The sequence below is a fragment of the Xanthomonas sp. BRIP62409 genome (assembly GCF_003992965.1).
Classification (GTDB): domain Bacteria; phylum Pseudomonadota; class Gammaproteobacteria; order Xanthomonadales; family Xanthomonadaceae; genus Xanthomonas; species Xanthomonas euroxanthea.
The window spans coordinates 1-230686 of record NZ_QEZJ01000017.1 but is presented as its reverse complement, the minus strand read 5'-3'; the positions used below and the strand labels follow the sequence as shown (position 1 = coordinate 230686).

Genomic DNA, 230686 nt, shown 5'->3' with positions numbered 1-230686 from the left:
GCGGTGACCACAGCTGGAGCAGGTATGCACCGCCATGTTCTCGACGATGCCAAGCACCGGCACCTCGACCTTTTCGAACATCTTCAAGGCCTTGCGCGCGTCCAGCGTGGCGATGTCCTGCGGCGTGGTGACGATCACCGCACCGGCCACCGGGATCTTCTGCGACAAGGTCAGCTGGATGTCGCCGGTGCCCGGCGGCAGGTCGATCAGCAGGTAATCCAGGTCGTCCCACAGTGTGTCGTTGAACAGCTGGGTCAGCGCCGAGGTCGCCATCGGCCCGCGCCAGATCATCGGCGTGTCCTGGTCGACCAGCAAGCCGATCGACATCGCCTCGATGCCGAACGCGCGCAAGGGCTCGATCGACTTGTTGTCCGGGCTGTCCGGCCGCCCGCTCAGGCCCAGCATCGCCGGCACGCTCGGCCCATAGATATCCGCGTCCAGCACGCCCACGCGTGCGCCCTGCTGACGCAGGGCCAGTGCCAGATTCACCGCCGTGGTGGATTTGCCCACCCCACCCTTGCCGGAGCCGACCGCGATCACATTGCGGATCCGCGGATGCGGCGCCAACGCGCCCTGCACCGCATGCGCGGGGATTCTGCGTTCGCCGGTCATGCGCATGCGCTCCGGGAGAGATCGATCGCCTTGCTTGAAGCGCGTTGCACCATCGTCGTCATTGTCTGCCTGATTGCTCGTGCTGGCGCCGCAGCGATGGCTGCATCGCCAGCCGCAGCGCTGGAAAGGTCGTCAGTTTACCCAGTCCGGCCACAGGCAGACGCGTTGCAAGCCGTCAGCAGCCATGCGCGCCGCAGACTCACGCACGTGTCGACCAATGACAAATTTCACAAATGTGGACACATGATTAAGGAATTGTTACGTTCGAATTCCAGTTCAGCCAGCGCTCAGCGAGCGCGACTGTTTCGCCAAATCCCAGCGAGGAATCCGCAAGGTCATGTCGAGTCGTCTTCCGCAACACACCCAGCGTCATCGTTTGAGCACCGCGTTGTTTGCCGTGCTGGCCGCTTCTGCCGGCCACGCCGCCGCGCAGTCGGAAAGCGGAGTCGCGCCCGGCACCACCGATCTGGACAAGGTCACCGTCACCGGCTCGCGCATCGCGCGTACCGGCTTTGTCACGCCCTCGCCGGTCACTGCGATCAGCGCCGAGGAAATCCGCGCCACCGGCGCGACCACCATCAGCGATCTGATGGCGCGCATGCCCGCGCTGGCACCGAGCTACACGCTGGGCAACTCCACCCGCTTCATCGGCACCGCCGGGCTGGGCCTGCTCGACCTGCGCGGCATGGGCGTGGACCGCACGCTGGTCCTGGTCAACGGCCGCCGCCATGTTGGTTCGAGCCCGGGCTCGACCGCGGTGGACGTCAACACCATTCCGGTGGAATGGGTCGAACGCGTGGAAGTCATCACCGGTGGCGCCTCGGCCGTGTATGGCGCCGATGCGGTGGCCGGCGTGGTCAACTTCATCCTCAAGAAGAACTTCACCGGTTTCGAGACGCGTGCGCAGACCGGCCTGGCCGACGAGGGCAACTACAACCGCTCCTTCGCCAGCTTCTCGGCAGGCACCGACTTTGCGGACGGCCGCGGCAACATCGCGGTGTCCGGCGAATACAGCAAGCAGGACCGCTTCGGTCGCGGCAACCGCGCCATCGGCCGCGAATATCTGGTGTCGGTTCCGAACCCCGCGTTCGACCCGAGCCAACCGCCGAGCGAACGCAATCCGCAGAATGTGCTCAGCGGCCCGGGCGGCAATCATTCCACGTCATACGGTGGCACCTTCAACCTGGGCACCTTCGATTTCCGCAACCCGGCCAGCTATGGCAACCGCTACCTGTTCAACCAGGACGGCAGCTTCCGCCGCAATCGCTACAACGGCCCGGTGGTCAGCAATACCTCGTGCGTGGATTGCGATTTCGTCGATCTGAATGCGGTTGCCGACCTGCAGCCCGGCTTCGATCGCAAGAGCGTCAACACCATGATCAACTTCGAGATCAGCGCGAACCATCGCCTGTTCTTCGAGGGCAAGTACAGCGAGACCGATTCGGAATTCTTCGGCCAGCCGGCGTTCGACAGCTCGCTGCGCGTGCGTCGCCAGAATCCGTATGTCAGCCCCGAACTCGGTGCGCTGATGGATGCGCGCGGTGCCACCCAGATCCTGATGAACCGCTTCAACGTCGATGCCGGCCGCCGCGGCGAGAACATCGAGCGCAAGACCTACCGCGCAGTGCTCGGCGCCGAAGGCAATTTCACCGATAACTGGAGCTACGACGTGTCTGCCAACTACGGCAAGACCACGGTCGACCGCCTGAACCTCAACAACCGCATCAATGAGCGCTGGCAAGCCGGTATCGACGCCGCACGCGATGCTAGCGGCAACATCGTCTGCCGCACCACGCTGGATCCGGGCGCGATCAACCCCCACACCAACCGTGTCTATTCGGCCCTGGCGCGCGAAGGCTGCGTGCCGTTCAGTGTGTTCGGCAACGGCGCGGTGACCCCGGAAGCAGCGGCGTGGTTCAACACCACCGCGCGCTCGCAGGCCAAGATCCAGCAGACCGTGTTCAGCGCATCGGTGGCCAACAGCAACCTGCTGTCGCTGCCGGCCGGCGATATCGGGTTTGCCGGTGGCGTGGAGTACCGCAAGGAGCAGAGCGAGGAGATCACCGATCCGCTCGCAGCCTCGGGCGTGACCTTCCTCAACGCCATCCCCAATAGCGGTGGCGAGTACACCGTCAAGGAAGTCTTCGTCGAGAGCACCATTCCATTGCTCGCCGGCCTGCCGGGCGTGGACCGGTTGGCACTGGACGTGGCAGGCCGCTATTCGGACTACGACAGCATTGGCTCGACCAAGACCTGGAACGTGGGCCTGGACTGGACCATCATCCCCTCGCTGCGTCTGCGCGGCACGCTGGCACAGGCAGTGCGCGCGCCCAGCATCGGCGAGCTGTACGACTCGCAGAGCGAGAACTTCGCGACCATCAACGATCCCTGCAACTACCTGCCGACCAACACCAACCGCCCGGGCACCGCGGGCGACGTGGCATTGCGCCAGGCCAACTGCAGCGCGCTGGGCGTGCCGGTGGGCTGGATCGACACCTTCACCTCCACCCGCCCCGGCGTCAGCGGCGGCAACCCAGAGCTGAAGCCGGAGCGTGCGCGCAGCCTGTCCTATGGCCTGGTGTGGCAACCGGAGTTCTTCGAAGGCTTCGGCATGTCGATCGACTACTGGCGCATCGACCTGCAGGACGCGATCGGCACCGTGACCGCAGAGACCAATGCCACGCGTTGCGTGGACAATCCAGGTGGCATCGACAACAGCTTCTGCGGCTTCGTGCAGCGCGCCCCGCTGGGTGGATTCACCGACCCGCAGGGCCGCATCTATCCCGAGCACAGCATCATCGGCTGGCAGGCGCTCAATGAAAACCTGTCGCGCTCGCGGCGTGTGGGCGTGGATCTGGAAATGGACTACCGCTTCCAGCTCGGCGAAGGCAACACCGTGCTGCGCCTGGTCGGCACCCGTTTGATCCAGTCGCGCGAATGGGTGTTCCAGGACTTTCCGGCCGAGTACGACGAGTACGTGACCTACGTGACCGACCCGCGCTGGCGCGCGCAGTTCCAGACCAAGTACAACTGGAACGAATGGCGCGCGTCGTGGGACATGAACTACGTGGACGGCAACCTGCGCGTGACACCGGAAAGCTACAACAGCAATCCGGGCTCGGCCAGCCCGATCAGGAACGGCTCGTACACCTATCACAACTTCCAGTTCGGCTATCAGTTCCCCGGCTCGAAGATCGACGTCTACCTCGGCATCGACAACGCCTTCGACAAGGATCCGCCGCGTAACTACTTTGGCTCGGACTTCACCTCTGCGCTGTACGACAACGTCGGACGGTTCTTCTATCTGGGGACAACGGTGCGGTTCTGACCCGGGAATAACGCTTGAAAAGACGCCCCGCTTGCCGGGGTTTCTTCTTGCCACGTGGCGAGCGCGGCCGTAACGCCTACCGCCGTAGGCCTGCTCGCCACAGCCGCGACAGCTTCCTGCCTTCAGGCCTGGCTTATCTGTATCGAATGTAACTACTAGTTACAAAATGTTGTTGAGGTTGTTTGTCTCTCTGTGTCGCAGAGCCTGGAATTGTGCCGAATTAATCACTTTCGATGCGGATTGACGATATTTTATTAACAAATCATGTCGATTGCTTGCGCTGCAGTGCAGACATTCATTACGTTCGGGTTAAGGCCATCTGACTCTCCGATGACCGTCCCTTATCCGCACTCCCAGTTGAAAGGTCAGGAATGAGCAATCAGTTTCGTCGCCAAGTCATCAAGCGCACCGCTCTCGCCGTCGTGCTCAGTGCTTGCCTAACCAATGGCGCGGTCTACGCGCAGAGCACCACCGGCAGCATCTACGGCAGCGCTCCCTCCGAAGCCGGCAGCACGATTGTCGTTCAGAGCGACACCGGGCTGAGCCGCACCATCACCGTAGACGCAAACGGCCGTTACAACCTCGGCTCGCTGCCGGTTGGCGCCTACACCGTCACCTTGAAGCATGGCGATCAGGTCGTCGATACGCGCAAGAACGTGCAACTACGCGTCGGTTCGGGTACCGAGGTTTCGTTCGCTGGCGCAAGCGCTGGCAGTAATGCCGATGCAACCACGCTGGGCGCGATCACCGTCACCGCGGCCAATGCACCGAAGATTGATGTCAGCTCGACCAGTTCGCGATCGGTGATCACCTCCCAGCAGCTTGCGATCCTGCCCCTTGGCCGTAGCGCGGAAGCAATTGCCTTGCTGGCACCGGGTGCCGTGGCGGGCAGTGGCGCATTCGATAACGGCTCACGCTCGGTCGTTTCGTTCGGCGGCGCCGGCGTCACTGAAAATGCTTACTACATCAACGGATTCAACGTCAGCAACCCGCTTAGCAACCTCGGTGGCGTGAGCTTGCCGTATGGCGCGATCGACCAGCAGGAGACCTACACCGGCGGCTACAGCGCGCGTTACGGTCGCTCGACCGGCGGCGTGATCAATCAGGTCGGCAAGCGTGGTACCAACGAATGGCATTTCGGTGCTCAGGCAGTCTGGGAACCCAAGTCGCTCGCAAGTTCGCCCGAGAACGTGCGCTTCCCCAATAACACCTTGCCAGATGGATTTGAATACACCAATCCGGATCAACCCGGCACACTGTATCGCAGCCGCAAGGACGACGCAGCGACTCGCACGGTCTATAGCGCGTATGCGGGCGGCCCGTTGATCGAAGACAAGCTGTTTGTTTTCGTGGCAGGCGAATCGGACAAGACCGATGGCGTTTCCACCAACTCCAGCGCGGCAAGTGTCCTGGGACGGAACAACTACGCCTATAGCGCGCCAAAGTTTTACGGCAAGATCGACTGGAATATCAACGACAGCAACATTGTGGAATACACCCGCATCGAGAGCACTGATCGTCGCGCTGGGTATTACACCGATTTCGATTACGACACATCAACCGGTGGTGGCCGCAGCGGCACGTTCGCTGATACCTACAAGATCAAGGACCGGTACGACATCTTCAAGTACACCGGTTATCTCACCGACGACCTGACCTTGAACGCCACATGGGGGCGTAGCCGCCAGGACAATCTGCAGGGCAATCCGTACGTTTCCACTCTTCCTTACCTGCAGAATGTTACTAACCAGGACCCTGCTCTGACCGGTGGTACCCCGATCACCAATGACCAGGCAAGCAACCGCATCAAGGCAGCTCTTCCGCAGAACAAGACCCGCAGCCTGCGCCTTGAACTCGAATACCGGCTTGGTGACCACGACCTGACCGCCGGCGTGGATAACATGTACTTCAATGCGTCCAATGAAGGTGTTCAGACGACCGGGCCGGGATACCAGTGGCTGTTTGCGCGTCAGTCCAACCCTGCGGTCGACATCCGCCCGAGCCTTGGTGTCGGCCCTTCCGGCGGCAATGGCTACTACGCACAGCGCCGCATTTTCACCACGACAACAAGCATGGCAGTCGAGCAGAAGGCGTATTACCTGGAAGATCGCTGGCAAGTCACCGACAAGTGGCTGGTATTGCTTGGCATCCGTAACGACAAGTTCACCAACTTCAACAGCGCAGGCGCTCCCTATGTTGACAGTGGTGATCAGTGGGCACCACGTCTGGGCGTGAGCTGGGATGTGTTCGGCGATTCGTCGCTGAAGCTGTACGCTAACCTGGGACGCTACTATCTGGCACTGCCCAATAGCGTTGCGGTGCGCGGTGCATCTGCTTCCACCTATACCGATGAATACTTCGCCTACAGCGGGCTGGACGCAAATGGAGAGCCGACTGGCTTGAGGGCGTTGGGCCCGGGCCCGGTCTCTTCGAATGGTGAATACGGCCAGACGCCCGACCCGAATTCGTTCGCACCGAGCGACTTGAAGTCTCAGTACCAGGATGAGTTCCTGATGGGCTTTGAGAAGACGCTTGGCGAGAAGTGGAACTCGGGTGCAAAGGTGACCTATCGCAAGCTGCAGACCGCGATCGATGACGTCTGCGATACAGGCCGGATAGCCGATAAGCTCGAGGCCAGTGGTATCGATTCCTCGTCCGTTGCCATTCCTGGCTGCGTGATGTTCAACCCTGGCGAAACCAACACCTACAACTTGGCCAATGTCGACGGCTCGGGCCGCACGCAGGTGCGTATGTCTCAGGAGGATTGGGGATTCACCAGCGGTGCCAAGCGTAACTACGTGTCGGTCGACTTGTTCCTGGAACATCCGTTCGACGAAAAGTGGTTCGGCCGCGTCGATTACACCTGGTCGCATCTGTACGGCAACACCGAAGGCCAAGTGAAATCCGATCTGGGACAGGCTGACGTTTCCAAGACGCAGGACTGGGACTCGGCAGAGCTGATGTACTACGCAGGTGGAAGTCTGGCCAATGATCGCCGCCATCAGTTCAAGGCATTCGGTGCCTATCAGTTCACACCGGAATGGATGGCATCTGCCACGGTGCGCGTGTTGTCCGGCACACCAAAATCGTGCCTGGGCTATTTCGGCGAGGGCGAGCAGGATCCGATTGGCTATGAATCGGCTTACCACTATTGCGCCGGTTCTCCTTCTCGTCCGGGCGACGCAGGCCGCACGCCTTGGCTGACGAATCTGGATCTGGGCGTGACCTATCGCCCGTCGTTTGCCGATCACAAGCTCGCCATCGGGCTGCAGGTCTTCAACGTACTCAACGACCGCGATGCCACACGTACGGAAGCGGTGTACGGGGACGACCGTTACACGGTGTCCAACACCTATGGCATGGGCACCTACTTCAACCCACCGCGCTTCGTCCGTCTCTCTGCGGCTTATGACTTTTAAGCGCAGCGTTCAGAACTAGAACACGCACTTCTCCACGGCCCCGAAAGGGGCCGTTTTTTTTAGTGCGTCCCCTACTGCAGCTGCGTCGGAGCCCGCCTCCCGCCCCTCTACACACCCCGCACCCATGACCTTCGACACCATGCCATCCGGCTGGCGAGGCGTAGAGTGCCGGCCACGGCTCCGGCGACGGAGCTTCCCAATCGACTGCTGCTCCTGGAGCCTTTGTGATTCGAACACCTCATCTATTGACGTTGACCCTGGCCGTGGCGGCCGCGCTCAGTGGTTGCAAGAAATCCGACGACGCTGCGCCGGCGGCCCCGGCCGGCGACGCCGCAACTGCGGCAACCGCTGCGCCTGCGGCGCCCAAGACCCTGACCCTGGACCAGAGCAAGCTGCCGGCCGTGAACCAGTTCACCGCCGCCGATCTGGACCCCAACGGCAATGCCTGCACGGATTTGAATGCCTACGCCAACGCCAAGTTTTTGGCCGCCAACCCGGTGCCGGGCGATCGCACCAGTTGGGGCGCGTTCGAGATGCTCGACGAGCGCTCCAATGCGATCCAGCAGCAGCTGGTCGAACAGGCCGCAGCCGACACCGGCGCCACCGGCGTGGAAAAGATCGTCGGCGACCTGTGGTCCACCGGCATGGACGAGGCCAAGATCAATGCCCAGGGCATCGAGCCGCTGAAGCCGGAACTGGCCGCGATCGACGCCATCAGCGACCAGGCCAAGCTGGTCGACTATCTGCGCAGCAGCGCGGCCAAGGGCAACAACGAGCTGTTCGGCTTCGGCGCCGAGGCGGATTTCAAGAAGTCCAGCCAGAACATCGCCTATGCCATGCAGGGTGGCCTGGGCCTGCCGGACCCGGAGTACTACACCAGCGCCGCCAACAAGGCCAAGCTGGAGGCCTACCAGGCGCACGTGGCCAAGGTGCTGGAACTGTCCGGCGTGGCCGCGGCCGATGCCGCCGCGCAGGCCAAGCAGGTGGTCGCGTTCGAAACCCGTCTGGCCAAGGTCTCCAAGACCAGCACCCAGATGTCGCGCGATGCGTCACTGGCCTACAACCCGATCTCGCCGGCCGAAGCCGACAAGCTGACGCCCAACTGGTCGTGGACGGAGTTCTTCAAGTCGCAGGGCGTCCCCACGCCGGAGATGTTCTCGCTGGCCATCCCGGCCTTCCACCAGGAAGTGAGCAAGATGATCGCCGACACCGATCCGGCGATCTGGCGTGCATACCTGCGCTTCCACACCGTCGATGGCGCCTCGCCGTTCCTGAGCCAGCCGTTCGTCGATGAGAATTTCGCGTTCTACAACCAGACCCTGCGCGGGCAGAAGCAAATCAAGCCGCGCTGGAAGCGCGTGCTGGCCACCATCAACGGCCAGACCGGCGAAGCGCTGGGCCAGATGTACGTCAAGGTCGCCTTCCCGGCCGATTCCAAGGCCAAGATGGAAACCCTGGTGACCAATCTGCGCACTGCGCTGAAGGCCCGCATCGAAAAGCTGGACTGGATGAGCCCGGAGACCAAGACCAAGGCGATCGCCAAGTGGGAGAGCTTCACGCCCAAGATCGGCTACCCGGAAAAGTGGCGCGAGTGGAACGGCTTGACCACCAGCCGCGACAGCTACCTGGGCAACGTGATGGCCGCGTCCGAGTACAACTACAAGTGGAACCTGTCCAAGATCGGCAAGCCGGTGGACAAGACCGAATGGGGCATGAGCCCGCAGACGGTCAACGCCTACTACAACCCGCTGCAGAACGAGATCGTGTTCCCGGCCGCGATCCTGCAGCCGCCGTTCTTCGACCCGAATGCGCCGGAGGAAATGAACTACGGCGGCATCGGTGCGGTGATCGGGCATGAGATGACCCACGGCTACGATGACCAGGGCAGCCGCTTCGGTGCCGACGGCAACTTCATCGCCGATCCGGGCTGGTGGACGCAGAAGGACCTGGACGCGTTCAAGGCGCGCACCGGCAAGCTGGTCGCGCAGTTCGACGGCTACCGCACCCCGGCCGGCGACAAGGTCAAGGGCGACCTGACCCTGGGCGAAAACATCGCCGACCTGGGCGGCCTCAACACCGCCTACGACGCGATGAAGACCGCCACCGCCGGCAAGGACGATCCCAAGACCGACGGCATCACCCGTGACCAGCGCTTCTTCCTCAACTGGGCAACAGTGTGGCGCCGCAACTTCACCCCGGAAGAACTGGTGGTGCGCCTGAAGACCGATCCGCACGCACCGGCCAACTTCCGCGCCATCGGTGCGCCGTCGAACATGCCGGCGTTTGCCGCCGCGTTCTCGTGCAAGGCCGGCGATCCGATGGTGCGCCAGGGCGACAAGCAGGTGGTGATCTGGTAATTGCACGGTAGCTGCAAACAACGGGGGCGGCGATCGAGAGATCGTCGCCCTTTTGTTTTGCGACAGTGGAGCGCGATGCCGCCAAGATCGCGCGCTACGCCTGCAGGTGGCGGATTCAACACGTGCATCGCGCATCGGACGCGGCTTGCTGCAGGTGGCGCAACTTACGCAGGCCGCCTCTCTTTGCGTCTCCCCCTGCCATTTACGCCCTCAGGCGGCCTGCCGCGGCGCACCCTTGTTCCTTTTTCGGGCCATGCCATCGGGCATCGGTGCCCCACCCCTCGTCGCCTTCAAAACAAGTCTCAATAAAGCTCAAGCCTGCGTGCCGGCACGGCAGCGCCCGCCTATCCTCGGCGCTCCTTCCTGCCCATTTCCGCCATGTCCGCCATCAAGACCTCGACACTCGCCCTCAGCCTGCTGATCGCACTGGCCGGCTGCAAGCGCGCCTCCGACGACGGCAGCGCCACGAAGACGCCGGACGCGCTGGCGCCTGCGGCGACCCTCGCCCCATCCAAGTCGGCGCTGGACATCGGCGAACTGGATCCGACAACAAGCGCATGCCAGGACCTGGACAACTTCGTCAACGGAAAATGGCGCAAGGCCAACCCGATACCGGCAGATCGCACCAGTTGGGGCGTCAGCGACATCCTGACTGAACAAAGTGAACTCGTGCAGCGTGAGATCGCTGAAGCCGCAGCCAAGCAAGCAGGCGCACAGGCCGATCCGGTGGCCCGCAAGATCGGCATGCTGTATGCGTCGGGCATGGACGAAGCCGCGATCGAGGCTGCGGGTGACCAACCGATCCGTCGGCAACTAGAAGCCATCGCCGCGCTGACCTCCGGCAGGCAGGTCGCCGATTACATCACCGGCCGCTACGCAGAGGGCGACGCGCAGGTCTTCTACTTCGGTGCCGGCGCCGATTTCCACACGGCGGACATGCAGATCGCCTTCGCCACCGAGGGCGGCCTGGGTTTGCCGACCAAGGAGTACTACAGCGCCGCCGAGTACGCGCCCATCCGTGCGGCGTATCTGGACTACATCGCCAAGTCGCTCGAACTCACCGGCATTGCCAAGGACCCAGCGCGTGCGCAAGCCAACGACGTGCTTGCGCTGGAAACGCGCCTGGCGGCTGCTACGTTGAGCCGGGTCGAGGCACGTCAACCGCAGAATCAGTATCACTTCGTCAGCCTGGCCGAAGCGGACAAACTTACGCCACACTTCTCCTGGACGCGCTTCTTCGCCGCCCAGGGCGTGGACGCAGGGTCCGGCTTCTCGCTGTCGCATCCGCGCTTCTTCGCAGAGTTCGACCGCCAGCTCGCCAGCGCTCCGATCGCGCAGTGGCAGGCCTACCTGCGCTTCCATACCATCGACGATGCATCCGGCGACCTCAGCAAGCCCTTCGCCGACAACAACTTTGCGTTCTACGGCCAGACGCTGCACGGGCAACCGGAACAGGAACCCCGCTGGAAGCGCGTGCTGCGCAGGGTCAATACCAGCATGGGCGAAGGCCTGGGCCAGCTGTATGTGGCCAGGATGTTCACCCCCGAAGCCAAGCAGCGCGCCAGCGAGCTGGTGGACAACATTCGCGCTGCGCTCAAGGTGCGTATCGAACACGTCGACTGGATGAGCGCGCAGACCAAGGCCAAGGCCCTGGCCAAGTGGCAAACCTTCCAGCCGAAGATCGGCTACCCCGATACCTGGCGCGACTGGTCCGGGCTGGAGATCGTTCCCGGCGCGTACCACCGCAATCTGCAGGCGGCGGCCACATTCAACTATCGCTACGACATCGCCCAGATCGGCAAGCCGACCGACCGCACCCGTTGGGCGATGACCCCGCAGACCGTCAACGCCTACTACGACCCCAGCGCCAACTCCATCAACTTCCCGGCAGGCATCCTGCAGCCACCGTTCTTCGACCCCAAGGCCGACGATGCCCTCAACTATGGCGGTATCGGTGCAACGATCGGGCATGAAGCCATGCACGGCTTCGACGACCAGGGCAGCCAGTTCGATGGTGCGGGCAACAACGTGAACTGGTGGACGCCACAGGATCGCAAGGTATTCGAGCAGCGGGCCGATGCCCTGGTTCGACAGTTCGATGCCTACGCTCCACTGCCCGACCACCCCGACCGGCACGTCAATGGCAAGCTCACCCTTGGCGAAAACATCGCCGATCTGGGCGGCACCAATGTCGCCTACGACGCGCTACAGGCGGCATTGCGGGCGCATCCCGAGCGGGCAGCCGCCGTCGATGGCTACACCCCGAATCAACGCTTTTTCCTGGGGTTTGCGCTCAGCTGGCGCGGGCAGATGCGTGAGAAGCAGCAACTGGTCGATCTGGCAAGCAACCTGCATGCCCCCGACAACCTGCGCGCGAACGCCTCGCCGTCCAACATGCCGCAGTTCGCCCACGCCTTCGCCTGCAAGCCCGGCGATGCGATGGTGCGCCCGGACAAGGACCGCGTGGTGATCTGGTAACCGGCTGCAAGCGCTTCCACCTACCCACCACCGACCGCACGGGCCCGCACGCGCGGGCCTGTCGCGTTCACGCAAACGCCCAGCAGCGGAGACGAACGGCAGCGGGCACATGCCTGCGCAGCACGCAGCCTTGCTAAACTCCGCCGACTTCAATCTGGCCACCCGTCTTCTCGATGCCCACCATTCGTCCGCTTGCCCTCGCTCTTGGCTTCAGCCTGATCACGCTGCTGTCCGCCCCCGACGCCGACGCCGCTCGCAAGAAGAAGGCTGCCCCCAAGGCCCCGGCCGTCTCGGCGGCCTGCACCAACTTCTACGATTACGCCAACGCCGGCTGGCTGAAGGCCAACCCGATGCCGCAGGCGGGTGCCGTCACCGCACTGGGCCAGCTGTCCGAGCGCGCACTGCAGCAGCAACGCGACTTGCTGGATGCGTCGATGAAGGCACCGCAGGGCAACGTGCAGAAACTGCTCGGCGACTTCTGGGCCAGCGGCCTGGATGAGGCCGCCGTGGAAAAAGACGGCTCCAATCCGATCGCTCCGTTGCTGTCGCGCATCGATGCGATCAAGAAGGCCAAGGATGTGCCCGCTTCCATCGCCGCACTGCACCAGGTCGGCATCCCGGTCGGCTTCAACTTCGGTCCAGACGTGGACCTGAAGGCACTCGACCGCCACATCGGCTACTTCATGCAGGGCGGCATGGGCCTGCCCGACCCGGCCTTCTACACCCGTACCGATGCCGACACCCAGGCGCTGATGGGCCGCTACCGCGCCTACGTCAAGCAGATCCTGGCGCTCACCGGCACCGCCGCCGACAAGCTCGACGCCGATGCCGCCTCGGTGCTGCAGATCGAGACCGCGCTGGCACGCAGCGCGCAGTCGGTGCAGGGCATCAACAACCCGTTCAACAACTACGCCCCGATCGCCACCAAGGAACTGACCAAGCAGTACAAGAACCTGCGCCTGGCCGACTTCCTGGAAGCGCAGGGCGTCAAGGACGACCTGGTGTCGATGGCCGACCCGGCCATGTTCAAGCAGCTCGACAGCATGATCGTCAGCATCAAGCCGGAACAGTGGAAGGCCTATCTGCGCTGGCGCGTGGGTGATGCGATGGCGCCGTACCTGTCCAAGAGCTTCCACGATGCCGAGTACCAGTTCCGCGGCCGTCTGCTGCGTGGCGATGCCCTGCCGCCGCAGCGCTGGCAGCAGGTGCTGGACGCGATCAATATCGCCGCCGGCCCGATGCTCGGCCGCGAATACGTGGCGCGCTATCTGAGCAGCGACACGCGCCGCCAGGCCGAAGCCATCGCCGACCAGATGCGCGACGCGCAGCTGGCCGCGCTGGAGCGCACCGGCTGGGGCAACGGTGAGGTAGTGGCCGAAGCCAAGGCCAAGCTGTCGGCGATGAAGATCGAAGTCGGCGCGCCGCGTCGCGATCTGGATTACACCGTGCAGCCGATGGGCCGCGGCAGCTTCGGCGGCAACATGCTGATCGCCTCGACCTGGCGCCACCGCGAGGAGATGAAGCGCATCGGCAAGGGCAACGCCGACCGTCGTTGGGACGTGCTGCCGCAGCAGCCGGCAGTGGCCTACGACATCGCGCAGAACCGCCTGATCATCACTGCCGCCGTGCTGCAGCCGCCGGTGCTCACCGCCGGCAGTACGCCGGCCGCGCAGTACGGCGCCTACGGCGCGCTGGTCGCCCACGAAATCACCCGTGCCATTGACGCCAAGGGTTCGCTGGTGGATGCCAAGGGCGAATTGCGCAGCTGGTGGACGCCGGCCGAAAAGACCAGCTGGACCCTGCTGACCGGCAAGGTGGCCGAGCAGTTTGGCGCCTACCCGTATCCGGGTGTGCCCAACGTCAAGGTCAACGGCGCGCAGACCGCCGAAGAAAACCTGGCCGATCTGGCCGGTATCGAACTGGCCTGGCAGGCCTTCAGCAAGGCACAGCCCGCCGCCACCGAGGCCGACAAGCAGGCCTTCTTCACCGCCTGGGCCGGCTTGTGGGCCCAGCAGCTGTCGCCAAACGAAGCGGTGCAGCGCGCCAGCGCCGACATCCGTGCACCGGGCCAGTGGCGCACCAACGGCCCGCTGTCCAACCTGCCCGAGTTCGGTGCGGCGTTCAGCTGCAAGGCCGGCCAGCCGATGCAGCGCGTGGATGCCGAGCAGTTGAAGATCTGGCGCTGATTCAGGCGCCAGGACGTCACTGGCCATCAACGCACGGTGGCAGGCAATGAAAAAGAGCGCGGAATCCGCGCTCTTTTTTTGTCTCCGGCGTTTATCGATCTGCCTACTAGCCTGAAACGCCCTGGTCGTAGGAGCGGACCTGGCCGCGACAAGGCTTTACCGGTAAACCGCCGTCGCGGCCAGGTCCGCTCCTACGAGGCGATGCGCTGCCGGACCTCAGCGCACCACGCGCAGCGGCGGCTTGCGCCCCTTGCCACCGCCCTTCCTGCCGCCGCTGCCGCCAAACGGCGACTGCCCGCGCCAGTAACGGATCATCAGCCAGCCGAACAGCATGCCGCCCAGATGCGCGAAGTGGGCCACGCCCGGCTGCCAGCCGGTTGCGCCTAGGAACAGCTCGATCGCACCGAACACGATCACGAAGGTGCGCGCCTTCATCGGGATCGGCGGAAACAGCAACATCACCCGCTGATTCGGAAACAGCATCCCGTAGGCCAGCAACAGGCCGAACACACCGCCTGACGCACCTACCACCGGCGCCCCGCTCTGGGTGAACCAGGCCATCAGCAACTGGCACACGCCGGCACCGGCCACGCACACCAGGTAGTAGGTCAGAAAGCGCTTCTGGCCCCAGGTCTGCTCCAGTGCCGCGCCGAACATGAAAAGTGCCAGCATGTTGAAGAACAGATGGTTGAAGCCGCCATGCAAGAATGCATAGGTCAGCAACTGCCACGGCATGAAGCTGGCGCCGGGCGAGAACGCATCGAAGCCGTTGGAGATCGGCCACAGCATCAGCGACGACAGCGCCGCATCGGAGGGCAGCACGCCGGCGCCCAGGTCGCCCAGTGCCCATTGCAGCAGGAACAAGCCAATATTGGCGATCAACAACGCTTTGGTGACGGGCGGCAGTTGGGGCATGACGGCATCCTTCGGAATGCCAACCATCATAACGTCAGGCTTATGAAGGTCCCCACACGGCGGCATCCAGCCGCTGCGCGGCACTGGCGCGGCGCACCCGGCCCTGCTCGACCGCCACGCCTTCGGCACGCAGCCGCCGACATTGCTCACGGTAGTCGGAAGAGCCGTCCGGCAATGCGATCCGGCCATCGCTGCGCAGCACCCGGTGCCAGGGCAGGTGCGGATCGTCATTGCCGCTGAGCACGCGGGCCACCAGCCGCGCCCGTCCGGGCAGGCCGGCGCGCAGTGCGACCTCGCCATAGCCTGCGACCTGGCCGGAAGGAATTGCGCGAATCGCGGCGAGGATGCGCAGTCGCGCCTGTTCGCTGGAGAGCGCCGCGCCGTGGGAGCCGGCGCGCGCAGGTGGGCCGGCAGGGGGAAGCGTCACTGGTTTGCGGGGCTTGGACATCGCGCAAGGATGCCAGCGATGAGGCATGACCGGCTGTGGACGGCAGATCGGCAGTTGATTGACGCGCCGATTGTGCCGGACCCTCACCCCAACCCCTCTCCCGAGGGGAGAAGGGCTTTGATCTGTTCGCTCGCAGGGCCCTGGCCTGCGTCAAGCACCCTTACGTCGGGTGCAGAACTAGCGTGCGGTGTTGCGCGGGGCTGCCACACGTTGTGAAACGCAGGGGCCGACGTCAGTACCGGCAAGGGACTGATGCCCTCGTTGGTCCGGCCACAACAGCCGCATCGATGCACAGTGCATCAGTGCATCAGTGCATCAGTGCATCAGTGCATCAACACGATCTCTTCCGACGAAGTGGGATGGATTGCCACGGTCTCATCGAAGTCGCGCTTGGTCGCGCCCATCTTCACGGCCACTGCAAACCCCTGCAGCATTTCGTCGGCGCTCTCGCCCAGCAGATGCACGCCGACCACGCGCTCCTCATCGCCCACGCAGACCAGCTTGAACAGGCTGCGCTGTGGCGCGTCGGCGAGCGCATGCAACATCGGACGGAAGTTGCTGCGGTAGATGCGTACCGCGCTGCCGTGCCGCGCGCGCGCCTGCTCCTCGGTCAGCCCGACCTGCCCGAGCGGCGGATGCGAGAACACCACGCTCGGCACGCCTTCGTAGTCCATGCGTGCATCCGGCTGCCTGCCGAACAGGCGGTCCATCAACTTGCGACCCGCCGCGATCGCTACCGGCGTCAGCCCGACCTTGCCGCCGACATCGCCGATGGCATGGATGTTCGGCACGCTGGTGGTCTGCCCTTCGTCCACCACCACCTCGCCCTTGTCGCCCAGGCGCACGCCGACCGCTTCCAGACCCAGCCCCGCTGTGTTGGCGCGTCGGCCGGTGGCGAAAAACACCTGGTCGAAGACGTCGTTGCCCTGCTCGCTGGGGTGCGCGGGATGGCCGTGCACGCGCAGCTTGCCATGTGCATCGCGTTCCAGGCCGGTGGTGGAGAAACCGAAATGCAGGCGCACGCCCAGGTGCCGCAGGTTGTCGGCCAGTTGCAGGGTCAGCTCGGCATCGAAGCGCTCCAGCAAGCGATCGCCCTGCACGAACAGATGCACGCGACTGCCCAGCGCCTGCAGCAGGCCGGCGATCTCCACCGCGATATAGCCGCCGCCGACGATCGCCACCTGCGCAGGCGCATGACAGAGATTGAAGAAATCGTCGGACACCTCACCGTGCTCGGCACCGTCGATGTCCGGCCGCAGCGGATGCGCACCGGTTGCGATCACGATGTGCTCGGCGGTGACGGGCACGCCATCGCCGCCCATGATGGTATGGCGATCCTGCAGCACGCCACGCTGCGGAATCATTACCACGCCATCTTCGTTGAGCCGACGCCGATAACTGGCGTGGATGTTGTTGATGTAGCCCTGCCGGTGCGTGACCAGTTCCTGCCAGGCCAATGTCGGTCGCGACACATCGAAACCCAGCGCCCCGGCCAGCTCGATCTTGCCGGCCAGATCGGCCGCCAGCCACATCGCCTTCTTCGGCACGCAGCCGAGATTGACGCAGGTGCCACCCAATTCGTTCGGCTCCATCACTGCCACGCGTGCACCGTGCCTGGCCGCGCGAAACGCAGCGGCCAATCCACCGGAGCCGCCGCCCAGGATCACCACATCGTAGTCGTATCGGGCACTCACGCGAATCGCTCCGCCCGGTAAGGATGCGGGTCCAGCGCAGGTGCGCGGCCCGTGATCAGGTCGGCCATCAGTTGTCCGCTTGCAGTGCTCATGCTGATGCCGAGCATGCCATGCCCGGCTGCGAGCCAGACGTGAGGACGCCCCGGCACCGGCCCCAGCACCGGCACGTCGTCCCAGGTCATCGGCCGCCATCCATACCAGCGCTCGATCACGGCCGGGCCAGCCGGCGCATGCAGATAATCGGCCGCTGCGCGCTCCAGCGCCGCCAGGCGCGTGGGGTTGAGGCGGGTATCGCGTCCGGAGAATTCCATCGTGCTGCCGATACGCAGCCGATCGCGCCACGGCACCACGAACACCCAACGGTCCTTCAGCACCACCGGGCGGCGCGGCATCAATGCCGGGGCGGTATAGGTGATCGAATAGCCCTTGCCGGCCTGCACCGGCAAGCGCAGCCCCAGCTGCGCCGCCAGCACCGGCGACCACGGGCCGGTTGCGATCACCACCTCACGCGCCTGCCATCGCCCGCGCTCGGTGTGCACGCACGCGCCGCGTGCGTCCGGCACCACCGCATCGACGCGGCACTGCGCCTGGATCGCCGCACCGCGCGCACGCAGCACCCTTGCCAGTTCTGCGGTGTAGCGCTCCGGACGCAGATGCGCATCGCCGGGGAAATGGATCGCACCGGCAATGCCTGCGCGAAATGCCGGGTCCTGGCGCAGATAGTCGGCGCCCTCGATGATCTCGGCCTGGATGCCCCACTGTGCAAGCACGCCGCACTCGTGGCGATACTGCGCAAAGCGGCGCGCATCGCCGAACACGTAGTCCAGCCCATCGCTGCGAAATTCGCAGTCCAGTGCATAGCGCTCGACCCAGTCGTCGAAGCGGTGTCGCGCATCGCCCAGCAACGCCGCGCGCGCCTGCGCGCTGGCCTGCCAGTGACGCGTATTGCAGCGCTGCGCAAACCGCAGCAACCAGCGCCACAGCGCCGGATCCAGGCGTGGCCGGATATACAGCGGCGCGTCCGGCGTCAGCATCCACTTCAGCGCCTGCGCGATCATGCCCGGCGCTGCCAGCGGCGGCGCATGGCTCGGCGTGATGGTGCCGCAGTTGCCGTACGAGGTTGCCGCACCCACCGCACCGGCATCGAGCACGTGCACCTGCCGCCCCGCCTCGACCAGGGCCAGCGCGGTCGCCAGGCCGATGGCGCCGGCACCGACCACCACCACATCGACAGGCGCACCGCTCATGTGCGCACTACCCCACGCGCGCACTGCTGCGACGCATCGGCGGCACGCGCAGATAGGTCACGCTGCGCCATAGCCATTCCACCGGCCCGAAGCGGAACCAGCGCAGCCACAGCTGGCTCAGCACCACCTGCAGCGCAAACAGCACCAGCGCGAACGGCAGTTGCCATACGCGCGGCAGCTGTTCGAAGTAGCCAAGCCCGTAACCGTAGAAGATCCACGTGCACACCAACGACTGCATCAGGTAGTTGGTCAGCGCCATGCGTCCGGCGGGCGCCAGCCATGCCAGGCGCGGCGCCAGGCGTACCACCCACGCCGCATAGCCCAGGCTCATCAGCGGGCCGGCAATCAGCGCCAGCGCGAAGGCACCCGACAGGCGCAGATCCAGGCGCGCCGGATCGATCCACGGCTCCAGCGCGTAGCTCAGCCCCATCACGCCCAGCCCGAGCGGCAGCGCACCGTAGCGCAAGCCCCGGAACAGGCGCGGAAAGCGCTCGGGCGCGGCGATGGCACCACTGCGCACGAACCAGCTGCCCAGCAGGAACATGCCGAGCATCGCCGGGCCGTTGATGCTCAGCCCGGTCATTGCCTGCTGCAGGTCATGCCGGCGCTGCAGCGTGGCCTGCGCATAGCTGCCGCCACCGAAGGCGGCGCGCTGCGCCTGCACGTTGGCTGCCGCCTGTTGCGCTGCGTCGGCCACTGCGGCCTTCCATTCCACTGCAGATGCCGGGTCCAGCTGCGTCAACGTGCCCGCGACGCCGTACAGCAACATCAACCCGGGCGCGCAGCAGTAGACCAGCACGGCAAACCACGGCAGCGTCACCGTCGGCACCGCGCGCGTGGCCAGCAGCAGCAAGGCGAGCAAGGCGTAGGTCACCAGAATATCGCCGGACCACAGCAGCAGCGCATGCGCCAGCCCGATCGCCAGCAGCGCACCGGTGCGACGCAGATAAGGGCCGACCAACCCGCGCCCGGCCTGCGCGGCGCGCTGCGCCATCACCGCAAACCCCATGCCGAACAGCAGCGAGAACAGCGTGTAGAACTTGCCCTGCACGAACAGGTACACCAGCGCATCGGCAACCCGGTCGGCACCATGCCAATGAGGCTCCACGCCAGTAATCGCCAGATCGAGCGGACCGACGAAGGCTTCGACATTCATCAGCAGGATGCCCAGCAGCGCGAAACCGCGCAGCACATCCAGCACCACCATGCGCTCGCTGGCTGCAACGGGCAGCAGAAGATCGCGCGGGCTCATCGCGGCCCGGACAGCACGGCGCGGCGATCGCGGCGCGCACCATGCAAGCAGCCCGCCGAAATGGCGGGCCGCAGAAACACATCCAGCAAACGCTGGCCGGGCGAACACGACCGGCGCGGGCGAATCGGCATCACCACGCGGCGCATGCCGATGTTGCCGATTGCCCGCATCGGTCCGCCCGCTTCACAGACCGTATAACGGCTGCGCTCAGTGGTGATGGCCGCCTTCGCCATGCACATGCCCGTGGTCGCGCTCTTCCTGGGTGGCTTCACGCACTTCGATGATCTCCACGTCGAAGTGCAGGTCCTTGCCCGCCATCGGGTGATTGAGATCGACGTCGACCACGCTCATGCCGACCTTCTGCACCGTCACCGCGCGCGGGCCGAAGTTGGTCTGCAGCACCACCTGGGTGCCCGGTACCAGCTTGGTGGCGCCGAAGTGCTTCTTGGGCACGCGCTGGCTCAGGCCTTCGCGGTATTCGCCATACGCTTCGGTGGCCTTGACGTCCACGCCGAAGCTCTCGCCGGCCTCCTTGTCCATCATGGCCGCTTCCAGGCCCGGAATGATGTTGCCGTGGCCGATCATGATCGCTAACGGGTCACGCTCCTTGGAGCTCTCGATCGGCTCCTGGCCGAGCTCGGAAACGGTGTAGTGGAAGCGGACGACGCTGTCTTTTTCGATCTTCATGCCTGGCTCTGGATAGGCTGCCCGGTGGCAGACGGTGGAGGACGGCTTGTCGGCCGCCGGGTGCGCCGCCATCATGGCGACCTTTCGAACCGCCCATTATCCCGGCTCCATGCATATCACGCCAGTTTTCGCCGCCCGCGCCCGCCGCGTGGCGGCCAGTTCGTTGCTGGGCCTGCTCGTGCTGCTGGGCGGTTGCGCACAGGCGCCGGTCCGCCGACCGGCCGCCACCAAGCCGCCGGCACCGCGGGTCTGGCCGCAGGTGCCGCCGTCGAATCCGGCCGCCGCCAACAACATCCTGATGCGTGCGCTGGGCCTGGTCGGCACGCCGTACCGCTTCGGCGGCAATACGCCGGAGACCGGCTTCGACTGCAGCGGGCTGGTCACCTATGTCTACAAGGACGTGCTGGCGCTTGCGCTGCCACGCACCTCGCGTGAACTGGCCGCGGTGCAGGGACCCCGCATCCCCCAGGAGAAACTGACCACCGGCGATCTGGTGTTTTTCGGCTCCAGCGGCAACGTGACCCACGTCGGCATTTATGTCGGTGAAGGCCGCTTCGTGCACGCCCCCACCACCGGCGGTACCGTCCGCTTGGATTTCCTGGATGGCGCCTACTGGCGTGACCATTATTCAGGCTCAAAGCGGGTTTTGCCCTGATATGTGACGCGTATCACATTTCATAAAACGGAAATTTAACCTTTTTTGAACGTAACGATTCTTTCACCAAGGCATCATCCCGCATCGACAGCAGAATTGTGATTCCCGCGTGACGAACGACGAACAGATCATCACTGGCGCCGCACCGCTTCCGCCCCGGAAACCGCTCCGCCTGCTATGCGCCACCGCTCTTTGGCTCGCAGCCCTTCCCGCCCTGGCACAGACCGCCAACGGCACCGCATCCGCTCCGCAGACGGCCCCGCCGGACAGCACCGTCGCCGCCGAGAAAGCCGCAACCCGCAGCCGCGCCGACGCCGCTGCCACCGCAACACTGGCCGCCCTGCTTCCGCATCTGGCCGCCAACGACGCCATCCCGCTGATGGACCGTTCGGCGATGTTCGCCGGTGACCTCAGCCGCCTGCTGGCCAATTACGACGTGTCCCAGAGTGCGGCCAACGCCGCCCAGAACGCCGTGGCCGACAGCCGTGTCCAGGTGATCCTGCAACGCGCCATGGCCCTGCTGGGCACCCCGTACGTCTGGGGCGGCGAGTCCACCGAAGGGTTCGACTGCAGCGGTCTGGTCGGCTATGTGTTCAAGACCGCCCTGGGCATCGACCTGCCGCGCGTCTCGCGCGACATCGCACGCGACGAGTCTGCCGAGCTGATCAAGGACCCCAACGCGCTCAAGGCCGGCGATCTGGTGTTCTTCGGCAGGCGCGGCCGCATCGACCATGTGGGTCTGGTGGTCGGCGATGGCAAGTTCCTGCATGCGCCCAGTCGCGGCAAGGACGTGCGGGTGGATTCGCTGGCCAGCGGCTATTGGAGCGAGAAGTTCATCCAGGCACGCCGGGTGCTCTGACCCACTGGTGGACATTGCGTCGATTGCATGACGGAGGCCGCGGCGATCCCGCGGCCTTTTTGCTGCGTCGTCGTCGCGCGTGGGCGTCCCGCAGGCCCCATGACCGCTGCATGACAGCGGGTGACATCCATCGCCGTGCCAAGTAGCAGGCAGCGAGCATCAGGCTACCTGTCGCACCTCGCGCATGGCGGGGCCAACGGCGCAGCGCAGCGCGCGCCGCAGGTTACCGCGAGGTGTCGGCCTGGTAATGCGCCATGGTGTCCTCGATGCCCTTGCTCAGCTCCATCACCTTGAGCGCGTATTCGGCCAGGCGCTGGTCTTCCGGCGTACCCGGCTGCCAGGACGGCACTGCCACCGGGGTGATGCCGTCCGGGTCCATCGCCACGAACACGATGATGCAATGCGTGCATAGCCGGGAATCGCCACCCATCGGGCTGCGTGCCCGCACGTCGATGGCAAAGTGCATGCTGGTGCGGCCGGTGTAGACCAGCTTGGCCGATACCGCGACCAGATCCCCGATCCGCACCGGCGCCACGAAGCGAATGCCGCCCACCGCCACGGTGACGCAGTAGTGCCCGCTCCAACCACTGGCCGCGGCAAAGCCGACCTGGTCGATCCACTTCATCACCACGCCGCCATGCACCTTGCCGCCGAAGTTGACGTCGCTGGGCTCGGCCAGAAAACGAAATGTCAGATCACGCTGTTGGCCAATCACCGCCCGCCCTCGTCAATGGATGAGCTGGCAGTGTGCCATGCGGGTGGGACGCCAGTGCGCACGACCAAACACCCGATGCGTGGTCCGGCAGCGCGGATGCTTCACTCAGGACGTAGCGCGGCCAGGTTGTCCTGTTTGCGCAGACACAACCAGGGAAAATGCGGCTGCCGCAGCTTGAGCATCCGCCGCAGGCGCGCGCCCGGGCGTCGCGGGTCGAACAGGCGCTGCACCGCAAAGCGGTCGAAGCTGGCGTAGGTGTGCTGGTGGTAGTGCGCGGCCAGCGCCGGAACACCCAGCTCGGTAAAGTAGCGCAGGCTGCGCGCCGCGCTTGCATCGGCGGCGTGCGCATCCGCATACAGCGGGCTGTCGAGGATGTGCAGCTCGCCGCCGTCGCGCAGTTGGGCGAGCAGGCGGATGACCAATGCCGCGGGGTCGGCGAAATACTGGATGCAGGCCGGGATCACGATGACGTCGAAGAGATCGCGCGGCAGGGCCAGGGTGTGGATGTCGGCGGCGATGAAACTCAGGCGCTGGTCGTGGCCGAACACGCGCGCGGCCTGGGTCAGCTCGGTGCGGTTGACGTCGATGCCGCAGACGTCGCGCTGCAGCGACTGCGCCAGCAACTGCGACAGCCAGCCGTTGCCGCAGCCCAGTTCGGCAATGGCGCCCTCGCCTGCCTGCGCGCGCAGATGTTGGACCAGCAAGGCGCTGGACAGCGCACGCACCTGCCATTCCAGACTGGCGCCGAGCTTGCCGCCGGGGCGCGGCAGGCTGCGTACCTGTGCATCGGTGTAGAGCCGGCCTTCCTTGCGCCGAACCTCCAGATACTGCTGCCCGAACGGGTCGTCGGGCAACGACCGCTGCACGAACACGCCGTCGACGCTGTGCAGCTCAGGCAACTGCTGCAGGCGATCGCGCAGCGTGGGAGACCCGATGCGCATCGCTGGCGCTCAGCGCTGCGTCGGAGCGCGATCGGCCAGTGGATCTTCCAGCCCCACGTTGGTCGATGCCGACTCGTAGACCGCCTTGTCGAGCAGGCCGGTCTCCTTGGCCACCAGCACCGGCACCAGCATCTGCCCGGTCACGTTGGTCATGGTGCGCATCATGTCGAGGATGCGGTCGATGGCGTACAGGTAACCGATCACTTCCAGCGGCAGGTTGGCCGCACTGAGCACCACCGTGGCCATGATCACCGCGGTGCCGGGCACGCCGGCCGTGCCGAAGCTGCCAAGCACCGAGGCAATCAACACCACGAAGTACTGGTTTGCGGTCAGCGGCACGCCGGTGTACTGCGCAATGAACACCGCGCACAGGGCCGGAAAGATCGCGCCACAGCCGTCCATCTTGATGCTGGCGCCCAGCGGCACCGCGAATGCAGCATAGTCCTTGCTGACACCCAGGTTATGCGTGATCGAGCGCATCGCCACCGGCATCGCGGCAAAGCTCGACGAACTGACGAACGCCACCTGCATGCCCGGCGCGGCGCCGCGGAAGAACTTCCACGGATTCAGTCCGTGCAGCAACAACAGGCTGCTGTAGACCACCACGATATGGATCGCGCAGGCCACATACAGCGCCAGCACGAAATTGCCGAACGGCAGCAGTTTTTCGAAGCCATAGCTGCCGACCAGGCTGGCGATCAGCCCGAAGGTGCCCAACGGGGTCATCTCCAGCACGAAGCGGGTGACCTGGATCATGATGTCGCTCAATTGCGCGGTGAGCTTGCGCGCCTCGGCCACGCGCTCGCCGAGCTTGACCATCGCAAAGCCCAGCAGTGCAGCGAAGAAGATCACCGGCAGGATCGATCCGCGCCCGGCCGCCAGCACCGTTTCGCCGGCCGCATTGGTCTTGGTGCCGATGCCGGTCAGCGCAAAGAACGGATTGGATGGCACCACGTCCAGCAGCACCTTGATCGGGCTGGGGACATCGCGCGGTTTCCAGGCCGAATCCACGCTCAGGCTGAAATGGCCGGCGCCGGGCTGCATCAGCGTGCCCACCGCCAGGCCCACACCCACCGCCAACGCCGCGGTGATGACGAACCACAGGAAGGTGCGCCCGCCGAGCGCGGCGACGGATTTTTGCCCGTGCAACGAGGAGATCGCATTGATCACCGCGAAGAACACCAGCGGGATGGCGATCATCTTGATCAGGGTGACATACAGGTCACCGAGCGGGCCGAACCACACATCGGCCGCCGGGCCCATGGCCCAGCCGGCCAGCGCGCCGAGCACGAAGCCGGCCACCACGCGTTGCCAGAACGGAATGCGCAACCAGGCCGAGACCAATGTCATGCGTCGAGTCATCCGGGGGGAGAGTGCATGCACCATAGCCCAGGCCCGCGCCGCCCGCGAGGCCACGACTGGAACAGCGGCGTGTCATCTGTGTGACACCAGGCATGCCGGCATAATAGGCGCCGATTCAGCCACGAGTTCGATGCCGATGCGTTACCGCCTGCCTGCCCTCGCCGCCCTGACCACCGTGTGTGTCGCCGCTTGCGCCTCCAGCGCCGGCACCAGCGCATCCGCGCCTGCCGCCGTGCGCGTGGAGGTGCCGCAGGTGGCGCATCCGGCCGGCGAGACGCCGCAATGGTGGTACCGCTCGGGCGCGGCGCGCGCGGCCGGCAATGGCGCAATGGCAGGCCGCGCGCGCAACGTGATCCTGTTCCTGGGCGATGGCATGAGCCTGACCACGGTGGCGGCGGCACGCATCCTGGATGGCCAGCGCAAGGGCGGGCCGGGCGAGGAGAACCTGCTGTCGTGGGAGCAATTCCCGGCCACCGCCTTCAGCAAGACCTACAACACCGATTCGCAGACGCCGGATTCGGCCGGCACCATGACCGCGATCACCACCGGGGTGAAAACGCACATGGGCGCGATCGGCGTCAGCAGCGGCAACCGCAGCGACTGCGCCGACAGCCTGGGCAAGGGTCTGCTGAGCTGGCTGCAGCTGGCCGACAGCGCCGGCATGGCCACCGGCATCGTCACCACCACCCGCCTCACCCACGCCACCCCGGCGGCGACCTATGCGCATTCGCCGGACCGCAACTGGGAAAACGATACCGACCTGCCCGAGTCCGCCCGCACCGCCGGCTGCCAGGACATCGCCCAGCAGTTGCTTTCCAGCGCGCGCTTCGGGCGTGGCCCGCAGGTGGTGCTGGGTGGCGGACGCAGCCAGTTCCAGACCGTGCAGGAACGCGATCCGGAGTACGACGACAAGGTCGGGCTGCGCCTGGACGGCCGCGACCTGGTCGCCGAATGGAAACAGGCGCACCCGCAGGGCGCCTATGTCTGGAACGAGCAACAGTTGCAGGCGGCCTCCGGCGCACCCGCGTTGCTGGGCCTGTTCGAGCCGGATCACATGCAGTTCGACCACGACCGCAATCGCACCGCGCAGGGCGAGCCCAGCCTGACCGAGATGACCCGCACCGCGATCCAGTCGCTGTCGCGCGACCCGAACGGCTTCGTGCTGATGGTCGAAGGCGGCCGTATCGATCACGCCAACCACGCCGGCAATGCCTACCGCGCGCTCGACGAGACCGTGTCGCTGTCCGATGCGGTGCGCGCCGCCGTGCAGACCGCGCCGCCGGACACACTGATCATCGTCACCGCCGACCATTCGCATACGCTCAACTTCGTCGGCTACCCGGTGCGCGGCAACCCGATCCTGGGCAAGGTGCGCGGCACCGGCGGCGAAGAAGGCGACCGCACCCAACTGGCCACCGACCTGGCCGGCCAGCCCTACACCACGCTGAGCTACGCCAACGGCCCCGGCTACACCGGCGCCAGCAACGCGCAGCCGGCCGGCGCCAAGAAGTACCCGCACGAACCCAGCAGCAGCGAGCCGGCCGCCGGCCGCCCGGACCTGACCCACGTCGACACCGAGGCGCCCAGCTACATGCAGGAATCGCTGGTGCCGACCAAGTCCGAAAGCCATGGCGGCGAAGACGTCGGCATCTGGGCCACCGGCCCGGGCAGCGCGGCCTTCCGCGGCACGCTGGAGGAGAACGTGATCTACCACGTCATCGTCCAGGCCACCCCGCGCCTGCGCGAGCGCCTGTGCAAGGCCGGCACCTGCGACAGCGCCGGCGTGCCGGTGACGTTGCCGCAGGCGGCCACGTTCGAGACCGCGGCCAAGCGCTGATGCGCCGGCTGCGCGCAGCGCGGGCGGTAGCGGCGACTCAGTCGTCGCCGCTCGCACCCGGATGCAGCGGCGCAGCAAGCCACCTGCATCGATGACCGGATTGCTGCCACCGGCACCGCCGCCCGGCCCGGTCCTGGTCGCCTACAGCGGCGGCATGGATTCGAGCGTGCTGCTGCATCTGCTGGCAACAACGTCGCGTTATCGCCAGATGGGGGTGCGTGCGGTGCATGTGCATCATGGCCTGCACGCCGATGCCGATGCCTGGACCGCGCACTGCCAGCGCCAGTGCGATGCCCTGCAGGTCCCCCTGCAGATCGCGCGCGTGCAGGTCGCGCGCGACAGCGGCCTGGGCCTGGAAGCGGCGGCACGCCAGGCACGCCACGCTGCGTTTGCCGAGGCACTGGCGCCCGGCGAATGGCTGGCCCTGGCGCATCATCGCGACGATCAGGCCGAAACCTTCCTGCTGCGCGCATTGCGCGCCTCGGGCCCGGACGGTTTGGCCGCGATGCGCGCCCAGCGTCCATTCGCGGCCGGCATGCTGTGGCGTCCCTTGCTGGAGCACGCGCGCGCCGCGGTGCTGGCCTATGCGCAGGCACAGGGCCTGCAATGGATCGAAGACCCCAGCAATGCCGATGCCCGCCACGACCGCAACTTCCTGCGCACCCAGCTGATGCCCGTGCTGCAGCAACGTTGGCCGCAAGCTGCCGAGGCACTGGCGCGCAGCGCGCGCTTGAGCGCCGATGCCAGCGACCTGCTGCTGCAGGAGGACAGCGCGCAACTGCCCGGCCTGCTGACCACCACCGGCGCGCTGGATCTGCGGATCCTGCGTGCACAGCCGGCCGCACGTCGGCCGCGGCTGCTGCGCGCCTGGGTGGCTGCAGCGCAGGCGCCACCGCTGCCTGCGCACGGCGTGGCCGTACTGGAGCAGGAGATCGACGACGACGCGCCGGATCGGCAAGCCTGCTTTGCCTGGCAACAGGTGCAGGTGCGGCGCTGGCGCCAGTGCCTGTACCTGCTGCATCCGCATGCCGCCTGGCCGGCGTCGTGGCAGGCGTGCTGGGATGGCGCAAGCCCGCTGCCACTGCCGGATGGCGCCTGCCTGCAGTTGCACGGCGCAGCCGGCCTGCGCTTCGCGCAACCGCTGCTGGTGCGCGCACGCCAGGGTGGCGAACGCATCGTGCTGCCGCAGCGCGCGCATTCGCATCGGCTCAAGCACCTGCTGCAGGCGCTGGATCTACCGCCCTGGCAACGCGCGCGCCTGCCGATCCTGTGGGCCGACGGCCAGGTGCTGGCAGCCGGCGACCGCATCCTCTCGGCTGCATTGAGCCACTGGCTGCAGGCCAACGGCGCGTCCTTGCACTGGCGCGACCGAGCCAATGCGAATTGACCCGCCTGCCTGCGCGCCGCACACTTTGGTGATGGTCAAAAAATCCTTGAATGAAACCTCCCCGGTCGCCCGCTTCGAACAGTCGCTGGAAGAACTCGAGCAATTGGTGCAGAAGATGGAAGTCGGCGACCAGAGCCTGGAGCAATCGCTCACGGCCTACGAGCGTGGCATCGGTCTGTACCGCGACTGCCAGCAGGCGCTGGAACAGGCCGAGCTGCGCGTGCGCTTGCTGACCGACCCCGCGCGCCCCGATCTGGCCGAAGCCTTCGAACCGCCATCGCAGGACGGCGGCTGAGTGAGTTCGGCGTTGTTTGACCACTGGATCGGCCGTACCGAACGCCGGCTGGAAGCCTGCCTGCCCACTCCGGCGATGGCGCCGCAACGACTGCACGCGGCGATGCGGCACGCGGTGCTGGGCGGCGGCAAGCGCATGCGCCCGTTGCTGGTGTATGCAACCGGCGCGCTGTTCGGCGCCGACGAGGACAGCCTGGACACGCCCGCCGTGGCGGTGGAACTGATCCACGCCTACTCGCTGGTGCACGACGACTTGCCGGCGATGGACGACGACGCCCTGCGCCGCGGCCAACCCACCGTGCATATCGCCTTCGACGAAGCCACTGCGATCCTGGCCGGCGATGCGTTGCAGACGCGTGCGTTCGAGCTGCTGGTTGCGGCCCCGGTCAGTGCGGAACTGCGGGTCGGCTGGCTGCAGAGCCTGGCCACCGCCGCGGGCGCTGCCGGCATGTGCGGCGGCCAGGCGCTGGATATCGATGCCACCGGCCAGTTGCAATCGCTGCGCGACCTCGAGCGCATGCACGCACTCAAGACCGGCGCACTGATCCGCGCGGCCGTGCGCATGGGTGCGCTCACCGGTGCTGCCACAGCCGGCGATCAGCAGCGCCTGGATGCGTTCGCCGACGCACTGGGGCTGGCGTTCCAGGTCCGCGACGACATCCTGGACGTGGAATCGAGCTCGGCGCAGCTCGGCAAGACCGCCGGCAAGGACGCCGCGCAAGCCAAATCCACCTATCCCGCCCTGCTCGGGATGGACGGCGCCAAGGCCAAGCTGGCCGAACTGGCCACCCGCATGCACGACATCCTGCAACCCTACGGCGCGCCCGGCGACACGCTGGCGACGCTGGGCCGGTTTGCGGTGGACCGCGCGCACTAGAGCAACCGGTGGCCTGGCCACCCTCCCCGGCACGCCGGGTGGACGTGCACCGCCCCCGTCCCACCTCACCACCTGCGCCGATCAAGCGGTCACACCGCTCCTTGCGCACACCGTGCGCCAGCGCACGGTGCGTTTTTGTCGCGCACCGCCTCGCAGGCGATGTGCTGCGTCACAGAACGTAAATTCTCTTTCCATACGTTTTCACACGCGCATTTTCAGAAACTGGCCGAAAAGTGTGGATGGCCACGCAATTTTCGGGTGAATTGTCGCCATCGGTGTCCGCTTTTGTCGTTTCTTGATCACCAGCAGGCCAAAAACAGCATCAATCGGTTCTCTTGTTGCGTCTGCTCGCTCTGCCTAGGTTGACTTGCCCGCGTCCGCGGACATCCCCCGACCACATGGAGAGTCACTGGTGAAGAACGTTTTTCTCGCATCGTTTGCAGCAGGTACGTTGGCCGTTGTTGGCGTGCTCGGTTCGGCGCAGGCACAGTCCGTGCGCGGACCGGTCCCGTTGACCATTGAACTGGCGCCGGTCGCCGATCAGGCCGGGCGACACCAGGGCAAGATCGCAGTGACCGTCACCAATAACGGCAGCCAGATCGCCCGCGTACCGACCTACCAGCTGCCGCTGCAATCGCTGGACAACGGCATCCTGGAAGTGAGCCGCGATGGCGCGCCGGTGACCTACACCGGACGCCTGGTCAAGCGCGGCCTGCCCAAGGCGGCCGACTTCACCATCCTCAAGCCCGGCCAGACCGTTCAGGGCGTGGTCGACCTGGCTGCCGCCTACGACCTGTCCACCAGCGGCAACTACACCATCCGGGTCAGCTCGCCGCTGCAGTACGCCTCGCTGGCAGATGGCAGCCTGCTGAAGACCGCCGATGGCAAGCCCGCGGTGGCCGGCAGCGCGCCATTGACGGTGTGGCTGGATGGCGTCAACCGCGGCGTGCAGCGCCGGATGGCGATCGGTCCCACCGCCGTGGTCAACGGCGTCAATTACCTGAACTGCAGCACCACCCGCACCAGCCAGGCCGGCAGCGCGGTCACGGCGGCCCGCGCCTACTCGCAGAACGCGCGCAACTACCTCAATGCCGGCAGCACCGGCGCGCGCTACACCACCTGGTTCGGCGCCTACAACGCCTCGCGCTACAGCCGGGTTAGCTCGAACTTCGTCAACATCGACAACGCACTGGACCAGAACAACGGCCAGATCACCATCAACTGCGATTGCACCGACAGCGCCTATGCGTACGTCTACGCCAATGCGCCGTACGAGATCTACGTCTGCAACGCGTTCTGGAGCGCGCCGACCCAGGGCACCGACTCCAAGGCCGGTACGCTGGTGCACGAGATGAGCCACTTCACTGCGGTAGCCGGCACCCAGGACCGCGTGTATGGCCAGTCCGGTGCGCGCAACCTGGCGATCAGCAACCCGGCCCAGGCGATCACCAATGCCGACAGCCACGAGTACTTCGCCGAGAACACCCCGGCGCAGAACTGACCGCGTCATCGCCTGAAACGCCACAGGCCCGGCATCGCTGCCGGGCCTGTGGCATTGCCATTGCGCCGGATTACTTGATCAGGCGCAGCGTGAACGGATAACGGTAATGCTCGCCGTTGTTGGCCTTGACCGCGGCCAGGATGCAGAACACCAGATTGGCGATCCATACCAGCGTCGGCACGAAGAACAGGATGCCGAACGACACGATGGTCAGGATCACCGCAGCCACATAGGCAATGATCACGGTGATCTGGAAATTCAATGCTTCCTTGGCCTGGTCGGTGGCGAACGGCTTGGACGGGCTGGCGTCCTTGCTGACCAGCCAGATCACCAGTGCGCCGATGAAGGACGTCAGGATGCCGAGCAGATGCGCTGCCAGCGCCAAAGTGCGCTCCTCCGACGGCGTGCTGCTGCCGATCGGCGGCGGCGGCGGTGCGGCGTGCGACTCGAATTCGCTCATCATGTCTCCCCATGCATGGTTGTGGTGCGGCGGACTATAGCAACGATTCAGCCAGCCACCAGTGCGGGAAGACATGGTCTCTGCGGCGCATGCCGGCTGCCGCCAGGCACGGCGGCAAGACGCGCGCGCGCCGGGTGAGGGGCGCAGCAGCCTGGTCAGACGCGCTCAGCTGTCGCCTGCCACCGTCATGCGGTTGAGCAACACCGAACCGATCTTGACGTGCGAGCGCGGATCGACGTCGGTGCCGACCGCCTCGATGCCGGCGAACATCTCGCGCAGATTACCGGCGATGGTCAGCCCGTCGACGGGATAGGCGATCGCGCCGTTCTCGATCCAGAAGCCACCGGCGCCGCGCGAATAGTCGCCGGTCACCGGATTGACCCCGTTGCCCATCAGCTCGGTGACCAGCAGGCCGCGCGACATGCCGGCGATCATCGACGCCAGATCGCCGGCATTGGCGGTGACCTGCAGGTTGTGCACGCCGCCGGCATTGGCGGTGGTCTGCAGGCCCAGCTTGCGCGCCGAGTAGCTGCCCAGCACATAGCGCTGCAGCACGCCGTCGCTGATCAATGCCGAACGCCGGGTCGCCACGCCTTCGCCGTCGAAGGCGGCCGAGCGCAGGCCGCGCCGCAGGTGCGGCAGCTCTTCGATATTGAACCAGTCCGGGAACAGCTTGCTGCCGACACTGTCGAGCAGGAAGCTGGCGCGGCGATACAGCGCGCCGCCGGAGACCGCGCCGAGCAGATGCCCGACCAGCGAGCGCGCCACTTCCGGCGCAAACAGCACCGGCAGCTGGCCGGTCGGCAGCGAGCGTGGCTGCAGCCGCGCCAGGGTGCGTTCGGCCGCGTGGCGGCCGATCGCTTCCGGCGCCTCCAGGTCCTGCCGCGCCAGCGCGCTGCTGTACCAGCCATCGCGCTGCATGCCGTCGCCCTGGCCGGCGATCAAGGCGCAGCTGATCGAATGATGGGTACCGCGCTCGCGGCCGATGAAGCCATGCGAGTTGGCGTAGACCGACAGGCTCAGCCCGGTGCTGGCCGAGGCGCCATCGGAGTTGCTGATCCGCGCGTCGGCATCGCGCCCGGCGCTCTCGCAGGCCAGCGCCAGGTCCACCGCGGTGTCGGCGTCCAGCGCCCAGGGATGCCAGCTGTCCAGCTCGGGGAAGTCGCGCGCCATGAGCTCCGGGTCGGCCAGGCCGGCGGCGACATCGTCTTCGGTGTAGCGGGCGATCGCGCAGGCCTGCGCGACGGTCGATTCCAGGCTGGAATCCTGCAGATCGGCAGTGCTGGCGCTGCCCTTGCGCTTGCCGAAGTACACGGTGACCGCGATGCCGCGGTCGCGGGTGGATTCCACCGTCTCCACATCGCCCAGGCGCACATTGACGTCCAGGCCGCGCTCTTCGCTGCAGCTCACTTCGGCCTGGGTGGCGCCGGCCGCACGCGCGCGCTCGAGCAGGCGCTGGGCGATGTCGGTGAGCGCGTCCAGGCGCTGCAGGCTGTCGTCGTGGACAGGTGTTTCGGAGGAGAGTGCGTTCAATGCTTTATCCTAGTCTCATGGTGCGAGTGACCTGATTGCGGGTCCTTCCGCAAGAGCCCGGCGATCCATGGCCGGGCTTGTCTGATGATGAATAACTTCTTGTTCTGGATGGATTGCAATGCGCGGACGCGATGAAGAGACCGGTGAATTTCGCGGCGCCAGCCGTAGCCAGCAGCGGCGCGAGGCGCTGGAAATTTTCGACCTGGGCGAAAAGCTGGTGGCGCTGACCCCGGCGCAGCTGGCCAAGTTGCCGGTGCCCGAATCGCTGATCCCGCATATCGAAGAGAGCAAGCGCATCACCTCGCATATCGCGCACAAGCGACAGCTGGCGTTTCTGGCCAAGCACATGCGCCGCGAGGACGACGAAACGCTGGCCGCGATCCGCGATGCGCTGGATGCCAACAGCGACACGGCGCGCCGCGAAGTGGCCGCGATCCACCGCGTCGAGCGCTGGCGCGAACGCCTGCTCGCCGAAGGCGACGTGGCGCTGGCCGAACTGCTGGAAGCCTACCCGGCGGCAAACCGCCAGCAACTGCGTCAACTGGTGCGCAACGCCATCCACGAGCGCGCCAAGAACAAGCCGCCGCGTGCCTACCGCGAGCTGTTCCAGGTACTGCGCGAGTTGTCTCAGGAGCAGGGAGTGGGGAGTGGGGATTCGGGATTGGAAGACAGCGAACCGGCGGCGGAAAGCGACGAATGAGGGCCTGACCGGTCCATTCACCCCCGCAACGGCCATCCCGGCCGTTGCCAATCCCGAATCCCGGCTCCCGGATCCACCCAGGCGGAACCCGCCACACCCCGCGTATCCCGCTGTTGCGAATCCCCAATCCCGATTCCCGAATCCCCGCATCTCAGGCCTGCGTTCCGCCAACAGTGATGCCGTCGATCAATAGCGACGGCTGGCCGACGCCGACCGGCACGCTCTGCCCGTCCTTGCCGCACACGCCCACGCCTTCGTCCAGCGCCAGGTCATTGCCGATCATGCGCACCTTCTGCATGGTCTCCGGGCCGTTGCCGATCAGCGTGGCGCCCTTCACCGGCGCGGTGACCTTGCCGTCTTCGATCAGGTAGGCCTCGGTGGCCGAGAACACGTACTTGCCGCTGGTGATGTCGACCTGGCCGCCACCGAAGTTGACCGCGTAGATGCCCTTTTTCACCGAGCGGATCATCTCCTGCGGATCGTGCTCGCCGGCGCGCATGTAGGTGTTGGTCATGCGTGGCATGGTCAGGTGCGCGAACGATTCGCGACGGCCGTTGCCGGTCGGCGCCACGCCCATCAGGCGCGCGTTGTGGGTGTCCTGCATGTAGCCGACCAGCACACCGTCCTCGATCAGCGTGGTGCACTGGGTGGACGTACCTTCGTCATCGATATTGAGCGAGCCGCGCCGGCCGTCCAGGGTGCCGTCGTCGACGATGGTCACGCCCGGCGAGGCCACGCGCTCGCCGATACGGCCGGCGTAGACGCTGGTGCCCTTGCGATTGAAGTCGCCTTCCAGGCCATGCCCCACCGCCTCGTGCAGCAGCACGCCGGGCCAGCCCGGGCCGAGCACCACCGGCATCACGCCGGCCGGCGCGGGAATCGCCTCCAGGTTGACCAGCGCCTGGCGCAGCGCTTCGCGGGCGAAGCCTTCCGGGCGGCCGTCGGCGAACAGGTCGGCATAGCCGTAACGGCCGCCGCCGCCGGAGTAGCCGGACTCGCGGCGTCCGCCCTGTTCAACGATCACCTGCACGTTCAAGCGCACCAGCGGGCGCACGTCGGCGGCCAGCACGCCGTCGCTGCGCGCGATCAGCACCGTGTCCACACCGCCGGACAGGCTCACCATCACCTGCTTGACGCGCGGGTCGGCCGCGCGCACGTACTGGTCGATACGCCGCAACAACTCGACCTTGGTCGCGCTGTCCATGTCGTCGATCGGGTCGGTGGCCGGGTACAGCGCGCGGCCATTGCCACGCACCAGTGAGCGGGTGGATTGCGCACCGCCCTCGCGCGAGATCGCGCGTGCCGATTGCGCCGCCTCCAGCAGGGCGTCGCGCTGGATATCGTCGGAATAGGCGAAGCCGGTCTTCTCCCCGGCAATCGCGCGCACGCCCACGCCTTGTTCGATGGAATGCGCACCGTCCTTGACGATGCCGTCCTCCACGCTCCAGCTCTCGCGTCGCGAATGCTGGAAGTACAGGTCGCCGAAGTCGATGCCCGGGCCCAGCAGGGCGCCGAAGGTGCGGTCGAGATGGCCGGTGTCCAGGCCGGAAGGAAGCAGCAGCCGGGTTTCGGCCAGAGTGAGAGCGTTATCGGTCATGCAGTCAGGATGGGGCCCGCGCGCCGGGGAGACAAGTCGTCCGGCTGAACATGCCGCGCGGCTATCATCGCGGGCCCATCGCCACGCCGACGCCCGCGCATGAAGCTCATTGCCCACGTCCTGGATGGCCATACGCTGGACATCCGCCCCGCCCCGCACGAGCGCGACTGGATGGACGCCACCGACCAGCGCTATGCCTACCGCTGCCTGCCGCTGGCGATCGCCAATGCGCATGGCTGGGAGCTGCTGTGCCAGGCCGGGTTCGAGGCCAGCTGGGACGGCCGCGATGGCCTGGACGCGATCCGGATCAGTGCCGATGCAGGCACCGCGGCACCGGCGATCAGCCACTTCGGCTACGGCGTGCTGACCTTCCACGTGCCCTGCCTGTTTCGTACCGATACCGGCATGGATCTGTTCGTCACCGGGCCGTTGAACCGGCCCAAGGACGGCATCGGCGCGCTGAGCGGGCTGGTCGAAACCGACTGGAGCCCGTACACCTTCACCATGAACTGGAAGTTCACCCGGCCCGGGCAGGTGCGCTTTGCGGCCGGCGAGCCGTTCTGCCATCTGTTCCCGCTGCCGCGCCAGCTGATCGAACAGGTGCAACCGCAGTGGAAGCCTCTGTCCGAGGCGCCGCAACTGGCGCAGCAGCATGCCGACTGGACGCGCAGCCGCACGCAATTTCTGCAGGACCTGCCGGATGCGCAGTCGGCCGCCGCGCGCGCGAAATGGCAACGCGGCTATTTCCGTGGCGTCGCCGGTGCCGATCAGGCGCCGGTGCAGGGCCACCGTTCGCGCCTGCGCCTGCCGATGTTCGTACGCGCCGACAGCGACGGCGACAGTCCGCTCGACTGAGTACATCGCTGCGTCGGCGCGCGGGACGTGCCCGCTGGCGCGCGTGCTGCGTTCGATCCACTTGCGGCAAGGCCTGAGCGCCCGCGACGACCGGCACCGACACTCGCCAGCGCGCCCGCATTCGGGCGCGTCAGCGGGGCGACCGACCGGGCGTGCCTGGCGTCGCCGATGGCGCGCCCGTTGCAGACGGCTTGCCGGGCGCACGCTCGCGCACGTCGCGCTCCACCACGTCCACCTGCGGATCCTTCCACGGCCCGGTGACGTGATAGGTCTTGGCGCCGATCGCGCCCAGCGGTTTGCCGAGCACCGCATTGGCAGCCGCGCCCACCGCCGCACCGACCGGGCCACCGGCCACCGCGCCCACCACGGTGAGCAGGTTGCCGGCCTTGGGGTTCACGTCCACGGTCTGGTCGAAGGTCTGCGCGCGCAGGTCGGTCTGCCCCCGGATGGCGATGTCGGCGGCCGGGCCTTCGATGCGGATCGCATCGGTGCGCGCGAAGCCTTCGCCGAAGCGCACCTGGCCTTCCAGCTTGTTGAAGGCCAGCCCCTTGGAGAAGAAATCGCGGAAGTCGAACATCAGCCGGCGCGGCAGCTGCGCCACGCTGAGCAGGCCGAGCACGCGGCCGGCGCCGGGCTCCACTTCCAGCAGCTGGCCGTTGCGCACCTCGATCTTGAGATTGCCATCCAGCGAACCGAGCGCAAACCCGGTCGGCGAGCCTTGCCAGCCGGCGTTGAGTTCCAGCTGGCCTTCGCCGCCGCGCAGCTGGCCGCCCAGGGTGAGGTTCTGCAGCAGGTTGCCGAGATTGCGGCTGTCCACCCGCGCCGACAGCCGGGTGCTGGCGGAATCGCCCTTGCCGCGCCAGGCGCCGGTCAGGCCGATGTTCTGGTCGTTGGAGCGCAGTTGCAGCTGGTCCACCTGCATGCCGTCGGTCAGCCGGCTGCTGCGCAGGGTGGCCGCGCCCAGGGTCATCTTGCCGACCTGCAGGTCGTCGATGTCCAGCGACAGGGGCGGGATCGAGACCGGGTCGAATTCGGCCACCGCACGGCGGGCCGGCTCCGGCAACGCACCGGCCAGCGGGTCGCCCGGCTCGGGCACGGCCGGTTCGGGCGGTGCGGCCACCGGCTGCCAGTGCACCGTGCTCAGCTTGCCTTGCACGGCGGCGCCATCGGCATTGGGCACGCTGAGCTGGCCGGCCAGCGACGGGCCGTCCAGGGTCACCGCCACCGCATCGCGGGTCGGCCGCAGGCGCAGGCGCGTCTGCGGAAACACGCCGCCGATCATCAGCAACCTGTCGGCCTGCACATCCACCTGCTGCAGCGGCACCGCGTCCGTCTTCGGCGTTGCCGGCTGGCCCGGCAGCGGCGGCGTGTCCGGCGCGCTGCTGCCGCGCGCCAGGCTGATCCAGTCGATCGCATCCAGCGAGGCGGTACGGCCGGTGACCACCAGGCCGTTGGCCGGCGGACGCTCGCTGACCGTGTCGGTGCCCATCACCACGCGCACGCCGGTCTGGTTGCCCTGGCTGCTGGCCTTGAGCGCGACCAGCTTGCCGAAGGCCACGTCGATGTCGCCATCGCCCACCGGCAAGGCCACCTTGACCTGCGTATCCAGCGGCTGCGTGGCTGCCTTGTCCAGCGGCGCAGGCAGATCCAGGGTGGTGCCGACCAGCTCCGAGCGCAACGTCAGCAACGCCTGCGGGTCCGCTTGCCCGGGGGTCGGCAGCGGTACGTCCACGCCCACCTGCCAGGGTGCGCTGCCATGCACGTAGGGACGCAGCCATTCCATCTGCGGCGCGCGATCGAACAGTTCCTTGGCATCCAGGGTGGCGCCGAAGCGCGCCTCGAATGCCTGCGCGGGGTCCTGCACGAAGCCACCGGCGCGCAAGGACAACTCGCCGCTGCGGCCCTGGTGCTGCACGCTCAGGCGCTCGGCGGCAAAGCCGGTGTCGCGGTACTCGGCATGCCCGCTGACCTGGTCGAAGGCCAGGTTCCAGCGCGCATCGGCCAGCTTGGCGCCCTGCAGCGCGACCGTGCCCTGCAGGTGGCCGCCGGTGCCGTGGGTGCGCAGGGGACGCAGCAAATCGAAGCTCACCGCGGCCGGGCCAGACACCGCCAGATTGCGCAAGGTGTCGCCGTAGCGCTGCTCCAGCGGGCTCTTGCGCAGCATGCCCAACAGCTGCGCGGCGTCGGCCTGGGTGGAGGCGCGCACGTAGAGTTCGGACGTGGCGAAGCTGGGAATGCCGGCCTCCAGGCGCGCGATCGGCGCACCGGCCAGCGCGCCCCTGCCCTGCAGGGAAAAGCCGTTGCCGAGGAAGCGCAGGTCGGCCTGCACCTGCTCCATCGCCGGCCAGTCCGGATTGAACGGGATCACGCCGTCGCGGATCTGCCCGAACGCCTCGAAACGGCCATCGTTGTTGTCGAACGGCCAGTCGTCCAGATCGCCGCTGACCAGGCCCGTGCCGCCGGTGATCACGCCACCGGCCACCGCCGTGTCCAGCCAGTCGATGGCCGCCTTGCTCATCTTGGAGCGGATCCAGAACTTGCGCGCCACCGGCAGGGCGACATCGTCCAGCTGCGTGGCCAGCTGGATGCGCGGGCGGCTGCCATCGTTCTGGAACCACAGCCCGCCGCGCACGTTGGCGCCGTAGTCCCTGGCCTGTACGCGCAACGCCGGCGTGGCAACCTGCCAGCCGGCACCGTCGCGCCAGCCCACGATGCTGCCGGCCAGCTGCAGCTCGTGCACCACCCCGAAACCGGCCGGCCAGTCGAAGCGCAGCGTGGCATCGGGGGCGGGATCGAGCGCAATCGCCTGCGCGTCGCCATCGATCCGGCCACGCAGGCCGCTGATGCCCGGCGCGCTGCCCACCGGCAGGAAGCCCAGCTCCTCGATCCGGCCCTGCGCCCGCACCGCGCCACCCTGCTCGCCTGCAATCTGCAGATCGGCCAGGCGCAACTGTGGTCGGGACAGGCTCAGCCAGCGCCGCAAGCCAGGCGACAGTTGCTCGCTCAATGCCGCCGCCGCGATCAGGCCGGAAACATCGAGCTGTTTGCCCACCACTGCATAACGCCGCCCGCCGGCAACGCTCAACCCGTCCAGCCGCTGCGGCCTGGCCGCCGCGCCCAGCCGCAGCAGCGGCGCATCCAGCCGCCAACCGCCGTCGATGGTCTGCCAGCGTGCGCGCGCCTGCAGCCGCTCCCATAGCAGCGTGCGGCGCGCGGACTCCCCGGGCAACGCCGCACCGGACAAGCGCAGTTGCCGCAGATCCGCATTCACGGTGACCGCGCTGATGCGGCGCGCGCGCAGCTGCGCCCAGGCCTGCAGGCGTCCGCCGCCGCCGTCCACGTGCATGCCGCCGAACTGCAGCAACGCCGCCCAGGCGGCCAGATCGGCCGGGTCGGCCTGCGCATACGCGCTACCGTCGCCGCTGCCGCGGTCGAATGCGATCACCGTGGTCAGCGGTGCGCGCTGCAGGTCGATCCAGGCGTGGCTGCCGACGTTCACGGTCGAGCCGTTGACGCGCAGGCGCAGGTCGATACGCGGCAGCGTGGTGTCCACGCCGATCGACGGCGCGGCCACCCGCAGGCGCGCCTCGGCCACCTGGATCTCGCCGAGGCGACGCAGCGCTTCCAACGGGTCCGAACGCCGCCCGGCCGGCAAGCCCTGCACCGACCACACGCCATCGTCGCTACGTTGCAGCGTCAGCGCCAGACCGCGCAGACGCACCTCGGTCAGCGAGTGGCCCGGCAACAGGCCGGCATACATCGCCAGCAGGATTTCGGCCTGGCCGACCCGCACCTCGCCATGCGGGCCGATCCGCAGGCCTTCCAGCCGCAGCAACGGACCGCGCCGGGTCCATTCGGTCTGCAGGCGATCAAAGCCGATCGGCTGGCCGGCGCGCTGGCTCAGCCACGCGGCGATCTGCTGCGGCCGCTGCTCGGCCAACGGCAAGGCCTGGCTGGCCGCACCCACCAGCAACGCGATCGCCACCAGCGCAAGCGCAGTGGCGGTGATCGCATAGCGGCGAAACAGACGGAGACGGCGGCGCAGCGGGGTGGGCATCAGGGGCGGGGATTGGGTATTGGAGATTGGGGATTGGTTAAAGCAAAGCCGCGCACGGTGCCGTCAAACGCCATTATCGGAGCAAGCCACGCTACCAGAGCCGGCTTTGACCAATCCCGAATCCCGACTCCCCAATCCCGGCCTCACAGCAGCACCACATCGAACTGCTCCTGCAGATACTGGTCGTCGGACTGGAAGCGGATGCTCTTGCCGAGGAATTCCTCCAGCTCGGCCACCGCGGCCGACTCTTCGTCGGTGATGCGGGCGACGACTTTCGAGGAGGCGATCACCAGCAGCCGCGCGGCATCGAACTGGCGTACCGCGCGGGTGATCTCGCGAAAGATCTCGTAGGTCACCGTCTCGGCGGTCTTGATGGTGCCGCGCCCGCTGCACTGGCCGCAGGTTTCCGACAGCTGCCGTTCCAGGCTCTCGACGGTGCGCTTGCGGGTCATCTCGACCAGGCCCAGCGGCGAGAATTCGTACACGGTGGTCTTGGCATGATCGCGCGCCAGCGCCTTTTCCAGCGTGCGCAGCACCTGGCGGCGATGCTCGGCATCGTCCATGTCGATGAAGTCGATGATGATGATCCCGCCCAGGTTGCGCAGCCGCAGCTGCCGCGCCACCGCCTGCGCGGCTTCCAGGTTGGTGCGGAACACGGTCTCCTCGAGATTGCGCTGGCCGACGAACGAACCGGTGTTGACGTCGATGGTGGTCATCGCCTCGGTCTGGTCGATCACCAGATAGCCCCCGGACTTCAGCGGTACCTGCTTGTTCAACGCGCGCCCGATCTCGTCCTCGACCCCGTACAGGTCGAAGATCGGCCGGTCGCCGGTGTACAGCTCCAGCCGCTCGGCCAGCACCGGCATGTACTTGGCCACGAAGGCCTGCAGCTGCACGAAGGTCTCGTTGGAGTCGACCTTGACCTTTTCCACGTCGCGGCGGATCAGGTCGCGCACCGCACGCAAGGGCAGGCTCAGGTCTTCGTAGATGATGCTGCACGGCGGTGCTTCGCGGCCGCGCCGTTCGACCACGTTCCAGACCCGCGACAGGTAGGCAATGTCCTCGGCCAGCGCCTCGGCCGGCTGCCCTTCGGCGTTGGTGCGGATGATGTAGCCGAAGCCGCCGTGCTGGGCCGAAACCTCGCTGACGATGGTCTTCAGGCGCAGCCGCTCGGCCTCGTCCTCGATCCGCGCCGACACCCCGACGATCTTGGACTGCGGCAGCAGCACCAGGTAGCGCGAGGGGATGCTGATCTGGGTGGTCAGCCGCGCGCCCTTGGTGCCGATCGGGTCCTTGACCACCTGCACCACGATGTCCTGGCCGTCGCGCAACAGCTCCACGATCGGTACCGAGGCCGCCGGCGGTGGCGGGATCGGCGTCTCCTCGGTATCGACCACGCTGGCCGGCGCCGGCGCCGGACGCACCACGTCGTTGGCATGCAGGAACGCGGCGCGCTCCAGCCCCAGCTCGACAAAGGCCGCCTGCATGCCCGGCATCACCCGCTGCACCTTGCCCTTGTAGATGTTGCCGACCACGCCCCGGCGCCAGCCGCGCTCGATATGCAGCTCCTGCAGCATGCCGTTCTCGATCACCGCGACGCGGGTTTCGCGCGGGGTGACGTTGACCAGGATCTCTTCCGACATCAATGCGCTCCGAGGGCTGTGAGCAACTGCGAGGTGTGAAACAGCGGCAATCCCATCACGCCGGAATAGCTGCCGGACAGATGGCTGATGAAACGTTCGGCGCGACCTTGGATCGCATACGCGCCGGCCTTGCCCATCGGCTCGCCGCACGCCACATAGGCGGCGATCTGCGCGGCATCGAGTGGCGCGAAGGTCACCTCCGACACCACCAGGGCCTGCACCGGCGCGCGTTGTGCGCAGACTAGAACCACGGCCGTGAGTACCTGGTGGGTACGCCCGGACAGCAGGCTCAGCATGGCGATCGCATCGTCCGCATCGGCCGGCTTGCCGAACACCCGCTCGCCCAGCACCACTTCGGTATCGGAGCCGAGCACGATCGCAGCGGGGTCGCCGGCCTGCACCTGCGCCAGGCCGGCACGCGCCTTGTCCAGCGCAACGCGCTGCACGTACTGCGCAGGCGATTCGTCGGCGGCGCGCAGTTCGGGCACGTCCAGTTGCAGGGTCTGGAAAGGCACATCCAAGCGTTGCAGCAGTTCTTGTCGGCGCGGCGACCGGGAGGCGAGATAGAGCATCCGTCCAGCATACCTGTTGCTCCTCCTCGCCCGCTTGCCGATCCGGGCGGCAGTGGTCGCGTTCGACTCACAACATGTTCATCGAGCCCGCAACACGCTTCCCTTACAGACCAGGAGATCTCATGCGTACCACCCTCACACCGTTGTTGCTGGCCCTGTCCATCGCTGCCGGAACCGCCATGACCGCCCACGCCCAGACCACTCCGAGCTACACCATTCCCAACGATGGCACCCTGCTCAACGTGTCGGCCGAGGCGGAGGCCAAGCGCATCCCGGACATCGCCACGCTGTCGGCCGGCGTGGTCACCCAGGCTGCCGACGGCAACGCCGCCATGCGCCAGAACGCCGAGCAGATGAGCAAGGTCATGGCCGCGATCAAGGCCGCCGGCATCGCCGACAAGGACGTGCAGACCACCGGCATCAACCTCAGCCCGCAGTACACCTACAAGGAGAACGAGGCGCCCAGGATCAACGGCTACCAGGCCAGCAACACCGTCAGCCTCAAGGTCCGCGACATCTCGCGGCTGGGCAAGGTCCTGGACGCACTGGTCGCCCAGGGCGCCAACGACATCAACGGCCCCAGCTTCTCGGTCGACCAGCCCGAGCCCGCCTATGACGAAGCCCGCGTGGCCGCCCTGAAGAAGGCCCAGGCCCGCGCCGACACCTACGCCAAGTCGCTGGGCCTGAAGGTGCGCCGCATCGTCAGCATCTCCGAAGGCCGCAGCGGCGGCGGCGTGCGCCCGATGATGATGGCCGCCTCGATGCGCTCGGCCAAGGCCGAGATGGACACCCAGGTCGCCCCGGGCGAGAGCACCTTGTCGATCAACCTGGACGTGACCTTCGAGCTGGGTCGTTGATCCAGCCGCGATCGCGTTCGGTGTGATTTCAAGACTGCCCTCCTCGAGGGCAGTTTTTTTTTGGGGCACGCCGCAAGTTCCGGTACCTGGCCTTGCGATGCCACCGGTCCTTCGAACCGCACGAGCCTGCGGCGCCGACTCATCTGTGCGGATCGCGGCAACCGGGCGAATCATCCAGCCGACCTCCAGCGCTTCGAAACCACTTGTGCCCATGCAAAGGGCGCGGTAAACCTACGCTACCGGATGGTGTCGTGCGTCCGGGTCGCGCTGGTCCTTTCCGCAGTTCCGTTGAGGAGGTGGATGATGGTTCGCACGCAATCCCAGGTTTCTTCCCGATCCACAGGCATCGACAGCTCGCGCGTCCTGGCGATGAGCACGGCGGTGGCCCTGCATCTGCTGGCCGGCGGGCTGTTGTTGATTCCGCTCTCGTACCGGACGGTTCCGCAGCCGCCCGCACCGAAGGAACGCTGGGTCATGCCCGTCACCATCGCGACGCCACCACCGCCGGTGATCAAGGTCAAGCGGGAGTTCACGCCGAAGGTGCCGCACACACCGCCGACCACGGTCCCGGTGCCGGTGCAGACCCCGGTGATCAGTCAGCCGGCCGTGGTCGAAGACGCAGCGGTCGCCTTACCTGCAGTCACGGACGCAGTCACCGACAGCGCGCCGGCGATTGCCGCACCCAGCGGCCCGGTCGAGGCAGGCCAGCTGCACTACCTGAGCTCGCCGGCGCCCAGTTACCCGGTGGCGGCCTTGCGTGCCGGGCAGCAGGGCACGGTACTGCTGCGCGTGCTGGTCGGCACCGATGGGCGCCCGGCCGAGGTGAGCGTGCAGACCAGCAGCGGTCATCGTGCACTGGACCTGGCCGCACGCAGCCAGGTGCTGCGCAGCTGGCGCTTCCAGCCGGCGATGCAGAACGGCCAGGCCGTGCAGGCGTATGGCCTGGTGCCGGTGAGCTTTTCGTTGAACTGATGCGTCATCGCGTGCGGCGACCCGGATACCCGGTCGCCGCACGGTCTGGCGTTGCGCAGCCGGCTGCTGCAAGGCCACGGTTTCAGCTATTGCATGCGCATCGTTGCAGTGCGCCTTGCGTGCACACGACGACGTGCGGTTTCGCGGATCGGGTTCAGGGTGCGCCCGGCTACTTGCCGCACATCCATCTCGAAAGCGCAGCGGATACGCGCGGATTACCGCCATCGCGCATGCCGCTTACGCGCGGTGATACGGATGATTGGCCAGCATCGCTGCAGCGCGGTACAGCTGCTCGGCGACGATCAGGCGCACCAGCATGTGCGGCAGGGTCAGCGGGCCGATCGACCAGCTTTCGCTGGCGGTTTTCAGCACCTCGGCGGCGTGACCTTCGGGGCCGCCGATCAGGAACGCCAGATCCCGGCCCTGCCCGCGCCAGTGCTCCATGCGCTGGGCCAGCTGTTCCGAACTGAGCGGGCGGCCCGGGATGTCGAGCGCGACCACGTAGGCGTTCTTCGGCAACGCGGCAAGCACGCGGCGGCCTTCGTCGTCGATCGCGCGTTGCGCGTCGCGGCCCTTGCCGCGCAGGCCGGGTTCGATCTCCACCAGCTCCAGCGGCATCCAGTGCGAAAGACGTTTCTGGTATTCGGCAAAGCCCTGCGCCACCCAGGCCGGTGCACGCTCGCCGGTAGCGATAAGTCGGCATTTCATGACCACATGATATCCGCGTCACAGCTTGGGCATCGGAACCGGGGCGATCACGCCGGTGTCATGGTGCGGTTACAGCGGGCTTCTAGCGTCGGCGCACTACCCAGCCCGCAGGAGTCGTTCGATGCCGATTTTCGATCCCGCCCGCCGCCAGGTGCTCAAGGGCAGCGCTGCCGTGATGGCCGCCGGTGCGCTTGGCAGTTTGAGCGCGCTGCAATCGCGCCAGGCCCAGGCCGCCAACAGCGCCTCGCCGCCGCTGCAACTGGCACCGGTGCCCAGCCGCTATGGCCCGCTCGCGCCGGTCGCCGACCAGAGCACCGGGCTGCCGTTACTGCAGTTGCCGCGCGGTTTCAGCTACCGCTCGTTCGGCTGGAGCGGCGATCGCATGGACGATGGGCAGCCCTGCCCCGACCGCCATGACGGCATGGCCGTGGTCGGCCTGCGTCGGCCGGACTGGCGCCCGGGCAGCGATCCGCTGCGCGGCCTGGAATACGTGCTGATCCGCAACCACGAACGCGGTGCGGCCACGCCGTTCCGCGCACCGGCGATGTACGACACCGGCCTCGTCAGCGGCACCCAGCTGGCCGGCGGCGGCACCACCACCCTGAGTTACGGCCGCCGCGGCTGGGGCAGCCTGGAGCCGAGCCTGGGCGGTACGCTGGTCAACTGCGCCGGCGGCCCGACGCCATGGGGCACCTGGCTGAGCTGCGAAGAGATCAAGACCAATGCGGTGTCCAGCACCGGCCGCAAGCACGGCTACGTGTTTGAAGTGGACCCGGACAGCCAGCGCACCACCGGCCGGCCGCTGGTCGGACTGGGCCGCTTCAGCCATGAGGCGGTGGCGATCGATCCGCGCACCGGCATCGTCTATCTCACCGAGGACGACCGCAACAAGGCCGGCCTGTATCGCTTCATTCCCAATGACCGCCGTGGGCGGAATGGCTCGCTGGAAAACGGCGGCCGCCTGCAGGCCGCGCGCGTGCGCGGACGTCGCAACGCCGACCTCACCGTGGCTAGCATCGGCCAGCAGTTCCAGCTGGAATGGGTGGATATCGACGAACCGGATCTGGACAGCATCGCCGCGCCCGCCGGTTTTGCCGACATCGGCGCCAACGACACCCTGAGCGGACCGTTTGCGCAGGCCTGGGCAGACGGGGCGCTACGTATGAGCCGCGGCGAAGGCATCTGGTACAGCTACGGCAAACTCTTCATCGTCGACACCAGCACCGGCGTGGATGCGCAGGGCCGGCGCGGTTACGGCAATGGTGCGGTGTGGGTGCTGGACCTGTTCACCCAGCGCCTGAGTGCACTGTTCGTCAGCGGCAATCAGCTGGCCGCGCACAACCCGGACAACGTCACCGTCAGCGCGCGCGGCGGCGTGGTGCTGTGCGAAGACGGCGGCGAGAGCCCGGACGACTACGGCCCCGGCGCGCGGCTGCTCGGGCTGACCCGCGGCGGCGAATCGTTCTACCTGGCCAAGAACAACGTGCAGCTCACCTCGCAGCAGATCGCCGATGCCGGCAAGACCATCGCTGAAGGCGATTACCGCGATACCGAGTTCTGCGGCGCCTGCTGGGACCCGCTGGCGCGCACCTTGTTCGTCAACATCCAGACGCCTGGCATCACGCTGGCGATCACCGGGCCGTGGGAGCGCGGGCCGTTGTAAGCCCGTGCCCGCACGCCGGCCCGCCCCTGCTGCCGAACGGATCAGCCGTTCGGCAGCGCCCCTGTCACCGGCCGAATCCATGCATGCAGGCGCCTGGCCTGCATGACTGGCAGCATGTCCAACCGAGGCTGCGCACAGCACGCGCACGCACCCGCAGTGGCGCGTGCGCAGCCGGACCACGACCCGGAACCGTGGTCAGAACCAGGGCGCGTCGGGCGCGTCGGACATGGCGCGCTGCAGCTTCAACCAGCGCTTGAGCGATTGCGGATCTTCCAGCTCGCGCAAGCCCCGGTGCGCCTCCATCAGGTCGCCTTCGAGCTCGCGCTTGAGCTGGGCCATCAACCGGCCCAGTCGCTCGGGCTTGGGTCGCGCTGCCAGCTCCAGCCCGTATTCGGCGCAAAACTCGTCCGACTGCTGCTGCAGCTGCTGCTGCAACTGCCTGCACTGCCGGTCAAGTTCGCGGTTGTAGTCCTGCAGGCGCGCGGCGCTCATCGCGTCCACGCCTCGTGCGTCCATCAGGCCGATCTCGGCCTGCAGTTCGAGCAGGCCCAGCAGATCGCCGGCCTTGTAGGCCGCATTGAGCCGCTGCATCAGGATGGTGCGCGCAGCGTGGTCGTTGGCGTCCCTGGCGCGGTCCGGATGCAGATTGCCGGCCAGCTTGCGATACAGCTCGCGCACCGGCGGCGGCTCGGCATTCTCCCCCGCCGCCTGCTTCTCGGCACGCTTGCGCCGCTGCGTACCGCGTTGCTGGTGTTGCGCGCGCTGCTGCTGCAGACGCTCGCTGACGCGCTCGTAGAGCTCCTCGGGCGACTCGATACCATCCAGCTCGTCGGCATCCAGTCCGTAGGCCTGGCCGAGGATCTGCTTCATCAGCGCATCGGATTCGGCCACCTCCCGGTCGTAACCGACGGCGCTGTGGCGATCGTAGATCGGGCGTAGTGCCTCGTGGCCGGCCTCGATCAGCGGGGCGGCGATGTCGCACAGCAACTCGGACAGGAAGGCGCGATCGGCCTTGCCCAGCTTGACCGTGGCATGCGCGCGGTCGAGCGCTTCGACCAGCGCAATGTCGGCCGCGCGGCGCTGGTCGAGCAAGGGCTGCAATTGGGTGTGGTAACGCTCGCGCCATTGCGAACGCGCGAGGTGCCAGGCCTGCAGGTCGGCGCGATACCTTTCCAGGTCGCGCAGCAGGCGGTCGAAGCGCTTGCGTGCCGGCGACAGCGGCGCGCCGGACGGTTGCCCGGCCTGGCTGCGCAGTTGTTGCAGCGCCTGCGCGGCAGGCGCATCGGTCGGGGGTCGGGCATTGCGCGGCATGCCCGGCCCACTCACTCTTCGGGGTCGGCGTCCGCGTCGTCCGGACGCTGGTCGCCCACTGTCCACAGGCGCTCCAGTGCATAGAACTCACGCACGCGCGGCAGCATCACATGCACCACCACATCGCCCAGGTCCACCAAGACCCACTCGGCCTCGCGCTCGCCTTCCACGCCCAGCGGCATCACGTCCAGCCGCTTGGCGAACTTGACCACTTCTTCGGCGATCGACTTCACATGGCGGGTCGAGGTACCCGAGGCGACCACCATGTAATCGCAGACGCTGGACTTGCCGCGCACATCGATCTCGACCACGTCCTTGGCTTTCAGCTCCTCCACGGCCTCGCGCACGGTGGCCAGCAGGGCCGGCACGGACGGCGGCGGATTCGGGATGGAGGTCTTGATGACTTGGGCTTGGGTGGTCAAAGCGGGTAACTCGATGGAATTGGCGTGAATTATAGGCCGGTCCGGCCGGCTGCGTGTTCAGCGAGTCGGCAGCGCATCGCGGTACAGGCCTTCGTGCACGATGAAGGCCGCCACCGACGCCGGCACCAGCGCCTGCCAGTCGCTGCCGCCGGCGATGCGCGCGCGCACGGCGCTGGCCGATTCGCCGCGCAACGGCTGATGCAACCGCCACAGGCGGCCGGCCGGGGCAGTGCCCAGTTCGCTGGCGCTGGCAGTCCACCTGCCCTGCACCGCCTGGGCAAGCTGTGGCGCCTGGTCCAGATCCAGCGGTGCGCCTGGACGCTCGGCGACGACGAAATGCGCCAGTTCGAACAAGGCCTGCCAGTGATGCCAGCTGCCCAGCCCGACGAAGGCATCGGCACCGAGCAGCCAGGCGATCGGTGTCGTGGGGCCGAGTTCGGCGCGTAGTTCGCGCAAGGTATCGACGGTGTAGGACGGCGCGCCCCCCTGGCCGGCGCGGCGCAGTTCGCGGGTGTCCAGCACCAGCCCGGGTGTGTCGGCCAGCGCCAGCTCCAGCATGCGGGCGCGCTGCGCAGCGGTGGCGCCGGGCGCGGGGCGGTGCGGTGGGTCGGCGGCCGGTACCAGATGCACCCGCGCGCCCATCTCGTCGCGCGCGGCGCAGGCGATGGCGAGGTGGCCCAGGTGGATTGGATCGAAGGTGCCGCCGTAGTAGAGGTGGAGCCGGGAGTCGGAAGTCGGGATTGGGGAATCGGGGTGAGGCCGGGAATCGGGAGTCGGGATTGGGGAATCGGAAGAGCGCGGGTTCGGCGCTGCCGGCTGGGCGTTGGTAGGCGGCGAGGTGTGGGCCGCGCTGCCGGGGGTGGCCGCAGCTGTGGCCTGGCCGGGGGCTGCGCTGCGTGGGCAGACGGGGCGCGCATCCTCGACGCAGGCGCGGTCTCCGGGGGCGGCATCGCCGGCGTTCACACCAGCAATCTCACCGCGCGGGCTTCGGCCACGGCCACCAGCAGGCGTTCCAGGCCGACCCAGGGGTCGCCGTCGGCGCGGCCCTTGGCCATGCGGTCGACCCGCGAGGCTTCGGCGACGAAGCGCTCCCAGCGACGTGGCTCGGGGTGCCGCTGCAGCGCGCGCTTGAACGGTGCCTGGCGCGATTCCCACAGGCCCTGCGCCTTCATTTCGGCAGCGAGGTTGCCGCCGTTGGCCTGCACTTTGGCCAGGGCCGCGGTACGCAGCAATTCCTTGATCAGGATCGGCATGAGTGCGGCCACCGCCTCGCCTTCGGCGCGCAGGCCGGCCAGCATGCGGATCACTGCGGCCGGTTGCCCGGAAAACGTGGTTTCGGCCAGGCGGAACACGTCGAAGCGCGCGGCATCGGCGACCAGCGATTCCATCGCCTCTAGGTCCAGCACCTTGCCATCGGCCAGCAGCACCAGCTTGTCGATTTCCTGTGCAGCGGCCAGCAGGTTGCCTTCCACCCGCTCGCTCAGGCGCTGCACGGCGGCAGCGTCCGCACGCAGGCCGTGGCTGCGCAGGCGGCGCTCGATCCAGTCGGAGAGCTCGTGCGGCTTGATCGCCCAGGCCACCGCAATGGTGCCGATGCGGCCGACCGCGTCGGCCCACTTGCCCTGGTGCGCCTTGCTCCAGTCGTTGGCGGTGATCAACAGCACCACATCCGGCGGCGGGTTGGCGCAGAAGCGGGTGATGACCTCGGCGCCGTCCTTGCCCGGCTTGCCGCTGGGCAGGCGCACTTCCACCAGCCGGCGCGGACTGAACAGGCTGGGCGCGTTGAAGGTCGCATCCAGCTGGTTCCAGTCGAACTCCCGCCCGTCGGCATCGAAGACCTCGCGCTCGCTGATGCCTTCGGCACGCGCCCGTGCGCGCACCGCATCGGCCGCTTCCAGCACCCGCAAGGTTTCCGGGCCGGCGATCAGGTACACCGGCTGCAACGGTTGGTTGGACTGGCCGGCCAGCTGTTCTGGACGAAGTTCCATGACTACGGAAGTTCCATGACTACGAGAACACGCGCGACTGGACCGTCACCGACCATGCCGCGTCGGCGGCGGCCGTCGCGGCATGGTCAGCGCGCGGCAAGCGCGACATGCGCCTGGCGCACGCCAGTTCCGGACACCGGGCGCGGTTGCCCGGCAAATGCGCGGACGGGCTGATCACCGGCTGCTCAGTTATTGGACGAGGACGCTGGCGGCAGCGACGCCGGCACGCTCGATTCCGGCGTGGACGGCTGCACGGGCGGCGTGGCGGCCGGCGGCAGCGGCGCGCTCGGCGTGCTTTCCAGGCTTTCGCCACGCTGCACGCGGGCGCGCACCACGCTGTCGATACGGCGCAGGATCGAGGCGGACATGTCCTTGCGCAATTCGTCGGCGAGGATCTCGCGCTCGGTCGCGGTACCGGTGGCGTCCACCGGTGGCGACACGTAGTCGCGCGACAGCTCGATCACCTGCTGCGGCACCAGCACCGAGCCGTTGGCGGTGGTGACGGTGAAGATGGCGGCGTAGCGCAGGCTGTATTCCTGCGCACGGCCCTGGCTGTCGATGGCGATCGGCAGATCGCCCCAACGCTCGGACAACACCTGCACCTGCGCGAAGCCGGTCTTGGCATCTTCGTCGGCCAGGGTGGCGCCGGCAGCCTTGAGGCCACGCCGCAGCAGCTTGGCCAGCTCGCTGTACTGCACCGCGGACTGCACCTTCACCGCGGGCGTATCCGGCGGCAGCGCCAGCGAGTTGCGCAGATGGAAGCCGCAGGCGGTGAGGCTCGAGACGAGCACGAGGGACGCAGCGAAGGCAGTAGGGAATCGAATCATGGGCACAGTCTGGATGAGCGCCCCGGCGGCGGCAACAGGCGGCTAGCCTGCCCGACACCGCGTGAACGGGGCTTGAGAGGACGCCGCGAAAAAACGCCGCGCCCAGGAATGAAAAACGCGTTGCCACGCGCAGGTGCAGTGAACGACCAGAAGCCACCCCGGCAATCTCGCCTGCACGTCGCCAAGCGCGACTGAAATGAAGGACCAGGAACCATCGCGGAAACATCACCCATGCGTCGCGACGCACCAGTGCAGTCAATCGCAGAGACCCCCTGCAGCACCCCGACCCGCGCAACAGCACGCGCCAGTGCACCACGTTGCCGACAACGCCGCAGCGACCTCGCACCGCGTCGCTCCGGGACACTGCCCGAACCGGCAATGGCGACCTAGCCGATCAGCGACGATCAACCCGCCACGATATTCACGATCTTGCCCGGCACGATGATGATCTTGCGCACGCTCAGCCCTTCCAGGAACTTGGCCGCGTTCGGCTCGGCCTGGGCCAGTGCTTCGATCTGCTCGCGTCCGGCATCGGCAGCGACCTCGATGGTACCGCGCAGCTTGCCGTTGATCTGCACCGCCAGGGTCAGCGCGTCGCGCACCAGCGCGGCGGCATCGACCTGCGGAAACGCGACATCTTCCAGCAGCGTCTCGTCGCGGCCCAGCACCTGCCACAGGGCGTGGCTGGCGTGCGGGGTGATCGGGTTGAGCAGCAGCACCATCGCTTCCAGGGCTTCCTGGCGCACTGCACGCCCCTGCGCGCTGGCATCGTCGAACTTGGCCAGCGCGTTGGACAGTTCCATCACCGCGGCAATGGCGGTGTTGAAGCTGTGGCGGCGGCCGTAGTCGTCGTCCACCTTGCCGATGGTTTCGTGGGTCTTGCGGCGGATCGCCTTCTGCTCGGCGTTCAGCGCGGCAGCATCCAGTGCAGCGGCGGCACCCTCGCCCACATGCTTGTGCACCTGCACCCACAGCCGGCGCATGAAGCGCGCCATGCCATCGACGCCGGCCTCGTTCCATTCCAGCGACTGCTCCGGCGGTGCGGCGAACATCGAGAACAGCCGCACGGTGTCGGCGCCGTACTTGGCCACCATCGACTGCGGGTCCACGCCGTTGTTCTTGGACTTGGACATCTTCTCGGTGCCGCCGATGTGCACCGGCTGGCCATCGGCGATCAGTACCGCGCCGGTGACGCGGCCGCGCTCGTCGCGCTGGATCTCCACGTCGGCCGGATTGATCCAGTCCTTGCCGCCGTTGTCGGCATCGCGGTAGAAGGTGTCGGCGATGACCATGCCCTGGGTGAGCAGGTTGGTCACCGGCTCGTCGCTGTCCACCAGCCGCGCGTCGCGCATGAGCTTGTGATAGAAGCGGAAGTACATCAGGTGCAGGATCGCGTGCTCGATGCCGCCCACGTACAGGTCGGCCGGCATCCAGTAGTTGGCACGGCGATCGACCATGTCGCGCGCGTTGGGGCTGGTGTAGCGCGCCACGTACCAGCTCGACTCCATGAAGGTGTCGAAGGTGTCGGTCTCGCGCTCGGCCGGGCCGCCACAGTCCGGGCAGGTGGTCTGGCGCCAGGTCGGGTCGGTCTTGATCGGCGACCCGGTGCCGGAAAATTCCACGTTTTCCGGCAGCACCACCGGCAACTGGTCTTCCGGCACCGGCACCGCGCCGCACTTGGCGCAGTAGATCACCGGGATCGGGCAGCCCCAGTAGCGCTGGCGGCTCACGCCCCAGTCGCGCAGGCGGTAGTTGACCCGACGCTGGCCCTGGCCCTTGCGCTCGAAGCGCTCGGCCAATGCCTCGAAGGCGCCGCCGAAATCCAGGCCGTCGAACTCGGCCGAATTGATCAGCTCCAGCGGGCGGCTTTTGTCGGTGTACCAGTCGCGCCACTGGGTGGCATCCCAGGTTTGCTCTTCTTCGTTGCGCGGCTCGCGCAGCTTGACCACCTGCACGATCGGCAGCGCGTACTTGTTGGCGAACTCGAAATCGCGCTGGTCGTGGCCCGGTACCGCCATCACCGCGCCGGTGCCGTAGCCCATCAGCACGAAGTTGGCCACCCACACCGGCACCTGCTCGCCGCTGATCGGATGCACCGCGGTCAGGCCCGTGGCCATGCCGCGTTTTTCCTGGGTTTCCAGCTCGGCTTCGGAGACGCCGCCGTGCTTGAGCGTTTCCAGCAGCGCCGCCAGTTCCGGATTGGACCTGGCCGCATGCAACGCCAGCGGATGCTCGGCGGCGATCGACACGAAGGTCACGCCCATCAGCGTGTCCGGGCGGGTGGTGAACACGCGCAGCGGATCCAGCGCGGTGCCGTCGGTGTCGCGCACGTCGAACTGGATCTCCAGCCCTTCCGAGCGGCCGATCCAGTTGCGCTGCATGGTCTTGACCGAGTCCGGCCAACCCTCCAGCTGGTCCAGGCCGTCGAGCAGTTCCTGCGCGTAATCGGTGATGCGCAGGAACCACTGCGGAATCTCGCGTTTTTCCACCAGCGCGCCGGAGCGCCAGCCGCGGCCGTCGATGACCTGCTCGTTGGCCAGCACGGTCTGGTCGATCGGGTCCCAGTTCACCACCGCGTTGCGGCGGTAGGCCAGGCCCTTGCGCATCAGCCGGGTGAACATGCGCTGCTCGTGCACGTAGTACTCGGGCGTGCAGGTGGCGAACTCGCGCGACCAGTCGATCGCATAGCCCAGCGACTTGAGCTGGCCGCGCATGTGGTCGATGTTGGCGTAGGTCCACTTGGCCGGCGCGGTCTTGTTCTTGATCGCCGCGTTTTCCGCCGGCAATCCGAACGCATCCCAGCCCATCGGCTGCAGCACGTTGTGGCCGGTCATGCGCTTGTAGCGGCTGACCACATCGGAGATGGTGTAGTTGCGCACATGGCCCATGTGCAGCGCACCGGACGGGTACGGCAGCATCGACAGGCAATAGAACTTCGGTTTGTCCGAAGTTTCGTCGACCTGGAAGGCGCGGGTGGCATCCCAGAACTGCTGGGCGGAGGTTTCGACCTGCTGCGGGTCGTAGGCGTTCGGTTCGACGGTGGACATTGGGAGCGGATGCTCGGGCGGTGCAAAGCGGCACAGGGTACCGCAGTGCAGCAGGTGCTCCAAACGCTCGCCTCAGCCGGCGGCTCTGGCCGGCCAGCGCCAGGCCGCCACGGCCAGCCAGCCGACCCAGGCCAGGAACGCCAGGCGCTGGGCGATCGCCTGCCGCAGCAGGCCCGGCGGGCCGAACGCCAGCACCGCCACCAGCAGCCCCGCCGCCAGGCTAAGCCACGCCAGGAGGCGGGTATTGGATTGGTTGAGCAGCGCGGCGGCGAGCAACAGCATGCCGGGCACGAAGGCCACCGCCCACAGCAGCCAGGCCGTGGCATGGGCCTGGCTGGCGCGCCCGTCCAGATCGGTGGGATCCAGCGGCAGCGCACCCATGCCGACAAAGGCCAGCCCGGCCAGCACGATCAACTGCCCGCCCACCCGCAGGCTCCAACTGGACCTGGCCGGCATGCGCGCCAGCAGGCTGACCCCGGTGGCCATGCCGAGCGCGCCGACCAGCACGAACGCCAGCAGGTTGAAGCCCAACGCATGCGGCACCCCGTTGGCACCGAGTAAGGCCACCGGATGGCTGGCCTGCAGGTAACCGGGCAGCGCCACGCCAAAGCCGGCCACCGCCAGCACGAATACGCTTGCCGCGACCAGGCCCAGGTAGCGCTGGGTGCCATCGATGCGTGTCATTGCCTTGCTCCAACGCCGGGCGCAGGCTGCGCCGCCAGGACGCGGCATTGTCGTGCCGGGCGCGCCTGGCGTGAACCCCTGCCGCCATGACGGCCGGCAGCATGGCGGCCGACCGCGCGCCGGCACGCCTGGCCACCGCCAGCCTTGTGTCGGCCCGGTTTGCCACCATTACCTCCCACTGTTGCCGCAATCACTTCTGGAAGCCCATGTCCGACAAGCCGCACGTATTCGATGCCACCACCGACACCTTCGAGACCGAGGTCCTGCAGAAATCGTTGACGACACCGGTACTGGTGGACTTCTGGGCTACCTGGTGCGGCCCCTGCAAGTCGTTGACGCCGATCCTGGAAAAGCTCGCCGCCGACTACAACGGCGCCTTCGAGCTGGCCAAGGTCGATGTGGACAAGGAGCAGCAGATCGCCGCCGCGTTCCAGATCCGCTCGGTGCCGACGGTGTTCCTGGTCAAGGGTGGCGAGCTGGTCGACGGCTTCCCGGGTGCGATGCCGGAAGGCCAGGTGCGCGACTTCCTCACCCAGCACGGCGTGCTGCCGGCCGAGGCGCAGGTGGTGGAAGACCTGCCGCCGGCCCCGCTCGAACCGCAGGACCAGGTTGCCGCGCTGCGCGAGGCGATCGCCGCCGAGCCGGACAAGGACGAACTCAAGCTGGATCTGGCGCTGGCGCTGCTGAAGACCGGCGACACCACCGAGGCCGAGCAGTTGATCGACGCCCTGCCCGCCAACCTGGCCACCGACGACCGTGCGGTGCGCGCCAAGGCACGGCTGGGCTTTGCCAATGTGCTCAAGGACGCGCCGGACGCCGACACCCTGCAGGCCTCCGTTGCCGCCAACGGCGCCGACCTGCGCGCGCGCCATCTGCTTGGCGTGCGCCACCTGCTCGACGGCAATGACGAAGCTGCGCTGGAGCAGTTCCTGGACATGCTGCGGCAGGACCGCGGCTTCGACGACAACCTGCCGCGGCGTAGCCTGATCGATGCGTTCCGGGTGATCGAAGACGAAGACCTGGTCGGCCGCTACCGCCGCAAGATGTCGTCGCTGGTGTTCTAGGCGCCGCCGGCACCACGGCGCCCGGTCTGCAGACCGGCCGGGCGCTGCCATCACCGACACAAGCTCCATACGCATGCGAATGGTATGCTACGGGTCCGCCCCCGCCATGGACCCTGGCCGCATGCGTGCTTCCCTGTTCAAGCTCGGTATCAACCTGTGGCCGCCGTACCTGTTTGCCGGGATCCACGTCACCGCGTTGTCGGCCGACTATCGCCATGCCCGCGTCGAGTTGCGCCAGCGGCCGTGGAATCGCAATTACGTCGGCAGCCATTTCGGCGGCAGCCTGTTCGCGATGACCGACCCGTTCTGGATGCTGCTGACCATGCAGAACCTGGGGCGCGACTACTACGTGTGGGACAAGGCCGGCAGCATCGAGTTCGTCAAACCCGGGCGCGGCACGGTGAGCGCGGATTTCGTCATCGACGATAGCGTGCTGGGCGAGTTGCGCGATGCCACCGCCACTGGCGAGAAGTACCTGCGTTGGTTCGAAAACAGCGTGCACAACCGCGATGGCGAGGTGGTGGCACGCGTGCGCAAACAGCTCTACGTCAAACGCAAGCCGGCGCGCTGACCGGCAGACCGGCGCGCGATTGCAGCGCCGGCGCATGCTGGGCACCGACTTCTTCGGGCAGGCATGGGTCGGCCGGCATTCACGGCACATACGTCGCCGATGGCGCGCGTTGCGAACCCGCACTTTGCGCCCCTGCGCGCATTGGTCAAGAATCAGGCTTCTTCCCGACTGGCTGCCTTCATGCTGCTGCGCACTGTTGCTTCCGCCTGCCTGCTTGCCCTGGTGTTACCCGCTGCCGCCAACGCGGCCTATCGCAGCCCGCAACAGATCCTGGACGCCTCGCCGGCCAGCGCATGGCGCGTGCTCGACCCCGAGCGCACGCTGTACCTGGAACTGGATGGCGGACGGGTGATCATCGAGCTGGCGCCGCAGTTCGCGCCCGCGCACGTGGGCAACATCCGCACGCTGGCGCACGAACGCTTCTGGGACGGTCTCAGCATCTATCGCTCGCAGGACAACTTCGTGGTGCAGTTCGGCGACCCGGATGGCGAGACGCCGGCCAAGGCCAGGTCGCTGGGCTCGGCCAAGACGCACCTGCCGGCCGAATTCGAACGCACCTCGCAAGGCCTGGACTTCCAGCGCCTGCCCGACAGCGATGGCTGGGCGGCGCAGGTGGGTTTTGTCGACGGCTTCCCGGTCGGGCGCGACAGCGCCAGCGGCAAGACCTGGCTGGCCCACTGCTACGGCACCCTGGGCGCAGGCCGCAACAACGACGAAGACAGCAGCATCGGCGCCGAGCTGTATGTGGTCACCGGGCAGTCGCCGCGCCAGCTGGATCGCAACATCACCGTGGTCGGCCGCGTGGTCAAGGGCATGGAGTTGCTCAGCGTGATCCCGCGCGGGCCGGACCCGATGGGTTTCTACGAAGACCCCGCGCAACGCTCGCCGATCCGTGCCATTCGCCTGGCCAGCGAGGTGCCCATGCCCGAACGCACGCCACTGCAGTTGCTGCACACCGACAGCCAGACCTTCCGCGATGTGGTCGAAGCGCGCCGCAATCGCAGGGACGATTTCTACAAGCGCCCGGCCGGGCATATCGATCTGTGCAATGTGCCGTTGCCGGTGCGGGCGCCGCCTGCTGGCTAGTTCGGGATGGGGGATTCGGGATTCGTAAAAGCGGGCGCGCTTGTTTTCAGCGGGCGCGCTGGCTGAAGGCGACACTGCCCAGGATCAGCACCGCGGCCACCAGCATGGTCCAGGTCAACGGCTCGCCCAGCAGCGACCAGGCCAGCAATGCGCCGAACACCGGTACCAGGTAGGTCACCGTGGAGGCGCGTGCCGGGCCGATGCGCTGGATCAGGCGGTAATACATCAGGAACGCCAACCCGGTGCACACCACGCCCAGCGCGGTGGCGCAGGCCCAGGCCACGGCTGGCACCGGCGTGGTCGGCCACTGCAACCAGGCCAGCGGCGCCAGCAGCAGCGCACTGCAGCCCAGCGTGGACGCGGCCGATGCGGCCGGCGGCAAGTCGCCCATGTGGCGCTTCACCAGGTTGTAGCCGATGCCATACAGCAGCGACGCGGTGGCACCCGCCAGGGCCGCCGGGCCCACGCTCAACCCGGCCGACTTGCCGGTGGCCAGCACCAGCACGCCGATGAAGCCGACCAGCAGGGCCAGCGCACGCCGCGTGCCGATCTTCTCGCCGAAGAACAGGAAGGCGATCAAGGCGGTGAACAATACCGTCATCGCATTGCAGATCGCACCGATCGCGGCCGGCGCGTGTTGCGCGCCCCAGGCGAACAGCAGGAACGGCAACGCGGAATTGAGCACGCCGATCGCCGCCAGCATCGGCCAGCGATGCAGCGGGAACCGCGCCCGCGCCAGCCACAGGAACGGCAACAGCACCAACGCCCCGAGCGCCAGGCGGATTTCCACCAGCGCCACGGTGCCGAACTTGGGTGCGGCCACGCGCATGAACAGGAACGAGCAGCCCCAGACGATGCCGAGAAACCCCAGCTCCAGCGGGGTACGCCATTCGCGTGTGGCAACGCCCGGCTGCGGCGCCGGTTGCGCGCTCATCGCCCCACCTGCGCAGGCTGCCGTGATGTGCTGGAACCGCAGAAGACAACATCAGGCAGACAGACGGACATGGCACGATCATCGCGATGGGGTACTGCAGCATCGGTTGCAGCCGCAGGCGCGACAAGCGCGTAGTATCGAGGCGAGCCACAAATCTCACTCATGCCTCGATGAACCTGCGCCCCACCCTGTTGCCCGCGCTGGGCGTGTTCGCCGCCGCCGCGCGCCACCAGAACTTCGCGCATGCCGCCGAAGAACTGCATCTGACCGCCAGCGCGGTCAGTCATCACGTGCGCAAGCTCGAAGCGCTGCTGGGCGTGACCCTGTTCCAGCGCTTGCCGCGCGGGGTCAAGCTCACCGCGGAGGGGCGCCAATTGGCCGATGCGGCTACCGCTGCGCTGGCCGACATCGCCTCGGTGGCCGGCAACCTGCATCCGCGCGAAGACGCCATCCCGTTGCGTGTGACCACCCTGCGCTCGCTGTCGTACTGCTGGCTGTTGCCGCGGCTGCCGCGCTTCTGTCGCGCGCATCCGCATATCCGCATGGACCTGCAGTCGGACGCGGCATTTTCGCGCTTCGAGGAAAGCGGTCCCGACCTGGGCATCCGCTATGGCCAGGGCGCCTGGCCCGGATTGACCTCGCATCATCTGATGGACGACGAACTGTTTCCGGTGGCTTCGCCGTCGCTGCCGGAGGTCGCCGCGCTGCGCACGCCGGCGCAGATCGCGCAATTGCCGCTGCTGAGCGACATGTCGCCACAGGGATGGCGTGACTGGTTCCGTGCCGCGCAGGTGCGCGGCACCACGCTGCCGCCGATGCACACCTTCAACGACAGCACCGACGCCATGCGCGCGGCGGTCTATGGCCTGGGCGCGGTCCTGGCACGCAAGCACATCGCCCAACCGTATCTGCAGCGCTACGAGCTGGTGCGCCTGCCCGGCCCCACCCTCAAGGCGCGTTACGCCTACTACATCGTGCATCCCAGCCATCGCGTGCCTGGACCTGCGGCAATGGCGTTTATCGACTGGCTCAAGCGCGAGGCCCTGGACGAGCGCACCCCGATGCCGGCGCTGCCGGCGGAGCTGGTGGCGTTGCCGGCGCGCGAGACGGCGAGTGCGCCGCGTGTGCGTCGGCGATCGCGCAAGGCCTCGGCACACGAGTGACTGGAGCGGGCGCATGCGTCAGCTTCCGCGCGGCGCCGCGTGGACGCGCACACGATCGCGCTGACGATGGCCACGCAGGTCTGCTGCTGCAACCGGTTCGGCCACCTGCACATGGCTGCGATCCATCGCCTGCATCGTCACTACATCCTGCCGGCGATGTTGCGCGCGGCAGTCCAGCCTTTGCTGCATGTCGGGCAGCGGCCCGACGCTGGACGGCCGACCCGCCCGATGTGAATGAGCGCAGGCCGCGAGTGCCGTACACCATCACCTCGTTTTGTCCTGCCGGTGCCTAGGCTTTAGCTCCCCAATCCCTAGGACGTTCCCATGCCCACTCTTCGCATGCGTATCACCGGCACCGACGACGACGCGCGTGCCATCGCCAACCTGCTGCAGAGCATCGAAGGCATCGAGCACGTGGAAGAAGTCGATGATCTGATGCCGCACCTGGACGATGACGATTCCAGCTCGGCCGGCCTGTCCGACGACGAAGGTCCGGGCAGCCACGAATTCGAAGTGGAAGCCGGCAACGAAGCCACCGCGCAGAAGGTGCGCGACGCCGTGCAGGAACTGGCGCTGCGGCTGGATGTGTTTGTCGAATACGAATTCGACGAAGGCTGATCGGTCGTCGTACCGACTGCGCCGCCCTTGCGCGCAGTCGGCGTGTGGCGATGGTGCACCGAGGCGCTGCGCAACCATCGCAGACGAACGGCGTCACCGCGCGTGACCTGCGAGCGCGCAACGCCTCGCGTCACTGTCTAAACGAGCGCGTCTCCAACACATGCGAGGCTGGTGCGGCATCGCCGGCCAGCCGCGCGGCCGATCAGGACATCCGGCGCCGCCGCGCACGCCAGCGCCACGCCTGCAGCAGCAGCCAGCCAACGATCAGCCCCACCACCGCCACCGGCAGCAACGCCGCCACTGCGCGGATCACGAACGCCACGCTGGATGCGAAGACCTGGCCGAACCCGGCGGCCGCCTCGGCGATTTCGCCCCTGCCCTGCTCGCCCCCGGTCCCACGGAAATTGAGCGTCAGCAGCTGGGTGCGCACGCGTCGTTGCTGCTGCGCGGCGTCCTGCTGGGCCTGTTGCGCCTCGGCTTCGATCTCGGCCAGCCGCTTGGACAGGGCCAGCAGATCGGTCACGACCAGGTCGCGGCGTTGCTGCAGTTCGAGCAGGCGTGCGTGTTCTTTCTGCAGGCGCGCCTGCGCCAGACCGGTGTCGGCGATCTGCTGCGCCAGATCCTCGGCACGCGTGCTGCGCGCGGCGACATCGCCATGCTGGCCGGCCAGTTGCACCAGCGGCTCGATGCCGTCGGGCACCACACGCACGCTGACGCTGCCACTGGGGTCGCGGCCACCGGTCTGCTCGACCGCCAGCAGCGCGCAGTCACCGAATTGCGCCGACTGGCAGGCAGTGCGAACCGCCACGATGCGTTGGCCGATCTGATCGGCCGGCAACTCGATCCGCACATCGTGCTCATACGCCAGCGCGTTGCCTTGCGCGGCCGGCGGTGCCGGTGCCGCAGCGCCGCCGTCTTCCGCCAGCTCTGCCGACTGCCTGGAACATCCGCTCAGCGCCCAGCCCAGCAGCAACCCGGCCGCATACCGCTGCATCGCGCGCCTCATCGGCTGGCTCCGGCGACCGCATGCATGCTCGGCGCGGCCAGCTCCGGCACGCAGCGCAGCTTGACCACCAGGGCGGGCTCGCCGGCACCGGGGTGCATCCCCGCGCTGATGGGCGCACTACCGCACTGCCGGCAGTGGGGATGCTCGATCCGCTGCCGGTCGATGCGCCAGGCCCCCAGCGCATGGGGCTCGCCCTGCAGGCGTGATTGCCTGCGCGTGCCGAACCACGGCAGGCCGCCATGGCCACGGCCCAACGGGCCATTGCCGTGGTACGCCCCGGTGATCGGCGCAGCGGTTTCCAGCTCGAACGCGCTGCGTCCGCAATGACAGCTACCGGCGTGGTGCATGGTGATCCTCCTTGGAAGCGGCCACTCTAAACCAATGGCGAATGCGGACAAGCGCGCACATGCCTATGCTGGCCGATTGCTTCCATCGGGATCCACCATGCGTCAACGTCTGCTCGTCCTCGCCCTGCTCGCCGGCCTCGGCGCCTGCCAGCAACAGCCCCAATCGCCGCGCGCCGGCACCCCTGATGCCAGCGCCCAGGATGCGCAGACGCCGGATGCCCGCTTTGCGGCGCTGTCCAAGCGCGCGCTCGACACCTGGATGCAGCTGTCGCCGGTCACCGCCACCCAGACCGGCGATCACCGCTTCGACACGCAGATCGACGATCTGAGCAGCGCCGGCCGCCAGCGCAGCCTGGATGCCGGCAAGGCATTGCTGTCGGACCTGGATGCCATCGAAGTGGCCAAGCTGTCGCGCGAGAACCAGGTCGATGCGGCCATCTTGCGCAACCAGCTGCAATCGGAAATCTGGAACAGCGAGGTGCTGCAGAGCTGGGCCTGGGACCCGCAGGTCTACAACGGCCTGGCCGGCAGCGCGCTGTATGGCCTGATGGCACGCGACTTCGCGCCGCTGTCCGAGCGCCTGACCTCGGCCACGCAGCGCATGGAGAAGATTCCCGGCATCTTTGCGCAGGCGCGCGAAAACCTGGACCCGGCCCGCGTGCCGAAGATCCATGCCGAAACGGTGGCCAAGCAGAACAAGGGCATCCTCAGCATCGTCGACACCTTCATAGCGCCCAACATCGGCCAGCTCGGCCCGATCGAAGCGGCCCGCGCGCAGGCCGCCATCGACGCTCTGCGCAAGGCCGTGGCCGAGCAGCAGACCTGGCTGGAGACCGTGCTGGTGCCCAATGCCAAGGGCGATTTCCGCGTCGGTGCGCAACTCTACGATCAGAAGCTGAAATTCGCGCTGCTGTCGTCGCTGTCGCGCGGCGAGATCAAGCAGCGCGCCGAGTCCGAGCTCAAGCGCGTGCGCAGCGAGATGTACGGCATCGCCCGCACGGTGCTCAAGGACAAGCCCGGCGCACCGGCACTGCCCGAAACGCCCAACGACGACCAGCAGCAGGCCGCGATCGAGGCGGCGCTGGAACTGGCCTATGCCGACAAGCCGGCACGCGACAAGGTGGTGGACGAGGCCAAGGCCGCACTGGCGCAGTCCACCGAGTTCGTGCGCCAGAAGGATCTGATGACGCTGCCCGATTCGCCGGTGGACATCATCCTGATGCCGGAATTCCAGCGCGGCGTGGCGGTGGCGTACTGCGATTCGCCCGGCCCGCTCGACAAGAATCTCAAGACCTTCTATGCGGTCTCGCCGATTCCCGACGACTGGAACGACCAGCAGGTCGATTCGTTCCTGCGCGAATACAACAGCCGCATGATCCATCTGCTCAGCATCCACGAAGGCACCCCGGGCCATTACCTGGAAGGCTGGCATTCGGCCAAGTTCCCCTCCACGCTGCGCGCGGTGCTGCGCTCGGGCATGTTCGCCGAAGGCTGGGCGGTGTACACCGAGCGCATGATGCAGGAACAGGGCTATCTGGATAACGACCCACTGTTCCACCTGGTGCAGCTCAAGTTCTACCTGCGCACCATCGCCAACGCCATCCTCGACCAGGGCGTGCATGTGGACGGCTGGGAGCGCGACAAGGCGATGCACCTGATGACCCACGACACCTTCCAGCAGGAGAGCGAAGCCTCGGGCAAGTGGGTGCGCGCGCAGCTGTCGTCGGCGCAGCTGCCGACTTACTTCGTCGGCGTGCAGGAACATCTGGACACGCGCAAGGCGGTGCAGGACAAGCTGGGCGACAAGTTCAACCTGAAGGCATACCACGACCAGATGCTGTCCTACGGCGCCCCGCCGGTGCGCTTTGCACGCGAGCTGATGCTGGATCAGCCGATCGAGTGACCGATGCTTCTCCCGCACAAGGAAGAGCGGTTACTGCGGCGCTCATGCATGTCCCTTCTCCCGCACGCGGGAGAAGGTGACCCGCAGGGGCGGATGAGGGCGCGCGCGAAGCCTCGTGCAGCCCAACTGGCGAGTGGCTTCGCCCGTACCCTCACCCCAACCCCCGCTCCGCGCCCCGGCCCGCGCTTGCAGCGCGTGCACTCCAGGCCACGCGCGCCAGTGGCGCGCAGGCCGTGCCTTGGCGCCCCGCAGGAGAGGGGTTTGCCAGTGCCGTTGCTGCCGTGGCTGCACATTTCCGCCACCCACTCGAGAACCACATCACCCATCGGCCGCAACGAACCCGCCGGTTTGCCGCGCCCACAGGCGTGCGTACAGCCCGCCCTGCGCGATCAGCTGCGTATGCGTGCCGGTCTCGACGATGCGTCCGGCGTCCATCACCACCAGCCGGTCCATGCGCGCGATGGTGGACAGGCGGTGCGCGATCGCGATGACGGTCTTGTTGCCCATCAATGCGTCCAGGCTGTCCTGGATCGCCGCTTCCACTTCCGAATCCAGCGCCGAGGTGGCCTCGTCCAGGATCAGGATCGGCGCATCCTTCAGCAGCACCCGCGCGATGGCGATGCGCTGCCGTTGACCGCCCGACAGCTTGACCCCGCGCTCGCCCACGTACGCATCGTATCCGCGCCGGCCTTCGCCATCGACCAGCGTGTCGATGAAGCTCTCCGCGCGCGCCTTGCGCACCGCTTCCAGCATCTGCGCGTCGCTGGCCTGCGGCCGGCCATACAGCAGGTTGTCGCGGATCGAACGGTGCAAGAGCGAGGTGTCCTGGGTCACCAGGCCGATCTGCCCGCGCAGGCTTTCCTGGGTGACCTGGGCGATGTCTTGTCCATCGATGAGGATGCGTCCCTGCTCCAGGTCGTACAGACGCAGCAACACGTTGACCAGGGTCGACTTGCCCGCACCCGATGGGCCGACCAGGCCGATCTTCTCGCCGGCACGCACTTGCAGATCCAGCCCGGCGATCACCCCGCCGCGCTTGCCGTAATGGAAATGGATGTGCTCGAACTGCACCTGGCCCTGGGTCACCTGCAGCGGCACTGCGTCGGGCGCGTCCTGCACCAGCACCGGCTGCGAGATGGTCTGCATGCCGTCCTGCACGCTGCCGATGTCTTCGAAGATGCCGTTGACCGTCCACATGATCCAGCCGGACATGTTGTGGATGCGGATCACCAGGCCGGTCGCCAGCGTGATCGCGCCCACGCTGATCTGGCCGCGGCTCCACAGCCACAACGCCAGCCCGCACGTACCGACGATCAGAAAGCCGTTGGCCACCGCAATGGCGGTATCCATGGTGGTGGTCACGCGGGTCTGCCCGCGATGTTTCACCGCCAGCTCGTCGATCGCATCGCGCACATAGGCCTGTTCGCGGCCGGCGTGAGCAAACAGCTTCAACGTGGAGATATTGGTGTAGCCGTCGACGATGCGCCCGGTGGCCTTGGAGCGCGCATCCGATGCGATCCACGCGCGCGCCTTCATGCGCGGCACGAAGAACGCCATCAACGCGACGTACACCACCAGCCAGATCAGCAGCGGCAGCATCAGCCACGGGTCGGCCTGCGCAAACAACCACAGCGCGCTGCCGGTGTAGACCACGATGTACCAGAGCGCATCGACCATCTGCACCGCCGATTCGCGCAGCGAGGTCCCGGTCTGCATCACCCGGTTGGCGATCCGGCCGGCGAAGTCGTTGTTGAAGAAGCCCAGGCTCTGCCGCACCACGTAGTTGTGCATCAGCCAGCGCGAGCGGTTGCTCAGCCCCGGCACGATCGCCTGGTTGACCAACAGGTTGTGCAGGCCGGTGAACAATGGCCGCGCCACCAGCGTGATCGCCGCCATCCAGGTCAACTCGCCGGCATGCCGGCGGAAGAAGTCCGCTCCCGGTCGCTCGGCCAGCATGTCGACGATGCGCCCGAGGAAGTCGAACATCGCCACTTCCACCAGGGCCAGCAGCAATCCGGCGATCAGCGTGGCCAGCAGGATCGGCCACAAAGGACGCAGGTAATGCAGGTAGAACCGCCACACGCTACGTGGCGGCATGTCCCGCTCGATGGGCGGGAAGACATCGATCAGGGATTCGAACCAGCGGAACATCGCAGATACTTTCGGGAAAAACCGGGGGATCAGGCTAGCTGATCGCGCGTCAAGCTGCAGTGGCGCCGGTGCCGGCGCCTGCATCCACAGACGCAAGCCAGGCATGCGCTGCATGCGCCGGACAACCGGCTCCCTTGCATCGCTTGCGGCTGCCTGCGCCAGGCATGGCCCGGTGACCACCACAGGTCATGGGGTGTCAGCCGGTGGCTGCACCGTGCTGACCAGCGCGCGTCGGGATCACGCTGGCCAACGTCCTGCGCAGTGACGCTCACTCACGAACACGCGCGAGCAGGCGGTTGACCTCGGCCGGATCGAAATGGCCCGGCTCCAGGCGCCCGCCCAAGGTGGCCAGTTCCTGCACATGCTGGGCATGATCCGGGTCGGCGATGATCTGCAGCAATGCCTGGTAGTGGTCGATCCCTTCGCTGTTTTCCGGCGGGCAGGCGTTGGCGCCGTCCACGCAACGGGCCACACGCAAGCCCGCATCCGGTGGCAGGATCGCCTCGACCTGGACGCGGTGCTGCCAGCCGGCGCCGGCACCATAGAAATAGTCGAAGCGCTCCAGCTCGCCCACCGCGCTTTCGACGGTGACGCGCGCGGCGTGCTTGAGCCGCGAGCGGTCCGGCACGTCCAGCCCGGACTCGCCATAGCGGCCGCCGCCCAGGTCGAATTCGTACGGATGCGCGCCGTGCCAGCCCATCACCGGTTGCAGCACGCGATGCAGCGTGGCCAGGCGCAGCGCCCCCGCCACCAGCACGCGGCGCCAGATCAACGGCGCGCTCTCCACCAGCGAAACATGCAGCTGATACACCGGCGCAGGTGCGGGCACCGCCTGCTGTGCAGCTTTCTTCTTGGCCTTGCTCATCGTGTCTTGGCTACCTGTTTGCGCTGCAAGTATGCAGCGCCACGCCACTGGCTGCATCGCTGCGCCGCCGGTGCCGCAAGCTGCACCCTGCCGCTATCGGTCCTGCAGGCGCGCGCACGCACCTGCAACGGACCGGCCACATACGCCGGGATGGTGACTCCGCCGCCGCACGGTGCCCGGATGCTGCACGGATGCCCGCAAGCCGCGCGACGCCGCGCATGCCAGCGCGCGGGGCGCCTTGTATCGCAGCAGGCATCGGGGCGCCTGGATGCGACCACCATCGCGGCGCAGGCATCAGACGACAGCAGCGCCTGCCCGCATCGGTGGAATCGATGGCAGCGCCTCAGCGCTGCTGCAGGCTCGGCACCGCATCGGTCACGTTGCGATGGCGCCGCATGATCCAGTTGAACAGCGGCGTGGCCATCAGGGTCGAGAGGATCGCCATCAGCACCAGCACCGAGAACAGGCCTTGTTCGATCACCCCGGCCTGCAGGCCGATATTGATGATGATCAGCTCCATCAGGCCACGTGCATTCATCAGCGAGCCGATCGCCATCGCATCGCGGTTGTTCTCGCCGGTGGCACGCGCCGCGGCCCAGCAGGCCACGCCCTTGCCGATGAACGACGCGGCCAGGATCGCCACGCCTGCCAGCATGATCTGCGGCTGCAGCAGCACGCTGAGCTGGGTCTTGAGGCCGGAATAGGTGAAGAACAGCGGCAGCAGCAATACCACCACGAACGGCTGCAGCATCTCGCGCAGTTTTTCGGTCAACGCCCCCCTGGGCAGGCAGACGCCCAGCAGGAAGCCGCCAAACACGGCGTGGATGCCGATCGCATCCATTGCCCACGCGCTCAGGCAGAACAGCATCAACACTACCGCGAGCACACCGTTGCCGAGCGGCTGGTTCGGCACCACGTAGGCGTCCAGGCGGCGCAGCAGATGCCGGCCGACAAAGATCATGAACAATGCATAGGCCACCCCGCCGCCGATGGCCAGATAGGCACTGCCCCAACTGCCGCCGAAGCTGGCCAGGACCACGGCAAGAATGCACCACGCCGCCGCATCGTCGAACGCACCTGCAGTCAGTGCCAGCGTGCCCAACGGGCTATTGGTCAGACCGCGCTCGTGGATGATGCGCGCCAGCATCGGGAACGCGGTGATCGCGATGGCCGCCCCCAGGAACAGCGAGGCCTCCATCAACTTGGCCTTTTCCGAAAACAGGCCGCCGACGTTGATCAACCACGGGCACAGGGCAAAGGCCAACGCGAACGGTACCGCGATGCCGGCCATCGACACGCTCATCGCACTGCGATAGCGCGCGCGGAAATGGTCACCGCGGAAGTCGGTACCGACCAGGAACATGTACAGGCCCACGCCGAACTGCGCGAACACGTACAGCACATCCATGGTCTGCCTGGGAAACAAGGCTGCCTGCGTCGCAGGTGCCAGCACGCCGAACAGCGACGGCCCCAGCATCACCCCGGCGATCATCTCGCCCACCACCTGCGGCTGGCCGATCCGCCTGGCCAGCAGCCCCACCAGACGACAGACCAGCAGGATCGCGGCGGCCTGCAGGAAGAAGTACACCGACATCTGCGGAGTGGTCATGCGTTCGGCGACATCCCTGAGAAGTGCGCGGATCATAACGAGCCGTGTCGGTGGGCGATAGCCATCGTGCAGCTGGCACGCAGGCCTTGGCGGAGCGAGGCTGGAGTCATCGTCACGGTTGGCCCGGACGACGTGGCCCATGCGCCGAGCCCGGTTGCACGCGTCCGCACTGATCAGACCATGCGCGGTGTGCGGCTGCGGCGCCGATGGTGCCCCACCGCCAGGCTATCGGTGCGCACGGCGCCGACGCTGCAGCACAGGTGGCCGGCCACCGCACGCTCGGGGCAGTGGCGATGGCCGCCGCAAGGATCAGCGAGGCCTCACTTCTGCGTCGGCTGCGCTGCCGCCACCGGCGTCAACACCAGATCCTGGAAATCGAAGCTGAAATCGGTCAGCGGCGACACCGCCTCCATCCGCATCTCGCGCACCGCGCCATCCGGGGTCAGCGCGAAATTGACGAAGGCATCGGCATTCAATGAGCGGTCGTCCCAGCGCACGATGAAGCTGTCGTGCTGCCAATGCTCCAGCGTGCCGATCAATTGCGCGGTCCTGGAAAACTGCAGACGCAGGCGCTTGCCGTCCTGACGGATCACCACATCGCCGTACCACGGGTCGCGATAGGTCGCCGCATAGCTGCGTAACGGCAGCGACGGCGTGGAGCGCGCTGCACGTGCGTCCAGATGCTTCTTCCAGCTGGTGTCCGCATCGCCATCGGCCTTGGCCACGGCCTTGGCATAGGCGGCGGTCCAATCGGTGGCCGGCACCTGCAGGAACGCATCCAGCACCTGCAGGGTCACCGCATTGAAGGCCGCGCCGACTTCCTGGTTGGTCAACACCACCACACCCAGTTGCTGGTCGGGCACCAGCGTCAGCCGCGACACCATGCCCGGCCAGCCGCCGGTGTGCCAGACCAGCCGATGGCCGCGGTAATCGCTCAGGCTCCAGCCTTCGCCGTAGCCGGAAAAATTGGGCCGTGCTGCCGCCAGCTCCGGCACGGCCGGTTCGGCAATCGCGATCGGCGTGATCATCGACCACATCTCCTGCTGCCGTTTGGCACTGAACAGCGGCGTGCCATCGGGCAGAATGCCGCCGGCCAGTTGCACCTTCATCCACAGCGCCATGTCGTGCGCGCTGGCATAGATGCCGCCGGCACCGGAATTGTTGGACCAGGTCAGCGGCGCGACGGTGCGCAGCTGGATGAAGTCGTATTTGGCATGGCCCACCGCCGCGTTGTCGCCCGGCTGCAGATGGTCGGCATTGAAGCGCGTGCCGCGCATGCCGACCGGGGCGAAGATGCGTTGCTGCAGGAACGCCGCATAGCTCTGCCCGGAGACCTGCTCGATCACCTTCTGCGCCACCGCGTACAAGATGTTGTCGTAGGCGTAGCGATCGCGGAAACCGCCCTTCAACGGCACCTTGGACAGGCGCTGCACCACCTCGTCGGTGCTGTAGCTGGTGGTCGGCCAGAACAACAGGTCGCCCGCGCCCAGGCTCAGGCCGCTGCGGTGCGCGAGCAGATCGCGCAGGCGCATCTCGCCGCTGACGTACGGGTCGGACATGCGGAACCACGGCAGGTGATCGACGACCTTGTCGTCGAGCGAGAGCTTGCCCTCGTCGGCCAGGATCGACAGCGACGCGGCAGTGAAGGCCTTGGTGTTGGAGGCGATCGCGAACAGCGTATCGGCCTGCACCGGCGCAGGCTTGCCGATCTCGCGCACGCCGTAGCCGCGCTCCAGCACCACCTGCCCATCCTTGACGATGGCCACCGCAATGCCGGGCACATCGAACTGCTCGCGCACGCGCTCCATCTGCGCGTCGAACTGCTGCATGCCGGCGGGAAGCTCGGCCGCCTGCGTCGTCGCCACCACGCTTGCCAGCATCAGCACGCCTCCACTCAGCCATCGGTTCACGGTCACTATCCCAGGTCCTCGCATGTCGCTCAGATCGATCCGCCCGCACTGTCCAGCGACAGCGGCAGCGGTGCCACCAACACGCCGTTGCCATCGGCATACAGCCAATGGCCGGGCACGAAGGCCACGCCGGCAAAATTCACCGGCACATCCACATCGCCCAGATCGCGCCGCTCGGTGCGGCGCGGGCAGGCGCCCAGCGCCAGCACGCCCAGCGGCAGCGTGGCCAGGATCTCCACATCGCGCACGCAGCCGTGGATCAACACGCCGGCCCAGCCATTGGCGAGCGCCTGTGCGGCGATCTGGTCGCCCAGCAGTGCGTGCTTCAACGAGCCCTGCCCGTCCACCACCAGCACCCGTCCGTCGCCGGGCGTGGCGGCCAGTTCGCGCACGCGCGAGTTGTCCTCGAAACAGCGCACGGTGACGATCGGCCCGGAGAATGCCCCACGTGCGCCGTAGGAGCGGAACACCGGTTCGGCGATGCTCACCTCGGGAAAGCGGTCACACAGATCGGGCGTGGTCCAGGTCATCGCTGCGGTCCGGAAGTGGCGAGCTGCGATGGTAGCGGCATGGCCGCGTCCGCGTAAGCCGCCGAGGAGGCCTCCGATCGCCGCGCCGCTTGGCCGGCTGCGCCTGGATCGCTATCCATCCCTTGCCTGCAGATGGTCCCGGGCAACGGCCGCGCCTGCCTGGGCGTGCGCGCGGACGCTGCGACAACCGCGGGGCGTCACGGCGAAGCCGGCGGGGCTATCATCGGGGCGGCCTGCCACAGGTGCGTGCACCCGACATGCCAGGCACGCGCTCACGCCAACGTGGAATCCCTCATGACCGATCTGTTCGCCGCCACCCCGCCCGCGCTCGATGGCATCCACGTCGGTATCGGCGGCTGGGTGTATGCGCCGTGGCGAGCGGGGATGTTCTATCCGGAAGGGCTGGTACAACGCCGCGAGCTGGAATACGCAAGCCGCCACCTCACCGCCATCGAGATCAACGGCACCTACTACGGGGCACAGAAGCCGGCGACCTACGCGAAGTGGCGCGAGCAGGTGCCGCCCGGGTTCGTGTTCTCGGCCAAGGCACCGCGCCGCATCACCCAGTCGCGCAAACTGGCCGGCACCCAGGCGCAGGTGGACGACTTCATCGGCGGCATTGTCGAGCTCGGCGACACGCTGGGTCCGCTGGTGTGGCAGTTCGAACAGGGGCACCGGCTGCAGGCCGACGACCTGGACGCGTTCCTGTCGTTGCTGCCCAAGCGCGCCGGCAAGCGCGTGCTGCGCCATGTGCTGGAAATCCGCGACCACGACGCGGTGGATGCCTCGCTGCTGGCACTGGTGCGCCGGCATGGGGTGGCCACGGTGTTCACCGACTCGGACGCGCACCCGTCCTTTGCCGATCTGTCCACCGACTTCGTCTATGCGCGCTTGATGCGCAGCCAGGCGCGCCTGCATGCCGGTTACCCTGCGCCGGCACTGGCGCGCTGGGCCGAGCGCATCCAGGCCTGGCGGCGCGGCGACGATCCGGAGGACCTGCCGCATGTCGACGCGGCCACGCACGTCAAGGTCACCCCACGCGAGGTGTTCGTGTTTTTCATCAGCGCCGCCAAGGAGCGCAATCCGGCGGCGGCAATGGCATTGCTGCAGGCGTTGGGGGCGCGCTAGGCAGCGGCGTTGCGGCGCGTCTTGCGCGACAATGGCGCATGGCCATGACCGACCTGCGCAAGGCGCAACTGCAAATCCATTTCTGCGTCCTGCTCTGGGGCATCACCGCGATCCTGGGCAAGCTGATCACGCTGCCGGCGTTGCCGTTGGTGTGGTGGCGCATGTTGATCGTGGTGGTGGCACTGGCGCTGTTGCCGCGGGTATGGCGCGGGCTGCGCGGCCTGTCCGCGCGCGTGGTGCTGGGCTATTGCGGCATCGGCGCATTGGTGGCCCTGCACTGGCTGACCTTCTACGGCGCGATCAAGCTGGCCAATGCCTCGGTGGCGGCGACCTGCATCGCGCTGGCGCCGGTGTTCACTGCAGTGATCGAGCCATGGGTGACGCAGCGCCCCTTCCGCCCGCGCGAATTGCTGTTCGGCCTGGCGGTGCTGCCCGGGGTGGCCCTGGTGGTCGGCGGGGTGCCCGATGGCATGCGTGCCGGCGTGGTGGTCGGCGCGATTTCTGCGGTGTTCGTGGGCCTGTTCGGCTCGCTCAACAAGCGCATGGTCGCGCATGCCGACCCGCTCACCGTCACCGCACTGGAACTCGGTGCCGGCACGCTGACCTTGACCGTGCTGGCACCGGCCATGCCGTTGGTGCTGCCGTCGCTGCATGGCGATCTGCTGATCGTTCCCGGCCTGCACGACGGCATCCTGCTGCTGGTGCTATCGCTGGCCTGCACCCTGCTGCCGTTTGCGCTGGCGCTGGTGGCGCTGCGCCATCTCAGCGCCTACTCGGTGCAGCTGGTGACCAATCTCGAACCGGTCTACGCCATCGTGCTGGCGATCGCCCTGCTCGGCGAGCAACGCGAGTTGACCCTGCAGTTCTATCTCGGCGTGGCGATCATTCTCGGCGCGGTGTTCCTGCATCCGGTGCTGGAACGCCGACGCACGATCGTGCATCCGGAACTGCTCGGCACCGCCGAAGCAAAAAACATCGTCGACTGACGGCACCGCACAAGCAACAACCGTCGTCGTAGGAGCGGCCCAGGCCGCGACCGGCCTTGTCGATAACGCAGCAACGCCCGCACATCACCACGATCACAACCACACCTATGCCAACGCCACCACCTGGTCGCGCCCGCCCCGCTTGGCCGCATACAGGGCCTGGTCGGCGCGCTTGATCACCGCGTCCGCGCTTTCCTGCGGATGCAGCGTGGCCACGCCGATACTCACCGTCACCGGCAGCGCGATCGTCATCACTGCCACGCTCTGGCGCAGGTATTCGCACTGCACGCGTGCCTGCAGCAGATCCACATCGGGCAGCAGCAGCACGAATTCCTCGCCGCCGTAACGCGCGATGGTGCCGGCACCGGCCACATGCGCGCGCAGCAACGCCGATAGCTCGCGCAGCACCACATCGCCCTGATCGTGCCCGTGCACGTCGTTGACGGTCTTGAAGTGGTCCACGTCCAGCAACGCCACCGATAACGGCTGGCCCGCCGCACGCGTCTGTTCCATGGCCACGCCCAGGGCTGCCGCAAACGCACGTCGATTGGGCAGGCCGGTCAGCGGATCGGTGCGGGTCTGCTCGACCAGATCGGCGTTCAAGGCATCCATTTGCGCGTAGTAACTTGCCAGCTGCTGTTCGTACCATTGGCGCTCATGCAGTTGCTGGCGCAGGCGCTTGCCGGCCAGGCGCAGTTCCAGCAGATGTGCGGCCTGCCGCGACAATGCCTGCAGCGCCTGCCGCTGCTCTTCGCGCAGATGCGCCGGGGTCTGGTCGAACACGCAGAGCGAGCCCAGTGCCATGCCGCCGCTGGTCACCAACGGCGCGCCGGCATAGAAGCGCACCGCAGAGCTGCCGGTCACCATCGGATTGTCGTGGAAGCGCGGGTCGAGCAAGGTGTCGTCGACCATCATCACTTCGTCCGGGCGCAGGATCGCATGCGCGCAGAACGAGATATCGCGCGACGCTTCGCTACGCGGCGCGCCATGTGCGGACTTGAACCATTGCCGCTGCTCGTCCACCAGCACCACCGCCGCCATCTGCGTCTGGCACAACGTGGACGCGATCATGGTGAGGTCGTCGAAGGCACGCTCGGGCGGCGAATCCAGCACCTCGTACTGACGCAGCGCGGCCAGTCGTTCGGTTTCGTTGTCCGGCAATGTCGGTTTGATCACGCTGCCTGCTCCCCCAGCTGGCTGTCAGCGGCGCAAGTATGACCGAGCCGGTCATGCGCGGCCATCGGGCTGCACATGCGCAGCCGGCGCACCGTGCCGCTATGTGCGGCCGATCGCGCCGGGCCCCATCACCAATCGGTGCGTTGCGGCAGCAATCCGCGCAATTCCGCATCACTGAGGTTGCGCCACTGCCCGGGCTTGAGCGCGGCCAGCTTGATGTTGTCGATGCGCACACGGCGCAGCTGGGTCACGCGGTAGCCGAATTCGGCGGACATCAGGCGGATCTGCCGGTTCAAGCCCTGCTCCAGCACGATGCGGAAGCCGAACTTGGCGATGCGCGCGGTGCGGCACGGCAACGTGGTCTCGTTGTGGATGCGCACGCCGCGCGCCATGCCACGCAGGAATTCGTCGGTGACCGGCTTGTTGACCGCCACCAGATATTCCTTCTGGTGGCGATTTTCCGCGCGCAGGATCTCGTTGACGATGTTGCCATTGCTGGTCATCAGGATCAGCCCCTCGGACTCCTTGTCGAGCCGGCCGACCGGAAAGATGCGCTGTTCGTGGCCGACGAATTCGACGATGTTGCCCTTGACCGAACTTTCGGTGGTGCAGGTGATGCCCACCGGCTTGTTGAGCGCGATGTAGACATGCTTGCGCCCACCGGGCTTGCTGGCGGCGCGCGTGCGCAGTGGCTGGCCGTCCACCAGCACGGTGTCGTCCTCGCCTACCACCGCACCGGTGCCGGCGGCCACGCCATTGACGGTGACCCGGCGTTCGCCGATCAGGCGATCGGCCTCGCGGCGGGAGCAGAAGCCGGTTTCGGCGATGTATTTGTTGAGTCGGGTCGTCATCGGCCGATTATCGGCGATTTGCAGCGCCCCGCGTGCACCCATGTGCGATCAGGACACCGCCAGCAGCGGCTGCCCGGCGTGCAGCAACTCGTCGAGCGGGCATGGACGATGCAGGCTGAAACCCTGCACCTGGCCCACTCCGGCCTCGTGCAGGCCGGGAATGTCCGCCTCCGACTCCACGCCCTCGGCCACCACTTCGATGCCCAGCGCCAGGCCCACCTGCGCGATCGAATGCACCGCCGCACGGTCCACCGCGTCGTGTGCGTAGTTGCGTACGAAGCCGCAATCGATCTTGAGGACATCCACGGTGAACTGCTTGAGATAGCCGAACGAGGCCAGGCCGCTGCCGAAATCGTCCAGCGCCACATGGCAGCCGCGCGCGCGCACGCTCTGCACGAAGCGCCGCGCGTGCTCCAGATCGCCAATGACGGCGGTCTCGGTGATTTCCATGCACAGCTTGGGCACCAGGCTCGGATAGCGCTCGAACAGGGCGCACACGAAATCGAGAAAATCCGCTTGCGCGATCGACTGCGCAGACAGGTTGACGTGGCACAGATCCAGCGCGGCCAGGTGCAGCGGATTGGCCGCCAGCTGCGCGCACAGCGTTTCCAGCACATGCACGTCGACCATGCGCCCCAGGCCGTAGCGTTCCACCGCAGGCAGGAATTCGCCCGGACTCAGCACCCGCCCGTCACCCGCGCGCATGCGCACCAGCACTTCGTACTGCAGGCGTCCCGGATCGCGCAACACCTGGATCTTCTGCGCATACAGCAGCAGGCGGTCCTCGGCGATGGCCTGCTGCACCGCGCTGATCCAGCCGCCGTCGTGGCGGCGCCGCGCCAGCGCCAGATCGTTTTCGCCGAAACAGCGAATCCGGTTGCGCCCCTCTTCCTTGGCTGCGTAACAGGCCAGGTCGGCGGCGGTCATCAAGGCATTGACGTCGCTGGCGCCCTGGCGGATTTCCACCACGCCGAAGCTGCAACCGGGCGTCAGCGGCCGCCCGCCCTGGTGGCTCCACGGCTGACCCAGCACCGCGTGCATGCGCTCGAGCACGGTTTGCGCCTGCGCCAGGTCGGTATTGGCCAGCAGGATCGCGAACTCGTCGCCACCCAGTCGCCCCAGCCAGTCGCCGGGGCGCAGCTGCATGGTGATCACATCGGCGAAGTGGCACAGGAACTTGTCGCCCACCGCATGCCCGAAGGTGTCGTTGACCAGCTTGAAGTGATCCAGGTCGACGAAGCACAGCGCATGGCGGAGCTGCGGCGATTGCGGCGGCTCGATCAGGCGCAGCAGCCGGCGTTCGATCTCGCGGCGGTTGATCAGGCCGGTCAAGGCATCGTGGCGCGCATGGAAGGCGACTTCATCGGCCAGCTCGTGCGCATGCGAGACGTCTTCGATCACTGCCAGCACCAGGGTCGGCTCCTCCGGGCCGGGCTCCACCAGCGACGCGCTCCAGCGCCCCCACATCACCCCGCCATCGGCGCGCAGGAAGCGTCGCTCGCCGGACTGCAGCAGGGCCGGCCAGTCGACCAGGCCGCGGCTGTCCAGCGCGATGTCGTCCGGATGCATCACCTCGGCCAGCGTGCAGGCCTGCAGCTCTTCGGGCCGGTAGCGCAGGATGTTGGCCATCGAGGCATTGGCATCGAGCACGCGGCCGCGCAGGTCGAACTTGACCATGCCCAGCGCCGCCTGTTGGAACGCGGTGCGAAAGCGGCCTTCGTGCGAGAGCAGGTAATCGCCGATGCGGCGCATCGCCAGCACGCAGGTGGTCAGCACCAGCAGCAAGGTCGCCAGGCTGCAGATCACCATCATGTCGTGCAGCAGCCGCGCGCAGCGGACCAGCAGCGCCTGGAACTGCGCCGTATCGCTGCGCATGCGGCCATCGAGCAGATGCAGCTCATCGCGCAGGGCCTGCAGCGCGCGCGGATCCGGGCGGCTGGCGGCCTGCACCGAGGCGGCCCGGTCGGCCAGCGCGCTCAGCTGCAACAGGTCGGCATCGGTGTGTTTCCACATCGCGATGGCGTCGCCCAGATACGGAAAGACATGGCCGTAGCGATACAGCCGCACCATTTTCGGCATGTCCTCAGGGGCATTGCGGCCGGCCGCCAGCCCGGCATGGACCGCGCTCCAGTCGATCACCGGTTGCTCGACCGCCTCGCGGGCCGCGCGGTCGCCGAGCGGCACTTCCAGCGCGCGGCAGGCGGCCTGCAGGTCGGCCGGATCGCCGCTCCCCAGGTAGCGCTCCAGCCAGTACACCGACTCCTGCTGGGCATTGGACCAGTGGCTCTGGCCGACGATCCAGGCCGTCGCTCCGGACTGGATCTCGATCATCAGCGCAGAGAGCACCGCCATGCTGATGGCCATGCCGATCAACAAGGCCAAGGGAAGCGTCAGCCAGCCGCGCATCAGATGCATGGTCTGCCTACCGCCGGTACCGCCCGCCATCTGCGCCATTGTCACCCTCGAACCCTGCCGCCGCCCCATGCGATTCAGGCGCCCAGTGGGCGCCTGAAGGCAGTAGCGGCCGCAATGGCGCAGTCTGTATGGCAGCGCCTGCTTGACCACGGTCGACGCAGGCACTTCGCCTGGCCGGCAGGACGCTGCCGGCAATCCCGAGGCGTCAGCGCGTGACGCCTGCAGTCCGATATGCATCAACCAACATAACGACCACGGCGCCCCGCAGCGACGGCAGGACCGCCGAACGCTGCCGGGTCCTCAGCGGCGCTTACTCGCCGCGGGGCTTGGGCGGGCCCTTGCGATGCGGCGCGCCGGCACGGTCCATCGGACGGTTCGGGCCATTCGGGCGGCCGGACGGCTTGCCGCCGCGCGGGAAGCGCGGCCTGGACGGCGCTGCAGCCGCCTCGCCGTCTTCCAGCTTGCGCATGTTGAGCTGCTGGCCGGACACCCACACTTTCTTCAGGTGCGTCAGCAGCTCGCGCGGCATGTCGGCCGGCAGGTCCAGGATCGAATAGTCGTCCTGGATGTCGATACGGCCGATGTAGCGGCTTTCCAGGCCGGCTTCGTTGGCGATCGCGCCGACGATATTGGCCGGCTTCACGCCGTGGGTGTGGCCCACTTCGATGCGGTAGCTCTCCATGCCGAACTCCGGCTCGCCGCGCGGCGCAACCGGGTCGCGACGCGGACGCTCGGCACCGGCGCCATCATCGGCAAAGGCCGGACGCTCTGCACGCGGCGGGCGTGCCGCGCGCTCACCATCGGCACGCGGGCCACGCTCGAACTTCGGCTCGAAGCGCGGACGCTCGCCACGGTCGCCGCGATCATTGCGCTCGCGCGGGGCGAACTCCTCGCGTGCGCCACGCACCGGCGGGGTCAGCAGGAACGGCGCATCACCCTGCAGCAACTTGGCCATCGCCGCGGCGATATCGATCGCCGGCACGTTGTTCTCGCTCTCGTAGCGCTGCAGCAGATCGCGATACATCTCGATCTGGCCGCCGGCCAGGGTCTCGGTGATGCGGGTCATGAACCGTGCCACGCGGGTGTCGTTGACCGCATCCACGCTCGGCAGCTGCATCTCTTCGATCGGCTGGCGGGTGGCGCGCTCGATCGAACGCAGCATGCCCTTCTCGCGCGGGGTGACGAACAGGATCGCGTCGCCGTTGCGGCCGGCACGGCCGGTACGGCCGATGCGGTGCACGTAGCTTTCGGTGTCGTACGGGATGTCGTAGTTCAGCACATGGCTGACGCGCTCCACGTCCAGGCCGCGCGCGGCCACGTCGGTGGCGACCAGGATGTCGAGCTTGCCGTCCTTGAGCTGGGCAATGGTCTTCTCGCGGGCGGCCTGCTGCATGTCGCCATTGATGGCCGCCGCGGCCATGCCACGTGCCTGCAGCTTCTGCGCCAGCTCTTCGGTGGCGGCCTTGGTGCGCGCGAAGATGATCATGCCGTCGAACGGCTCGACTTCCAGGATGCGGGTCAGCGCGTCCAGCTTGTGCAGGCCGCTCACCCACCAGTAGCGCTGGCGGATGTTGGCCGAGGTGGTGGTCTTGGCCGCGATGGTGACTTCGGCCGGGTCTTTCAGATAGGTCTGCGCGATGCGGCGGATCGCCGGCGGCATGGTTGCCGAGAACAGCGCCACCTGGCGTTTCTCCGGCAACTTCTTCAGCACCGCTTCGACGTCGTCGATGAAGCCCATGCGCAGCATTTCGTCGGCTTCGTCCAGCACCAGCGTCTTGAGCTGGGACAGGTCCAGCGTGCCACGATCCAGGTGATCGATCACCCGGCCGGGAGTGCCAACCACCACATGCACGCCGCGCTTGAGCGCGCTCAGCTGCTGCGCGTAGGGCTGGCCGCCGTAGACCGGCAGCACGCGGAAGCCGGGAATGGCTTCGGCATATTTCTGGAACGCCTCGGCGACCTGGATGGCAAGCTCGCGGGTCGGGGCCAGCACCAGCGCCTGCGGCTTGAGCTGGTTGAGGTCGGCATTGGACAGCACCGGCAGCGCGAACGCGGCGGTCTTGCCGGTGCCGGTCTGCGCCTGGCCAAGCACGTCGCGGCCGGCCAGCAGCGCGGGAATGGTGGCGGCCTGGATCGGCGACGGCGACTCGTAGCCGACGGCGGCAACCGCCTTCATCACAGCGTCTGAGAGGCCGAGGTCTGCAAACAGCAGCGGCGCGGGAGATTCTTGGGTCATTGGGTAACTCCGGAGGCGCCGCACGGAGCCGGCAGGCGCAAAGCAGCATAGTGTGCGCCCTCAGGCCCCCCGCTGTCGAAATTTCCGTGACAGTCCGTTCAGCTTGTGAGGATTCGCCCACTGCGGCGAATCATCTCCTCGACCCTTGTCATCCACCCACCCGGCCGGAGCCATGTCCCTGGAAACAGACCTGCACACCCGCTTCAACGCGTTGCTGCAGCAGCACCGCGGCATCGTCCTGAAGGTCGCGGCCAGCTATTGCTGGAACCCGGACGACCGCGCCGAGCTGGCGCAAGACATCACCGTGCAGTTATGGCGCGCGTTCCCCGGCTACGATGCCGGCCGGCGCTTTTCCACCTGGATGTACCGCATTGCCTTGAACGTGGCGATCAGCGATCTGCGCGGCCGCAGCCGCGCACCGCAGGACCCGCTCCCGCTGGAGGCGGTGGCCGCCAGCATCGCCGATCCGCTGGCGCGCGACCCGGCACACGCGCAGCAGGTCGCCGCGCTCCACGGCTTCATCGCCCACCTGCCACCGCTGGAACGCGCCTTGATGCTGCTGTACCTGGACGCGCACAGCTACCGCGAGATCGGCGAGGTGCTCGGCATCAGCGAGACCAATGTCGCCACGAAACTCAGCCGCCTCAAGGCGCGCATCCGCGCCGAACTCTGACCACCCACTTCGCCCAAGGAACATTCGATGGAACTCGACGACATGCAACGCGCCTGGCACGCGATGGAACACCGCCTGGACCAGCACGGCACGCAGATCGGTCACATCATCGGCCAGGTGCGTGGCCATGCGGCGCGCACCAGCCTGCGCCCGCTGTGGCTGAGCCAGTCCGCGCAATTGCTGTGCGCCGTGGCGCTGCACATCGTGATCGCGCGCAGCTGGCTTGCCCATACTGATCAGGTTGCGGCGATCATCGGCGGCGTGCTGCTGCAGCTGTGGAGCATTGCGCTGGCGATCTCCGCACTACGGCAGCTGCAGCTGCTGGCGCAACTGGACTTTGCCGGACCGCTGCTGCCGACGCAGCGCGCGCTCGCGCAGTTGCGGCGCTGGCGCACGCGGGTGGCCCCGTGGCTGGGCGTGGCGTTCTGGGTACTGTGGGTGGCCGTTGCGGACGCCGGCTGGCGCGGGCTGACCGGCCTGACCCTGCCGCACGACTGGCTGCTGCTCAATCTGCTGGTGGGCGTGCTCGGCGGCATCGGCACCTGGCTCGGCTATCGACGGCTGCAGCGCAAACGCCATCCGTGGCTGGAACGCATCGACAACGCGCATGCCGGGCCCGGCGTCGTGCGCGCCGAAAGCATGCTCGACGAGATTGCACGCTTTCGACGCGAATAAGCTTGCCGACGCCGCACCGCGACGCCGGCGTGGCGGATGCCGCTGGTACGCCTGCGTCGCGCACGACTCCACCTGCCGGGGCTGCGTTCGGCACGGTGGTGTTGCCGGCTGCGACAGGCGGATAATCGCCGTCTTCCTGTCACCGAGCGCACCATGCAATATCTGGAATTCGACCTGGACGGCGAGTACATCGAACTCAACCAGTTGCTCAAGCTGGCCGGTATTGCCGACAGCGGTGGCCAGGGCAAGGCGATCGTCGCCAGCGGCGCGGTCAGCGTCGATGGCGTGCAGGAACTGCGCAAGACCGCCAAGATCCGCCCCGGCCAGTGCGTGCACCTGGACGATGTGGAGATCCGCGTGCTGGCGCTGGACCCCGATGCGGAGCCGGCAGAATGAGCGTGGTGCAGGTCAGCTGGCGCAACAACGCGCCCTCGGCGGACGATCCGGACCACGATGTCTACATCTTTTCGATCGACGTCGAATCGGACACGCCGTTCTGGTTCGAGCAGTCGATCCGTGGCGGTCACGCCGAGCGCGGCGGTTGCAGCATGCTGGCCTTGCACGAACTGGAAGGCTGGCCCGGCGGCTGGCGCGCAGACGTGACCAAGGCCGGCTGCGCCTGGGTGATTCCACTGCTGGAACAGGCCTTGCGCAGCGGCGATGCGCGCACCGCGATCGATGCGATTCTTGCGCGGGTCGATGCGCCGGCCTGATGGCTGCGTCCTGATGGCCGCGTCCTGACTGCGGCGCGCCTGATGACAGCCCTGATGACAGCCGAGCTGACCGAGCCCGCACGATTGCCGCACCAGCATCCGCGAACGGGCCGCTGACCGCATTGCCCGCCCGCATGTCGAACACCATTACAAGCCACTGCGCATGAGGGCCACAGCGCAGCGCTGCACGCACTGCGCCTCCCCGCTCCCACTTCGATACCTCAGACGCTGCGCTGGGTCAGATGCGCCGCAATCGCCTGCTTGAACGGCGCCACCGCATGCGCCGCACGCAAGGCACCACGTCGCAGCAGGCGGGCCGGCGCACGGTCGTCGGTGTACAGCGCGGCCAGCGCGTTGGTCGCTTCATACAGCGGCCGCGTCGCCAGCCGGTGCGCCCGCTCGTACCCCTGCAGCAAGGCCGCAGCCCCGATGTCGCGGCCGGCTGCGGCAGCGGCGCACACACGCTCGGCCAGGCGCGTCTGGCTCTGCAATCCAAAATTGAAGCCGTGCGCGGTGACCGGGTGCATGCCCACCGCCGCGTCGCCGATCAACGCGGCACGCTCGGCGATAAAGCGTTGTGCATAGGCGGCCACCAGCGGATAGGCATGCCGGCTGCCGTCCTGCTGCATCGGCCCGAGCCGATGCTCGAACGCCTCGGTCACCGCCGCACTGAAGTCCGCCGCCTCCATCGCCAGCAAGGCCTCCACCTGTCGCGGCGGCAGGGTCAGCACCGCACCGGCGCGATTGCCCTGCAGCGGCAACAACGCCAGCGTCTTGCCGTAGCCAAACCACTCCCAGGCGGCATGCCGGTGCGGCAGCGCATGGCGCATCCGGCACACCAGCATGGTCTTGCCGAAATCACGCAGCTGCGCGCCGATGCCGAGCAGGCGCCGGGTAGTGGAAAACCGGCTGTCGGCCGCCACCAGCAGGCGCGCCGACACCGTTTCCCCATCGGACAACTGCAGCGTCACGCAGTCGCGTTCCTGCTGCACGGCCTGCAGCGTGCAGGCGCAGCGCATCTCAAACGCACCTTGCGCCTGCACCGCCTGCCAGGCCGCGCGACGGATCAGATGATTGGGCACCAGCCAGCCCAGATCGCCGGCACCCCGCGCGGAGGCAGCGAAGGTCAATGCGAAGTGCGAATGCCCGTCCATGACGCGGGCGTCGCGCAGCGGCGAGATCGCATCGGCGGGAAATTGCTGCCAGATGCCCAGTTGCTCCAGCAGTGCACGCGAGGCATGGGTCAGGGCGATCTCGCGCCCGTCGAAGGCCGGCTCGGCCAGCTGCACGCGTGGCTGCTGATCGACTACCAGCACCGACAGGCCACTGCCGGCCAGGGAGCGCGCAAAACTCAGGCCAACCGGCCCGGCACCAATGACTGCGATATCCACCGATTGCATGCCGCGCTCCTTTACCACCGAAATCCAGAGAAGCTGACAAGACCTTGCGTGCCGTGGTCAGGTGGATGCGGTCAGCGCAGAGCAACCGGCATGTCCGCGTGGCACCTGCCGCACCCGGCACGCCCGCCTGGACGTGAGCGCAGCCGTCTTGATAGCGGCTCTCAGTTTAACGGCGGTGATGCTGGCCGGACTTGATCAGGATCAAGCAGCAACCGAACAGTCGCGGGCGCGCGACTTATTGCTGCGTTTTCTCGGTCACTGTGCCACCGGCTGCGCGCACGTAGCCCGGCCTGCGTCACCAGCCCAGCAACGCCCGCACCAGTTTGACGATGCCCCAGAACGACACCACCCAGATTGCGCTGCGCAGGTAGGGAATCCCCGCCGCATACGCCGGCACGTAAGCCACGCGCGCCCACAGGTACAGCTGCACGCCCAGCGCGGTGTCTGCACTGGTACGGCCGGCAACGCTCACCGCCAGGACGGCGGCCGCGAAGATCGGGAAGGTCTCCAGATAGTTGCGGAATGCGCGATCCAGCCGCGCCGCAATGCCGGTCAACGGCTTGGCGTCGCCATCGCGTGCGCTGGCATTCCACTTGGTCCCGCGCTGGGCGGTCATGCTGGCCGAGGCGGCCAGCAGTTGCACCAGACCGAGCACCATGGCCCAGCCCAGCATCTGTAGTTCGATGGTCAGTTCCACGCGGGTCTCCCGATGCGCTGCAAGATCACTTGATCGACGCGCGCAGGCTGTACCCGGCGAGCCGCCAGGTCTTGTCCTCGTCCAGGCGGAACGACACCAGCTCGCGCACCGGCTGCTGGGCCTTGGCAAAGCGGGTCGGGAAGCTGACGTTGACGTACAGGCCTTCGGGCACCTGCGCGCCGGCGGCGTATTTGACCCGCGTCACCGAGCCCTGCCCGCGTCCGACCACCGCCCCCAGGCGCGCACGTTCGGCACCGATCTGGCTCACGAAGGCATCGCGCTTGACCGCGGTCTTGGCGACGCTGGAGGCGCCATCCCACAGCGAGGCCACCTGGTTGGCATCGACCATCTGCGCCACCCGCAATGCCGCCTGGGTCATCTCGGTGTTCTGTTTGACCAGCTGCGCCTGCTGCGCCGGGTTGACCGCGGGCGCAGCCGTCGGCGCAGCGGCAGCCGGACGTGCAGCGGTCTGCGGCTGTTGGGCCAAGACCAGCGAGGGAGCCAACAACAGCGCGGCAAGCAGACGAGGACGGAACATGGGGCAGATTGACCTTGTACGGAGCGAACGAATGGGAGCCAACGCGGGCGGGTGGCGGGTGCGGCAGTTTAAGACCTGTGCTGCATGCAGCGGTGAGTGCGCGACGATTGCAGGAGCCGGGTGCGGGCAATCCGTGCCGGCCCTGACCACATCAGACTTCGCCGCCGGGCGGAACCGCCGCGACGCCGCGCGGCCGCCATAGCCGCCAGCTGATCCACAGCGCGCGGGCGATGGCCGCGATCAGCGCCACCAGGCTCAGCCACACTGCCAGCGTGGCCGGCCACTGCACCCGGCTGGCCGCAGCAATCACCTGCAGGAGCTCGGCCACGCCGAATCCGGCCAGCACCAGCAACGCCGATGGCAGATACGCCAGCGCAACACCTTTTGTCTTCCCGAGCATGGCGCCCCCGGCTCCGTGATATGCCGCGACCATAGGCAGCCGGCAGTGGGGTGCGCGTGAAGCTCAGCCGTCGCCCTGGGCGGGCCCCGGCACAGGCTCGGCGGCGGGCGCCGCGTCCGGCGCCTCGGTTGGCGCGGCGGTTGGCGCGGCGGTCGATGCGTCGGCCGCCGCCGCGGCGTCCGGTGCGGCGGTTGCCGGCAGCGCGGCGGCATCGGTTTCGGCCAGCGGGCTTTCTTCCGGGCAGGCCGCATCGGGAAACCCGAAGCGCTGCTTCAAGGCCAGGCCACAGGCGTTGACCGCCTCCAGATCGGCGCCCTCGCCCTTGCACTTGTGATCGAAGGCGACCAGGAACGCGTCCTTGCGGCGCACGAAGGCGTCGCCGCACTTGCGCATCTGGCGGATGCGCTCCAGATCGTCCTGCACCGCGTTGGTGCCATCCAGCCCGTATTCGCGCAGCTCGTCCATCGTCAGCAGGCGCAGGCTGCGATTGGGCACGGTCATCATCAGGTCGGCCACCGCCACCGCCACGCCGTTGCGCTCCAGATAATCCTTGACGTTGCCGTAGACCTCGCGCAATTCGCGGTTGAGTTCCGCGCGCGAGGTGGCCTTGGAACTGATCCGCATCATGCGGTGGATGCCGACCTTGCCGGCCACCAGCCGGTTGTCGCCGGCGGCCAGCACGAACACGCAGGCGCTGTGGCAGATCGAGCCTTCGCGCACCCAGATGGTCCAGTTGGATTCGCCGATCACATCGCCGGCGCGGATCGCCGCTTCCACCTGCCCGCCGCTGGAATCCAGGTCCAGGATGCGATGCGGCAACTGCAATTGCCCGGCCACCGTGGCCAGCCGCCACACCAACGCTGCGAAGCCGGCGTTGATCTTGCCGGCATAGCGCACCCGCAGCAGGCCGGTATCGCGGCATGGCGCCAGCGCCGCCTCCACGCTGGCGCGGTCCAGCGCCGGCAGCAGCGTGCCGTCGCCGGCGTCGCTGCTGTAATCGGTGGCGCAACTGATCCAGGCCTTGCCCGCGTCCAGCTCCGCCTGCGGCCAGCCGGCCTCGCCCGCCTGCGCGCGTGGCCGCGGCGGCGGCGCTGCCGGCTCGGGCGTGTCCACCGACACCATGTGGTCGCCATCGCCCTGCCCCGCGCCGCCCTGTTGCGTGGCGGCGGCATCGGCCGAGGTACCGGTGCGGTCACAGGCCACCAGCGCCAGCAGGCAGGAAAGGGACAGGCAGAGCAGTTTCAGCATGATGTCAGGCAACGGACCGCGACGGAGATCACCCTCAGTCTATGGCTGAACGCGCCCACCGTTTGACCCTGCCATGAACACACAGGCGCAGTGCAACCCTGTCCGAAAACGGCCAGCCGCGGCTGGAGTGAGCGCATAGACTGGCGCCATGCAGACCGCCACGCCCGACCGACTCCAATGCGACCGCGCCCGCCTGGCGCGCGATGCGCGCTTCGACGGGCTGTTCTTCACCGCGGTGCGCAGCACCGGCATCTACTGCCGCCCGGTGTGCCCGGCACCGCCGCCCAAGCCGGGCAACATCAGCTATTACCCCAGCGCAGCGGCAGCCAGTGCCGCCGGCTACCGGCCGTGCCTGCGCTGCCGCCCCGAGCTGTCGCCGCAGGCGCAGCAGCACCTGGGCGAAGAGAGTGTGCAACGCGCATTGGCGATGATTGCCGACGGCGCCCTGCAGGAGCAGCCGGTGCAGACCCTGGCCGATGCGGTGGGCCTGAGCGCGCGCCAGCTGCAGCGGCAGTTCGTGCAGCAGCTCGGTGCCACCCCGATCCAGGTGCACGGCACGCGCCGGCTGCTGCTGGCCAAGCAGTTGCTGACCGAGACCGCATTGCCGGTGACCGAGGTCGCACTGGCGGCCGGCTTCAACAGCCTGCGTCGCTTCAATGCAGCCTTCCTGGAAGGCTGCGGGATGCCGCCATCGGCGCTGCGCAAGCAGCGTGCCGAGGTTCCGGGTGGTGCGTTGACCCTGCGCCTGGGCTATCGCCCGCCGCTGGACCTGCCGGCAATGCTGGCGTTTCTGCAGCGCCGCGCGATTCCCGGTATCGAGCAGGTCGACGCCAGCGGCTACCGGCGCGTGATCGGCACCCCGGGCAACGCGACGCTGATCGAGGTCAGCGCGGCGCCGCAGCGTGCGGAGTTGCTGCTGCGCATCGGCGCGACCGACCCGCGCCAGATCCCGCAGATCGTACGGCGGGTGCGCCGGCTGTTCGATCTGGATGCAGACCTGCAGGCGGTGCACGCCACGCTGGCGGCCGAGCCGCTGCTGGCCGAGGCGATCGCGCGCCGCCCCGGCCTGCGCGTACCGGGTGGGTGGGACGGCTTCGAAGTGGCCGTGCGCGCCGTGCTGGGCCAGCAGATCAGCGTGGCCGGTGCGGCGACGCTGGCGGCGCGGCTGGTCGATCGGCATGGCGGCCGTCATGTGGAGATGCCGCCCGGCCTGGACCGCATCTTTCCGACTCCGGCACAGCTGGCCGAAGCGCCGCTGGAACAGCTCGGCCTGCCGCGTGCACGCGCCGCCACGTTGCGTGCGCTGGCCTCGGCGTGTGCGCAAGGGCGGCTGCATTTCGGCGCCGGCCAGCGCCTGCCCGAGTTCGTCGCCGCCTGCACGGCCTTGCCCGGCATCGGGCCGTGGACTGCGCACTACATCGCCATGCGTGCGCTCTCGCATCCGGATGCGTTTCCGGCCGGCGACCTGATCCTGCAGCAGGTGCTCGGCACCCCCGAGCGCCTGAGCGAGCGTGCCACCGAAGCGCGCTCGCAGGCCTGGCGACCCTGGCGCGCCTACGCCGTGTTGCACCTTTGGCATCTCGCTGTCGATCGCAAGGACCCCCGTTCATGAGCACACTGCAGTACGACACCTTTCCCTCGCCGATCGGCGCACTCAGCGTGGCCGCCGATGCTGCCGGCGTGCACCACATCCTGTTCGCGCAGAACCGCTACGACGCGATCGGCCGCGCGCGCTGGCAGCATGCCCCGGATGCGCCGCTGGTGCGCGAGGCGCGCGAGCAATTGCTCGATTACCTGCATGGCGGGCGGCGCAGCTTCGACCTGCCGTTGGCACCGACCGGCACGCCGTTCCAGCTGCAGGTCTGGCACACGCTGGCGCAGATTCCGTTCGGGCAGACCTGGAGCTATGCGCAACTCGCGCACGCGGTGGGACGCCCGGCCGCCAGCCGCGCGGTCGGTGCCGCCAATGGGCGCAATCCACTCCCGATCGTGCTGCCCTGCCATCGCGTGATCGGCGCCAATGGTGCGCTGACCGGCTTCGGCGGCGGCCTGCCGACCAAGCAGGCGCTGTTGCAGCTGGAGGGCTGGTCACCGCGCCGGAGCGCGGCGGCCGACGACCTGTTCGCCGCATCCGCCACCGGCACGCGCTGACTTCGCGACGTCATTGCGAGGCCGTAAACTGGCGCGATGATCGATCGACGTCTTGTGTTTGCCGCGCTCGCACTGCTCGCGGCCTGTAGTTCTCACGCCCCTTCGCGCAGGACGCAAGCGCCCGCCCCGGCGGCGCCCGCGTCGGCAAACGCACCGCACAGCGATTTACCGCACAGCGTGCTGCTGATCTCCATCGACGGCCTGCGCGCGGACATGCTCGATCGCGGCATCACACCGCATCTGTCGCAGCTGGCGCACGACGGCGTGCGTGCGCGCTGGATGACGCCGTCGTACCCGTCGCTGACCTTTCCCAATCATTACACGCTGGTCACCGGCCTGCGACCGGACCACCACGGCATCGTGCACAACAGCATGCGCGATGCGACGCTGGGGAGCTTCTGGCTGAGCAAGCAGGATGCGGTCGGCGATGCGCGCTGGTGGGGCGGCGAGCCGCTGTGGGTCGGCGCGGAAACGCATGGCCTGCATGCCGCGACCTGGTCCTGGCCCGGCAGCGAGGCGGCGATCGGCGGTGTGCGCCCCACGCGGTGGCGCCACTACGAAGAAGGCACCAGCCTGGACGCGCGCGTGGACGAGGTGCTGGGGTGGCTGGCCGCCTCCGGCGCGGACCGTAATCGCCTGGTCACGCTGTATTTCGAACACGTGGACGAAGCCGGCCACGACCACGGCCCGGAATCGCGCCAATACGCCGACAACGTGCGTGCGGTGGATGGCGCGATCGGCCGGCTGCTGGCCGGCATGCAGCGCAACGGCACGCACGAGCGCACCAATATCGTCGTGGTGTCCGATCACGGCATGGCCGAGGTGCCGCCCGGGCATGCGATCAGCGTGGAAGACATGGCGCGCCCGGACATCGCCACTGCCGTGACCGACGGGCAGGTGATCGGCTTTGCGCCATTGCCGGGACAGCAGGCCCGCGCCGAAGCCGGCCTGCTGGGTGCGCATGCGCAGTACGACTGCTGGCGCAAGACGGCGCTGCCGGCACGCTGGCACTACGGCACCCATCCGCGCATTCCGCCGATCGTGTGCCAGATGCACGAAGGCTGGGATGCACTGTTCCCGGACAAACTGGCCAAGCGCCCGCGCGATCAGATGCGCGGCTCGCACGGCTTCGATCCGGCGCTGCCGTCGATGCGCGCGGTGTTCCTGGCGCAGGGCCCGGATCTGGCGCAGGGCAAGACCTTGCCGGGCTTCGACAACGTCGATGTGTATGCGCTGATGACACGCTTGCTGGGCATTCCTGCCGCGCCCAACGATGGCAATCCCGCCACGCTGCTGCCGGCCTTGCGCGTGCCGCCGGCCGATACGCGCTGAGTGACGCGTCGCGGCGGCGCTGCGTGGATGCGACAATGGCGCCATGTCTGCTCCTGATCCCTCGCCGCGCCGGCTTCGGCTGCGGCCGTTGTTGTCCAGCGAAGGCTGGCGTCGCCGCGCCGCACTGTGGGGTGGCGCCATTGCAGTGGCACTGGTGGCGATCGTGTTCGCCAAGGCCAGCGACGCCGCCTTCCAGGTGTTCCAGCGCATCACCGCGCATTCGATCTGGTGGGCGCTGCTGCTGACGCCGGGCATCTTCGCCCTGCTGGCCTGGCTCACCTCCGGTGCAATGCGGCCCACGCGTGGCAGCGGCATTCCGCAGGTCATCGCGGCGCTGGAACATGATGACGCGGCATTCCGCCAGAGCAATCTGTCGCTGCGCGTGTCGATCGGCAAGCTTGCCCTGACCACCTTGTCGCTGCTCGGTGGCGCCTCGGTCGGCCGCGAAGGCCCCACCGTGCATGTCGGCGCCAGCCTGATGCATGTGTTCGGGCGCTGGTTCGGGTTCCATGATCCGCGCGAGCTCTCGCATTTCCTGCTGGCCGGCGGCGCTGCCGGTATCGCCGCGGCGTTCAACACGCCGCTGGCCGGGGTGGTGTTTGCGATCGAGGAATTGAGCGGGCGCTTCGAACACCGCTTCTCCGGCACCCTGCTGACCGCGGTGATCGTCGGCGGCGTGGTGTCGCTGGGCCTGTTGGGCAACTACACCTACTTCGGCAAGGTGGCGGTGGCCTTGCCGCTGGGCCAGGCCTGGCTGGCGATCGCGCTCTGCGGCTGCGTGGCCGGCCTGCTCGGCGGCATCTTCGCGCGCCTGGTGCTGGCCAGCGTCGGCGGCAAGCCACGCTGGCTGGCAACGCTGCGCCAGCGCCATCCGGTGCTGCTGGCCGCGCTGTGCGGCGTGGCCCTGGTCGGGCTGGCGCTGGTATTCGGGCAGGGCGCGTTCGGCACCGGCTACGAGCAGGCGCGCAGCCTGGTGCAGGGCCACGCGGTGGTCGGCCACGAATTCGGGCTGATGAAGCTGCTGGCCAACCTGGTCTCGTACCTGGCCGGCATTCCGGGCGGGCTGTTCTCGCCAGCGCTGGCGGTGGGTGCCGGCATCGGCCACAACCTGTCGGTGCTGATGCCGGGCGTGGACCCGCGCACCTTCGTGCTGCTGGGCATGTGCGCGTATCTGACCGGCGTGACCCAGGCGCCACTGACCTCGGCGGTGATCTCGCTGGAACTGACCGACACCAGCCAGATGCTGCTGCCGATCCTGGCCACCGTGCTGATTGCGCGTGCCATGTCCGGGCTGGTGTGCAGGACGCCGATCTATCGCGGCCTGGCCGAACAGCTGCTGGCACCGACGCCGACACGCCCACCGCAGGCTGCGGCAGCGCCGCACTAAACCAGCGGCGTCGATGCGGGACATAAAAAAACGCGGCGCAAGCGCCGCGTTCTGGTGTCGCGAAGCGGGCTAGGGATCAGCCGGCCTTGGCAACGGTCTTCTTGGCGACAGCCTTCTTGGCCGGCGCCTTGACCACGCCCTTCTTGGCAACCGGGGCAGCTGCACCCACGACGACCTTGCTCACCGCGTGCGAACGCGAATTGCCGTAGCTGGAATTGTAGCGCTTGCCCTTGGCGGTCTTGCGGTCACCCTTACCCATGTTCGTCGACTCCTGAATGTGAATACTGAATACAAAATCCCCGCGCTGAACACGGGTCTGGCGAGGTTTACGCCGGCGGCGCCCTCGCGCAAGGCCGGCAAGCCTACCACGTAGGCCCCTGCCCGCGCAGCCCGGGCTAGTGGACGCAGCTGGCGTCGTGGACGTGGGCGTGCCCGTGATTCAGACGCAGATTGACCAGGTGGGCGATGCCGACCAGCGCGCCGCCGAGCGTCATCACCACGGCATGCGGCAGCACCGCGTGATGCAGCGGGTCGTACAGCAGGCCGGCCCACAGCAACAACAGGCCCGGCAGCAGCAGCGCCAGCGCATGCAGCGCCTTGTGCCGGCGATAGCCCAGCACCAGGCTGAACAGGCCCAGCAGCGTCACGAACACCACGATGGCCCGTTCGACCCCGTCGCCCAGCCAGAACGACAGGCCCAGGGACGGGGCCAGGGCCAGCACCAGCGGCAGCACCGCGCAATGCACGGCGCACAGCAGCGAACCGGTCGCACCGAAGCGGTCGAGCACATGGCGAAGAGACGGTAGAGGCATGACTTCCAGCAGGGGCTCGCGGCGATGTGGAATAATATAACATCTTCCTTGTTCCAGGCCCGCACCACTGCATCGCGCAGCTGAGCGGGTCCCGCCGTCGGCGCAGTGGCCAAGCTGCGCCTTATCGTTGATATAAAGTAACAACCACAGAGTCCGGCCCGCCATGCACCCTCGCCCCGTTTTCTCGCTTCGTCGCTCCACCCTCTCGCTGGCCCTGACCAGCCTGCTGACGCCCGCCCTGGCCATGGCCGCGGACGCACCGGCGGTTGCCGACCCGCAGACCCCGCCCAGCTCGGACACGCGCCACGACGCCACCGCTTCCAGCGGCCGCCACATCAAGGACCTGGACAAGGTCGTCGTCACCGCCAGCCCGCTGCGCGATGCGGCCGGCGAGCTGAGCCGCCCGGTCGAAGTGCTGGCCGGCGAACGCCTGGACGAAGTGCGCAGTTCCAGCCTGGGCGAAACCGTGGCCAGCCTGCCCGGCGTGCAGAGTTCCAACTTCGGCCCCGGCGTCGGCCGGCCGATCATCCGTGGCCTGGACGGCCCGCGCGTGGCGGTGCTGCGCGACGGCCTGTCCACCCAGGACGTGTCCACGGTCAGCCAGGATCACTCGCCGGCGATCGAGCCGTTCCTGGCCAACCAGATCGAAGTGCTCAAGGGTCCGTCCACGCTGCTGTACGGCTCCGGCGCGATCGGCGGCGTGGTCAACGTGGTCGACGGACGCATTGCCGAAACCCCGGTGGACGGCTTCAGCGGCCGCGCCGAAGTGCGCTTCGACGGCGGCGACAAGGACGGCAACACCGACATGTTCCGCGTCGACGCCGGCAACGGCAGTGGCCTGTCGATCCATGCCGACGGCGTGTACCGCAACCAGAACGATTACGACACCCCGCAAGGACGCCAGGCCAATTCCTGGATCGACTCCAAGGTCGGCTCGGTCGGCGCCTCGCTGTCCGGCGACTGGGGCTTCGTCGGCCTGTCGGCCTCGCGCTTCCGCGACAACTACGGCAACCCCGGCGAGCCGGGCGATCTGTCGATCGGCGAGCGCGGGGTGTCGTTGAAGCTGCAGCAGGACCGCTACGACCTCAAGGGCGGGCTGACCGATCCCTGGGGCGAAGGCAGTGCATTGCGCTACAGCTTCGGCCACACCGATTACGCGCACACCGAGTTCGAAGGCGAAGAAGTGGGCACCGTGTTCACCAAGCGCGCCAACGAAGGCCGCGTGGAGGCCTCCTTCACCTTCGGCGGCGGCTGGCAGACCGCATTCGGCCTGCAGGGCAGCGACACCACCTTCCAGGCAGTGGGCGAAGAATCCTTCGTCCCCAAGACCGACACCCGCTCGCTGGGCGTGTTCGGCGTTGCGCGCAACAGCTGGGACCGCGTCACCGCCGAAATCGGCGCGCGCGTGGACAAGGTCAAGTACACCACCGACATCGGCGTGGACCGCGACTTCACCCCGACCAGCTTCTCGGCCAGCGGCGGTTTCCGCTTCAACGAACAGTGGCGCCTGACCGCCAACCTCGACCATGCCGAGCGCGCGCCGGCCGAGGAGGAGCTGTTCGCCAACGGCCCGCATATCGCCACCCTCGCCTACGAGATCGGCGATGCGGACCTGAAGACCGAGAAGGCCAACCAGGCCGAGCTGGGGCTGAACTTCCAGAACACCTGGGTCGATGCCAAGATCGCCGCGTACTACAACCGCTACAACGACTTCGTCTACATCGTCGATACCGGCGGCCAGTGGTTCAACGAAGAGGACAACGACTTCCTGCCGATCCGCCAGTGGACGCAGAACGATGCGGTCTTCCACGGTTTCGAGGGCGAGGCCACCTTCCATCTGGCCGACAACGACACCGGCGCGTGGGACCTGCGCGTGTTCGGCGACACCGTGCGTGCGCGCCTGAAGGATGGCGGCAACCTGCCGCGCATCGCCCCGGGCCGTGTCGGCGCGCAGATGCGCTGGAATGCCGATGCATGGCGCGCCTCGCTCGGTGCCACCCGCACCATGAAGCAGGACAAGGTGGCAGTGAACGAAACCCCGACCGACGGCTACACGTTCGTCGATGCGCATCTGGCCTACCACGTGGACCGCGGCAGCAATGCGTGGGAAGTGTTCCTGGACGGCAACAACCTGACCAACCAGGACGCACGCGTGCACACCTCCTTCCTCAAGGACGATGTGATGCTTCCCGGCCGCAGCGCCTCGTTCGGCGTGCGCATGTTCTTCTGACGGTACCTCTCTCCCGCCGTCATAAGCGAGGCCGCCTTCGGGCGGCCTCGTCATGTGTCAGCTTGCGCAGCCGGCTGGTGGTCGCACGGCGGAAAACAGCTGCATGTGCAGACGGGACGTGATGCGCTTGGCACCGGTTGCGATCGGGCAGGACGCCTTCGTTCCTGGTCCGTGCACCGCTGCGGAGGGCCGGCACCTGCGTTGCCTGGCTGCCGACCAGCCCGCCATCGCGGTCTGCCGCTGATGCGGCGCACAACAGCTTTTGCCCGGGCTTCCATTAGAACGGCAACACGCACTGCATGCGCGCGTTGCCGTTCCGGCGCGCTCCTGTGCGGCACATCACCTTTCCGGCGCCCGCCCGCGTTTTGCCGGGTTTGCGTCGATCGCTGCGATTGAAGGAGAGCACGCATGACCTCGTCCCTGTCCCGCCACGCCCTGTCATTGACCATCAGTGTCCTGCTCAGCCCTGTCGCCTACGCGCAAACCGCCCCTGCGGCACCGCCACAACAGGACGCCACCACGCTGGATGCGGTGATCGTCAGCGGCACCGCGCGCTTCAAGGGCCTGGCCAAGCGCGATGCCAGCTTTTCGATCACCACCGCCAGCCCGGAGCAGATCCAGCAGGCCGTCCCGCAGAGCACCGCGGACCTGTTGAAGATCGTGCCGGGCGTATGGGCCGAGCCCAGCGGTGGCGGCACCGGTGCCAACATCTTCGTGCGCGGCATGCCGTCCGAAGGCGATGCGCCGTTCGTGACCATGCAACTGGATGGCTCGCCGCTGTTTCCGCCGCCAAGCCTGTCGTTTCTGGAAAATTCCACGCTGTTCCGTGTCGACGACACGGTCGAGCGCATGGAGGTGTTGCGTGGCGGTTCCAGCCCGATCTTCTCCAACGGGCAGCCGGGGCTCACAGTCAATTTCATCCAGAAAAAAGGCCAGGACGAACCGGAAGGCAGCGTGCGCCTGACCGGCGGCAACAACGCCCTGCGCCGCATCGATGTGTTCAACAGCGGGCCGATGGGCAATGGCTGGTACTACAGCGTGGGAGGGTTCTTCCGCGAAACCGACGGCGTGCGCGACCCGCAGTTCGCCGCCGACAAGGGCGGCCAGTTCAGCGCCACGCTGAGCAAGCGCTGGGACAGCGGCGAGGTGTCGTTCTACGCGCGGCATACCGATGACAACAACGCCTTCTACACCGCCATTCCGCTGCTGTCGCGCAACAACGGCAACGACCTGTCCAGTTTCCCCGGCTTGAATGCGCAGACCGGCACCCTGCTCGGCCGCGACTTCCGCAATGTCGATCTGCTGGTCGGACCGAACGGGCAGACCATCCAGCGCGATCTGGCCGATGGGCGCGGCGTCAACATCGATGTGTTCGGCGGCGAATTGAACTGGGAGCGCGGCGACTGGACCATCGCCGACCGCTTCAACGTGATGAGCGGCAGTGCGCCGACCTATGCCCTGTTCACCGGGGATGCGCCGCAGCGGCTGGGTGACTTCATCGCCGGCTATGGCAGCGCTGGCAGCGGCCGCTTCACCAACGGCGGCGGCGCGGTGGATCCGAACCAGCAGGTGCTGGAAGCCGGCTGGTGGTCGGTGGACAAGCGCCTGAACTCGGTCACCAACGACCTGCGCCTGAGCCGCGAACTGTTTGCCGGCAATACGCTCACCGTAGGCACGTACTACGCCAGGTATTCCTCTGCGGATACCTGGTACCTGGGCAACACCATGCTGCTCACCGCGCAGAACAACGCGCGCCGCATCGACGTGGATCTGGCTGACGGGCGCCAGGCCACGCGGCAGGGCTTCACCAGCACCGCGTTCTTCAACCTGCGCGCGAACTACGACGGCGAGAACATCGCCGCCTTCGTCGCCGACGAATGGGAAATCAACGACCAGCTGCGTCTGGACCTGGGCGCACGCTACGAGCGCCAGAGCGTCACCGGTGACGTGCACGACACCACCACGGTGGACCTGGACGGCAACCCGGCCACGCTGTACGACAACGCCACCTCGCTGGCGCTGGCCAGCACGCGCCGCATCGACCAGGACGACGAGGCGTTCTCGTGGACGGCGGGCCTGAACTTCAAGCTCAACGACAGCAACAGCCTGTTCGCCCGCGTCAACTCGGGGGTGAAGTTCCCCGGCTTCGACAATCTGCGCGATGGCCAGAATCGCGTGCAGGACGTGGATCAGTACGAACTCGGGCTCAAGTCCGGCGCCAGCAGCTACGACCTGTATCTCACTGCGTTCTACAACACCTTCAAGAACTCGCCATTCCAGGCGTTTCTGGCCAATGGCGAGAACTTCACCACCGTTGGGGATTCGCGCGCGCGCGGTCTGGAGGTGGAAGGCGCCATCCGCCCGTTCGGCGGCTTCGAGCTGGCCGGCACCGGGGTGTGGCTGGATGCGAAATACCGCAACTACCGCGAGTTCACCGGCAACCAGGTGATGCGCCAGCCCAAGCGGCAGTTCCGCGTGACGCCCAGCTACTACTGGATGCTGCCGTTCGGCGACCTCAAGCTGTTCGCCACCTACTCCTACATCGGCGATCGCTTCGCCGACCTGGCCAACAGCCAGCGCCTGCCGTCCTACGACATGGTGGATATCGGCGCCAACCTGCACGTGGGCGAGCATTGGGAAGTGACCGCCAGCGGCAGCAACGTCACCGATACGCTGGGGCTGACCGAAGGCAATGTGCGCGTGCCCGGTGCGGCCACCGGCGGCGTGTTCATGGGCCGGCCGATCGCCGGGCGGCAATACCAGATGTCGGTGGCGTATCGCTGGTGATCCGCGCAGAAGGCGTGCAACTGTCGCTGCCCACGCCGCAGCGTGCGCCCACCAGCCCGCGCGTGGTGCTGGCGTCTGCCGGCGGCACACGGGCGGCCACCATGCCTATACCGGCAGCGGGCTGCGCTCTGCGAAATGTCCGCGCCAGTACGGGTAGTACGGATACGGCGGCTCCACCGCGCTCACCGCCTCCAGGCGCGTGCGCTGCTCGGCCGTCAGCGACCAGCCCACCGCACCCAGGTTCTGGCGCAGCTGGGTTTCGTCGCGCGCGCCGATCAGCACCGTGCTGACGGTGGGCCGCTGCAGCAGCCAGTTGATGGCGATCTGCGGCACGCTGCGCCCGGTCTCCTCGGCAATGGCGTCCAGCACATCGACAATGTCGAACAGGCGCTCATCGCTGATCGCCGGGCCCGCGGCGGCCGTCGCGTGCAGGCGGCTGGTGTCCGGCAGCGGTTGGCCGCGGCGCAGCTTGCCGGTCAGGCGGCCCCACCCCAGCGGACTCCACACCACTGCGCCCACGCCCTGGTCGATGCCCAGCGGCATCAGCTCCCATTCGTAGTCGCGCCCGGCCAGCGAGTAGTAGGTCTGGTTGGCCACGAAGCGGCTCCAGCCATGCGCGTCCGCCACAGATAACGACTTCATCAACTGCCAGCCGGCGTAGTTCGACGCGCCCAGATAGCGCACCTTTCCTGCACGCACCAGCTCATCCAGCGTGGACAGGGTTTCTTCCACCGGCGTCATCGCGTCGAAGGCATGCAGTTGCAGCAGATCGATATGGTCGGTGCGCAGGCGCCGCAACGAGGCATCCACCGCACGCAACAGGCGGAAGCGCGAGGCGCCGGCATCGTTGGGCCCATCGCCCAGGCGCAGGCCGGTCTTGGTCGACAGGATCACCTGATCGCGGCGCCCCTGCAGCGCCTGGCCGAGAATCTCTTCGGAGGCACCGTCCGAATACACATCGGCGGTGTCGAACAGGTTCAGGCCCGCCTCCAGGCACAGATCGATCATGCGCTGCGCCTGCGCCACATCGGTATCGCCCCAGGCAGAAAACAGCGGCCCCTTGCCGCCAAAGGTACCGGCACCCAGACCGAGCACCGGCACCTTGAAACCGGACCGGCCGAGAAAACGTGTGTCCATCGCACTACTCCCTGAAATCGAAAGAAAATCCACGCGCAGTGCCGGAGGATCGGCCACTGCGCGACGCCAGCCGCGACGATCCGCTCGCCGGCGACCTGCGCCGATGGCGCCGATCGCGCAGGTCTGCCGGTTGCGCAAGTACTGCGCGCTGCGCCGGCAGGACCGAATCAACCCGCCTGCACGCAGACGCCCGGCGCAGCGGCACGCCGGCGTTGCAGCTGCACGCTCCACAACGCGATCCCCAGGCCCATCGCGCTCAACAACGCGGCGACCCACGGCGTGGCAACCAGGCCGGCATGGGTGGCGATCACCACACCGCCCAGCCAGGCGCCCACGGCATTGCCCAGATTGAACGCGGCGATATTGAGACTGGAGGCCAGGTTCTGGCCGGCACCACGCGCATGCTCGAGCACGCGCAGTTGCAGCGGCGCCACGGTGGCGAAGGCGGCCACGCCCAGCAGCCCGACGAACACCACCATCGCGGTCTTGTTGTGCAGGACCAGGCCCATCGCAGCGAGCACCACCACCAATGCCGCCAGGCTGCCCAGCAAGGCGGCGGTGGGACGCCGGTCGGCCAGACGCCCGCCGAGCAGATTGCCCACGATCATGCCGACGCCGAAGACCAGCAACACCGGCGACACCGCGGTCTGCGCAAAACCGGTCACCTCCACCAGCAACGGCTGGATATAGGTGAACACCGCGAACACGCCGGCATAGCCCACCACCGTCATCGCCAGCGCCAGCACCACCTGCCCGCGCCCCAGCACTGCCACTTCCTGCCGCCATGACACCGCTGCGGCCGCGCCTGCGTTCGCCGGTACCCACAGCGCCACCGCGGCCGTGGCCAGCACGCCGACGATCGCAACCGCCCAGAACGTCGCCCGCCAGCCCAGCTGCAGCCCCAGCCAGGCGCCGGCCGGCACCCCCAGCAGGGTGGCCACGGTCAGCCCGGCAAACATCAGCGAGATTGCCGAAGCGCGGCGCTCGGCCGGGACCAGCGAGGTCGCCACCACCGCGCCCACGCCGAAGAAGGTGCCGTGCGCCAGCGAGGTCAGCACGCGCGCGACCATCAGGCTGGTGTAGTCCGGCGCCAGCGCGCAGGCCACGTTGCCCAGGGTGAAGATCGCCATCAACCCGACCAGCACCGCCTTGCGCGGCAAGCGCGCACTGGCCAGCGTCAGCACCGGCGCCCCGACGAACACACCCAGCGCATAGCCGCTGATCAGCAGGCCGGCGGCGCTGAGCGACACGCCCAGGTCGGTGGCCACCTGCTGCAGCAGGCCCATGATCACGAACTCGGTGGTGCCGATGCCGAAGGCACCGATGGTCAGCGCCAGCAGCGCTGGCGGAAAGCGGGAAGAACGCACGGAAGCGGACATGGGCAGGGACCAGGGAAGACGACCCACAGCCTGCGCTCCGGCGTCCTAAGCAAAAACCCCTGCTATCCTGATTCACTATCAACCAATCATTGAGAATCGCATGGACCGCCTCGGCGACATCGCGCTGTTCCTGCGCGTGCTCGATTCCGGCTCGATCACCGCCGGTGCGCGCAGCCTGGACCTGTCGCTGGCGGTCGCCAGCCAGCGCCTGAAGCGGCTGGAACGCGAGCTGGGCGTGCGACTGCTGCACCGGACCACACGCCGCCTGCACCCCACACCCGAGGGCCAGCGTCTGGCCGAGCGCGGCCGCGTACTGGTGCAGGATCTGGACGCGCTGGCCGACGACCTGCGCGAGAGCGCACACGCGGTCGGCGGCATCCTGCGCATGACCCTGTCGGCCTCGTTCGGGCGGCAATACGTGTCGCCGCTGCTGCCGGAATTCCAGGCCCGGCATCCGCGCGTGCACATCAGCGCGCATCTGAGCGACGACCTGGTGGACCTGGTCAGGCAAGGCTTCGATCTGGCGATCCGCATCGGCCCGCTGGACGACTCCGGGCTGGTGGCGCGGCGCATCGCCGACAACCGCCGCACCCTCGCCGCCTCGCCCGATTACCTGAAGCGCCATGGCACCCCGCGCACGCCGGACGACCTGGCCGGGCACGCCGGCGTGCTGCTGATGGGCCGCGACGGCCGCCAGGACGTGTGGCGGTTGCAAACGCCGGAGGGCGGCCTAGTACGCGTGCGCATGCAAAGCCGCTTCGAAAGCAATTTCGGTGAGTTGATCCGCGACGCGGCCATTGCCGGCCAGGGAATCGCGTTGCATTCGTACTGGCACATTGCCGAGGAACTGCACGACGGCCGGTTGGTCGAGGTCCTCCCCGACTACCCGCCACCGACCACGCAGATCAACGCGGTGATGCCGGCGCGCCAGCTGCAGCCACCGCGCGTGCGCGCATTCGTGGAGTTTCTGCTGGAACGCCTGGGCGAAGTGCCGCCCTGGGAGCGTGTCGGTTGAACGCAAGTTTGGTGCTTGCGTCGGCCAGTGCTGGCTGGACGCGGAGCGATGCGTGGCTGCGACGTGACGTCTTGGAGAGCAGCCAATCTACGGCTTTGCGGATGGCTCAGCTGTAGAGCGGGTGATCTGTGGCTTTACTGCATGGCCCTCGCCTGCCCACCATCGCAGGACACGCCGCAAGTACGTCCGTGCAGGCGCTGGCGCGGCATCCATGCCGCTCACGGTCCCGCCACGGTAGGCGGGCAAGGACCTGTCGGGATGGTCGGTGTGCAGGTGCAAGCAATGCACGCTGCGCGTTGTTCGAAAATCAGGTTGTCCGATACTGATGCGCCGGCTCAACGTCGCAAGATTTGATGCACATCCGACGACAAGCGGCCTTTGGTGCGATAACCGACCAACTTTCTGGTGCGGTGCCCTCGCCGCTTCCGGGACCCTCGGCGGCATGGATGCCGCCCAGGAGCCTCCAGGGACGGATTCACGGCGTGTCCCGCAAGTGGCGAGGGCACCGCGCATTCGACTCATCGATCAACAAGGCGCGCGTGACCAACACGTCGCCGCTGCCGACATAGAGTTTTGTCGCCGCTCCTAGCCCCCCGCACGCACCAAGCGCTTGTGCAAGCCGCGCCGCTGCGCCTCGCTGAGCAGATGCCCATGCGTGTTCAACAATCCCAGGATCTGCTGATGCGCTTGCGCTGTGCGACGCGCAAGTTCGGCCGTGGCGGCGGCCTCGAGCGCCTTCCAGTCGGCGGGGCGCGTCGGTGCGGGGATGGTCGAACGTTTTGCGGGCATGGGCGAGGCGTCACGGAAACAGACGCCCATGATACGGCGCGCGCGTGAGCGCCCTATCAGATCATGGCAGGCCTGTCGTGTTGAGGCGCTGGGCGCGCAAGCGCCTGAACGCACGTGTCGGCGCCAACCGGCGCTGCCGTGGCCTGCCGCTGCTGCGGACCTGCCGGCTCCATGACATCCGGTCTTGTACGATCGACGGCATCGCGGCCAGGCCGCCTGGTGCCACTGCCGAGTCCTGCATGTCCGCCTTGACCGAGATGACCGACATCCTGCTGCGCCACGCCCCTGGCGATGGCATGCACGCCACCCGGATTGCCGGGCTGCAGATCATGCGCAGCGCCTCGCCGACGGTGTCGGTGCCCACGGTCTATACGCCGATGCTGTGCCTGGTGGCGCAAGGCCGCAAGCAGGCGATGCTGGGCGCGGCGGCGTATCTCTATCACCCGCAGATGTATCTGGTGGCCTCGGTGGATCTGCCGATCGTCGGTTCAGTGATCGAGGCCAGCGCCGCGCAGCCGTATCTGTGTTTCTGCCTGGATCTGGACACCGCCGTGCTGAGCGACCTGGCCGTCAGCCACCCGGAGCTGGTCGAGCCGCAACGCGATGCGGTGCAGGCCGGCTTGTTGCTCAACCACAGCACGCCGCCATTGCAGGACGCCGCGGTGCGGCTGGCGCGTCTGCTCGATCAACCCCAGGAGATCGCCGCGCTGGCACCGCTGGTGCTGCGCGAAGTGCTCTATCGTCTGATGGCCGATCCGGCCAATGCGGTGGTGCGCCAGATGGCCATCGCCGACAGCCGACTCAACCAGATTTCCAAAGCCATTGTCTGGCTGCGCGAGCATTACGCACGGCGCTTCCGCATCGAGCAGATTGCCGATCTGTCGGCAATGAGCCGCTCCACCTTTCATGCGCATTTCAAGGCGGTCACCTCGATGACGCCGCTGGAATATCGCTCGCATCTGCGCGTGCACGAAGCGCGCCGGCTGATGCTGGCCGAAGCGCTGAATGCCGCTGATGCCGGCTTCCGCGTCGGCTACGAGAGCGCCTCGCAATTCAGTCGCGACTACGCGCGCATTCTCGGCGCGCCGCCCGCACGTGACGCGCAACGGTTGCGTGCCGGGGCACAGGCTGCGACACAAGCGGCGTAAGCCTGTCCGCGTGCAGTGGAGCGCAGTCACGCGCCCGCGCTAAGCGACATGTATCACCGATGACGCGGCAGACCGCGCCACGTCATCGTTGAGCACCGTTCACTCGGCCGCGTACTGCGCCTCGCTGACCTGCTCCAGCCAGGTCACCGGCGAGCCATCCTGCGCTTCGGCGATGGCGATGTGCGACATCGCCACGGTCGCGTTGGCGCCGTGCCAGTGCTTGACGCCCGGCGGAATCCACACGATGTCGCCCGGGCGGATCTGCTGCGCCGGCTTGCCCCATTCCTGCACACGCCCGGCGCCGGCGGTGACGATCAGCGTCTGCCCCAACGGATGGGTGTGCCAGGCGGTGCGCGCGCCCGGCTCGAAGGTGACGGTGGCACCGCCCACCCGCGCCGGCGCATCGGCCTGGAAAGGCGCATCGATGCGCACGGTGCCGGTGAAATAGTCGGCCGGGCCGGCTGCAGATGCGGCGCCGCCGGCCTTGCTCACCCTGATCGCGTGTCGCTCTTCACCTGCGGGCGTGACGGCAGCCATCATCGACAGCGACATCGCGGTTGCAAACAGATTCATGGCCGTGCTCCTCGATTCAAGTGACTGCACTGTAGCGTGCAGGCGCACCGGCATTACCCAGGCAGCAGCGCATGCACCTAGAAACACAGCGCATCAATGCGGCCATGACCCGCCGGGTGTGGAGCCATCACGCACCATCGCGCATGATGCAGCCGCATGAATGGCATGCGGTGGAGTCGGCATTCGCAACCAATGGCGCGGGAAAACCTCAACGATCTGCAGGCCTTCGTCGCCGTGGCGCGCGAAGGCAGCTTCACCCGCGCCGCCGCGCAGCTTGGCGTCTCGCAATCGGCGCTGAGCCATACCGTGCGCGCACTGGAAGCACGTCTGGGCATCCGCCTGCTGACCCGCACCACGCGCAGCGTGTCGATGACCGAAGCCGGCGCACGCCTGTTCGACACCCTGGCTCCGCGGCTGCAGGAGATCGACCACGAACTGTCCGCGCTCACCAACTTCCGCGACACGCCGGCCGGCACCATCCGTATCACCACTACCGGCCACGCCGCCGACGCCTACATCTGGCCAGCGTTGTCGCAGGTGCTGCCCGACTATCCTGACCTCAGGATCGAGATCACCGTCGATTACGGGCTGGCCGATATCGTTGCCCAGCGCTACGACATCGGCATCCGGCTGGGCGATCAGGTCGCCAAGGACATGGTCGCGGTGCCGATCAGCCCGATGCAGCGCATGGCGGTGGTGGCGGTGCCGGGCTACTTCGTGCACCACACCATCCCTGCTGTCCCGGCCGACCTGGCCAGGCACAACTGCATCGGCCTGCGCCTGCCCACCCACGGCGGCTTGCTGGTCTGGGACTTCGAAAAGGACGGGCACGAGGTCAAGGTCCGCGTGGACGGGCAATGGACCTTCAACGGCAGCAGCGCGGTGCTGCGTGCCGCACTGGCCGGCGGCGGACTCGCGTTCTTGCCGGAAACCATGGTGCTGGAGCACCTCGCCGCCGGCCGGCTACGCCGCGTGCTGGAGGACTGGTGCGCCCCATTCGACGGCTATTACGCCTATTACCCCAGCCGCCGCCAAACCTCGAGCGCACTCAAGGTCGTGATCGACGCATTGCGGCACGATCCGGCGCGCTGACGCGTCCGTGTAGGAGCGTGCCTGCGCGCGACGAGGCCTTATCGGTAAAGCTCCATCGCGCGCGGGCACGCTCCTACAACAGCGTCGGTTGGCGGCAGGTTTGAGGCTGGTGACCGACGTACTGCGGCACGCTCTGGTGCGTTGGAATGCTCGTGTAGGAGCGTGCCTGCGCGCGACAGGGCTTTATCGGTAAAGCCCCATCGCGCGCGGGCACGCTCCTACAACAGCGTCGGTTGGCGGCAGGTTTGAGGCTGGTGACCGACGCGTTGCGGCACGCTCTGGTGCGTTGGAATGCTCGTGTAGGAGCGTGCCTGCGCGCGACGGGGCTTATCGGTAAAGCCCCATCGCGCGCGGGCACGCTCCTACAACTACGTCGGTTGGCGGTCAGGATCGCCGGGGTTATTTACCGACCAGCTTCTGCCGCTCCGGGCGGTAACGCCCGCCGACAATCGCCACCGCATCCAGTGCCTGCTGGATGCGCGCAAGATCCTCGCTGTTCAAGGTCAATGCGGCGCCGCCCAGGTTTTCTTCCAGGCGATGCCGCTTGGTGGTGCCGGGAAAGTGCAGAGCGAACACCTTGGGCGCGGTCGCCGGCCCGTAGCCATAGCTCAGGCCCATGCAGCCCAGGCCCAGCGCGGACACCACCGCCCTCCCATCCATCACGCTGCCTGCCGCCGCTAGAACCCGCTCGGCACCTCGCGCTTGCCTGCCGTGGTCACCGCTGGCGATTGCGGCCGATACGCGCGCAGGAACAGCGCCACCGCACTGGCGACATACGCGTGCGGCGTGGCGGCCGGTGCCTGCAATGGGTTGCCACGCAGCGCCGCATTGGCCGGCATCCCGGTCATCAATCCGAAGAAATGCACCGAGGCATCCGGCAGATTGTCGATGACCAGGCTGCCCTGCTCCACTTCGCGCGCCAGCACCGCACGCATCGTGGTGTCGTAGCGTTCGAAGCCCAGCGTCCACATCTCCTCGCGCATCTGGCCGGGCAGTGCCGGCGGCCGCACCAGTCCATATGCGGCATCGCCCAGTGCATTGCTGGCCGCCATGCGCACGACCGCATCGGCGATGGCGAGCAGACGCACGGGCAACGGCCCGCGCATGTTCAACAGCGCCTCCCAGGGATTGGGCGATTGGTGCGCCAGCGCCTCCAATGTGGTGCGGAACAGCACCTCCTTGGAGGCGAAATGCGCATACACCGTGGCCTTGGACACCATCGCGCGCTCGGCGATGCTGTCCATGCTGGTCCTGTCGAAGCCCTGGCGTGGAAACAGCTCGCCTGCCGCGCGCAGAATCGCACCACGTTTGTCGTGCGGTGCATGCCTGGGTGCTGGCGGTTCGGCAGCGGCGTCATCCACGTGGCTGCCCCGTCGCAGTCGTCGCCACCGCCGGCTCGGCCGATTGCAGCCAACCACCGCCCATCGCCTTGTAGAACGTCGCCAGATTGGTGAAGCGCGACAGCTGCGTGGTGATCAAGCTCTGCTGCGCGCTGTACAGCGAGCGCTGCGCATCCAGCGCCTGCAGGTAGCTGTCCACGCCGCGTTCGAAGCGCGCCTGCGACAGCCGGTAGCTGTCGGCGGTGGCGTCGACCAGAGCCTGTTGCGCCTGCAATTGCCGGCCCAGGGTCTCGCGTTGCGCGAGCGCATCGGAAACCTCGCGGAACGCGCTCTGGATCGCCTTTTCGTATTGCGCCACCTCGATATCGCGGTTGGCCTTGGCCATGTCCAGGTTGGCCCGGTTACGCCCGGCGTTGAAGATCGGCAGCGTCAGCGTGGGCACGAAGCTCCAGGCGCGGGTGCCGGAATCGAACAGGTTGGACAGGCTACTGCTGGACGAGCCGGTCGATGCGGTCAGGCTGATGCTGGGGAAGAACGCCGCGCGCGCCGCACCGATGTTGGCATTGGCCGCACGCAGGTTGCGCTCGGCCTCGAGGATATCCGGGCGACGCTGCAGCAACTGCGACGGCAAGCCGGCCGGCACGCTGGCCAGCACGTTGCCGTCCACGCTGGCGCCATCGGGCAAGGCACGCGGCAACAGCTCCGCCGGCAGCTGCGTGCCGACCAGCAGCACCAGGGCGTTGCGGTCCTGCGCCACCTGCGCGGTATAGCGCTCCACGTCCACGCGCGCGGTTTCCACCGTGGTCTGCGCCTGGCGCAAGGTGAGCTGCGAAGCCACACCCAGCTCGAAACTGCGTTGCTGCAGGCGATAACTGTCGCCCTGGCTGCTCAAGGTGGACTGTGCCAGCTGCAGCAACTGCTGATCGGCCGCCAGCGTCAGATAGGCGGTGGCCACTTCGGCCACCAGGCTGATATGGGCGCTGCGGCGTGCCTCGGCGGTGGACAGGAACTGTTGCAGCGCCTGTTCCTTGAGGCTGCGCACACGCCCGAACAGATCCAGCTCGTACGCACTGACGCCGATGTTGGCGCTGTAGGTCCGGAACACCTGCGGCTGGCCTGGAATGGCCAGCTCCGCCGGCGTGCGCGCGTTATTGGCGGTGCCGGTGCCCTGCACGGCGGGCAGCAGCGCAGCGCGCTCCACCCGGTACTGCGCACGTGCCACCTCGATGTTGAGTGCGGCCACGCGCAGGTCGCGATTGTTCTCCAATGCCAGCGCGATCACCTGCTGTAGCGCCGGGTCGGTGAACACCTGCCGCCAGCCGATGTTGGCGATATCGACCGCCGGCTCGGGGCTGGCGGCAGCGGTGGTATTGGATGCCGTCGCGAGCTCGGTGCCGGCAAAACGCTCGGGCACCGGTGCGTCGGGCCGTGCATAGCGCGGCATCAGGGTGCATCCGGACAGCACGCCGGCCACCGCCATCGCGGTCAATGTCATGCGGATCGGTGTCATCTCAGTGTCCTGCCGGTTGCGGTGCGGGCGAAGTGGGCTGTGCGCGGCGCTTGAACAAGCCGCTGATCAGCACGAAGAACAGCGGCACGAAGAAGATCGCCAGGATCGTGCCGGACAACATGCCGCCGATCACCGCGGTGCCCAAGGCGTGCTGAGCGCCTGCACCGGCACCACTGCCGAGCACCAGCGGCACCACGCCCAGGATGAAGGCCAGCGATGTCATCAGGATCGGCCGCAGGCGCATGCGCGCCGCTTCCAGTGCCGCTGCGACCAGGCTCTTGCCGCTTTCGTGCAGTTCCTTGGCAAATTCCACGATCAGGATCGCGTTTTTCGATGCCAGGCCAATCGTGGTGAGCAGGCCTACCTGGAAGTACACATCGTTCATTTTCCAGGTCAGCATTGCGCCCAGCAGCGTGCCGAATACGCCCAGCGGCACCACCAGGATCACCGAGAACGGAATCGCCCAGCTTTCGTACAACGCGGCCAGACACAGGAACACGATCAGGATCGACAGCCCGTACAACAGCCCGGTCTGGCCGGTCGAGGATTTTTCCTGCCGCGACAACCCGGTCCACTCGTAGCCGATGCCCGGCGGCAACTTGGCCGCCGCCGCTTCCACGATCTGCATCGCCTCGCCGCTGGAGGCCGCACCGGGCATCGCCATGCCCAGGATCTCCACCGACGGCACGCTGTTGTAACGCTCCAACCGCGGCGAGCCCGATTGCCAGCTGGCAGTGGCGAAGGCGTTGAACGGCACCATCGTGCCGGCGCTGTTGCGCACGAACCAGCGGTCGATGTCCTGCGGATTCATGCGGTACGCCGCATCGGCCTGCAGCATCACCTTCTTGACGCGGCCCTTGTCGATGAAGTCGTTGACGTAGGTACTGCCCCAGGCGCTGGAGAAGGTGTTGTTGATATCGGCGATCGACACGCCCATGGCCTGCGCCTTGTGCGAATCGATCTCCAGCTTGAACTCGGGCGTGTCCTCCTGCCCGTTCGGGCGCACCGCCACCAGCCGCTTGTCCTGCGACAGCTCGGCCAGCAGTTGATCGCGTGCCTGCATCAAGGCGGCGTGGCCGAGGTTGGCGCGGTCCTGCAGCATCAGGTCGAAGCCGGTCGCATTGCCCAGCTCGGAGACTGCCGGCGGTGCGAACGCAAACACCTTGGCATCGCGAATGGTGCTGAAGAACGCACCTGCCTTGCCCGCCACGTCGGTGACGGTCTGGCCCTTGCCAGTGCGCTCGTCCCACGGCCGCAACTTGACGAAGGCAAAGCCCACGTTCTGGCCGGTACCGGCAAAGCTGAAACCGGAGACCGCAAAGATGCCGGCGACCGAGTCCTTCTGATCGACCAGGAAGTGATGCTCCACCTGCTTGAGCACCTCGCCGGTGCGCGCATCGGTGGCACCGGGCGGCAATTGCACCAGCACGAACAGCGTGCCCTGGTCCTCGTCCGGCAGGAAGCCCACCGGCAGCTTCATGAAGCCGAACACCACCAGCGCCAGCAACACCGCATAGGCCAGCATGTAGCGCCAGCCCTTGCCCAGCATGTGCCGCACCACGCCCTGGTAGCCGGTGTTGCCGCGATCGAACAGGCGGTTGAACCAGCCGAAGAACCCGGTGGTCGCCAGACCATGGCCCTTCTCCACCGGCTTGAGCAAGGTGGCGCACAGGGCCGGGGTCAGGATCATCGCCACCAGCACCGACAAGGTCATGGCAGAAACAATCGTGATCGAGAACTGCCGGTAGATCACACCGGTGGAACCGCCGAAGAACGCCATCGGCACGAACACCGCAGCCAGTACCAGAGCCACGCCGACCAGCGCGCCGGAGATCTGGTCCATCGACTTGCGCGTGGCATCCCTGGGCGACAACTGCTCCTCGCCCATCACGCGTTCGACGTTTTCCACCACCACGATGGCATCGTCCACCAGCAGGCCGATCGCCAGCACCATCGCGAACATGGTCAGCGTGTTGATGGTGAAACCGAACGCCGCCAGCACGCCGAAGGTGCCGAGCAACACCACCGGCACCGCGATGGTCGGTATCAGGGTCGCGCGAAAATTCTGCAGGAACAGGTACATCACCAGAAACACCAGCACCACCGCCTCGATCAGCGTATGCACCACCTGCTCGATGGAGATGCGCACGAACGGCGTGGTGTCGTACGGCTTTTGCACCTTCATGCCCGGCGGGAAGAATTTCTCCTGCTCTTCCAGGCTCTTGTCGATCGCGCGCACCGTATCCAGCGCATTGGCGCCGGTGGCCAGCTTGATCGCCAGACCGGCGGCCGGCTTGCCGTTGTAGCGGCCCACCGTGTTGTAGCTCTCGCTGCCCAGCTCGATGCGTGCCACATCGCGCAGGCGCACCTGCGAGCCATCGGACTGCGTGCGCAGCAGGATGTTCTCGAACTCCTCGGCGGTCTTCAGCCGGGTCTGCGCGGTGATGGTGGCATTGAGCTGCTGGTTGGGCACCGCCGGCAATGCGCCCAGCTGGCCGGCCGACACCTGCGCGTTCTGCGCCTGGATCGCGGTGCGTACATCCACCGGGGTCAGGCTGAAGTTGTTCAACTTGTTCGGGTCCATCCATACCCGCATCGCGTACTGGGAGCCGAACAAGGTGGTGTCGCCCACGCCTTCGACGCGGCTGATGGTTTCCTGCACGTTGGCAGCCACGTAATCGGACAGGTCCGAATCGCTCATGCTGCCGTCTTCGGAAGTGAAGGCCAGCACGTTGAGGAAGTTGGTGGCCGACTTGGTCACCGTCACGCCCTGCTGCTGCACTTCCTGCGGCAACAACGGCGTGGCCAGCGACAACTTGTTCTGCACCTGCACCTGCGCGGTGTCCGGGTCGGTGCCGTTGTCGAAGGTCAGCGTGATGGTCACCGCACCGCTGGATTCGCTGGTGGAGGCCATGTAGCTGAGGTGGTCCAGCCCCTTCATCTTCTGCTCGATGACCTGGGTGACGGTGTCTTCCAGGGTCTGCGCCGAGGCGCCCGGATAGTTGGCGGTGATGGCGACGGCGGGCGGCGCGATGCTGGGGTATTGCGCAATCGGCAAGGTGGCGATGGACAGGATGCCGGCCAGCATCACGATGATGGCCAGCACCCAGGCGAAGATCGGACGATCGATGAAGAAGCGTGCCATGACGTGTGATCCCGCCTCAGTTGGCCGCACGCGGTGCGGTCGGGGCGGGAGGTGTGCCGGCAGCATTGCCAGCACCGGCGGCGGGCTTGCCCTTGGGCTGCCACGGCACGGTCTTGACCTCGATGCCGTCGCGGGCGCGCGAGACGCCTTCGACCACCAGTTGCTCGCCGGCCTTCAGACCGCTGCGCACCAGCCACTGGTCGCCGACTTCGCGGTCGGTTTCCAGTACGCGCAGTTGCAGCTTGTGATCGGCACCGACCACGAACGCGGTCGGCTTGCCGGCGCCATTGCGCGAGACCGCCTGCTGCGGCACCAGCACGCCCTGCTCCTTGATGCCCTCCTGCAGCACCGCGCGCACATACATGCCCGGCAGCAACTCCGCCTTCGGGTTCGGGAACACCGCGCGCAGGGTGATCGAGCCGGTGTTCTGGTCGACGGTGACATCGGAAAACGCCAGGTGGCCCTGCAGCGGATAGGTGCTGCCGTCTTCCAGCAGCAGCGACACCTTGGCCGCATCGTCGCCGGCCTTCTCCAGCTCGCCGCGCGCCATCGCCTGCTTCAGGCGTAGCAAGGCCGCGCTGGGCTGGGTGACGTCGATGTAGATCGGGTCCAGTTGCTGGATGGTGGTCAGCGCGGTGGCCTGGTTGGCGGTCACCAAGGCGCCCGGGGTGACGCTGGAGCGGCCGATGCGGCCGGAGATCGGCGCGTCCAGGCGCGCGAAGGCCAGGTTGATGCGCGCGGTTTCCACGCTGGCCTTGCCGGCCGCCACATCGGCTTCGGCCTGGCCCAGTGCAGCGGCGGTGTCGTCGCCGTCCTGCTGGCTGATCGCCTTGATCTGCACCAGTTCGGTGTAGCGCTCGGCCTTGAGCCTGGCGGTGCGCAGGTTGGCCTGCGCCTTGGCCAGGGTGGCCTGGGCGCTGGCATAGCTGGCGCGGTAGGTCGCCGGATCGATCTGGTACAGCGTCTGCCCGGCCTTGACGTCGCCGCCCTCGGTGAACTGGCGCGACTGCACGATGCCGCCCACCTGTGGGCGAACTTCGGCGATCAGGTAGGGAACCGTGCGCCCGGGGAGCTCGGTGGTCAGGGTCACCGGCTGTGGCCTGACGGTCAGCACGCCCATTTCGGGCATGCCCTCCTCCGGCGGCGGTCCGCCCGGCGGGCTGCCGCAGGCACTGAGCAGGAGGGTGGCTGCAACAGCAGAAGCAAGCAGGGGCAGGCGAAACGCAGCATGAGGACGCACGGGAGGTCTCCGACGGAACGCAGGATGGTTAAATCTAAACGGTACGGTTCGGTATCCTAATGAGCGCATCCGTGGCCGTCAAGCATTACTGCCCAGTCGGTATACTTAACTGCCCAAGGGAGTCAGTTGATGCGGGTCAGAACCGAAGGAAAACGCGACGCCATCGTGCAGGCGGCCAGCGAGGTGTTCCTCGAACTGGGCTTCGAAGGCGCCTCGATGTCGCAGATCGCCGCCCGCGTCGGCGGCTCCAAGCGCACGCTCTACGGCTATTTCCCGTCCAAGGATGAGCTGTTTGTGGCGTTTGCCAAGGACATGTCCGACCGCTACATCGACCCGCTGCTGGACGCGCTTTCGCAGAGCAACGGCCCGGTCGCCGAGACCCTGCAGCGCTTCGGCGAGGACATCCTCAGCTTCCTGTGCGCGCCCAGCTCGATCACCATCTGGCAAACCATCATCGGCGTGTCGGGGCGGTCGGACGTGGGCGCGTTGTTCTTCAATTCCGGCCCGGAAGAAGGTGTGCAGCGCATGGCCGACTATCTGCAGACGCAGATGGATCGCGGCGTGATCCGCTGCGCCGACGTCCTGATCGCGGCCAGGCAGTTCGGCGGGCTGCTGGAGGCGGAAACCCTGATGCCCTGCCTGTTCGGCGCACTCAAGAACCCCTCGCCCGCGTATCTGCGCGAGGCGACGCAGCGCGCGGTCGCCCTGTTTCTGGCGGGCTATGGCAGCAAGACCGACGCCGCGGCGTGATGCGCGGTGGTGTCTGATACCTTGGGTTAAGCGATGCGTCGCTAGCGACCTCACTGATGCGCGTGCATGGCACTCGCACGCTGGGTTTTGTCAGCCGCTCTAAGTAAACCGCCCTGCGTTTTGGCTGGCGATCCTTACTCGGCCACCGCGCACTTGGCGCACAGGCCATGCACTTCCAGGGTCTGTGCCTGCGGCTGGAAACCCAGCGCCTTGGCGCGCGCTTCCAGTTGCGCCACCACCTCGCGGTCTTCCAGCTCCACCGCGCTGTGGCAGCGGTCGCAGATCAGGAACGGCACCGAGTGCTGGGCGCTGTTGGGGTGGTGGCAGGCGACGAAGGCATTGACCGATTCGAGCTTGTGCACGAAGCCGTTGGCCATCAGGAAATCCAGCGCGCGGTACACCGTGGGCGGGGCATCGGCACCGACGCCCTTGCCTTCGCGCACCCAGTCCAGCAGCTCATAGGCCTTGACCGGCTTGCCGGCGTCGGCAATCAACCGCAGCACATTGGCGCGGATCGGCGTCAGCCGCAGGCCGCGCTCACTGCAGGCGCGCTCCACCGCGCGCACGAAGCCGTTGGCATCGTCGACATGGTGATGCGGGGCTGTGCAGGCGTGTTCCTGATCGTGCGTCTGGGTGTGCGTATGCTTGGTCATACAGGCTCCGGCGGTCAGCCCGCCCCTATCTTGATGAGTGCGGCATCGATGCGTTTCAAGGCGCCTTCGCGTCCGGCCAGGTACACGGTCTGCGAAATGTCCGGGCTGACCTGGGTGCCGGTGATGGCCACGCGCAGCGGCTGGGCCACCTTGCCCATGCCCAGCTCCAGCGCGGCGGCCGCGTCGTGCAGCGCGGCCGAGACGGTCTCCACGCTCCATTCGCTCTGTGCCGCCAGCAGTTCGCGCGCCTTGCCCAGCGGCACTTCTGCGCCCAGCTTGAGGTGCTTCATCACCGCCGCCTCGTCGTAGGTTTCCAGCGGCTGGTACCAGACCACGGCTTTTTCGGCCATGTCCTTCAAGGTCTGCACGCGCTCGCGCAGTGCCACCACCACGTCGGCGGCGGCCGGGCCGGCGGCCACATCGATGCCGAGCCGGGCGAGCTGGTATTCCAGCTGCGGGGCGATGCTGGCCGGGTCGTCGGTCTTGAGGTAATGCTGGTTGACCCAGCCCAGCTTGGCCATGTCCAGGCGCGCGGCCTTGGAATTGACGTCCTTGACGTCGAACAGGTCGAGCAATTCCTGGCGACTGAACAACTCCTGGTCGCCGTGCGACCAACCCAGACGTGCCAGGTAGTTGATCAGCGCATGCGGCAGGTAGCCGGCGTCCTTGTACTGCATCACGTCGGCCGCGCCGGTGCGCTTGGACAGCTTGGCGCCCTGCTCGTCCAGGATCATCGGCATGTGCGCGAACTTGGGAACAGGCGCCCCCAGCGCCTCATAGATGTTGATCTGGCGCGGGGTGTTGTTGATGTGGTCATCGCCGCGGATCACCTCGGTGATGCCCATGTCCCAGTCGTCCACCACCACCGCGAAGTTGTAGGTGGGGAAGCCGTCCGGGCGGAAGATCACCATGTCGTCGAGCTCGCTGTTGGCAATCTCGATGACGCCCTTGATCAGGTCGTCGAACACCACCGTGCCGCCGACCGGGTTCTTGAAGCGGATGACCCGGTTGGGGTCGTCGCGATACGGCAGGTTCTGCTCGCGGGCGGCGCCGTTGTAGCGCGGCTTTTCCTGCCGGGCCATGGCGGCCTCGCGCATGGCGTCGAGTTCTTCGCGGGTTTCGTAGGCGTAATAGGCCTTGCCCTGCGCCAGCAGTTGCTCGGCCACCTCCTGGTAGCGGGCCACGCGCTGGGTCTGGTAGATCGGGCCTTCGTCATAGTCCAGGCCCAGCCAGTCCATCGCCTCCAGGATGGCGTCGATCGCGGCCTGGGTGCTGCGCTCACGGTCGGTGTCTTCGATGCGCAGCACGAACTGCCCGCCGCGACGGCGCGCCTCCAGCCAGCAATACAGCGCGGTGCGGGCGCCGCCGATGTGCAGGTAACCGGTGGGGCTGGGGGCAAAGCGGGTGCGGCAGGTCATGGAGCGCTCGGCGAAACGGGGATCGGCCGATTTTACCTTGACCAGCACGGACCTGCCCGCACGCGGCTCAGCGGTTGCGCAACAGGTCGCCGTAGACCACGTCATCGCCGCCGCTGCGCGCCGGGCCGGGCGCGTCGTACAGCACCAGCCAGCTGGGCGTGTCGCCGGCCAGGTGCCCGGGAAGATTGCAGATCGCCTCGGCGCGGTCGCTGTCGGTGCCGTGCGGCAACACCGCCGATTCCAGCAACTCGTGCTGAAAGCGCACCGGTGCCTGGTTGGCGGCCAGCACGGTACGTGCGTCCGGCCATTTGAACAGGCGGATTTCGCCATTCAACACCATGGTCGGGCCGGCCAGCAGGTACAGGTCGTCGCCGGAATAGTGCAGGTCGCGGATGCCCAGCCCGCCCAATTGCAGGAAGTGCTTGCGCAGCAGTGTGCCGTCCTCGTCCAGCGGCGCCAGCCGCAGGTGGTCGCCATGCGCCTGGACGCGGATCTCCAGCAGCGCCGACCAGCCGCGCAGCACCGGCCCGCGCAGGCCCAGCAGCAGGCGCTCGCCGTCCACCACGATGCCTTCGATGTCGAAGCCGTTGTCCTTGCCGGGAATCTTCATGAACGGGCCAACATGCGGATCGTCGGCCAGCAGCTCGGTGAGTTGGTTGTGTTTGGCATCGCCCTTGAGCCGCAGCGCGCGACGGCCATCGGCGGCTTGGCGCACCAGGCGCGGGGTGCCGTCGGCATCGCGCTCGATCGGCAGGCAGGCCAGCAGGCGGCGGTTGGCGTCGAGCTTGAGCTTGGTCAGGCGTTTGGCGTTGTCGGCATCGTCGCGATTGCGCTTGGCGTTCTTGCGCTTGAGCCCATGCGAGCCGACCACCCACAGGTAGCCGTCCGACAGCGCCATGCCTTCCAGATCCGCCTCCTCGGCCGCCTCGCCCGGCAGGTCCAGCAGCTGGGCCAGCGCAAAGCTCTGCCCCTGGCCGAAGCGCAGCGTCTCGCGCTGCACCGGCTCGAGCCTGCGCAGGCGATCCACCGCGCAGGCTTCGTCGCCGGCCACCCACAGCCAGTCGTCGGTAAACGCCGCGCCGGACAGATTGCTGTGCACCAGCGCGCCGGGCGCGAACTCGAGACGGACGCTGTGTGAAATCAGGGTTTTCTTGGCCATGGGAACCTGGTGGGCGGTGCGGGTGACGAATCAGGGAACAGCGCAGAACGCTCGAAGCGTACGCGAGCCGGTCACGGGCAACGGCGGCGCTCGCGCGGCGATGCACGCCGCAGTGGCTGGATGGCCGCGCGCGTCAGTCGAAGGACGCCAGCGTGGCACGCGCGAGGTGAGCGCCCGATTGACCGACCCAATCGCGGTCGTTGGCGACCTGGGCCTGCGCGCGGCTGGCCTCGAAGGCGGCAAAATCCAGCTCCGCATACGCCCACACGGTACTGCCCTGGGTCTGCGCCAGCACGCCATCGGCCGGGAAGCCGACATCCATCGGGGCGAACACCGCCGCTTCGCCGGTATTGACGTCCAGCGCCGGGCTCCACGGCGCTTGCCCGGCCGTGACCGATTGCGCGACGAATACGCGGTTTTCCAGCGCGCGCGCCAGGCAGCCGACGCGCACCCGCATCGCGCCGGCGGCGGTGTCGGTGCAGCTGGGCACGATCAGCAGCCGCGCGCCGGCCTCGTACTGCGCGCGCACCGGCAGCGGGAACTCGCTGTCGTAGCAGATCGCGATCGCTGCACGCACGCCATCCAGCTCGAACACCTTCACCGCTTCGCCCGGCTCGATCAGCCCGGTGGCCTTTTCGAAGCCGGTCAGCTGCAGCTTGTCCTGCCAGCCGTGCCGGCCGTCGGGCGTGAACCAGTCGCTGCGATTGCGGTAACGGCCCTGCCCCAGATCCAGCAGGAAGCTGCCGGCAACCAGATGCAGCTGATGCCGGCGCGCCAGGCCGGCAAACAGCTCCAGCCACGGCGCACGCAGCGCCTGGATCGCCGCCAGCGACTCGGGCAAGCCGGCAGAAATCTGCGTACCGAAGGTCGCGCCCAGCTCCAGCGACAGGTATTCCGGCAGCACCAGCAGGCGCGCGCCGGCGGCGGCCGCCTCGCCCACCAGCGCGGACTGGCGTGCGGCAAAGGCGGCGAAGTCGGCGGGTTTGCCGATCGGGTATTTGGCGACGGCAATTTTCATCTGGCGGCCTGGTTGCGATGGATCGATGACGTAGGAAGCGAATCGGTCACGGCGGCAATGCCCGCGTCCACACCCGCAGACTGTGGTCGATCTCGCCGTGTTGCAACTCCGCCCACGCCAGCTGCACGCGCATGTCCGGTTGCGGTGCATAGCCGCGCTTGCGCCAGAACACATCGTTGGGTCGGTAGTCGGCAGGTTTGCGCGGATCGTCTTGCGCACGTTCCACCGAGCAGAACGCAGTGAGCGCGAAGCGCCCCAGTGCACGCGCATGCGCCTCGCGCCGGTCGAAGAAGGCGTGACCGATCCCCTGGCCGCGATACGCCGGCAGCAGCACCGATTCACCGAAATAGAACACGCTGGCCGGATCGATGCCGGCCGCGCGGAACGGCGCATGGAAGGCGTCGCTGTCGTCGAGCAGCGGCAGCCCGGTGGAGGCGCCGATCACCGCATCGCCATCGCGTGCCAGCACGAACACGCTGTCCGGCGAGGCCGCATACGCGGCCAGGTAGCCGCGCTCGTAAGCGGCATCGCCGTCATACAGGTACGGCCAGGCGCGGAACACCGCGATGCGCAGCTGCGCCACCGCAGCCAGATGCGGCAGCACCTGCGTGCCGCGCACCGTTTCGACGATCAGGGAGGAGCCGCTCATGCCGGCCATGGTAAGCCAGCCTGGCGCCGCGGCGCTGCCGGGGTCAGCGCAGCCAGCGGCCGTTGACCGCGGCCGGGGCCACCGGCTGCTGCCACAACAACCACACCGCCGCCTCCTCGCTGGCCAGCAGCACGCCGCGCAGTGTATCGGTGCTGCGCGCCCAGTAGCTGCCGTTGCTCAACCGCTGCCATGGCCCGTAGCAGCGCTGTCGCGCGCTGTCTGCCGGCACGTCCTGCCGCTGTGCCGCCTGCAGGAACCCGCTACCATCCAGGCGCAGTGCCTGCGCGGTGCCTGGATGCAGGCGCAGGCCGATCACCCCGCGGCGTCCGTCGCGGTGCAAGGGCAAGGCCGACAACGGCGAAGCTTCCCAGGCCTGCGGCAGCGCTGCGGGAAGCAGCGCCACCGTGTCGATCCCGGCGGGCAGCAAGCGCTGCGCCCGCCGGTGCAGCCGTGCGTGAGCGAACATGCCGGCCTCAGCGCAGGCTGTTGCCAAGCTCGTACCAATCGAGCTTGCGGGTCACCCACATGATGCTGGCCAGGATGCCGAACAGCAGCAGCGATCCCATCAGCAGCGCGTTGTCTTCGGAGATCAACAGGCTGTAGAGCACCCCGTACAACGCAGTGAGCAGCACCGAGAACCCGGCTGCGCGCGCCCAGCTGCGCAACACCCCGGACAGGTAGAAGAACTGCAGGCCGATACACGCCGCGGCCGACACCAGGTACGCCTGCCAGAACGCGATGTGCTCGGAAAGGCTCAGCAGCAGCAGGAAGAAGATCGCCAGCGCCAGACCCACCAGCAGGTACTGCAGGGGATGGATCGGCAGACGCTTGATCAGCTCGAACAACACGAACGCCACGAAGGTCAGCACCACGAACAGGATGCCGTACTTGCTGGCCCGGTCGGCCTGGGTGTACACGTCCACCGGGTCGACCAGCTGCACTTGCAGCGTATCCAGCGATGACTGGCTGGACTGCAGCTGGGTCTGCGCACCGGTGGCCAGCGAGGACAACGACCAGCTCGCATCGAAACCACGCGCACCGATGGTCGGCGCATTCGGCAGGAAGCGCCCGCCGAACAGCGGATGCGGCCAGGCCGAGCGCAGCGCGATGTCGTTGTTGTCGGCAATCGGCGCGATCGCCAGGCTGCGGGTGCCGTCCAGCACGAAGGACATCTCCACCAGATTGCCCTCGCCCAGTGTGCCGGCCAGCGCATCGCCCAGCGGCTGCAGATCGGCGTGGATACCGGCCGAGCGCGCCGCCAGGCCGCCTGCCCCACTCTCCAGCGGCAGTGTGCGCCCGTCCACGCGCAGGCTCGGCGTACCGACCAGGCCACGCACATCGGAAATACCCACCGCCAGATGCGGCTGGCCATAGCGACGACCGTCCACGGCCGGATAGGCGAACGGCTCGAACTCGGCCTTGAGCCTGGCCTTCCACGCATACACCTGCACGCGGAACAGGCCGATCCTGCGCTCGGACGGGGTCAACTCGCCGCTCAGGCTGAGCGTGCGCGGGGTCTGCAGCAACTGGCCGTCGCGCTTGCGCCAGACCTTGCGCGGATTGCCCTGCTCGTCGGGCTCGGTGACCTGCACATCCTCGGTAAACGGCAGCACCCGCACCGGCGCGATGAACTGCTGCTCGCCGGCCTTGCTCTGCGCCACCCGCTCCACCGCCTCGTCGCGGTAACGCGCACGGTCCTGCACGGTGCCGCGGATCAACAGCAACGGAATCAGCAGCAACAGGATCAATCCACCAATGGTGGCGAAGCGCAACAACAGTTTCAGGGATTTCATCGACCATCCTCATTCGGGGAGGTGGCCAGGGTGCGATGCGCCGGTGTCGGGGGTTTGAGGCGAATTTGAAGCGAATGTGAAGTGGGCGATCGGCAGGATCGGCGACCGGCACTGTGACCCAGTTAGGAAATGCAGTGTTCGCCCTGCAAAACTGCAACCAAGGCCCAGGACGTGCTTCCGTTGCATCGCCAAGGTTTCGCATCACCGGCGCGTGCCTGGCCGCCAGGCGCAACGATGCGCGTGCAGTTGCGCATCACGGGGCCATCGCTTTTTTTCGAGTCTGTATTGATCACGGCGTTCCAGTGCCGTCGTTTCGCCGCGTCCTCCTTCAACTTGCGCGCCGCATCGGCGGTGTCGCACGCGTATGCCCGCCTGCCGGCCGTGGTTCCAGAAGTGCGCACCACTGCATTCCTCTTTCGCCTGGAGTTTGCCTTCCATGAACAAGCAACGTTCACTCAGCCTCTGCCTGCTCGCTGCCCTGAGCCTGTCCTCCGCCGCCGCACAGGCGGCAATGCACGGGATGGGTCTGAAACCCTCGTCATTGATGCAGCCGGTCACGCCCTTGTTCGGCATTGCCAGCGCCGCCAGACCCCTGCCCGCCACGGTGGACCTGACTGCCTGGGCCATCGCGCCAGGCGACCAGGGCCAGGTGGGATCATGTGCGTCATGGGCAACCGCCCACACCCTGACCGGTTGGTACGCCAACGCCAGCAAGCAGGCGCAAACCCGCTTCGCCCCGATGTATCTCTACAGCCAGGTCAACAACGGCGTCGATGAGGGCTCCACGCTGGAAGCGCCGCTGGACGTCGCGCTGGCGCAGGGCATCGATACCGAGCAGCATTACTCGTGGGGCAACTACAACTGGAAGAATCCGCCCACCGCAGCCGACCGCGCCAACGCTACCAAGAACCCCACGCCGTACCGCAAGTACACCGTGCTGTACTCGGGCGACGGCAATGGCGGGCGGGCCCTGATCGAACAGATCAAACTCGCGCTGGCCTCGTCCACGCCGGTGGTCATCGGCTTCTATGTCCGCCAGGGGTTTGAAGACCTCACGCCGAAGAACCAGGTCGACTACGACATCAAGACGCCGATCCTGGGCGGGCACGCGGTGGTCGCGCTGGGGTACGACAGCGACGGGCTGATCGTCGAAAACAGCTGGGGCACCGAATGGGGCAACAAGGGCTTTGGCAAGCTGTCCTGGTCGGTGGTCGCCAAGGACGTCATGGTGGCCGACGTGGTGCACTAGCACACAGCGGCTGCGCACCGTGATGCGCGGCCGACACGGAGGCGGCATGTGCCCTGGCGCATGCCGCTTCAGTGCACCGCGATGCGGGCGCCATTGGCTCCGGCCTGTGCACATCTGGCATGCAATGCGGTCCAGAGCTGCCTACTGCGTAGCCGCCGGGCGGGCGCGGACGGCGCGCGGAATCTTCGCGTACCACTGGTCCACTCCGGTTGCTCCGCGCCGTCCGCACCCACCTGACGACTGCTCGCTACGGTTTGTCAGCCGCGCTTAGCCGATGGGCAGGCGCAGCGTCGCGATCGCACCGCCACCGTCCCGATTGTCCAGTGTCGCCTCGCCGCCGTGCAGGCGCGCGACTTCGCGCACGAACGGCAGGCCGAGGCCGGAGCTGCGTTGTCCGGTCTGCGGGCGGGCCAGCGAATAGAACCGCTCGAACACCCGTTCCAGTGCGTAGTCCGGCACGCCGCTGCCGCGGTCCTCCACCACCAGATGCACCTGCTTTTGCTGCACCTGTGCTCGCAACTGGATGGTGCTGCCCTGCGGTGAAAACGCGATGGCGTTTTCCAGCAGGTTGATCAGCGCCTGGCGCAGCAGGAACCCATCGCCCAGCACATACTGCCCGCGCGCCGTGTCGGAGCCGGCATCGCTGTCCAGCCGCACGCCGGCCGCTGCCGCGCGCGGCAACACGGCGTCCATTGCCGCCTGCAGCAGGCCGGCCACCGCGACGCGCTCGCGCGTCTGCAACCAGCCGTGCTGCTCCACCTCGGCCAGCGCCAGCAGCTTGTCGATGGTTTCGGTCAGGCGCAGCTCCTGGGCGCGGATGCTGGCGACGAAGTGCTGGCGATCGGCTTCCGGCAGTGGCTCGCTCAACAGTTCGGACGCCCCGCGGATCGCCGCCAGCGGGCTCTTCATCTCGTGCGTCAGCGACTGCACGTACTGCTCCACGTAGGCCTTGCCTTCGAGCTTGCGCCGCATGCGTTCCAGCGCCTGGCCCAGGTCGCCGATTTCATCGCCGCGCGGTTTTGGCGGTGGCACCGGAAGGCCCGCGCTCACCGCCTGCGCGTAGCGATTGAGCCGGCCGATGCCGCGCATCAGCCACCAGGTCATCCCGATGCCGATCAGCGCAGAAATGCCGATCAGCCAGGCCCCGCGCTGCAGGATGTTGCGCTGGCTGGCCTCGATGAACGGGTCGATGCTGCGATTGGGCTGCGCCAGCGTCAGCACGCCGATCAACTTGCCCGGGTCATTCGGCGCATAGATCGGTGCGGCCACATGCATCACCGTGGCGGTCGGGTCGCCATCGACCTCGGGGCTGGAACGCGCGCCGTACTCGCCGCGCAAGGTGCGATAGACATCGTTCCAGCGCGAATTGTCGCGGCCCACGTCACGGCCCAGCGAATCGAATACCACCACCCCGCGCGCGTCGGTCACGGTGACGCGGTAGGCCACATCGTTCTTGCGGAACCGCCACACCCAGGCCTTGGGGTCGCGCCGCTGCGCCTGCGCCACGTTGCGCGCAAAACTGCCGCTGGCGATGCTGCCGGCAGCCAGCTCGCCGCTGGCCATTTCCGCCAGTACGTTGGCCGCGTCCACCAGCGTGGATTCCATCGCCTGGCGCACGCCCGGCTTGACCTCGTTGACGAACACCCGCATCACGAAGAACGCGGCCAGCCCGACGATCAGAAAGAAGCCCAGGAACAGCTTGAGACCGAGCCGCATCTCAGGCCCCGGCCCGGAGAACAACGCCACGCCTGCACTTGCCCATGGCTACAGCTCCAGCGCGTAGCCGAGGCCACGATGGGTGCGGATCGGGTCGGCCGGCACGCCGGCCTGGCGCAGCTTGCCGCGCAGCGTCTTGATGTGGGTATCGACGGTGCGGTCGGCGCTGTCGGCGCTGGCGTCCCAGCCGCGGTCCATCAGCTGCGCGCGGCTCAGGATCGCGCCGGGGCGCTGCAACAGCGCCGACAGCAGCGCGTACTCGTAGCGGGTCAGCGGCAGCAGCGCATCGCCGTAGCGGATGCGGCTGCCCTCCCGATCGATCGCAAACGCGCCATGCGGCTGCCAGCCCGGCTCCACCACGGCGGCCTGGTTGCGACGACGCAGCCGTGCGCGCACCCGCGCCACCAGCTCGCGCGGGGAGAACGGCTTGGCCATGTAGTCGTCGGCGCCCAGTTCCAGGCCGAGCACGCGGTCGATCTCGTCATTGCGCGCGGTCAGGAAGATCACCGGCACATCGCTGAAACCGCGCAGCGTGCGGCACACCTCGAAGCCGTTGATGTCCGGCAGGCCCACGTCCAGCACCACCACATCGGCCGGGTCGGCACGCAGCCGCGCCAACGCGTCGCGGCCCAGCAGGCAGTGCTCGGGCGCATAGCCTTCGCTGCGCAGCGCGTACAGCACGGTATCGGCAATGGCGGCTTCGTCTTCGACGACGAGCACGCGGGCGGGGGACTCGGACATGGCGCGCAGCATAGCCGCATGCTGGCGCGGCCCGTACACTGCCGCGATGAACTATCGCCACGCCTTCCATGCCGGCAACCATGCCGACGTGCTCAAGCACATCGCCTTGCTGGCGCTGATCGACACCCTCAAGCGCAAGGACACCCCGTTCTTCGTGCTCGATACCCACGCCGGACGCGGGCGCTACCAGCTCGGCGGCGAAGAGAGCCGCAAGACCAACGAGGCCGATGCCGGGGTGATGCGGCTGATGGCCGAGTCGACCCTGCCCGAGGTGGTGGAGCGCTATCTGCGCGCGGTGCAGGCCGACAACCAGACCATCGCCCGCCCGGCCACGCCCGGCCAGAAGCCGGCGCGCGCCACCGCCGGCATCCAGATCAACCACTACCCCGGCTCGCCGCTGCTGGCGGCGCAGGCACTGCGCGAGCAGGACCGCATGGCGTTCTGCGAATTGCAGCCGGAAGAGGCCGAGGCGCTCAAGCGCCTGTTCGCCAGGGACAGCCGCGTGCGCGTGCATGCCGGCGATGGCTACGAGGCGATTCGTGCCTTCGTGCCGCCACGCGCGGGCGAGACCAGGATCGGCCGCGGGCTGGTGCTGATCGACCCGCCGTACGAATCGCAGGATGCCGAGTACCCGCAGGTCATCCACAGCGTGCGCGAGACCCTGGCGCGCTGGCCGCAGGCGATCTGCATGGTGTGGTACCCGATCAAGCTGCGCCGCAGCCTGCAGCCCTTCATGCGCAAGGCTGCCACGCTGCCGGCCAAGTCGGTGCTGGTGGCCGAGCTGCAGGTGCGCCCGGACGACTCGCCGCTGCGCCTGACCGGCAGCGGGCTGTTGATCGTCAATGCGCCGTGGCAGTTCGACCAGATGCTGGCGCCCGCGCTGCCGGTGCTGAAGCAGCATCTCGGCGAGGCCGGTGCTTCGACCCGGCTGGAGTGGCTGCGCCAGGACGCCTGATTCGCCGGCGCCAGACGCCTCCTCGCGCTGGTAAACGCGGCTGCATACTCACGACTGGATCACGGTATCGCTCGGTACAGTGATGAGGGAAGCACTGCCACCCCCTGACGGCCCCCAGCGGCGCACCGGATTCATTCACGGTTGTGCGCTGGGCGGGTGCCAGAATCTTCCGATCTTTAAGGAACACCGGTCATGGCCATTCGCAATCGCATGCCTCCCTGGCATGAAAACTTCAGTCTGCCCAATGGCCGCACACTCCTGCTCCGTCCGATCCGTCCCGAGGACGGTCCGCCGCTGCAGGGTGCTTTCAGCCTGTTGGGGCCGGAGGAAATCCGCGCGCGCTTCGTGCGTTCCTCCGCCGAAATCACCCCGGAGATGGTGCAGCGCCTGACCCATCCCAACCCCAAGAGCGAAATCGTGCTGGTGGCCGCAGAACAGCTGCCCCCGGGCGAAGCCCTGGTAGGTGCGGTGGCGCGCGCGGCGCTGGTGCCGGGCACCCGCCAGGCCGAGTACACCATCCTGGTCAGCAGCTTCGTCGCCGGCCAGGGGCTGGGACGGCAGCTGATGCGCAAGCTGGTCAAGTGGGCACGGCGCAAATACCTGGATTGCCTGTTCGGCGACGTGCTGCAAAGCAATGTACCGATGCTGCAGCTGGCCGAGTCGCTTGGCTTCAAGCCACAGCCGCATCCGGAGTCGCCGGAGTTGGTGCGGATGGTTCTCGAGCTGGATGCCTGAGGGGCTGGGATTCGGGATTGGGGATTGGGAGGGCCGCCGCGCCCTTGACTCACCTGGCTTTGGTTGTTGATCTGTCGCTTGGCTGCAGGGCCCTTGCCCGCCCACCATCGCAGGACACGCCGCAAGTACGTCCGTGTAGGCTCTTACGCGGCATCCATGCCGCGTAAGGTCCCGCGACGGTGAGCGGGCAAGGACCTGGATGGTCGGTCCGCATAGTGCGAGCAGCACGGTGTCAGGCAAGAACGCGTCCGCTCGTTTTCGCAAGAAAGCCAGTGCAGCGGACCAGCTTTTCAAACAACCGACCAACTGTCTGGGGCGGTGTCGTCACCGATTGCGGGACCGTGTGGCGGCATGGATGCCGCCACCGAGCCTCCAAGGATGGATTCATGGCGTGTCCCGCGAGCAGTGAGGGCGCCGCACCCCGACTCACCGGGCTTTGATTGTTGATCTGTCGGGATGGTCGGTATGTAGATGGCGAGAGCGCCGCACATCCGACCAAGGCGGCGCAGGTAGCCCGACGCCGGCTTTCACGCCGGATGGACCGGCCGCGGTGGGTGCTCTGATAAAATTGCCGGCTGATGCCGTCGCCAACCACCTTCCCCTCTCCGCCGCTGCCCAAGTCAGGCCAGCTCCGCGCCTATTGGCGCGCTCCGTCTTCGCCGACTGCGCTGGCATGGTCGATCGCACGCGCCGCCGAGGCGCATGCCGGCCCGCTGCTGGTGATCGCCCGCGACAACCAGAGTGCGCATCAGATCGAGGCGGATCTGCATGCCTTGCTCGGCGAGCATGCGACGCTGCCGGTGGTGCCGTTTCCCGATTGGGAAACCCTGCCCTACGACCAGTTCAGCCCGCACCCGGAAATCATCAGCCAGCGCCTGGCGGCGCTGCATCGGCTGCCCGCGCTGACCCGTGGGGTGGTGATCGTGCCGGTGCAGACGCTGATGCAGCAGCTGGCACCGCTGAGCTATATCGTCGGCGGCAGTTTCGATCTGAAGGTCGGCCAGCGGCTGGATCTGGATGCGGAAAAACGCCGGCTGGAAAGCGCCGGCTACCGTAACGTGCCGCAGGTGATGGACCCGGGCGATTTCGCGGTGCGCGGCGGCTTGCTCGACGTATTTCCGATGGGCGAAGCCACGCCGTTGCGGATCGAGTTGCTGGACGAGGATATCGACTCCATCCGTGCCTTCGACCCGGAATCGCAGCGCTCGCTGGACAAGGTCGAGGCCGTCAAGCTGCTGCCCGGCCGCGAAGTGCCGATGGACGATGCCAGCGTGGAGCGCGTGCTGGCCTGCCTGCGCGAGCGTTTCGACGTGGACACCCGGCGCAGCGCGCTGTACCAGGACCTGAAATCGGGTCTGGCGCCGTCGGGCGTCGAGTACTACCTGCCGATGTTCTTCAGCAAGACCGCCACCTTGTTCGATTATCTGGACAAGCGCGTGTTGCCGCTGGTCGCCACCGGTGTCTCCAATGCGGCCGACACGTTCTGGGCGCAGGCACAGGACCGCTACGAACAGCGCCGCCACGACGTGGAACGCCCGCTGCTGACGCCGGACGAGCTGTATCAATCGCCGGACGCCTTGCGCGAGCGGCTCAACAAGCTGGCGCGCATCGAAGTCTGGGCCAGCGATCATCCGCGCATCGACGAGGCCGCCGCCCTGGGCGACCAGCCCTTGCCGCCGCTGCCGGTGGCGGCAAAGGACGCGCCGGCCGGCCAGGCGCTGTCCTCGTTCCTGGGCCATTACCCCGGCCGCGTGCTGGTGGCCGCCGATACCGCCGGCCGGCGCGAGGCCTTGATGGAAGTGCTGGCCGCCGCGCAGCTGAAGCCGGAGGTCGTTGCCGACCTGCCCGCCTTCCTGGCTGCCACCAAGCTGCGCTTCGGTATCACCGTGGCGCCGCTGGAAGACGGCTTTGCGCTGGACACCCCGCAGATTGCGGTGCTGACCGAGCGCCAGCTGTTTCCCGAGCGCGCCAACCAGCCGCGGCGCAGCCGCCGGGTCGGGCGCGAACCGGAAGCGATCATCCGCGACCTGGGCGAGCTGTCCGAAGGCGCGCCGATCGTGCACGAAGACCACGGTGTGGGCCGCTACCGCGGGCTGATCGTGCTCGATGCCGGTGGCATGCCCGGCGAGTTCCTGGAAATCGAATACGCCAAGGGCGACCGCCTGTACGTGCCGGTGGCGCAGCTGCATCTGATCAGCCGCTATTCCGGCGCCTCGGCCGAGACCGCGCCGCTGCATTCGCTGGGCGGCGAGCAGTGGACCAAGGCAAAGCGCAAGGCGGCCGAAAAGGTCCGCGACGTGGCGGCCGAATTGCTGGAGATCCAGGCGCGCCGGCGTGCCCGCGCCGGGCTGGCCTTGCAGGTGGACCGGGCGATGTACGAGCCGTTCGCGGCCGGCTTTCCGTTCGAGGAAACCGGCGACCAGCTGGCCGCCATCGATGCGACGCTGCGCGACCTGGGCAGCAGCCAGCCGATGGACCGCGTGGTCTGCGGCGATGTCGGCTTCGGCAAGACCGAGGTCGCGGTGCGCGCCGCCTTCGCCGCCGCCAGCGCCGGCAAGCAGGTTGCCGTGCTGGTGCCGACCACCTTGCTGGCCGAGCAGCATTACCGCAATTTCCGCGACCGCTTCGCCGACTACCCGATGAAGGTGGAAGTGCTGTCGCGCTTCAAGAGCACCAAGGAAATCAAGGCCGAGCTGGAGAAGGTGGCCAGCGGCGAGATCGACGTGATCATCGGCACGCACCGGCTGCTGCAGCCGGACGTCAAGTTCAAGGACCTGGGCCTGGTCGTGGTCGACGAAGAGCAACGCTTCGGCGTGCGGCAGAAGGAAGCACTCAAGGCGATGCGCGCCAACGTGCATCTGCTCACGCTCACCGCAACCCCCATCCCGCGCACGCTCAACATGGCCATGGCCGGGTTGCGCGACCTGTCGATCATCGCTACCCCGCCGCCGAACCGGCTGGCGGTGCAGACCTTCATCACTGCATGGGACAACGCGCTGCTGCGCGAGGCCTTCCAGCGCGAGCTCAGTCGCGGCGGGCAGCTGTACTTCCTGCACAACGATGTGGAAAGCATCGTGCGCATGCAGCGCGAGCTGTCCGAACTGGTGCCGGAAGCGCGCATCGGCATCGCCCACGGGCAGATGCCCGAGCGCGAGCTGGAGCGGGTGATGCTGGATTTCCAGAAGCAGCGCTTCAACGTGTTGCTGTCGACCACGATCATCGAGTCGGGCATCGACATTCCCAACGCCAACACCATCATCATCAACCGCGCCGACCGCTTCGGCCTGGCCCAGCTGCACCAGCTGCGCGGCCGCGTCGGCCGCTCGCATCACCGCGCCTACGCGTACCTGGTGGTGCCGGACCGGCGCTCGATGACCTCCGATGCGGCCAAACGCCTGGAAGCGATCGCCTCCATGGACGAGCTCGGCGCCGGCTTCACCCTGGCCACGCACGATCTGGAAATCCGCGGCGCCGGCGAGCTGCTGGGCGAGGACCAGAGCGGGCAGATGGCCGAGGTCGGTTTCAGCCTGTACACCGAGCTGCTGGAACGCGCGGTGCGCAGCATCCGCCAGGGCAAGCTGCCGGATCTGGATGCCGGCGAGGAGGTCCGCGGCGCCGAGGTCGAGCTGCATGTGGCCGCGCTGATTCCCGAGGATTACCTGCCCGACGTGCACACGCGCCTGACGCTGTATAAGCGCATCTCCAGCGCACGCGATGCCGATGCGCTGCGCGAATTGCAGGTGGAGATGATCGACCGCTTCGGCCTGCTGCCGGACCCGGTCAAGCACCTGTTCGCGATTGCCGAGCTCAAGCTGCAGGCCAATGCGCTGGGTGTGCGCAAGCTGGACCTGGGCGAGAACGGTGGCCGGCTGGTCTTCGAGGCAAAACCGGCGATCGACCCGGTCGCGGTGATCCAGATGATCCAGAAGCAGCCCAAGATCTACACCATGGACGGCCCGGACAAACTGCGCATCAAGCTGCCGCTGCCGGAAGGCGCGGACCGTTTCAACGCCGCACGCGGCCTGCTGACGATGCTCGCACCCAGGTAGAAACGCGCGCCGGGCGGTTGCGCCTGCTTTACGCAGCGTGCTGGACCGTGCAGGACGCAAGGACGCGTCGAGCGCGTCGCAGGCGGGGGCCGCTGCGAATCCAAGCCGATGCGGCATTTTCACTAACGCCCAACGCCGCAGACGATGCCGGCGCGGTCCCATGTTGCCTGTTTCATGCGTGTTCCCCGCTGCGGTCACGCACATGCACCCGACGCAGCGAGTGAAGAAGTCGGCTGAAAGGTAGCGCGGTGTCCTGCACGACTGTCCGGGACACCGGCTTCCTGAGTCTGCTTGCGACAAAGCTGAGCGGTTAATACGCGGGAAGTGATGGATTTCGCAAATCCGTCACCGCGGTGAATTTGGCCTAAATATTCCTGCCGCGCGCCGATACCTGCATGGACCGACGTGATCGCCGTGTGCAGAGCTGCCCATGCGACCCCGCGCCGGAGCGACCTTTTCCGCGTCAGGCACGCATCCGTGCGCCACCGCATCGCTTGAGGCATCCATGAACACGCCACTGTCCGATCTACCCGCGCCGCTGACGCTCGCCCTGGAAGGCGAGATGACCATCCGTCGCGCTGCCGAACTCAAGCCGCTGCTGCAGCCGGCCTTGCTGCATCCGGGCGGGTTGCACCTGGACCTGGGCGCGGTCAGCGAGATCGACACCACCGGCCTGCAGTTGCTGCTGGCGACCAAGCAGGCGATCCAGGCCGACGGCCGGCCGTTTTCGCTGACCGACTCCAGCCGCGCGGTGGTCGATGTGATCGAACTGCTCGGCCTGCTCGAAGCCTTGTACCCGCATGCGGTTGCGGGTATCGGCGAACGCATTCACTAAGGGACCGGCGACACGCATGGACATGAACCAGCTGATGCAGACCTTCCTGGCCGAAAGCCGGGACCTGCTCGAAGACATGGAACGTCACCTGCTCGAAGCCGAGCGTGGCGAATCCTCGCCGGATGCGGTCAATGCGATCTTCCGTGCGGCGCACACCATCAAGGGCTCGGGTGGATTGTTCGATCTGCCGCAGCTGGTCGGTTTCACCCACGTCGTGGAAAGCGTGCTGGACCTGGTGCGCGACGATGCACTGACGCTGAGCTCGGAACTGATCGCGCTGCTGCTGGTGTGCTGCGACCACATCCACGCCCTGGTGGAAACCGCGGCCGATCCGGCACACGCCGATGCCGACGCCCTGACTGCAGAGGCCGAGCCCCTGCTGGCGCAACTGCAGACCTACCTGCAGGTCAGCGCCTGCGGTGTCACTGCCACGGCCGTCCAGCACAACACCCCGGAGAAACAGAGCGGTTACTGGCGCATCACGCTGAAATTGTTCGCCGATGCGCTGCGCTACGGCAACTCGCCGCTCAAGCTGATTCGCAACCTGCGCGGGCTGGGCTCGGTCGAGTCGATCAATACCGATGTCAGCGGGCTGCCGAGCTTCGAAGCGCTGGATCCGGAAGCCAATTACCTGGGCTTCCGGATCCTGCTGCGCAGCGATGCCGACCGTGCCGCGATCGAGGACGTGTTCGAGTTCGTACGCGAGGACTGCGACCTGGAGATCATCTCGGTACCGGCACCGATGGACGCCAGCGCCGTGCTTGCAGACGAGCCGGTCATGGCTGCGGCCGCGCCGGTTAGCGGCGTGCTGGCGGGCGTGCCGGCCGCAGCGTCGGCACGCCCGCAGCAGGACACCGGCGCACGCAACGCCGACGCGCGCTCGATCCGCGTGGACGCCGACAAGCTCGATCGCATGATCGACCTGGTGGGCGAACTCATCATCGCGGTGGCCGGCACCAATGCCAACGCGCAGCGCACCGGCGATGCACAGTTGCTGGAATCGGCCTCGATCCTGGCCGGCCTGGTGGAAGAGGTGCGCGAAAGCGCCCTGCAACTGCGCATGGTCAAGATCGGCGGCACCTTCAGCCGCTTCCAGCGCGTGGTGCACGACGTGGCGCGCGAACTCGGCAAGGACATCGCGTTGGTCGTGGCCGGCGAAGACACCGAACTGGACAAGTCGGTGGTGGAAAAGATCGGCGACCCGCTCACCCATCTGGTGCGCAACGCCATGGATCACGGCATCGAACCGGCGGAGGTGCGCGTGGCACGCGGCAAGCCCGCACGCGGCACCGTGGGCCTGAATGCCTATCACGACTCCGGCAGCATCGTCATCCAGATCACCGACGACGGTGGCGGCCTGAATCGCGACCGCATCCTGGCCAAGGCGCTGGAACGCGGCCTGATCGAGCCGGGCCGCCAGCTCAGCGACCGCGAGGTGTTCGCGATGATCTTCGAGCCGGGCTTTTCCACCGCCGAAAAGGTCACCAACCTGTCCGGCCGCGGCGTGGGCATGGACGTGGTCAAGCGCAACATCACCGCGCTGCGCGGCACCGTGGAGATCGACAGCACCGCAGGCCTGGGCACCACCATATCGGTGCGGCTGCCGCTGACGCTGGCCATCATCAACGGCTTCCAGGTCGGCGTCGGTAAATCGGTGTTCGTGGTGCCGCTGGACGTGGTGGAGGAATGCGTGGAATTCACGCCCGACTACAGCAGCGACTACATCGACCTGCGTGGCAGCGTGCTGCCGTATGTACGCCTGCGCGCACTGTTCGCGCTCGGCGGCAGGACGCCTGCGCGCGAGAGCATCGTGGTGATCCGCCAGGGCGCGCAGCGTTTCGGGCTGGTCGTGGACACCTTGCTGGGCGAATGGCAGACCGTGATCAAGCCGTTGTCCAGGGTCTTCGCACAGGTCAAGGGCATCAGCGGTTCGAGCATCCTGGGCAGCGGCGATGTCGCGCTGATTCTCGACGTACCCAGCCTGCTCCAGCAATTGCATCCAAACCAGGACGCCCTGGCGGCCTGAGTCACCACACAAGCACTCCCCACATCACCGCCTCGTTCGTTGTTCCCTGACCCCAGGAAGCTGCCGCCATGTCACACCGTCTCCCGATCGCCACGCAGTTGTGGTTCACCGCCGCCCTCGCCCTTGCCTTGCCTGTCGTGGTGGTGGTCGCCGGCTTTGCGCTGACGCTGTCGCACGGCGCCCTGCTCGCCGCCAGCGTCCTGGCCGCACTCGTCAGCGGTGCGTTGCTGCTCCATGCGATCCGCATCGCGACCGGCTCGCTGGAGCTTGCCACCACCACGCTGGATGCATTCGCGCGTGGCAACTTCGCCGTCGCCCTGCCGCAGCTGCGCGACGAGCAGGCCTGCGAGGTGCTGCGTGCGCTGCGCAAGGTGCAGAGCACCATCGCCCAGGTCAACCAGGAGATCAACCGCGTCTGGCAGGACCACGACGCCGGCGAGATCGACGCGCGCATCGACCTGGCACGCTTCGATGGCGATTTCCGCACCACCGGCGAAGGCATCAACCGCCTGGTCGCCAACCATATCGCGGTCGAGAAGCAGCTCATGGCATGCGTGGCCGAGTTCGGCCGCGGCAACTTCTCCGCCGAGCTGGAACGCCTGCCGGGCAAGAAGGCCCTCATCAACGAGATCGTCGAGCAGATCCGCGGCAACCTCACCGGCATGGTCGCCGAGGTCAACCGCATGGCAACCGAGCACGACGCCGGCGATATCGACGTGGTCATCGACACGCAACGTTTTACCGGCGATTTCCGCCGCATGGCCGAAGGCATCAATGCAATGGTGGCCAGCCACATTGCGGTCAAGAAACAGGCCATCGCCTGCGTGGCCGAGTTCGGCCGCGGCAACTTCACCGCGCAGCTGCCGTTGCTGCCGGGCAAGAAGCGCTTCATCAACGAGACCCTGGAACAGGTGCGCGGCAACCTCACCGGCCTGATCCGCGAGATCAACCACATGTCTGCCGAACACGAAGCCGGCGATATCGATGTGGTCATCGACAGCAGCGGTTTCGACGGCGATTTCCGCAGCATGGCCACCGGCATCAACCAGATGGTGGGCGCGCATATCGCGGTCAAGAAGCTGGCGATGGGCGTGGTGGCCGAATTCGGCCGCGGCAACTTCGAGGCACCGCTGGCGCAGCTGCCGGGCAAGAAGGCCTTCATCAACGACACCGTGGAGCGTGCGCGCGGCAACCTGCGCAGCATTTCCGAGGTGATCCAGGTGATGGGCGCGATGGCCGACGGTGACCTCACCCATACCGTGGAAGGCCGCTACGAAGGCGCCTTCGCCGACATGCAGCGCTACGTCAACACCACCATGAGCCGGCTGACCGAGATCGTCGATGAGGTCAACCGCAACGCCGAGAACCTGGCCAGCGCCTCCGAACAGGTCAGTGCCACCGCACAGGCGCTGGCGCAGGCCGCCAGCGAACAGGCGGCCGGGGTGGAAGAGACCAGCGCTTCGCTGGAACAGATGACCGCCTCCATCGCGCAGAACACCGAGAACGCGCGCGTCACCGACAGCATGGCTGCCAAGGCGGCCAGCGAGGCGGCCGATGGCGGCGACACCGTGCGCGCCACCGTGGTGGCGATGAAGGACATCGCCAGGAAGATCGGCATCATCGACGACATCGCCTACCAGACCAACCTGCTGGCGCTCAATGCCGCCATCGAGGCCGCGCGTGCCGGCGAACATGGCAAGGGCTTTGCGGTGGTGGCGGCGGAAGTGCGCAAGCTGGCCGAGCGCAGCCAGATCGCCGCGCAGGAGATCGGCGAGGTGGCCGGCTCCAGCGTGGACCTGGCCGAAAGCGCCGGCCGCGTGCTCGGCGAGATGGTGCCCTCGATCCGCCGCACCTCCGACCTGGTGCAGGAAATCGCCGCGGCTTCCGAAGAACAGACCGCCGGCGTCAGCCAGATCAACACCGCCGTCGGCCAGTTGAACCAGACCACGCAGTCGGCCGCGGCCAATGCCGAAGAGCTGGCCGCGACCTCGGAGGAAATGAGCGCGCAGGCCGAACAGCTGCAGCAGTTGATGGGCTTCTTCCGGCTCGGCAACGGCTCGCGTGCGGCGGCGTCGACCAGCAGCAAGCCTGGCCCGCGCCGGATCGCAACGCATGGCAGCAGCAGCGCGGTCAGCGCACCGCCGCGTCGCAGCAACGTGCGCCAGATCAGCGCGGTGGCGACCACCGCCGATGCGATCGACGAATCGCAGTTCGCCAGCTTCTGAGGAAACGACGATGCAACCGCACAGCGCAGCCATCACCACCACACGCACCGTTGCGCCGTCATCGACGGCTCCGCAGCAATACCTGACCTTTCTGCTGGGCACGGAGATGTTCGGCCTGGGCATCCTCGGCATCAAGGAAATCATCGAATACCGCGCGCCCACCGATGTGCCGATGATGCCGCCGGCCCTGCGTGGCGTGATCAACCTGCGCGGCGCGGTGGTGCCAGTGGTGGATCTGCAGCAACGCTTCGGCCGCGACGCCAGCGCGATCACCAAGCGCAGTTGCATCGTGATCGTGGAGATCGCCCATGGCCAGACGCATCAGGTGCTCGGCCTGCTGGTGGACGCGGTGAGCGAAGTGCTGGAGATCGCGCCCGACGCCATCGCCGGCGCCCCCAGTTTTGGCGCCGGCATCGCACGCGACTGCATCCATGCGATGGCCAGGATCGGCGAGCGCTTCGTGATCCTGCTCGACGCCGACGCGGTGCTGGGCAACGACGCACTCGCCCAGCTGCCTGTCGCCGAGCTGGCAGCCTGACATGTCCAGCATGCACGCAAGGACTCCCATGCGCCCCACCCTTCTCTCCTGCAGCTGCGCGCTGGACGGCCCCGTGTTGGTCGTCGACGACAGCGTGGTCCAGCGCGAACACGCGATGGCGCTGTGCCGCCAGCTCGGCGCCGTCGCGGTCGATGGCGCGGTCGACGGCCACGCCGCGCTGGCCTGGCTCGGCAGTGCGATTTCACCATCGCTGCTGCTGATCGATCTGGAAATGCCGGGCATGGACGGCGTGCAGCTGCTCGATGCGCTGGCACGCGGCAAGTACAGCGTGCCGGTGGTGGTGGTCTCGCAGCGCGGCGGCGCCTTGATCGATGCGGTGATGCAGCTCAGCCGCAGCGCCGGGGTGCGCGTGCTCGGCGGCATCGAAAAGCCGATGCATCTGCAGGACCTGGCCAATGTGCTGGAGTGCGAACCGGGGCTGGCCACGAACGCGCCTGCGTTTGCACAGCCGGCGATATCGCCGCTGATGTCCAGCGGTGGCGCGGCGGCATCGCGGCTGGACCGGGCCATGCGCCGCGGCGAAATCCGCGTGGCCTACCAACCCAAGCTCGATCTCAGGGATGGTCGCCTGCGCGGTGTGGAAGCACTCGCGCGCTGGCGCCGCCCGCAAGGCGACATGATTGGGCCGGAGCGCTTCATTCCGCTGGCCGAACGCGAAGGCCTGATCCATGCCTTGACCCAGCAGGTGATCGACCTGGCAGTTGCGCAACTGGTGGACTGGCGCGCAGAAGGCTTCGAGCTGAGCCTGGCCTTGAACCTGTCGCCCAACCTGCTCAGCGAGCAGGGCTTTCTCGAACAGCTATGCGGCAAGCTGGGCGACAACGGCCTGAGCCCTGCCGATCTGGTGCTGGAACTCACCGAAAGCGCCATCGTCGAGCCAGCCAATGCCCTGAGCATGCTGGCGCGCCTGCGCCTGCATGGCTTCGGCCTGTCGATCGACGACTACGGCACGGGGTTTTCCTCGCTGCAGCGCCTGGCCAGCATTCCCTTCACCGAACTCAAGCTCGATCGCAGCTTCGTGCATGCCGCCCATCGCAGCCGCAGCCAGCGCACCGTGCTCGAATCCACGCTGGAACTGGCGCACCGGCTCGATCTCACCGCCGTGGCCGAAGGGGTGGAAACCCCGGACGACTGGCGCCTGCTGCGCGAGCTGGGCTGCGACCTGGCGCAAGGCTACCTGATGGGCTCGCCGATGCCCGGGCCGATGCTGTCGGAATGGTGGCGCGAACACGCCGTGCGCATCGCCCGCCTGTGCGGCAACGCACTGCCCAGCGATGCGGATGTCGCCTGACATGAGCACGGCCACCGCCATCACCGAACAGGAATTCGGCCGCTTCCAGCGCTTCATCTTCGAAGCGGCCGGCATCAGCATTTCCTCGGGCAAGAAGGCCATGTTGTGCGGCCGCCTGGGCAAGCGCCTGCGCGAACACCAGTTCAGCAATTACACGCAGTACCTGCAATTGCTGGAAAGCCGCCAGGACCGCGCTGAGATCCAGACCGCGATCGATCTGCTGACCACCAACGAGACCTACTTCTTCCGCGAGCCCAAGCACTTCGAGTTGCTGCGCAAGCTGGCCGGCGAACATCGCGGCGGCCTGCCGTTCCGCTGCTGGAGCGCGGCCAGCTCCAGCGGCGAAGAGGCCTACAGCATGGCGATGGTGCTGGACGACGCCTTGCAGGGGCGGCCGTTCGAAGTGGTTGGCAGCGACATCAGTACCCGCGTGCTGGCCAAGGCGCGCACCGGGCACTACGCCCTGCAACGTATCGACGGCATTCCGCAGGCGTATCTCAAGCGCTATTGCCTGCGTGGTCAGGGCGAGTACGACGGCACCTTGCTGGTGGAGCGCCGCCTGCGCGACCGGGTCAAGTTCGTGCATGCCAACCTCAACACGGCCCTGCCGATGCTGGGCAGCTTCGATGCGATCTTCCTGCGCAATGTGATGATCTATTTCAATGGCCAGACCAAGCGCGAGGTCATCCTGCGCGTGCTGTCCAACCTCAAGTCGGGCGGATATTTCTGCATCGGTCATTCGGAAAGCCTGAGCGAACTCGACATCGATCTGGTCCAGGTGGCACCCTCGATCTTCCGCAAGGCCTGAGCCAAGGATCCGCCGTGTCGACCGCCTTCAACCGCCCTGCCGCCAGCCCCATTGCCCGCACCGATGCCATCAAGGCCATGGTCGTCGACGACTCGGCGGTGGTGCGCCAGGTGCTGGTGGGCGTGCTCAACGACGCGCCCGACATCGAGGTCATCGCCACCGCGGCCGACCCGCTGCTGGCGATCGAGAAGATGCGCAAGCAATGGCCGGACGTGATCGTGCTGGATGTGGAAATGCCGCGCATGGACGGCATCACCTTCCTGCGCAAGATCATGAGCGAACGCCCCACCCCGGTGGTGATCTGTTCCACGCTCACCGAAAAAGGCGCACGCGTCACCATGGATGCCCTGGCCGCCGGTGCGGTGGCCGTGGTGACCAAACCGCGCCTGGGGCTCAAGCAGTTCCTCACCGACTCGGCCGACGAACTGGTCAATACCGTGCGCAGCGCCGCACGCGCCAACGTCAAACGGCTGGCCGCGCGGGTTGCCGCAGCGCCGCTGGAAGCGGAGGTCAAGCACACCGCCGATGTGATCCTGCCGGCGCAAAGCGGGCGCGCGCTGGCGCAGACCACCGAGCGCATCGTCGCCATCGGCACCTCCACCGGCGGTACCCAGGCGCTGGAAGAAGTGCTGACCGCCTTGCCGCGCGTCTGCCCCGGCATCGTGATCGTGCAGCACATGCCGGAGAAATTTACCGCCGCCTTCGCCGCGCGCCTGAATGGCTTGTGCCAGATCGCAGTGAAAGAGGCCGCCAACAACGACCGGGTGATGCCGGGGCGCGCGCTGATCGCGCCCGGCGGCAAGCATCTGCTGCTGCGCCGCAGTGGCGCGCAATATTTTGTCGAAGTGATGGAAGGCCCGCCGGTCAACCGGCACCGTCCGTCGGTGGATGTGCTGTTCCGCTCGGCCGCGCGTGCGGCCGGCAGCAATGCGCTGGGCATCATCATGACCGGCATGGGCGACGACGGCGCCGCCGGGCTGCTGGAAATGCGCCAGGCCGGCGCGCGCACGGTGGCGCAGGACGAACACACCAGCATCGTGTTCGGCATGCCCAAGGAAGCGATCAAACGCGGCGGCGCCGACCGCATCCTGCCGCTGGGTGCGATGGCGCGCGAGATCGTGATGCAGCTGCAGTAGCGCGCCGCACGCGCAAACGGCGCAATTACAACTGCGACTCCAACGGCAACCAGCCCATCACCGCCGCCGCGCCACGCCGCCACACGCTCGCGGCCGGCTCTTGCGACCATACCTCGGGCGGTTGCGCCGCGTCGTCGTGCCAGCGCAGCGCGCCCTGCTCCAGGGTCACGCGGTAGCTCACCGGCGCGCCGATCTTGCGGTTGTAGACCTGCTCCAGCTGCGCGGCCACTGCGCGGTCGTTGAACAGCAGGCCCATCTCGGTATTGAGGTTCATCGAGCGCGGATCCAGATTGAACGAGCCGATGAAGCCGCTGCTGTCGTCCACCACGAATGCCTTGGTGTGCAGGCTGGCCCCGCTGGAGCCGAACAGGCTGCCGTCCGGCTTGCCCATCGGCTTGAGCTCGTGCAGGCGCACGCCTTGCATGAGCAGGGGCACCCGGTAATCGGCATAGCCGCTGTGCACGGCAACCACATCGTTTGCCGCCAGCGAGTTGGTCAACACGCTCACGCGCACATTGCGCCGACGCAATGCGCCGATCCAGCGCATGCCGTCCTCGCCCGGCACGAAGTACGGCGAGATCACCTTCAGTTCGCGCTGCGCATGCGCCATTTCGCCGATCAACACCGGCGTCATCCAGTCCGCCTGCGGCGGTGCGCCCTCGGCCTTTTCCGGCGGGTCGGAAACGATGCGCGCCTGGTCCAGCCAATGCACCTGGCGCTGACCCTGCGTCAACGCCTGCACGCTGGGCGACTGGCGCAGCCGCTGCACATACGGATGCGCGCGTGCCGACTCCAGGCCCGCATCCAGGCTGCCGCGCAACGCATCCAGCGCCTGCGGCTTGGCGGTCACCAGCGCAGCCAGCGGCAGGGCATTGGGGCTGTTCCAGTACGCATCGAAGACCTGCTCGGCCTGGCCCACGGCCGGCCCCATCAGTGCCGCGTCCATGTCCATGAAATTGGTGTCGCGCGCCGCATCGAAGTATTCATCGCCCACATTGCGGCCACCCACCACCGCCATCCGGCCATCGGCAATCCAGGCCTTGTTGTGCATGCGCCGGTTGATGCTGAACATGCGCAGCACCATCTCCACCCCGCGCATCAGCGTGCCTTCGCGCGCACGGGTGGGATTGAACAGACGGATCTCGATCATCGGGTGGCTGTCCAGCGCCGCCAGCACCGAATCGCTGCCATGGATGTTCATGTCGTCCAGCAGCAGGCGCACGCGCACGCCGCGATCGGCCGCATGCAGCAGTTCGTTGTGCAGCAGGTTGCCGGTGAAGTCGGCATGCCAGATGTAGTACTGCAGATCCAGGCTGCGCCCGGCCGCACGCGCGGTGAGCGCACGCACCGCGAACGCATCGACATTGTCGGGCAGGATCACCATGCCGGTCTGACCGGCATGTGCCAGCTGCAGCGGCGCCACCACCTGATCGATCGGCGTGGCGATCGCGGTGGCAGGCAGCGCGTGGCTCACCGCACCACGCTGACGATCGGCAAAGCGTCCGTAGCCGTACAGCGACAGCACGCTGCCCAACAGGAGCACCAGTGCACCGATGCCCACCCATTTGATGATTTTTCGCCTCGTCACTGCCGCCCCCGTGTTGCAGAGCGCGGCAGTCTAGACGCTGCACCTGCATGTCGATGTGCAGACGCAAGCGCACAAGCGAGCTCGACAAACGCGCAAAAACAGCGGATTTCCCGGCGCGGACTGTCGCAACAGTCCGCGCCGGATGCGATGCCCCTTACCAGATCGCAACGCGATCCTTGTCGCCACGCACCATCGCATCGCCCGGCTTGCACTGGAACGCCTGGGCAAATGCCGGCATGTTCGACGGCGCACCATTGGCGCGGAAATTGGCCGGCGCATGCGGGTCGGTGTTCAGGCGCACGCGCAATTCGCCGTCGGTGAAGTTGCGGCGCCACACCGTGGCCCAGTTCATGAAGAAGCGCTGGTCCTGCGTATAACCGTCGATGTCCTTGTTGGCGCCGGGCTGTTCCTTCAATGCCATCTGCAGCGCGTCATAGGCCACGGTCAGGCCACCGAGATCGCCGATGTTCTCGCCCAGGGTCAGCTTGCCTTTGACGTTGACGCCAGGAATCGCCTCATAGCCGTCGAACTGCGCCACCAGTTGATCGGTGCGCTGGGTGAACAGTTTGCGGTCCGCATCGGTCCACCAGGTATCGAAGTTGCCCTTGGCATCGAACTGGCTGCCCGAGTCGTCGTAGCCATGCATCATCTCGTGCCCGATCACCGCGCCGATCCCGCCGTAATTCAATGCCGGGTCGGCCTTGGGGTCGAAGAACGGCGGCTGCAGGATTGCCGCCGGGAACACGATCTCGTTGCGGGTGGCGTTGTAGTACGCATTGACCGTCTGCGGGGTCATATGCCACTCGCGCTTGTCGACCGGCTTGCCGATCTTGTCCAGCATGTAGCGATAGTTGAATGCCTGCGCGGCCTGCATGTTGGCCAGGAATCCGTCACCGCGGGTCTCCAGGCCCGACCAGTCGCGCCACTGATCCGGGTAGCCGATCTTGGGCGTGAAGCTGGCCCACTTCTCCAGCGCGCGCTGCTTGGTTTCCGCGCTCATCCAGTCGAGCTGTTCCAGCCGCGCCTTGAGCGCCACCGAGAGGTTCTGCACCAGCTGCTGCATCTGCTGCTTGGACTCGGCCGGGAATGCGGACTGCACGTACAGCTGGCCCAGTGCCTCGCCCATCGCCTCGTTGACCGCATTCAAGGTGCGCTTCCAGCGCGGCAGCATGTCCTGCTGGCCACGCAGCGTCTTGGCATAGAAATCGAAGTTGGCCTGCTCGAACGGCTTGGCCAGATACGGTGCCGCCTCGTCCACACTGTGGAAACGCAGGTAGGCCTTCCAGGTTTCCACCGGCGTATCGGCCAGCATCGCATCGAGTTCGGCGAAGTAACCCGGCTGGCTCAGCGAGAACGTCCCTGCCGGCACCTTGAGTGCGCTGAAGAACGCCTGCCAGTCGAAATGCGGTGTCACCGCGTTGGCACCGGCCACATCGACCGGGTTGTAGCGCTTGGCCGGGTCGCGCAGTTCGATGCGCGACAGCGAAGCATTGGCCAGCCGCGTTTCGAACGCCATCACCGCCTTGGCCTGCGTGGCCGCCTGCGCGGCGGGAACGCCGGACAACTCCAGCACGCGCGCGATGTAGGCCACGTACTGCTCACGGATCCTGGCCTGCGCCGGATCGGTGTAATAACCCTTCTCGGGCAAGCCCAGACCGCCCTGGCCTGCGTAGGCGATCATCTGTTCGGAATGCTTGTAGTCGGCATTGGCGCCGAACGAGAACAGGAAGCCCTGGCCCTTGGCATAGCTGTCGCGCAACCACGCGGCGATGGACGGCGCATCGGTCAGCGCCTCGATCGCCTTGAGCTGCGGCTGCAGCGGCGTGATGCCGGCCTTGTCGATCGCCGCTTCGTCCGAGCCGGTGCGCCACAGGTCGGCGATCTTGGCGTCCACCGAGCCGGCCGACAGGTTGCCGCGCGCCAGTTGCTCCACCAACGCGTGCTGGATGGTCAGCGAACGCTCGGCCAGCACCTCGAAACTGCCCCAGCTGGTGCGGTCCGACGGCACCGGGTTGGCCTTGAGCCACTTGGCGTTGACGAAGCCGTTGAGGTCCTGGCACGCGTTGATGGCCGGATCCAGGTCGTTGATGCCGAAGGCCACGATCGGCGCATCGAGCTTGGACACATCGACCCTGGTCGGCGCGGCCGGCGGTGCAGCCGGTGCCGGCCTGGCGGTGTCCTCGGAGCGGCCACACGCCGAGAGCGTCACCGCGATGGCCACCGCAAGCGACAGTGGCGCGAATTTGCTCAACATCTTTCCATTCTCCAAGGCATGCGACCGCGTCATGCGCAGTCAAAAAAAGTAGGCAATCAGCGCAGACGCACCAACCACGTCATCATTGCAACGGCACCGCAACGTCCTGACGCCCGCTGCCGCGCCCTATCGAAGAGCACACGTCCCACAACGCGCTACGTGTGGCCTGGGCACATGCCACCGCTGTTGCCGCCGCAGAAACCGCCCCGGCAATCCGGCGCAGCAGCGCCATCGGCTGCGGTCATTTGCGCGCGTACAGCGGTGCCATCAACAGGTACACCGGATACGCCAGCACCATCAGCACCAGCGCGACCTCATGCCCGGACGCCGCCTCCGCCCAGGACTCCATCCGTCGCGACGGCCCCCAGAAACCGAACGCCAGCAGCGCCACACCCACGATGCCGACCAGCAGCGCCAGGCCCAGCGCCGAACCGGACACACTGCCCCGGGCCAGCAACGCGAACGCAGCGCCGCCACCGCCCAACAGCAGCCCCAACGTCACCAGATACGCGCGGCAGTAGGTGGCACTCATCTGTTGCCTTTTCCGCTTGCTGGACATCATGTCTCCCCTGCAAGAACCCGCGCATGCGCACCTGCCCGATCCACCAACAGGCGCGCACGCGTGTCAAATCCGCACGCGTCAGTCGAGCGCGCGCCGCAAACTCCACGCCATGCTGCGCGCCATGCACGCAGCGTGGCCAGCGGATGCGGCGATTATTTTGCCTTGCCCTGATTGGCCACCGCGTCGGCGGCGCGCTTGGCCGCTTCCGGGTCGCCCAGGTAGCGGAAGCTTTGCACCTGCAGGGTGTCGTCCAGCTCGAACAGCAACGGGATGCCGGTCGGGATGTTGAGCTCCAGGATCTGCTCGTTGGAGACATCGTTGAGGTATTTGTACAGCGCACGCAGCGAGTTGCCGTGCGCGGTCACCAGCACGGTCTGCCCGGCCTTCAACTGCGGTGCGATCGCGTCGTGCCAGTACGGCAGCACGCGCACCAGCGTGGTCGCCAGCGACTCGGTACCCGGCAATGCATTGCGATCCAGCGTGGCGTAGCGACGGTCGTGACACGGATGCCCCGGATCGTCGACGTCCATCGCCGGCGGCGGAATGTCGTAGGAACGGCGCCAGATCTTGACCTGCTCTTCGCCGTGCTTGGCCGCGGTTTCGGCCTTGTCCAGCCCCTGCAGGCCACCGTAGTGGCGCTCGTTGAGGCGCCAGCTCTTGGACACCGGCAACCAGTCCTGGTCCAGTTCCTTCAACGCACCCTGCAGCGTATGGATGGCGCGCTTGAGCACCGAGGTGTGCGCCACATCGAACTGCAGCCCTTCGTCCTTCATCAGCTTGCCGGCCGCAGCGGCTTCCTGGCGGCCTTGCTCGGTGAGTTCCACATCCACCCAGCCGGTGAAACGGTTGTCCAGGTTCCATTGGCTCTGGCCATGGCGCAGCAGTACGAGTTTGCGGGTCACTACGGTTCTCCGATTGGGGGCCGATCAGCCTGCGATTGTAATGGCAGCCAGCGCATCGCAGGCGTGCACGAGACCGCCACGGCCAGCGCGCGATGCTGCGGCCATGCAAACGATCGATTCCGTCTTTGCCGGTTGGGATGGCAGCGTCATCCAGGCGCGACAGTTGCAACAGCAACTGGCACACCGCGTGGTGCTGCAGGACCAGCTCGGCGCAACACCGCAACTGCTCGCCGGCTTCGACGTCGGCTTCGAAGACGACGGCCAGACCACGCGCGCGGCAGCGGTGCTGCTGGATGCAGACACGCTGATGCCGCTGGAAACGCACATCGCGCGGGTGCCCACGTCGATGCCGTACGTGCCGGGCCTGCTCAGCTTTCGTGAGCTGCCCGCCTTGTTGCAGGCACTGGCACTGTTGTCGCGCCCGCCGGATCTGGTCTTCATCGACGGCCAGGGCATCGCGCATCCGCGCAAGCTCGGCATCGCTGCGCACTTTGGCGTGGTGACCGGCCTGCCCAGCATCGGCGTGGCCAAGCAACGCCTGGCGGGCAGCTTCGTCGCGCCGGGGCCCGAGCGCGGCGACCACAGTCCGATCCTGCTGGGTGGCACGCAGATCGGCTGGGCGCTGCGCAGCAAGCCACGCTGCAATCCGCTGATCGTCTCGCCTGGCCACCGCGTCTCGATGCAGGGCGCGCTCGACTGGACGCTACGCACCCTGCGCGCCTATCGCCTGCCCGAGCCCACGCGCCTGGCCGATCGGCTGGCCTCGCGGCGCGGCGAAATCGCCCTGCACAGCGCCGCCTCCGGACAGCTGTTCTAGCGCGCGGCGGCCAATCACGATCAACCGTGCGCGTGCCTGCCTCTGTCGTCTGCAACCGCCCATCTCGGCACGTTCGTTCTGGCCGCCAGCACGCCGCGCAGCGACTGTCTCCGGGACGATCCGTCTTGGTGAAGCGCTCGCCAGGCCGCGCGCGCACATGCAAAGCTGGTGTCCATTCGACTTGATCAGAGCCGCCGCCATGACCACCTTGATCGCTCCCCGCGTGCATGACATCGGCGGGCTGGAAGTGCGCCGCGCCGTGCCCACGCTGCAGGCGCGCAGCGTCGGCCCGTTCGTGTTCGTCGACCATATGGGCCCGGCAGTGCTGGAGCCGGATCACGGCATCGATGTGCGCCCGCATCCGCATATCGGCCTGGCCACGGTCACCTTCCTGTGGTCCGGCGAGATCGGCCACCGCGACACCTTGGGCTCGGACCAGGTGATCCGCCCCGGCGACGTCAACTGGATGACCGCCGGCCGGGGTATCGCCCATTCCGAGCGCACGCCGGCCCCCGAGCGCGCCCGCACGCATGCGCTGCACGGCATGCAGACCTGGATCGCGCTGCCGCGCTCGGCCGAAGAGACCGCGCCCGCCTTCCATCACCACGCCGCCGCCAGCCTGCCGCAGCAACGCCGCGCTGGTGTCTGGCTACGCGTGATCGCCGGCCGCGCGTACGGCGAGGAATCGCCGGTACAGGTGTTCAGCGGCACGCTCAACGTCGCGCTGGATCTGCAGCCGGAGGCGGAGATCGACCTGGACACCGGCCACGCCGAACGTGCGCTCTACATCCTGGAAGGCGAGGCGCAGCTGGATGGCACCGACGTGCCCGCGCGCCACCTGATCGTACCCTCGCCCGGCAGCCGCGGGCGCCTGCGCGCCAGGACGCCGCTCAAGGCGATGCTGCTCGGCGGCGAGCCGCTGGATGGGCCGCGCCACCTGTGGTGGAACTTCGTCTCCAGTTCAAAGGAGCGCATCGAGCAGGCCAAGGACGATTGGCAGGCCGGCCGCTTCGGCCGCATTCCCGGCGACGACAAGGAATTCATTCCACTGCCGGAAACCCCGGCGCCCAAGCCGGTCAACTACCCCTGACCGCAGCCGGCAGCCCGGCAGTGCCGCGCTGCCCACCTAGGTCTCGCAACGGGAGTGCCCGCGCGCACGACCGATTGCAGCCCAACCTGCGAATTGCGCTTGAGCTTGTAGCCCCACCTGTGGTAGTGATGTCGACATAAGTTGGGGACAGGTTGCGTGCGGGCACAGCCGGGCGGGGAGCGCACGGGCTGATGCCGCGACACGGTCAACAACGCTGTCCCTGCGCAGACATCCAACGCCGGGGAACACTTGAATGAAGTCCGCATCCTGCCTTGTCGGCCTGAGCCTGCTGTTGGCCGCCGCCACCGTTCACGCCCAAACCTCACCGGTCTGCCCACCGTTGCCGCCAGCCTCCGGGCTGCAGTGGAGCGAGCTTTCAGGTGCGGACTATCTGTTCTGCAAGGCCATGACTGCAGACGGTCGCCAGGTGATGGGCGTCATGCTGACCACGCGCGACCCGGCGATGACGCTGGCGCGTGACCGCCGCGCGGAGAAGGGCCAGATCCAGCAGGAAGACTTTTACTGGTACAAGCTCGACCTGGGCGGCCGCGAGCTGCCGGGCATGGAATCGCGCCGCGTCACCGTGGTCGAGCTGGGCAAGAAACGCTATGCACAGCTCTGGATCGACGGCGCCAGCACCGAAGAGCTGGCCTCGATGCAATCGCTGGTGCAGAACATGGATCTGCAGCCCGCCAGCCTGGCCTTGCAGCGCTGACGCAACCGGTAGTGAAGCGCCAGGTCATGCCGGCCTGGCGCCGCCCGGCAGGCGCGCCAGCTGCGTACACGCCGTTGCATACCCGGCGCGCCTGCGCTTTCACATGCCTGCTGCCACCCCCGACGCGTCGCCATCACCCCGCAGTTGCCGTATCGGCGCGCACCTCGTCGGTGCGCAGTCGATGGAGCGGGCAGATGTCGGCCACCTCCAGCAGGCGGTCACTCACGCCGCTCTCCTACGCGTGGCGCGAGCGGCCGGTTAAAACCGGCCTTCCTGGAAGTCGACGAAGGCCTGCATCAATTCCTGCTTGGTGTTCATCACGAACGGGCCGTGTCGCATCACCGGCTCGTTGAGCGGGCGGCCCGCCACCAGGATCAGCTGCGCGCCGTCGGCACCGGCCCGCAGCGTCAGGCGCTCGCCGCCGCCCAGCACCGCCAGTTCCTGCGCCGGCAGCGCACGCGCGGCATCGCCCTCGCCCACCGTCACCGTACCTTCAAAGGCGTAGGCAAACGTGTTGTGGCCGCTGGGCAGCACATAGTCCCAGGACGCCTCCGGTGCCAGTGCGATATCCAGGTACACCGGCTCGGTGGCCGGTTGCACGATCGGGCCGCGCACCTGGCCCACGGCTCCGGCGATCACCTTGACCGTGACACCGGGCGCCGGCTGCGCGACCGGGATGCTGTCCGGTGCGTACTCCTGATACCTGGGGTCGGTCATCTTGTCGCGCGCCGGCAGGTTCACCCACAGCTGGAAGCCGCGCATGCGCCCGGATTCCTGCTCCGGCATTTCCGAATGGATCAGCCCGCGGCCGGCGGTCATCCACTGCACGCTGCCCGGGGTCAGCAGGCCTTCGTTGCCGTGGTTGTCCTTGTGGCGCATGCGCCCGTCCAGCATGTAGGTCACCGTTTCGAAGCCGCGGTGCGGGTGGCTTGGGAAACCGCCGATGTAGTCCTCGGCCTTCTCGGTGCCGAACTCGTCGAGCATCAGAAACGGGTCCAGATCCGGCAGCTGCTGGGTGCCGATGACGCGGGTCAGCTTGACCCCGGCGCCGTCGGAGGTCGGCATGCCGCGGATGGTGCGCAGCACATGCGCCGCTGTCGTGGTGGGGGTGCTCATTGCGTGATCCCTGTGCAGTGGGTCGGTGCACCAATGATGGGTGCGCCTGCTGCAACGCCCAACCACGGCCGCTGCAACCGATCGTTCCAATCGTCGGCTTCGTATGGCGGGCGCTAGCGCATCGTGTACCCGAATACTCTACGACCAAAGTTTTACCCTGCCGCGGAACGCTGCCATTGACCGCAGCCTGGCACGGGGGGACCCTTGGGCGAATCGTTCCTGAGGGGCATGCATGAAAGGGTTCTCGAAGCTGGCCTGGGGCGCGCTGGCGCTGCTGGCCGCGTTCTGTCTGGGTACCGTGGCGCTGCGGCGTGGCGAGCACATCAATGCGCTATGGATCGTGGTGGCGGCGGTGTCGATCTATCTGATCGCCTACCGCTTCTACAGCCTGTTCATCGCCGACAAGGTGATGCAGCTGGACGTGACCCGCGCCACGCCGGCGGTGGCCAACAACGACGGCCTGGACTACGTGCCCACCAACAAGCACGTGCTGTTCGGCCACCATTTCGCCGCGATCGCCGGCGCCGGGCCCCTGGTCGGCCCGGTGCTCGCCGCACAGATGGGCTACCTGCCCGGCCTGCTGTGGCTGGTGGTCGGCGTGGTGTTTGCCGGCGCGGTGCAGGACTTCGTGGTGCTGTTCCTGTCCAGCCGCCGCAACGGCCGCTCGCTGGGCGATCTGGTGCGCGAGGAAATGGGCCAGGTGCCCGGCACCATCGCCCTGTTCGGCGCCTTCCTGATCATGATCATCATCCTGGCGGTGCTGGCGATGGTGGTGGTCAAGGCGCTGGCCGAAAGCCCGTGGGGCATGTTCACCGTCATCGCCACGATGCCGATCGCGCTGATGATGGGCGTGTACATGCGCTACATCCGGGTCGGCAAGATCGGCGAGATTTCAGTGGTCGGCCTGATCCTGTTGCTGGGTGCGATCTGGCTGGGCGGCAAGGTCGCGGCAGATCCGAGCTGGGGCCCGGCATTCACCTTCACCGCCAAGCAGATCACCTGGATGCTGATCGGCTACGGCTTCGTCGCCTCGGTGTTGCCGGTGTGGCTGCTGCTGGCACCGCGCGATTACCTGTCCACCTTCCTCAAGATCGGCACGATCCTGGCACTGGCGATCGGCATTGTGGTGGTCATGCCGGACCTGAAGATGCCGGCACTGACCCAGTTCGCGTCCACCGGCGACGGCCCGGTGTGGAAAGGCGGCATCTTCCCGTTCCTGTTCATCACCATCGCCTGCGGTGCGGTCTCCGGCTTCCACGCGTTGATCGCCTCCGGCACCACGCCCAAGCTGCTCGCCAACGAAGGCCACATGCGCTACATCGGCTACGGCGGCATGCTGATGGAATCGTTCGTGGCGGTGATGGCGCTGGTGGCCGCATCGATCATCGAGCCGGGCATCTACTTCGCCATGAACAGCCCGGCCTCGCTGGTCGGCAGCGACACGGTGGCCGTTGCGGCCAAGGTGTCCGAGTGGGGCTTTGCGATCACGCCCGAGGTGCTGGAAGCCACGGCGCGCGACATCGGCGAGCACAGCATCCTGGCACGCGCCGGTGGTGCGCCCACCCTGGCGGTGGGCATCGCGCAGATCCTGCACCATCTGCTGCCGGGCGAAGACACCATGGCGTTCTGGTACCACTTCGCGATCCTGTTCGAAGCGCTGTTCATCCTGACCGCAGTGGATGCCGGCACACGTGCGGGCCGCTTCATGCTGCAGGACCTGCTGGGCAACTTCATCCCAGCACTGAAGAAGACCGAATCGTGGACCGCCAACATCATCGCCACGGCCGGCTGCGTGGCGCTGTGGGGCTATCTGCTCTACACCGGCGTGATCGATCCGTTCGGCGGCATCCAGACCCTGTGGCCGTTGTTCGGCATCTCCAACCAGATGCTGGCCGGGATCGCGCTGATGCTGGGCACGGTGGTGCTGTTCAAGATGAAGCGCGACCGCTACGCCTGGGTCACGCTGGTGCCGGCGTTGTGGCTGCTGATCTGCACCACGTATGCGGGGCTGATCAAGATCTTCGACAGCAACCCGGCGCAGGGCTTCCTGGCGCAGGCGCACAAGTACCAGGACGCCATCGCCGGCAACACCATCACCGCGCCGGCCAAGACGGTGGCGCAGATGCAGCAGATCGTCACCAATGCCTACGTCAACACCGGGCTGACGGTGCTGTTCCTGTTCGTGGTGGGATCGATCCTGGTCTACGCGGTCAGGACGATCGTGATTGCGCGCCGCAATCCGCAGCGCAGTGATCGCGAAACCCCGTACGTGGCCTTGCAGCCACACCAGATGGCGGACCTGTAATGGGCACCCAACTCGTTCTTGCCAGCCAGTACCAGGTGCATCGCCGCATCTGGCGGCGCCTGATACAGACCGCCCGCCTGTGCTGCGGCATTCCCGATTACGACAACTACGTGCGCCACATGCTGGAAAAACACCCCGACAAACCGGTGATGGACTACCCCACCTTCTTCCGCGAGCGCCAGGACGCGCGTTACGGCGGCAAGAGCGGGTTTCGCTGCTGCTGACCGGATGAGCGGGCAGGTGGCGAGTCGGAATGCAGCAGGGCGCGATGCGAATCGCGCCCTGCTGCGTTGATGGCTTGGGGTTGGCCGCAGGGAGTCCTCTCGCACTCATCAGCGCGGACACACCGCAAGCACGGGCGGCCGATGGATGGCCTTGCCGATGGATCAGTTGTAGGGCGGGTGATCTGCGGCCTGGCTGCAGGGCCCTTGCCCGCCCGCCGCTGCGGGACACGCCGCAAGGCAGGGCGGATGATGGACGGCCTTGCCGATGGACCAGTTGGAGGGCGGGGTGATCTGCGGCCTGGCCGCCCGGCCTTGCCCGCCCGCCGCTGCGGGACACGCAGCAAGGCCGGGCGGCCGATGGACGGCCTTGCGGATGGATCAGTTGTAGGGCGGGTGATCTGCGGCCTGGCTGCAGGGCCCTTGCCCGCCCACCATCGCGGGACACGCCGCAAGTACGTCCTTGTAGGCTCTGGCGCGGCATCCATGCCGCTCAAGGTCCCGCGACGGTGGGCGGGCAAGGACCAGTCAAGAGGGTCGGTGTGCGTGGTTGCGAGCGGGACATGACGTGCGTTGGTCGGATCAGGGGGCATCCGATCAGCTTTCAGGCGCACGCCGAGCAACAGCCAGACTTCAGTAGAGCAACCCAAGACTTCCCAGTGTCTTGAGGTAAGCCTGGCAACACGCAGGTTTGCAACCGACCACCGACCAAGCGTCTGGTGCGGTGTCCTCGCCGGTTGCGGGACCGTGTGGCGGCATGGATGCCGCCACCGAGCCTACATCGACGTACTTGCGGCGTGTCCCGCGAGCGGTGAGGACACCGCGCCCTCGACTCACCGAGCTGTTGACCTGGACTTTGACCTGAACGTTTGACTGCACTCAAACCACGCTACGGCTCGACAGCTCTGTTATCGCAAGTCGATTGCACGATCTGGCCGACTGCGGTTGAAGAACGAGCTGGCTGCCACTTCGCCGCCATCGACACCGCATTCAACATCTCTTGTCAGCAGTGCTCAGCCAGCGCGTTTTTGCGCGAGCCGCTCGAACAACGCCGGTAAATCGCGCATATCGTCGAACACCGCCAGCACGCCAAGCCGACGCAAGGTGTCGGCATGCCCCTGCGGGATATGGCTGGCCCCGGTAAAACCCAGCACCTGCATGCCGGCCGCCAATGCGGCAGTCGCACCGGTGGGGCTGTCTTCGATCACCAGGCAGCGCTCCGGCGCAACGCCCAGGGTGCGTGCAGCCAGTAGATAGACATCAGGCGCCGGCTTGGGACGCTCCACCATATCGGCAGCGAAGACATGCCCCGCCGCACGTGCGGTGAGCCCCACCCGTTCGACCGAGGCGATCACATTGTGGCGGCGGCTGTTGGAGGCCACCGCCAGCGGCAACGGTATCTGTTCCAATGCGTCGCGCACGCCGGCGATCGGCTGCACCTCGGCCTTGATCAAGGCTTCGCTACGCGCCTGGATCTGGGCCAGCAAGGTCTCCGGCAGCTGCACGGCGAAGTGTTCCTGCACGCGCAGCAATACCTCACGCGTGGTCTGCCCGAACGTTGTCCCTAGCAAATGCTCCAACGCCTCGGCCGGCACGAAGGCCGCCAGCGCCTCGCGCATCACCCGGTCGGCCAGTATCTCGCTGTCGACAAGCACGCCATCGCAGTCGCTGATCAGTAATTCGTAGACCATTGCACCCATCTGTTCGCAAAGCACCATTATGCCGGCCGCGTTGTGACCGTTGGCTGTTGTAGATTGCATCCGCGTGTAAAGCCCATCGTGGTGCATCGGCACCATGCAGACACCACCACGGCGAGCGGCCTCAACGGCCGACACCCAGGCGCCGGCGCGTGTCACGAAATCTTACCGCGCGTCGGTTGGGCAGCTGGTAGGATCGGCCCGGCTGCGGAAGGACACACCGCAGTGCCACCAGGAATGCGATCAGGAGAAGGAGATTTCGATGCAACCGCGATTCCCCACCCTGCTCGTTCTTGCGACCTCGTTCTTCGCGGTCTCATGCACCGCCTCGCCCGGTGCCAAGGAGCAAACCACCATGTCAGCTACGCTGCACGACCACACCGTCGCCTTCCGCGACCCCGGCCTGAGCGATATCGCCAACGCCATCGCGCGCGGTGACGTCGCCCGAATCGGCGCACTCGCACCGACAGTCGACCTCGCCGCACACGGCGATCAGAACGTCACCCTGCTCGAGTGGGCGATCTGGAATGAACAACCCCGCGCCCTGGCCGCATTGCTCGATGCAGGCGCAGACCCGTCGCTGCCGGGCATGGACCAGGAAACGGTCGTGCACATGGCCGCCATGGCGCAGGACGCGGAGTACCTGAAGATCCTGCTGCAGCACAAGGCGCCGATCGACGTGGTCAGCGCACGCGCAGGCTGGACACCGTTGTTCCGCGCCGTGCAGAGCAAGCGCGATGCGCAGATCGCGCTGTTGATCGATGCCGGCGCCGATCTGCAGCGCGTCGACAACACCGGCAACAGCGTGCTGCACCTGGCCGCCCAAAGCGGCGCGGCGAGTCCGGCAGTGCTGCAATTGCTCAAGGCCGGCGTGGATCCGACGTTGCGCAACGCACAACAGAAAACCTTCCAGGCGTATTTCTTCACCACCCCGGATCGCCTGCTCAATGCCGCCGGCCAGCAGGTCAGGGCGGACGTGCGCGCATGGTTGAGCGCCCACAACATTCCCGTGGAAAGCAGCCGCTAAGCGGGCTTTTCGCACGACGAACGCAAGGAGCCGCGCATGAGCCCGTCAGATTCCACTCACTCGTCCACCCCATTCGCAGAGTCGATGCGTGGACAGCAACCGCAGCCGGAAGACCGCCAGTTTCCGGCGGTGCTGCAAGACCTCTACGCCACTGCCTCGCAGCGACGCGAAGGCAGCGCTGAAACCTTCGCGCCCCTGCCCAATGGCTGGACGCGCATGGACGACGGCACGCTGCAACGGGCCGGCATCGACCCCGGCCTGCTGCACGATGCCAAGAGCGGTTTCGATGCCGCGTTCTACCGCAACGACCAGGGCCAGGTGGTGCTCGGCTTCTGCGGCACCGACGAAGGCAAGGACTGGAAGCACAACCTCGGCCAGGGCCTGGGCTTCGACGACGCGCAGTACGCGTCCGCGATCCAGCTCGGCAGCCAGGCCAAGCAGGCGTTCGGCGACCAGGTGGTGATCTCCGGACACTCGCTCGGTGGCGGTCTGGCGGCGGCATCGGCGATGGTCAACGACATCCCCGCCGTGACCTACAACGCCGCCGGCGTCAACGACCGCACGCTGGAACGCCAGGGCCTGGATGCCTCGGCGGCCAAGGACTACGCCAGCAGCGAGTTGATCCGCGGCTACCACGTCCGCAACGAGATCCTCACCCACCTGCAGGAAGACAGCATCCCGCTGAAATGGGCGATGCCCAATGCGGCCGGCCATCAGATCGAGCTGCCGGAACCGGACCCGTTGTCGTTCGGGCAACGCCTGGTGCCGGGCATGATGCTGAAGCACCGCCTGGACCTGCACGGCATGGACTCGGTGATGAGGGCGCAGGACATGCAATCGCCCGTGCAGGCGCAAGGTACCGGCAGCCAGTTGTTCAACGATGCGGTGGTGCGGCTGGACCGCCAGCGCGAGCGCCTGGGCCTGCGCGACGACACCGCGTTTCTCAATACCGCCGCCAGCGTGGCCGCACGTGCCAGCAGCGACGGTCTGCAGCGGATCGACCACCTGGTGCCCAACCGCGATGGCGACAGCCTGATTGCGGTGCAGGGCCGGATGGACGACCCGGCGCATCTGCGCAGCCACGTGCAGACCGCCTCGGCAGCCAGCGAGCCGGCGCACCGCAATGTCGATCAGTTGCAGCAGCACAACCAGCAGCAGTCGCAGCAGAGCACACAGCAGGAAGCGCAGCGCCGCGGTCTTCAGCAGTAATCGTGGTCGGGCACCGGCGCTGCCGGTGCCCGACTCGATGTAGTCGCCCCCTCCCCGGCGAAGGGTGGTCGCCTGGAGGCAGCGGGTGCATCCGGCACTGCGGCAGAGGCGTGGCAACGCCCGCGCGCGCCCGGCAACACGGTTCGACGGCGCGCCAGGCAGCGCCAGGTCCGGTCAGCCCGCGCCTGCCATCGCCCGCAGGGTGATGCCGACCAGATAGGCCAGATACGTGCCGGTGGCGTAGCCCATCGTGCCCAGCAGCACGCCGACCGGCGCCAAGGCCGGGTGGAACGCGGCGGCCACCACCGGCGCCGAGGCCGGTCCACCGATATTGGATTGCGAGCCGATCGCGAAATAAAAGAACGGCACCCGCAACAGGCGGCCCAGGCCCCATAGCAACCCGATATGCACCGCGATCCAGATCAGCCCGAGCAGGAACAGCCATGGCCGGTCCAGCAACGCCAGCAGATCCATCTGCATGCCGATACAGGCGATCAGGAAGTACAGCAGCAGCGAGCCGATCCTGGACGCGCCAGCGCCTTCCAGCGTCCGTGCGCGGCTGAAGCTCAGCAGCAAGCCGATGCTGGTCGCCAGCACCACCACCCAGACGAACGGCGTGTCCAGGCTGAACTGGCTGGACCAGCGCAGGTTAGCCTTGCACCAGGCGGCCAGCGGCGTGGCCAGCCCATGCGCCAGCCCGACCCCGCCGAACGCCACCGCCACGATCACCATCAGATCGGCCAGGCTGGGAATGCGTGCGTGTTCGGCCTGGAACTGCGCCATGCGCGCCTGCAGGGCATCCAGCGCGCGGGTATCGGCTCCGCTGCGCGCATCGATGCTGCGTGCGCGCCCGGCCAGGAAGATCAGCGCCGCCATCCACACATAACCGACGCCCACATCCACCACCGCAAACTGCCCGAACGTGGTGGCGTCCACGTTGAAGACCTCGCGCATCGCCAGCATGTTGGCCCCGCCGCCGATCCAGCTGCCCGCCAGCGCGGCCATGCCGGCCCAGGTATCGCCGGCCACCGTGGCCGGATGCAGCCAGCCCATCACCCAGAACGCCACCACTGCCCCGAGCATGATGCTCAGCGATGCGCCCAGGTACATGGCGACCAGCTTGGGCCCCAGCCCCAGGATGGCGCGCAGGTCGACGCTCAAGGTGAGCAGGACCAGCGCGGCCGGCAGCAGCACGTCGCGCGCGATCGGGTTGTACAGGCGGGTATTGGCACCGTCGATCAGGCCAACGGTGTTGTAGATGCCTGGCAGCAGGTAACACAGCAGCAGCGCCGGGACGACGGCGTAGAAGCGGCGCCACGGCCCCTGCTCGCGCGAGGAGGTCCAAAACACCGTGCCCAAGGTGGCGGCGATCAGGCCGAAGACGACGATATCGTTTTGGATCAAGGCAGAACCGGCAACGTTCACTGGGGCGACACTCTCGACTGGTAGCCGCCAACGTGCGGATCCCAGCAAGAATGGCCGATCGCCTGCATCCAGTCGACTGGCCATCCTCGCAACCACGGGGGGTGCCTACAAAGTGGCCGGATTTACGCAACCGCAGGTTGCCGGGTGCGCGCGATCGCCCCCGCCTGCCCGGGCGGACGGTCAGCGCCGCCTTTCCCTGCTTGCAGGGTGCCGGCCCGGTCAGCCGTAGCGACGCACCACGCGATCGCCTTCGGCGGTATGCAATACCACGCCGCTGGGCTGACCGGTGGTCAGGCAGTGCAGCTTGGCCATCAATTCGGCATTTTCCAGTGCGCCCTGCTCGCGCAGATAACGCAGCGGCGACCATTGCGGCCGGGTGACCCACCAACCGCCCTGTTCGGGATGAATACGGACAACATAGCGGGACTCGTCCATCAGGGCCTCCGGCCGGTAGATGCAGCGATCGAACGATTGAGGTGGGCAGCGCGGGGAGGCGCAGCGCACCGGCGCTGGGGGTGCCATGGTCCTGCCGGGGATGCCGGCGCGCCCTTACTCAAGGGGCCGCGGGAGAGTGGCCAGGGGCCCCGCGTCCGGCATAGCAAGAATGCTTCTTCGCTTATGCCAATACCGTCGGGCGGACACTGGCATGAAGGTAGGAAAATTCCTACGTGACACCGATCAGGGCGGGCGTTAGATTCGCGCTCGAGCGGCGAACCGACGTCGCAAGTGGCCGTCAACGGGCGCAGACGGCGCGAGGGAATTGGTCGCTCGTAGAAATGCCTCGGGGGAGGAGTCGCATGCATCTGCTCAGGAAGTTCGAGTTTCCGGTCAAGACCGCAATGGTGGTGGGCTATGTCCTGGTGATCAGGGAAGCGATCGTGCTGTGGTCCTGATGCAGCTCTGCCGCCAGGCTGCCGGATAGCGCGCAGCTGCACCCGTCACGGTGTCTCAATCCGCATCCACCCAGCCACGCTGTTGCGCTGCGACCAGATCGGCGGGCGTGTCCACGTCCAGCGCAAGCGCCGGGGCGCTGACGCAGCCTAAGGTCTGCACGTCCAGGCCGGCGAACAAGCCACGCAGGCCGCTGTCGCCCTGCAGCGGCACGTCGGCCCAGGCCGCGTGCGTGACCACTGCGGGAATGCCGCGCACACCGGCATACCCGCTGGTGGCGCACCCGGAGGCGGCACGGTCGGCCTCTTCGAGCAAGGCGCGCAGATGCGGCGCGTCCAGCGCAGGCTGATCGCACCCCAGGATCAGGCTGCGTCGCAGCGAGGTATCGTCCTGCACATGGTGGCGCAGCGCCGCCAGGCTGGAGCCCATGCCGGCGGCCCAGTCGGCGTGGCGCAACACCTCCACCTCCAGTCCCTGCAGGACATCGCTCAGCGCGTCCGCATCGGCGCCCAGCACCACCACGCAGCGGCGTGGCGCCGTCTGCAACGCGATGCGTGCAAAACGCCGCAACAACGGTTCACCGTCGCGCAGCAACAATTGTTTGGAACGCCCCAGCCGGCGTCCTGCACCTGCGGCGAGCAGCAGCGCGACGTGATCGCTGCTCATGCGTCAACTGCCATCGCACGGGGCGAACGATGGCACGATGCCGGCGGCATTGGACACCAGTCAAAACCGGCATCGCGCAAAGTCGCGGATAAAGGGCCGGCAATGACGGGCGACGGCAATCGAGCTGCGTCGCAAGCGACGTCGTCATCGTGATCACGTAGTTCGGTCATGGCGACGTGGCGTGGTTTTGGAGATGCGCCAGCGTAGAGATTCAACTGTGCGCGCGGAGTGACTAAATGCAGCGCAGTCTCCGGCTCGCGCTGGATGGCGCCGCCTGCACCCGACCAATGGCATGGCGGGTATTGCGTTGCCATGTCAGGCCGACGATTGGGGAGACAAGGCCACGGCAGCGCTGCGATAAACATCGCAGCGCGTAACAGTCAGCGCGGGATGAGGCAGTTAATCGCGGCCGCGAAAGGCATGCAGTAGAGACATACCCAAAGGGCCTACCAACCATCCGCTTTCCACGACGCCGCACCGCAGCAGAAAACCTCGGCTACGAGCAACCGACCAACGCGATGGCCCACCGCAGATCGAAATCAATGCAAATACGCGATTGCGCCTTGCTGCCCGCTCGCCTGACCGCAACAGCCTCAGCCGGCCAGCGCGGCGGCCTGCCCATCGGCCACCGCCTGGGTGGCTTCGGCAATGATGCCCAATGCAATCGTGTGCGGTGAGGAGTGCCCCATGCGCCAGCCCGCCGGCAGCCGCAATCTGGCCAGGGCGGCATCGTCATACCCGAGCGCACGTAGTGCCTGCAGGCGTGCCTCACGCTTCTGGCGACTGCCCAGGATGCCGATGCAGGCGACCCCGGAGGCAAGTCCACGACAGGCGACCTGCAGATCGCTGTCGCCGTCGTGCGCAAGGCTGTACAGCGCGGTGTCCGCATCCAGATGCAGATCCTGCAAGGCCTCGCCCAAGGCACGGCGATCGTAATGGTCAGCAGCCAGTCCGGGCGGCGGTTCGCCGGGACCATGCGGCCGCAGCACGCGCACCTCGATGCCCATCTGGCTGGCAAGTGAAACCAGCACCAGCAGCGCAGGGTCGGCACCGACCAGCACCAGCCGCAGCGGCGGGCGATGCGTGCGCAGGAATTCGTCGGGACGCAGATCCTGCGTGCTCACCGGGTAACGGACCGCACCGGTGGTCCGATCCAGCGCAACATGAAACGGGCGACGATGCTGGCGCGCATTGCGCCAGCGTGCCAGATGCTCGCCAAGATCCTGTACCGGCCAGACCAGCACGCCGATACGGCCACCGCAGCTGAGCTGGATATCCAACACCTGGCTGCCTTCGCCGTAGTCCAGCCAGCGCGGGGTGCCGTCACGCAAGGCGGCGATGGCTTCGTGCGCCACTGCCGCCTCCACGCACCCGCCCGAGACGTAGCCGGCCACCCGCCCATCGGCACTGATGGCCATCTCGCTGCCCAACGGGCGCGGCGAGGAGCCTTGCACGTCGATCAGCGTGGCGATGGCCACGCGCTGGCCCGCCCGATGCCAGGCGCTGAGCGTCGGCAGCAGGTCATCGTGCAACGCGTAGCTTGGCCATGCCGGCCACGCCGGCTCGGCAGGCACCGCATGCGTGACCGGGGCCACCATCGCACTCACGCGCGCAACAGCTCGGGCAGATGCGGAAGCAGCTTGTCCAGTGTCACCGGGTACTCGCGGACGCGCACACCGGTGGCGTTGTAGACCGCATTGGCGATTGCCGCGGCCACGCCGCAGATACCCAGCTCGCCGACACCCTTGGCCTTCATCGGCGACGACATCGGGTCGCTCTCCTCGAGAAAGATCACTTCCTGGTGCGGGATGTCTGCATGCACCGGCACTTCGTAACCGGCCAGATCGTGATTGACGAAAAAGCCCAGCCGCTTGTCGACCGCCAGCTCTTCCATCAGGGCCGCGCCCGCGCCCATCGTCATGCCGCCGATGACCTGGCTACGTGCAGACTTGGGATTGAGGATGCGTCCGGCCGCGCACACTGCGAGCATGCGACGGATGCGCACTTCGGCAGTGGCGATATCCACGCCGACTTCGACGAAGTGCGCGCCAAAGGTCGACAGCTGATGCGTCTTTGAAAGATCGCCGAACTCGATCTTGTCCTCCACCACCAAGGCACCATTGGCGGCCGCATCGCCCAGCGCGATGCGCCTGCCGCCGGCACGCACATGGCTGTCGGCAAATTCGGCCTTGGCCGGGTCCAGCCCCAGCTGCTTGGCGACGGCCTCGCGCAGCTTCACCGCTGCGGCGTACACACCGGCGGTGGAGCTGTTCGCACCCCACTGCCCACCGGAACCGGCCGAGGCAGGAAAACTGGAATCGCCCAGCCGCACATCCACCCAGTCCAGCGGCACGCCCATCATTTCTGCGGCAGTCTGCGCAATGATGGTGTAGGAGCCGGTGCCGATATCGGTCATGTCGGTTTCCACCACCACGCGACCGCCTTGCTCCAGGCGCATGCGAGCGCCGGAGGTCATCACCGGCGCATTGCGGAACGCTGCCGCCACGCCCATGCCGACCAACCAGCGCCCATCACGGTTGCTGGCCGGCTTGGCCTTGCGCTTGGACCAGTCGAAACGCTTTGCGCCATCTTCCAGGCACTTGACCAACTGACGCTGCGAGAACGGGCGCTGCGGGTTTTCCGGATCCACCTGGGTATCGTTGACGACCCGGAACTTGACCGGATCCATGTCCAGCTTCTCGGCCATTTCGTCCATGGCCACTTCCAGCGCCATCAATCCCGGCGCTTCGCCAGGCGCACGCATCGCATTGCCTTCGGGCAGATCGAGCACGGCCAGGCGTGTGGCAACCAGGCGGTTGGCACCGGCGTACAGCAACTGCGTCTGCGCGGCCGCAATCTCGGGCCCGCCCTCGGGCAGGTCGCCGGACCAGCTCTCATGCGCAATCGCGGTGATCTTGCCGTCGCGCTGTGCGCCGATACGGATGCGCTGCACGGTAGCCGGCCGATGCGTGGTGTTGTTGAAGATCAGCGGCCGCGGCAACATCACCTTGACCGGGCGTCCGACCTGGCGCGCGGCCAGCGAGGCCAGCACCGCATCGGCACGCAGGAAGAGCTTGCCGCCGAAGCCGCCACCGATATACGGCGACATCAGACGCACATTTTCGCGCGGGATACCGAGCGTCCTGGCCAGATCGTCCGTGCCCCAGTCGATCATCTGATTGGATGTCCACACGCTCAGCTTGGCGCCTTCCCACACGGCGATCGATGCGTGCGGCTCCATCATCGCGTGCGAATGGTCGGGCGTGGTGTATTCGGCATCCAGTTGCACCGGGGCTGCCGCGAAGGCGCTCTCGAAATTGCCGACTGCGCTGTTCGGCGCCCCGTCCTCCTTGGTGACCTTGGCGCCATCGCGGGCCTTTTCCAGATCGTAGGCACCGACATGGCGGCCGTAGTCGACCTTGATCAGCTGGCCCGCGGCGCGTGCCTGCTCAAAGGTCTCGGCCACCACCACCGCAATGGCCTGGTGGTAATGCTGGATCTCCGGGCCGCCCAGCAACTTGGCGGTGTTGTGTTTGCCTTTCTGCAGCTTGCCTGCATTCTGCGCGGTGACGATGCCGAGCACGCCCGGCGCATTGCGTGCAGCGCTCAGATCGATGCTGCGGATGCTGCCCTTGGAGATGCCGGCGCCGACGACATGACCGTAGGCGGCACGTCCAGGCAGGTCGTGATGCTCGTACGCATACGGCGCCTGCCCGGTGGTCTTGAGCGGACCGTCGATACGATCGACCGACTTGCCGACGACCTTGAGCTGGTCGATGGGGTTGGTACTGGCGGGAGTGTCGAATTTCATATCAGGCCCTCGTGTCGGCCAGGATCGCGGTCAAGGTGCGCTCAACCAGCGGCAGCTTGAAGGCATTGTGTTCGGTGGGTTGTGCGCCATCGAGCAGCACGGAGGCAATCGCACGCGCGCCCTGGCGCGACTGCGCTTCGGCCGCCTCGCTGCGCCATGGCTTGTGGGCGACACCGCCGACGCCGACACGCACGCAGCCATCGCGTTGCACGACCGCCGCAACCGACACCAGGGCAAATGCATACGAGGCGCGGTCGCGCACCTTGCGGTAGACATGCGTGCCGCCGAGCGGCTTGGGCAGGCTTACCGCGGTGATCAGTTCGCCGCGTTCCAGGACGGTTTCCAGGTGCGGCGTCTTGCCGGGCGCACGATAAAACTCGGACAGCGGCACCGCACGCGTCTGTCCATCCGGACGCACGGTCTCGACAACCGCATCGAGGACGCGCATCGCAATGGCCATATCGCTGGGATGGGTGGCGATGCATTCTTCGCTCACGCCGATCACCGCCAACTGCCGGTTGAAGCCGCCGATGGCCGCGCACCCGCTGCCCGGCAGGCGCTTGTTGCACGGCTGATTGGTGTCGTAGAAATACGGGCAACGCGTACGTTGCAACAGGTTGCCCGCCGTGGTGGCGCGGTTGCGCAACTGCCCCGAGGCACCTGCAAGCAACGCGCGCGACAGCACGGCGTAATCGCGACGCACGCGGTCATCCGCTGCCAGCTCGGTATTGCGCACCAGCGCACCGATGCGCAGGCCGCCGTCCGGCGTTTCCTCGATGGTGTCCAGGCTCAGCCCGTTGACGTCGATCAGGTGCGAGGGCGTTTCGATCTGCAGCTTCATCAGATCGAGAAGGTTGGTGCCGCCTGCGATGAATTTGGCACCCGGCTGACGCGCCGCCTTGGCTGCTGCGTCGGCGGGCGAGGTCGCGCGCTCGTAGCTAAATGCCTTCATGCGCGCTCTCCGGCAACTTCGTTGATCGCATCGACGATGTTGGAATACGCGCCGCAGCGGCAGATGTTGCCACTCATCCGTTCCTGCAATTCCGGCGTGGTGAGCCGGGTCCTGCTGGTGAGATCTTCGGTGACGTGACTGGGAATGCCGCGCTTGACCTCGTCCAGCACCGCCACTGCCGAACAGATCTGCCCGGGCGTGCAATAGCCGCACTGGTATCCATCGTGCTTGACGAAGGCCGCCTGCATCGGATGCAGCTTGTCCGGCGTGCCAAGGCCTTCGATGGTGGTGATTTTGCCGCCCTGGTGCATCACCGCCAGCGACAGGCAGGAATTCATCCGCTGCCCATCGACGATCACGGTGCAGGCACCGCACTGGCCGTGGTCGCAGCCTTTCTTGGTGCCGGTCAGCTGCAGGTGTTCGCGCAGGGCATCCAGCAAGGTGGTGCGATTGTCCAGGGTCAGCGTCACTGGCTTGCCGTTGACTTCGAACGCAACCTGGCTCGATGCATTGGCAGGCTCGACTGCCTGCCGCCGCGACATCGCAGTGGCGGCAGTTGCAGCCATCGATTGGGTTGCGGCAACGCTGGCTGCCGACGCCGTGCCAGCGATCAATACCTCGCGGCGGGTCATCTTGATATCTTTCATGGCTGGCATCTCCAACAATGCTGGCTTATACAGTTCTTAAACAATGTGCAGCGCGGCCGGTCACAAGCGCGTGAGCATGCAGTGCGTGTGTGCGGGTGTGAATCGGCGGTATGCCTTGATTCTAGAGGCGCTGCAGGCAGGTATTGGCGGCATGGACGGCATGTGCCTATGAAACGCGCTCTTCATTGTTGGCATGCGGTGCGCGCCGGCCTGCGCATCGATCGAGGCGCACCGGCAGCGCGTGTGTGTGTGGACAGCGCGTCGCAGCGCTTGCGGTGATGCAAGATGTTTTCTCGACATGCTGGAAGGGATGCCCGCATCGCTGCCAGCTGCGTGGGCGACGACGATCAGAGCCTCTACGCGACGCGCGCTCGCTCATTTCTCCGCTTCACCATGAGCGTCTGGCGCAGCCGGGCGCACTGTATAGAGAACATCCAGGTAGAGAACATCCGGATACGAACGATCAACTGCAGCGGCTACCCGTGCGTCGCGCGCAGTTGCCAGACGCGCGTGGACAGCGTGCAGGTCCTGGCGTCTCGGCGTCGTACATGCCGACTCGGCGCAGCGGCCGCACCCGCCCGGTGGCAAGCGCGGCAGTCTGCAACCGCTCCTAGAATTCCAGCACGATCTTGCCCAGATGGCCGCCTGCCTGCTGCAGCGCGAAGGCGTCGGCGATATCGTCGAGCGCGAAGGCGCGATCGATCACCGGCCGCAGCGGCAAGGCATCCAGTGCACGCACCAGCTGCTGTTGATGCGTGCGACTGCCGACCACCAGCCCCTGCAGGCGCTGCTGCCGGCCCATCATTTCCGCGGTCGGCACCGGGCCTGCGGCACCGGTCAACACGCCGATCAAGGCGATATGCCCGCCGACCCGTGCAGCGCGGATCGATTGCGCCAACGTGCCCGGCCCACCGACCTCGACCACGTGATCCACGCCACGGCCGTTGGTGATCTCCCGCACCTGCGCCGACCACTCGGCATGCTGCCGATAATTGATGACATGGTCTGCGCCCAGCGCGCGCGCCTTGGCCAGTTTCTCGTCGGACGACGATGTCGCGATGACGCTGGCACCCATCGCCTTGGCGAACTGCAATGCAAAGATCGACACACCGCCGGTGCCGAGCACCAGCACGCTGTCGCCGGCCTTGAGTCCGCCGTTGACCACCAGAGCGCGCCATGCGGTAACGCCGGCCGTGGTCAGGGTCGCCGCTTCGGCATGGCTGTAGCCGGCCGGGGCATGCGTGAACGCATGGGCGGCGGCCACCACCGCAGAGCGTGCATAGCCATCGACGCCATCGCCGGGCGTGGTGGCAAAGCCGGCATGCAGCGGCTCGCCATCCAGCCACTCGGGGAAGAAGGTGGACACCACATGATCGCCAACGGCGAACTCATCCACCTCCGGCCCGACGGCCTCGACCACACCGGCGCCGTCGGACATGGGGATGCGGCCATCAGCGGTCGGTGCCTGCCCCGACACCACGCCGAGGTCGTGAAAATTCAGCGAGCTTGCGTGCAGCCGCACTCTGATCTGACCGCGTGCCGGCTGCCCGGGGTCTGGCAGCGTAACGGTATGTAATGCGTTCAAACCTGCAGGATGAGCTAAACGAATGGCGCGCATACGGCACTCCCTGTTGTGATCGGCGTTCGGGATAACACGCCGGGCGTTAGCCGCATGCAGTCGAGCTGGCTTTTGGCGCTGCTGTCGGCTGCCGTGTTTCGTCGCATCGTCGAGCACGGTGACAACAGCAGGCTGGACCACGGCGCGGCAGCATGCCAGGTGAGCGCTCCCGCAGCGCATGAGGCATCAATCACAGATCTTGCATTGCACGACGCGGTGCAAGCGATTCCACGCGGCGCCAACGGCTAGGCTGGCATGGCAATTGCAACTTCCTGCTGTCCAGACAGGTACCTTCCGTGACATCGACCAGCAAGCGACGGCGGCAACGTGCACAACGCATCGCGTTGCACTTTGTGCTGAGCATTTCGTGCCTGCTGCTGCTTGGTTCGGAGTACTGGTCCATCCATGACGAGCGCACCAGCGCGCTGCATGCCGCCGAAGCGCAATCGTTGAATCTCGCCAATTCGCTGGCGCAGCATGCCAGCGACACCATGACCATCGCCGATGCCGTGCTGTCCGGGTTGGTGTCGCGGGTGGAGCATGATCAGGGCTCGGCCAGTGCGCGACTGGTCATGCATGACTTTCTGGTACATGAGGCGCGTCGCTCGGACCGGTTGCACGGCATCTTCATCTATGCGGCCGATGGCACCTGGATGAGTTCGTCACTGAGCAGCACGCCCAGGACACACAACAACGCCGATCGTGCCTATTTCAAATATCACCGCGACCATCGCGACGCCCTGTCGCTGGTCGGGCCACCGGTCCAGAGCCGCTCCGATGGTAGCTGGGTGCTCACGTTGAGCCGGCGCCTCAACACGCCCGGCGGCGAATTTGCAGGCGTTGTCCTGGTCACGCTGCAACTGAAGTATTTCCAGAACTACTACAGCAGCTTCGAGGTCGGCCCGAATGGCACCATCGGCATGACCAACGACGATGGCATCGTGCTGGTGCGCCGGCCCGACAAACCGGGCGTGATTGGCACCTCGATCGCCGGCACCTCGATCTACGTCACCATGCGCGCACGCAGGCACGGCACTGCGACCTATCGTTCGCCGATCGACGGCGTGGAGCGTATTTCCAGTTTCGCGCCGGCGCAGGCGTATCCACTGACCGTCTTGACCGGCGTCTCGGTCGATGACGCATTGGCCAATTGGCGCCAATCCGCGCGCCAGCGGATCATGATCGCCACCTTGGGATGCGTGCTGCTGCTGGGCGTGGGCATCTGGCTGGATCTGCAATTGCGCCGCATGCACCGCAACGAGGAAAAACTCAGCTCCGAAGCCTGGATAGATGCGCTCACCGGCATTGCCAACCGGCGTGCATTCGATCACCGGCTCTCGCGCGCCTTGCAGCAGGCGGTGCATCGACAAGCGCCATTGTCGGTGCTGATGATCGATGTCGATCATTTCAAGCTCTACAACGACACGTACGGCCATGTGAATGGCGACGCCTGCCTGCGCCTGATCGCGGGCGCAATCGCCGGCTGCTCACGGCGCAGCGAAGACATTGCCGCGCGTTACGGCGGCGAAGAGTTCGGCATGATCCTGCCGCAGACAGATGCTGCCGGCGCGTTGCGACTGGCCGATGCCATCCGCAGCGCCGTCGCCGCGCTCGGCCTGATGCACATGTCCAGCCCGACCAGCGCGCACGTCACCGTCAGCGTCGGCGCAGCGACGTTCGAACCGGGCGAAGTGCCACTCAGCCCGGATGCCTTCGTGCATGACGCCGATTCGGCGCTGTATCGCGCCAAGCAGAATGGGCGGAATCGCACATCGGCCTAGTGCAGCGGACAACACCACTGCGCGCTACGCCGGATGGGCGCGTCTCGGAATCGGCAGGTGCCAGGCGCACATACCCGTGCTGCGCGGCGCTCGCACCCGCCTGGCGATTGCTTGCGAGGGGGAGTCATCCATGCCTGGTCGAGACTGGTCAGCGGCGCCGTCGTACCGGCCAGGTCAGCCTGCGCGTGCAGCCGCTTTGGAACCACCGGCGTGCAGCGATGCCGCCAATGGCCAGCACGCAGAAGGCCCGCACAATGCGGGCCTTCCGGAATGACAAACAGGCTGGCTGCCGATCAGAACGGGATATCGTCGTCGGCAAAATCGTCCATCGGTGGTGCCGACTGCTGCTGGGCCGGCTGCTGACGACGCGGGGCATAGTCCTGACCGCCGCCCTGACCACCGCCGCCTTGCTGCTGGCGCGGCGCCTGGCTGCGCTGCGGACGATCGCCGCCCATGCCACCGCCACCGCCTTCGCCACGGCCGCCAAGCATCTGCATCTCGTTGGCGACGATGTCGGTGCTGTACTTCTCCACGCCGTCCTGGCCGGTGTACTTGTCGTAGCGCAGCTCGCCTTCGACGTACACCTGCGAACCCTTGCGCAGGTACTCGCCGGCGATCTCGCCCAGCTTGCCGAAGAACACCACGCGGTGCCACTCGGTGCGCTCCTGGTTGTTGCCCTCGCGGTCCTTGCGCATGCTGGTGGTGGCCAGACTCACGCGCGTGATTGCCATGCCGGCCTGGGTGTACTTGGTGTCGGGATCGTTGCCGAGATTGCCGACGAGGATGACTTTGTTGATGCCGCGGGCCATAGATGCTTCCGAGATGGTGCGCCGGCGCCGATGGGGCGCGGCGGTGAATGTCTTGGTGCCAATGTTACCGCACCTGCCCTGCCCCGGTGCCTGTAGGTCCCCGCAGCGCCGGGCCGGGGAATGCCGCGCCGGCAGGTCGGAATCCGGGCACTCCCGAACCTGCCCGGCGCTGACGCCGCAAGGGTTTGCGGCTGCCGTGAGGACCTCCGGACACGGCCGACGGGACGGATCTGGCCCAGACACCTATAATCGGCGCACATCACGAACGCCTGCGCATGACCATCGCCGAAGACCTCCCCACCATCCTGGGCCTGCCCCAGATCCAGTCCCTCGCCGCGCCCGACATGGCCGCGGTCGACGCGCTGATCCGCCGCCGCCTGGCCTCGGACGTCGTGCTGATCAACCAGATCGCCGATCACATCATCTCCGCCGGCGGCAAGCGCCTGCGTCCGATGCTGGTGATGCTGGCCGGTCACGCCGCTGGCGGCTCCGGCCCGGAGCACCACCAGCTGGCGGCGATCATCGAGTTCATCCACACCTCCACCTTGTTGCATGACGACGTGGTGGACGAGTCGGACCTGCGCCGCGGGCGCAGCACCGCCAATGCGCTGTGGGGCAATGCACCCAGCGTGCTGGTCGGCGACTTCCTGTATTCGCGCAGCTTTCAGTTGATGGTGGAGCTGGATCGCATGGAAGTCATGCAGATCCTGGCCGATACCACCAACCGCATTGCCGAGGGCGAGGTGCTGCAGCTGCTGCACGTGCACAACCCCGACACCGACGAAGCCGCCTACCTGCGCGTGATCGAGCGCAAGACTGCGGTGCTGTTCGCCGCCGGCACCCGCCTGGGCGCCCTGGCCTCGGGCGCGGACGCGCAGGTGCAGCAGCGCCTGTACGACTACGGCATGCAGTTGGGCTTTGCCTTCCAGATTGCCGATGACGTACTCGACTACGCTGCCGACGCAGCCGACCTGGGCAAGAACCTGGGCGACGACCTGGCCGAAGGCAAGGCGACCCTGCCGCTGATCCACGCCATGGCGCACTCGGATGCGGGCACCCGGGAGCGGCTGCGCCAGATCGTCGAGCAAGGCGATGCAACCGCGATGCCGGAAGTGTTGGCCGCTATCCACGCCACCGGCGGACTGGACTACAGCCGCCAGCGCGCCGCCGAATACGCAGCCGCCGCCGAACAGGCGCTGGACACCCTGCCCGCCAGCCCGGCGGTTGCCGCATTGCGCGGCCTGGCTCGCTACGCGGTGCAACGCACGCACTGATCCGGGGCTGGACGCCCCGGACGGAAGTGGGCATTTGGGATTGGGGATTCGCAAAATCGGCTGCTTGTGCTTTCACGACTCCCGGCATGCGATGGCGCAACGACGCTCAGCCCAAAGCCCTGAGCACTAGCTCACAGGAAGATTCGAAGAACGGGACCACGCTGTTGCGAATCCCGAATCTCGAATCTCGAATCACCACTCCCTGCTATCGACCAAACCGCTCATCGAAGAAGTCGCCCAGCATGCGGTATGCGCGCGTCGCCGCACGCGGGTTGTACAGGCAGCTCGGCGGGCTGTTGGCATCGGCTTCGGCAAAGCAATGCACGGCCCCACTGAAGTTGACGAACTGCCAGTCCGCGCCGGCCGCAGTCATCTCGGTTTCGAACGCGGCGATGTCCGCCTTGGTCACGCTCTTGTCGTCGGCGCCGTTGAGCACCAGCAGCGGTGTCCTGGCCGAACCGGCGGCCGCCGGGCTGGGTGTGGCGATACCGCCGTGCAGGCTGACCACACCGGCCAGCTGGGCGCCCGCGCGCACCAGTTCCAGCACCGTGGTGCCGCCGAAGCAGAACCCCACCGCGCCGATGCGCGATGCATCCAGCGGTGCCTTGCCGGCCTGCGCCTTGAGCACCTCCACTGCTTTCAGCGCGCGGGCGCGCAGCGTCTGCGGGTCCTTCTTCAGCGCACCGGCAAACTGCCCGGCCTCGCTGTCGTTGGCAGGACGCCGGCCCTTGCCGTAGACGTCGGCAACCAGCACCACGTAGTCGTCGCCGGCCAGTTGCCTGGCCTTGGTGACTGCCGAATCGTTGACCCCGCGCCAGTTCGGCACCATCACCAGGCCTGGGCGCCTGGCGGCACCGGCATCGTCGTAGACCAGCACGCCGCTGAAGGTGTCCTTGCCGATCGTCCATTCCAGCGGCTTGGCCTGCATCGCAGCGGCGGCGGGCAACGCCAGCGACGCCAGGACACCGAACACCCCAACGCCACGCCATCTCCATTGCTTGTGCATGTGCCTGCTCCCGGGAAGGTCCGGCGAGTGTAGGCGCTGTTGCCGTGCAGGCCGGGTCATCGCCGGCGACGGCAGAGCGGTTGCGTCGGCGGCCTGCAGCCGCGATCGAAAACTCGAGGCGAATGCCCGCCATCGACCAGCGCGGTCATTGCAGCGCTACTGCACGCCCAGGCCCGGAATCGCGCTGATCGCCGCCGGGTCGAACCCGGCCAGCTGCGCAAAATGGCGGCCGCGCGCGACGTAGTCGCTGTACGCGCCGAAGCTGGGCGCCCCCGGCGACAGCAGCACCACACCGCCCTGCTCGCCCAGCGCCTCGCGTGCCAGCCGCACGGCATGTTCCAGGTCGGCGGCCGCATGCAGGCCGAAACGGCCGCTCTCGGCCAGCGGGGCCAGCAACGCATGGATCCGCGGCCCGTTCGCTCCCATGGTGACGATTTCCAGCGGCGCTTTCTGCGCCATCTGCGCGGCAAACTCCTGCCAGTCCAGCCCACGATCGTGCCCACCCACCAGCAAGGCCACACGACGCTGCGCAAAGCAGGCCAGCGCCGCAAGTGACGCATGCGGCGTGGTGCTGATCGAGTCGTTGACGTAGCTGATGCCGTCCACGCTGCCAAGCAGCTGCAGGCGGTTCGGCAACGGGCGGAAGCTCGCTGCGGCCGGCGCCAGTGCCGCAGCGTCCAGGCCCAAGGCTTCCACCGCAGCCAGCACCGCGCACAGGTTGCGCCGATTGTGTTCGCCCGGCAGCGGCACGTTGGCGGTATCGAACATGGGCTGCTCGGCGCGATACACCACATCGCCGCGCAGGTGCCAGCCATCGGGATGGTTGAACCAGCGCACCTGGCTGTCGGGCAACTGCAGCTGGGTCAGGTGCGGGTCGGCCGCGTTGAGCAAGGCGATGCGCGGGCGGCCTTCGGTGACCAGCGCCAGCTTGTCGCGCACATAGCGCGCTTCATCGCCATGCCAGTCCAGATGCTCGGGAAACAGGTTCAGCACCAGCGCCAATTCCGGACGCGCGCCGCTGCGCCCCACCTCGCCGGTCTGGTAGCTGGACAACTCGATCGCCCAATATGTCGGCGGCGGTTGCGGCGCCAGCACTTCCAGCAAGGGCTGGCCGATGTTGCCGACCAGCGCGGTGCGATGCCCGGCCGCACGCAACAGATGCGCCAGCAGCGCGGTGGTGGTGCTCTTGCCTTTGGTGCCGGTGACGCAGATGGCGCCCGGCACCACGCCATCTGGCTGCGCATGTTCGGCAAACCACAACGCGGTGCCGCCGATGAATTGCGTGCCGTGCACGGTTGCCGCGGTATGCGCCTCGGGGCGATACGGGCTGATGCCGGGCGATTTCACCACCACCTCGAACCGGCCCAGCGCCTGCGCGCTGGCCTCGGTTTCCACATGCAACGCAGCATCGGCCAGCGTCTCGAGCTCGCGCGCTTCGTCGGCGTTGCAGAACACCGTCAGCGTTTGCGTCGGCAACGCGGCGCGCAAGGCGCGATACGCGGCGCGTCCTTCGCGCCCCCAACCCCATAACGCAACCGCCTTGCCCTCAAGCTGCGAAATTCGCACGCACGCGCTCCCACAGCGCCGACGGAATCCGGTGCTCGCCGTCGATGGCCAGCAACGGCTCCAGCTGCAGTTCCTGCTGGTCCAGCTGCGGCTGGATCTCGCGGATGAAACGCAGCACCAGCGCGTCTTCCTTCCATTCGGCACGGCCGGCCAGCACCGCCATTGCCGCGCGCGATTCACGGCCTTCGCCCACGCATTCGAACGGCTTGTGGTCCTGGAATTCCAGCAGCGCATCGTAACCGCCGGCCTGGCTTGCATCGTCGAGCAGATTGCGCCCGAAGATGTTGACCAGGCGCGTCTTGGGCATGAACGGTGCCAACGCCAGGAACACGAAATGGCACTTCGGGCAGACCCCGCACCAGCGATGCACCGGGCGCTCGCCCATGATGTGGAAGTTGCGGTTGCAGCTGGAAAAATGCGCGTCGTAGTGGTCGGTCTTGGCGAACTGGCGCGCCACCGCCAGCTCCGACAACGGCCGCAGCAACGAGTAATAGCGCAGGTCGGCCGCCACATGCCGCTGTACGTAGTCGCCGAACGCCTGCTCGAACGCCCAGCCCTTGGACCACTGGTGATTGACCTCGCCGGTGCCGGGAATCTGGCTGCCGTAACTGGCCGAACGCTCGTTGGAAAACACCACCTGGTCCACGCCATTGAGCAAGGCGGACAGCACCAGGATGGCCGAGTTCACCGCGGTGACCGGGATATGCCCGTTCCACGCGCCCTGGCGATTGAGCTCGAACAATTCCGGCGCCAGCACGCGGCCGATATTGAGCACCGGCAGACCGGTGCGCTCGGCGCAGGCACGGATCAGCTGCGAGCCGCCGATCCAGCTCACCGTCTGGTCGATGCCGGCATGCCGCAGGGCTTCGATGCTGACCAGCGAATCCTTGCCGCCGCCGATCGCCACCAACGCATGCTCGCGCAGGCCCAGCGCCGGCGCATCGGCAGTTGCCGGTGCGGCCACCGGGAAGCGGATCCTGCCGTGCAGGTTCAAGCCATTGCGATAGGCGAACTCGCCCAGGCCGTGCAGGTAGACGCTTTCCACCAGCGCGGCGGTGTGCGCGTCGATGGCGTAATCGTCGATCTGGATGGTCGGCGGCACCGCCGCCTTGAAATAGCTGACGCCGGCGATGAGGTGCAGCAGGCGCAGCGCCTGTTGCACCGCAGCGGCATGCGCGCCGTCCAGCGCAAAGGGTGCGCCCGGCACCGCGACGGTCTCGACCAGTTCCGGCCCTTGGTCGAAGGCATACACCAGCGTCGCCACGCCGGTCTGTGCGTCGAGTGCGCAACGCACGAAACGGAAGGTGGAAATCTGGTGTTTGTCGAAAGCGCTCATGGACTACCTGCAGGAACACGTACGCGACGCAGATAACGTCGGCACAGGACATATTCAATCATGGAAAACGGCACCACGGCCCACAGCAACGGCAGGCAACCGAACAGCACCGCCAGCACCAGCACATCCAGGCGTGCGGCCGTTGCGTCGCCAGACACCGCGAAGGCGACTGCGAGATACAGCGCCACCACCGGCACATAGCTCAGCGCGCTCAACAGCACCGTGCGCACCGCCATCCCGCCACTGCGGCGTGCCGGAGCCCGCGCATCGCATCGACGTTGCCAACGCCCGGCCAGCCATGCGCCGATACCGGCGGCGACCAACGCGGGCAGCGCCCATTTGAAGGTGTCGCTCCACGGCATGCCCAGGCTCAGTTGCTGGAGCGCGGTGGCGAACACGATCGCACCGCCACCGGCCAGCGTACTGAGCGCAATGAACTCAGCCTGCGGGCGCATCGATCACCTCTTCGCGCGGCAATTCGCGCTGGTTGTAAGTGCTGGCCATCGAGTAGCCGTAGGCACCGGCATCGGCCACCAGCATCACATCGCCCGGCGCGGTGGCGGCAGGCAGACGACGGCGCTTGCCGAACACGTCGGAGGATTCGCAGATCGGCCCGACGATATCGAAGCTGCCATCGGCCGGCGCGTCGAGCTGGCTGAGGTTCTCGATGTCGTGCCAGGCGTCGTACAAGGCGGGGCGGATCAGCGTGTTCATGCCCGCATCCAGGCCCACGCGCTGCACGCCGTCCTTTTCGATCACCTGGGTCACCTGCGCCAGCAGCACGCCGGCTTCGGCCACCAGGTAGCGGCCCGGCTCGATCGCCAGGCGATAGCCCGGATGCACCGCCTTGACCTCGGCCAGGCCCTTGGCCCACACCTCCAGGTCGAACGGCTCGTCCTCGGCGCTGTAGGGAATCGGCAGGCCGCCACCGATGTCGATGGTCTCCACCGTGCCGATGCGGCGCGCAAAGCCGGCCAGTTCGTCGTACATCATCCGCCAGTGTTCGCCGGTCTCCACGCCACTGCCCAGGTGCGCATGCACGCCGGTGATGGTGACCTCGAGCGTGCGCGCCACCTCCACGAACTCATCCACCCGCGTGGACGACAACCCGAACTTGGACGCCTTGCCGCCGGTGTTGACCTTCTCGTGGTGCCCGTCGCCATGCCCCAGGTCGATGCGCAGCCACACGTTGCGGCCGCGGAACACCTCCGGCCAGCGCCGCAATGCTTCGACGTTGTCCACGGTGACGGTCACGCCCAGCGCAAATCCCGCTTCGTACTCGGCCTTGGGCGCGAAGCTCGGCGTGAACAGCACGCGCCGCGGCGACAGCTCGGGCAAGGTGTCGAACACGCGGCGCAGCTCGCCGTGCGAGACGCATTCCAGGCCGAACCCGGCCTGTTCCAGCGCCATCAGGATCGCCGGATGCGCATTGGCCTTGATTGCGTAATAACGCTGATCCACCGCCGCGATCTGCGCCAGCGCCTGCGCGCGCGCGCGCACGGTGGGCAGGTGATAGACGTAACGCGGCGTGCCGGCCCTGGACAGCGTCAGCAGATGCGCGCGCTCGGCATGCCACCACGGCGTGGGCCGCGGGCGCACCGAACCGATGATCTGCCGCCAGCGCGGACCGAACACCTCGCCTTCGCTCACCGGCATCGCGCCGCTGTCGATCAGTTCCGCATGCAGGATCGGCAGCAGGCCATCGGCATCGGCTTCGTCGATGACGAAGGTCAGATTCAGGTCGTTGGACGACTGCGAAATCATGTGCACGCGTTCCTGCCCGAACGTGGCCCACACATCGGAAAGCTTGTGCAGCAGCGAGCGCATGCCGCGCCCGACCAGGGTGATTGCCGCGCAGGGAACAATGATCTTGACCTTGCAGATCTGCGACAGATCAGCCGACAGCGCGGCCAGCACGTCGGTGTTGACCAGGTTCTCGCTCGGGTCCAGCGACACGGTGACATTGGTCTCGGCCGAACCGATCAGGTCCACCGACAGGCCGTGCTTCTTGAACAGCGTAAACACATCGGCCAGGAAGCCGACCTGCTGCCACATGCCGATACCTTCCATCGACACCAGCACGATGCCGTTGCGGCGGCTGATCGCCTTGACGCCCGGCACCGGCTCGGCATTGCCGTCGATGGTGGTGCCCGGCAGATCGGGCCGCTCGGTATCCAGGATCGCCATCGGCACCCCGGAATCGCGGCATGGCTTGATCGAGCGCGGGTGCAGCACCTTGGCGCCGGTGGTGGCGATTTCCTGCGCTTCGTAATAGTCCAGGCGGGTCAGCAGCCGCGCGTCCGGCACTTCCTTGGGATTGGCGCTGAACATGCCGGGCACGTCGGTCCAGATTTCCACGCGGCTGGCGCCGAGCAGCGCACCGAAATACGCCGCCGAGGTATCCGAACCGCCACGCCCCAGGATCGCGGTGCCGCCATCGGCGTGCCGCGAAATGAAGCCCTGGGTGATCAACAGGCGGGTGGGCTGCGCATCGAAACGCGCGCGCCAGTCGGCGTCGGACTGCCATTGGCAGGACACCGACAGGCGCTTGGACCATTCGCTCTGATTGGGCTGCGGCGGCAGCGCCGACAGCCACTGGCGCGCATCCAGCCAGCCCATGTCCAGGCCGCTGGCATGCAGGTACGCCGCACCGATGGTGGAAGACAGCAACTCGCCCTGCCCCAGCACCTCGGCCTGCCAGTCCAGCGTGCGCGCGGCCGCGCGCGCGTCGCCGACCAAGGCATGCAAGGCGGCCAGGCGCTCGCCCAGCACCGCATCGGCATCCAGTTCTAGCTCGGCCAGGAACTGGCGGTGACGCTGCTCCAGCGCGGCCACGCGCTGCGCGCTGTCGGCGGCGCCATCGGCGATCGCGGTGAGTTCGTTGGTCACGCCCGACAATGCAGACACCACCACCAGCACGCGGCCGCCGGTCTCGTTGGCCCGTTTGCTCGCCAGTTTTCCAATCGTGTCCCAGCGATGACGACGCGACACCGAGGTGCCGCCGAACTTGAGGACGATCCAACGATCGGTAGAGTGGGGAGCTGACATGGAGATAGGCGTTTAGGATGAGGGGGAAAACGCCCGGTACGCCGGGCGGAACCTCCGATTCTACTGCCAATGTCGCCCGCATGACCCCGCGTGCGGTCACAGCATGCCGGGGGCCGCTTCCATCACCGCAACGGTTTGCGCTGCAACCATCCACGCGCATTCCATCGATCGAGATCCATGCCCCATGAGCAAGCACCGCTACCTGCAACTGGATGTCTTCGGCGGCCAGCACGGCAACGGCAATCCGTTAGGCGTGGTGCTCAACGCGCAGGCGTTGTCGTCCGCGCAGATGCAGCAGATCGCCGCGTGGCTGAACCTGTCGGAGACGATTTTTTTCCTGCCGGTCAGCGCGCCCGATGCGGATTACCACATCCGCATCTTCACCCCGCGCGCCGAGTTGCCGTTTGCCGGCCACCCCAGCGTCGGCGCCGCATGGGCGGCGGCAACCCACGGGTTGGTGGTATTCAAGCCGGACGGCCGGATGCGCCAGCAATGTGCGGCGGGCGTGCTGCCGGTGCAGGTGATCGACCGGCATGGCGCCCTGCTGGTGCGGCTGCAGGCACCGCGTGCGCAAGCGATCGAGACCGGCGCGATCCATGCCGCGGCGTTGCACGATGCCTGCGCGGGTCTGCGCGTGGCCGACCACCCGGCCGCCCTCTGGAACAACGGCCCCGGCTGGTGGCTGCTGGAACTGGCCGACGCGCAGGCGGTACGCCAGGCGATGCCCGATTTGTCTGCGATCACCCGCCTGACCCAGGCCAGCGCGGCCACCGGCCTGGCCATCCACGCGCCGCAGGCCAATGGCGACGCGGACCTGGTGGTACGCGCCTTCTGCCCCGGCGACGGCATTGCGGAAGATCCGGTCACCGGCAGCGCCAACGCCTGCATTGCCGCGCGCCTGCACGGCCAGGGCCGCGTGCCGGGCGAGGCGTCGCGCTATGTCGCCAGCCAGGGCCGCGAGGTCGGCCGTGACGGCCGCGTCCACGTGGAGGTGGATCACCAAGGCGAGGTCTGGATCGGCGGAACGACCAGGCAAGTGATCGAAGGCCGCATCGATTGGTAAGCTGCCGCGCCCTGTTCGCGGATCCGCCACCATGACCACCCGCCGCTTCCTGCAACTGGATGTGTTCTCCGCCCACCCCGGCAGCGGCAACCCGCTGGCAGTGGTGCTGGATGCCGAAGGCCTGGACGATGCCGCGATGCAGGCCATCGCACGCTGGACCAAGCTGCCGGAAACCACCTTCGTGTTTGCGGCGCCGGACGCACACAGCAGTTATCGGCTGCGGATGTTTTCGCCACAAAAGGAAGTGCCGTTTGCCGGCCACCCCAGCGTGGGCACCGCACATGCGGTGCTGGAGGCCGGCCTGGCCGCGCCCGACGACGGCGTGCTGATCCAGGACGGCATCGCCGGCCACTTGCCGCTGCGCGTGGAGCAGATCGCAGGCCACCGCAGCATCGCCATCCGCACCCCGCGCGCGCGCGTGGCCGAGCAGGTGCAGGCCGACGACCCGCGCCTGCGCGATGCATTGCGCGGCTGGCCCCTCGGCGGGCTGCCGCCCGCGCTGATGGACGGCGGCCGCACCTGGTGGGTGGTGGAACTGGCCAGCGAAGCGGCACTGCGCGGCCTGCAGCCGGATTGGGAGGCGATCGCCGCGCTGGCCGAATCCACCGGCAGCATGGGCGTGTTCGCCTATGCCGGCGCCGCAGCGCCCGGCGCCTACGATCTGGCGGTGCGCGCCTTCGTCGGCAATGGCCGGCGCTTCGAAGATGCCGCCTCCGGCGCGGCCAATGCGGTGCTTGCCGCCTGGCTGGACAGTCGCAACGCATTGCCCGGCAAGGAACGCCGTTATGTGGTCAGCCAGGGCCGCGAGATCGGCTTCGACGCCCTGCTGGAATTGCGCATCGATGCCAATGGCGACGTATGGTCGGGCGGCCAGGTGCAGACGGTGATTCGCGGCACGCTGGATTGGGCGTGATCGCCGCCTGATCCTGCGGCTGACGCGCGCCTGGGTCGAAACGAAAAACGCTGTAGCCTCCCACAGCGTTTTCGTCATTCAAGCGGCTGATGGAGATCGCCCGAGCACGGCGCGATGCCGCGGCGCTCAGTCGGGACGCACGTCCACGCGCACGCGGATGCGATCGCCCGGGTTGTAGTCGCTACGCGTGTGATAGGTGCGGCCCGCGTATTCGTACGTCACGTCGTAGCCATCGACTCGATCGCGTTCGCGGCGGTAGGACACCGGCTCGCAGACGCTGACATTGCCCTGGTAGTTGCGGTTATTGGCTTCGTAGATCGAACGGCCTGCCGCGACACCGGCCATGGTGCCGACGGCGGTACCGACCAGGCGGCCATTGCCGCCACCGACCTGGCTGCCGAGCACCGCACCTGCTATTCCGCCGATCACGCTGGCTACCCCGCGATTGGACACGCCGGCCTGGCCGTAGCTGCCACCATCGCGGTAATAGCCATCGTTGCTGGTGTAGTAGCCGTCGGCCGGGCGGTTGTAGCAGCGTTCGCTGCTGCGCTCGTTGTACGTATCGGTGACGATGATCGGGTCCACGCGCACCACCCGCGCATATTCGTAGCGACCATCCTCGTAGTTGCCACGTCCGTTGTAGCCGCTGTCATAGCGCTGCGCGGTTGCATTGCCTGCAACGGCCAGACCCACCACCAGAGCACCAAGCACGAGAGTTTTCATTGCAGCAGCTTCACAGGGAGGACACGCAGCCGATGCTCGGCCTGCACCAGTGAAACCGCCCTGAACCGAACCGCCCGTGCAAAGCCCTATTCAGGTCGCCGCCAGCTGCGTACGCCGGCCACCATCGCCGGCGCACGCACAGGGATCACGCCTGGTTGGAAAACTCGCTTTCCAGGCTGATCGGCACCGCGCTCAGCGCCTTGGACACCGGGCAGTTCTTCTTGGCGGCGTCGGCCAGTTCGCGGAACTTGGCTTCGTCGATCCCCGGCACCACGGCGGTGAGCTTGAGGCGGATCTGCGACAGCTGCGGGCCGCCTTCCATCGACAGGTCCACGTCTGCACGCGTGTCCAGCGAGGTCGGCGGAAAACCGGCTTCGCTCAGCTGAGCGGACAGCGCCATGGTGAAGCAGCCGGCATGCGCGGCGGCGATCAGTTCTTCCGGGTTGGTGCCCTTCTCGTCACCGAAGCGGCTGCTGAAGGCGTAGCGGGTCTTGTCCATCAGCCCGCTCTGCGGTGTGCTGAGCTGGCCCTTGCCGGTCTTGAGGTCGCCTTCCCAGTGAGCGGTGGCGTGACGTGAAATACCCATTGCGATCTCCTGCGATGAAAGGAGCGGTCACGATAGGCGAGTGGATGTTATGGCGTGGTGCCTGGATTCGGGATTCGGGATTCGGGATTCGGGATTCGGGATTCGGGATTCGGGAATGGTAAGAGCAGGCTGCGCGCGCGTTCTGATGGCAAGGGCTTTGCGAGCGTCTGCGCGAAGACGCTCGGCCGGCGGCGGCCGCGACCGCATTGTGGATGCGCGGTCGCGGCCGCCGGGCTGGCTCAACCTAGCAGGGTTTCCAGTACGGCCATGCGCACCGCCACGCCGTTGGCGACCTGGCGCAGCACGCACGATTGCGCGCCGTCGGCGACTTCGTCGGTGATTTCCACACCGCGGTTGATCGGGCCCGGATGCAGCACGGCGGCGTCCCGGCCGGCGCGTGCCAGGCGCTTGCGGGTGAGTCCGTAGTCGGCGTGATACTGCTCCAGCGACGGCACCAGCCCTTCTTCCATGCGCTCGCGCTGCAGGCGCAGCATCATCAAGGCGTCGGCACCGTCCAGCATGGCGTCGAAGTCCTGGCCGACCACGCAACCGTCCAGCATGTCGTCGTCGGGCAGCAGGCTGGCCGGACCGCAGACGCGGATCTCGCCGGCACCCAGCGTGCGCAGTGCATGCAGGTCCGAGCGCGCCACGCGTGAGTGCTTCACGTCGCCGACAATCACCACCTTGAGCTTGGAAAAATCGGTGCCCTTGGCCTGGCGCAGGGTGAGCATGTCGAGCAGGCCCTGGGTGGGATGCGCACTGCGGCCGTCACCGGCATTGATCAGCGCGGTGCCCTCGCCTGCGGCCGCGGCCAGCGCTTCCACCGCACCGTCGTCGGGATGGCGCACCACAAAGCCGCGCACGCCCATCGCCTCGAGGTTCTTCAAGGTGTCGCGTGCGGTCTCGCCCTTGCGGGTCGAGGAGGTCGAGGCATCGAAATTGAGCACGTCCGCGCCCAGCCGCTGCGCAGCCAGGTGGAACGAGCTGCGCGTGCGCGTGGACGGTTCAAAGAACAGCGTGCACACCGCGGTGCCGGCGAGCACGCTGCGCTTGCCTACGCGCCCCACCGCCGCGTCGCGGATCTGGCCGGCACGATCGAGCAGTTGCAGCAGCGTGGTGCGCGGCAGTCCTTCCAGGGTGAGCAGGTGGCGCAGGCGTCCGTCCGAATCGAGTTGCATGGTGGTCATCGCAGGTCGGGAGTGTCAGGGAAGAAGGGTGGCTTGGTCGGGCGCGGCCAACCAGCGTTCGACGATCACCGCGGCCGCCATCGCGTCCAGCGCCTCGGCATCGCGGCGGCGCTTGCGCCCGTCGGCGCGCTCGCGCGCGAAGCGCTGCGCAGCTTCGACCGAACTGGAGCGCTCGTCGATCAGTACCACCGGCAGCGCATAGCGCTCGCGCAGTTGGCGGGCAAAGTCATGTGCGCGCTTGCGTGCGGGTTGATCCTTGTCGTCCAGGGTCAGCGGGTCGCCGACCACCAGGCCGTCGGGGCGCCATTCCTTGTGCACGCGGTCCAGCGCGACCCAGTCCGGGCCATTCGCATGCACAGGGATGACCGCCACTGCACGCGCACCGGCGCCCAATGCGGTACCGACCGCCACGCCGATCCGGCGCGACCCCACGTCGAAGCCCAGCACCGTGCCATCGGGGCGGATCGCGCCCGCCTCAGGCATGCCCGGAATAATCCGTCAGCCGGAACAGATCCACGCCGATGCGCCCGGCAGCGGTCTGCCAGCGATCTTCCAGCGCGGTGGCGAACAGCACATTGGCGTCCGACGGCGCGGTCAGCCAGCTGTTCTCGCCCAGTTCGAATTCCAGTTGCCCCGCGCCCCAGCCGGCACAGCCCAGTGCCACCAGCGCATTGCGCGGGCCTTCGCCGGCCGCCATGGCTTCGAGGATGTCGCGCGAGGTAGTCAGGTACACGCCCTGCCCCACTTCCAGGCTGGAATCCCAGTCGCGCGCATCGTCGTGGATGACGAAACCGCGCTCCGGGTGCACCGGCCCGCCGCTGAGCACGACCTGCTCACGCAGGTGGTCGTCGACGGTGTCGATACCCATCTGCGACAGGACCTCGCCCAGGGTGTATTCGGAGGGCCGGTTGACCAGCACGCCCATGGCGCCGTTCTCGTCGTGCTGGCAGATCAGCGCGACGCTACGCGAAAAGGTGGGATCGGACAGCGCCGGAAGCGCGATCAGCAGTTGGTTGGCCAGAGGCGTGGGCAAAACGGACATGGCCGCATTCTAGCCGTTCGCTTCGCCGCGCGCAGAGCCGCTGCCATACTTGCTGCACGCGGACGTCATTGGACTGCCGATGTGACCGATGGACTTGGACCTTGCAGACGCCACCGATGGTCCGGCAGGCAAGGCCGGCCCATTCAGATTGCTGGCGGCTGCGCAGCGGCCCTACAGGCTGTGCCTTACCGCGATCGATCTGCTCCGGTACGGCAGTCGATCTATCCACCCACGCGTCGCTGTTCGGTCGCTGTGGCCGTGCATCGGATTCCCGGCCACAGCGCCGGCCCTTGGTCCACTCACAGCCGGTCCACCTACAACCGGTCCATCAACAACAGGCATCTCATGAGCGGCTACTGCAGCATCGCCCCAGGCCATCCGGTCCATGGCCATTACCACGATCACGAGTACGGCTTTCCGCAACGCGAGGAGTCCGAGCTGTTCGAGCGCCTGGTGCTGGAGATCAATCAGGCCGGGCTGAGCTGGGAAACCATCCTGCGCAAGCGCGGCAACTTCCAGCGCGCCTACGGCGGCTTCGACGTGGACACGGTGGCGGCCTATGGCGAGAGCGACATCGCACGGCTGCTCGGCGATGCCGGCATCATCCGCAACCGGCTGAAGGTGCTGGCGGCCATCCACAACGCGCAGGTCATCCAGCAGCTGCGCACCACGCACGGCAGCTTCGCGCAATGGCTGGACGCGCAGCACCCGCTCGACAAAGCCGCCTGGGTCAAGCTGTTCAAGAAGACCTTCCGCTTCACCGGCGGCGAGATCACTGGCGAATTCCTGATGAGCCTGGGCTACCTGCCCGGCGCGCACCATCCCGAGTGCCCGGTATTTGCGGACATTCAGGCACTGTCGCCGCCCTGGATGCGCAGCGCGTGAGCGACACCCTGCGTGCCGCGTGCGAGGCGCCAGCACTCCGTGCCGCGGCCACACCGCATCACACCTCTCGCCTGCGCTGCTCGCTGAGCATTGGCGGGTTGCTGATTGCCTTCGCCGCGGCAGTGCCGCAGGCAGACGCGCACAAGGTGCCTGGGCTTTCGCTGACGCAGGTGCTGGACCAGTTGCGCCGTGACGTTGCCGCCGTGCCGGCCAGCGACCCCACGCCCATCGACACCGTGATGAAACGCTACGCCGCTACCAGCGGGCAAAGCTTCGACATTGCGAGCCCGGATCCGGCGGAAGACCCATCCGAGGCGGTGTCACCCACGCAGCCGGCCGGCGTCACCGATGCCGAGTGGCACGCGCTGCAAGCCTACCGCGCGCGCACCACCAGCGAAGCAGACGATCTCTCCGAGAACCGCAGCCACCACTACACCCTGATCGACCTGGACGAGGACGGCCAACGCGATCTGCTGGATGACGCCTATGTGGGCGGCACCGGTCTATTTACCCAAATCACAGTGCTGCGGGTCATAACGATGGCTTCCGCGCAGCCGCCCCCACGCCCACAGGTACGCCAGCGGATATAGGAGCGGACGCTGGATTCAGCATCAGCGGCCGCGGTGGCGACCAAGCGCTGTACTGGCTACGCATCGATGGACGCAGCTATGCGGCCTACCGCGACGGCGATTATTTCCAGGACACGTTGGCCCTGTCGCGCCCGTTGTCGCCGCTGCCCGCCCGAGCGCGACCCAACCCAGGCACTGCAGATCCGCTATCGCTACCAGCACACGCTGGCGGCGCCGCGCAAGGCTGCTGCCGAGCGCTTGCCCGAGGAACGCCAAGCGGACGACTGGCTGGCGCAACACCCGGCGATGCGTGCCGCGGTAGACACCCAGTTGCAGCACCTGCGCCTGAATGCGCAAGGCCGGCAACGCTCGCCTGATCCAGATGCACGCTGCCCGACGCCCGCCGAGAGCAGCGACCCCGAGCTGCAGGCGCAATGGCCATGGCATGACGCCGGGCATTACACGTTCGACTTTGTCGCCGATCTTGGCGTGCGCCACGGCAGCGACTGCTACAGCGCCAGCGTGGTGGCGTTCCGCAGTAGCTTCCAAAGCGCCAATACCGAGTGCTGCGTGCTGTGGCTCTACGACGCGCCCGGCAACCAGTTTGCGAACCTGCCGCTGCTGTCAATGCGCGAGCGCAGCGGCATTACATTGATCACCGCAGCGCCTGTGGATTCCTCACAAGACTGACCGCACGCAACGCGCCGCCAGCCAGACAGTGATTGCGCACCAGGCGGGTACCGGGGCGCGCTCCATGCCTACTCCGCGCACCGGCCGCGCCCGCCTTGCAGCGGCGCGATCGTTTCGACAATGCCGTCCCGCTTATCCACTCGCACGCACGCGGCGCACTAGATGACGCGGCCTTGCCGCAGCATCCACGATCACTGCACACCCGTCGCGGCATGGTCGGCACATGAGCATCCGCATCGGCATTTCAGGCTGGCGTTATGCACGCTGGCGCGGCACGTTCTACCCGACTGGCCTGGCCCAGCGGCGCGAGTTGGCCTACGCCGGGCGCTGTTTTCCCAGCGTGGAAATCAATGGCTCGTTCTATTCGCTGCAGCGGCCGGAGAGCTACCAGAGCTGGCATGACGAGACGCCGGACGACTTCGTCTTCGCGGTCAAAGGACCGCGGTTTGTCACGCATATGAAGCGGCTGCGCGATTGCGAACAGGCGCTGGCCAACTTCTTTGCATCCGGCGTACTGCGGCTGGGGCCAAAGCTAGGGCCGATCCTGTGGCAGTTGCCGCCAAGCCTGCGCTTTGACGCAGCGGTGCTGGATGCATTTCTCTCCAACCTGCCGCACGACACCGAGGCGGCACTCACCCTGGCGCGCAAACGCGACACCACCTTGATGCAGGGGCGCACGGCCTTGAGCGTCGATCGCAAGCGCCCGCTACGGCATGCGCTGGAAATGCGCCATTCCAGCTTCTGCGACCCGTCCTGCATGAAGCTGCTGCGCAAGCACAAGGTGGGCGTGGTGGTGGCCGACACTGCAGGCAAGTTTCCGTACCTGGAGGATGTCACTGCCGACTTTGTCTACCTGCGGCTGCATGGCGACGCACAACTGTATGCCAGCGGCTACAGCGACCACGCTCTGGACCGCTGGGGCGAGCGGATCGCGGCCTGGGCCGCAGGCGGTGAGCCCTCCGCTGCGCAGCGTGTCGGGCCGCGTGCCAGCAAGCGCGCGCGGCGCGACGTGTACTGCTATTTCGACAACGACATGAAGGTGCACGCACCGTTCGATGCGCGCGGCCTGATGCAGCGACTGGACCTGCCCACAGACTGCCCGGCGCGCGAGGAGGTCGTGTAATTCCGCTGCGCGCTCACACGCCCATGTAGCGGTGCGGCCGGTGGTTGAACATCAGCACCAGGCTCAGCATCAGCGCGCCAATGGCCGAATACAGTACCTTGTCCGGCGTCAGCACGAAGAACGCGACTAGCATGAGTATCGCATCGAAACTCATCTGCACCTTGCCCGCACTCCAGCCACGCTCGCGCTGCAGGTACACCGCCAGGATGCCGATGCCGCCCAGGCTGCCGCGATGGCGGATGAAGAACAGGATGCCCAGGCCCGCCAGCGCGCCGCCGACGATCGCCGAAAACAGCGTGCTGATGTGGGCGTAATCGGCCCAGCGCGGCAGCAGGTCGGTGAGCGCGCCGCAGGCGCCGACCGCAGCGAAGGTCTTCAAGGTGAATTCCCAGCCCATGCGGCGCACGCTCAACCAATAGAACGGCAGATTGACCAGCACGAACACCAGGCCGAAATTCCAGTGCAACGCGTAATGCAGCAGGAACGCCACCCCGGCCATGCCACCGATCATCAGGCCGCCCTTGGCAAAGATCGCCAGCCCCAGCGATGCCACCAACGTCGCCAGCACCATGCCTTGCGCATCCTCGGCCACCGAGTGGTGATACGCGTGGTCATCGGCGCTGGTACCGGCCGAATCCGGCGGCGGCGTCAGCGGGCCGGAGGTGAACACGGCACCGTCGTCGGGCAACGGCTCTTGCTCCGGACGGAGATCGGAATCGGGAAGGCTCACGGGTCTGGGCACTGCGGTGGGGTGCGGATATTAGACACTATCGGCGCACCTGGTTACATCTGAAACATCACACCGTCCGTGCCTTCCGCTGCGCCCGTGTCGCTGCGGCGCCATCCGCCGCTGGCATCGCGCACCGGACAGCTGCAGTCAGCAACACGCCGCGCCCGGCGCAGGCCATCCTGCTTCCCACCGGCCACGGCAGCACAACTGCAATCGCTCAACGAACCTCGGCGATCTCCACGCCATCCAGGCCCTGGGCCAGGGTCTTGGCGTCGCCGCCCTGCGAGAGCTTGATGCGCAGGCGCACCTCGTTCTGCGAGTCGGCGTAGCGCAGCGCGTCTTCGTAGCTGATTTCGCCGGCCTGGTACAGCTCGAACAGGCTCTGATCGAAGGTGCGCATGCCCAGGTTGGTGGACTCCTTCATGATCTCCTTGAGCTTGTGGATCTCGCCGTCGCGGATGTAGTCCTGCACCAGCGGCGTGCCCAGCATGATCTCCATCGCCACACGCCGGCCGCGACCATCCGGGGTCGGAATCAGCTGCTGCGCGACCACGCCCTTGAGATTGAGCGACAGATCCATCAGCAGCTGGTTGCGCCGGTCTTCCGGGAAGAAGTTGATGATGCGGTCCATCGCCTGGTTGGCGTTGTTGGCGTGCAGGGTGCACAGCACCAGATGGCCGGTTTCGGCAAAGGCCACGGCGTGATCCATGCCCTCGCGGGTGCGCACCTCGCCGATCATGATCACGTCCGGCGCCTGGCGCAGGGTGTTTTTCAGCGCGTTCTCCCAGCTGTCGGTATCGATGCCGACTTCGCGCTGGGTGATGATGCAGCCCTCGTGCTTGTGCACGAATTCGATCGGGTCTTCGATGGTGATGATGTGCCCGGTGGAATTCTGGTTGCGGTAACCGATCATCGCCGCCAGCGAGGTCGACTTGCCGGTACCAGTGGCGCCGACGAAGATGATGATCCCGCGCTTGGTCATCGCCAGCGTCTTGATCACCGGCGGCAGGCTCAACTCCTCCACCGTGGGGATGCGCGTTTCGATCCGGCGCAGCACCATGCCGACCTGGTTGCGCTGGTAGAAGCAGCTCACGCGAAAGCGCCCGACCCCGGACACGCCGATGGCGAAATTGCACTCGTGGGTCTTTTCGAATTCTTCGCGCTGCGACGGCGTCATCACGTTCAGCACCAGGTCGCGACTCTGTTGCGCGGTCAGCGGCGTCTGGGTGATCGGACTGATCTTGCCGTGCACCTTGATCGCCGGCGGCATCCCCGAGGTGATGAACAGATCCGACGCCTTCTGGTGCGCCATCAGCTTGAGGAAGGAGGTGAAGTCGATGGTGCTCATGGCGTGCTCCTCGGGAGCAGGGAGTCGGGAGTGGAGATTCGGGATTCGCAAGAGCGGGGTCCGGTCCGGGAGCCGCCGTTGCGAATCCCGAATCCCGAATCCCGGCTACTCGAATATCCGCTTGTCCTTGGCGTATTCGCGTGCCTGGTTGCGCGTGATCAGGCTGCGCTTGACCAGGTCCTGCAGATGCTGGTCCAGCGTCTGCATGCCGTATTGCTGGCCGGTCTGGATCGAGGAGTACATCTGCGCCACCTTGTCCTCGCGGATCAGGTTACGGATGGCCGGGGTGCCGACCATGATTTCCCAGGCGGCGGTGCGCCCGCCGCCCACTTTCTTGAGCAACGCCTGCGAAATCACCGCACGCAGCGATTCGGACAGCATCGAGCGCACCATCGGCTTTTCGCCGGCCGGGAACACGTCGATGATGCGGTCGATGGTCTTGGCCGCCGAGCTGGTGTGCAGGGTGCCGAACACCAGGTGGCCGGTTTCGGCGGCGGTCAACGCCAGGCGGATGGTTTCCAGGTCGCGCAATTCGCCGACCAGGATGATGTCCGGGTCTTCGCGCAGCGCCGAGCGCAGCGCCTCGTTGAAGCCGTGCGTGTCGCGGTGCACTTCGCGCTGGTTGATCAGGCACTTCTGCGAGGTATGCACGAATTCGATCGGATCCTCGACGGTGAGGATGTGGCCGTATTCGTTCTTGTTGATGTAGTCGATCATGCCGGCGAGCGTGGTCGACTTGCCCGAACCGGTTGGGCCGGTGACCAGGATCAGGCCCTGCGGCTGGTCGATCAGCTGGCGGAAGATCGGCGGGCAGCCCAGGTCCTCCAGCGTCAGCACTTCGGACGGAATGGTACGGAACACCGCACCGGCGCCGCGGTTCTGGTTGAACGCATTGACGCGGAAGCGCGCCAGCGACGTGATCTCGAACGAGAAGTCGACCTCGAGGAATTCCTCGTAATCGCGACGCTGCTTGTCCGACATGATGTCGTAGACCAGCGCATGTACCTGCTTGTGGTCCAGAGCCGGAATATTGATGCGACGGACATCGCCATCGACACGGATCATCGGCGGCAAGCCAGCCGAAAGATGCAGGTCCGATGCCTTGTTCTTGACAGAAAACGCCAATAGTTCAGCGATATCCATGCGCTGCTTTTCCCCTAGGCTGCGATTGGAAGTTACTCCCCAAGCGGCAGTATAGCGTTCTGGCTGCCGGCGGGAAGCGGCGCGCGGCCGGTTCAGGCCGGCACCATCGGGCGGGCCTGAAGGCGTTGGTTTGGGGCTGCGGTGCGGGCACGCTCCTTGCCTGGTCCGGCTCGGGCATCGACTGCCGGCTCGCCACGCCTGCGGCCGGTCCCGGCACCGCCGCGCGCCGGTGCAGCGTCCTTGGCCGGCCCGATTCGGCAACCCGGCTGGAAGGACGCTGCCGGGGGCGGCACTATAGCGTTCCTTTCCCGCCTGGATTGCCACGTGCCGGCTTCGTCGCTGCAGCAGATTCTCGATGCCATCCACGCCGCCGCGGCTCGGCACGCGCGCGCCGATGTGCGCCTGCTGGCAGTGTCCAAGACTCGGCCGGCGGATGCGGTTGCCGCGCTGGCGGCGCAGGGCCAGCGGGCGTTCGGCGAAAACTACGTGCAGGAAGCGCAAACCAAGATCGCCCAACTGCAGACGCTGGGACTGGAGTGGCACCTGATCGGCCACCTGCAATCCAACAAGGCCGAACTGGCCAGCCAGTGGTTCGACTGGGTGCAGACCGTGGACCGCGCCAAGCTGATCGCACCGCTGGCCAGGCACCGCCCGGCCGATCGCGCCCCGTTGAATGTGCTGATCCAGGTCAATATCGACGACGAGGACAGCAAGCACGGCTGCGCGCCGGAGGCCGTCGACGGCCTGGCCGCAGCCATCGCGCTGCAACCGCAGCTGCAATTGCGCGGCCTGATGGCGATCCCCGCGCCGTTTCCCGAGCAGGCGCGCCGCATGGCGGCGTTTACCCGCATGCAGAACCTGTTCGAAGACCTCAAGCGCCGGTATCCGCAGGTGGATACCTTGTCGATGGGCATGAGTTCGGACTTTGCCGAAGCGATCGCAGCTGGCGCGACCATGGTGCGGGTGGGAACTGCCTTGTTCGGCGAACGCGCTTCATCTGCTGCCGCAGCGTCCTGAGCATGCTTTCCGGTCAGCGGCGCGCAGCGTCGCTGCGCCCTCTTATCCTGCTCCCTCTTATTTAAGGTGTCGCAATGACTCTGCCCTCCGCCCCCGCGCCCTCGCCTGCTGCCGCTGCGCTCACCGCGTTCGTCGGTGGCGGCAACATGGCGCGCAGCCTGATTGCCGGGCTGATCCGGCAAGGCGTCCCCGCTGCCAGCATCCGCGTCGCCGAGCCGGTGGCCGAACTGCGCGATGCGCTGGCGCGCGATTTCGGCGTGCATGCCGTGGAGCAGGCACGCAGCGCGGTGGAGAGCGCAGCCGTCTGGGTGCTGGCGGTCAAGCCGCAGGTGCTGCCGGCGGTATGCGCGCAGCTGGCCGATCTTGCGCAGGCGCAACAGCCGTTGCTGCTGTCCATCGCCGCCGGCATCACCGCGCCGCAGCTGGAGCGCTGGTCCGGCGGCAACCTTGCGGTGGTGCGCGCGATGCCCAATACGCCCGCGCTGCTCGGCGCCGGCGTCACCGGGCTGTATGCCAATTCCCGCGTGTCCGACGAGCAACGCGCGCAGGCAACCGGCTTGCTGGAGAGCGCCGGTGTCACCGTCTGGATCGACGACGAAGCGCAGATGGACGCGGTGACCGCGGTCTCCGGCAGCGGTCCGGCCTATGTGTTCCTGCTGGCCGAAGCGATGGAAGCCGCCGCGCGTGCGCAAGGCCTGCCAGCCGAGACCGCACGCACACTGGTGCTGCAGACCCTGCTCGGTGCCTCGCGCATGCTGACCGAATCGGGCGAAGCACCGGAGCTGCTCCGCCGCCGGGTGACCTCGCCCAACGGCACCACGCAGGCGGCAATCGAGACTTTTCAGGCCGGCCAGTTCGAAGCGCTCACCGCCCAGGCGATTGCCGCAGCGACCGAACGCGGCCGCAGCTTGTCGGCGGCCAATGATTAGTCGACCGGTGACGGGACATCATCCAAAGCAGGAATGTCTCGCAGCGGCCGGCCGTGCCGCGCGCGGGAGTGCCAAGGCGACTGTGCGGTGGAACCGTCACGACGCGTCGCGCATCGGCGCCTGCCAGGTGCAGGAAAAAACCCGGCGCACGTGACTGGCGCACATGGCAGCAACAGCGCGAACGCAGCGGATCGACGGATCGAACAAGGCCTCGGGTACGCGTACCAACAGCCGGCAACGCCAGACGTCTCCTGCAAGGCGTCGCCACGCAGCAACGCTGATCGCGGCAGCGAACGCCACCGCCGGCAGCACACCGTGAGCGACGCTCGGCACCGAGCGCGCTGCAAAAAAGCACACATGCCTTCGCGCAAACGACCTGCTGCTGTGCGTCAGACACCGCATCGCCATGCGCATTGCAGCCGCTTCGACAGCGCTTTGGCGGGGGTTTTCTGCCAGCGGTGAACGAATCCCCGTCAAAAGACGCTTTTTTTCGGTTGTTTCATCGTTTGCCTATTGGCGGCGCGCAGCAGTTGCCCTACATTTCGCGTTGCCGACCGGGTCGGCAGACCCAACACCACCAACGATCACGGAACACATAACTCATGGCAAAAACCGCCGCTAAGAAGGCTGCCCCCAAGAAGGCAGTGAAAAAGGTCGCCGCGACCAAGACCGCAAAGCCGGCCAAGGCCGCTGCTGCCAAGTCCGCTGCGCCGAAGCCGATCAAGGAAGCGCTGAGCAAGACCGGCCTGGTCGCGCACATTGCCGAATCCACCCAGCTGGCTCCGAAGGACGTTCGCGCTGTTCTGGCGTCGCTGGAAACGGCCGCCCATTCGTCGCTGAACAAGAAGGGCGCCGGCTCGTTCACCCTGCCGGGCATGCTGAAGCTGACCAGCGTCCACGTGCCGGCCAAGCCGAAGCGCAAGGGCATCAACCCGTTCACCAAGGAAGAGCAGACCTTTGCAGCGAAGCCGGCCAGCTTCAAGGTCAAGGCGCGCCTGTTGAAGAAGTTGAAGGACGCCGCGCTCTAATCGAGCATGCCTCCGGTGCCACGAAGGCGGCCTGCGGGCCGTCTTTTTTTTGCGCGCGTGACCGCCCGCCTCACTACCCACATGCCGCTCATCGGCACTTGCCTACCCTGCACGCTGATTCGCAACGCAGCAGGTGCATGTGACCGATCCATCGTCTCCCCGCCCATCCACACCGATGCCGTCGGCAGCCCGCAGCCCTGCACGTCGCCTGCGCCGCCTGCTGGTGTCGATTGCGCTGTTGTGCGTCCTGGGTGTGGCGGCGCGCTGGGCATGGCAATTGCCGATTGCCGAACAACTGCGCACCAGCTGGGAGTTGTCGCGCATGCCGCCACCGGCACAGTTATCGGTACCGGTCGAAGGGGTGCAGGCGCGCCGCATCGCCGATACCTTCGGCGCGCCGCGCGGTCGCGACCGACGCCATGCCGGCGTGGATATCTTCGCGCCGCGCGGCACGCCGGTGCTGTCCGCAACGCGCGGGGTGGTCAGTGGCATCCGCGATCAAGGCCTGGGCGGCAAACAGGTCTGGGTGCTCGGGCCGGCGATGGAACGCCATTACTATGCGCACCTGGACGATTGGGCCGCCGGCCTGGCCGTTGGCGATGTCGTCGAGCCCGGCACACGGCTCGGCATGGTCGGCACCACCGGCAACGCGCGCGGCACGCCGCCGCATCTTCACTATGGTGTCTATGGACGCAACGGTGCGTACGATCCGCTGCCGCTGCTGCGCAAACCCGTGCCACAGCCGGCACAGTGAGCATGCTGGAACACTGCGTCATGGCCCGCGCTATCGAGGCCGTTGCTGGCTGCGCCTATGGTGGAGTCAGCCCAAGGAACGACGCCCTTTCCATGTCCCGAAAACGCTATCGCATTACGGTCACGCCCATCGAGAGCGATGGCCGCCCCTGCAGCGATCGCTGCACCATCGAATTCGAACAGCGCTCGCGTGCCGACTGGATGCGGCTGCTCGAGGAACTGCACCTGCGACGCGATCTGAGCAGTGACGAATGCGCCGCACTGACCGTCGGTTCGCAGCTGCTGGAAGACCTGGCCGCCCGCCCGCGCGCGCAGCCAAGCGATGCGCTGGAGGCCTTGCGGCCAAAACTGCAGTTGCTGCTGGAGCGCCTGCAGCGCGTGCAGCCGGCTCCCGGCAGCTGAGACCGACGCCGCGGTGATCGCTACACTGCGCGCATCGGGGACGGGAGATGCGCCATGCGTGGGCTGGGGATCGTCATGTTTGCAGCGGCCATCGCCGGTTGCAGCTGTCATCGCAGCGCTGACGAAGAAACCGCCGCGGCAGCGTCCTCGCAAGTCATGGCGGCAACCAAGACGCCAGGGGTCGCCACCGAGGGCGATGCGCCCGCACGACCCGCAACCGATGCCAACCTTGACGATGCCGCCGCGCGCGCCAACGTCGCCAAAGCAAGCGCAACCGTGCAGCGGTATCTGGGCGCCTTGCCCGGCGCGGCGCGCGGCGATGCCGATGCACTGTGGAGCGGTGGTCGCCCTGCGCCGGTACCGGACGATGCGGCGCTGCGCAGCATTACCAACATCCAGTCGATGCGCATCGACAACGACCCGCCCATCGCACTGGACCACGCGCAGCCCCCGCGCCTGATCGAAGTGCCGGTGCGACTGATCGTGCGCACCGACACCGGCACCCAACGCCTGGCCGGCGCTTACCGGCTGCAGCCGCGCAGCGGCAGCGATGACTGGGAGATCTATTCGGCCACCCTGCACCCGGTATTGCGCTAACCCACGGTTCACCGGCACCGACTAAGGTGATCTCCACCTGTTGCCGGAGTCACCCGATGAAACTGCGTTCGCTTGCCGGATCCCTGCTTGCCCTGGCTCTGGCGCTACCGACGACCGGCGCGTGGGCGACGCCGCAGATCCAGGGGCACCAGATCAGCGTGCAGGGCAGCGACCTGCAGCAGTTCCTGGGTGGCCGCTTCCCGCAGACGCATGATGCGTTGGGCGGCCTGGTCGAGATGACGGTCAGCAATCCGGCGCTGTCGCTGCCGCCGGGCGACCGGCTCAAGATGGCATTCGATCTGGCGCTGGCCACTGCCGGCGGCGCGCCCGCACCGGTCGGCAATGTGACCTTGACCAGCGCACTGCGCTACGACACCGCCAAGCAGGGCTTTTACCTGGATCAACCCACCATCGATGACTTCCGCCCGGCCAACGCTGGCGCACGACTCGACCAAAGCACCCGCCAGCTGCTCAATGCCTGGCTGGCCGATTACGCGCGCAAGGAGCCGATCTATCGCATCGACCCGGCCATCGCGGCGGTGATGGGCAATGTGCAGGTGGAATCGGTCGGCATCCAGAACGGCCGCGTCGCGGTCAATTTCAACCAAAACATCGAGCAACTGGTGCCGGCAGCCGCACTGTCCGGGAAATAGGCCCTCGCACCGGTCGCGACGCAGCATGGACGTACGCCGTCATGCCGTTGCGCCAACTCATGCGAACCATTATTTGAACAAGACAAAGGCCCGGCGCCACCACGCCGGGCCTTTGCTTTTCATGCCGTCACCATTGCAACGACGCGATCAGGCCGCCAGGGCCTTGGCCACCGCGGCGGTGAAGGCCGGGATATCGTCTGGCTTGCGGCTGGTGATCAGCGCCCCGTCGACAACGACCTCTGCATCCTGCCAGCGTGCGCCGGCATTGCGCAGGTCGGTCTTGACCGACGACCACGAGGTGACGTCGCGATCGCGCACCAGATCGCTTTCCACCAGCAGCCACGGGCCGTGGCAGATCGCGGCAACCGGCTTGTCTGCGCTGGCAAAGGCCTGGATGAATGCGATCGCCTTGGCGTCGCCGCGCAAGGTGTCGGGGTTGAGCACACCGCCCGGCAGCACCAGCGCATCGTAGGTGTCGACCTTGGCCTGGTCCAGCCGCTGGTCCACCGGCACCGAATCGCCCCAGTCGGTCTTGTCCCAGGCGCGAATCTGCGCGGCGTCGCCGGGCGCGATCACATCGACCTTGGCGCCCCAGGATTCCAGCAGGCGCTTGGGCTCAGTCAGTTCGGACTGTTCGAAGCCGTCGGTGGCGAGCACGGCGATGGTCTTGCCGGAGAGCGAATAAGACATGGGGGACTCCTTGCTGAAAAGAAGCCCGCACGCTAGTCGTGCAGCTGTTGCACGTGGGTGAACCGATGTGTGCGCCGCGTCAGTGCGGGCAGCCGCACGCGCGTGCTCAGCGCTTGGGCTGCAGCATGGTGCCGGTGCAGTTCTTGGACCCGCAGCGGCATGCCCAGATCTTCTTCAGACGCGGCGTATGCCGCTCGGCCAGCGTGATGCCGTAATTGTAGGTGAGCTCTTCGCCGGCCTTGATCGCGCGTTTGGCCTCGATGAAGATCTTGTCCTTGCTACGGTCGTCGCCTTCGGCCTCTTCGATCACCGCTTCGCAATTGGGATTGCAGCTGTGGTTGATCCAGCGCGCGACATTGCCCTCGTAGTTGGCATCCAGCACGTAGTCGTCGCTGAGCGTGAACAGGAAGGTATGCCCGCTTTCGACATCGCCGGTGTCATCGGCATCCACTTCCGCGTGCGTGCGCAAACGCCCCTTGTACTGGATGATGCGCTCGCCCTTGCGGAGCGCGGCGAGGGCGAACATGCCATTGCCGTGGATACGTGACTTGCGGGCGGCAACTTTGCGCGACATGAAGGGGTCCAGTGATGGGGCCGCTCATTGTGACTGCAGTGCGACGATGCGCCAAGCACAAGCGCACCATCGCTCGCAACGGCGCACGCTTGCCGGCGGCTGAACCGGGCGGTGGCCCTGCCCGGCCGGAAAGAGTACAATTTCGGTCCGCTTTAAGGTTATCGCCTTCTCATGTTGCGCGTCACCAAACTCACCGATTACGCCACCGTCGTGTTGACCGTCCTGGCAGCGCGCTGCGGGCAGGTGCTCAGCGCCAGCGAACTGGCCGAGCAGGCCGGCCTGGAACCGCCGACCGTGAGCAAGATCCTCAAGCCGCTGTCGCAGGCGGGCCTGGTCGAAGGGCTGCGCGGCGTGCATGGCGGCTACCGCCTGGCGCGCGCGGCCAGCGAGATCACGCTGGTGGAGATCGTCGAGGCGATGGAAGGCCCGCTGGCGATCACCGAATGCAGCCAGGACCACAGCCAGTGCGGCATCGCGCAGACATGCGGGGTGCGCTCCAACTGGCGCCTGATCAACGACGTGGTCGGCGATGCATTGCGTCGCGTCACGCTCGCCCAGATGTTGCAGCCCCTCTCTCTCCCTGGCGACGGCCGTCGGCGTTCCATCGCCGCACGCGTCGCGACCACCTGACCCTGTAGGCAGCCCGATGGCCACCGAACTTGCACCCCCGCAGAATGCCGAAATCATCGAACGGTTGGGCCGACGCTATGACGCCGGCTTCATCACCGAGATCGAATCGGACTCGCTCCCGCCCGGCCTGGACGAGGACGTCATACGTGCGTTGTCGGCCAAGAAAGACGAGCCGCAATGGATGACCGACTGGCGTCTCGAGGCGTATCGGCACTGGCTGAAGATGCCGATGCCGGAATGGGCGAAATTGAAGGTTTCGCCGATCGATTTCCAGGCATTGAGCTATTACTCCGCGCCCAAGGGCCCGAAGTACGCCTCGCTGGACGACGTGCCCAAGGAGCTGCTCGACACCTACGACAAGCTCGGCGTGCCGCTGCACGAGCGCGCCCGGCTGGCCGGCGTGGCAGTGGATGCAGTGTTCGACTCGGTCTCGGTCGGCACCACCTTCCGCAAGGAACTGGCCGAAAAGGGCGTGATTTTCTGCTCGATGTCCGAGGCCATCAAGGAACACCCGGAGATCGTCAAGCAATATCTGGGCAGCGTGGTGCCGGTCGGCGACAACTATTTCGCCGCGCTCAACTCGGCGGTGTTCTCCGATGGCAGCTTCGTGTTCATCCCGAAGGGCGTGCGTTGCCCGATGGAACTGAGCACCTATTTCCGCATCAACGCCGGCCACACCGGGCAGTTCGAACGCACCTTGATCGTGTGCGAGGACAAGGCCTATGTGTCGTATCTGGAAGGCTGCACCGCGCCGATGCGCGATGAGAACCAGTTGCACGCGGCGGTGGTCGAGCTGGTGACGCTGGAAGATGCCGAAATCAAGTATTCGACCGTACAGAACTGGTATCCGGGCGACGAGGAAGGCCGTGGCGGCATCTACAACTTCGTCACCAAGCGTGCCGAGTGCCGCGGCGCGCGCAGCAAGGTCACCTGGACCCAGGTCGAAACCGGTTCGGCGATCACCTGGAAGTATCCCTCCTGCGTGCTGCTCGGCGACGATTCGGTCGGCGAGTTCCATTCGGTGGCGCTGACCCATCACCGTCAGCAGGCCGATACCGGCACCAAGATGATCCACATCGGCAAGCGCACCAAGAGCAAGATCGTCAGCAAGGGCATCAGCGCCGGGCGCGGGCAGAACACCTATCGCGGCCTGGTCAAGGTGGACCGCAATGCCGATGGCGCGCGCAACTACACCCAGTGCGATTCGTTGTTGATCGGCAAGCAGTGCGGCGCGCATACCTTCCCCTACATCGAGGTGAAGAACCCCGGCGCCACCGTCGAGCACGAGGCCACCACCTCCAAGATCAGCGACGACCAGCTGTTCTATTGCCGCGCGCGCGGCATCAGCCAGGAAGACGCGGTGTCGCTGATCGTCGACGGCTTCTGCAAGCAGGTGTTCCGCGAGCTGCCGATGGAGTTCGCAGTGGAAGCCAAGAAGCTGCTGGAAGTCTCGCTGGAAGGCAGCGTCGGCTGACGCCGACGGAATCGGGAGTGGGGAATGGAGAATCGGTATCGGTTCTCTTTCCTGCTCCTTGCCGCGCCAACGTCTCGCATTACCCATTCCCTATTCTCGATTCCCTATTCCCATGCTTACGATCAACAACCTCCACGCCAGCATCGCCGGCAAAGACATCCTCAAGGGCCTGTCGCTGGACATCCAGCCGGGCCAGGTGCACGCCATCATGGGGCCCAACGGTGCCGGCAAGTCCACGCTGGGCAATGTGCTGGCCGGGCGCGACGGCTATGAGGTCAGCGCCGGCAGCGTGCAGTTCGAAGGCAAGGACCTGCTCGAGCTGCCGCCGGAAGAACGCGCGGCGGCCGGTCTGTTCCTGGCCTTCCAGTACCCGGTGGAAATCCCCGGCGTCAACAACACCTACTTCCTGCGCGCGGCACTCAATGCACAGCGCAAGGCGCGTGGCGAGGACGAGCTGGACTCGATGCAGTTCCTCAAGCTGGTGCGGCAGAAACTGGCCGTGCTGCATCTGAACGACGAGCTGCTGCACCGTGGCGTCAACGAAGGGTTCTCCGGTGGCGAGAAGAAGCGCAACGAAATCTTCCAGCTGGCCGTGCTCGAACCCAAGCTCGCCATCCTGGACGAGACCGATTCGGGCCTGGACATCGACGCGCTCAAGAGCGTGGCCGACGGCGTCAACGCGCTGCGCTCGCCGGAGCGTTCGTTCCTGGTGATCACCCACTATCAGCGCCTGCTCGACTACATCACCCCGGACGTGGTGCATGTCCTGGCCGAAGGCCGCATCGTGCAGAGCGGCGGCCCGGAACTGGCGCTGGAGCTTGAAAAGCACGGCTACCACTTCCTCAAGGACCGCGTGGTGCCCGAGGCGGCTGCCTGATGAGCGCCCTGCTGGAATCCCTCGCCCGTGGCTTCAGCGGCAACGATGCGCGCCGCGCCGAGCTCGATGCCGCGCTGCAGACCGGCCTGCCCGGCCCGCGCGCCGAAGCCTGGAAATACACCTCGCTGCGGCAGCTGGAGCGGCGCAGCTTCCAGCCCGCGCCGCTGGTGCCGACGTTGATCGACGCCGCGTTGCTGAACGAGATCCCGTCGCCGCGGCTGGTATTCGTCAACGGCCGCCCGTCCGACGCACTGAGCGACCTGTCGATGCTGCCGGACGGCGTACAGCTGGACACCTTGTCCGCGTCGCTGGCCGCAGGCGACGACGCGCAGCAGTTGCTTGGCCGCCGTTTCGAAGGCAGCGATGAGATCTTCGCGCGCCTCAATGCCGCGCTTGCCGACGAAGGCGTGCTGGTGCGCGTGCAGGATGGCGCGCAGATCGAGGCGCCGCTGCACCTGGTCTTCATCGGCGTGGCCGGCGAGCATGACCTGTCCTGGCATCACCGTCACCTGATCGAACTGCGCGCCGGCGCTGCGCTGAACGTGGTCGAGCATCACCTGCATGTCGGCGATGCCGCGCATCTGCACAACAGCCTGATGCATGTCCATCTGGCCCAGGATGCGGTGCTGTCGCATGCGCGCGTGCAGGCCGACAGTGCGCACGCAACGTCGCTGTTGCGCACCGACGCGGTGCTGGCGCGCAATGCGCGCTACCAGCGCGTGGATCTAGAACTGGGTTCCAACCTGTCGCGCCACGAGCTCAACGTGCGCCTGGAAGGCAACAACGCCCAGCTCACCGCCAATGGCGTGCTGCTCGGCAACGGCCGCCGCCATGTCGATACACGCCTGGGTATCGCGCACATCGCCCGCGACACCAGCTGCGAGCTGGTCTGGCGCGGCGTGGGCGCCGATCGCAGCCGGGTGGTCTTCCACGGCGGCATCAACATCCGTCCCGGCGCCGACGGCACCGACGCGCGGCTGTCGAACAAGAACCTGCTGCTGTCGGCCAATGCCGAGATCGATACCCAGCCGGTGCTGGTGATCGATGCCGAGGAAGTGCAGGCCGCGCATGGCGCCACCGTCGGCCAGCTTGACGACAATGCCCTGTTCTATCTGCGCTCGCGCGGCCTGCCACAGGCCGAGGCGCAGCGTTTGCTGAGCGCCGCGTTCTGCCACGAGCCGCTGCGCATGCTGCCCAGCGCGCTGGGCGCGGTGCTGGCGCTGCAGCTGGATCGCGCACTGACCTCGGCAGGCGTGGCATGAACGCGCCCGCCACCACGCACCTCGCCGCGCCGGACTGGGAGCGCGTGCGCTCGGATTTCCCGTTGCTGATGCGGCAGGTGCATGGCAAGCCGCTGATCTATTTCGACAACGCCAACACCGGGCAGAAGCCGCTGCAGGTCATCGCCGCGACCGACGAGTTCTACCGTCGCCAGAACGCCAACGTGAGCCGCGCAGTGCATGCGCTGGGCACCGAGGCCACCGATGCCTTCGAAGGCGCGCGCAGCAAGCTGGCACGCTTTCTCAACGTACGCGCCGACGAACTGGTGCTGTGCAGCGGCACGACCTTTGCGATCAATCTGGTCGCTTATTCATGGGCGCTGCCGCGCCTGGGCGCCGGCGATGTGATCCTGATCTCGCGCATGGAGCACCACGCCAACATCGTGCCGTGGCAGCTGGTGGCGCAACGCACCGGCGCCACCATTCGCGTGGCCGAGATCACCCCGGACGGTGCAGTGGATCTGGACGCCTTGCGCAAGGCGATGACGCCGCAGGTCAAGCTGCTGGCGATCACGCATGTGTCCAACGTGCTGGGCACGGTCAATCCGGTGCGCGAGATCTGCCGCGAGGCGCGCAAGCGCGGCATCGTCACCGTGGTGGATGGCTCGCAGGCGGCGCCGCATCGGCGTATCGACGTGGCCGGCATCGGCTGCGATTTCTACGCCATCACCGGCCACAAGATGTGCGGGCCCACCGGCACCGGCGCACTGTGGGCGCGTCGCGAACACCTGCAGGCGATGCCGCCGTTCCTGGGCGGCGGCGAGATGATCAAGGAAGTGAGTTTCGAGGGCACGGTGTTCAACGAGGCCCCGCACAAGTTCGAAGCCGGCACGCCCAACATCGCCGGATTCATCGGCCTGGGCTCCGCGGTCGATTACCTGGAGTCGGTCGGCCTGGCGCATGTGGAAGCGCGCGAGGCCGAGCTGCTGGCGCACTTCACCGAGGAGCTGCAGCGCATCGACGGCCTGCGCATCTTCGGCACCACGCCGGACAAGGCCGCGGTGGTGTCGTTCCTGATCGAAGGCGCGCATGCCCACGACCTGGCCACCCTGCTCGACCTGGAAGGCGTCGCGGTGCGCTCGGGCCAGCACTGCGCGCACCCGCTGCTGCAGTACTACGGCGTCGCCGCCACCTGCCGCGCCTCGCTGGCGTTCTACAACACGCATGACGAGATCGAGCGCTTCGTCGCTGCGCTGGTGAAGGTGCGTCGCCTGCTGGGTTGAAGGCGGGGATTGGGGATTCGGCATTGGGGATTCGGAAGACCCCTTCGCTACCCTGCAGCGCGTGCGCCAGACCTCCGTGCGTTGGCGCACGTGCCCATGACAAGACTCAGAGCAACGCCGCAATCCAGGCGTCCGACACGGCATAAGAAACAGCGTTCTTGCGCTTTTACGAATCCCCAATCCTGACTCCCGCTAAACTGCTCCCATGCAGACCACCACCTTCCGTACCGCCACCGTCGACGATATCGACGCCCTCGTGTCACTGGTGACCTCGGCCTATCGCGGTGATGTCAGCCGGGTGGGCTGGACCACCGAGGCCGACTTTCTCGACGGCGCGCGGATCGATCCTGCAGTCCTGCGCGAGGACCTGCTGCGCGATCGCAGCCTGGTGCTGCTGGTCGAACAGGACAGGCGCCTGCTGGCCTGTGCGCATATCGCCGACGACCAGGGTGCCGGCTACTTCGGCATGTTTGCGGTCGACCCCGCGCTGCAGGGCAGCGGGCTGGGCAAGACGCTGCTGGCCGAGGCCGAGCGTATCGCCCACAGCGAGTGGCAGCTGCCGGTGATGCGCATGACGGTGATCGACATTCGCGCCGAGCTGATTGCGTTCTATGAGCGACGCGGCTACCGCCGCACCGGCATCACCAAGCCGTTCCCGTATGGCGACGCGCGTTTCGGCGTGCCGCTGCGCCAGGACCTGCGCTTCGAGGTGCTGGAAAAACCGCTCGGCGGCGTAGCGCTGTGAGCGACACCTGGACCTTCGTCTGCGCCAGCGAGGCGCTGCTGCCAGGCGAGCTGCAGACCGTCTGGGACGAGGTAACCGATGCCCCGATTGTGATCTTCAACCTCGACGGCGAGCTGTACGCGCTGGAAGACCGCTGCAGTCACGAAGATTATGAATTGTCGCCGGGCACGTTCGACCCCGTAGAAGGCAGCATCGAGTGCCTGCTGCACAGCGCCCGCTTCGACATCCGCGACGGCCGCCCGCTGTGCGCACCGGCCTACACCGCGGTGCCCAAGTTCCCGGTCAAGCGCGAACACGGCGGCATCTGGACCCGCGACGACCGCTGACCGCGGCCGCATCCGCGCGCGTTACGGCAGCCGTGAGTGGAGGCCACGCACGGCGCTGATCTGCAGTGGGTCGCTGTCCTGCATGCACACCCGGAGTCCGCAGCTTCGCGCCCTGCATGGGAATCCCCCTGCCATGTCAGCGAGCGCGGCCGGCTTGGAGCGCGGCTGTTGGGCCGGCGAGCAGGCGCGGACACACGCATCTCCCACGCATCTCTGCTTTGGTACTGCAGCTGCCTGATGCCTCAGGCGTCGCGGTTGTCCCTTGGCATGGCAGGCACCAAGAAAGATTGCAAAGAAGAATGATTTGCATTTAAGATCTCAGCCCTTCAGGCCTTCTTAACAACTGGCCTGCCCTGCGATCCCATGCGCCCAGCCCTGCTCGACACGTTTTTCCTGACCTTGCCCCGCATGCGCCTGGCTGCGCAGCGCTTGCGTGTGTCCGGACACTGGTCGGGCCGACTGGCCGCCTCGGGCTAGCGGGCCCGCTCCCGATCCGCCTTCCCATCCCGCATCCGCCGAGCCATCGCCAGGCCGGAGCCTCGCTTTCCTCTTCGAGACGCCTCATGACTCCCAGGATTTCCCCGCTCACCTCGGCCGTGCTGCTGACGCTGTCCGCTCCTGCCTTCGCCCAGCCCGGCGATGCGCCGGCGCCTCCGGGCGCGGTCGATCTGGACGCCATCCGGGTGCAGCAGGAACGTGCGCAAAAGCCGTCCTCGCCCAAGTACACCGAGGTGCTACGCGACACGCCGCAGACGATCACCGTGGTCACCAAGCAGACCATGGACCAGCAGAACCTGCTGTCGCTGCGCGACGTGCTGAGCACCCTGCCCGGCATCACCTTCGGCGCGGGCGAAGGCGGCGGCGGCTATGGCGACAGCATCAACCTGCGCGGCTTCACCGCCAGCAGCGACATCACCACCGATGGCGTGCGCGACAGCGCGCAGTACAGCCGCAGCGACACCTTCAACCTGGAAGCGGTGGAGCTGATCAACGGCGCCAACTCGGCCATGTCCGGCGCCGGTTCGGTCGGTGGCAACATCAATCTGGTGACCAAGACCGCCGGCCAGGGCGACTTCACCAACGTCGTGGTCGGTGGCGGCAGCGACCGCTATGGCCGGCTGACCGCCGACAGCAATTACGATTTCGACAACGGCACCGCCGTGCGCCTGAACGCGATGGGCCACACCCAGGACGTGCCGGGACGCGATGAGGAATTCCGGCATCGCTGGGGCTTTGCGCCGTCGGTGGCCTTCGGCCTGGGCTCGGATACCCGCTTCACCCTGAGCTACCTGCACCAGCACGACAACAACCTGCCGCAGTACGGCGTGCCGTTCGCGCTCAGCCCGTTCAACGACGGTCCGCTGCCGGGCGTGGACCCGGAGACCTTCTTCGGCTACCGCAACACCTCGCGTCAGGACATCGACGTGGACATGCTGACCGGCGTGCTGGAAATGGACTTCGACGACACCGTCAAGCTGCGCAGCCTGGCGCGCGTGCAGCGGGTCGACCAGACCACCAACGCCACCGCGCTGCAGGGCACCTGGTGCCTGCCCGACGGCACCGATCCGTACACCGGCCGCGCCTGCGCCGGCCAGCCGGCGGCCAGCTGGAATCCGAACAGCGGCCCGCGCGGCCTGGTGCGCGAGACGGAGAACTTCATCGCGCACAGCCAGACCGACCTGACCGCCACCTTGCACACCGGCGCCATCGAGCACCGCGTGGTCGCTGGCGTGGCCTTCAGCAAGGAAGACTTCGAACTCGACAGCGGCACCACCTTCCGCAATGCCGATGGCTCCACCACCGGCATTACCTATCCGCTGCAGTCCTTCGACAATCCCTACAACGTCTGGACCGGCCCGCAGAACTATTTCCGCACCGGGCGCAGCAAGGGCAGCCTGACCAACCAGGCGGTGTACCTGTTCGATACCTTGCAGTTCAACGAGCAATGGATGCTCAACCTGGGCGGCCGCTACGAGCACAACGAAGGCGACAGCACCACCTATACCGTCAACGCCGCCGGCAACGTCACCGGTGTGAGCCCGGGCTTCCCGGCCGGCAGCGAAGAGGACCTGTTCTCGTATCGCGCCGGCCTGGTGTTCAAGCCGGCCGAGAACGCCAGCCTGTACCTGTCCTACGCCAACAGCAAGACGCCGTCCAAGGCCTCGGTCAACGGCTCGTGCACGCCGATCGCCACTGCCACCGCCGGCGCCAATTGCAATGTCGAGCCGGAGACGGCGGTCAACATCGAACTGGGCGGCAAGTGGGACGTGCTGGACCAGCGCCTGGCACTGACCGCCGCGCTGTTCCGCAATGAGCGCGAAAACTACAAGGTCAACAGCGGCGACCCGCTGATTCCCGAGCAGGTGCTGGACGGCAAGGCGCGCGTGGACGGCATCGCGCTTGGCGCCGCCGGTTACCTGACCGAGCGCTGGTCGATCTTCGCCAACTACACCTTCCTGGACAGCGAAGTGCTGCAGAGCGTGTCCAACCGCACCGAGAGCCTCACCGGCGACCCGGTGGCCGGACGCGAGCTGGTGCAGACCCCGCGCAATGCCGGCAACATCTGGACCACCTACACGCTCAACCAGTGGACCTTCGGCTACGGCGTCACCTACCAGGGCGGTTTCTATCCGAATAATTCCTCGGCGGCCGCCTACATCAAGACCGATGACTACTGGGTGCACCGCGCGATGGTCGGCCTGCGCGTCAACGACTGGCTCAGCCTGCAGTTGAACGTCAACAACCTGTTCGACGAGGAGTACTACACCAGCGTGCGCAACAACCTCACCGTCAACGCCGCAGGGACTGTCACGGCGGGCAATGGCTGGGCAATTCCTGGCGAAGGCCGCTCGGCGGTGTTGAGCGCCACGTTTAGTTTCTAAGCCTCCGGCACGCCGCCCGCACGGTGCGGGCGGCGTGGAGATCTGCCCATGTTGCTGCCCATTCCCGATGTCCTCACCCCCGCACAACTCGGCGAGTTGCGGGCACGGCTGGACGCAGCCGACTGGGCGGACGGCCGCATCACTGCCGGCCATCAGTCCGCGCAGGCCAAGGACAACGCACAACTGCCCGAAGACAGCGCCATTGCACGCGAGGCCGGCGCGCTGGTGCTCGAGGCGCTCGCGCGCAACAGCACGTTCTTTTCGGCGGTGTTGCCGCGGCGCATCTATCCGCCGCTGTTCAACCGCTACAGCGGCGGGCAGTCGTTCGGGTATCACGTCGACAACGCGATCCGTTACGACCGCAGTCGCGGCGGCGCAGATCCCATCCGCACCGATGTCTCCGCCACCTTGTTTCTCAGCGACCCGGACAGCTACGACGGCGGCGAGCTGGTGATCGAAGACACCTACGGCACGCAGTCGGTGAAGCTGCCGGCCGGGCACCTGGTGATCTATCCCGGCACCAGCCTGCATCGGGTGATGCCGGTGACCGGCGGCGCCCGTGTGGCGTGTTTCTTCTGGACGCAGAGCATGTTGCGCGACGATGCGCAGCGGCGCCTGCTGTTCGAACTGGATGTGTCCATCCGGCGGCTGACCCAGGACACCCCTGGCCATCCCTCGCTGATCCAGCTCACCGGCGTGTACCACAACCTGTTGCGGCAATGGGCCGATGTCTGAACCCGCACCGGACCCCACGCAGTTGATCGACCTGCTGCGCACCCACCCCGACCGCGCGATCGCATGGCTGCGCAAGGCCGCCGAGCGCCAGGATCTGGCGGCGCAACTGCTGCTCGCGCAGCTCTACGCCGAGGGCCGCGGCATCCCCGCCGATCCGGCCATGGCCATGCTGTGGTACGAGGTGGCCGCCAATGCCGGGCATGCGGAAGCGATGAACCAGTTGGGGCGTTGCCATGAACTGGGCTTCGGCACCGCGTGCAACGAGGTGCTGGCGGCGCTGTGGTATCGCCGCGCCGCCGAACATGGCCTGGATTGGGGCATGTACAACCTCGCGCATCTGTACGGCTCCGGGCGTGGCGTGCCACAGGACCACGCCCAGGCGCTGGCGCTGTACCGCACGGCCGCCGAACGCGGGCACGCCAAGTCGATGAACTTTGTGGCGCGCTATCTCGACCAGGGCCTGGCCTGCACCGCGGATCCGATCGCTGCGCGCCACTGGTATCGCCGCTCTGCAGAAGCAGGCGATTTTCGCGGCCAGGCCAGTTACGCCACCTTGCTCGCGGATGCCGGCGACCTCGATCAGGCCGAGCGCTGGATGCGCCGTGCGATCGCCGGCGGGCATGCCGGCTTCCTGCAACAGCTCACGCCGTTGCTGGCGGGTGCAACGCACCCACGTCTGCGCGCGTTGCTGAGCGAAGTGACCGCGCGGCAATCGCAGTTGCAGCCGTCCCCGGCAGCGGACGTGGCCTGAGCGCGGCATGGCCACTTCCAATGACACCCTGGCCACCACGCAGCAACGCCGCGGCTTCTGGCTGCGCATGCTGCATCAATGGCACTGGATCAGTTCGGCGCTGTGCCTGATCGGCATGCTGCTGTTCACCATCACCGGGCTGACCTTGAATCACGCCGCGCGCATCGAAGCCAGCCCCTCGACCGAACACCGCACGCTCACGCTGCCGCCGGCACTGCTCAAGTCCCTGGGCACCCGCGAAGATGGCGACGCCCCGCTGCCGCCACGCGTAGCGCACTGGCTGGGGCGTGAGCTGGAGATCAGCATCGGCACGCGCAACGGCGAATGGTCGGCCGACGAGGTGTACCTGGCGCTGCCGCGCCCCGGCGGCGATGCGTGGCTGAGCCTGGATCGCAACACCGGCGCGATCGAATACGAGCGTACCGGGCGCGGCGCCATCGCTTATCTCAACGACCTGCACAAGGGCCGTAACGCAGGGCCGGCCTGGGGCTGGTTCATCGACGTGTTCGCCATCGCCTGCCTGGTGTTCTGCATCACCGGGTTGTTCCTGCTGCATCTGCATGCGCGCCAGCGCCGCATGACCTGGCCGCTGGTCGGCCTGGGCCTGCTGATTCCGTTGCTGCTCGCCCTGCTGTTGATCCACTGACCTTTCTACCGGAGACGATCATGCGCGCCACCCTGACCATCGCCCTGAGCGGCCTGCTCGCCATGCCGGCATACGCCGCCACGCTCGACATCAACGTCGAGATCCCCAAGCTCAACGTCGCCGAGTACCACCGGCCGTATGTGGCGATCTGGCTGGAAGGTGCGGACCAGAAGGTCGCCGCCAACCTGGCGGTCTGGTATCAATCCAAGGACACCGCCGAAGGCCATGGCACCAAGTGGCTGCCGGACCTGCGCCAGTGGTGGCGCAAGAGCGGGCGCACACTGGAGGTGCCGGTCGACGGCATCACCGGTCCCACCCGTCCGGCCGGCGCGCATGCGCTGTCGTTCTCCGACACCAAGGGCACGTTGAAGTCGCTGCCGGCCGGCCAGTACACGCTGGTGGTGGAAGCCGCGCGCGAGGTCGGCGGCCGCGAGCTGGTCAAGGTGCCTTTCAGCTGGCCGGCAAAGGCGCCGCAGAGCGCCAAGGCCAGCGGCAGCAGCGAACTGGGCGCCGTCAGCCTGGTCGCCAAGCCGTGACACCTGGCGTCGGCCGGTGGCGCGGGCCGCTTGCGTCCCTGCCCCGCTGGCGCCCGCTGCAGCCGCCTCAGCAGATCGTCTCCCGCTTTTTTGTCCCACGCATCCAGCCAGCGCAGCGACGCGCGCTGATCAGACACGTGCCCACCGCCCTTATCGTCCTTCAAGGAGTTGTCATGCAACGTTCGCTCGTCCTGGTCGCCCTGCTCGCCGCACTGCCGGTCAGCGCACTCGCCCACAAGGCCTGGTTGCTGCCGTCGCAGACCGTCATCGCAGGTGAGGCCCCGTGGATCACCGTGGATGCGGCGGTCTCCAACGACCTGTTCTACTTCAACCACGTGCCGCTGCGCCTGGACAAGCTGAGCATCACCGCACCCGATGGCAGCGCGCTCACGCCGGAAAATCCGGCCACCGGCAAGTACCGCAGCGTGTTCGATCTGCAGCTCACCCAACCCGGCACCTACAAGCTGAGCATCGTCAACGCCGGCCTGTTCGCCAGCTGGAAGGAAGACGGCAAGCCCAAGCGCTGGCGCGGCGACGAAGCCCGCTTCGCCACCGAGGTGCCGAAGAACGCGCAGGACCTGCAGGTCTCGCAGTCCTTCAATCGCGTGGAAACCTTCGTCACCCGCGGCGCGCCGACCACCACCGTGTTCAAGCCCAGCGGCAAGGGCATCGAGCTGGTGCCGGTGACCCATCCCAACGATCTGGTCGCCGGCGAGGCGGCGCAGTTCACGCTGCAACTGGATGGCAAACCGGCGGCCGGGCTGGAGATCGAGATCGTGCGCGGCGGTACCCGCTATCGCGATGCGCAGAACGAGATCAAGCTCACCACCGATGCCAAGGGCGGCTTCAGCGTGACCTGGCCGGAGGCCGGCATGTACTGGCTGGAAACCACCACCGAAGACAAGAAAACCTCCCTCCCGCAGGCCAAGCAGCGCCGCCTGGGCTATGTCGCCACGCTGGAAGTGTTGCCGCAGTAATCTGCCGGCACACGGCAGGAGCGCGCACAGCGTGCATCCTGCCGCCCCCATCTTCATACGATCCGTCCATGCCCGTACCGTCTTCCGCCGACCACGCCATTGCCACGCTCGGCGGCCGCAGCATGGGCACCACCTGGAGCGTGAAGCTGGTGGCGCCGCGCGGACGCGATCTGCACCCCCTGCATGCGTGCATCCAGGCCGCACTGGACCGCGTGGTTGCGCAGATGAGTACCTGGGAAGCCGATTCGGATATCAGCCGCTACAACCGCGCACCGCCAGGCAGCTGGCACCGCCTGCCCGACGAATTCCACGCGGTGCTGAGCGCCGCACTGGAGATTGCACAGGCCAGCGATGGCGCCTTCGATCCCACCGTCGGCCCGATGGTCGAGCTATGGGGTTTCGGCGCTGCCGGCGGGCGTCAGCGGGTGCCGACAGCGGAGGCGATCGCATTGGCCAGCCTGCGCTGCGGCTGGCAGCGCCTGCGGCTGGATGGCAGGCGCGTGCTGCAGCCGGGCGCAGCGGCACTGGATCTGTCCGGCATCGCCAAAGGGTTTGGTGTGGACTGCGTGCATCGCGCCTTGCTGCAGTCGGGGATCGACAGTGCCTTGATCGAGGTCGGCGGCGAATTGTTCGGCTACGGGCGCAAGCCCGATGGCAACGTGTGGCGCGTGCTGGTCGAATCGGCCCCCGACGAAGATGCCGGCACCGCGCTGCCGGCACGCGTGCTGGCACTGGCGGGGCTGGCAGTGGCCACCTCCGGCGATCGCTGGCACCGCTTCGATGCCGATGGCACTCGCTATACACATACCTTCGACCCACGCAGCGGCACGCCCGTTCCGCATGCCCCCGCGGCGGTCACCGTACTGGCTCCCGATGCGATGCAGGCCGATGCCTGGGCCACCGCGATGACCGTGCTCGGCGTCGATGCCGGTCTTGCCCGTGCACGCAAGGCGGACCTGGCCGTGCGATTTCTGGTGCGCAAGGACGGCATTCTGCTCGAATCCATGAGCCCGGCGTTCGAACGCCACCTGTCCGCGTCATGAGCAGCGCCACCTCACGCGTGTGGCTGGGCAATGGGCTGGTTCTGCTGGCGCTTGCCGGCGTCGTCGGCTGGCTGGGCGGCTTGCATGACGGCACATGGTGGAGTGCACCCACGCCGCAGCGCTGGCAACTGGCGGCTCTCGGCCTGGCGCTGTATCTGGGCCTGTGCACGGCCGTGCTGCTGCGTGCGCGCACGCGTGTTGGCGCACAACGCGCAGACGCCAGCGGTGTGTTGATCGTCTGGGCAAGCCAGACCGGATTCGCGCGCGAACTGGCGCAACGCAGCGTTGCCGCGCTGCGATCGGCAGGCGTCGGCGCGCATGCGCTGCCGATCGAGGCCGTCGATCGCGATCAACTCGTACGCGTGCCGCGGCTGTTGTGCATCGTCAGCACCACCGGCGAAGGCGATGCACCCGACCACGCGCAGTCGGCCGAGCGCAGTTGGCTTGCCGACGACGCGCAGGATCTGACTGCCGTGCAGTACGCGGTGCTGGCCCTGGGCGACCGTGGTTACGCGCACTTCTGCGCGTTCGGCCGGCGCCTCGACGATCGCCTGCAAGCGCGCGGCGCCACGCGCCTGTTCGAGCGCATCGAGGTCGATAACGCCGACCCGAACGCACTGCAGCACTGGCAAGGCCGTCTGGCGGAACTGGCGCCCGCACTCGCGACGCAGTCGGACTGGAGCCTGCCGACCTACACCGCCTGGCAGCTATGCGAGCGCATCCACGTCAATCCCGGCAGCGCGGGCGCACCGATTTACCGGCTGCGCCTGGTGCCATGCGATGGCGCGTTGCCGCACTGGAGCGCAGGCGACATCGCGGAGATTGCACCGCGTAACACACCGGACGCGGTGGAGTCCTGGCTGCAGCGCAACCACCGCGATGGCGCGCAGCATATCGACGGCCGCCCCCTGCGCGACTGGCTCGGCGGCGCGCAACTTCCCCTCGATGCCGATGCCGCTCTCGGTATCGATGTGGGTGCCGGTGCCAGTCCCGATGCAGAAGCAGAAGCCGGAGGCGAAAGTGGCCGAGGTGTGGGTACGAATACAGAGGCGGCTGCAGGCATAGCTACAAGGACAGGCCTGAGCTCAGCAATGGACGCAGAAGCAATGGTGCGCCGCCTGGCCGCCCTGCCCCATCGCGACTACTCGCTTGCCTCCATTCCCGAGGAAGGCCATGCCGAACTGCTGGTGCGCGAGCACCGGCACGCCGACGGCAGCCTGGGCCTGGGTAGCGGCTGGCTCTGCGTCCATGCACCGATCGGCGCAGCCATCGCGCTGCGCCTGCGCAGCAACCCCGGCTTCCACCCGCCCGCACCCGAGCAGCCGATGCTGCTGATCGGCAACGGCACCGGCATCGCCGGTCTGCGCGCGCATCTGCGTGCACGCATCGCGACCGGCGCGCGTCGTAACTGGCTGCTGTTCGGCGAACGCAATGCCGCGCATGACGCGCTATACGCCGACGAGCTGCAGCAGTGGCAGCACGATGGCTGGATCGAACACCTGGAGCTTGTCTACTCGCGCGATCGGCAACAGCCACCGCATTACGTCCAACACGCACTGGCCGCAGCCACCGACCGCTTGCGTCATTGGGTTGATCAAGGCGCCTGCATCTACGTCTGCGGCAGCCTGCGCGGCATGGCACCGGAGCTTGACCGGACCCTGGATGCCATTCTCGGTGCAGAGGTCAGACAGGAACTGCTACGCAATGGCCGCTATCGCCGCGACGTGTATTGAACCCTCGGGTGTAGCGCTGCCAACAGCGATCAACGCAGCGACGACCTGGCAGCCAGGCCAGCGCGCCCGTTGCTGCAATCCGCATCATCGATGCCTGCGGTGGCTGTGTGCTCACGGCATAAGTGAAACGCCCTAGACCGGACTCACCCGGATCGCCAGCAACTCGCCGCCGCCATCGAGCACATAGCGGGTGCGCGTGGAGGCACTCAGCCATGCGGTATCGCCGGCAGCCAACGGTGGCAAGCCACTGTCGCGTCCAAAGCTGGCCTGGCCTGCGAGCAGATGGATCGCCCAGGCGCTGCCCGGATCGGCGAAAAACAGCATGGTGCCGACCAGCGGCCGATGCAGCAGTTGGGTCTGCAGCAGATCGCGCCGCCACATCAGATTGAAATCCTGGGTCGGCCCGTCGAGCAGCGTCGCATGCACCCTTTCTTCGCCTGCGAATCGGACGCGCTGGTACGGCGGCAGCAATGTGCAGCTGCGATGATTGCCGCCAGCAGCACCGATGCCACCATCGCCTCCAGCATCATGGCCGCCACGCCCCGCGCCACCGCCCTCATTGTCGCTGCCGCTATCGTTTTTGCCGCCAGTGCCGCCGCCAGTCGCAGTAGGAGTAGGAGTAGGAGTAGCAGTAGGAGTAGCAGTAGGAGTACCAATGCCTGCACCTGCACCTGCACCTGCACCTGCACCTACACTTCCACCTGCACTTCTGTCGCAGCCAGCATCACCAAACTGCAGCCGCATGCCATTGCCATGCAACAGCACCAGCTCGCGATCGATGCCTGGGAATGCGGAAAACACCGCATCCTGTTCGATCTCGGCGATCGACAGGCGTAGCGCCCACGCGTCGGCATCGCCGAGGCACAGGATCTCGCGCGTCCAGCCCAATTGATTGCGCCACCGCTCGCGGCGGTAGTCAGTGGCCGGAATCACCCGGCTGCTCAGGTCTGTGGGCTGCATCGGTGCATTGTGCCTGAAGCGCTGCGGTGGTCCGTCATCCCCCGGCTCGGTGCGCCAGCGTATCGACCGGGCTCCGCGACAGATGCGGGCAATACCATCAACCAATAATGCTGGGCACGTGCTGGCAACCAGCAATCACCTGCAAGATGCCGCTGAGCAGACGGAAGCCTGCAGTTGAAACGTATGCCACAGGCTGACGGTTGACCAGCGGAGTGGGCCTAACGCCAGGAGCAGAGCGCTACGAGTGGCCCACTGCATCACTCATTTCCGCCGCACCACCGGCGTCCCCGAAATGGCCACGCGCGCCAGCCCATCCGCGTCGAGTCCCCAAAACGAAAAACGCCCGGCTGCACATCCAAGTGCAACACCGGGCGATTCCACGTCCTTGTCGGCTTCCAGCCATCCCCCGGACATCCTGTCCAGTTAGGTTGCGGCCACGCATCCTCGCGTCGAACCGTATCTCGGATCCTTTCCCCTTAACGCCGTCCCACCGGTTTCACCGCCGCCCCCTTGGCAGCCTTCTTGGCGGGAGCCATCGTGGCTCCTACTTCGATCAGGTCGCGATTCCGTTCGACCGTCTTGAGTCCGATGCCCTTGACCAGCGCCAGTTCCTCGGCACTTTTGAAGGGACCGTTTGCCTGACGGTGCTCGACGATTGCCTCGGCTTTTGATCGCCCGACATTCGTCAGCACCTTGTCCAATTCCTCAGCAGACGCGGTGTTGATATCGACCTTGTCGAGTGCATACGCATTCGAGGACAACAGCAACGCCAGTAGCAGGGACTTCAGGACTACGGTAAATGACCTCATTGCAACGCTCCTTGTGGCTTGGGTGATGGTCCTAGCCAGCATTCCTGCCGGCGGAGCCAGTGTCCCGCGCCACATGCAGCAATCCTATCGCCAACGAACTTTTCACACAGCCGGTGAACTGCGCGCCGGCTTGTAGGGAAATACCTACCCCGAGGCACGGGCGTAGAATGTGCCGTTACGCCACGTATTCGGAGCCTCCATGGACAGCGCCAAGATCGACCAATTCATCAGCGACACCTGGGACCGCGAGATCGTCCCGCAATTGGTCGATTACATCCGCATTCCCAATAAATCGCCGATGTTCGACGCCGACTGGGTCGCGCACGGCTACATGGAGCAGGCCGTCACCCTGATGGAAACCTGGGCGCGCGCGCAGGCGATCGACGGCATGCAGGTCGAGGTGGTGCGCCTGGAAGGCCGCACGCCGTTGATCTTCATCGAGATTCCGGCCACCGGCACCGAATCGGGCGACGACACCGTGCTGCTGTACGGCCACCTGGACAAGCAGCCGGAAATGACCGGCTGGGATGCCGACCTCGGTCCGTGGGAGCCGGTGCTGCGCGACGACAAGCTGTACGGGCGCGGCGGCGCCGACGATGGCTATGCAATTTTCGGTTCGCTGGCGGCGGTGCTGGCGCTGCGTACCCAGGGCCTGCCGCATGCGCGCTGCGTGGTGCTGATCGAAGCCTGCGAGGAATCCGGCAGCTACGACCTGCCGGCCTATGTCGATCATCTGGCCGCACGCATCGGCAAGCCGTCGCTGGTGGTGTGCCTGGATTCGGGCTGCGGCAACTATGAGCAACTGTGGTGCACCACCTCGCTGCGCGGGCTGACCGGCGGCAACCTGAGCGTGAAGGTACTGGAGGAAGGCGTGCATTCGGGCGATGCCTCCGGCGTGGTGCCGTCCAGCTTCCGCCTGCTGCGCCAGTTGCTGTCGCGGATCGAGGACGAAGCCAGCGGCCGCATCCTGCTGGACGGACTGCACGTGGAAGTGCCGGCCGAACGGCTGGCGCAGGCCAAGGCCGCGGCCGCGACGCTGGATACCGCCATCTTCGACAAGTTCCCGATGGTCGAGGGCCTGGTGCCGATGCATGACGACCTCACCGAGCTGGTGTTGAACCGCACCTGGCGCCCGGCGCTGTCGATCACCGGTGTGGACGGCATGCCGCCGCTGGCGTCGGCCGGCAACGTGCTGCGTCCGCAGACCGCAGTGAAGCTGTCGCTGCGGCTGCCGCCGACCGCCGACGGCAAGGCCTGCGGCGAACTGCTCAAGGAAGCGCTGCTGCGCGATCCGCCCAATGGCGCCCAGGTAACGCTGGAGCTGGAAAAGGCCTCGTCCGGCTGGAATGCGCCGGCGATGGCGCCGTGGCTGGAAAAGGCCATCGACGACGCCAGCCTGGCGTTCTTCGACAAGCCGGCGATGTACATGGGCGAAGGCGGCTCGATCCCGTTCATGGGCATGCTGGGCGAGAAGTTCCCCGGCGCGCAGTTCATGATCACCGGCGTGCTTGGCCCGCATTCCAATGCGCATGGGCCGAACGAGTTCCTGCACATCCCGATGGGCAAGCGGGTGACGGCCTGCGTGTCCAAGGTGATTGCCGAGCATCACGCCGCCTGCCTGCGCGGCGAGACCAGCGGCTCGCCGGTGGCGGCCGACAGCGGCACCCGTCATGGCGGGCATGGCTGCTGCTGATTGACGCCTGGGCCGCCCCGCGCATGTCGGGGCGGCCCAGCGCCTCGCCATGCGCTGCGGCGCACGCATGGATGCAGCCCCAACGCCATGGCGACAGCCAGCGCGGCACACGTGGTCGCGGCGGCGGCGAATGCTAGTCTGCCGATCCCCCTCCCCTCAGTGCCTGCGATGAACACTCTCTTCGGTAGCGACAGCTGGCTTTACATCATTCTGGTCGGCTTCGTGGTCGGGCTGCTGGCCCGTTTCATCACCCCTGGCACGCAGCGCCTGGGCTGCCTGCTGACCATCGTGCTGGGCATCGCCGGTGCACTGGTCGCCAGCTGGTTCGGCCGCTACATGGGCTGGTACCACGCCGGCGAACCGGCCGGTTTCCTCGGTGCGTTGCTGGGTGCGATCGCGATCCTGGCACTGCTGCGGCTGTTCAGCGGCAGCAAGCGTTGATCGAACCTGCGTCGTTTTCGACCAGGCTGCGCCTCACTTCACTACACAGCATTCACCCATGATGTCATCGTTGACTCCAGATACCGCGCGCGCTGCGCTCCGCCTGCAATGGGCGCAGCATGCGTTGAACGCCCCTGAGGTCACGCTGCAACGTGCCTCGGTCGATGCGGGATTCCGCAGCTACTGGCGTACCCAGGGACGCGGCGTGGACCACATCCTGATGGATGCGCCACCTGCACTGGAAAATGTGGCGCCCTGGTTGCGCATGCACGCCCTGCTCGGCGCGCACGGCGTGCGGGTGCCGCAGGTGCTTGCGCAGGATCTTGAAACCGGCTTCCTGCTGCTGGAAGACCTGGGCGTGCCGACCCTGGCGCAGGTGCTGACCGACGCCAATGCCGACGCGTTGCTGGATGCTGCGATCACTCAGTTATTGCTGCTGCAGCGCATTCCGCCACCTGCCGACAGTGGCGAGTTCGGCGAGGCGCTGCTGCAACGCGATGCCGGCCTGTTCGAAGAATGGTTTCTTGGCCGCCACCTCGGCTTGCAGCTGGACTGCGGCCATGCCGAGCAGCTGCAGTTGGTGCAGCGCCGCTTGATGGACAACGCACTGGCGCAGCCGCGCGTGTTCACCCATCGCGATTTCATGCCGCGCAATCTGATGCCGATCGGCGACGGGCCGGCGGTGCTGGATTTCCAGGATTGCGTGATCGGCCCGATCGCCTACGACCCGATCAGCCTGTTCAAGGACACCTCGGTGAGCTGGCCGCTGGCGCGCGTGGATGGCTGGCTGGAGCGCTACCACGCACGTGCGGCAGCCGCCGGATTGCCGGTGCCGCCGCTGGCGCAATTCCTGCGCGATGCGGACTGGTTGGGCGTGCAGCGGCACCTGAAGAATCTCGGCATCTTCTCGCGCCTGAGCCATCGCGACGGCAAGCATTGGTATCTGGATAACGTGCCACGTTTCATCACCTATCTGGACGAGGTGTTGCCGCGTCATCCCGACCTTGCGCCGCTGGTCGGCCTGCTGGAAAAGCTGGTCAAACCTGCCCTGGTGGCACGCTCCGCACAGGCCGGCGCATGAAGGCGCTGATCTTTGCGGCCGGCTTTGGCGAGCGCATGCGTCCGTTAACCGAACACACGCCCAAGCCGCTGCTGTCGGTCGGCGGCACACCGCTGATCGTCTGGCATCTACGCAAGCTGGCCGCACTGGGCGTGGACGAGGTGGTGATCAATACCTCGTGGCTGGCCGACCAATTTCCGCAGATACTGGGCGATGGCGGCGCGTTCGGGCTGCGGCTGACGTATTCCTTCGAGGGCGCCACCCCGCTGGAAACCGGCGGCGGCATGCTGCATGCATTGCCGTTGCTGGGCGATGCGCCGTTCCTGCTGGTCAACGGCGATATCTGGACCGATTTCGATTTCGCGCGGCTGTCGGCCGCGCCGGCGGGCCTGGCGCAGTTGGTGCTGGTCGATCGCCCCGCCTATGCAGCGCGCGCAGACTTTGCGTTGGATGCCGATGGCAAGGTGCGCGCGGACCTGCCGGCAACGCTCACCTATTCCGGCATCGGCATGTATCGACCGGCGCTGCTGCGCGACTGGCAGTCGGTCATCGGCCAGCTGCCGGAGCCCAGCGGCGCGGCACCACGGTTTGCGCTGGCGCCAATCCTGCGCGCGCAGATGGCGGCAGGGCTGATCGATGGCATCCACCATGCCGGACGCTGGACCGATGTCGGCACGCCGCAGCGATTGGCAGAGCTGGATGCCCAGTTGCTGCGCGACGGCGGCTGACAGCAACCAAGCGCTGCAACCGGCCAGCCGCGCATCGTGCGTTGCTCGAACTACGCACACCAACCATCCTGACGGGCCTTGCATCCAACCCGATGCGCGCCGCTCCTGCTGTTATCCATGCGCACCCACCCTCTCGACGGGTCCTTGCCCGCCTACCGTCGCGGGACCCTGAGCGGCATGGATGCCGCGCCGGAGCCTACATGGACGTACTTGCGGCGTGTCCTGCGACGGTGGGCGGGCAAGGGCGGCGCAGCAAACTCGCAGCGCCGAGGGCGCGGCGCCCTCACCGCACCAGACAGTGCGCTGATTGTTTACTGGAAGCCCTGCACATCGCCCCTATCGACGGGTCCTTGCCCGCTCATCGTTGCGGGACCCTGAGCGGCATGGACACCGCGCCGGAGCCTACATGGGCGTACTTGCGGCGTGTCCCGCGATGGTGGGCGGACAAGGACCGCGCAGCAAACTCGCAGCGCCGAAGGCACGGCGCCCTCACCGCACCAGACAGTGCGCTGATTGTTTTACTGGAAGCCCTGCACATCGACCCTCTCGACGGGTCCTTGCCCGCTCACCGTCGCGGGACCCTGAGCGGCATGGATGCCGCGCCGGAGCCTACACGGACGTACTTGCGGCGTGTCCCGCGATGGTGGGCGGGCAAGGGCCCTGCAGCAAAGCTACAGACCATCCGCTCTGCAAACTCTGGGCCTCGTGCTTTAAGTGCCTGGACACTGCGGATGGATGTGCTGATAGGAAACGCAAAGCAGCCTGCACCTGAGTAGCAGTGAGCAACGTAATTCTGTAGGCCGCTCTAAGAGCCGCGATCCTCCAGCACCCGCCGCAGGAACGGCACGGTGATGCGGCGCTTGGCAGCCAGCGATTCGCGATCCAGCCGGTCCAGCAACGCCACCAGTCCGGCCAGTTCGCGTTCGCTATGGGTCAGCAGCCAATCGATTGCTGCTTCGTCCAGCGCCAGCCCGCGCCGTTGCGCACGATCGCGCAACACGGCCGCGCGCCCGGCATCGTCGAGCACCGGCAGGCTGATGCGGATGCACTGCGACAGCCGCGAGCGCAGGTCCGGCAATACCAATGCCAGGCCATCGGGCATCTGCCGCGCGGTGTACAGCAAGGTGGTGCCGGCAGCGCGCGCGCGGTTGTGGAAATCGAACAGCGCCACTTCGTCGTCGCGCTGCCCGGCAATGCTTTCCACACCGTCCAGTGCGACCAGGCTACGCCCTTCCAGCGCCTCGAGCGCATCGCGCAACCGGCCAGTGGCCGCGTGCAGGGGCAGGTACGCCGGGGCACGCCCGGCCTGTTCGGCGGCCGCGCACAACGACAACGCCAGATGCGTCTTGCCAGTGCCGGCGGGGCCGGACAGATACAGCCAGTCGTTCACCTGCCCGGCCGCCAATGCCTGCAGCTGCGACAGCAGGCCATCAGGCGCGGCGATGTAACTATCGAATCGCTGATCGGGCGGCGCGCGCAACGCCAGTGGCAACTGCGGAACACTCACGAGCGATCCGTGTCCTTGCTTGGGTCGATGATCACGCTGCGCTCGGGCGTGGACTGCAGCACGATGCCGGCGCGCTCGCCCGCATACAGATCGCTGCGCGTGTATTGCTCATGCGCATAGCGCAGCAGCACATTGGCCACCGCCGCCACCGGCAGCGCCAGCAGCATGCCGAGAAAGCCGAACAACTGGCCGCCCGCCATCACAGCAAAGATCACCGCGACCGGATGCAGGCCGATCTTGTCGCCGACGATGCGCGGCGTCAGCACATAGCTTTCCAGCAACTGGCCGACGGTGAACACCACGCCGACGCCGATCAGCAACTTCAGGTCGAAGCCCTGCGCCTGCACCACGGCCGCCAGCAGCGCGAGCACGATGCCGGTGGTGGCGCCCAGATACGGAATGAAGCTGATGAAGCCGGCGATGATGCCGATCAACAGACCCAGATTGAGCCCGATGATGGACAGCCCGGCGGCGTAGATCGCCCCCAGCGCCAGCATCACCAGGAACTGGCCGCGGATGAAGCCGCCCAGCACGTCATTGGATTCCAGTGCGAGCCGGCTCACGGTACCGATGTAGGCACGTGGAATGACCGCGGCCACCCGCTCGACCAGGCGATCCCAGTCGCGCAGGAAGTAGAACGCCAGGATCGGCAGCAACGCCAGGTTGATCACCCAGGTCACCATCGCAAAGCCCGAACGCTGCACGTAGCCGAAGAAGGTCTTGGCGGCGCCGCCGGCCTGTTCCCAGTGACTGCGGATCCAGTCGATCAGGCGCTCCGGGTCCAGCCAGCCCATCAGTTCCACGCCGGTCTTGGCTTCCAGCCACGGAATGGCGGTACTGATCGCCCAGGTCCGCATCTGCGGCAGCGCGTCGATCAGGGTCATGATCTGGCGCTCGATCATCGGCACCAGAATCATCAGCGCCAGCACGAACAGCAGCAGGGCCAGCACGAACACCAACACCACCGCGATGTTGCGCGAGCGGCCGGCGCGTTCGATGCGATCCACCAGCGGATCGCCCAGCCAGGCCAGCAGCAACGCCAGCACGAACGGCGTCAGGATCGGCGACAGCAGCGAGACCACCCACAACACGCCGACAGTCACCGCCACCCATTTCAGGCGACGCAGAAACAGGGCGATTTCGGCTTCGGGAGTCAAGGTCATTTCAGGCGGTACTCGGCGTGCTCGTTTTCGAGAATGATCGGGCCCTCGGTCGGCACCGAAACGGGTACCAACGGGCTGTTGTCGCCGAGCATACGGTTGAGGCCGGAAATGCCCGTGAGCAATTCCAGATCCACTTCCATGCGGTCGCCGTTGGCGCTGACCGGGCGGATGCTGCGCACCACCGACACGCCCTGCAGCGCGGCGGAGACGCGCAGATAGTCGTCGGCGCTGCCGATCCCGGTGATCACCGCGCGGTAGACACCGGGCACACCCGAATCCACGCGCTTGGCGTAGCGCTTGACCAGGGCGTCGGCCGCGCCATCGGCACCGGCGGCCATCGCGCGACGCGCATCGCCGTCGCTGCTGGTCCAGCTGGACAACACGTTGCCGTTGTCGACGAAGACCCAGTCGGCGGTCCAGCCGGCGTCATTGCGGTAGAGCTTGCCGATCAACTGCATCGGTGGGCTGTACTTGGCCGATGCGCGCGCCACCGCGGCGGTGTCCTTGCGCCAGATCGCGCCGGCCAGCACCTGCTCGGCGGCGGCACCGCCGGGCAGGCCGAGCCGGTAGCCGCGCTCGATCGCCCGGTCCAGCACGCTGCGCGCGGCATTGGCCTGCGCCACGCCGACCAGGCGCGGGCCGCTGCCGTCGTCGATGGCCAGCCACAGCACCGGCTTGGGTCGCGGCAGCGGCCACACCGGCAGCCCCAGTGCGGCGATCAGGCCATCCACATCGGACTGCCGGAAGCGCGCCACCAGCACGGTGCGGAAGGTCGGCGCACCGGTACGCGAGGTGCCCTGGTCCTGACGGTAGTCGTAATTTTCGACATAGCCCGGCGCACCGCGCAGTGCCTGCGAGACGCCTGGGCGGCTCATCACCCCGCGGTCGCCGGAGACCTTGCCCAGCACCGCGCCGAGCGCGCGCGCCAGCGCGCCGGGGCGATCGGACTCGCTCTGGCTGTTGACCGGCACTTCGGCCTCATAGGCGCTTTGCGCCTTGGCGACGTCGCCTTCGGTGCGTAGATCGGCCTGCGCAAAGGCTGGCGCGAGGGGCATGGCGACCACGAGGGCGAGAAAGAAAGCGAGACTGCGGCGCATCGACGGTTCCATGACGTAAGCGTATACGGGTGAATTGTTGCCCGAATGGGACGCCAGCGCCAACGTGGCTGCTAAAATCGCCGCCTTTACAGCCGAGCCCTCCCCGCCCGTGACCAGCCCAACGCCTTCCAATCCCTCGCCCATGACCTACCGTGAGGCAGGTGTCGACATCGACGCCGGCAATGCGTTGGTCGAACGCATCAAGCCGCTGGTCAAGCGCAGCTTCCGGCCGGAGGTGATGGGTGGCCTGGGCGGGTTTGGCGCCTTGTTCGACCTGTCCGGCAAGTACCGGGAGCCGGTGCTGGTGTCCGGCACCGACGGCGTCGGCACCAAGCTCAAGCTGGCCCAGCAGCTGGGCCGGCACGACACCATCGGCATCGACCTGGTCGGCATGTGCGTCAACGACGTGCTGGTGCAGGGCGCCGAACCCTTGTTCTTCCTGGATTATTTCGCCACCGGCAAGCTGGACGTGGACACCGCCGCGGCCGTGGTCGGCGGCATCGCGCGCGGCTGCGAGCTGTCCGGCTGCGCCCTGATCGGCGGCGAAACCGCCGAAATGCCCGACATGTATCCGCCGGGCGAGTACGACCTGGCCGGCTTCACCGTCGGGGCGGTGGAAAAATCGCAGCTGCTGGACGGCGCACAGGTGCGCGCCGGCGACGTGCTGATCGGCATCGCCTCGTCCGGCCCGCATTCCAATGGCTACTCGCTGATCCGCAGGATCTACGAGCGTGCCGGCGCCCCGGCCGAGCTGGTGCTGGACGACGGCGTCAAGCTGATCGACGCGCTGATGGCGCCGACCGCGCTGTACGTCAAGCCGATCCTGGCGCTGCTCAATTCGCATGGCGACAGCATCCACGCCATGGCCCACATCACCGGCGGCGGGCTGACCGAAAACATCATCCGGGTGATCCCCGACGGCCTGGGCCTGGACATCGACGCCACCGCCTGGACGCTGCCGCCGGTGTTCGCCTGGCTGCAGCGCGAAGGCGCGGTGGCCGATGCGGAAATGTGGCGCACCTTCAACTGCGGCATCGGCTTCGTGCTGGTCGCCGCACCCGAGCAGGCCGCCGCGCTGGAACAGGCACTGGAGGCACAGTCGCTGGCGCACTGGCGCATCGGCCAGGTGGTGCCGGCGCAGGGCGATGAGCGCGTGCGGATCGGTTGACCGAGGAGACCTGCATGGACGCTGCCCCACTGCCGGCACCGGCCAGCGCTGACGATCTCCAGCACATGAAACTGCTGTCGCTCTTTCACTATGTGCTGGCCGCCATCACCGCGCTGTTTTCGCTTTTCCCGTTGATCCACCTGTTCATGGGCATTGCGATCGTCACCGGGCACCTGCCCATGACACAGGCCAGCACGGATGCACCACCGATGGATCCGCGGTTGTTCGGCTGGTTCTTCGTGGTGTTCGCAGGTGTGTTCATTGTCTGCGGCCTGACGCTGGCAGCGTTCATGGCCTATGCCGGCCGCTGCATTGCCCAGCGCAGACGGCACCTGCTGTGCCTGATCGTGGCCGGCATTTCCTGCTCCTTCATGCCGTTCGGCACCGTCGTCGGCGTGTTTACGCTGGTGGTGCTGCTGCGCCCGCAGGTCAAGGCCTTGTTCGCTCCCACCGCCACTGCAGCGTGACGCGCACTGCCCCATGACATCAGTGAATCCCACCGCATGAGCCTGCGCCTGGCCGTGCTGGCCTCCGGCCGCGGCAGCAACCTGCAGGCCATCCTCGATGCCATCGCCAGCGGCCGGCTGCCGGCCGAGGTCGTGGGCGTGTTTTCCGATCGCCCACAGGCGCCGGCCCTGCACAAGGTCGATGAGGCACTGCGCTGGAGCGCCAGCCCGCGCGACTTCGCCGACCGTGCCGCCTTCGACGCCACGCTGGGCGATGCGATCGCCGCCGCGCGGCCGGACTGGGTGATCTGCGCCGGCTACATGCGCATCCTCGGTGAGCCGCTGGTGCGTCGCTTTGCCGGGCGCATGCTCAATATCCACCCCTCGCTGCTGCCCAAGTACCGCGGCCTGCACACCCACGCCCGCGCACTGGAAGCCGGCGACGCCGAACATGGCGCCAGCGTGCATCTGGTGGTGCCGGAACTGGATGCCGGCACGGTGATCGCGCAGGCGCGCGTGCCGGTACTGCCCGACGACAGCGCCGAACAGCTGGCCGCGCGCGTGCTGGCGCGCGAACACCCGCTGCTGCTGGCCACGCTGGACCTGCTTGCCAGCGGGCGCGTGGACGTACGTGGCGATGGCGTCCACATCGACGGTCAGTGCCTGTTTACGCCATTGCGACTAGAGTCCGCTGACACCGCACTCGGCTGAATGCGGATACGCCCTCCTCATCCTGTCTCGGACATCCTGGCGGCCCCGTGCCTCGCTCTCAGCGCATGAAACCCCTCCCGATCGCCACCGCGCTGTTGACCGCCGTCCTGCTTGTTCCGGCCGGTGCCGGCCGTGCGCAACAGGCCGCTGCCGTGCCTGCGCCAGCTGCCGCCGCTCCGGTCGCGGCGCCGCCGACGGCGCCTGCATCTGCAGCCGCCCTGCCTGCCAGCAGCTGGACGCCGCCGCCACTGCAGCCCTTCGTGGCCACGTACCAGGCGTTCTACCGCGGCAAGGAAGCTGGCGATGCCACCATGCAGGTCAGCAACGGCGAAGGCAGCCAGTGGCGCATCGACATGTCGGTACGCGGTCGCAAGGGCTTTGCCAGCATTCTCGGTCTGAACCTGGAACAGAGCACGGTGTTTCGCGTCGATGGCGACACCTATGTGCCATTGAGCCAGAGCACCGTGCGCAAGGCGATGTTCTTCGGCAAGAAGGTCACCGGCGTGTACAACTGGCAGACCGCCAGCGCGCAGTGGGACGGCGATCTGAAGAAGGAGCGCCAGCAGCCGATTCCGCTGCAGCGCGGCGACCAGAGCGCGCTGTCGCTGAACCTGTCGCTGATGCGCGACGCGCAACCCGGACGCAGCCTGAGCTATCGCTACGTGGATGTCGGCCGGGTGCGCAAATACGACTACAAGGTCGCCGATGCCACCGAGGTGGTGCAGGTCGGCGACCTGAGCTACGACGCGTTGCGCGTGTACCGCGTCAACAGCGGCGACAACGAAACCATCCTCTGGATCGCCAACGGGGTTCCCACGCCGGTGCGCATCCTGCAACGTGACAAAGGTGAGGATCAGGTCGATCTACGCCTGGTCGAATATCAAGGAGCCTGACCCATGCACACCGTTTCCCGCACCTGTTCGCTGATCGCCGCTGCCGCACTGGCCGTAGCCAGCCTGCCCGCGTTCGCCATGCAGCCGTTCCAGGCCGATTATTCGGCCAACTACATGGGCATGCAGGCCAACGGCACCATGACCCTGGCCGCCGCCGGCGCCAACCAGTGGCGCTACACGCTCACCATCCAGAACCAGCTGGCCAACCTGACCCAGAGCACGGTGTTCGAAGAGAGCAACGGCCAGCTGCGCCCGGTCAGCAGCAACGACACCTCGTCGATGATGGTCAAGCGCCGCAACGTCACGGCCAACTACGACTGGAAGACCAGCCAGGCCACCTGGGGTGGCGACATCAAGCCGGACCGCCGGGGCCCGGTGAAGTTGCAGCCCGGCGACATGGATGCCCTGCTGATCAACCTGGCGATCACCCGCGACCTGGCCGCTGGCAAGCCGCTGAACTACCGCATGGTCGACGAAGGCCGCATCAAGCCGATGAGCTACAAGGTGGTCGGCAAGGAAACCATCACCGTCAACGGCAAGCAGGAGCAGGCGACCAAGGTGTCGCGCGTGGACGGTGACAAGGAATTGATTGCCTGGGTAGTCAAGGACCTACCGGTGCCGGCGCGCCTGCTGCAGAAGGAAAAGGGCCAGGACGCGCTGGACCTGACCATCAAGGCGTTGCGCTGAGCGCCAGGCGCGCCTGGTAGGAGCGTGCCCGCGCGCGACGGGGCGTTATCGGTCGTGCGCCGTCGCGCGCAGGCACGCTCCTACTAGGTCGTGGGAGCTGCTCGGCAGCTGCCCTCCGACTGCAATAAAAAGCCCGGCTGCCAGCCGGGCTCTTCATTTCGATCAGGCGCGGTGCGGAATCTCCGCAGCAGGCAGAGACACGCTCACCCCTCAGGGCTTTGCCGCAGCCTTGTCGTCGCCGGTGCTGAACACCGTGCGGCAGTCCACGCGAATCTGCTGGTCATTCTTGCGCCAGTAGAACAGGTCGCAATGGCGCTTGCCTTCGACGGTCTTCTTCACCGCCACCGCATAGAACGACTGCGCGATCTCGTCGCGGCTGGCAGTACCGTCATTGTTCCAGTCCATGTCCTTGAACTCGACGCCCTGGGTGATCGCCATGCCGACCGACCAGGCGTAGGCCAGCCACGCCAGGATCAGCACGATCACGCCGAGCAGGATCTTGCGCCGGGTGGTGAACCGCCCGCGCAGGATCATGCGCTGCGCCGGATGGTCGCGCCCAGCGCCCCCAGCTTCTCCTCGATGTTTTCGTAGCCACGGTCCAGGTGGTAGATGCGGTCGATGCTGGTGTCGCCGTCGGCCACCAGGCCGGCCAGGATCAACGACGCCGAGGCGCGCAGGTCGGTCGCCATCACCGGCGCGCCGCTGAGGTGCTCGGCACCGCGCACGATCGCGGTGTGGCCTTCGACCTGGATGTCCGCGCCCAGGCGCAGCAGCTCGTTGACGTGCATGAAGCGGTTTTCGAAGATGGTTTCGTTGATCACGCCCACGCCATCGGCCACGCAGTTGAGCGCCATGAATTGCGCCTGCATGTCGGTGGGAAACGCCGGGTACGGCGCGGTGGTCAGGTTGACCGCGCGCGGGCGCTTGCCGTGCATGTCCAGCGTGATGCTGTCGGCGGTGGTGGTGATGGCCGCGCCGGCTTCGGTGAGCTTGTCCAGCACCGCGTCCAGGGTGTCCGGACGGGCACGCCGCACGGTGACGCTGCCGCCGGTCATCGCCGCGGCGACCAGGAAGGTGCCGGTCTCGATACGATCCGGCAGCACCGCATGGTGCCCGCCGCCCAGGCGCTCGACGCCCTGCACCACGATGCGCGGCGTGCCGGCGCCCTCGATCTGCGCACCGAGCGCGATCAGGCAGTCGGCCAGGTCGGTGACTTCCGGCTCCATCGCCGCGTTTTCCAGCACGGTGGTGCCGTCGGCCAGCACGGCCGCCATCAGCACGTTCTCGGTGCCGGTGACGCTGACCATGTCGAACACGTAGCGGCCACCCTTCAGGCGCCCATTGCTGGTGGCCTTGATGTAGCCGTTTTCCACGCTGATCTCCGCACCCAGCGCCTGCAGGCCCTTGATGTGCTGGTCGACCGGGCGTGAGCCGATCGCGCAGCCGCCGGGCAGCGACACTTCGGCGGTGCCGTAGCGCGCCAGCAGCGGGCCCAGCACCAGGATCGAGGCGCGCATGGTCTTGACCAGCTCATAGGGCGCGACCTGGTGGGTGACCGAGCGCGGGTCGACCAGGATCGAGCGCCCCTTGGCCAGCGTGCCTTCGTCGATGGTCACCTCGGCGCCCAGCTCGCTGAGCAGCTTCACCGTGGTGATCACGTCGTGCAGGTGCGGCACGTTGCTGATCTCCACCGGCGCATCGGCCAGCAGGGTCGCGCACAGGATCGGCAGCACCGCGTTCTTGGCGCCGGAAATATTGACTTCACCATGCAGCGCTTGGCCGCCGGTCACTACGATTTTTGCCATGGGAGCTTGGGGAATCCGAAAAGGGACGTCGGGGGAAATGTAAGGGGTCGCCAGGAGTCGGCCGGCACTTGGCAGTCGGGGCGGGGGCGCAGCCCGATCGGCCAGGATCGACTGACGCTCAGCCTTCGTCGGGGGTCAGCGTCTTGAGCTGCAGCGCGTGGATCGCTCCGCCCATCAGCTCGCCCAGGGTCGCGTAGACCATGCGATGGCGCGCCAATGGCGCCTTGCCGGCGAATGCGGGGCTGATCACGGTCGCCTCGAAGTGCACGCCGTCGTCGCCGTGCACCTCGACGCGGGCTTCGGGCAAGCCGGATTCGATGAGTTTACGGATGGTTTCGGCGTCCACAGGGCGTTTCCTCATAAAATGAGCGCACATTCTACTCTTCACCCGAGTCCCGCATGGCCGTCTCGCACCTGCCCTCCGCCACCGTCAGCGACGCCAGCCTGGTCGCCAGCGGCCAGCGCGTGCTGGAGATCGAGCGCGAGGCACTGGCCGGCGTGGGCGCGCGGATCGGCAGCGACTTCGCCGCGGCCTGCCGGCTGGTGCTGGCCTCGCGCGGGCGCGTGGTGGCCACCGGCATGGGCAAGTCCGGGCATATCGCGCGCAAGATCGCCGCCACCCTGGCCTCCACCGGCACGCCGGCGTTCTTTGTCCATCCGGGCGAGGCCGGGCACGGCGACCTGGGCATGATCACCGAGGCCGACATCGTGCTGGCGCTGTCCTATTCGGGCGAATCGGACGAGGTGCGCATGCTGTTGCCGGTGCTCAAGCGCCAGGGCAACCCGATCATTGCCATGACCGGGCGCCCGAGCTCGTCGCTGGCCCAGGCCGCCGACGTGCACCTGGATGTGAGCGTGTCCGCCGAAGCCTGCCCGCTGCATCTGGCGCCCACTTCCAGCACCACCGCCTCGCTGGCGATGGGTGACGCGCTGGCGGTGGCGCTGCTGGACGCACGCGGCTTCACCGCCGACGACTTCGCGCGCTCGCATCCGGCCGGCAGCCTGGGCCGGCGCCTGCTGCTGCACATCACCGACGTGATGCACGCCGGTGATGACCTGCCGCGCGTGCGCGAGGACGCGAGCCTGAGCGAGGCGTTGATGGAAATGAGCCGCAAGCGCCTGGGCATGACCGCGGTGGTCGATGGCCAGGACCGCCTGATCGGCCTGTTTACCGACGGCGACCTGCGCCGCGCGCTGGACAGCGACATCGACGTGCGCAGCGCCGGCATTGCGCAGGTGATGACGCGCAATCCCCGCACCATCGGCGCCGACCAGCTGGCCGCCGAAGCCGCGCGGCTGATGGAGGATTACAAGATCAACGGCTTGATCGTGGTCGATGCGCAGCAGCGCGCGGTCGGCGCATTGAACATTCACGACCTGTTGCGCGCCAAAGTGGTTTAACAGGTTCAGTTTTCTACCGTTGGAACCCCGTCCTCACCGATCCGTGCCGATGCCCTATTCCCCTTTGCAGCACCTGCCCGCCGACATCACCGACCGCGCCGCGCGTATCCGCCTGGCCTGTTTCGACGTCGACGGCACCCTGACCGATGGCCGCCTGTACTACGACCATGCCGGCAACGAGAGCAAGTCCTTCAACGTGCTCGACGGCCAGGGGCTCAAGCAGCTCGACCATGCCGGCATCCATGTCGCGCTGATCACTGCGCGCGCCAGCCTGTCGGCGGAAAAGCGCGGCCAGGATCTGGGCCTGCACGTGCAGATCGGGGTCAAGAACAAGCGCCTGGCCGTGCTGGCCTTGTGCCAGGAGCACGGCCTGTCGCTGGACCAGGTGCTGTTCATGGGCGACGACCTGCCCGACCTGCCGGCCCTGCTGGCGGTCGGCCTGCCGGTCGCACCCGCCAACGCGCACCCGTGGATCGCCGAGCGCGTGCAGTGGCATACCCGGGCACGTGGCGGCGAAGGTGCCGCGCGCGAGGTCTGCGACGTCGTGCTGGCCGCGCAAGGCCAGATCGAGGGCATCATCGAAAGGTTTTCCGCATGAGCTGGAACTGGCGCACCACCCTGGGCGTGGTGTTGTTGGCCGCTGCGGTGGTCTCCGGCTGGTCGGCCTGGCAGCAGCGCGCGCGCCCGGTTGCGGCGGCGGTGGACGATTCGCGCGCCGATTACGTGCTGCGCGATTTCGAACTGATTGCGCTGGACAAGGAAACCGGTAAGGAATCGATGACGCTGCGCGCGCCGGAGATGCATCGCAACCGCGCCGATCGCACCTCCGAGGTCACCACCCCGGTGTTCCTGTTGCCCGACAACACCAATCAACCGTGGACGCTGCGCTCCAAGACCGGCTGGATCAGCCCCAAGGGCGACGAGTTGCGCCTGCGCGGCGATGTCGAGGGCGACAGCCCCACCGGCGGCGCGACCCCGCCGACCACGTTCCGTACCCAGAGCCTGGACGTGTTCCCGCAGCAGAATCTCGCCAAGACCGCTGCCCCGGTGAGCATGAGCCGGCCGGGTATCATGCAGAGCGGGGTCGGCTTCGAGGCCGATCTCAAATCACGCCAGTACAAGCTCCTTTCCCAGGTCAAGACCCGTTATGAACCGAATGCTGCCCGCTAAGCTGGCGTTTGCCGCGCTGCTGCTGCCTGCCCTTGCGATGGCCAAGACCAGCGACCGCAATCAGCCGATGGCGATCGACTCCAATGCCAACGACTGCAACATGCTCGACGACAGCGGCAAGTGCCGCTTCAGCGGCAATGTGGTGATCACCCAGGGCACGCTGGAAATCCACGCCGACACCGCCGACATCTTCCAGAAGAATGGTCAGACCGACCGCGTCGTGCTGACCGGCAAGCAGGCCACGCTCAAGCAGCAGATGGACGACGGCGCGATGATGAACGGCCAGGCCGACAACATCGAGTACCAGGTCGCCAACGAAGTCATCGTGCTGACCGGCAACTACAAGGTCGACTCGCCCAAGGGCACCAACGCCGGCCAGCGCATGGTCTACAACACCAAGACCGGCAACATGCAGAGCGGCGGCGACGGCAGCCGTGTGCGCACCATCATCCAGCCTAAGACCGCGGCGCCGGCGACCGCAACGCCGGCCGCCAAGCCGCAGGGGAAGAAGTAATGCTGGTCGCCACCGGTCTGCGCAAGAAGTACAAGCAGCGCGAAGTGGTCAAGGAATTCGGCCTCACACTCGAGGCCGGCGAAGTGGTCGGCCTGCTCGGCCCCAACGGCGCCGGCAAGACCACCTGCTTCTACATGATCGTGGGCCTGGTCGAGGCCGATGCCGGGCGGATCGAGCTGGACGGCCGCGACCTCACCGCCGAGCCGATGTATGCCCGCGCCAAGCTTGGCGTCGGCTATCTGCCGCAGGAGCCCTCGATCTTCCGCAAGCTCACCGTGGCCGACAACATCCGCCTGGTGCTGGAACTGCGCGAAGAGCTGGATGGCGCCGGCCGCGAGAAGGAACTGGTCTCGCTGCTGGAAGAATTGCAGATCACCCACGTGGCCGACCAGCTGGGCGCCAGCCTGTCCGGCGGCGAGCGGCGGCGGTGCGAGATCGCGCGCGCGCTGGCGGCCAAGCCGCGCATGATGCTGCTCGACGAACCCTTCGCCGGCGTCGATCCGATTTCGGTCGGCGAGATCCAGCGCATCATCATCCACCTCAAGGAACGCGGCATCGGCGTGCTGATCACCGATCACAACGTGCGCGAAACCTTGGGAATCTGCGATCGCGCGTATATTCTCGCCGAGGGGGGCGTACTGGCGCAGGGGGCACCAGATGCGCTGCTAGCCAATCCCGACGTCCGTCGCGTGTATCTGGGGGAAACTTTCCGCCTTTGAGCGCGTCGCCGCGCCATCGATTTTCCCAGTCAGTGCCCGCATGAAAGCCCGGCTCCAGACATCGCTAGGACAGCAGCTGGTCATGACGCCGCAGTTGCGTCAGGCGATCAAGCTATTGCAGATGTCCACCACCGAGCTGGAACTGGAAATCGCCGAAGCGGTGGAGACCAATCCGCTGCTGGAATGGGCCGACGAAGCCGCGCATGCGGCCAACGCGCTTCCGGTGGAAGCATCGTCGGCCGCCTCCACCGACGACACCCCGCGCGAAGAACCGACGCCGGCCGAGCGCGACGACGACTGGTCGCAGGACGAGCTGCAGTGGACAGGTTCGGGCAGCGGCGGCAGCTTCGACGATGACGAGTCCGGCGATGCCGCCGAGCGCTTGGCAGAAGCCGAAACGCTGGCCGACCACCTGCTGTGGCAGCTGCACCTGTCGCCGCTGTCGCCGCGCGACCGTCAGATCGGCGCGATGCTGATCGATGCGCTGGACGAAGACGGCTACCTGCGCGAACCGCTGTCGGCCATCCTGGAAACGCTGGCGCTGGGCGCGGCAGTGGACGAGGCCGACGTGCTCACCGTGCTGCACCAGATCCAGCGCTTCGACCCGGTCGGCGTGGGTGCGCGTACCCTGGGCGAATGCCTGGCACTGCAGCTGGCCGTGCTCGACCCGGCCACCCCGGGGCGCGAGCTGGCGCTGCAGATCGTCGCCGGCCCGCTGGAGCGCCTGCCGCGCAGCGGCGTGGCCGGTCTGGCGCACGAACTCAAGCGCTCCACCGCCGATGTCGACCAGGCGGTCCAGCTGGTGCGCTCGCTGGACCCGCGCCCGGGCAAGCAGATCGGCGACCTGTCGCAGGACACCTATGTGGTGCCGGACTGCGTGATCTGGCGCCAGCGTGGCGTGTGGCGGGCCTCGCTGGCCGGTCGCGCCCAGCCCAAGGTCACCATCCACCGCGGCTACGAGAACCTGATCCGCAGCTGCGGCGAATCCGACGCCGGCTATCTGCGCGGCCAGCTGCAGGAGGCGCGCTGGCTGCTCAAGAGCCTGGAAGCGCGCGGCGAGACCCTGCTGCGGGTGGTGCGCTGCCTGCTGCAGCACCAGGCCGGGTTCCTGGAATTCGGCGCGCAGGCCTTGCGCCCATTGACCCTGCGCGAGATCGCCGGCGAGCTCGGCCTGCACGAATCCACCATTTCCCGCGCGATCGCCCGCAAGTACGTGCGCACCCCGCGCGGGACCATCGCGCTGCGCTCGTTCTTCGCCTCCGGCATCGACACCGACAGCGGCGGCGAGGCCTCCAGCACCGCGATCCAGGCCATGATCCGGCGCCTGATCGAGGCGGAAAACCCACGCAAGCCGCTGTCGGACGCCAAGTTGGCCGACCTGCTGAAAACCTCCGGCGTACCAGTGGCGCGGCGCACCGTTGCGAAGTATCGTGAGGCCATGAACATTTCCGCCTCCCACGAACGCGTCCGTATCGCCTGACGTTGCACCCACCGCAACGCCGGCCTGCGCCGGGTTCGTCGGATCACCGGAACGGTTCATTGGCCCACCCGACCAATGGAGGTATCCGATGCGTATCGAGACGTATGGCCACCAGCTTGAAGTGACCCCCGCGCTGCGGGAGTACGTGGCAAGCAAGCTGCAGCGACTGCAGCGCCATTTCGACCAGCACTGTGAAGTCCGGACCCAGCTGGCCGTTCGCAAGCCAGACCATCACGTGGTCGCCACCGTCAACCTTCCCGGTCGTACCCTGCACGCAGATGCCAGCGGCTCCACCATGTACGCGGCCATCGACCTGCTGGTCGACAAGCTCGACCGCCTGGTGCTCAAGCACAAGGAAAAGAAATGTAACCACCATGCCCGCGAGGTGCGCGACAATCCCGCATGACGCTTCCCGCTTGATGCCCTCATGCCTTTAACCGATCTGATGGCGGCCGTGCGCACCGTGGTGTCGCCGGCCGCCGATCGCGACACCGTCCTGCATACCGCCGCCGACCTGCTGTCCTGCCGTCAGGCCGGCGCCGACGAGCTCTACGCCAACCTGTGCGAGCGCGAGGCCCTGGGCAGCACTGCCATCGGCCACGGCATCGCCATCCCGCATGGGCGCTGCCCCAATCTCACCGAGCCACGGGGCGCACTGCTGCGGCTGGATACGCCGGTGGCCTTTGGTAGCGATGAGCCGGTGGACCTGATCTTCGCGATGGCGGTGCCTGCGCACTACACCCACCAGCACCTGATGCTGCTGTCGGAGCTGGCCGAACGGTTTTCCGATGCGGAGTTTCGTCAGCAGTTGCGTGCCGCCCCCAACGCCGACGCCTTGATGGCGCTGCTCACCGACGCACCGCCACCACAGGCCAGCGCCGCATGAATACCAGCATCACCGCACGCGAACTGTTCGACCAGCAACGCGACAAGCTGGCGCTGCGCTGGGTGGCGGGCCAGAAAGGCGAGCACCGCGAGATCGAGGCCGGCAGCAACAACGCACGCCGCCCGTCACTGGCCGGCTATCTCAATGTGATCTATCCCAACAAGGTGCAGATCCTGGGCACCGAAGAGCTGGCCTGGCTGGACTCGCTGGATGCGCGGCAACGCTGGGAAACCATCGAGAAAATCATCCAGGTGCAGCCGCTGGCGCTGGCGATCAGCAAGAACCAGTCCTGCCCGGAAGACCTGCGCGCGGCCGCCGACGAATCCAACACGCCGCTGTGGATCTCGCCCAAGCGCGGCCACGAGTTGCTCAATCACCTCTCCTACCACCTGGCGCGCACGCTGGCGCCGCGGGTCACGCTGCATGGCGTGTTCATGGAGATCTATTCGATCGGCGTGCTGATCACCGGCGAGGCGGGCTCGGGCAAGAGCGAGCTGGCGCTGGAACTGCTCAGCCGCGGTCACCGGCTGGTGGCCGACGACGCGCCCGAGTTCACCCAGATCGCCCCCGACGTGCTCGACGGCACCTGCCCGGAACTGCTGCAGGACCTGCTGGAAGTGCGCGGCCTGGGCGTATTGAACGTGCGCGACATGTTCGGCGACACCGCGGTGAAGAAGAACAAGTACCTGCGCCTGATCGTGCACCTGACCCGCCCGATGACCGAGCCCACCCCGTCCGGCTACGAACGCCTGACCGGCGATTCCGGCAGCCGGCACGTGCTGGATCTGGACGTGCCGCTGATCACCCTGCCGGTGATGCCCGGGCGCAATCTGGCGGTGCTGACCGAAGCGGCCACGCGCCTGCATATCCTGCGCACCAAGGGCATCGACCCGGCGGCGATGTTCATCGCCCGCCACAGCAACCTGCTGGAGCGACGCACGCCATGAGTACCGCGCCCTCCACGTTGATGATCGTGAGCGGGCTGTCCGGCTCGGGCAAATCGGTCGCGTTGAAGACCTTCGAGGATCTGGACTACTACTGTTCGGACAACCTGCCGGTGGAGCTGCTGCCGGATTTCGTGCGCAGCCGCCTGCGCGGCAATCCGCTCGGCGACCAGCGCCTGGCGGTGGGCATCGATGTACGCAGCCGCAGCGACCTGACCCAGCTGGCGCAATGGCGCCAGGCCGCGCAGGAATACGGCATCGAGGCGCGGCTGCTGTTTTTCGAGGCCGGCGACGAGGCGCTGATCAAGCGCTACGCCGATACCCGCCGCCGCCACCCGCTGAGCCATCTCGGCCTGGCCTTGCCGGAAGCGATCACCCGCGAGCGGCAGTTGACCGAACCGCTGCGCACGCAGGCCGATGCCATCATCGACACCAGCGCGCTCAACGTGCACCAGCTGCGTCGCCGCGTGGTCACCGAGTTCGCGCTCGGCAGCAGCGACCGGCTGTCGCTGCTGTTCGAATCGTTCGCCTACAAACGCGGCGTGCCGGCCGAGGCCGACTTCGTGTTCGATGCGCGCGTCCTGCCCAATCCGCATTGGGACCCGGAACTGCGCCCGCTGACCGGCCGCGATGCCGGCGTACGCGAGTATCTGGACAAGGAACCGGACGTGGTGCGCTACAGCGCTCAGATCGTGGACCTGCTCGACACCTGGCTGCCACGGCTGCGCAACGACACCCGCAGCTACGTGACCATCGCCTTCGGCTGCACCGGCGGCAAGCACCGCTCGGTGTATCTGGCCGAACGCATGGCGCGGCATGCGCGCGAGCAGGGCTGGCCGGAGGTGGCGACGTTTCATCGTGAGCAGGATTGAAGGGTCGGGATTGGGGATTGGGGA

203 protein-coding genes, 2 other RNA genes and 4 pseudogenes (1 of these 209 cut by a window edge) are annotated in these 230686 nt (G+C 67.1%); 108 read left to right on the top strand and 101 right to left on the bottom strand.

Annotated elements, in window-relative coordinates; translation table 11 throughout:
• Positions 1 to 612 carry the 5' portion of an iron-sulfur cluster carrier protein ApbC gene (gene apbC, locus EO170_RS07300; protein ID WP_104581933.1) on the bottom strand. The gene continues 240 nt to the left of window position 1, outside the view, so 612 of the gene's 852 nt are visible here — the first part of the coding sequence; it begins with the start codon at positions 610 to 612; its stop codon lies beyond the left edge, outside the window.
• Between the two features lie 337 nt (positions 613 to 949).
• Here apbC and EO170_RS07295 point away from each other — a divergent pair, with 337 nt between their 5' ends.
• The 5 genes from EO170_RS07295 (at position 950) to EO170_RS07275 (ending at position 14380) form a co-directional block, all read left to right on the top strand.
• Positions 950 to 3940, top strand: coding sequence for a TonB-dependent receptor (locus tag EO170_RS07295; protein ID WP_126943701.1), 2991 nt, complete (start codon positions 950 to 952; stop codon positions 3938 to 3940).
• A 371-nt stretch (positions 3941 to 4311) separates the two neighbouring features.
• Positions 4312 to 7359 (top strand): TonB-dependent receptor, encoded by a 3048-nt coding sequence (locus tag EO170_RS07290; protein ID WP_126943698.1) that lies wholly within the window; start codon positions 4312 to 4314, stop codon positions 7357 to 7359.
• 245 nt (positions 7360 to 7604) lie between these two features.
• Entirely contained in the window at positions 7605 to 9716 is a 2112-nt protein-coding gene (locus EO170_RS07285; protein WP_115677560.1) for a M13-type metalloendopeptidase, read from the top strand.
• 378 nt (positions 9717 to 10094) lie between these two features.
• Positions 10095 to 12194, top strand: a complete 2100-nt coding sequence (locus tag EO170_RS07280) for a M13 family metallopeptidase (RefSeq protein ID WP_126943695.1) — start codon at positions 10095 to 10097, stop codon at positions 12192 to 12194.
• Between the two features lie 173 nt (positions 12195 to 12367).
• A complete protein-coding gene (locus EO170_RS07275; protein WP_126943693.1) occupies positions 12368 to 14380 on the top strand; it encodes a M13 family metallopeptidase in 2013 nt (670 codons plus the stop codon).
• Between the two features lie 216 nt (positions 14381 to 14596).
• On the opposite strand, the gene EO170_RS07270 is transcribed toward EO170_RS07275, so the two are convergent.
• The 7 genes from EO170_RS07270 to EO170_RS07240 all read right to left on the bottom strand — a co-directional run bounded on the left by EO170_RS07270 (position 14597) and on the right by EO170_RS07240 (position 20623).
• On the bottom strand, positions 14597 to 15295 hold the full coding sequence (locus EO170_RS07270; RefSeq protein ID WP_026064941.1) for a rhomboid family intramembrane serine protease: 699 nt from the start codon (positions 15293 to 15295) through the stop codon (positions 14597 to 14599).
• A 40-nt stretch (positions 15296 to 15335) separates the two neighbouring features.
• Positions 15336 to 15743, bottom strand: coding sequence for an MGMT family protein (locus EO170_RS07265; protein WP_126943690.1), 408 nt, complete (start codon positions 15741 to 15743; stop codon positions 15336 to 15338).
• A 323-nt stretch (positions 15744 to 16066) separates the two neighbouring features.
• Complete coding sequence (gorA, locus tag EO170_RS07260; RefSeq protein WP_126943687.1) at positions 16067 to 17437, bottom strand: glutathione-disulfide reductase; 1371 nt, start codon at positions 17435 to 17437, stop codon at positions 16067 to 16069.
• The gene (locus tag EO170_RS07255) at positions 17434 to 18684 is read right to left on the bottom strand and encodes an FAD-dependent oxidoreductase (RefSeq protein WP_126943684.1); all 1251 of its coding nucleotides are present in this window, start codon (positions 18682 to 18684) and stop codon (positions 17434 to 17436) included. Before EO170_RS07255 ends, gorA begins: the two co-directional genes overlap by 4 nt.
• Positions 18685 to 18691: 7 nt before the next feature.
• Positions 18692 to 19936, bottom strand: coding sequence for a DUF418 domain-containing protein (locus EO170_RS07250; RefSeq protein ID WP_126943681.1), 1245 nt, complete (start codon positions 19934 to 19936; stop codon positions 18692 to 18694).
• The gene (locus EO170_RS07245) at positions 19933 to 20169 is read right to left on the bottom strand and encodes a hypothetical protein (RefSeq protein ID WP_126943678.1); all 237 of its coding nucleotides are present in this window, start codon (positions 20167 to 20169) and stop codon (positions 19933 to 19935) included. The genes EO170_RS07250 and EO170_RS07245 overlap by 4 nt, the downstream gene beginning before the upstream one ends.
• On the bottom strand, positions 20144 to 20623 hold the full coding sequence (locus EO170_RS07240) for a peptidylprolyl isomerase (RefSeq protein ID WP_115677565.1): 480 nt from the start codon (positions 20621 to 20623) through the stop codon (positions 20144 to 20146). The genes EO170_RS07245 and EO170_RS07240 overlap by 26 nt, the downstream gene beginning before the upstream one ends.
• Before the next feature lie 46 nt (positions 20624 to 20669).
• Between EO170_RS07240 and EO170_RS07235 the strand changes: the two genes are divergently transcribed.
• Together EO170_RS07235 and EO170_RS07230 are read left to right on the top strand one after the other, a co-directional pair.
• The gene (locus tag EO170_RS07235; protein ID WP_180707890.1) at positions 20670 to 21278 is read left to right on the top strand and encodes a C40 family peptidase; all 609 of its coding nucleotides are present in this window, start codon (positions 20670 to 20672) and stop codon (positions 21276 to 21278) included.
• A gap of 109 nt (positions 21279 to 21387) precedes the next feature.
• Positions 21388 to 22137 carry a C40 family peptidase gene (locus EO170_RS07230; protein ID WP_104581923.1) on the top strand — a complete coding sequence of 250 codons (750 nt, stop codon included), beginning with the start codon at positions 21388 to 21390 and terminating at the stop codon, positions 22135 to 22137.
• A 223-nt stretch (positions 22138 to 22360) separates the two neighbouring features.
• Here the strand turns inward: EO170_RS07230 and EO170_RS07225 are convergent, their stop codons facing one another.
• From EO170_RS07225 to EO170_RS07215, 3 genes are all read right to left on the bottom strand, one after another.
• Entirely contained in the window at positions 22361 to 22852 is a 492-nt protein-coding gene (locus tag EO170_RS07225) for an acyl-CoA thioesterase (protein ID WP_104648042.1), read from the bottom strand.
• A gap of 101 nt (positions 22853 to 22953) precedes the next feature.
• A complete protein-coding gene (locus EO170_RS07220) occupies positions 22954 to 23793 on the bottom strand; it encodes a class I SAM-dependent methyltransferase (RefSeq protein WP_164740945.1) in 840 nt (279 codons plus the stop codon).
• 9 nt (positions 23794 to 23802) lie between these two features.
• Positions 23803 to 25143 (bottom strand): dicarboxylate/amino acid:cation symporter, encoded by a 1341-nt coding sequence (locus EO170_RS07215; protein WP_104581920.1) that lies wholly within the window; start codon positions 25141 to 25143, stop codon positions 23803 to 23805.
• A gap of 142 nt (positions 25144 to 25285) precedes the next feature.
• Here EO170_RS07215 and EO170_RS07210 point away from each other — a divergent pair, with 142 nt between their 5' ends.
• The 5 genes from EO170_RS07210 (at position 25286) to EO170_RS07190 (ending at position 31051) form a co-directional block, all read left to right on the top strand.
• A complete protein-coding gene (locus EO170_RS07210; RefSeq protein WP_104648044.1) occupies positions 25286 to 26992 on the top strand; it encodes an alkaline phosphatase in 1707 nt (568 codons plus the stop codon).
• Positions 26993 to 27083: 91 nt separating this feature from the next.
• Positions 27084 to 28379, top strand: coding sequence for a tRNA lysidine(34) synthetase TilS (gene tilS / locus EO170_RS07205; RefSeq protein ID WP_126943675.1), 1296 nt, complete (start codon positions 27084 to 27086; stop codon positions 28377 to 28379).
• A gap of 31 nt (positions 28380 to 28410) precedes the next feature.
• Entirely contained in the window at positions 28411 to 28674 is a 264-nt protein-coding gene (locus EO170_RS07200; protein WP_104581917.1) for an exodeoxyribonuclease VII small subunit, read from the top strand.
• Positions 28675 to 29550 carry a polyprenyl synthetase family protein gene (locus tag EO170_RS07195; RefSeq protein ID WP_126943672.1) on the top strand — a complete coding sequence of 292 codons (876 nt, stop codon included), beginning with the start codon at positions 28675 to 28677 and terminating at the stop codon, positions 29548 to 29550.
• A gap of 412 nt (positions 29551 to 29962) precedes the next feature.
• A complete protein-coding gene (locus EO170_RS07190) occupies positions 29963 to 31051 on the top strand; it encodes a M35 family metallo-endopeptidase (protein ID WP_104581915.1) in 1089 nt (362 codons plus the stop codon).
• A gap of 70 nt (positions 31052 to 31121) precedes the next feature.
• Here EO170_RS07190 and EO170_RS07185 read toward each other — a convergent pair whose 3' ends face one another.
• Together EO170_RS07185 and pmbA are read right to left on the bottom strand one after the other, a co-directional pair.
• Positions 31122 to 31586, bottom strand: coding sequence for a DUF4870 domain-containing protein (locus EO170_RS07185; RefSeq protein WP_164739140.1), 465 nt, complete (start codon positions 31584 to 31586; stop codon positions 31122 to 31124).
• A gap of 90 nt (positions 31587 to 31676) precedes the next feature.
• Positions 31677 to 33044: a metalloprotease PmbA gene (pmbA, locus tag EO170_RS07180; protein WP_119131272.1), complete on the bottom strand. Its 1368-nt coding sequence runs from the start codon at positions 33042 to 33044 to the stop codon at positions 31677 to 31679.
• Between the two features lie 118 nt (positions 33045 to 33162).
• On the opposite strand from pmbA, the gene yjgA reads away from it, so the two are divergent.
• Positions 33163 to 33744 (top strand): ribosome biogenesis factor YjgA, encoded by a 582-nt coding sequence (gene yjgA, locus EO170_RS07175; RefSeq protein ID WP_126943670.1) that lies wholly within the window; start codon positions 33163 to 33165, stop codon positions 33742 to 33744.
• 151 nt (positions 33745 to 33895) lie between these two features.
• Here yjgA and tldD read toward each other — a convergent pair whose 3' ends face one another.
• Positions 33896 to 35341: a metalloprotease TldD gene (gene tldD / locus EO170_RS07170; RefSeq protein WP_119128498.1), complete on the bottom strand. Its 1446-nt coding sequence runs from the start codon at positions 35339 to 35341 to the stop codon at positions 33896 to 33898.
• A 99-nt stretch (positions 35342 to 35440) separates the two neighbouring features.
• On the opposite strand from tldD, the gene EO170_RS07165 reads away from it, so the two are divergent.
• A complete protein-coding gene (locus EO170_RS07165; RefSeq protein ID WP_126943667.1) occupies positions 35441 to 36196 on the top strand; it encodes a DUF6065 family protein in 756 nt (251 codons plus the stop codon).
• Between the two features lie 130 nt (positions 36197 to 36326).
• On the opposite strand, the gene EO170_RS07160 is transcribed toward EO170_RS07165, so the two are convergent.
• The 3 genes from EO170_RS07160 to EO170_RS07150 form a co-directional block, all read right to left on the bottom strand.
• The gene (locus EO170_RS07160; protein WP_126943664.1) at positions 36327 to 40253 is read right to left on the bottom strand and encodes a YhdP family protein; all 3927 of its coding nucleotides are present in this window, start codon (positions 40251 to 40253) and stop codon (positions 36327 to 36329) included.
• 143 nt (positions 40254 to 40396) lie between these two features.
• The gene (gene rng, locus EO170_RS07155) at positions 40397 to 41896 is read right to left on the bottom strand and encodes a ribonuclease G (protein WP_104534149.1); all 1500 of its coding nucleotides are present in this window, start codon (positions 41894 to 41896) and stop codon (positions 40397 to 40399) included.
• Positions 41896 to 42468 carry a Maf-like protein gene (locus EO170_RS07150; protein WP_104581910.1) on the bottom strand — a complete coding sequence of 191 codons (573 nt, stop codon included), beginning with the start codon at positions 42466 to 42468 and terminating at the stop codon, positions 41896 to 41898. The genes rng and EO170_RS07150 overlap by 1 nt, the downstream gene beginning before the upstream one ends.
• A 122-nt stretch (positions 42469 to 42590) precedes the next feature.
• Between EO170_RS07150 and EO170_RS07145 the strand changes: the two genes are divergently transcribed.
• Positions 42591 to 43325 carry an SIMPL domain-containing protein gene (locus EO170_RS07145; RefSeq protein WP_115677578.1) on the top strand — a complete coding sequence of 245 codons (735 nt, stop codon included), beginning with the start codon at positions 42591 to 42593 and terminating at the stop codon, positions 43323 to 43325.
• A gap of 300 nt (positions 43326 to 43625) precedes the next feature.
• A complete protein-coding gene (locus tag EO170_RS07140) occupies positions 43626 to 44297 on the top strand; it encodes an energy transducer TonB (RefSeq protein WP_119128494.1) in 672 nt (223 codons plus the stop codon).
• A gap of 237 nt (positions 44298 to 44534) precedes the next feature.
• Here the strand turns inward: EO170_RS07140 and rlmH are convergent, their stop codons facing one another.
• On the bottom strand, positions 44535 to 45005 hold the full coding sequence (gene rlmH, locus EO170_RS07135) for a 23S rRNA (pseudouridine(1915)-N(3))-methyltransferase RlmH (protein WP_016903756.1): 471 nt from the start codon (positions 45003 to 45005) through the stop codon (positions 44535 to 44537).
• Positions 45006 to 45126: 121 nt separating this feature from the next.
• Here rlmH and EO170_RS07130 point away from each other — a divergent pair, with 121 nt between their 5' ends.
• On the top strand, positions 45127 to 46668 hold the full coding sequence (locus EO170_RS07130) for an alkaline phosphatase PhoX (RefSeq protein ID WP_119128493.1): 1542 nt from the start codon (positions 45127 to 45129) through the stop codon (positions 46666 to 46668).
• Between the two features lie 195 nt (positions 46669 to 46863).
• On the opposite strand, the gene EO170_RS07125 is transcribed toward EO170_RS07130, so the two are convergent.
• The 7 genes from EO170_RS07125 to EO170_RS07090 form a co-directional block, all read right to left on the bottom strand.
• Complete coding sequence (locus tag EO170_RS07125; RefSeq protein WP_126943662.1) at positions 46864 to 47979, bottom strand: J domain-containing protein; 1116 nt, start codon at positions 47977 to 47979, stop codon at positions 46864 to 46866.
• 11 nt (positions 47980 to 47990) lie between these two features.
• On the bottom strand, positions 47991 to 48401 hold the full coding sequence (gene rsfS / locus EO170_RS07120) for a ribosome silencing factor (RefSeq protein ID WP_024939731.1): 411 nt from the start codon (positions 48399 to 48401) through the stop codon (positions 47991 to 47993).
• A gap of 57 nt (positions 48402 to 48458) precedes the next feature.
• Positions 48459 to 49181: a nicotinate-nucleotide adenylyltransferase gene (nadD, locus tag EO170_RS07115; protein WP_164740964.1), complete on the bottom strand. Its 723-nt coding sequence runs from the start codon at positions 49179 to 49181 to the stop codon at positions 48459 to 48461.
• Between the two features lie 179 nt (positions 49182 to 49360).
• The gene (holA, locus tag EO170_RS07110) at positions 49361 to 50389 is read right to left on the bottom strand and encodes a DNA polymerase III subunit delta (protein WP_126943656.1); all 1029 of its coding nucleotides are present in this window, start codon (positions 50387 to 50389) and stop codon (positions 49361 to 49363) included.
• A 185-nt stretch (positions 50390 to 50574) separates the two neighbouring features.
• Positions 50575 to 51216 carry an LPS assembly lipoprotein LptE gene (gene lptE, locus EO170_RS07105; RefSeq protein ID WP_104648057.1) on the bottom strand — a complete coding sequence of 214 codons (642 nt, stop codon included), beginning with the start codon at positions 51214 to 51216 and terminating at the stop codon, positions 50575 to 50577.
• Positions 51217 to 51620: 404 nt separating this feature from the next.
• Entirely contained in the window at positions 51621 to 54263 is a 2643-nt protein-coding gene (leuS, locus tag EO170_RS07095; protein ID WP_104648059.1) for a leucine--tRNA ligase, read from the bottom strand.
• 72 nt (positions 54264 to 54335) lie between these two features.
• On the bottom strand, positions 54336 to 54947 hold the full coding sequence (locus EO170_RS07090) for a DUF998 domain-containing protein (protein ID WP_104581902.1): 612 nt from the start codon (positions 54945 to 54947) through the stop codon (positions 54336 to 54338).
• Between the two features lie 206 nt (positions 54948 to 55153).
• Here EO170_RS07090 and trxA point away from each other — a divergent pair, with 206 nt between their 5' ends.
• The 3 genes from trxA to EO170_RS07075 all read left to right on the top strand — a co-directional run bounded on the left by trxA (position 55154) and on the right by EO170_RS07075 (position 57668).
• Positions 55154 to 56011 (top strand): thioredoxin, encoded by an 858-nt coding sequence (trxA, locus tag EO170_RS07085; RefSeq protein ID WP_126943649.1) that lies wholly within the window; start codon positions 55154 to 55156, stop codon positions 56009 to 56011.
• A gap of 121 nt (positions 56012 to 56132) precedes the next feature.
• Entirely contained in the window at positions 56133 to 56582 is a 450-nt protein-coding gene (locus tag EO170_RS07080; protein ID WP_126943646.1) for a DUF4442 domain-containing protein, read from the top strand.
• A 180-nt stretch (positions 56583 to 56762) separates the two neighbouring features.
• Positions 56763 to 57668 carry a peptidylprolyl isomerase gene (locus EO170_RS07075; RefSeq protein WP_126943643.1) on the top strand — a complete coding sequence of 302 codons (906 nt, stop codon included), beginning with the start codon at positions 56763 to 56765 and terminating at the stop codon, positions 57666 to 57668.
• A 46-nt stretch (positions 57669 to 57714) separates the two neighbouring features.
• Here the strand turns inward: EO170_RS07075 and EO170_RS07070 are convergent, their stop codons facing one another.
• The gene (locus tag EO170_RS07070; RefSeq protein ID WP_104581901.1) at positions 57715 to 58602 is read right to left on the bottom strand and encodes a DMT family transporter; all 888 of its coding nucleotides are present in this window, start codon (positions 58600 to 58602) and stop codon (positions 57715 to 57717) included.
• A gap of 170 nt (positions 58603 to 58772) precedes the next feature.
• On the opposite strand from EO170_RS07070, the gene EO170_RS07065 reads away from it, so the two are divergent.
• The 3 genes from EO170_RS07065 (at position 58773) to EO170_RS07055 (ending at position 60383) form a co-directional block, all read left to right on the top strand.
• Positions 58773 to 59765 carry a LysR substrate-binding domain-containing protein gene (locus EO170_RS07065; protein WP_126943640.1) on the top strand — a complete coding sequence of 331 codons (993 nt, stop codon included), beginning with the start codon at positions 58773 to 58775 and terminating at the stop codon, positions 59763 to 59765.
• Positions 59766 to 59999 carry a hypothetical protein gene (locus tag EO170_RS07060; RefSeq protein ID WP_126943637.1) on the top strand — a complete coding sequence of 78 codons (234 nt, stop codon included), beginning with the start codon at positions 59766 to 59768 and terminating at the stop codon, positions 59997 to 59999.
• A 90-nt stretch (positions 60000 to 60089) separates the two neighbouring features.
• A complete protein-coding gene (locus EO170_RS07055; RefSeq protein ID WP_104581898.1) occupies positions 60090 to 60383 on the top strand; it encodes a hypothetical protein in 294 nt (97 codons plus the stop codon).
• A gap of 202 nt (positions 60384 to 60585) precedes the next feature.
• On the opposite strand, the gene EO170_RS07050 is transcribed toward EO170_RS07055, so the two are convergent.
• The gene (locus tag EO170_RS07050; RefSeq protein WP_126943634.1) at positions 60586 to 61389 is read right to left on the bottom strand and encodes a DUF4349 domain-containing protein; all 804 of its coding nucleotides are present in this window, start codon (positions 61387 to 61389) and stop codon (positions 60586 to 60588) included.
• Positions 61386 to 61736, bottom strand: coding sequence for an aldehyde-activating protein (locus EO170_RS07045; protein WP_126943631.1), 351 nt, complete (start codon positions 61734 to 61736; stop codon positions 61386 to 61388). Before EO170_RS07045 ends, EO170_RS07050 begins: the two co-directional genes overlap by 4 nt.
• A gap of 97 nt (positions 61737 to 61833) precedes the next feature.
• Here EO170_RS07045 and EO170_RS07040 point away from each other — a divergent pair, with 97 nt between their 5' ends.
• A complete protein-coding gene (locus EO170_RS07040) occupies positions 61834 to 63639 on the top strand; it encodes a DUF885 domain-containing protein (RefSeq protein WP_126943628.1) in 1806 nt (601 codons plus the stop codon).
• A 318-nt stretch (positions 63640 to 63957) separates the two neighbouring features.
• Here the strand turns inward: EO170_RS07040 and EO170_RS07035 are convergent, their stop codons facing one another.
• From EO170_RS07035 to rraA, 5 genes are all read right to left on the bottom strand, one after another.
• Entirely contained in the window at positions 63958 to 65790 is a 1833-nt protein-coding gene (locus EO170_RS07035; protein WP_126943625.1) for an ABC transporter ATP-binding protein, read from the bottom strand.
• A 268-nt stretch (positions 65791 to 66058) separates the two neighbouring features.
• Positions 66059 to 66655, bottom strand: coding sequence for a plasmid pRiA4b ORF-3 family protein (locus EO170_RS07030; protein WP_104581894.1), 597 nt, complete (start codon positions 66653 to 66655; stop codon positions 66059 to 66061).
• A 343-nt stretch (positions 66656 to 66998) separates the two neighbouring features.
• Positions 66999 to 68264 (bottom strand): cation:proton antiporter, encoded by a 1266-nt coding sequence (locus EO170_RS07025; protein ID WP_104582201.1) that lies wholly within the window; start codon positions 68262 to 68264, stop codon positions 66999 to 67001.
• Between the two features lie 320 nt (positions 68265 to 68584).
• On the bottom strand, positions 68585 to 70180 hold the full coding sequence (locus tag EO170_RS07020) for a serine hydrolase (RefSeq protein WP_126943622.1): 1596 nt from the start codon (positions 70178 to 70180) through the stop codon (positions 68585 to 68587).
• 23 nt (positions 70181 to 70203) lie between these two features.
• Positions 70204 to 70704 (bottom strand): ribonuclease E activity regulator RraA, encoded by a 501-nt coding sequence (gene rraA, locus EO170_RS07015; RefSeq protein WP_126943618.1) that lies wholly within the window; start codon positions 70702 to 70704, stop codon positions 70204 to 70206.
• A 294-nt stretch (positions 70705 to 70998) separates the two neighbouring features.
• Between rraA and EO170_RS07010 the strand changes: the two genes are divergently transcribed.
• Positions 70999 to 71832, top strand: coding sequence for a DUF72 domain-containing protein (locus tag EO170_RS07010; protein WP_126943615.1), 834 nt, complete (start codon positions 70999 to 71001; stop codon positions 71830 to 71832).
• A 38-nt stretch (positions 71833 to 71870) separates the two neighbouring features.
• Positions 71871 to 72818: a DMT family transporter gene (locus tag EO170_RS07005; RefSeq protein ID WP_126943612.1), complete on the top strand. Its 948-nt coding sequence runs from the start codon at positions 71871 to 71873 to the stop codon at positions 72816 to 72818.
• Positions 72819 to 72923: 105 nt separating this feature from the next.
• On the opposite strand, the gene EO170_RS07000 is transcribed toward EO170_RS07005, so the two are convergent.
• From EO170_RS07000 to EO170_RS06985, 4 genes are all read right to left on the bottom strand, one after another.
• Positions 72924 to 73994, bottom strand: a complete 1071-nt coding sequence (locus tag EO170_RS07000; protein WP_126943609.1) for a sensor domain-containing diguanylate cyclase — start codon at positions 73992 to 73994, stop codon at positions 72924 to 72926.
• A 128-nt stretch (positions 73995 to 74122) separates the two neighbouring features.
• On the bottom strand, positions 74123 to 74845 hold the full coding sequence (locus tag EO170_RS06995; protein ID WP_016903964.1) for a pseudouridine synthase: 723 nt from the start codon (positions 74843 to 74845) through the stop codon (positions 74123 to 74125).
• 48 nt (positions 74846 to 74893) lie between these two features.
• A complete protein-coding gene (locus tag EO170_RS06990; protein WP_164740944.1) occupies positions 74894 to 77299 on the bottom strand; it encodes an EAL domain-containing protein in 2406 nt (801 codons plus the stop codon).
• A gap of 271 nt (positions 77300 to 77570) precedes the next feature.
• The gene (locus EO170_RS06985) at positions 77571 to 79496 is read right to left on the bottom strand and encodes a DEAD/DEAH box helicase (RefSeq protein WP_115677590.1); all 1926 of its coding nucleotides are present in this window, start codon (positions 79494 to 79496) and stop codon (positions 77571 to 77573) included.
• Between the two features lie 172 nt (positions 79497 to 79668).
• Here EO170_RS06985 and EO170_RS06980 point away from each other — a divergent pair, with 172 nt between their 5' ends.
• The 4 genes from EO170_RS06980 (at position 79669) to EO170_RS21465 (ending at position 81557) form a co-directional block, all read left to right on the top strand.
• Positions 79669 to 80169 (top strand): sigma-70 family RNA polymerase sigma factor, encoded by a 501-nt coding sequence (locus EO170_RS06980; protein WP_126943606.1) that lies wholly within the window; start codon positions 79669 to 79671, stop codon positions 80167 to 80169.
• Positions 80170 to 80196: 27 nt separating this feature from the next.
• A complete protein-coding gene (locus tag EO170_RS06975; RefSeq protein WP_126943603.1) occupies positions 80197 to 80844 on the top strand; it encodes a hypothetical protein in 648 nt (215 codons plus the stop codon).
• A gap of 153 nt (positions 80845 to 80997) precedes the next feature.
• Positions 80998 to 81240 carry an RNA-binding S4 domain-containing protein gene (locus tag EO170_RS06970; RefSeq protein ID WP_126943600.1) on the top strand — a complete coding sequence of 81 codons (243 nt, stop codon included), beginning with the start codon at positions 80998 to 81000 and terminating at the stop codon, positions 81238 to 81240.
• On the top strand, positions 81237 to 81557 hold the full coding sequence (locus EO170_RS21465; RefSeq protein WP_164740943.1) for a hypothetical protein: 321 nt from the start codon (positions 81237 to 81239) through the stop codon (positions 81555 to 81557). Before EO170_RS06970 ends, EO170_RS21465 begins: the two co-directional genes overlap by 4 nt.
• 221 nt (positions 81558 to 81778) lie before the next feature.
• Here EO170_RS21465 and ubiM read toward each other — a convergent pair whose 3' ends face one another.
• The 6 genes from ubiM to EO170_RS06935 form a co-directional block, all read right to left on the bottom strand.
• Entirely contained in the window at positions 81779 to 82957 is a 1179-nt protein-coding gene (gene ubiM, locus EO170_RS06960) for a 5-demethoxyubiquinol-8 5-hydroxylase UbiM (protein WP_126943597.1), read from the bottom strand.
• Between the two features lie 31 nt (positions 82958 to 82988).
• A non-coding RNA gene (locus EO170_RS06955) (sX9 sRNA) lies at positions 82989 to 83064 on the bottom strand.
• 188 nt (positions 83065 to 83252) lie between these two features.
• Positions 83253 to 83654, bottom strand: coding sequence for an MAPEG family protein (locus EO170_RS06950; protein ID WP_104581882.1), 402 nt, complete (start codon positions 83652 to 83654; stop codon positions 83253 to 83255).
• Between the two features lie 25 nt (positions 83655 to 83679).
• Positions 83680 to 84192, bottom strand: coding sequence for a DUF4019 domain-containing protein (locus tag EO170_RS06945; RefSeq protein ID WP_126943594.1), 513 nt, complete (start codon positions 84190 to 84192; stop codon positions 83680 to 83682).
• Positions 84193 to 84343: 151 nt separating this feature from the next.
• The gene (locus EO170_RS06940) at positions 84344 to 84592 is read right to left on the bottom strand and encodes a hypothetical protein (protein ID WP_104581880.1); all 249 of its coding nucleotides are present in this window, start codon (positions 84590 to 84592) and stop codon (positions 84344 to 84346) included.
• Positions 84593 to 84655: 63 nt separating this feature from the next.
• Positions 84656 to 85840 (bottom strand): hypothetical protein, encoded by a 1185-nt coding sequence (locus EO170_RS06935; protein WP_126943591.1) that lies wholly within the window; start codon positions 85838 to 85840, stop codon positions 84656 to 84658.
• A gap of 148 nt (positions 85841 to 85988) precedes the next feature.
• On the opposite strand from EO170_RS06935, the gene EO170_RS06930 reads away from it, so the two are divergent.
• The 4 genes and pseudogenes from EO170_RS06930 to EO170_RS06915 form a co-directional block, all read left to right on the top strand.
• On the top strand, positions 85989 to 87452 hold the full coding sequence (locus tag EO170_RS06930; RefSeq protein ID WP_126943588.1) for an AlkA N-terminal domain-containing protein: 1464 nt from the start codon (positions 85989 to 85991) through the stop codon (positions 87450 to 87452).
• Complete coding sequence (locus EO170_RS06925) at positions 87449 to 87991, top strand: methylated-DNA--[protein]-cysteine S-methyltransferase (protein WP_126943585.1); 543 nt, start codon at positions 87449 to 87451, stop codon at positions 87989 to 87991. Before EO170_RS06930 ends, EO170_RS06925 begins: the two co-directional genes overlap by 4 nt.
• A gap of 36 nt (positions 87992 to 88027) precedes the next feature.
• On the top strand, positions 88028 to 89323 hold the full coding sequence (locus tag EO170_RS06920; protein WP_126943582.1) for an ectonucleotide pyrophosphatase/phosphodiesterase: 1296 nt from the start codon (positions 88028 to 88030) through the stop codon (positions 89321 to 89323).
• A gap of 43 nt (positions 89324 to 89366) precedes the next feature.
• A pseudogene (locus EO170_RS06915) lies at positions 89367 to 90662 on the top strand (chloride channel protein); the annotation flags it as partial.
• A 124-nt stretch (positions 90663 to 90786) separates the two neighbouring features.
• Here the strand turns inward: EO170_RS06915 and EO170_RS06910 are convergent.
• Entirely contained in the window at positions 90787 to 90969 is a 183-nt protein-coding gene (locus EO170_RS06910) for a 30S ribosomal protein THX (RefSeq protein WP_016904806.1), read from the bottom strand.
• 136 nt (positions 90970 to 91105) lie between these two features.
• Entirely contained in the window at positions 91106 to 91522 is a 417-nt protein-coding gene (locus EO170_RS06905; RefSeq protein WP_104581874.1) for a MerC domain-containing protein, read from the bottom strand.
• Positions 91523 to 91685: 163 nt separating this feature from the next.
• Here EO170_RS06905 and EO170_RS06900 point away from each other — a divergent pair, with 163 nt between their 5' ends.
• Together EO170_RS06900 and EO170_RS06895 are read left to right on the top strand one after the other, a co-directional pair.
• The gene (locus tag EO170_RS06900) at positions 91686 to 93752 is read left to right on the top strand and encodes a TonB-dependent receptor (RefSeq protein ID WP_126943577.1); all 2067 of its coding nucleotides are present in this window, start codon (positions 91686 to 91688) and stop codon (positions 93750 to 93752) included.
• 408 nt (positions 93753 to 94160) lie between these two features.
• Positions 94161 to 96539 carry a TonB-dependent receptor gene (locus tag EO170_RS06895; protein ID WP_126943574.1) on the top strand — a complete coding sequence of 793 codons (2379 nt, stop codon included), beginning with the start codon at positions 94161 to 94163 and terminating at the stop codon, positions 96537 to 96539.
• Positions 96540 to 96644: 105 nt separating this feature from the next.
• Here the strand turns inward: EO170_RS06895 and EO170_RS06890 are convergent, their stop codons facing one another.
• On the bottom strand, positions 96645 to 97676 hold the full coding sequence (locus EO170_RS06890) for an aldo/keto reductase (protein ID WP_126943571.1): 1032 nt from the start codon (positions 97674 to 97676) through the stop codon (positions 96645 to 96647).
• Between the two features lie 167 nt (positions 97677 to 97843).
• Positions 97844 to 99055: an MFS transporter gene (locus tag EO170_RS06885; protein ID WP_126943568.1), complete on the bottom strand. Its 1212-nt coding sequence runs from the start codon at positions 99053 to 99055 to the stop codon at positions 97844 to 97846.
• Positions 99056 to 99155: 100 nt separating this feature from the next.
• Between EO170_RS06885 and EO170_RS06880 the strand changes: the two genes are divergently transcribed.
• Positions 99156 to 100070 (top strand): LysR family transcriptional regulator, encoded by a 915-nt coding sequence (locus tag EO170_RS06880; RefSeq protein WP_126943565.1) that lies wholly within the window; start codon positions 99156 to 99158, stop codon positions 100068 to 100070.
• A 385-nt stretch (positions 100071 to 100455) separates the two neighbouring features.
• A pseudogene (locus tag EO170_RS21700) lies at positions 100456 to 100639 on the top strand (hypothetical protein); the annotation flags it as partial.
• Between the two features lie 16 nt (positions 100640 to 100655).
• On the opposite strand, the gene EO170_RS06865 reads toward EO170_RS21700, so the two are convergent.
• Positions 100656 to 100859, bottom strand: a complete 204-nt coding sequence (locus EO170_RS06865; RefSeq protein WP_115677603.1) for a hypothetical protein — start codon at positions 100857 to 100859, stop codon at positions 100656 to 100658.
• Between the two features lie 239 nt (positions 100860 to 101098).
• Here EO170_RS06865 and EO170_RS06860 point away from each other — a divergent pair, with 239 nt between their 5' ends.
• Entirely contained in the window at positions 101099 to 102007 is a 909-nt protein-coding gene (locus tag EO170_RS06860; RefSeq protein ID WP_126943559.1) for an AraC family transcriptional regulator, read from the top strand.
• Positions 102008 to 102106: 99 nt separating this feature from the next.
• On the opposite strand, the gene EO170_RS06855 is transcribed toward EO170_RS06860, so the two are convergent.
• Entirely contained in the window at positions 102107 to 102580 is a 474-nt protein-coding gene (locus EO170_RS06855) for a cupin domain-containing protein (protein WP_164739142.1), read from the bottom strand.
• A gap of 192 nt (positions 102581 to 102772) precedes the next feature.
• Between EO170_RS06855 and EO170_RS06850 the strand changes: the two genes are divergently transcribed.
• A complete protein-coding gene (locus tag EO170_RS06850; protein WP_126943556.1) occupies positions 102773 to 103672 on the top strand; it encodes a LysR family transcriptional regulator in 900 nt (299 codons plus the stop codon).
• A gap of 399 nt (positions 103673 to 104071) precedes the next feature.
• On the opposite strand, the pseudogene EO170_RS06845 reads toward EO170_RS06850, so the two are convergent.
• From EO170_RS06845 to EO170_RS06825, 5 genes and pseudogenes are all read right to left on the bottom strand, one after another.
• Positions 104072 to 104230, bottom strand: a pseudogene (locus EO170_RS06845) (aldo/keto reductase); the annotation flags it as partial.
• A gap of 119 nt (positions 104231 to 104349) precedes the next feature.
• Positions 104350 to 105033: a TetR/AcrR family transcriptional regulator gene (locus EO170_RS06840; protein WP_126943553.1), complete on the bottom strand. Its 684-nt coding sequence runs from the start codon at positions 105031 to 105033 to the stop codon at positions 104350 to 104352.
• Entirely contained in the window at positions 105026 to 106522 is a 1497-nt protein-coding gene (locus tag EO170_RS06835) for an efflux transporter outer membrane subunit (RefSeq protein WP_104581864.1), read from the bottom strand. Before EO170_RS06835 ends, EO170_RS06840 begins: the two co-directional genes overlap by 8 nt.
• 1 nt (position 106523) lies before the next feature.
• Entirely contained in the window at positions 106524 to 109667 is a 3144-nt protein-coding gene (locus tag EO170_RS06830; protein WP_126943550.1) for an efflux RND transporter permease subunit, read from the bottom strand.
• 16 nt (positions 109668 to 109683) lie between these two features.
• Complete coding sequence (locus tag EO170_RS06825; protein ID WP_126943547.1) at positions 109684 to 110907, bottom strand: efflux RND transporter periplasmic adaptor subunit; 1224 nt, start codon at positions 110905 to 110907, stop codon at positions 109684 to 109686.
• 129 nt (positions 110908 to 111036) lie between these two features.
• Between EO170_RS06825 and EO170_RS06820 the strand changes: the two genes are divergently transcribed.
• Complete coding sequence (locus EO170_RS06820; RefSeq protein WP_104581861.1) at positions 111037 to 111657, top strand: TetR/AcrR family transcriptional regulator; 621 nt, start codon at positions 111037 to 111039, stop codon at positions 111655 to 111657.
• 134 nt (positions 111658 to 111791) lie between these two features.
• On the opposite strand, the gene EO170_RS06815 is transcribed toward EO170_RS06820, so the two are convergent.
• The 7 genes from EO170_RS06815 to creD form a co-directional block, all read right to left on the bottom strand.
• Complete coding sequence (locus EO170_RS06815) at positions 111792 to 112310, bottom strand: transcriptional repressor (protein ID WP_016902320.1); 519 nt, start codon at positions 112308 to 112310, stop codon at positions 111792 to 111794.
• 14 nt (positions 112311 to 112324) lie between these two features.
• Positions 112325 to 113728 (bottom strand): glutamate--tRNA ligase, encoded by a 1404-nt coding sequence (gene gltX / locus EO170_RS06810; RefSeq protein ID WP_026064278.1) that lies wholly within the window; start codon positions 113726 to 113728, stop codon positions 112325 to 112327.
• Positions 113729 to 113795: 67 nt separating this feature from the next.
• Entirely contained in the window at positions 113796 to 114887 is a 1092-nt protein-coding gene (locus tag EO170_RS06805; RefSeq protein WP_126943544.1) for a DUF3616 domain-containing protein, read from the bottom strand.
• A 133-nt stretch (positions 114888 to 115020) separates the two neighbouring features.
• Positions 115021 to 115905 carry a carbon-nitrogen hydrolase family protein gene (locus EO170_RS06800; RefSeq protein ID WP_104648090.1) on the bottom strand — a complete coding sequence of 295 codons (885 nt, stop codon included), beginning with the start codon at positions 115903 to 115905 and terminating at the stop codon, positions 115021 to 115023.
• A 46-nt stretch (positions 115906 to 115951) separates the two neighbouring features.
• Positions 115952 to 116563: a GNAT family N-acetyltransferase gene (locus tag EO170_RS06795; RefSeq protein ID WP_164740942.1), complete on the bottom strand. Its 612-nt coding sequence runs from the start codon at positions 116561 to 116563 to the stop codon at positions 115952 to 115954.
• A gap of 34 nt (positions 116564 to 116597) precedes the next feature.
• A complete protein-coding gene (locus EO170_RS06790; protein ID WP_126943541.1) occupies positions 116598 to 117020 on the bottom strand; it encodes a hypothetical protein in 423 nt (140 codons plus the stop codon).
• 7 nt (positions 117021 to 117027) lie between these two features.
• On the bottom strand, positions 117028 to 118347 hold the full coding sequence (creD, locus tag EO170_RS06785; RefSeq protein WP_119127892.1) for a cell envelope integrity protein CreD: 1320 nt from the start codon (positions 118345 to 118347) through the stop codon (positions 117028 to 117030).
• Between the two features lie 436 nt (positions 118348 to 118783).
• Between creD and EO170_RS06780 the strand changes: the two genes are divergently transcribed.
• Positions 118784 to 119596, top strand: coding sequence for a C1 family peptidase (locus tag EO170_RS06780; RefSeq protein ID WP_126943538.1), 813 nt, complete (start codon positions 118784 to 118786; stop codon positions 119594 to 119596).
• Between the two features lie 187 nt (positions 119597 to 119783).
• Positions 119784 to 119859: non-coding RNA, sX9 sRNA (locus tag EO170_RS06775), on the top strand.
• Between the two features lie 4 nt (positions 119860 to 119863).
• On the opposite strand, the gene creC is transcribed toward EO170_RS06775, so the two are convergent.
• Complete coding sequence (gene creC / locus EO170_RS06770; protein ID WP_126943535.1) at positions 119864 to 121312, bottom strand: two-component system sensor histidine kinase CreC; 1449 nt, start codon at positions 121310 to 121312, stop codon at positions 119864 to 119866.
• A gap of 48 nt (positions 121313 to 121360) precedes the next feature.
• Positions 121361 to 122065 (bottom strand): two-component system response regulator CreB, encoded by a 705-nt coding sequence (gene creB, locus EO170_RS06765; RefSeq protein WP_180707893.1) that lies wholly within the window; start codon positions 122063 to 122065, stop codon positions 121361 to 121363.
• 34 nt (positions 122066 to 122099) lie between these two features.
• On the opposite strand from creB, the gene rlmJ reads away from it, so the two are divergent.
• The 10 genes from rlmJ (at position 122100) to EO170_RS06705 (ending at position 136672) form a co-directional block, all read left to right on the top strand.
• The gene (gene rlmJ, locus EO170_RS06760) at positions 122100 to 123008 is read left to right on the top strand and encodes a 23S rRNA (adenine(2030)-N(6))-methyltransferase RlmJ (protein ID WP_119128033.1); all 909 of its coding nucleotides are present in this window, start codon (positions 122100 to 122102) and stop codon (positions 123006 to 123008) included.
• A gap of 192 nt (positions 123009 to 123200) precedes the next feature.
• Complete coding sequence (locus EO170_RS06755; protein ID WP_039526258.1) at positions 123201 to 123743, top strand: GNAT family N-acetyltransferase; 543 nt, start codon at positions 123201 to 123203, stop codon at positions 123741 to 123743.
• Between the two features lie 578 nt (positions 123744 to 124321).
• A complete protein-coding gene (mfd, locus tag EO170_RS06745; RefSeq protein WP_126943532.1) occupies positions 124322 to 127792 on the top strand; it encodes a transcription-repair coupling factor in 3471 nt (1156 codons plus the stop codon).
• 505 nt (positions 127793 to 128297) lie between these two features.
• On the top strand, positions 128298 to 128627 hold the full coding sequence (locus EO170_RS06740) for an STAS domain-containing protein (protein WP_016905011.1): 330 nt from the start codon (positions 128298 to 128300) through the stop codon (positions 128625 to 128627).
• A 16-nt stretch (positions 128628 to 128643) separates the two neighbouring features.
• Positions 128644 to 130653, top strand: coding sequence for a chemotaxis protein CheA (locus EO170_RS06735; RefSeq protein ID WP_126943530.1), 2010 nt, complete (start codon positions 128644 to 128646; stop codon positions 130651 to 130653).
• 68 nt (positions 130654 to 130721) lie between these two features.
• A complete protein-coding gene (locus EO170_RS06725) occupies positions 130722 to 132878 on the top strand; it encodes a methyl-accepting chemotaxis protein (RefSeq protein WP_164740941.1) in 2157 nt (718 codons plus the stop codon).
• Between the two features lie 10 nt (positions 132879 to 132888).
• Complete coding sequence (locus tag EO170_RS06720; RefSeq protein WP_126943524.1) at positions 132889 to 133416, top strand: chemotaxis protein CheW; 528 nt, start codon at positions 132889 to 132891, stop codon at positions 133414 to 133416.
• 28 nt (positions 133417 to 133444) lie between these two features.
• Positions 133445 to 134728: an EAL domain-containing response regulator gene (locus EO170_RS06715; RefSeq protein WP_046343551.1), complete on the top strand. Its 1284-nt coding sequence runs from the start codon at positions 133445 to 133447 to the stop codon at positions 134726 to 134728.
• A 1-nt stretch (position 134729) separates the two neighbouring features.
• Entirely contained in the window at positions 134730 to 135536 is an 807-nt protein-coding gene (locus tag EO170_RS06710; RefSeq protein WP_016904063.1) for a protein-glutamate O-methyltransferase CheR, read from the top strand.
• The gene (locus tag EO170_RS06705; protein WP_164740963.1) at positions 135533 to 136672 is read left to right on the top strand and encodes a chemotaxis response regulator protein-glutamate methylesterase; all 1140 of its coding nucleotides are present in this window, start codon (positions 135533 to 135535) and stop codon (positions 136670 to 136672) included. The genes EO170_RS06710 and EO170_RS06705 overlap by 4 nt, the downstream gene beginning before the upstream one ends.
• 25 nt (positions 136673 to 136697) lie before the next feature.
• Here the strand turns inward: EO170_RS06705 and EO170_RS06700 are convergent, their stop codons facing one another.
• From EO170_RS06700 to gpmA, 4 genes are all read right to left on the bottom strand, one after another.
• Positions 136698 to 138260 (bottom strand): phospholipase D family protein, encoded by a 1563-nt coding sequence (locus EO170_RS06700; RefSeq protein WP_126943518.1) that lies wholly within the window; start codon positions 138258 to 138260, stop codon positions 136698 to 136700.
• A gap of 154 nt (positions 138261 to 138414) precedes the next feature.
• The gene (locus EO170_RS06695) at positions 138415 to 140514 is read right to left on the bottom strand and encodes a M13-type metalloendopeptidase (RefSeq protein WP_126943515.1); all 2100 of its coding nucleotides are present in this window, start codon (positions 140512 to 140514) and stop codon (positions 138415 to 138417) included.
• A 241-nt stretch (positions 140515 to 140755) separates the two neighbouring features.
• Positions 140756 to 141073 (bottom strand): hypothetical protein, encoded by a 318-nt coding sequence (locus EO170_RS06690; RefSeq protein ID WP_104583146.1) that lies wholly within the window; start codon positions 141071 to 141073, stop codon positions 140756 to 140758.
• A 155-nt stretch (positions 141074 to 141228) separates the two neighbouring features.
• The gene (gene gpmA / locus EO170_RS06685; protein WP_115047490.1) at positions 141229 to 141978 is read right to left on the bottom strand and encodes a 2,3-diphosphoglycerate-dependent phosphoglycerate mutase; all 750 of its coding nucleotides are present in this window, start codon (positions 141976 to 141978) and stop codon (positions 141229 to 141231) included.
• Positions 141979 to 142081: 103 nt separating this feature from the next.
• Here gpmA and nfi point away from each other — a divergent pair, with 103 nt between their 5' ends.
• The 3 genes from nfi (at position 142082) to EO170_RS06670 (ending at position 144600) form a co-directional block, all read left to right on the top strand.
• The gene (nfi, locus tag EO170_RS06680; protein ID WP_126943512.1) at positions 142082 to 142795 is read left to right on the top strand and encodes a deoxyribonuclease V; all 714 of its coding nucleotides are present in this window, start codon (positions 142082 to 142084) and stop codon (positions 142793 to 142795) included.
• Between the two features lie 199 nt (positions 142796 to 142994).
• Positions 142995 to 143885 (top strand): pirin family protein, encoded by an 891-nt coding sequence (locus EO170_RS06675; RefSeq protein ID WP_126943509.1) that lies wholly within the window; start codon positions 142995 to 142997, stop codon positions 143883 to 143885.
• A 253-nt stretch (positions 143886 to 144138) separates the two neighbouring features.
• Entirely contained in the window at positions 144139 to 144600 is a 462-nt protein-coding gene (locus tag EO170_RS06670; protein WP_104648103.1) for a hypothetical protein, read from the top strand.
• Between the two features lie 258 nt (positions 144601 to 144858).
• Here the strand turns inward: EO170_RS06670 and EO170_RS06665 are convergent, their stop codons facing one another.
• Positions 144859 to 145716: a pirin family protein gene (locus EO170_RS06665; RefSeq protein WP_126943506.1), complete on the bottom strand. Its 858-nt coding sequence runs from the start codon at positions 145714 to 145716 to the stop codon at positions 144859 to 144861.
• Positions 145717 to 145948: 232 nt separating this feature from the next.
• On the opposite strand from EO170_RS06665, the gene EO170_RS06660 reads away from it, so the two are divergent.
• Both EO170_RS06660 and EO170_RS06655 read left to right on the top strand, forming a co-directional pair.
• A complete protein-coding gene (locus EO170_RS06660; RefSeq protein ID WP_104648104.1) occupies positions 145949 to 148021 on the top strand; it encodes a carbon starvation CstA family protein in 2073 nt (690 codons plus the stop codon).
• Positions 148021 to 148245 carry a CstA-like transporter-associated (seleno)protein gene (locus EO170_RS06655; protein WP_016904074.1) on the top strand — a complete coding sequence of 75 codons (225 nt, stop codon included), beginning with the start codon at positions 148021 to 148023 and terminating at the stop codon, positions 148243 to 148245. Before EO170_RS06660 ends, EO170_RS06655 begins: the two co-directional genes overlap by 1 nt.
• Before the next feature lie 1010 nt (positions 148246 to 149255).
• Here the strand turns inward: EO170_RS06655 and EO170_RS06645 are convergent.
• Complete coding sequence (locus tag EO170_RS06645; RefSeq protein ID WP_164740940.1) at positions 149256 to 149960, bottom strand: HAD family hydrolase; 705 nt, start codon at positions 149958 to 149960, stop codon at positions 149256 to 149258.
• A 241-nt stretch (positions 149961 to 150201) separates the two neighbouring features.
• On the opposite strand from EO170_RS06645, the gene EO170_RS06640 reads away from it, so the two are divergent.
• Entirely contained in the window at positions 150202 to 150966 is a 765-nt protein-coding gene (locus EO170_RS06640) for an ankyrin repeat domain-containing protein (protein WP_164740939.1), read from the top strand.
• 36 nt (positions 150967 to 151002) lie between these two features.
• Positions 151003 to 152175, top strand: a complete 1173-nt coding sequence (locus tag EO170_RS06635; protein ID WP_126943500.1) for an XVIPCD domain-containing protein — start codon at positions 151003 to 151005, stop codon at positions 152173 to 152175.
• 174 nt (positions 152176 to 152349) lie between these two features.
• Here the strand turns inward: EO170_RS06635 and EO170_RS06630 are convergent, their stop codons facing one another.
• The 8 genes from EO170_RS06630 to EO170_RS06595 form a co-directional block, all read right to left on the bottom strand.
• The gene (locus tag EO170_RS06630) at positions 152350 to 153600 is read right to left on the bottom strand and encodes a DUF819 family protein (RefSeq protein ID WP_126943497.1); all 1251 of its coding nucleotides are present in this window, start codon (positions 153598 to 153600) and stop codon (positions 152350 to 152352) included.
• A gap of 219 nt (positions 153601 to 153819) precedes the next feature.
• Entirely contained in the window at positions 153820 to 154035 is a 216-nt protein-coding gene (locus EO170_RS06625; RefSeq protein WP_104583112.1) for a hypothetical protein, read from the bottom strand.
• Between the two features lie 513 nt (positions 154036 to 154548).
• Complete coding sequence (locus EO170_RS06620; protein WP_126943494.1) at positions 154549 to 155157, bottom strand: nucleotidyltransferase family protein; 609 nt, start codon at positions 155155 to 155157, stop codon at positions 154549 to 154551.
• 593 nt (positions 155158 to 155750) lie between these two features.
• Positions 155751 to 156764, bottom strand: a complete 1014-nt coding sequence (locus EO170_RS06615) for an XdhC family protein (RefSeq protein WP_164740938.1) — start codon at positions 156762 to 156764, stop codon at positions 155751 to 155753.
• Complete coding sequence (gene paoC / locus EO170_RS06610; protein WP_126943491.1) at positions 156761 to 158968, bottom strand: aldehyde oxidoreductase molybdenum-binding subunit PaoC; 2208 nt, start codon at positions 158966 to 158968, stop codon at positions 156761 to 156763. The genes EO170_RS06615 and paoC overlap by 4 nt, the downstream gene beginning before the upstream one ends.
• A 1-nt stretch (position 158969) precedes the next feature.
• Positions 158970 to 159920 (bottom strand): xanthine dehydrogenase family protein subunit M, encoded by a 951-nt coding sequence (locus tag EO170_RS06605; protein WP_126943488.1) that lies wholly within the window; start codon positions 159918 to 159920, stop codon positions 158970 to 158972.
• Entirely contained in the window at positions 159917 to 160576 is a 660-nt protein-coding gene (gene paoA, locus EO170_RS06600; protein WP_277601081.1) for an aldehyde dehydrogenase iron-sulfur subunit PaoA, read from the bottom strand. The genes EO170_RS06605 and paoA overlap by 4 nt, the downstream gene beginning before the upstream one ends.
• Positions 160577 to 161177: 601 nt before the next feature.
• Positions 161178 to 162185, bottom strand: a complete 1008-nt coding sequence (locus EO170_RS06595) for an NAD(P)-dependent alcohol dehydrogenase (protein WP_126943483.1) — start codon at positions 162183 to 162185, stop codon at positions 161178 to 161180.
• Between the two features lie 296 nt (positions 162186 to 162481).
• Between EO170_RS06595 and EO170_RS06590 the strand changes: the two genes are divergently transcribed.
• Positions 162482 to 163966 carry a sensor domain-containing diguanylate cyclase gene (locus EO170_RS06590; RefSeq protein ID WP_104583105.1) on the top strand — a complete coding sequence of 495 codons (1485 nt, stop codon included), beginning with the start codon at positions 162482 to 162484 and terminating at the stop codon, positions 163964 to 163966.
• Between the two features lie 293 nt (positions 163967 to 164259).
• On the opposite strand, the gene EO170_RS06585 is transcribed toward EO170_RS06590, so the two are convergent.
• Positions 164260 to 164775 (bottom strand): single-stranded DNA-binding protein, encoded by a 516-nt coding sequence (locus EO170_RS06585; protein ID WP_104648114.1) that lies wholly within the window; start codon positions 164773 to 164775, stop codon positions 164260 to 164262.
• Positions 164776 to 165050: 275 nt separating this feature from the next.
• On the opposite strand from EO170_RS06585, the gene EO170_RS06580 reads away from it, so the two are divergent.
• A complete protein-coding gene (locus EO170_RS06580; RefSeq protein ID WP_126943480.1) occupies positions 165051 to 166049 on the top strand; it encodes a polyprenyl synthetase family protein in 999 nt (332 codons plus the stop codon).
• 205 nt (positions 166050 to 166254) lie between these two features.
• Here the strand turns inward: EO170_RS06580 and EO170_RS06575 are convergent, their stop codons facing one another.
• The 5 genes from EO170_RS06575 to EO170_RS06555 form a co-directional block, all read right to left on the bottom strand.
• The gene (locus EO170_RS06575) at positions 166255 to 167055 is read right to left on the bottom strand and encodes a dienelactone hydrolase family protein (protein ID WP_164740936.1); all 801 of its coding nucleotides are present in this window, start codon (positions 167053 to 167055) and stop codon (positions 166255 to 166257) included.
• A gap of 156 nt (positions 167056 to 167211) precedes the next feature.
• Positions 167212 to 168621 (bottom strand): UDP-N-acetylmuramoyl-L-alanine--D-glutamate ligase, encoded by a 1410-nt coding sequence (gene murD, locus EO170_RS06570; protein WP_126943477.1) that lies wholly within the window; start codon positions 168619 to 168621, stop codon positions 167212 to 167214.
• Positions 168602 to 169957: a UDP-N-acetyl-alpha-D-muramoyl-L-alanyl-L-glutamate epimerase gene (gene murL / locus EO170_RS06565; protein ID WP_126943475.1), complete on the bottom strand. Its 1356-nt coding sequence runs from the start codon at positions 169955 to 169957 to the stop codon at positions 168602 to 168604. Before murL ends, murD begins: the two co-directional genes overlap by 20 nt.
• On the bottom strand, positions 169954 to 170412 hold the full coding sequence (locus EO170_RS06560) for a hypothetical protein (RefSeq protein ID WP_126943472.1): 459 nt from the start codon (positions 170410 to 170412) through the stop codon (positions 169954 to 169956). Before EO170_RS06560 ends, murL begins: the two co-directional genes overlap by 4 nt.
• Positions 170396 to 173005 carry a bifunctional aspartate kinase/diaminopimelate decarboxylase gene (locus EO170_RS06555; RefSeq protein WP_126943469.1) on the bottom strand — a complete coding sequence of 870 codons (2610 nt, stop codon included), beginning with the start codon at positions 173003 to 173005 and terminating at the stop codon, positions 170396 to 170398. The genes EO170_RS06560 and EO170_RS06555 overlap by 17 nt, the downstream gene beginning before the upstream one ends.
• Positions 173006 to 173189: 184 nt before the next feature.
• Between EO170_RS06555 and EO170_RS06550 the strand changes: the two genes are divergently transcribed.
• Both EO170_RS06550 and EO170_RS06545 read left to right on the top strand, forming a co-directional pair.
• On the top strand, positions 173190 to 174068 hold the full coding sequence (locus EO170_RS06550) for a PhzF family phenazine biosynthesis protein (RefSeq protein ID WP_126943466.1): 879 nt from the start codon (positions 173190 to 173192) through the stop codon (positions 174066 to 174068).
• Between the two features lie 31 nt (positions 174069 to 174099).
• On the top strand, positions 174100 to 174981 hold the full coding sequence (locus EO170_RS06545) for a PhzF family phenazine biosynthesis protein (protein ID WP_126943463.1): 882 nt from the start codon (positions 174100 to 174102) through the stop codon (positions 174979 to 174981).
• Between the two features lie 126 nt (positions 174982 to 175107).
• Here EO170_RS06545 and EO170_RS06540 read toward each other — a convergent pair whose 3' ends face one another.
• The 5 genes from EO170_RS06540 to EO170_RS06520 all read right to left on the bottom strand — a co-directional run bounded on the left by EO170_RS06540 (position 175108) and on the right by EO170_RS06520 (position 178519).
• Complete coding sequence (locus tag EO170_RS06540) at positions 175108 to 175704, bottom strand: glycine zipper 2TM domain-containing protein (RefSeq protein ID WP_164740935.1); 597 nt, start codon at positions 175702 to 175704, stop codon at positions 175108 to 175110.
• 145 nt (positions 175705 to 175849) lie between these two features.
• On the bottom strand, positions 175850 to 176290 hold the full coding sequence (locus EO170_RS06535; RefSeq protein WP_104648124.1) for an OsmC family protein: 441 nt from the start codon (positions 176288 to 176290) through the stop codon (positions 175850 to 175852).
• A gap of 239 nt (positions 176291 to 176529) precedes the next feature.
• On the bottom strand, positions 176530 to 177477 hold the full coding sequence (locus EO170_RS06530; RefSeq protein ID WP_126943460.1) for an aspartate carbamoyltransferase catalytic subunit: 948 nt from the start codon (positions 177475 to 177477) through the stop codon (positions 176530 to 176532).
• Between the two features lie 15 nt (positions 177478 to 177492).
• Complete coding sequence (gene ruvX, locus EO170_RS06525) at positions 177493 to 177960, bottom strand: Holliday junction resolvase RuvX (protein WP_126943457.1); 468 nt, start codon at positions 177958 to 177960, stop codon at positions 177493 to 177495.
• Positions 177953 to 178519, bottom strand: a complete 567-nt coding sequence (locus EO170_RS06520) for a YqgE/AlgH family protein (RefSeq protein ID WP_115677633.1) — start codon at positions 178517 to 178519, stop codon at positions 177953 to 177955. Before EO170_RS06520 ends, ruvX begins: the two co-directional genes overlap by 8 nt.
• A gap of 345 nt (positions 178520 to 178864) precedes the next feature.
• Here EO170_RS06520 and EO170_RS06515 point away from each other — a divergent pair, with 345 nt between their 5' ends.
• From EO170_RS06515 to EO170_RS06505, 3 genes and pseudogenes are all read left to right on the top strand, one after another.
• On the top strand, positions 178865 to 179404 hold the full coding sequence (locus tag EO170_RS06515) for a DNA-3-methyladenine glycosylase I (protein WP_104648127.1): 540 nt from the start codon (positions 178865 to 178867) through the stop codon (positions 179402 to 179404).
• Positions 179401 to 180663: pseudogene (locus EO170_RS06510) on the top strand (hypothetical protein). Before EO170_RS06515 ends, EO170_RS06510 begins: the two are co-directional and overlap by 4 nt.
• A gap of 223 nt (positions 180664 to 180886) precedes the next feature.
• Positions 180887 to 181786, top strand: coding sequence for a DUF72 domain-containing protein (locus tag EO170_RS06505; RefSeq protein WP_126943454.1), 900 nt, complete (start codon positions 180887 to 180889; stop codon positions 181784 to 181786).
• Between the two features lie 13 nt (positions 181787 to 181799).
• On the opposite strand, the gene EO170_RS06500 is transcribed toward EO170_RS06505, so the two are convergent.
• The 3 genes from EO170_RS06500 to EO170_RS06490 form a co-directional block, all read right to left on the bottom strand.
• A complete protein-coding gene (locus tag EO170_RS06500; RefSeq protein ID WP_164740962.1) occupies positions 181800 to 182474 on the bottom strand; it encodes a YitT family protein in 675 nt (224 codons plus the stop codon).
• A gap of 259 nt (positions 182475 to 182733) precedes the next feature.
• On the bottom strand, positions 182734 to 183864 hold the full coding sequence (locus EO170_RS06495) for a PilT/PilU family type 4a pilus ATPase (protein ID WP_016902355.1): 1131 nt from the start codon (positions 183862 to 183864) through the stop codon (positions 182734 to 182736).
• 105 nt (positions 183865 to 183969) lie between these two features.
• On the bottom strand, positions 183970 to 185007 hold the full coding sequence (locus tag EO170_RS06490) for a type IV pilus twitching motility protein PilT (RefSeq protein WP_104583089.1): 1038 nt from the start codon (positions 185005 to 185007) through the stop codon (positions 183970 to 183972).
• Positions 185008 to 185331: 324 nt separating this feature from the next.
• Between EO170_RS06490 and EO170_RS06485 the strand changes: the two genes are divergently transcribed.
• The 7 genes from EO170_RS06485 (at position 185332) to EO170_RS06455 (ending at position 190386) form a co-directional block, all read left to right on the top strand.
• The gene (locus EO170_RS06485) at positions 185332 to 186024 is read left to right on the top strand and encodes a YggS family pyridoxal phosphate-dependent enzyme (RefSeq protein ID WP_126943451.1); all 693 of its coding nucleotides are present in this window, start codon (positions 185332 to 185334) and stop codon (positions 186022 to 186024) included.
• Positions 186025 to 186098: 74 nt separating this feature from the next.
• Positions 186099 to 186953, top strand: coding sequence for a pyrroline-5-carboxylate reductase (proC, locus tag EO170_RS06480; RefSeq protein ID WP_126943448.1), 855 nt, complete (start codon positions 186099 to 186101; stop codon positions 186951 to 186953).
• Between the two features lie 602 nt (positions 186954 to 187555).
• Entirely contained in the window at positions 187556 to 187981 is a 426-nt protein-coding gene (locus EO170_RS06475; RefSeq protein WP_104583086.1) for an HU family DNA-binding protein, read from the top strand.
• A 175-nt stretch (positions 187982 to 188156) separates the two neighbouring features.
• Positions 188157 to 188735: a M23 family metallopeptidase gene (locus EO170_RS06470; protein WP_126943445.1), complete on the top strand. Its 579-nt coding sequence runs from the start codon at positions 188157 to 188159 to the stop codon at positions 188733 to 188735.
• 92 nt (positions 188736 to 188827) lie between these two features.
• A complete protein-coding gene (locus EO170_RS06465; RefSeq protein ID WP_104583084.1) occupies positions 188828 to 189136 on the top strand; it encodes a DUF3861 family protein in 309 nt (102 codons plus the stop codon).
• A 54-nt stretch (positions 189137 to 189190) separates the two neighbouring features.
• Positions 189191 to 189733: a hypothetical protein gene (locus EO170_RS21585; RefSeq protein ID WP_164740933.1), complete on the top strand. Its 543-nt coding sequence runs from the start codon at positions 189191 to 189193 to the stop codon at positions 189731 to 189733.
• Positions 189734 to 189789: 56 nt separating this feature from the next.
• On the top strand, positions 189790 to 190386 hold the full coding sequence (locus EO170_RS06455; RefSeq protein WP_104583083.1) for a DUF1439 domain-containing protein: 597 nt from the start codon (positions 189790 to 189792) through the stop codon (positions 190384 to 190386).
• Positions 190387 to 190533: 147 nt separating this feature from the next.
• Here the strand turns inward: EO170_RS06455 and EO170_RS06450 are convergent, their stop codons facing one another.
• Entirely contained in the window at positions 190534 to 191076 is a 543-nt protein-coding gene (locus EO170_RS06450; RefSeq protein WP_119127825.1) for a type 1 glutamine amidotransferase domain-containing protein, read from the bottom strand.
• 106 nt (positions 191077 to 191182) lie between these two features.
• Entirely contained in the window at positions 191183 to 191650 is a 468-nt protein-coding gene (locus EO170_RS06445) for an SET domain-containing protein-lysine N-methyltransferase (protein WP_016902346.1), read from the bottom strand.
• Between the two features lie 171 nt (positions 191651 to 191821).
• Here EO170_RS06445 and EO170_RS06440 point away from each other — a divergent pair, with 171 nt between their 5' ends.
• The 15 genes from EO170_RS06440 to EO170_RS06370 all read left to right on the top strand — a co-directional run bounded on the left by EO170_RS06440 (position 191822) and on the right by EO170_RS06370 (position 207508).
• Entirely contained in the window at positions 191822 to 192280 is a 459-nt protein-coding gene (locus EO170_RS06440) for an SUF system Fe-S cluster assembly regulator (protein ID WP_115677640.1), read from the top strand.
• 16 nt (positions 192281 to 192296) lie between these two features.
• Positions 192297 to 193754 carry a Fe-S cluster assembly protein SufB gene (gene sufB / locus EO170_RS06435; protein WP_104583080.1) on the top strand — a complete coding sequence of 486 codons (1458 nt, stop codon included), beginning with the start codon at positions 192297 to 192299 and terminating at the stop codon, positions 193752 to 193754.
• A gap of 112 nt (positions 193755 to 193866) precedes the next feature.
• Positions 193867 to 194631: a Fe-S cluster assembly ATPase SufC gene (gene sufC, locus EO170_RS06430; RefSeq protein WP_126943442.1), complete on the top strand. Its 765-nt coding sequence runs from the start codon at positions 193867 to 193869 to the stop codon at positions 194629 to 194631.
• On the top strand, positions 194631 to 195893 hold the full coding sequence (gene sufD / locus EO170_RS06425) for a Fe-S cluster assembly protein SufD (RefSeq protein WP_126943439.1): 1263 nt from the start codon (positions 194631 to 194633) through the stop codon (positions 195891 to 195893). Before sufC ends, sufD begins: the two co-directional genes overlap by 1 nt.
• Positions 195890 to 197134 carry a cysteine desulfurase gene (locus EO170_RS06420; protein WP_126943436.1) on the top strand — a complete coding sequence of 415 codons (1245 nt, stop codon included), beginning with the start codon at positions 195890 to 195892 and terminating at the stop codon, positions 197132 to 197134. The genes sufD and EO170_RS06420 overlap by 4 nt, the downstream gene beginning before the upstream one ends.
• Before the next feature lie 205 nt (positions 197135 to 197339).
• Positions 197340 to 197879, top strand: coding sequence for a GNAT family N-acetyltransferase (locus EO170_RS06415; RefSeq protein WP_126943433.1), 540 nt, complete (start codon positions 197340 to 197342; stop codon positions 197877 to 197879).
• Complete coding sequence (locus EO170_RS06410; RefSeq protein WP_104583076.1) at positions 197876 to 198205, top strand: non-heme iron oxygenase ferredoxin subunit; 330 nt, start codon at positions 197876 to 197878, stop codon at positions 198203 to 198205. The genes EO170_RS06415 and EO170_RS06410 overlap by 4 nt, the downstream gene beginning before the upstream one ends.
• A 563-nt stretch (positions 198206 to 198768) precedes the next feature.
• Positions 198769 to 201087 carry a TonB-dependent siderophore receptor gene (locus tag EO170_RS06405; protein WP_115677643.1) on the top strand — a complete coding sequence of 773 codons (2319 nt, stop codon included), beginning with the start codon at positions 198769 to 198771 and terminating at the stop codon, positions 201085 to 201087.
• A 48-nt stretch (positions 201088 to 201135) separates the two neighbouring features.
• Positions 201136 to 201822: a Fe2+-dependent dioxygenase gene (locus EO170_RS06400; RefSeq protein WP_115677644.1), complete on the top strand. Its 687-nt coding sequence runs from the start codon at positions 201136 to 201138 to the stop codon at positions 201820 to 201822.
• A complete protein-coding gene (locus tag EO170_RS06395) occupies positions 201815 to 202573 on the top strand; it encodes a tetratricopeptide repeat protein (protein ID WP_126943430.1) in 759 nt (252 codons plus the stop codon). The genes EO170_RS06400 and EO170_RS06395 overlap by 8 nt, the downstream gene beginning before the upstream one ends.
• Before the next feature lie 7 nt (positions 202574 to 202580).
• Entirely contained in the window at positions 202581 to 203219 is a 639-nt protein-coding gene (locus EO170_RS06390) for a PepSY-associated TM helix domain-containing protein (protein ID WP_119131201.1), read from the top strand.
• 20 nt (positions 203220 to 203239) lie between these two features.
• The gene (locus EO170_RS06385; protein WP_126943427.1) at positions 203240 to 203755 is read left to right on the top strand and encodes a DUF2271 domain-containing protein; all 516 of its coding nucleotides are present in this window, start codon (positions 203240 to 203242) and stop codon (positions 203753 to 203755) included.
• Positions 203756 to 203928: 173 nt separating this feature from the next.
• On the top strand, positions 203929 to 204732 hold the full coding sequence (locus EO170_RS06380; RefSeq protein WP_104583070.1) for a DUF4198 domain-containing protein: 804 nt from the start codon (positions 203929 to 203931) through the stop codon (positions 204730 to 204732).
• A 68-nt stretch (positions 204733 to 204800) separates the two neighbouring features.
• A complete protein-coding gene (locus tag EO170_RS06375; protein ID WP_164740932.1) occupies positions 204801 to 205775 on the top strand; it encodes an FAD:protein FMN transferase in 975 nt (324 codons plus the stop codon).
• Positions 205772 to 207508, top strand: coding sequence for a sulfite reductase flavoprotein subunit alpha (locus EO170_RS06370; protein WP_126943424.1), 1737 nt, complete (start codon positions 205772 to 205774; stop codon positions 207506 to 207508). The genes EO170_RS06375 and EO170_RS06370 overlap by 4 nt, the downstream gene beginning before the upstream one ends.
• Before the next feature lie 132 nt (positions 207509 to 207640).
• Here EO170_RS06370 and EO170_RS06365 read toward each other — a convergent pair whose 3' ends face one another.
• Together EO170_RS06365 and EO170_RS06360 are read right to left on the bottom strand one after the other, a co-directional pair.
• Positions 207641 to 208468, bottom strand: a complete 828-nt coding sequence (locus EO170_RS06365; RefSeq protein WP_126943923.1) for a HutD family protein — start codon at positions 208466 to 208468, stop codon at positions 207641 to 207643.
• A gap of 476 nt (positions 208469 to 208944) precedes the next feature.
• On the bottom strand, positions 208945 to 209319 hold the full coding sequence (locus EO170_RS06360) for a helix-hairpin-helix domain-containing protein (RefSeq protein ID WP_321186573.1): 375 nt from the start codon (positions 209317 to 209319) through the stop codon (positions 208945 to 208947).
• Between the two features lie 157 nt (positions 209320 to 209476).
• On the opposite strand from EO170_RS06360, the gene EO170_RS06355 reads away from it, so the two are divergent.
• The 4 genes from EO170_RS06355 to murU all read left to right on the top strand — a co-directional run bounded on the left by EO170_RS06355 (position 209477) and on the right by murU (position 213199).
• Positions 209477 to 210970 carry a M20 family metallopeptidase gene (locus EO170_RS06355; protein WP_119127810.1) on the top strand — a complete coding sequence of 498 codons (1494 nt, stop codon included), beginning with the start codon at positions 209477 to 209479 and terminating at the stop codon, positions 210968 to 210970.
• Between the two features lie 168 nt (positions 210971 to 211138).
• Positions 211139 to 211411: a GlsB/YeaQ/YmgE family stress response membrane protein gene (locus EO170_RS06350; protein WP_104583065.1), complete on the top strand. Its 273-nt coding sequence runs from the start codon at positions 211139 to 211141 to the stop codon at positions 211409 to 211411.
• Positions 211412 to 211472: 61 nt separating this feature from the next.
• Positions 211473 to 212492 (top strand): phosphotransferase, encoded by a 1020-nt coding sequence (locus tag EO170_RS06345; RefSeq protein ID WP_164740961.1) that lies wholly within the window; start codon positions 211473 to 211475, stop codon positions 212490 to 212492.
• Entirely contained in the window at positions 212489 to 213199 is a 711-nt protein-coding gene (gene murU, locus EO170_RS06340; RefSeq protein WP_126943420.1) for an N-acetylmuramate alpha-1-phosphate uridylyltransferase MurU, read from the top strand. Before EO170_RS06345 ends, murU begins: the two co-directional genes overlap by 4 nt.
• 805 nt (positions 213200 to 214004) lie before the next feature.
• On the opposite strand, the gene hda is transcribed toward murU, so the two are convergent.
• From hda to EO170_RS06315, 3 genes are read right to left on the bottom strand one after another with little or no spacing between them, the layout of a single operon-like run.
• Positions 214005 to 214706 (bottom strand): DnaA regulatory inactivator Hda, encoded by a 702-nt coding sequence (gene hda, locus EO170_RS06325; protein WP_104583062.1) that lies wholly within the window; start codon positions 214704 to 214706, stop codon positions 214005 to 214007.
• Complete coding sequence (locus EO170_RS06320) at positions 214703 to 215869, bottom strand: AI-2E family transporter (protein ID WP_104583061.1); 1167 nt, start codon at positions 215867 to 215869, stop codon at positions 214703 to 214705. Before EO170_RS06320 ends, hda begins: the two co-directional genes overlap by 4 nt.
• Positions 215866 to 216978 carry a DUF2066 domain-containing protein gene (locus EO170_RS06315; RefSeq protein WP_164739151.1) on the bottom strand — a complete coding sequence of 371 codons (1113 nt, stop codon included), beginning with the start codon at positions 216976 to 216978 and terminating at the stop codon, positions 215866 to 215868. The genes EO170_RS06320 and EO170_RS06315 overlap by 4 nt, the downstream gene beginning before the upstream one ends.
• A gap of 22 nt (positions 216979 to 217000) precedes the next feature.
• On the opposite strand from EO170_RS06315, the gene purM reads away from it, so the two are divergent.
• From purM to EO170_RS06290, 5 genes are all read left to right on the top strand, one after another.
• A complete protein-coding gene (gene purM, locus EO170_RS06310; RefSeq protein ID WP_206513985.1) occupies positions 217001 to 218134 on the top strand; it encodes a phosphoribosylformylglycinamidine cyclo-ligase in 1134 nt (377 codons plus the stop codon).
• A 14-nt stretch (positions 218135 to 218148) separates the two neighbouring features.
• Positions 218149 to 218601, top strand: a complete 453-nt coding sequence (locus EO170_RS06305; protein ID WP_126943405.1) for a hypothetical protein — start codon at positions 218149 to 218151, stop codon at positions 218599 to 218601.
• Between the two features lie 36 nt (positions 218602 to 218637).
• Complete coding sequence (gene purN, locus EO170_RS06300) at positions 218638 to 219291, top strand: phosphoribosylglycinamide formyltransferase (protein WP_126943402.1); 654 nt, start codon at positions 218638 to 218640, stop codon at positions 219289 to 219291.
• A 65-nt stretch (positions 219292 to 219356) separates the two neighbouring features.
• Complete coding sequence (locus EO170_RS06295) at positions 219357 to 220184, top strand: DUF3108 domain-containing protein (protein WP_104648155.1); 828 nt, start codon at positions 219357 to 219359, stop codon at positions 220182 to 220184.
• Between the two features lie 3 nt (positions 220185 to 220187).
• The gene (locus tag EO170_RS06290) at positions 220188 to 220871 is read left to right on the top strand and encodes a DUF3108 domain-containing protein (protein ID WP_115677656.1); all 684 of its coding nucleotides are present in this window, start codon (positions 220188 to 220190) and stop codon (positions 220869 to 220871) included.
• 210 nt (positions 220872 to 221081) lie between these two features.
• Here the strand turns inward: EO170_RS06290 and EO170_RS06285 are convergent, their stop codons facing one another.
• The 3 genes from EO170_RS06285 to EO170_RS06275 all read right to left on the bottom strand — a co-directional run bounded on the left by EO170_RS06285 (position 221082) and on the right by EO170_RS06275 (position 223022).
• Positions 221082 to 221405: a hypothetical protein gene (locus tag EO170_RS06285; RefSeq protein ID WP_104583055.1), complete on the bottom strand. Its 324-nt coding sequence runs from the start codon at positions 221403 to 221405 to the stop codon at positions 221082 to 221084.
• On the bottom strand, positions 221402 to 222676 hold the full coding sequence (gene murA / locus EO170_RS06280; RefSeq protein ID WP_126943399.1) for a UDP-N-acetylglucosamine 1-carboxyvinyltransferase: 1275 nt from the start codon (positions 222674 to 222676) through the stop codon (positions 221402 to 221404). Before murA ends, EO170_RS06285 begins: the two co-directional genes overlap by 4 nt.
• Positions 222677 to 222794: 118 nt before the next feature.
• Positions 222795 to 223022, bottom strand: a complete 228-nt coding sequence (locus EO170_RS06275) for a BolA family protein (RefSeq protein ID WP_104543115.1) — start codon at positions 223020 to 223022, stop codon at positions 222795 to 222797.
• A gap of 53 nt (positions 223023 to 223075) precedes the next feature.
• Here EO170_RS06275 and EO170_RS06270 point away from each other — a divergent pair, with 53 nt between their 5' ends.
• The 10 genes from EO170_RS06270 to rapZ all read left to right on the top strand — a co-directional run bounded on the left by EO170_RS06270 (position 223076) and on the right by rapZ (position 230662).
• Positions 223076 to 224077, top strand: coding sequence for a KpsF/GutQ family sugar-phosphate isomerase (locus EO170_RS06270; RefSeq protein ID WP_104648157.1), 1002 nt, complete (start codon positions 223076 to 223078; stop codon positions 224075 to 224077).
• A 49-nt stretch (positions 224078 to 224126) separates the two neighbouring features.
• Positions 224127 to 224675, top strand: a complete 549-nt coding sequence (locus EO170_RS06265; protein ID WP_104583052.1) for an HAD hydrolase family protein — start codon at positions 224127 to 224129, stop codon at positions 224673 to 224675.
• Positions 224672 to 225247: an LPS export ABC transporter periplasmic protein LptC gene (gene lptC / locus EO170_RS06260; RefSeq protein WP_104583051.1), complete on the top strand. Its 576-nt coding sequence runs from the start codon at positions 224672 to 224674 to the stop codon at positions 225245 to 225247. The genes EO170_RS06265 and lptC overlap by 4 nt, the downstream gene beginning before the upstream one ends.
• Positions 225225 to 225761 (top strand): lipopolysaccharide transport periplasmic protein LptA, encoded by a 537-nt coding sequence (gene lptA, locus EO170_RS06255; RefSeq protein WP_126943396.1) that lies wholly within the window; start codon positions 225225 to 225227, stop codon positions 225759 to 225761. The genes lptC and lptA overlap by 23 nt, the downstream gene beginning before the upstream one ends.
• On the top strand, positions 225761 to 226480 hold the full coding sequence (lptB, locus tag EO170_RS06250; RefSeq protein ID WP_016904606.1) for an LPS export ABC transporter ATP-binding protein: 720 nt from the start codon (positions 225761 to 225763) through the stop codon (positions 226478 to 226480). The genes lptA and lptB overlap by 1 nt, the downstream gene beginning before the upstream one ends.
• A gap of 40 nt (positions 226481 to 226520) precedes the next feature.
• A complete protein-coding gene (locus EO170_RS06245; RefSeq protein ID WP_126943393.1) occupies positions 226521 to 227960 on the top strand; it encodes an RNA polymerase factor sigma-54 in 1440 nt (479 codons plus the stop codon).
• An 88-nt stretch (positions 227961 to 228048) separates the two neighbouring features.
• Complete coding sequence (raiA, locus tag EO170_RS06240) at positions 228049 to 228366, top strand: ribosome-associated translation inhibitor RaiA (RefSeq protein WP_005913379.1); 318 nt, start codon at positions 228049 to 228051, stop codon at positions 228364 to 228366.
• 21 nt (positions 228367 to 228387) lie between these two features.
• The gene (locus tag EO170_RS06235; protein WP_104648158.1) at positions 228388 to 228846 is read left to right on the top strand and encodes a PTS sugar transporter subunit IIA; all 459 of its coding nucleotides are present in this window, start codon (positions 228388 to 228390) and stop codon (positions 228844 to 228846) included.
• Positions 228843 to 229793, top strand: coding sequence for an HPr(Ser) kinase/phosphatase (hprK, locus tag EO170_RS06230; protein WP_016904610.1), 951 nt, complete (start codon positions 228843 to 228845; stop codon positions 229791 to 229793). Before EO170_RS06235 ends, hprK begins: the two co-directional genes overlap by 4 nt.
• Positions 229790 to 230662 carry an RNase adapter RapZ gene (gene rapZ / locus EO170_RS06225; protein WP_024938736.1) on the top strand — a complete coding sequence of 291 codons (873 nt, stop codon included), beginning with the start codon at positions 229790 to 229792 and terminating at the stop codon, positions 230660 to 230662. The genes hprK and rapZ overlap by 4 nt, the downstream gene beginning before the upstream one ends.
• The last annotated feature ends 24 nt before the right edge of the window (positions 230663 to 230686 follow it).

Bases quoted from the DNA above. Each gene is read 5' to 3' on its own strand.
- EO170_RS06470 (WP_126943445.1), top strand. From the start codon at position 188,157: ATGCCGTCGGCAGCCCGCAGCCCTGCACGTCGCCTGCGCCGCCTGCTG.
- EO170_RS06385 (WP_126943427.1), top strand. From the start codon at position 203,240: ATGCGCGCCACCCTGACCATCGCCCTGAGCGGCCTGCTCGCCATGCCG.
- EO170_RS06695 (WP_126943515.1), bottom strand. From the start codon at position 140,514: ATGTTGAGCAAATTCGCGCCACTGTCGCTTGCGGTGGCCATCGCGGTG.
- EO170_RS07245 (WP_126943678.1), bottom strand. From the start codon at position 20,169: ATGGCGAAGGCGGCCATCACCACTGAGCGCAGCCGTTATACGGTCTGT.
- EO170_RS06375 (WP_164740932.1), top strand. From the start codon at position 204,801: ATGCCCGTACCGTCTTCCGCCGACCACGCCATTGCCACGCTCGGCGGC.
- EO170_RS06545 (WP_126943463.1), top strand. From the start codon at position 174,100: ATGACCACCCGCCGCTTCCTGCAACTGGATGTGTTCTCCGCCCACCCC.
- EO170_RS07290 (WP_126943698.1), top strand. From the start codon at position 4,312: ATGAGCAATCAGTTTCGTCGCCAAGTCATCAAGCGCACCGCTCTCGCC.
- EO170_RS07005 (WP_126943612.1), top strand. From the start codon at position 71,871: ATGGCCATGACCGACCTGCGCAAGGCGCAACTGCAAATCCATTTCTGC.
- EO170_RS06505 (WP_126943454.1), top strand. From the start codon at position 180,887: ATGAGCATCCGCATCGGCATTTCAGGCTGGCGTTATGCACGCTGGCGC.
- trxA (WP_126943649.1), top strand. From the start codon at position 55,154: ATGTCCGACAAGCCGCACGTATTCGATGCCACCACCGACACCTTCGAG.
- EO170_RS06405 (WP_115677643.1), top strand. From the start codon at position 198,769: ATGACTCCCAGGATTTCCCCGCTCACCTCGGCCGTGCTGCTGACGCTG.
- rng (WP_104534149.1), bottom strand. From the start codon at position 41,896: ATGTCGGAAGAGATCCTGGTCAACGTCACCCCGCGCGAAACCCGCGTC.
- EO170_RS07075 (WP_126943643.1), top strand. From the start codon at position 56,763: ATGCTGCTGCGCACTGTTGCTTCCGCCTGCCTGCTTGCCCTGGTGTTA.
- EO170_RS06580 (WP_126943480.1), top strand. From the start codon at position 165,051: ATGACCATCGCCGAAGACCTCCCCACCATCCTGGGCCTGCCCCAGATC.
- EO170_RS06820 (WP_104581861.1), top strand. From the start codon at position 111,037: ATGCGGGTCAGAACCGAAGGAAAACGCGACGCCATCGTGCAGGCGGCC.
- EO170_RS06990 (WP_164740944.1), bottom strand. From the start codon at position 77,299: ATGGCGCAGATGGCGGGCGGTACCGGCGGTAGGCAGACCATGCATCTG.
- EO170_RS07255 (WP_126943684.1), bottom strand. From the start codon at position 18,684: ATGAGCGGTGCGCCTGTCGATGTGGTGGTGGTCGGTGCCGGCGCCATC.
- EO170_RS06985 (WP_115677590.1), bottom strand. From the start codon at position 79,496: ATGACCCAAGAATCTCCCGCGCCGCTGCTGTTTGCAGACCTCGGCCTC.
- holA (WP_126943656.1), bottom strand. From the start codon at position 50,389: ATGGAACTTCGTCCAGAACAGCTGGCCGGCCAGTCCAACCAACCGTTG.
- EO170_RS06945 (WP_126943594.1), bottom strand. From the start codon at position 84,192: ATGTTCCGTCCTCGTCTGCTTGCCGCGCTGTTGTTGGCTCCCTCGCTG.
- EO170_RS06520 (WP_115677633.1), bottom strand. From the start codon at position 178,519: ATGTCCGTTTTGCCCACGCCTCTGGCCAACCAACTGCTGATCGCGCTT.
- murA (WP_126943399.1), bottom strand. From the start codon at position 222,676: ATGGCAAAAATCGTAGTGACCGGCGGCCAAGCGCTGCATGGTGAAGTC.
- EO170_RS07265 (WP_126943690.1), bottom strand. From the start codon at position 15,743: ATGTCCAAGCCCCGCAAACCAGTGACGCTTCCCCCTGCCGGCCCACCT.
- EO170_RS06540 (WP_164740935.1), bottom strand. From the start codon at position 175,704: ATGAAAACTCTCGTGCTTGGTGCTCTGGTGGTGGGTCTGGCCGTTGCA.
- EO170_RS06710 (WP_016904063.1), top strand. From the start codon at position 134,730: ATGAGCACGGCCACCGCCATCACCGAACAGGAATTCGGCCGCTTCCAG.
- EO170_RS07035 (WP_126943625.1), bottom strand. From the start codon at position 65,790: ATGTTCCGCTGGTTCGAATCCCTGATCGATGTCTTCCCGCCCATCGAG.
- EO170_RS06285 (WP_104583055.1), bottom strand. From the start codon at position 221,405: ATGATCCTGCGCGGGCGGTTCACCACCCGGCGCAAGATCCTGCTCGGC.
- EO170_RS06345 (WP_164740961.1), top strand. From the start codon at position 211,473: ATGTCATCGTTGACTCCAGATACCGCGCGCGCTGCGCTCCGCCTGCAA.
- EO170_RS06535 (WP_104648124.1), bottom strand. From the start codon at position 176,290: ATGGGTATTTCACGTCACGCCACCGCTCACTGGGAAGGCGACCTCAAG.
- EO170_RS06490 (WP_104583089.1), bottom strand. From the start codon at position 185,007: ATGGATATCGCTGAACTATTGGCGTTTTCTGTCAAGAACAAGGCATCG.
- EO170_RS06235 (WP_104648158.1), top strand. From the start codon at position 228,388: ATGCCTTTAACCGATCTGATGGCGGCCGTGCGCACCGTGGTGTCGCCG.
- EO170_RS06645 (WP_164740940.1), bottom strand. From the start codon at position 149,960: ATGGTGCTTTGCGAACAGATGGGTGCAATGGTCTACGAATTACTGATC.
- EO170_RS06740 (WP_016905011.1), top strand. From the start codon at position 128,298: ATGAACACGCCACTGTCCGATCTACCCGCGCCGCTGACGCTCGCCCTG.
- creB (WP_180707893.1), bottom strand. From the start codon at position 122,065: ATGCTGCGCGCCATGTCCGAGTCCCCCGCCCGCGTGCTCGTCGTCGAA.
- EO170_RS07145 (WP_115677578.1), top strand. From the start codon at position 42,591: ATGCGTACCACCCTCACACCGTTGTTGCTGGCCCTGTCCATCGCTGCC.
- EO170_RS06995 (WP_016903964.1), bottom strand. From the start codon at position 74,845: ATGACGACCCGACTCAACAAATACATCGCCGAAACCGGCTTCTGCTCC.
- EO170_RS06320 (WP_104583061.1), bottom strand. From the start codon at position 215,869: ATGACCTTGACTCCCGAAGCCGAAATCGCCCTGTTTCTGCGTCGCCTG.
- mfd (WP_126943532.1), top strand. From the start codon at position 124,322: ATGCCGTCGCCAACCACCTTCCCCTCTCCGCCGCTGCCCAAGTCAGGC.
- EO170_RS06895 (WP_126943574.1), top strand. From the start codon at position 94,161: ATGACCTCGTCCCTGTCCCGCCACGCCCTGTCATTGACCATCAGTGTC.
- EO170_RS06440 (WP_115677640.1), top strand. From the start codon at position 191,822: ATGTTGCGCGTCACCAAACTCACCGATTACGCCACCGTCGTGTTGACC.
- EO170_RS07240 (WP_115677565.1), bottom strand. From the start codon at position 20,623: ATGAAGATCGAAAAAGACAGCGTCGTCCGCTTCCACTACACCGTTTCC.
- EO170_RS06815 (WP_016902320.1), bottom strand. From the start codon at position 112,310: ATGACCAAGCATACGCACACCCAGACGCACGATCAGGAACACGCCTGC.
- EO170_RS06515 (WP_104648127.1), top strand. From the start codon at position 178,865: ATGAGCGGCTACTGCAGCATCGCCCCAGGCCATCCGGTCCATGGCCAT.
- EO170_RS07295 (WP_126943701.1), top strand. From the start codon at position 950: ATGTCGAGTCGTCTTCCGCAACACACCCAGCGTCATCGTTTGAGCACC.
- EO170_RS06350 (WP_104583065.1), top strand. From the start codon at position 211,139: ATGAACACTCTCTTCGGTAGCGACAGCTGGCTTTACATCATTCTGGTC.
- EO170_RS06420 (WP_126943436.1), top strand. From the start codon at position 195,890: ATGAACGCGCCCGCCACCACGCACCTCGCCGCGCCGGACTGGGAGCGC.
- EO170_RS06900 (WP_126943577.1), top strand. From the start codon at position 91,686: ATGCACCCTCGCCCCGTTTTCTCGCTTCGTCGCTCCACCCTCTCGCTG.
- ubiM (WP_126943597.1), bottom strand. From the start codon at position 82,957: ATGCAATCGGTGGATATCGCAGTCATTGGTGCCGGGCCGGTTGGCCTG.
- raiA (WP_005913379.1), top strand. From the start codon at position 228,049: ATGCGTATCGAGACGTATGGCCACCAGCTTGAAGTGACCCCCGCGCTG.
- EO170_RS06655 (WP_016904074.1), top strand. From the start codon at position 148,021: ATGGGCACCCAACTCGTTCTTGCCAGCCAGTACCAGGTGCATCGCCGC.
- EO170_RS06575 (WP_164740936.1), bottom strand. From the start codon at position 167,055: ATGCACAAGCAATGGAGATGGCGTGGCGTTGGGGTGTTCGGTGTCCTG.
- EO170_RS06640 (WP_164740939.1), top strand. From the start codon at position 150,202: ATGCAACCGCGATTCCCCACCCTGCTCGTTCTTGCGACCTCGTTCTTC.
- EO170_RS06735 (WP_126943530.1), top strand. From the start codon at position 128,644: ATGGACATGAACCAGCTGATGCAGACCTTCCTGGCCGAAAGCCGGGAC.
- murU (WP_126943420.1), top strand. From the start codon at position 212,489: ATGAAGGCGCTGATCTTTGCGGCCGGCTTTGGCGAGCGCATGCGTCCG.
- EO170_RS06305 (WP_126943405.1), top strand. From the start codon at position 218,149: ATGGACGCTGCCCCACTGCCGGCACCGGCCAGCGCTGACGATCTCCAG.
- EO170_RS06605 (WP_126943488.1), bottom strand. From the start codon at position 159,920: ATGAAGGCATTTAGCTACGAGCGCGCGACCTCGCCCGCCGACGCAGCA.
- EO170_RS21465 (WP_164740943.1), top strand. From the start codon at position 81,237: ATGAGCGTGGTGCAGGTCAGCTGGCGCAACAACGCGCCCTCGGCGGAC.
- EO170_RS06365 (WP_126943923.1), bottom strand. From the start codon at position 208,468: ATGCAGCCCACAGACCTGAGCAGCCGGGTGATTCCGGCCACTGACTAC.
- EO170_RS07055 (WP_104581898.1), top strand. From the start codon at position 60,090: ATGCCCACTCTTCGCATGCGTATCACCGGCACCGACGACGACGCGCGT.
- EO170_RS06690 (WP_104583146.1), bottom strand. From the start codon at position 141,073: ATGTCCAGCAAGCGGAAAAGGCAACAGATGAGTGCCACCTACTGCCGC.
- EO170_RS06585 (WP_104648114.1), bottom strand. From the start codon at position 164,775: ATGGCCCGCGGCATCAACAAAGTCATCCTCGTCGGCAATCTCGGCAAC.
- EO170_RS06795 (WP_164740942.1), bottom strand. From the start codon at position 116,563: ATGGCCGGCATGAGCGGCTCCTCCCTGATCGTCGAAACGGTGCGCGGC.
- EO170_RS07250 (WP_126943681.1), bottom strand. From the start codon at position 19,936: ATGAGCCCGCGCGATCTTCTGCTGCCCGTTGCAGCCAGCGAGCGCATG.
- EO170_RS06450 (WP_119127825.1), bottom strand. From the start codon at position 191,076: ATGTCTTATTCGCTCTCCGGCAAGACCATCGCCGTGCTCGCCACCGAC.
- EO170_RS06355 (WP_119127810.1), top strand. From the start codon at position 209,477: ATGGACAGCGCCAAGATCGACCAATTCATCAGCGACACCTGGGACCGC.
- EO170_RS07025 (WP_104582201.1), bottom strand. From the start codon at position 68,264: ATGACCACTCCGCAGATGTCGGTGTACTTCTTCCTGCAGGCCGCCGCG.
- lptA (WP_126943396.1), top strand. From the start codon at position 225,225: ATGAACCGAATGCTGCCCGCTAAGCTGGCGTTTGCCGCGCTGCTGCTG.
- EO170_RS06560 (WP_126943472.1), bottom strand. From the start codon at position 170,412: ATGCGCCCGCAGGCTGAGTTCATTGCGCTCAGTACGCTGGCCGGTGGC.
- EO170_RS06905 (WP_104581874.1), bottom strand. From the start codon at position 91,522: ATGCCTCTACCGTCTCTTCGCCATGTGCTCGACCGCTTCGGTGCGACC.
- EO170_RS06865 (WP_115677603.1), bottom strand. From the start codon at position 100,859: ATGCCCGCAAAACGTTCGACCATCCCCGCACCGACGCGCCCCGCCGAC.
- EO170_RS07125 (WP_126943662.1), bottom strand. From the start codon at position 47,979: ATGCCGCGCAATGCCCGACCCCCGACCGATGCGCCTGCCGCGCAGGCG.
- EO170_RS06595 (WP_126943483.1), bottom strand. From the start codon at position 162,185: ATGCGCGCCATTCGTTTAGCTCATCCTGCAGGTTTGAACGCATTACAT.
- EO170_RS07050 (WP_126943634.1), bottom strand. From the start codon at position 61,389: ATGAGGCGCGCGATGCAGCGGTATGCGGCCGGGTTGCTGCTGGGCTGG.
- yjgA (WP_126943670.1), top strand. From the start codon at position 33,163: ATGCGCGGACGCGATGAAGAGACCGGTGAATTTCGCGGCGCCAGCCGT.
- EO170_RS06930 (WP_126943588.1), top strand. From the start codon at position 85,989: ATGCAGACCGCCACGCCCGACCGACTCCAATGCGACCGCGCCCGCCTG.
- EO170_RS06445 (WP_016902346.1), bottom strand. From the start codon at position 191,650: ATGTCGCGCAAAGTTGCCGCCCGCAAGTCACGTATCCACGGCAATGGC.
- EO170_RS06935 (WP_126943591.1), bottom strand. From the start codon at position 85,840: ATGCTGAAACTGCTCTGCCTGTCCCTTTCCTGCCTGCTGGCGCTGGTG.
- EO170_RS06550 (WP_126943466.1), top strand. From the start codon at position 173,190: ATGAGCAAGCACCGCTACCTGCAACTGGATGTCTTCGGCGGCCAGCAC.
- EO170_RS07070 (WP_104581901.1), bottom strand. From the start codon at position 58,602: ATGAGCGCGCAACCGGCGCCGCAGCCGGGCGTTGCCACACGCGAATGG.
- EO170_RS07140 (WP_119128494.1), top strand. From the start codon at position 43,626: ATGATGGTTCGCACGCAATCCCAGGTTTCTTCCCGATCCACAGGCATC.
- lptE (WP_104648057.1), bottom strand. From the start codon at position 51,216: ATGATTCGATTCCCTACTGCCTTCGCTGCGTCCCTCGTGCTCGTCTCG.
- paoC (WP_126943491.1), bottom strand. From the start codon at position 158,968: ATGAAATTCGACACTCCCGCCAGTACCAACCCCATCGACCAGCTCAAG.
- rapZ (WP_024938736.1), top strand. From the start codon at position 229,790: ATGAGTACCGCGCCCTCCACGTTGATGATCGTGAGCGGGCTGTCCGGC.
- EO170_RS07065 (WP_126943640.1), top strand. From the start codon at position 58,773: ATGAACCTGCGCCCCACCCTGTTGCCCGCGCTGGGCGTGTTCGCCGCC.
- tldD (WP_119128498.1), bottom strand. From the start codon at position 35,341: ATGACCGATAACGCTCTCACTCTGGCCGAAACCCGGCTGCTGCTTCCT.
- rlmJ (WP_119128033.1), top strand. From the start codon at position 122,100: ATGAACTATCGCCACGCCTTCCATGCCGGCAACCATGCCGACGTGCTC.
- EO170_RS06315 (WP_164739151.1), bottom strand. From the start codon at position 216,978: ATGGAACCGTCGATGCGCCGCAGTCTCGCTTTCTTTCTCGCCCTCGTG.
- EO170_RS06495 (WP_016902355.1), bottom strand. From the start codon at position 183,864: ATGAGCACCATCGACTTCACCTCCTTCCTCAAGCTGATGGCGCACCAG.
- EO170_RS07040 (WP_126943628.1), top strand. From the start codon at position 61,834: ATGCGTCAACGTCTGCTCGTCCTCGCCCTGCTCGCCGGCCTCGGCGCC.
- EO170_RS06395 (WP_126943430.1), top strand. From the start codon at position 201,815: ATGTCTGAACCCGCACCGGACCCCACGCAGTTGATCGACCTGCTGCGC.
- EO170_RS07030 (WP_104581894.1), bottom strand. From the start codon at position 66,655: ATGAGCAAGGCCAAGAAGAAAGCTGCACAGCAGGCGGTGCCCGCACCT.
- EO170_RS07165 (WP_126943667.1), top strand. From the start codon at position 35,441: ATGAAGCTCATTGCCCACGTCCTGGATGGCCATACGCTGGACATCCGC.
- EO170_RS06660 (WP_104648104.1), top strand. From the start codon at position 145,949: ATGAAAGGGTTCTCGAAGCTGGCCTGGGGCGCGCTGGCGCTGCTGGCC.
- EO170_RS06390 (WP_119131201.1), top strand. From the start codon at position 202,581: ATGGCCACTTCCAATGACACCCTGGCCACCACGCAGCAACGCCGCGGC.
- EO170_RS06270 (WP_104648157.1), top strand. From the start codon at position 223,076: ATGGCCGTCTCGCACCTGCCCTCCGCCACCGTCAGCGACGCCAGCCTG.
- EO170_RS06925 (WP_126943585.1), top strand. From the start codon at position 87,449: ATGAGCACACTGCAGTACGACACCTTTCCCTCGCCGATCGGCGCACTC.
- EO170_RS06835 (WP_104581864.1), bottom strand. From the start codon at position 106,522: ATGACACCGATCCGCATGACATTGACCGCGATGGCGGTGGCCGGCGTG.
- EO170_RS07270 (WP_026064941.1), bottom strand. From the start codon at position 15,295: ATGCCCCAACTGCCGCCCGTCACCAAAGCGTTGTTGATCGCCAATATT.
- EO170_RS06620 (WP_126943494.1), bottom strand. From the start codon at position 155,157: ATGAGCAGCGATCACGTCGCGCTGCTGCTCGCCGCAGGTGCAGGACGC.
- tilS (WP_126943675.1), top strand. From the start codon at position 27,084: ATGACCGGATTGCTGCCACCGGCACCGCCGCCCGGCCCGGTCCTGGTC.
- rraA (WP_126943618.1), bottom strand. From the start codon at position 70,704: ATGACCTGGACCACGCCCGATCTGTGTGACCGCTTTCCCGAGGTGAGC.
- EO170_RS06670 (WP_104648103.1), top strand. From the start codon at position 144,139: ATGAAGTCCGCATCCTGCCTTGTCGGCCTGAGCCTGCTGTTGGCCGCC.
- EO170_RS06555 (WP_126943469.1), bottom strand. From the start codon at position 173,005: ATGTCAGCTCCCCACTCTACCGATCGTTGGATCGTCCTCAAGTTCGGC.
- EO170_RS06715 (WP_046343551.1), top strand. From the start codon at position 133,445: ATGCGCCCCACCCTTCTCTCCTGCAGCTGCGCGCTGGACGGCCCCGTG.
- sufC (WP_126943442.1), top strand. From the start codon at position 193,867: ATGCTTACGATCAACAACCTCCACGCCAGCATCGCCGGCAAAGACATC.
- EO170_RS06400 (WP_115677644.1), top strand. From the start codon at position 201,136: ATGTTGCTGCCCATTCCCGATGTCCTCACCCCCGCACAACTCGGCGAG.
- EO170_RS06475 (WP_104583086.1), top strand. From the start codon at position 187,556: ATGGCAAAAACCGCCGCTAAGAAGGCTGCCCCCAAGAAGGCAGTGAAA.
- EO170_RS07150 (WP_104581910.1), bottom strand. From the start codon at position 42,468: ATGCTCTATCTCGCCTCCCGGTCGCCGCGCCGACAAGAACTGCTGCAA.
- lptB (WP_016904606.1), top strand. From the start codon at position 225,761: ATGCTGGTCGCCACCGGTCTGCGCAAGAAGTACAAGCAGCGCGAAGTG.
- nfi (WP_126943512.1), top strand. From the start codon at position 142,082: ATGCAAACGATCGATTCCGTCTTTGCCGGTTGGGATGGCAGCGTCATC.
- EO170_RS06850 (WP_126943556.1), top strand. From the start codon at position 102,773: ATGGCGCGGGAAAACCTCAACGATCTGCAGGCCTTCGTCGCCGTGGCG.
- EO170_RS06780 (WP_126943538.1), top strand. From the start codon at position 118,784: ATGAACAAGCAACGTTCACTCAGCCTCTGCCTGCTCGCTGCCCTGAGC.
- EO170_RS06975 (WP_126943603.1), top strand. From the start codon at position 80,197: ATGGAACTCGACGACATGCAACGCGCCTGGCACGCGATGGAACACCGC.
- EO170_RS07160 (WP_126943664.1), bottom strand. From the start codon at position 40,253: ATGCCCACCCCGCTGCGCCGCCGTCTCCGTCTGTTTCGCCGCTATGCG.
- creD (WP_119127892.1), bottom strand. From the start codon at position 118,347: ATGAAATCCCTGAAACTGTTGTTGCGCTTCGCCACCATTGGTGGATTG.
- EO170_RS06880 (WP_126943565.1), top strand. From the start codon at position 99,156: ATGGACCGCCTCGGCGACATCGCGCTGTTCCTGCGCGTGCTCGATTCC.
- EO170_RS07220 (WP_164740945.1), bottom strand. From the start codon at position 23,793: ATGCGCATCGGGTCTCCCACGCTGCGCGATCGCCTGCAGCAGTTGCCT.
- EO170_RS07045 (WP_126943631.1), bottom strand. From the start codon at position 61,736: ATGCACCACGCCGGTAGCTGTCATTGCGGACGCAGCGCGTTCGAGCTG.
- EO170_RS06910 (WP_016904806.1), bottom strand. From the start codon at position 90,969: ATGGGTAAGGGTGACCGCAAGACCGCCAAGGGCAAGCGCTACAATTCC.
- EO170_RS06920 (WP_126943582.1), top strand. From the start codon at position 88,028: ATGATCGATCGACGTCTTGTGTTTGCCGCGCTCGCACTGCTCGCGGCC.
- proC (WP_126943448.1), top strand. From the start codon at position 186,099: ATGACTCTGCCCTCCGCCCCCGCGCCCTCGCCTGCTGCCGCTGCGCTC.
- EO170_RS06665 (WP_126943506.1), bottom strand. From the start codon at position 145,716: ATGAGCACCCCCACCACGACAGCGGCGCATGTGCTGCGCACCATCCGC.
- EO170_RS06800 (WP_104648090.1), bottom strand. From the start codon at position 115,905: ATGAAAATTGCCGTCGCCAAATACCCGATCGGCAAACCCGCCGACTTC.
- EO170_RS06295 (WP_104648155.1), top strand. From the start codon at position 219,357: ATGAAACCCCTCCCGATCGCCACCGCGCTGTTGACCGCCGTCCTGCTT.
- EO170_RS06725 (WP_164740941.1), top strand. From the start codon at position 130,722: ATGTCACACCGTCTCCCGATCGCCACGCAGTTGTGGTTCACCGCCGCC.
- EO170_RS07185 (WP_164739140.1), bottom strand. From the start codon at position 31,586: ATGTCTTCCCGCACTGGTGGCTGGCTGAATCGTTGCTATAGTCCGCCG.
- EO170_RS06635 (WP_126943500.1), top strand. From the start codon at position 151,003: ATGAGCCCGTCAGATTCCACTCACTCGTCCACCCCATTCGCAGAGTCG.
- sufD (WP_126943439.1), top strand. From the start codon at position 194,631: ATGAGCGCCCTGCTGGAATCCCTCGCCCGTGGCTTCAGCGGCAACGAT.
- EO170_RS06805 (WP_126943544.1), bottom strand. From the start codon at position 114,887: ATGGCCAAGAAAACCCTGATTTCACACAGCGTCCGTCTCGAGTTCGCG.
- murL (WP_126943475.1), bottom strand. From the start codon at position 169,957: ATGAGCGCTTTCGACAAACACCAGATTTCCACCTTCCGTTTCGTGCGT.
- creC (WP_126943535.1), bottom strand. From the start codon at position 121,312: ATGCGGCTCGGTCTCAAGCTGTTCCTGGGCTTCTTTCTGATCGTCGGG.
- EO170_RS06625 (WP_104583112.1), bottom strand. From the start codon at position 154,035: ATGGACGAGTCCCGCTATGTTGTCCGTATTCATCCCGAACAGGGCGGT.
- EO170_RS06530 (WP_126943460.1), bottom strand. From the start codon at position 177,477: ATGACCACCATGCAACTCGATTCGGACGGACGCCTGCGCCACCTGCTC.
- EO170_RS07280 (WP_126943695.1), top strand. From the start codon at position 10,095: ATGTCCGCCATCAAGACCTCGACACTCGCCCTCAGCCTGCTGATCGCA.
- EO170_RS06370 (WP_126943424.1), top strand. From the start codon at position 205,772: ATGAGCAGCGCCACCTCACGCGTGTGGCTGGGCAATGGGCTGGTTCTG.
- EO170_RS06245 (WP_126943393.1), top strand. From the start codon at position 226,521: ATGAAAGCCCGGCTCCAGACATCGCTAGGACAGCAGCTGGTCATGACG.
- purN (WP_126943402.1), top strand. From the start codon at position 218,638: ATGAGCCTGCGCCTGGCCGTGCTGGCCTCCGGCCGCGGCAGCAACCTG.
- leuS (WP_104648059.1), bottom strand. From the start codon at position 54,263: ATGTCCACCGTCGAACCGAACGCCTACGACCCGCAGCAGGTCGAAACC.
- sufB (WP_104583080.1), top strand. From the start codon at position 192,297: ATGGCCACCGAACTTGCACCCCCGCAGAATGCCGAAATCATCGAACGG.
- EO170_RS07215 (WP_104581920.1), bottom strand. From the start codon at position 25,143: ATGACATTGGTCTCGGCCTGGTTGCGCATTCCGTTCTGGCAACGCGTG.
- EO170_RS06755 (WP_039526258.1), top strand. From the start codon at position 123,201: ATGGCCATTCGCAATCGCATGCCTCCCTGGCATGAAAACTTCAGTCTG.
- EO170_RS06360 (WP_321186573.1), bottom strand. From the start codon at position 209,319: ATGCTGGCTAGGACCATCACCCAAGCCACAAGGAGCGTTGCAATGAGG.
- EO170_RS06885 (WP_126943568.1), bottom strand. From the start codon at position 99,055: ATGTCCGCTTCCGTGCGTTCTTCCCGCTTTCCGCCAGCGCTGCTGGCG.
- EO170_RS06830 (WP_126943550.1), bottom strand. From the start codon at position 109,667: ATGGCACGCTTCTTCATCGATCGTCCGATCTTCGCCTGGGTGCTGGCC.
- EO170_RS06455 (WP_104583083.1), top strand. From the start codon at position 189,790: ATGAAACTGCGTTCGCTTGCCGGATCCCTGCTTGCCCTGGCTCTGGCG.
- EO170_RS07210 (WP_104648044.1), top strand. From the start codon at position 25,286: ATGCCGATGCGTTACCGCCTGCCTGCCCTCGCCGCCCTGACCACCGTG.
- EO170_RS06415 (WP_126943433.1), top strand. From the start codon at position 197,340: ATGCAGACCACCACCTTCCGTACCGCCACCGTCGACGATATCGACGCC.
- paoA (WP_277601081.1), bottom strand. From the start codon at position 160,576: ATGCCAGCCATGAAAGATATCAAGATGACCCGCCGCGAGGTATTGATC.
- hprK (WP_016904610.1), top strand. From the start codon at position 228,843: ATGAATACCAGCATCACCGCACGCGAACTGTTCGACCAGCAACGCGAC.
- EO170_RS07090 (WP_104581902.1), bottom strand. From the start codon at position 54,947: ATGACACGCATCGATGGCACCCAGCGCTACCTGGGCCTGGTCGCGGCA.
- EO170_RS06290 (WP_115677656.1), top strand. From the start codon at position 220,188: ATGCACACCGTTTCCCGCACCTGTTCGCTGATCGCCGCTGCCGCACTG.
- EO170_RS06720 (WP_126943524.1), top strand. From the start codon at position 132,889: ATGCAACCGCACAGCGCAGCCATCACCACCACACGCACCGTTGCGCCG.
- EO170_RS06980 (WP_126943606.1), top strand. From the start codon at position 79,669: ATGTCCCTGGAAACAGACCTGCACACCCGCTTCAACGCGTTGCTGCAG.
- lptC (WP_104583051.1), top strand. From the start codon at position 224,672: ATGAGCTGGAACTGGCGCACCACCCTGGGCGTGGTGTTGTTGGCCGCT.
- EO170_RS06890 (WP_126943571.1), bottom strand. From the start codon at position 97,676: ATGGACACACGTTTTCTCGGCCGGTCCGGTTTCAAGGTGCCGGTGCTC.
- EO170_RS06970 (WP_126943600.1), top strand. From the start codon at position 80,998: ATGCAATATCTGGAATTCGACCTGGACGGCGAGTACATCGAACTCAAC.
- EO170_RS06940 (WP_104581880.1), bottom strand. From the start codon at position 84,592: ATGCTCGGGAAGACAAAAGGTGTTGCGCTGGCGTATCTGCCATCGGCG.
- EO170_RS07130 (WP_119128493.1), top strand. From the start codon at position 45,127: ATGCCGATTTTCGATCCCGCCCGCCGCCAGGTGCTCAAGGGCAGCGCT.
- EO170_RS07010 (WP_126943615.1), top strand. From the start codon at position 70,999: ATGACCGATCTGTTCGCCGCCACCCCGCCCGCGCTCGATGGCATCCAC.
- EO170_RS07275 (WP_126943693.1), top strand. From the start codon at position 12,368: ATGCCCACCATTCGTCCGCTTGCCCTCGCTCTTGGCTTCAGCCTGATC.
- EO170_RS06860 (WP_126943559.1), top strand. From the start codon at position 101,099: ATGTCCGCCTTGACCGAGATGACCGACATCCTGCTGCGCCACGCCCCT.
- EO170_RS06675 (WP_126943509.1), top strand. From the start codon at position 142,995: ATGACCACCTTGATCGCTCCCCGCGTGCATGACATCGGCGGGCTGGAA.
- gltX (WP_026064278.1), bottom strand. From the start codon at position 113,728: ATGACCTGCCGCACCCGCTTTGCCCCCAGCCCCACCGGTTACCTGCAC.
- EO170_RS06855 (WP_164739142.1), bottom strand. From the start codon at position 102,580: ATGAATCTGTTTGCAACCGCGATGTCGCTGTCGATGATGGCTGCCGTC.
- rlmH (WP_016903756.1), bottom strand. From the start codon at position 45,005: ATGAAATGCCGACTTATCGCTACCGGCGAGCGTGCACCGGCCTGGGTG.
- EO170_RS06465 (WP_104583084.1), top strand. From the start codon at position 188,828: ATGTCCCGAAAACGCTATCGCATTACGGTCACGCCCATCGAGAGCGAT.
- ruvX (WP_126943457.1), bottom strand. From the start codon at position 177,960: ATGCCTGAGGCGGGCGCGATCCGCCCCGATGGCACGGTGCTGGGCTTC.
- EO170_RS06380 (WP_104583070.1), top strand. From the start codon at position 203,929: ATGCAACGTTCGCTCGTCCTGGTCGCCCTGCTCGCCGCACTGCCGGTC.
- EO170_RS07080 (WP_126943646.1), top strand. From the start codon at position 56,133: ATGCGTGCTTCCCTGTTCAAGCTCGGTATCAACCTGTGGCCGCCGTAC.
- EO170_RS06790 (WP_126943541.1), bottom strand. From the start codon at position 117,020: ATGTTCGCTCACGCACGGCTGCACCGGCGGGCGCAGCGCTTGCTGCCC.
- EO170_RS07200 (WP_104581917.1), top strand. From the start codon at position 28,411: ATGGTCAAAAAATCCTTGAATGAAACCTCCCCGGTCGCCCGCTTCGAA.
- EO170_RS21585 (WP_164740933.1), top strand. From the start codon at position 189,191: ATGCGTGGGCTGGGGATCGTCATGTTTGCAGCGGCCATCGCCGGTTGC.
- EO170_RS06265 (WP_104583052.1), top strand. From the start codon at position 224,127: ATGCCCTATTCCCCTTTGCAGCACCTGCCCGCCGACATCACCGACCGC.